Annotated in this window: 207 protein-coding genes, 1 other RNA gene, 2 pseudogenes and 2 riboswitches (1 of these 212 only partly in view); of the genes and pseudogenes, 97 read left to right on the top strand and 113 right to left on the bottom strand. The window is 65.2% G+C overall.

Features of this window, described 5'->3' with window-relative positions; genetic code table 11:
- Window positions 1-397, top strand: the 3' end of a protein-coding gene (locus H7F35_RS16700; RefSeq protein WP_187113921.1) for a LysR family transcriptional regulator. 515 nt of this gene lie to the left of the window's left edge; the window shows 397 of its 912 coding nt (coding positions 516-912); its start codon lies beyond the left edge, outside the window; it ends in the stop codon at window positions 395-397.
- Between the two features lie 15 nt (window positions 398-412).
- Here H7F35_RS16700 and H7F35_RS16695 read toward each other — a convergent pair whose 3' ends face one another.
- Complete coding sequence (locus H7F35_RS16695) at window positions 413-1,042, bottom strand: 2-hydroxychromene-2-carboxylate isomerase (protein WP_187113920.1); 630 nt, start codon at window positions 1,040-1,042, stop codon at window positions 413-415.
- A gap of 85 nt (window positions 1,043-1,127) precedes the next feature.
- On the opposite strand from H7F35_RS16695, the gene H7F35_RS16690 reads away from it, so the two are divergent.
- Window positions 1,128-2,309, top strand: coding sequence for an MFS transporter (locus tag H7F35_RS16690; RefSeq protein WP_187113919.1), 1,182 nt, complete (start codon window positions 1,128-1,130; stop codon window positions 2,307-2,309).
- Here the strand turns inward: H7F35_RS16690 and H7F35_RS16685 are convergent.
- The 6 genes from H7F35_RS16685 to H7F35_RS16660 all read right to left on the bottom strand — a co-directional run bounded on the left by H7F35_RS16685 (window position 2,296) and on the right by H7F35_RS16660 (window position 8,624).
- Window positions 2,296-3,048: an anti-sigma factor domain-containing protein gene (locus tag H7F35_RS16685; RefSeq protein ID WP_187113918.1), complete on the bottom strand. Its 753-nt coding sequence runs from the start codon at window positions 3,046-3,048 to the stop codon at window positions 2,296-2,298. The two genes, H7F35_RS16690 and H7F35_RS16685, sit on opposite strands and share 14 nt — an antisense overlap.
- On the bottom strand, window positions 3,045-3,617 hold the full coding sequence (locus H7F35_RS16680; RefSeq protein ID WP_187113917.1) for a sigma-70 family RNA polymerase sigma factor: 573 nt from the start codon (window positions 3,615-3,617) through the stop codon (window positions 3,045-3,047). Before H7F35_RS16680 ends, H7F35_RS16685 begins: the two co-directional genes overlap by 4 nt.
- 71 nt (window positions 3,618-3,688) lie before the next feature.
- On the bottom strand, window positions 3,689-4,261 hold the full coding sequence (locus tag H7F35_RS16675) for a DUF3455 domain-containing protein (protein WP_187113916.1): 573 nt from the start codon (window positions 4,259-4,261) through the stop codon (window positions 3,689-3,691).
- 205 nt (window positions 4,262-4,466) lie between these two features.
- Window positions 4,467-4,796 (bottom strand): hypothetical protein, encoded by a 330-nt coding sequence (locus tag H7F35_RS16670; protein ID WP_187113915.1) that lies wholly within the window; start codon window positions 4,794-4,796, stop codon window positions 4,467-4,469.
- Between the two features lie 155 nt (window positions 4,797-4,951).
- Window positions 4,952-8,275: a metallophosphoesterase family protein gene (locus H7F35_RS16665; protein ID WP_187113914.1), complete on the bottom strand. Its 3,324-nt coding sequence runs from the start codon at window positions 8,273-8,275 to the stop codon at window positions 4,952-4,954.
- Between the two features lie 94 nt (window positions 8,276-8,369).
- Window positions 8,370-8,624, bottom strand: a complete 255-nt coding sequence (locus H7F35_RS16660; protein ID WP_187113913.1) for a hypothetical protein — start codon at window positions 8,622-8,624, stop codon at window positions 8,370-8,372.
- A 14-nt stretch (window positions 8,625-8,638) separates the two neighbouring features.
- Here H7F35_RS16660 and H7F35_RS16655 point away from each other — a divergent pair, with 14 nt between their 5' ends.
- The 5 genes from H7F35_RS16655 to H7F35_RS16635 all read left to right on the top strand — a co-directional run bounded on the left by H7F35_RS16655 (window position 8,639) and on the right by H7F35_RS16635 (window position 12,926).
- Window positions 8,639-9,841, top strand: coding sequence for an MFS transporter (locus H7F35_RS16655; RefSeq protein WP_187113912.1), 1,203 nt, complete (start codon window positions 8,639-8,641; stop codon window positions 9,839-9,841).
- Between the two features lie 50 nt (window positions 9,842-9,891).
- Window positions 9,892-10,713: a 2,5-didehydrogluconate reductase DkgB gene (gene dkgB / locus H7F35_RS16650; RefSeq protein WP_187113911.1), complete on the top strand. Its 822-nt coding sequence runs from the start codon at window positions 9,892-9,894 to the stop codon at window positions 10,711-10,713.
- Window positions 10,714-10,728: 15 nt separating this feature from the next.
- On the top strand, window positions 10,729-11,064 hold the full coding sequence (locus tag H7F35_RS16645) for a MoaF-related domain-containing protein (protein WP_187113910.1): 336 nt from the start codon (window positions 10,729-10,731) through the stop codon (window positions 11,062-11,064).
- On the top strand, window positions 11,061-12,047 hold the full coding sequence (locus H7F35_RS16640) for a TIGR03571 family LLM class oxidoreductase (RefSeq protein ID WP_187113909.1): 987 nt from the start codon (window positions 11,061-11,063) through the stop codon (window positions 12,045-12,047). The genes H7F35_RS16645 and H7F35_RS16640 overlap by 4 nt, the downstream gene beginning before the upstream one ends.
- Before the next feature lie 96 nt (window positions 12,048-12,143).
- Entirely contained in the window at window positions 12,144-12,926 is a 783-nt protein-coding gene (locus H7F35_RS16635) for a hypothetical protein (RefSeq protein ID WP_187113908.1), read from the top strand.
- Here the strand turns inward: H7F35_RS16635 and H7F35_RS16630 are convergent.
- Together H7F35_RS16630 and H7F35_RS16625 are read right to left on the bottom strand one after the other, a co-directional pair.
- Window positions 12,914-13,267, bottom strand: a complete 354-nt coding sequence (locus tag H7F35_RS16630; RefSeq protein WP_187113907.1) for a hypothetical protein — start codon at window positions 13,265-13,267, stop codon at window positions 12,914-12,916. The genes H7F35_RS16635 and H7F35_RS16630 overlap by 13 nt on opposite strands.
- A gap of 28 nt (window positions 13,268-13,295) precedes the next feature.
- The gene (locus tag H7F35_RS16625) at window positions 13,296-14,528 is read right to left on the bottom strand and encodes a YbfB/YjiJ family MFS transporter (protein ID WP_187113906.1); all 1,233 of its coding nucleotides are present in this window, start codon (window positions 14,526-14,528) and stop codon (window positions 13,296-13,298) included.
- 100 nt (window positions 14,529-14,628) lie between these two features.
- Here H7F35_RS16625 and H7F35_RS16620 point away from each other — a divergent pair, with 100 nt between their 5' ends.
- From H7F35_RS16620 to H7F35_RS16605, 4 genes are all read left to right on the top strand, one after another.
- Window positions 14,629-15,606: a LysR family transcriptional regulator gene (locus tag H7F35_RS16620; RefSeq protein ID WP_187113905.1), complete on the top strand. Its 978-nt coding sequence runs from the start codon at window positions 14,629-14,631 to the stop codon at window positions 15,604-15,606.
- A gap of 125 nt (window positions 15,607-15,731) precedes the next feature.
- Window positions 15,732-16,481 carry an SDR family NAD(P)-dependent oxidoreductase gene (locus H7F35_RS16615; RefSeq protein WP_187113904.1) on the top strand — a complete coding sequence of 250 codons (750 nt, stop codon included), beginning with the start codon at window positions 15,732-15,734 and terminating at the stop codon, window positions 16,479-16,481.
- A gap of 24 nt (window positions 16,482-16,505) precedes the next feature.
- Window positions 16,506-16,724 carry a tautomerase family protein gene (locus tag H7F35_RS16610; RefSeq protein WP_187113903.1) on the top strand — a complete coding sequence of 73 codons (219 nt, stop codon included), beginning with the start codon at window positions 16,506-16,508 and terminating at the stop codon, window positions 16,722-16,724.
- A gap of 70 nt (window positions 16,725-16,794) precedes the next feature.
- Window positions 16,795-17,217, top strand: a complete 423-nt coding sequence (locus H7F35_RS16605; RefSeq protein WP_187113902.1) for a PaaI family thioesterase — start codon at window positions 16,795-16,797, stop codon at window positions 17,215-17,217.
- A gap of 40 nt (window positions 17,218-17,257) precedes the next feature.
- Here H7F35_RS16605 and H7F35_RS16600 read toward each other — a convergent pair whose 3' ends face one another.
- Together H7F35_RS16600 and H7F35_RS16595 are read right to left on the bottom strand one after the other, a co-directional pair.
- Window positions 17,258-18,190: a protein NO VEIN domain-containing protein gene (locus tag H7F35_RS16600; RefSeq protein WP_187113901.1), complete on the bottom strand. Its 933-nt coding sequence runs from the start codon at window positions 18,188-18,190 to the stop codon at window positions 17,258-17,260.
- Between the two features lie 104 nt (window positions 18,191-18,294).
- Window positions 18,295-18,552, bottom strand: a complete 258-nt coding sequence (locus H7F35_RS16595) for a hypothetical protein (RefSeq protein WP_187113900.1) — start codon at window positions 18,550-18,552, stop codon at window positions 18,295-18,297.
- Window positions 18,553-18,744: 192 nt separating this feature from the next.
- Between H7F35_RS16595 and H7F35_RS16590 the strand changes: the two genes are divergently transcribed.
- Window positions 18,745-20,112 (top strand): serine hydrolase domain-containing protein, encoded by a 1,368-nt coding sequence (locus H7F35_RS16590; protein ID WP_261803654.1) that lies wholly within the window; start codon window positions 18,745-18,747, stop codon window positions 20,110-20,112.
- Between the two features lie 5 nt (window positions 20,113-20,117).
- Here the strand turns inward: H7F35_RS16590 and H7F35_RS16585 are convergent, their stop codons facing one another.
- Genes H7F35_RS16585 through H7F35_RS16565 form a run of 5 tightly spaced genes read right to left on the bottom strand, consistent with a single transcriptional unit; the run spans window position 20,118 to window position 24,816 of the window.
- Window positions 20,118-20,612 carry a nucleoside deaminase gene (locus H7F35_RS16585; RefSeq protein ID WP_187113899.1) on the bottom strand — a complete coding sequence of 165 codons (495 nt, stop codon included), beginning with the start codon at window positions 20,610-20,612 and terminating at the stop codon, window positions 20,118-20,120.
- A 5-nt stretch (window positions 20,613-20,617) separates the two neighbouring features.
- Window positions 20,618-21,904, bottom strand: coding sequence for a cyanate transporter (locus H7F35_RS16580; RefSeq protein WP_187113898.1), 1,287 nt, complete (start codon window positions 21,902-21,904; stop codon window positions 20,618-20,620).
- Entirely contained in the window at window positions 21,901-23,103 is a 1,203-nt protein-coding gene (locus H7F35_RS16575; RefSeq protein ID WP_187113897.1) for an amidohydrolase family protein, read from the bottom strand. The genes H7F35_RS16580 and H7F35_RS16575 overlap by 4 nt, the downstream gene beginning before the upstream one ends.
- Before the next feature lie 28 nt (window positions 23,104-23,131).
- The gene (locus H7F35_RS16570) at window positions 23,132-24,607 is read right to left on the bottom strand and encodes a sodium:solute symporter (RefSeq protein ID WP_187113896.1); all 1,476 of its coding nucleotides are present in this window, start codon (window positions 24,605-24,607) and stop codon (window positions 23,132-23,134) included.
- Complete coding sequence (locus H7F35_RS16565) at window positions 24,604-24,816, bottom strand: DUF3311 domain-containing protein (RefSeq protein ID WP_187113895.1); 213 nt, start codon at window positions 24,814-24,816, stop codon at window positions 24,604-24,606. Before H7F35_RS16565 ends, H7F35_RS16570 begins: the two co-directional genes overlap by 4 nt.
- 167 nt (window positions 24,817-24,983) lie before the next feature.
- On the opposite strand from H7F35_RS16565, the gene H7F35_RS16560 reads away from it, so the two are divergent.
- The 4 genes from H7F35_RS16560 (at window position 24,984) to H7F35_RS16545 (ending at window position 29,054) form a co-directional block, all read left to right on the top strand.
- Window positions 24,984-25,766, top strand: coding sequence for a GntR family transcriptional regulator (locus H7F35_RS16560; protein ID WP_187113894.1), 783 nt, complete (start codon window positions 24,984-24,986; stop codon window positions 25,764-25,766).
- Between the two features lie 64 nt (window positions 25,767-25,830).
- Window positions 25,831-26,745, top strand: a complete 915-nt coding sequence (locus H7F35_RS16555; protein ID WP_187113893.1) for a DMT family transporter — start codon at window positions 25,831-25,833, stop codon at window positions 26,743-26,745.
- A gap of 127 nt (window positions 26,746-26,872) precedes the next feature.
- Window positions 26,873-28,306 carry a hypothetical protein gene (locus H7F35_RS16550; RefSeq protein WP_187113892.1) on the top strand — a complete coding sequence of 478 codons (1,434 nt, stop codon included), beginning with the start codon at window positions 26,873-26,875 and terminating at the stop codon, window positions 28,304-28,306.
- 76 nt (window positions 28,307-28,382) lie between these two features.
- On the top strand, window positions 28,383-29,054 hold the full coding sequence (locus H7F35_RS16545) for a hypothetical protein (protein ID WP_187113891.1): 672 nt from the start codon (window positions 28,383-28,385) through the stop codon (window positions 29,052-29,054).
- On the opposite strand, the gene H7F35_RS16540 is transcribed toward H7F35_RS16545, so the two are convergent.
- A complete protein-coding gene (locus H7F35_RS16540; RefSeq protein WP_187113890.1) occupies window positions 29,037-30,485 on the bottom strand; it encodes an MFS transporter in 1,449 nt (482 codons plus the stop codon). The two genes, H7F35_RS16545 and H7F35_RS16540, sit on opposite strands and share 18 nt — an antisense overlap.
- A 136-nt stretch (window positions 30,486-30,621) precedes the next feature.
- Here H7F35_RS16540 and H7F35_RS16535 point away from each other — a divergent pair, with 136 nt between their 5' ends.
- Complete coding sequence (locus tag H7F35_RS16535; protein ID WP_187113889.1) at window positions 30,622-31,452, top strand: TorF family putative porin; 831 nt, start codon at window positions 30,622-30,624, stop codon at window positions 31,450-31,452.
- Window positions 31,453-31,759: 307 nt separating this feature from the next.
- Here H7F35_RS16535 and H7F35_RS16530 read toward each other — a convergent pair whose 3' ends face one another.
- Window positions 31,760-32,761 (bottom strand): Bug family tripartite tricarboxylate transporter substrate binding protein, encoded by a 1,002-nt coding sequence (locus H7F35_RS16530; protein ID WP_187113888.1) that lies wholly within the window; start codon window positions 32,759-32,761, stop codon window positions 31,760-31,762.
- A gap of 119 nt (window positions 32,762-32,880) precedes the next feature.
- On the opposite strand from H7F35_RS16530, the gene H7F35_RS16525 reads away from it, so the two are divergent.
- From H7F35_RS16525 to H7F35_RS16505, 5 genes are all read left to right on the top strand, one after another.
- Complete coding sequence (locus H7F35_RS16525) at window positions 32,881-34,557, top strand: MBL fold metallo-hydrolase (protein WP_187113887.1); 1,677 nt, start codon at window positions 32,881-32,883, stop codon at window positions 34,555-34,557.
- Window positions 34,554-35,285, top strand: a complete 732-nt coding sequence (locus H7F35_RS16520; protein WP_187113886.1) for an RNA pseudouridine synthase — start codon at window positions 34,554-34,556, stop codon at window positions 35,283-35,285. Before H7F35_RS16525 ends, H7F35_RS16520 begins: the two co-directional genes overlap by 4 nt.
- Window positions 35,286-35,318: 33 nt before the next feature.
- The gene (locus H7F35_RS16515) at window positions 35,319-35,867 is read left to right on the top strand and encodes a hypothetical protein (protein WP_187113885.1); all 549 of its coding nucleotides are present in this window, start codon (window positions 35,319-35,321) and stop codon (window positions 35,865-35,867) included.
- A 230-nt stretch (window positions 35,868-36,097) separates the two neighbouring features.
- Window positions 36,098-37,174: a hypothetical protein gene (locus tag H7F35_RS16510; protein ID WP_187113884.1), complete on the top strand. Its 1,077-nt coding sequence runs from the start codon at window positions 36,098-36,100 to the stop codon at window positions 37,172-37,174.
- Entirely contained in the window at window positions 37,171-37,719 is a 549-nt protein-coding gene (locus H7F35_RS16505; protein WP_187113883.1) for a hypothetical protein, read from the top strand. Before H7F35_RS16510 ends, H7F35_RS16505 begins: the two co-directional genes overlap by 4 nt.
- 1 nt (window position 37,720) lies before the next feature.
- On the opposite strand, the gene H7F35_RS16500 is transcribed toward H7F35_RS16505, so the two are convergent.
- The 8 genes from H7F35_RS16500 to H7F35_RS16465 all read right to left on the bottom strand — a co-directional run bounded on the left by H7F35_RS16500 (window position 37,721) and on the right by H7F35_RS16465 (window position 45,466).
- Window positions 37,721-38,932 carry a multidrug effflux MFS transporter gene (locus H7F35_RS16500; protein WP_187113882.1) on the bottom strand — a complete coding sequence of 404 codons (1,212 nt, stop codon included), beginning with the start codon at window positions 38,930-38,932 and terminating at the stop codon, window positions 37,721-37,723.
- Window positions 38,929-40,413, bottom strand: coding sequence for an efflux transporter outer membrane subunit (locus H7F35_RS16495; RefSeq protein ID WP_187113881.1), 1,485 nt, complete (start codon window positions 40,411-40,413; stop codon window positions 38,929-38,931). The genes H7F35_RS16500 and H7F35_RS16495 overlap by 4 nt, the downstream gene beginning before the upstream one ends.
- The gene (locus H7F35_RS16490) at window positions 40,410-41,357 is read right to left on the bottom strand and encodes an efflux RND transporter periplasmic adaptor subunit (RefSeq protein WP_187113880.1); all 948 of its coding nucleotides are present in this window, start codon (window positions 41,355-41,357) and stop codon (window positions 40,410-40,412) included. The genes H7F35_RS16495 and H7F35_RS16490 overlap by 4 nt, the downstream gene beginning before the upstream one ends.
- Before the next feature lie 10 nt (window positions 41,358-41,367).
- Window positions 41,368-41,574, bottom strand: coding sequence for a DUF1656 domain-containing protein (locus H7F35_RS16485; protein ID WP_187113879.1), 207 nt, complete (start codon window positions 41,572-41,574; stop codon window positions 41,368-41,370).
- Window positions 41,571-43,691 (bottom strand): FUSC family protein, encoded by a 2,121-nt coding sequence (locus tag H7F35_RS16480; protein WP_187113878.1) that lies wholly within the window; start codon window positions 43,689-43,691, stop codon window positions 41,571-41,573. Before H7F35_RS16480 ends, H7F35_RS16485 begins: the two co-directional genes overlap by 4 nt.
- Window positions 43,692-44,186: a MarR family winged helix-turn-helix transcriptional regulator gene (locus tag H7F35_RS16475; RefSeq protein WP_261803653.1), complete on the bottom strand. Its 495-nt coding sequence runs from the start codon at window positions 44,184-44,186 to the stop codon at window positions 43,692-43,694.
- A gap of 115 nt (window positions 44,187-44,301) precedes the next feature.
- Window positions 44,302-44,630: RNase P RNA component class A (gene rnpB, locus H7F35_RS16470), an RNA gene on the bottom strand.
- A 38-nt stretch (window positions 44,631-44,668) separates the two neighbouring features.
- Complete coding sequence (locus H7F35_RS16465) at window positions 44,669-45,466, bottom strand: AraC family transcriptional regulator (RefSeq protein ID WP_187113877.1); 798 nt, start codon at window positions 45,464-45,466, stop codon at window positions 44,669-44,671.
- Between the two features lie 113 nt (window positions 45,467-45,579).
- Here H7F35_RS16465 and H7F35_RS16460 point away from each other — a divergent pair, with 113 nt between their 5' ends.
- Window positions 45,580-46,479: a DMT family transporter gene (locus H7F35_RS16460; RefSeq protein WP_187113876.1), complete on the top strand. Its 900-nt coding sequence runs from the start codon at window positions 45,580-45,582 to the stop codon at window positions 46,477-46,479.
- A 4-nt stretch (window positions 46,480-46,483) separates the two neighbouring features.
- Here the strand turns inward: H7F35_RS16460 and H7F35_RS16455 are convergent, their stop codons facing one another.
- Complete coding sequence (locus H7F35_RS16455) at window positions 46,484-47,521, bottom strand: molybdopterin-dependent oxidoreductase (protein WP_261803652.1); 1,038 nt, start codon at window positions 47,519-47,521, stop codon at window positions 46,484-46,486.
- Window positions 47,522-47,734: 213 nt separating this feature from the next.
- Here H7F35_RS16455 and msrB point away from each other — a divergent pair, with 213 nt between their 5' ends.
- The 7 genes from msrB (at window position 47,735) to H7F35_RS16420 (ending at window position 53,852) form a co-directional block, all read left to right on the top strand.
- Complete coding sequence (gene msrB / locus H7F35_RS16450) at window positions 47,735-48,247, top strand: peptide-methionine (R)-S-oxide reductase MsrB (protein ID WP_187113875.1); 513 nt, start codon at window positions 47,735-47,737, stop codon at window positions 48,245-48,247.
- 66 nt (window positions 48,248-48,313) lie between these two features.
- The gene (gene cysK, locus H7F35_RS16445) at window positions 48,314-49,234 is read left to right on the top strand and encodes a cysteine synthase A (RefSeq protein ID WP_187113874.1); all 921 of its coding nucleotides are present in this window, start codon (window positions 48,314-48,316) and stop codon (window positions 49,232-49,234) included.
- 84 nt (window positions 49,235-49,318) lie between these two features.
- Window positions 49,319-50,992, top strand: coding sequence for an NAD(P)/FAD-dependent oxidoreductase (locus tag H7F35_RS16440; RefSeq protein WP_187113873.1), 1,674 nt, complete (start codon window positions 49,319-49,321; stop codon window positions 50,990-50,992).
- Window positions 50,993-51,069: 77 nt separating this feature from the next.
- The gene (locus H7F35_RS16435) at window positions 51,070-51,567 is read left to right on the top strand and encodes a VUT family protein (RefSeq protein WP_261803689.1); all 498 of its coding nucleotides are present in this window, start codon (window positions 51,070-51,072) and stop codon (window positions 51,565-51,567) included.
- Entirely contained in the window at window positions 51,564-52,253 is a 690-nt protein-coding gene (locus H7F35_RS16430) for an FG-GAP repeat protein (RefSeq protein WP_187113871.1), read from the top strand. Before H7F35_RS16435 ends, H7F35_RS16430 begins: the two co-directional genes overlap by 4 nt.
- A gap of 25 nt (window positions 52,254-52,278) precedes the next feature.
- A complete protein-coding gene (locus tag H7F35_RS16425; RefSeq protein ID WP_187113870.1) occupies window positions 52,279-52,908 on the top strand; it encodes a flavin reductase family protein in 630 nt (209 codons plus the stop codon).
- A 53-nt stretch (window positions 52,909-52,961) separates the two neighbouring features.
- Entirely contained in the window at window positions 52,962-53,852 is an 891-nt protein-coding gene (locus H7F35_RS16420) for a ProQ/FINO family protein (protein ID WP_187113869.1), read from the top strand.
- A gap of 75 nt (window positions 53,853-53,927) precedes the next feature.
- Here the strand turns inward: H7F35_RS16420 and htpX are convergent, their stop codons facing one another.
- The 9 genes from htpX to H7F35_RS16375 all read right to left on the bottom strand — a co-directional run bounded on the left by htpX (window position 53,928) and on the right by H7F35_RS16375 (window position 63,479).
- Complete coding sequence (gene htpX / locus H7F35_RS16415; RefSeq protein WP_187113868.1) at window positions 53,928-54,803, bottom strand: protease HtpX; 876 nt, start codon at window positions 54,801-54,803, stop codon at window positions 53,928-53,930.
- Window positions 54,804-54,980: 177 nt separating this feature from the next.
- On the bottom strand, window positions 54,981-57,296 hold the full coding sequence (locus H7F35_RS16410; RefSeq protein ID WP_187113867.1) for an IgaA/UmoB family intracellular growth attenuator: 2,316 nt from the start codon (window positions 57,294-57,296) through the stop codon (window positions 54,981-54,983).
- Between the two features lie 362 nt (window positions 57,297-57,658).
- Complete coding sequence (locus H7F35_RS16405) at window positions 57,659-58,396, bottom strand: DUF3025 domain-containing protein (protein WP_187113866.1); 738 nt, start codon at window positions 58,394-58,396, stop codon at window positions 57,659-57,661.
- Entirely contained in the window at window positions 58,393-59,247 is an 855-nt protein-coding gene (locus tag H7F35_RS16400) for an NYN domain-containing protein (RefSeq protein WP_261803651.1), read from the bottom strand. The genes H7F35_RS16405 and H7F35_RS16400 overlap by 4 nt, the downstream gene beginning before the upstream one ends.
- A complete protein-coding gene (gene pyrC / locus H7F35_RS16395; protein WP_187113865.1) occupies window positions 59,244-60,275 on the bottom strand; it encodes a dihydroorotase in 1,032 nt (343 codons plus the stop codon). The genes H7F35_RS16400 and pyrC overlap by 4 nt, the downstream gene beginning before the upstream one ends.
- A complete protein-coding gene (locus H7F35_RS16390) occupies window positions 60,272-60,817 on the bottom strand; it encodes an RNA polymerase sigma factor (protein WP_187114301.1) in 546 nt (181 codons plus the stop codon). The genes pyrC and H7F35_RS16390 overlap by 4 nt, the downstream gene beginning before the upstream one ends.
- The gene (locus H7F35_RS16385; RefSeq protein ID WP_187113864.1) at window positions 60,818-61,027 is read right to left on the bottom strand and encodes a DUF2892 domain-containing protein; all 210 of its coding nucleotides are present in this window, start codon (window positions 61,025-61,027) and stop codon (window positions 60,818-60,820) included.
- A 98-nt stretch (window positions 61,028-61,125) separates the two neighbouring features.
- Window positions 61,126-61,854 carry a papain-like cysteine protease family protein gene (locus H7F35_RS16380; protein ID WP_187113863.1) on the bottom strand — a complete coding sequence of 243 codons (729 nt, stop codon included), beginning with the start codon at window positions 61,852-61,854 and terminating at the stop codon, window positions 61,126-61,128.
- Between the two features lie 116 nt (window positions 61,855-61,970).
- Entirely contained in the window at window positions 61,971-63,479 is a 1,509-nt protein-coding gene (locus H7F35_RS16375; protein ID WP_187113862.1) for an alginate export family protein, read from the bottom strand.
- 106 nt (window positions 63,480-63,585) lie between these two features.
- Between H7F35_RS16375 and H7F35_RS16370 the strand changes: the two genes are divergently transcribed.
- The 4 genes from H7F35_RS16370 (at window position 63,586) to H7F35_RS16355 (ending at window position 67,782) form a co-directional block, all read left to right on the top strand.
- Complete coding sequence (locus H7F35_RS16370) at window positions 63,586-63,978, top strand: Rieske (2Fe-2S) protein (RefSeq protein WP_261803650.1); 393 nt, start codon at window positions 63,586-63,588, stop codon at window positions 63,976-63,978.
- Window positions 63,979-64,004: 26 nt separating this feature from the next.
- A complete protein-coding gene (locus H7F35_RS16365; protein WP_261803649.1) occupies window positions 64,005-64,586 on the top strand; it encodes a YbhB/YbcL family Raf kinase inhibitor-like protein in 582 nt (193 codons plus the stop codon).
- Between the two features lie 107 nt (window positions 64,587-64,693).
- Window positions 64,694-66,181 carry a sensor domain-containing diguanylate cyclase gene (locus H7F35_RS16360; protein WP_187113861.1) on the top strand — a complete coding sequence of 496 codons (1,488 nt, stop codon included), beginning with the start codon at window positions 64,694-64,696 and terminating at the stop codon, window positions 66,179-66,181.
- A 248-nt stretch (window positions 66,182-66,429) separates the two neighbouring features.
- The gene (locus H7F35_RS16355; RefSeq protein ID WP_187113860.1) at window positions 66,430-67,782 is read left to right on the top strand and encodes a sialidase family protein; all 1,353 of its coding nucleotides are present in this window, start codon (window positions 66,430-66,432) and stop codon (window positions 67,780-67,782) included.
- Window positions 67,783-67,804: 22 nt separating this feature from the next.
- On the opposite strand, the gene H7F35_RS16350 is transcribed toward H7F35_RS16355, so the two are convergent.
- Window positions 67,805-68,698 (bottom strand): LysR family transcriptional regulator, encoded by an 894-nt coding sequence (locus H7F35_RS16350; RefSeq protein ID WP_187113859.1) that lies wholly within the window; start codon window positions 68,696-68,698, stop codon window positions 67,805-67,807.
- A gap of 159 nt (window positions 68,699-68,857) precedes the next feature.
- On the opposite strand from H7F35_RS16350, the gene H7F35_RS16345 reads away from it, so the two are divergent.
- The 20 genes from H7F35_RS16345 to H7F35_RS16250 all read left to right on the top strand — a co-directional run bounded on the left by H7F35_RS16345 (window position 68,858) and on the right by H7F35_RS16250 (window position 96,358).
- Window positions 68,858-70,993, top strand: coding sequence for a 3-hydroxyacyl-CoA dehydrogenase NAD-binding domain-containing protein (locus tag H7F35_RS16345; protein WP_187113858.1), 2,136 nt, complete (start codon window positions 68,858-68,860; stop codon window positions 70,991-70,993).
- A 43-nt stretch (window positions 70,994-71,036) separates the two neighbouring features.
- Entirely contained in the window at window positions 71,037-72,227 is a 1,191-nt protein-coding gene (locus H7F35_RS16340; RefSeq protein ID WP_187113857.1) for an acetyl-CoA C-acyltransferase, read from the top strand.
- Window positions 72,228-72,237: 10 nt separating this feature from the next.
- Window positions 72,238-73,446, top strand: a complete 1,209-nt coding sequence (locus H7F35_RS16335) for an acyl-CoA dehydrogenase family protein (protein WP_187113856.1) — start codon at window positions 72,238-72,240, stop codon at window positions 73,444-73,446.
- 11 nt (window positions 73,447-73,457) lie between these two features.
- Window positions 73,458-74,612, top strand: a complete 1,155-nt coding sequence (locus tag H7F35_RS16330) for an acyl-CoA dehydrogenase family protein (protein WP_187113855.1) — start codon at window positions 73,458-73,460, stop codon at window positions 74,610-74,612.
- On the top strand, window positions 74,609-75,424 hold the full coding sequence (locus tag H7F35_RS16325; RefSeq protein WP_187113854.1) for an oxepin-CoA hydrolase, alternative type: 816 nt from the start codon (window positions 74,609-74,611) through the stop codon (window positions 75,422-75,424). The genes H7F35_RS16330 and H7F35_RS16325 overlap by 4 nt, the downstream gene beginning before the upstream one ends.
- Before the next feature lie 73 nt (window positions 75,425-75,497).
- A complete protein-coding gene (locus tag H7F35_RS16320; RefSeq protein ID WP_187113853.1) occupies window positions 75,498-76,706 on the top strand; it encodes a CaiB/BaiF CoA transferase family protein in 1,209 nt (402 codons plus the stop codon).
- 53 nt (window positions 76,707-76,759) lie between these two features.
- Window positions 76,760-77,758 carry a Bug family tripartite tricarboxylate transporter substrate binding protein gene (locus H7F35_RS16315; RefSeq protein ID WP_187113852.1) on the top strand — a complete coding sequence of 333 codons (999 nt, stop codon included), beginning with the start codon at window positions 76,760-76,762 and terminating at the stop codon, window positions 77,756-77,758.
- A 129-nt stretch (window positions 77,759-77,887) separates the two neighbouring features.
- Window positions 77,888-79,756: an acyl-CoA synthetase gene (locus H7F35_RS16310; protein ID WP_410010792.1), complete on the top strand. Its 1,869-nt coding sequence runs from the start codon at window positions 77,888-77,890 to the stop codon at window positions 79,754-79,756.
- A 41-nt stretch (window positions 79,757-79,797) separates the two neighbouring features.
- The gene (locus tag H7F35_RS16305) at window positions 79,798-80,796 is read left to right on the top strand and encodes a Bug family tripartite tricarboxylate transporter substrate binding protein (RefSeq protein WP_187113850.1); all 999 of its coding nucleotides are present in this window, start codon (window positions 79,798-79,800) and stop codon (window positions 80,794-80,796) included.
- Window positions 80,797-80,835: 39 nt separating this feature from the next.
- Complete coding sequence (locus H7F35_RS16300; RefSeq protein ID WP_187113849.1) at window positions 80,836-81,585, top strand: electron transfer flavoprotein subunit beta/FixA family protein; 750 nt, start codon at window positions 80,836-80,838, stop codon at window positions 81,583-81,585.
- Window positions 81,586-81,599: 14 nt separating this feature from the next.
- Window positions 81,600-82,532 carry an electron transfer flavoprotein subunit alpha/FixB family protein gene (locus H7F35_RS16295; protein ID WP_187113848.1) on the top strand — a complete coding sequence of 311 codons (933 nt, stop codon included), beginning with the start codon at window positions 81,600-81,602 and terminating at the stop codon, window positions 82,530-82,532.
- A gap of 15 nt (window positions 82,533-82,547) precedes the next feature.
- Window positions 82,548-83,519, top strand: coding sequence for an NAD(P)H-dependent flavin oxidoreductase (locus H7F35_RS16290; protein ID WP_187113847.1), 972 nt, complete (start codon window positions 82,548-82,550; stop codon window positions 83,517-83,519).
- 1,086 nt (window positions 83,520-84,605) lie between these two features.
- The gene (locus H7F35_RS16285; protein ID WP_410010782.1) at window positions 84,606-87,680 is read left to right on the top strand and encodes a type I restriction endonuclease subunit R; all 3,075 of its coding nucleotides are present in this window, start codon (window positions 84,606-84,608) and stop codon (window positions 87,678-87,680) included.
- Window positions 87,670-88,917: a restriction endonuclease subunit S gene (locus H7F35_RS16280; protein WP_187113846.1), complete on the top strand. Its 1,248-nt coding sequence runs from the start codon at window positions 87,670-87,672 to the stop codon at window positions 88,915-88,917. The genes H7F35_RS16285 and H7F35_RS16280 overlap by 11 nt, the downstream gene beginning before the upstream one ends.
- Window positions 88,914-90,155 (top strand): anticodon nuclease, encoded by a 1,242-nt coding sequence (locus H7F35_RS16275; protein ID WP_187113845.1) that lies wholly within the window; start codon window positions 88,914-88,916, stop codon window positions 90,153-90,155. The genes H7F35_RS16280 and H7F35_RS16275 overlap by 4 nt, the downstream gene beginning before the upstream one ends.
- Window positions 90,152-91,153 carry a virulence RhuM family protein gene (locus H7F35_RS16270; RefSeq protein ID WP_187113844.1) on the top strand — a complete coding sequence of 334 codons (1,002 nt, stop codon included), beginning with the start codon at window positions 90,152-90,154 and terminating at the stop codon, window positions 91,151-91,153. Before H7F35_RS16275 ends, H7F35_RS16270 begins: the two co-directional genes overlap by 4 nt.
- Window positions 91,150-92,757, top strand: a complete 1,608-nt coding sequence (locus H7F35_RS16265) for a type I restriction-modification system subunit M (protein WP_187113843.1) — start codon at window positions 91,150-91,152, stop codon at window positions 92,755-92,757. The genes H7F35_RS16270 and H7F35_RS16265 overlap by 4 nt, the downstream gene beginning before the upstream one ends.
- A 286-nt stretch (window positions 92,758-93,043) precedes the next feature.
- Window positions 93,044-93,649: a TRAP transporter small permease gene (locus tag H7F35_RS16260; protein WP_187113842.1), complete on the top strand. Its 606-nt coding sequence runs from the start codon at window positions 93,044-93,046 to the stop codon at window positions 93,647-93,649.
- Window positions 93,646-94,944, top strand: a complete 1,299-nt coding sequence (locus tag H7F35_RS16255; RefSeq protein WP_187113841.1) for a TRAP transporter large permease — start codon at window positions 93,646-93,648, stop codon at window positions 94,942-94,944. Before H7F35_RS16260 ends, H7F35_RS16255 begins: the two co-directional genes overlap by 4 nt.
- Window positions 94,945-95,320: 376 nt before the next feature.
- A complete protein-coding gene (locus H7F35_RS16250; RefSeq protein ID WP_187113840.1) occupies window positions 95,321-96,358 on the top strand; it encodes a DctP family TRAP transporter solute-binding subunit in 1,038 nt (345 codons plus the stop codon).
- A 16-nt stretch (window positions 96,359-96,374) separates the two neighbouring features.
- On the opposite strand, the gene H7F35_RS16245 is transcribed toward H7F35_RS16250, so the two are convergent.
- On the bottom strand, window positions 96,375-97,340 hold the full coding sequence (locus tag H7F35_RS16245; RefSeq protein ID WP_187113839.1) for a GlxA family transcriptional regulator: 966 nt from the start codon (window positions 97,338-97,340) through the stop codon (window positions 96,375-96,377).
- A 90-nt stretch (window positions 97,341-97,430) separates the two neighbouring features.
- Here H7F35_RS16245 and H7F35_RS16240 point away from each other — a divergent pair, with 90 nt between their 5' ends.
- From H7F35_RS16240 to H7F35_RS16225, 4 genes are all read left to right on the top strand, one after another.
- Complete coding sequence (locus H7F35_RS16240; RefSeq protein ID WP_187113838.1) at window positions 97,431-97,892, top strand: tautomerase; 462 nt, start codon at window positions 97,431-97,433, stop codon at window positions 97,890-97,892.
- Window positions 97,889-98,707, top strand: coding sequence for a dienelactone hydrolase family protein (locus tag H7F35_RS16235; protein ID WP_187113837.1), 819 nt, complete (start codon window positions 97,889-97,891; stop codon window positions 98,705-98,707). Before H7F35_RS16240 ends, H7F35_RS16235 begins: the two co-directional genes overlap by 4 nt.
- 253 nt (window positions 98,708-98,960) lie before the next feature.
- On the top strand, window positions 98,961-99,995 hold the full coding sequence (locus tag H7F35_RS16230; protein ID WP_410010791.1) for a nucleoside hydrolase: 1,035 nt from the start codon (window positions 98,961-98,963) through the stop codon (window positions 99,993-99,995).
- A gap of 51 nt (window positions 99,996-100,046) precedes the next feature.
- On the top strand, window positions 100,047-100,385 hold the full coding sequence (locus H7F35_RS16225) for a hypothetical protein (protein WP_187113836.1): 339 nt from the start codon (window positions 100,047-100,049) through the stop codon (window positions 100,383-100,385).
- A gap of 72 nt (window positions 100,386-100,457) precedes the next feature.
- Here the strand turns inward: H7F35_RS16225 and H7F35_RS16220 are convergent, their stop codons facing one another.
- From H7F35_RS16220 to H7F35_RS16190, 7 genes are all read right to left on the bottom strand, one after another.
- On the bottom strand, window positions 100,458-100,838 hold the full coding sequence (locus tag H7F35_RS16220; RefSeq protein WP_187113835.1) for a hypothetical protein: 381 nt from the start codon (window positions 100,836-100,838) through the stop codon (window positions 100,458-100,460).
- Between the two features lie 326 nt (window positions 100,839-101,164).
- A complete protein-coding gene (locus H7F35_RS16215; RefSeq protein ID WP_187114296.1) occupies window positions 101,165-101,902 on the bottom strand; it encodes an amino acid ABC transporter ATP-binding protein in 738 nt (245 codons plus the stop codon).
- 39 nt (window positions 101,903-101,941) lie between these two features.
- Window positions 101,942-102,631: an amino acid ABC transporter permease gene (locus H7F35_RS16210; protein WP_187113834.1), complete on the bottom strand. Its 690-nt coding sequence runs from the start codon at window positions 102,629-102,631 to the stop codon at window positions 101,942-101,944.
- A 1-nt stretch (window position 102,632) separates the two neighbouring features.
- Window positions 102,633-103,364: an amino acid ABC transporter permease gene (locus H7F35_RS16205; protein ID WP_187113833.1), complete on the bottom strand. Its 732-nt coding sequence runs from the start codon at window positions 103,362-103,364 to the stop codon at window positions 102,633-102,635.
- A gap of 92 nt (window positions 103,365-103,456) precedes the next feature.
- Window positions 103,457-104,356, bottom strand: coding sequence for an amino acid ABC transporter substrate-binding protein (locus H7F35_RS16200; RefSeq protein ID WP_187113832.1), 900 nt, complete (start codon window positions 104,354-104,356; stop codon window positions 103,457-103,459).
- Between the two features lie 167 nt (window positions 104,357-104,523).
- Window positions 104,524-105,978 carry an aspartate ammonia-lyase gene (locus H7F35_RS16195; RefSeq protein ID WP_187113831.1) on the bottom strand — a complete coding sequence of 485 codons (1,455 nt, stop codon included), beginning with the start codon at window positions 105,976-105,978 and terminating at the stop codon, window positions 104,524-104,526.
- 189 nt (window positions 105,979-106,167) lie between these two features.
- Window positions 106,168-107,154: a LysR substrate-binding domain-containing protein gene (locus tag H7F35_RS16190; RefSeq protein WP_187113830.1), complete on the bottom strand. Its 987-nt coding sequence runs from the start codon at window positions 107,152-107,154 to the stop codon at window positions 106,168-106,170.
- A 61-nt stretch (window positions 107,155-107,215) separates the two neighbouring features.
- Between H7F35_RS16190 and H7F35_RS16185 the strand changes: the two genes are divergently transcribed.
- Window positions 107,216-108,658: an amidase gene (locus H7F35_RS16185; protein WP_187113829.1), complete on the top strand. Its 1,443-nt coding sequence runs from the start codon at window positions 107,216-107,218 to the stop codon at window positions 108,656-108,658.
- Between the two features lie 108 nt (window positions 108,659-108,766).
- Here H7F35_RS16185 and H7F35_RS16180 read toward each other — a convergent pair whose 3' ends face one another.
- Window positions 108,767-109,705 carry a 2-hydroxyacid dehydrogenase gene (locus H7F35_RS16180; protein WP_187113828.1) on the bottom strand — a complete coding sequence of 313 codons (939 nt, stop codon included), beginning with the start codon at window positions 109,703-109,705 and terminating at the stop codon, window positions 108,767-108,769.
- Window positions 109,706-109,748: 43 nt separating this feature from the next.
- Window positions 109,749-111,623, bottom strand: a complete 1,875-nt coding sequence (locus tag H7F35_RS16175) for an ABCB family ABC transporter ATP-binding protein/permease (RefSeq protein ID WP_187113827.1) — start codon at window positions 111,621-111,623, stop codon at window positions 109,749-109,751.
- Window positions 111,624-111,663: 40 nt separating this feature from the next.
- Here H7F35_RS16175 and H7F35_RS16170 point away from each other — a divergent pair, with 40 nt between their 5' ends.
- The gene (locus H7F35_RS16170; protein ID WP_007834091.1) at window positions 111,664-112,089 is read left to right on the top strand and encodes an acyl-CoA thioesterase; all 426 of its coding nucleotides are present in this window, start codon (window positions 111,664-111,666) and stop codon (window positions 112,087-112,089) included.
- Between the two features lie 28 nt (window positions 112,090-112,117).
- On the opposite strand, the gene H7F35_RS16165 is transcribed toward H7F35_RS16170, so the two are convergent.
- From H7F35_RS16165 to H7F35_RS16105, 13 genes are all read right to left on the bottom strand, one after another.
- Window positions 112,118-113,224, bottom strand: a complete 1,107-nt coding sequence (locus tag H7F35_RS16165) for an ABC transporter substrate-binding protein (protein WP_187114295.1) — start codon at window positions 113,222-113,224, stop codon at window positions 112,118-112,120.
- Window positions 113,225-113,410: 186 nt separating this feature from the next.
- Window positions 113,411-114,175 (bottom strand): enoyl-CoA hydratase, encoded by a 765-nt coding sequence (locus H7F35_RS16160; protein ID WP_187113826.1) that lies wholly within the window; start codon window positions 114,173-114,175, stop codon window positions 113,411-113,413.
- A gap of 35 nt (window positions 114,176-114,210) precedes the next feature.
- Window positions 114,211-114,807: a 2-hydroxychromene-2-carboxylate isomerase gene (locus H7F35_RS16155; protein WP_187113825.1), complete on the bottom strand. Its 597-nt coding sequence runs from the start codon at window positions 114,805-114,807 to the stop codon at window positions 114,211-114,213.
- Window positions 114,808-115,135: 328 nt separating this feature from the next.
- The gene (locus H7F35_RS16150; RefSeq protein WP_187114294.1) at window positions 115,136-115,882 is read right to left on the bottom strand and encodes an SDR family oxidoreductase; all 747 of its coding nucleotides are present in this window, start codon (window positions 115,880-115,882) and stop codon (window positions 115,136-115,138) included.
- Window positions 115,883-115,973: 91 nt separating this feature from the next.
- Window positions 115,974-116,810, bottom strand: a complete 837-nt coding sequence (locus H7F35_RS16145) for an acyl-CoA thioesterase (RefSeq protein ID WP_187113824.1) — start codon at window positions 116,808-116,810, stop codon at window positions 115,974-115,976.
- A gap of 32 nt (window positions 116,811-116,842) precedes the next feature.
- A complete protein-coding gene (locus H7F35_RS16140) occupies window positions 116,843-117,742 on the bottom strand; it encodes an alpha/beta fold hydrolase (protein WP_187113823.1) in 900 nt (299 codons plus the stop codon).
- 157 nt (window positions 117,743-117,899) lie between these two features.
- Window positions 117,900-119,096: an acetyl-CoA C-acyltransferase gene (locus tag H7F35_RS16135; RefSeq protein ID WP_187113822.1), complete on the bottom strand. Its 1,197-nt coding sequence runs from the start codon at window positions 119,094-119,096 to the stop codon at window positions 117,900-117,902.
- Window positions 119,093-119,542: an endonuclease domain-containing protein gene (locus tag H7F35_RS16130; protein ID WP_187113821.1), complete on the bottom strand. Its 450-nt coding sequence runs from the start codon at window positions 119,540-119,542 to the stop codon at window positions 119,093-119,095. The genes H7F35_RS16135 and H7F35_RS16130 overlap by 4 nt, the downstream gene beginning before the upstream one ends.
- A gap of 14 nt (window positions 119,543-119,556) precedes the next feature.
- The gene (locus H7F35_RS16125; RefSeq protein WP_187113820.1) at window positions 119,557-121,956 is read right to left on the bottom strand and encodes a 3-hydroxyacyl-CoA dehydrogenase/enoyl-CoA hydratase family protein; all 2,400 of its coding nucleotides are present in this window, start codon (window positions 121,954-121,956) and stop codon (window positions 119,557-119,559) included.
- 36 nt (window positions 121,957-121,992) lie between these two features.
- A complete protein-coding gene (locus H7F35_RS16120; protein ID WP_187113819.1) occupies window positions 121,993-122,439 on the bottom strand; it encodes a DUF2147 domain-containing protein in 447 nt (148 codons plus the stop codon).
- A 49-nt stretch (window positions 122,440-122,488) separates the two neighbouring features.
- Complete coding sequence (locus tag H7F35_RS16115; RefSeq protein ID WP_187113818.1) at window positions 122,489-124,285, bottom strand: acyl-CoA dehydrogenase C-terminal domain-containing protein; 1,797 nt, start codon at window positions 124,283-124,285, stop codon at window positions 122,489-122,491.
- Window positions 124,286-124,353: 68 nt separating this feature from the next.
- On the bottom strand, window positions 124,354-125,043 hold the full coding sequence (locus H7F35_RS16110) for a TetR/AcrR family transcriptional regulator (protein ID WP_187113817.1): 690 nt from the start codon (window positions 125,041-125,043) through the stop codon (window positions 124,354-124,356).
- Between the two features lie 174 nt (window positions 125,044-125,217).
- Window positions 125,218-125,976: an SDR family oxidoreductase gene (locus H7F35_RS16105; protein ID WP_187113816.1), complete on the bottom strand. Its 759-nt coding sequence runs from the start codon at window positions 125,974-125,976 to the stop codon at window positions 125,218-125,220.
- A 130-nt stretch (window positions 125,977-126,106) separates the two neighbouring features.
- Between H7F35_RS16105 and H7F35_RS16100 the strand changes: the two genes are divergently transcribed.
- The gene (locus tag H7F35_RS16100) at window positions 126,107-126,994 is read left to right on the top strand and encodes a LysR family transcriptional regulator (protein WP_187113815.1); all 888 of its coding nucleotides are present in this window, start codon (window positions 126,107-126,109) and stop codon (window positions 126,992-126,994) included.
- Window positions 126,995-127,008: 14 nt separating this feature from the next.
- Here H7F35_RS16100 and H7F35_RS16095 read toward each other — a convergent pair whose 3' ends face one another.
- The 5 genes from H7F35_RS16095 to H7F35_RS16075 all read right to left on the bottom strand — a co-directional run bounded on the left by H7F35_RS16095 (window position 127,009) and on the right by H7F35_RS16075 (window position 131,331).
- Window positions 127,009-127,845: a helix-turn-helix domain-containing protein gene (locus tag H7F35_RS16095; RefSeq protein WP_187113814.1), complete on the bottom strand. Its 837-nt coding sequence runs from the start codon at window positions 127,843-127,845 to the stop codon at window positions 127,009-127,011.
- Between the two features lie 45 nt (window positions 127,846-127,890).
- Window positions 127,891-128,880, bottom strand: coding sequence for a sialic acid TRAP transporter substrate-binding protein SiaP (locus H7F35_RS16090; RefSeq protein ID WP_187113813.1), 990 nt, complete (start codon window positions 128,878-128,880; stop codon window positions 127,891-127,893).
- A 90-nt stretch (window positions 128,881-128,970) separates the two neighbouring features.
- On the bottom strand, window positions 128,971-129,819 hold the full coding sequence (locus H7F35_RS16085; RefSeq protein WP_187113812.1) for a fumarylacetoacetate hydrolase family protein: 849 nt from the start codon (window positions 129,817-129,819) through the stop codon (window positions 128,971-128,973).
- 25 nt (window positions 129,820-129,844) lie between these two features.
- Window positions 129,845-130,600, bottom strand: coding sequence for an SDR family NAD(P)-dependent oxidoreductase (locus H7F35_RS16080; RefSeq protein ID WP_187113811.1), 756 nt, complete (start codon window positions 130,598-130,600; stop codon window positions 129,845-129,847).
- A complete protein-coding gene (locus H7F35_RS16075; RefSeq protein WP_187113810.1) occupies window positions 130,597-131,331 on the bottom strand; it encodes an SDR family oxidoreductase in 735 nt (244 codons plus the stop codon). The genes H7F35_RS16080 and H7F35_RS16075 overlap by 4 nt, the downstream gene beginning before the upstream one ends.
- Before the next feature lie 139 nt (window positions 131,332-131,470).
- Between H7F35_RS16075 and H7F35_RS16070 the strand changes: the two genes are divergently transcribed.
- Genes H7F35_RS16070 through H7F35_RS16055 form a run of 4 tightly spaced genes read left to right on the top strand, consistent with a single transcriptional unit; the run spans window position 131,471 to window position 135,790 of the window.
- Window positions 131,471-132,178 (top strand): FadR/GntR family transcriptional regulator, encoded by a 708-nt coding sequence (locus tag H7F35_RS16070; RefSeq protein ID WP_187113809.1) that lies wholly within the window; start codon window positions 131,471-131,473, stop codon window positions 132,176-132,178.
- Window positions 132,179-132,233: 55 nt separating this feature from the next.
- Window positions 132,234-133,772, top strand: coding sequence for a UxaA family hydrolase (locus H7F35_RS16065; RefSeq protein WP_187113808.1), 1,539 nt, complete (start codon window positions 132,234-132,236; stop codon window positions 133,770-133,772).
- Window positions 133,773-133,792: 20 nt separating this feature from the next.
- Window positions 133,793-134,725: an SMP-30/gluconolactonase/LRE family protein gene (locus tag H7F35_RS16060; RefSeq protein ID WP_187113807.1), complete on the top strand. Its 933-nt coding sequence runs from the start codon at window positions 133,793-133,795 to the stop codon at window positions 134,723-134,725.
- 3 nt (window positions 134,726-134,728) lie between these two features.
- Window positions 134,729-135,790, top strand: a complete 1,062-nt coding sequence (locus H7F35_RS16055; RefSeq protein WP_187113806.1) for a malate/lactate/ureidoglycolate dehydrogenase — start codon at window positions 134,729-134,731, stop codon at window positions 135,788-135,790.
- A gap of 351 nt (window positions 135,791-136,141) precedes the next feature.
- Here the strand turns inward: H7F35_RS16055 and H7F35_RS16050 are convergent, their stop codons facing one another.
- The 4 genes from H7F35_RS16050 to H7F35_RS16035 all read right to left on the bottom strand — a co-directional run bounded on the left by H7F35_RS16050 (window position 136,142) and on the right by H7F35_RS16035 (window position 140,519).
- A complete protein-coding gene (locus H7F35_RS16050) occupies window positions 136,142-137,665 on the bottom strand; it encodes a catalase (protein ID WP_187113805.1) in 1,524 nt (507 codons plus the stop codon).
- 96 nt (window positions 137,666-137,761) lie between these two features.
- A complete protein-coding gene (slmA, locus tag H7F35_RS16045; protein WP_187113804.1) occupies window positions 137,762-138,409 on the bottom strand; it encodes a nucleoid occlusion factor SlmA in 648 nt (215 codons plus the stop codon).
- A 65-nt stretch (window positions 138,410-138,474) separates the two neighbouring features.
- Window positions 138,475-139,368: an acetylglutamate kinase gene (argB, locus tag H7F35_RS16040; RefSeq protein ID WP_187113803.1), complete on the bottom strand. Its 894-nt coding sequence runs from the start codon at window positions 139,366-139,368 to the stop codon at window positions 138,475-138,477.
- Window positions 139,369-139,421: 53 nt separating this feature from the next.
- Window positions 139,422-140,519: an MraY family glycosyltransferase gene (locus H7F35_RS16035; RefSeq protein ID WP_187113802.1), complete on the bottom strand. Its 1,098-nt coding sequence runs from the start codon at window positions 140,517-140,519 to the stop codon at window positions 139,422-139,424.
- Between the two features lie 45 nt (window positions 140,520-140,564).
- Between H7F35_RS16035 and H7F35_RS16030 the strand changes: the two genes are divergently transcribed.
- Entirely contained in the window at window positions 140,565-141,311 is a 747-nt protein-coding gene (locus H7F35_RS16030) for a glycosyltransferase family 2 protein (protein WP_187113801.1), read from the top strand.
- Window positions 141,308-143,356, top strand: a complete 2,049-nt coding sequence (locus H7F35_RS16025) for an acyltransferase family protein (protein ID WP_187113800.1) — start codon at window positions 141,308-141,310, stop codon at window positions 143,354-143,356. Before H7F35_RS16030 ends, H7F35_RS16025 begins: the two co-directional genes overlap by 4 nt.
- On the opposite strand, the gene H7F35_RS16020 is transcribed toward H7F35_RS16025, so the two are convergent.
- Genes H7F35_RS16020 through H7F35_RS16005 form a run of 4 tightly spaced genes read right to left on the bottom strand, consistent with a single transcriptional unit; the run spans window position 143,353 to window position 149,289 of the window.
- Window positions 143,353-144,384 carry a glycosyltransferase family 2 protein gene (locus tag H7F35_RS16020; protein WP_261803646.1) on the bottom strand — a complete coding sequence of 344 codons (1,032 nt, stop codon included), beginning with the start codon at window positions 144,382-144,384 and terminating at the stop codon, window positions 143,353-143,355. The two genes, H7F35_RS16025 and H7F35_RS16020, sit on opposite strands and share 4 nt — an antisense overlap.
- 41 nt (window positions 144,385-144,425) lie before the next feature.
- Window positions 144,426-145,421 (bottom strand): glycosyltransferase family 2 protein, encoded by a 996-nt coding sequence (locus tag H7F35_RS16015; protein ID WP_187113798.1) that lies wholly within the window; start codon window positions 145,419-145,421, stop codon window positions 144,426-144,428.
- Window positions 145,418-147,334, bottom strand: coding sequence for a glycosyltransferase family 2 protein (locus H7F35_RS16010; protein WP_187113797.1), 1,917 nt, complete (start codon window positions 147,332-147,334; stop codon window positions 145,418-145,420). Before H7F35_RS16010 ends, H7F35_RS16015 begins: the two co-directional genes overlap by 4 nt.
- Window positions 147,331-149,289, bottom strand: a complete 1,959-nt coding sequence (locus H7F35_RS16005) for a glycosyltransferase family 2 protein (RefSeq protein ID WP_261803645.1) — start codon at window positions 149,287-149,289, stop codon at window positions 147,331-147,333. The genes H7F35_RS16010 and H7F35_RS16005 overlap by 4 nt, the downstream gene beginning before the upstream one ends.
- Window positions 149,290-149,452: 163 nt before the next feature.
- On the opposite strand from H7F35_RS16005, the gene H7F35_RS16000 reads away from it, so the two are divergent.
- The 3 genes from H7F35_RS16000 to H7F35_RS15990 are packed head-to-tail and all read left to right on the top strand — an operon-like array spanning window position 149,453 to window position 152,379.
- Complete coding sequence (locus H7F35_RS16000) at window positions 149,453-150,871, top strand: mannose-1-phosphate guanylyltransferase/mannose-6-phosphate isomerase (protein WP_187113795.1); 1,419 nt, start codon at window positions 149,453-149,455, stop codon at window positions 150,869-150,871.
- Window positions 150,868-151,671: an ABC transporter permease gene (locus H7F35_RS15995; protein WP_187113794.1), complete on the top strand. Its 804-nt coding sequence runs from the start codon at window positions 150,868-150,870 to the stop codon at window positions 151,669-151,671. The genes H7F35_RS16000 and H7F35_RS15995 overlap by 4 nt, the downstream gene beginning before the upstream one ends.
- 3 nt (window positions 151,672-151,674) lie before the next feature.
- The gene (locus H7F35_RS15990; RefSeq protein WP_187113793.1) at window positions 151,675-152,379 is read left to right on the top strand and encodes an ABC transporter ATP-binding protein; all 705 of its coding nucleotides are present in this window, start codon (window positions 151,675-151,677) and stop codon (window positions 152,377-152,379) included.
- On the opposite strand, the gene H7F35_RS15985 is transcribed toward H7F35_RS15990, so the two are convergent.
- From H7F35_RS15985 to H7F35_RS15930, 12 genes are all read right to left on the bottom strand, one after another.
- Window positions 152,380-156,381 (bottom strand): glycosyltransferase, encoded by a 4,002-nt coding sequence (locus H7F35_RS15985; protein WP_187113792.1) that lies wholly within the window; start codon window positions 156,379-156,381, stop codon window positions 152,380-152,382.
- A gap of 39 nt (window positions 156,382-156,420) precedes the next feature.
- Window positions 156,421-158,958 carry a glycosyltransferase gene (locus tag H7F35_RS15980; protein ID WP_187113791.1) on the bottom strand — a complete coding sequence of 846 codons (2,538 nt, stop codon included), beginning with the start codon at window positions 158,956-158,958 and terminating at the stop codon, window positions 156,421-156,423.
- A 76-nt stretch (window positions 158,959-159,034) separates the two neighbouring features.
- Complete coding sequence (gmd, locus tag H7F35_RS15975) at window positions 159,035-160,072, bottom strand: GDP-mannose 4,6-dehydratase (protein ID WP_187113790.1); 1,038 nt, start codon at window positions 160,070-160,072, stop codon at window positions 159,035-159,037.
- A gap of 140 nt (window positions 160,073-160,212) precedes the next feature.
- The gene (gene rffA, locus H7F35_RS15970; protein ID WP_187113789.1) at window positions 160,213-161,358 is read right to left on the bottom strand and encodes a dTDP-4-amino-4,6-dideoxygalactose transaminase; all 1,146 of its coding nucleotides are present in this window, start codon (window positions 161,356-161,358) and stop codon (window positions 160,213-160,215) included.
- A gap of 28 nt (window positions 161,359-161,386) precedes the next feature.
- Window positions 161,387-161,836, bottom strand: a complete 450-nt coding sequence (locus tag H7F35_RS15965) for a GtrA family protein (protein WP_187113788.1) — start codon at window positions 161,834-161,836, stop codon at window positions 161,387-161,389.
- Window positions 161,793-162,716 carry a hypothetical protein gene (locus H7F35_RS15960; protein ID WP_187113787.1) on the bottom strand — a complete coding sequence of 308 codons (924 nt, stop codon included), beginning with the start codon at window positions 162,714-162,716 and terminating at the stop codon, window positions 161,793-161,795. Before H7F35_RS15960 ends, H7F35_RS15965 begins: the two co-directional genes overlap by 44 nt.
- Window positions 162,713-163,384 (bottom strand): acetyltransferase, encoded by a 672-nt coding sequence (locus H7F35_RS15955; RefSeq protein ID WP_187113786.1) that lies wholly within the window; start codon window positions 163,382-163,384, stop codon window positions 162,713-162,715. The genes H7F35_RS15960 and H7F35_RS15955 overlap by 4 nt, the downstream gene beginning before the upstream one ends.
- Window positions 163,381-164,019, bottom strand: a complete 639-nt coding sequence (locus H7F35_RS15950; RefSeq protein ID WP_187113785.1) for a class I SAM-dependent methyltransferase — start codon at window positions 164,017-164,019, stop codon at window positions 163,381-163,383. Before H7F35_RS15950 ends, H7F35_RS15955 begins: the two co-directional genes overlap by 4 nt.
- Complete coding sequence (locus H7F35_RS15945) at window positions 164,016-164,807, bottom strand: class I SAM-dependent methyltransferase (RefSeq protein ID WP_187113784.1); 792 nt, start codon at window positions 164,805-164,807, stop codon at window positions 164,016-164,018. The genes H7F35_RS15950 and H7F35_RS15945 overlap by 4 nt, the downstream gene beginning before the upstream one ends.
- A gap of 28 nt (window positions 164,808-164,835) precedes the next feature.
- On the bottom strand, window positions 164,836-165,672 hold the full coding sequence (locus H7F35_RS15940) for a phytanoyl-CoA dioxygenase family protein (RefSeq protein WP_187113783.1): 837 nt from the start codon (window positions 165,670-165,672) through the stop codon (window positions 164,836-164,838).
- Window positions 165,669-166,613, bottom strand: coding sequence for a glycosyltransferase family 2 protein (locus H7F35_RS15935; RefSeq protein WP_187113782.1), 945 nt, complete (start codon window positions 166,611-166,613; stop codon window positions 165,669-165,671). The genes H7F35_RS15940 and H7F35_RS15935 overlap by 4 nt, the downstream gene beginning before the upstream one ends.
- Entirely contained in the window at window positions 166,610-167,305 is a 696-nt protein-coding gene (locus H7F35_RS15930) for a WbqC family protein (RefSeq protein WP_187113781.1), read from the bottom strand. The genes H7F35_RS15935 and H7F35_RS15930 overlap by 4 nt, the downstream gene beginning before the upstream one ends.
- Window positions 167,306-167,471: 166 nt before the next feature.
- Here H7F35_RS15930 and H7F35_RS15925 point away from each other — a divergent pair, with 166 nt between their 5' ends.
- The 4 genes from H7F35_RS15925 to H7F35_RS15910 all read left to right on the top strand — a co-directional run bounded on the left by H7F35_RS15925 (window position 167,472) and on the right by H7F35_RS15910 (window position 173,021).
- Window positions 167,472-169,391, top strand: coding sequence for a hypothetical protein (locus H7F35_RS15925; protein ID WP_187113780.1), 1,920 nt, complete (start codon window positions 167,472-167,474; stop codon window positions 169,389-169,391).
- A 63-nt stretch (window positions 169,392-169,454) separates the two neighbouring features.
- Complete coding sequence (locus tag H7F35_RS15920; RefSeq protein ID WP_222622028.1) at window positions 169,455-170,438, top strand: class I SAM-dependent methyltransferase; 984 nt, start codon at window positions 169,455-169,457, stop codon at window positions 170,436-170,438.
- Window positions 170,439-170,446: 8 nt separating this feature from the next.
- Window positions 170,447-171,865 carry an MBOAT family O-acyltransferase gene (locus tag H7F35_RS15915; RefSeq protein WP_187113779.1) on the top strand — a complete coding sequence of 473 codons (1,419 nt, stop codon included), beginning with the start codon at window positions 170,447-170,449 and terminating at the stop codon, window positions 171,863-171,865.
- 1 nt (window position 171,866) lies between these two features.
- The gene (locus tag H7F35_RS15910; RefSeq protein ID WP_187113778.1) at window positions 171,867-173,021 is read left to right on the top strand and encodes an alginate O-acetyltransferase AlgX-related protein; all 1,155 of its coding nucleotides are present in this window, start codon (window positions 171,867-171,869) and stop codon (window positions 173,019-173,021) included.
- On the opposite strand, the gene H7F35_RS15905 is transcribed toward H7F35_RS15910, so the two are convergent.
- The 16 genes from H7F35_RS15905 to rfbB form a co-directional block, all read right to left on the bottom strand.
- On the bottom strand, window positions 173,022-174,152 hold the full coding sequence (locus H7F35_RS15905; protein ID WP_187113777.1) for an acyltransferase family protein: 1,131 nt from the start codon (window positions 174,150-174,152) through the stop codon (window positions 173,022-173,024).
- Window positions 174,153-174,172: 20 nt separating this feature from the next.
- Window positions 174,173-175,330, bottom strand: coding sequence for a hypothetical protein (locus H7F35_RS15900; RefSeq protein ID WP_187113776.1), 1,158 nt, complete (start codon window positions 175,328-175,330; stop codon window positions 174,173-174,175).
- Between the two features lie 71 nt (window positions 175,331-175,401).
- The gene (locus tag H7F35_RS15895; protein WP_187113775.1) at window positions 175,402-176,190 is read right to left on the bottom strand and encodes a PIG-L deacetylase family protein; all 789 of its coding nucleotides are present in this window, start codon (window positions 176,188-176,190) and stop codon (window positions 175,402-175,404) included.
- 17 nt (window positions 176,191-176,207) lie between these two features.
- Window positions 176,208-177,554 carry an ANL family adenylate-forming protein gene (locus H7F35_RS15890; RefSeq protein ID WP_222622027.1) on the bottom strand — a complete coding sequence of 449 codons (1,347 nt, stop codon included), beginning with the start codon at window positions 177,552-177,554 and terminating at the stop codon, window positions 176,208-176,210.
- 10 nt (window positions 177,555-177,564) lie between these two features.
- Complete coding sequence (locus H7F35_RS15885) at window positions 177,565-178,587, bottom strand: 3-oxoacyl-ACP synthase III family protein (protein WP_187113774.1); 1,023 nt, start codon at window positions 178,585-178,587, stop codon at window positions 177,565-177,567.
- Complete coding sequence (locus H7F35_RS15880) at window positions 178,577-179,242, bottom strand: MBL fold metallo-hydrolase (RefSeq protein WP_187113773.1); 666 nt, start codon at window positions 179,240-179,242, stop codon at window positions 178,577-178,579. Before H7F35_RS15880 ends, H7F35_RS15885 begins: the two co-directional genes overlap by 11 nt.
- A complete protein-coding gene (locus H7F35_RS15875) occupies window positions 179,242-179,943 on the bottom strand; it encodes an SDR family NAD(P)-dependent oxidoreductase (RefSeq protein ID WP_261803688.1) in 702 nt (233 codons plus the stop codon). Before H7F35_RS15875 ends, H7F35_RS15880 begins: the two co-directional genes overlap by 1 nt.
- Window positions 179,944-179,945: 2 nt before the next feature.
- On the bottom strand, window positions 179,946-180,233 hold the full coding sequence (locus H7F35_RS15870) for a hypothetical protein (protein WP_187113771.1): 288 nt from the start codon (window positions 180,231-180,233) through the stop codon (window positions 179,946-179,948).
- Window positions 180,234-180,248: 15 nt separating this feature from the next.
- Entirely contained in the window at window positions 180,249-181,322 is a 1,074-nt protein-coding gene (locus H7F35_RS15865) for a hypothetical protein (RefSeq protein ID WP_187113770.1), read from the bottom strand.
- Between the two features lie 22 nt (window positions 181,323-181,344).
- Window positions 181,345-181,689 (bottom strand): hypothetical protein, encoded by a 345-nt coding sequence (locus H7F35_RS15860; RefSeq protein WP_187113769.1) that lies wholly within the window; start codon window positions 181,687-181,689, stop codon window positions 181,345-181,347.
- 59 nt (window positions 181,690-181,748) lie between these two features.
- Window positions 181,749-182,747 carry a glycosyltransferase gene (locus tag H7F35_RS15855; RefSeq protein ID WP_261803644.1) on the bottom strand — a complete coding sequence of 333 codons (999 nt, stop codon included), beginning with the start codon at window positions 182,745-182,747 and terminating at the stop codon, window positions 181,749-181,751.
- Complete coding sequence (locus tag H7F35_RS15850; RefSeq protein ID WP_187113768.1) at window positions 182,744-185,167, bottom strand: glycosyl transferase; 2,424 nt, start codon at window positions 185,165-185,167, stop codon at window positions 182,744-182,746. Before H7F35_RS15850 ends, H7F35_RS15855 begins: the two co-directional genes overlap by 4 nt.
- 160 nt (window positions 185,168-185,327) lie before the next feature.
- Complete coding sequence (gene rfbC / locus H7F35_RS15845) at window positions 185,328-185,876, bottom strand: dTDP-4-dehydrorhamnose 3,5-epimerase (protein ID WP_187113767.1); 549 nt, start codon at window positions 185,874-185,876, stop codon at window positions 185,328-185,330.
- Window positions 185,873-186,766 (bottom strand): glucose-1-phosphate thymidylyltransferase RfbA, encoded by an 894-nt coding sequence (rfbA, locus tag H7F35_RS15840; protein ID WP_187113766.1) that lies wholly within the window; start codon window positions 186,764-186,766, stop codon window positions 185,873-185,875. Before rfbA ends, rfbC begins: the two co-directional genes overlap by 4 nt.
- Window positions 186,767-186,787: 21 nt before the next feature.
- On the bottom strand, window positions 186,788-187,678 hold the full coding sequence (rfbD, locus tag H7F35_RS15835) for a dTDP-4-dehydrorhamnose reductase (protein ID WP_187113765.1): 891 nt from the start codon (window positions 187,676-187,678) through the stop codon (window positions 186,788-186,790).
- Window positions 187,675-188,745: a dTDP-glucose 4,6-dehydratase gene (rfbB, locus tag H7F35_RS15830; RefSeq protein WP_187113764.1), complete on the bottom strand. Its 1,071-nt coding sequence runs from the start codon at window positions 188,743-188,745 to the stop codon at window positions 187,675-187,677. The genes rfbD and rfbB overlap by 4 nt, the downstream gene beginning before the upstream one ends.
- A gap of 116 nt (window positions 188,746-188,861) precedes the next feature.
- Window positions 188,862-188,962, top strand: a riboswitch (glycine riboswitch).
- A 3-nt stretch (window positions 188,963-188,965) separates the two neighbouring features.
- Window positions 188,966-189,072, top strand: a riboswitch (glycine riboswitch).
- A 91-nt stretch (window positions 189,073-189,163) separates the two neighbouring features.
- Here rfbB and H7F35_RS15825 point away from each other — a divergent pair.
- Entirely contained in the window at window positions 189,164-190,465 is a 1,302-nt protein-coding gene (locus H7F35_RS15825; protein WP_187113763.1) for a D-amino acid dehydrogenase, read from the top strand.
- Between the two features lie 20 nt (window positions 190,466-190,485).
- Here H7F35_RS15825 and H7F35_RS15820 read toward each other — a convergent pair whose 3' ends face one another.
- From H7F35_RS15820 to H7F35_RS15810, 3 genes are all read right to left on the bottom strand, one after another.
- Window positions 190,486-191,766, bottom strand: a complete 1,281-nt coding sequence (locus tag H7F35_RS15820; protein WP_187113762.1) for an FIST C-terminal domain-containing protein — start codon at window positions 191,764-191,766, stop codon at window positions 190,486-190,488.
- A gap of 45 nt (window positions 191,767-191,811) precedes the next feature.
- A complete protein-coding gene (locus H7F35_RS15815; protein WP_187113761.1) occupies window positions 191,812-192,552 on the bottom strand; it encodes a PhaM family polyhydroxyalkanoate granule multifunctional regulatory protein in 741 nt (246 codons plus the stop codon).
- Between the two features lie 99 nt (window positions 192,553-192,651).
- Window positions 192,652-194,070 carry a PLP-dependent aminotransferase family protein gene (locus H7F35_RS15810; protein WP_187113760.1) on the bottom strand — a complete coding sequence of 473 codons (1,419 nt, stop codon included), beginning with the start codon at window positions 194,068-194,070 and terminating at the stop codon, window positions 192,652-192,654.
- Between the two features lie 110 nt (window positions 194,071-194,180).
- On the opposite strand from H7F35_RS15810, the gene H7F35_RS15805 reads away from it, so the two are divergent.
- The 11 genes from H7F35_RS15805 to H7F35_RS15755 all read left to right on the top strand — a co-directional run bounded on the left by H7F35_RS15805 (window position 194,181) and on the right by H7F35_RS15755 (window position 202,934).
- Window positions 194,181-194,780 carry a LysE family translocator gene (locus H7F35_RS15805; RefSeq protein WP_187113759.1) on the top strand — a complete coding sequence of 200 codons (600 nt, stop codon included), beginning with the start codon at window positions 194,181-194,183 and terminating at the stop codon, window positions 194,778-194,780.
- Window positions 194,777-195,745, top strand: a complete 969-nt coding sequence (locus tag H7F35_RS15800; RefSeq protein ID WP_187113758.1) for a DMT family transporter — start codon at window positions 194,777-194,779, stop codon at window positions 195,743-195,745. Before H7F35_RS15805 ends, H7F35_RS15800 begins: the two co-directional genes overlap by 4 nt.
- A complete protein-coding gene (locus H7F35_RS15795; RefSeq protein ID WP_187113757.1) occupies window positions 195,745-196,152 on the top strand; it encodes a VOC family protein in 408 nt (135 codons plus the stop codon). The genes H7F35_RS15800 and H7F35_RS15795 overlap by 1 nt, the downstream gene beginning before the upstream one ends.
- A gap of 68 nt (window positions 196,153-196,220) precedes the next feature.
- Window positions 196,221-197,423, top strand: coding sequence for a PLP-dependent aminotransferase family protein (locus H7F35_RS15790; protein WP_187113756.1), 1,203 nt, complete (start codon window positions 196,221-196,223; stop codon window positions 197,421-197,423).
- An 80-nt stretch (window positions 197,424-197,503) separates the two neighbouring features.
- Window positions 197,504-198,142, top strand: coding sequence for a LysE family translocator (locus tag H7F35_RS15785; RefSeq protein ID WP_187113755.1), 639 nt, complete (start codon window positions 197,504-197,506; stop codon window positions 198,140-198,142).
- 13 nt (window positions 198,143-198,155) lie between these two features.
- Window positions 198,156-198,989, top strand: coding sequence for a PhzF family phenazine biosynthesis protein (locus tag H7F35_RS15780; RefSeq protein WP_187113754.1), 834 nt, complete (start codon window positions 198,156-198,158; stop codon window positions 198,987-198,989).
- 40 nt (window positions 198,990-199,029) lie between these two features.
- Window positions 199,030-199,671, top strand: coding sequence for a glutathione S-transferase family protein (locus H7F35_RS15775; RefSeq protein ID WP_187113753.1), 642 nt, complete (start codon window positions 199,030-199,032; stop codon window positions 199,669-199,671).
- Window positions 199,672-199,676: 5 nt separating this feature from the next.
- Window positions 199,677-200,600: a PhzF family phenazine biosynthesis protein gene (locus H7F35_RS15770; protein WP_187113752.1), complete on the top strand. Its 924-nt coding sequence runs from the start codon at window positions 199,677-199,679 to the stop codon at window positions 200,598-200,600.
- Between the two features lie 13 nt (window positions 200,601-200,613).
- Entirely contained in the window at window positions 200,614-201,306 is a 693-nt protein-coding gene (locus H7F35_RS15765) for a VOC family protein (RefSeq protein ID WP_187113751.1), read from the top strand.
- 2 nt (window positions 201,307-201,308) lie between these two features.
- A complete protein-coding gene (locus H7F35_RS15760; protein ID WP_187113750.1) occupies window positions 201,309-201,941 on the top strand; it encodes a LysE family translocator in 633 nt (210 codons plus the stop codon).
- A gap of 21 nt (window positions 201,942-201,962) precedes the next feature.
- Window positions 201,963-202,934 carry a threonine dehydratase gene (locus H7F35_RS15755; RefSeq protein WP_187113749.1) on the top strand — a complete coding sequence of 324 codons (972 nt, stop codon included), beginning with the start codon at window positions 201,963-201,965 and terminating at the stop codon, window positions 202,932-202,934.
- 341 nt (window positions 202,935-203,275) lie between these two features.
- Here H7F35_RS15755 and H7F35_RS15750 read toward each other — a convergent pair whose 3' ends face one another.
- A complete protein-coding gene (locus H7F35_RS15750; RefSeq protein WP_187113748.1) occupies window positions 203,276-204,103 on the bottom strand; it encodes a creatininase family protein in 828 nt (275 codons plus the stop codon).
- Between the two features lie 380 nt (window positions 204,104-204,483).
- Between H7F35_RS15750 and pgaA the strand changes: the two genes are divergently transcribed.
- The 5 genes from pgaA (at window position 204,484) to H7F35_RS15725 (ending at window position 211,876) form a co-directional block, all read left to right on the top strand.
- Window positions 204,484-206,991 (top strand): poly-beta-1,6 N-acetyl-D-glucosamine export porin PgaA, encoded by a 2,508-nt coding sequence (gene pgaA / locus H7F35_RS15745; protein ID WP_187113747.1) that lies wholly within the window; start codon window positions 204,484-204,486, stop codon window positions 206,989-206,991.
- Window positions 206,991-209,114 carry a poly-beta-1,6-N-acetyl-D-glucosamine N-deacetylase PgaB gene (gene pgaB / locus H7F35_RS15740; protein ID WP_187113746.1) on the top strand — a complete coding sequence of 708 codons (2,124 nt, stop codon included), beginning with the start codon at window positions 206,991-206,993 and terminating at the stop codon, window positions 209,112-209,114. The genes pgaA and pgaB overlap by 1 nt, the downstream gene beginning before the upstream one ends.
- On the top strand, window positions 209,111-210,388 hold the full coding sequence (pgaC, locus tag H7F35_RS15735; protein ID WP_187113745.1) for a poly-beta-1,6-N-acetyl-D-glucosamine synthase: 1,278 nt from the start codon (window positions 209,111-209,113) through the stop codon (window positions 210,386-210,388). The genes pgaB and pgaC overlap by 4 nt, the downstream gene beginning before the upstream one ends.
- Window positions 210,378-210,959 (top strand): poly-beta-1,6-N-acetyl-D-glucosamine biosynthesis protein PgaD, encoded by a 582-nt coding sequence (pgaD, locus tag H7F35_RS15730; protein ID WP_187113744.1) that lies wholly within the window; start codon window positions 210,378-210,380, stop codon window positions 210,957-210,959. The genes pgaC and pgaD overlap by 11 nt, the downstream gene beginning before the upstream one ends.
- A gap of 119 nt (window positions 210,960-211,078) precedes the next feature.
- Complete coding sequence (locus H7F35_RS15725) at window positions 211,079-211,876, top strand: SDR family oxidoreductase (protein WP_187113743.1); 798 nt, start codon at window positions 211,079-211,081, stop codon at window positions 211,874-211,876.
- A 41-nt stretch (window positions 211,877-211,917) separates the two neighbouring features.
- On the opposite strand, the gene H7F35_RS15720 is transcribed toward H7F35_RS15725, so the two are convergent.
- A complete protein-coding gene (locus tag H7F35_RS15720; RefSeq protein ID WP_187113742.1) occupies window positions 211,918-214,008 on the bottom strand; it encodes a tetratricopeptide repeat protein in 2,091 nt (696 codons plus the stop codon).
- A gap of 119 nt (window positions 214,009-214,127) precedes the next feature.
- Between H7F35_RS15720 and H7F35_RS15715 the strand changes: the two are divergent.
- Window positions 214,128-214,271 (top strand): annotated as a pseudogene (locus H7F35_RS15715) (IS630 family transposase); the annotation flags it as partial.
- A 69-nt stretch (window positions 214,272-214,340) separates the two neighbouring features.
- Here H7F35_RS15715 and H7F35_RS15710 read toward each other — a convergent pair.
- Window positions 214,341-215,246, bottom strand: coding sequence for a LysR family transcriptional regulator (locus H7F35_RS15710; RefSeq protein WP_187113741.1), 906 nt, complete (start codon window positions 215,244-215,246; stop codon window positions 214,341-214,343).
- An 86-nt stretch (window positions 215,247-215,332) separates the two neighbouring features.
- Between H7F35_RS15710 and H7F35_RS15705 the strand changes: the two are divergent.
- Window positions 215,333-216,342: pseudogene (locus H7F35_RS15705) on the top strand (zinc-binding alcohol dehydrogenase family protein).
- A 1-nt stretch (window position 216,343) separates the two neighbouring features.
- Here H7F35_RS15705 and H7F35_RS15700 read toward each other — a convergent pair.
- Window positions 216,344-218,104: a chloride channel protein gene (locus tag H7F35_RS15700; RefSeq protein ID WP_187113740.1), complete on the bottom strand. Its 1,761-nt coding sequence runs from the start codon at window positions 218,102-218,104 to the stop codon at window positions 216,344-216,346.
- Complete coding sequence (locus tag H7F35_RS15695; protein ID WP_187113739.1) at window positions 218,101-218,523, bottom strand: MarR family winged helix-turn-helix transcriptional regulator; 423 nt, start codon at window positions 218,521-218,523, stop codon at window positions 218,101-218,103. The genes H7F35_RS15700 and H7F35_RS15695 overlap by 4 nt, the downstream gene beginning before the upstream one ends.
- Window positions 218,524-218,597: 74 nt before the next feature.
- Here H7F35_RS15695 and H7F35_RS15690 point away from each other — a divergent pair, with 74 nt between their 5' ends.
- Window positions 218,598-219,176: a GNAT family N-acetyltransferase gene (locus tag H7F35_RS15690; RefSeq protein ID WP_187113738.1), complete on the top strand. Its 579-nt coding sequence runs from the start codon at window positions 218,598-218,600 to the stop codon at window positions 219,174-219,176.
- Here H7F35_RS15690 and H7F35_RS15685 read toward each other — a convergent pair.
- From H7F35_RS15685 to H7F35_RS15675, 3 genes are all read right to left on the bottom strand, one after another.
- Entirely contained in the window at window positions 219,168-219,881 is a 714-nt protein-coding gene (locus tag H7F35_RS15685) for a sulfite exporter TauE/SafE family protein (RefSeq protein WP_187113737.1), read from the bottom strand. The two genes, H7F35_RS15690 and H7F35_RS15685, sit on opposite strands and share 9 nt — an antisense overlap.
- Complete coding sequence (locus H7F35_RS15680; protein ID WP_187113736.1) at window positions 219,878-221,305, bottom strand: amidohydrolase family protein; 1,428 nt, start codon at window positions 221,303-221,305, stop codon at window positions 219,878-219,880. The genes H7F35_RS15685 and H7F35_RS15680 overlap by 4 nt, the downstream gene beginning before the upstream one ends.
- Before the next feature lie 72 nt (window positions 221,306-221,377).
- The gene (locus H7F35_RS15675; RefSeq protein ID WP_187113735.1) at window positions 221,378-222,727 is read right to left on the bottom strand and encodes a uracil-xanthine permease family protein; all 1,350 of its coding nucleotides are present in this window, start codon (window positions 222,725-222,727) and stop codon (window positions 221,378-221,380) included.
- Window positions 222,728-222,874: 147 nt separating this feature from the next.
- Here H7F35_RS15675 and H7F35_RS15670 point away from each other — a divergent pair, with 147 nt between their 5' ends.
- Complete coding sequence (locus H7F35_RS15670; RefSeq protein ID WP_187113734.1) at window positions 222,875-223,915, top strand: LacI family DNA-binding transcriptional regulator; 1,041 nt, start codon at window positions 222,875-222,877, stop codon at window positions 223,913-223,915.
- Window positions 223,916-223,932: 17 nt separating this feature from the next.
- On the opposite strand, the gene H7F35_RS15665 is transcribed toward H7F35_RS15670, so the two are convergent.
- Window positions 223,933-225,321 (bottom strand): PQQ-dependent sugar dehydrogenase, encoded by a 1,389-nt coding sequence (locus H7F35_RS15665; RefSeq protein WP_187113733.1) that lies wholly within the window; start codon window positions 225,319-225,321, stop codon window positions 223,933-223,935.
- A 131-nt stretch (window positions 225,322-225,452) separates the two neighbouring features.
- On the opposite strand from H7F35_RS15665, the gene H7F35_RS15660 reads away from it, so the two are divergent.
- Together H7F35_RS15660 and H7F35_RS15655 are read left to right on the top strand one after the other, a co-directional pair.
- Entirely contained in the window at window positions 225,453-226,214 is a 762-nt protein-coding gene (locus H7F35_RS15660) for an alanyl-tRNA editing protein (RefSeq protein ID WP_187113732.1), read from the top strand.
- Between the two features lie 44 nt (window positions 226,215-226,258).
- Window positions 226,259-228,481, top strand: coding sequence for a protein-disulfide reductase DsbD family protein (locus tag H7F35_RS15655; RefSeq protein ID WP_187113731.1), 2,223 nt, complete (start codon window positions 226,259-226,261; stop codon window positions 228,479-228,481).
- Window positions 228,482-228,702: the final 221 nt, after the last annotated feature.

The raw sequence follows: 228,702 nt of genomic DNA, 5'->3' as shown, positions 1-228,702 counted from the left end.
CGTCGCGCCCACGCACCCGCTCACGCGCCTGGGCCGCCCGCTGCAGCGCGGCGACCTGCTGGAGTGCAACGCCATCGTGGTGGGCGACAGCGCACGCACGCTGTCGGACCGCACCGTCGGCCTGCTGGCAGGCCAGCCGCGCATCACCGTGCCGTCGATGCCCGCGAAGATCGCCTGCCAGGTGGCAGGCCTGGGCCACGGCTTCCTGCCGCGCGCATGCATCCTGAACGAACTGGCCCGAGGCACGCTGGTGGAACTGCCGACCGAGGAGCCGCGCCCGCCCGAGGCGTTCTGGCTGGCGTGGAAGACCGGCGCGCAGGGGCAGGCACTGCGCTGGTGGCGCGAGCGGATGAACCGCACGCTGGTGCCGGCGCTGCTGCCGCGCTCGGCCGGTTGACGGCAGGCGGGAGCGTCAGCCCGCCGCGCGCAGCTTGTCGAGTGCGCGGTCGAGAAAAGCCAACCGGTCCTGTCCCCAGAAACGCTCACCGTTCAAGATGAAGGTCGGCGCGCCGAACACGCCGGCTTCCACCGCTTCCGCGCTGTTGGCGCGATACACGGCCAGCGTCTCGGCGCCCTGCTCCAGCGCCTGCAGCGAAGCCCCGTCGTAGCCGTTTTCATCGGCGACCGCGATGCGCACCGCTGCCTGCGACGTGTCGCGCTCCTCGGCCCACAGCGCCCGCAGCAGCGCATGCGACAGAGGCTGCGCATCCAGCCCCTGCAGTTGCGCCGCAATCACCATCCAGCCCGGGTACTTGTTCCAGTTCGGATCGCTGGCCGCGCCCTTGGGGTAGTGCTCGGGCTCCAGGTTCATCGGCATGCCGAGGTAGTCGCTCCAGCGCGCCAGTTCCAGCGCGTGGTACGTGCGGCGCGGTTCGGGGCGGGTCTTCAGCGGAACGCCGCCGGTCTGCGGCACCACCGCCTGAAAGTCGTAAGGCTTGAGCGTGAGCCGCACATGGTGGCGGCGCACGATGTCCTGCAGTTGCGGGCCACCGAGGTAGGCCCAGGGGGAAGAGAGGCTGTAGTAGCAGTCGAGCGCGATCATGTTTCGATTATCTTCAGCGCATGCCTGTCGCCACTGCGCCGCTCACCCTTCTCCCCTCGGGGTTTGCGCGGGCGTTCGTAGGCCGATGAAGTTTCCGGCCTTTCTTTTCTCGCTGCTCGTCTCCAAGCTGGCCGACCAGATCCTGCTGTTCCTGGTGCCGCTCGTGGTGTTCCAGGTGACGCAAGACGTGGCTTGGTCGGGCTACGCCTTCGCGGCGGAAACCCTCCCGCGCTTTCTGTCGTTTCCCATCTGCGGCGCGCTGTGCGACCGGATCTCGCCGATCAAGCTGCTGCGCGGCAGCCAGATCTTTCGCGCGCTGGTCTGCGTGCTCGGCGTGCTGGGCAACGAGGCGCTGGGCGGCATCGGCTGGCTGGTGGGCCTGTCGGCGGTGTGCGGCGTGCTGACCACGCAGGGCGTGATGGCGCGCGAGGTGATGCTGCCGCAGATTGCCAACGGCCACGGCTTCGACAAGGTGCTGGCCTATGCGCAGACGGCCGAGCAGACCGGCATGGTGCTCGGCCCGCTCATTGCGGCGGCGCTCTTCGCGTTCTGGCCCTGGCAGGCGGTGGTGGGCGCGGCGGCCGCCCTCTTCCTGCTGGCCGATGTCGCCACCGCGTACTGGCGGCGCGGCAACCCGATGCAGTTGCACGAGCCGCAGGCGGCGACCGGCCACTTCCTGCAGCCGATCAAGACCGCGCTCGGCCATGTGCTGCACCTGCCCGGCCTGCTGCGGCTGACCGGGCTCACGGCCGGCGTGAACCTGATGCTCGGCACCACGCTCGCCTCTTCCGCCGCGATGGTCACCGGGCTGCACCATCGCTCGGCCACCTACTACGCGGGGCTGCAGACGCTGGGCGCGGTTGCCACCATCGTGATCTTGCTGAGCATCATCCGGGGATCGTTCGCGCTCAAGAAGATGGGGCTGATCGCCTATGTGCTGATCTTCGGCGGCGGCCTGCTCACCGCCATCAGCACCAGCCACTGGGGCTATGCGGCCGGCTTCCTGCTGGTGATCGGGTTCGACAAGATGTTCAGCATCTACATCCGCATCCACCGGCAGCGGATCATTCCGGCGCACGACTACGGCAAGACCACCGGCGTGATCGTGCTGCTGAACAACCTGACGCAGCCCCTGGCCGGCCTGCTGGTCGGCGCCTTCGCCGATGCGACGCAGACCCGCGTGGTGATCTTCGGGCTGTGCATGCTGGTGGGCGCCATCGGCATTGCCGCTGCCATCGCCAGCCGAAACGCCGCTACAGCACCTTGACCGCGCGGCCGATGTAGAGGATGGGCCCGGTCGGCCGGTCGATAGGCGAGCCGTTCTCGGGCTCCAGCGTCAGCTCGAACAACTGGTTGGGCTCCAGCGGTGGCAGCTTGTCGATGGGAATGCGCAGCGACTGCCCCTGCTTGACCAGCCCCAGCGACACCGGCCCGCGCCACTGGTCGGCCTTGGTCCAGAACTGCAGCGACTTCTGCGGCGGCACCACCATCGTGCCCAGCGGCACCAGGTTGAGCTGGCGCGCCGAGTTGGTCTGGATCACCCAGCCGGGCGCCTTGTCTTGCGGTGCGACCAGCACCACCATGTACTGCGTGACGGGCGGCGTTGCGTCGCGCGTGACGACCACGGCCAGCAGCAGCGCCGCCGTGGCGAAACCGCCCGCGGCCAGTCCGCGCCAGAGCTGCAGGTTGTTCCACCAGCCCGCGACGCCAGACGCCTGTGCCTTCTTCGCTTTCGCTTTCGACGATGCCTTGCCCAGCCCGTCCACGCTGCGCTCGATGCGCGACCAGAGCGATGGCGACGGATCGACCGGCGCCGCCAATGCGGTCAGCGGCAGCAGCCGCGCCTCCCAGGCCCGCACGGCTTCGCGCAGGGCCGGCTCGTTCGGCATGCGGGCTTCGACCGCCGCGCGCGCGCCGGCCGACAGCGTGCCCAGTACGTACTCGCCCGCCAGTGCGTCGATGTGGTTGTTGTCGATGTCTTCGTTGTTTTGTTCGGCGGTGCTCATGCCATGCACTCCCGCAGCGCGCGCATGCCGCGCTGGATCCAGGCTTTCACCGTGCCCAGCGGCGTCTTCAGCCGCTCGGCGATCTCGCCATGCGAACAGCCTTCGACATACGCATAGAGGATGCAATCGCGCCGCGCCGGCTCCAGCCCCGAAAGGCAGCCGTGCAGCCGGCCCAGGTCGGCGCGCAACTCGAACGGATCGCCAGCGGCGGCATACGCCGCAAGCGAGGCCTGGTCATCGACCGCTTCGGCCGCGTCTTCGTCCATGCTCACCTGCCGCGCGCCGCTGCGCACCATGTTCAGCGCCGCGTTGCGCACCACGCTGTAGACCCAGCCGCGGCCTTCGCCCAGCGCCGGATTGAAGCTCGCCGCGCGCTGCCAGATGCTGATGAAGGCATCGTGCAGCACGTCTTCGGCCTGCTGGCGCTGGCGCACGATGCGCAGCGCCACGCCCATCAGGTAGCGGCTTTCACGCTGGTAGAGCTGCTGCAACGCCAGACGGTCGCCACGGGCGCAAGCCATGAGGGCGGCGTCGTAGTCGAAGGCGTCGGGGGATGCAGCAGGCAACAAGGTCGGTGGCGGGTTGTGAGCGGCCCCGATGGTAGTGGCACCGGCGCGCCCGCCACGCATTCACCCCCGAGTCAGGAAGCCTTCCAGAAGATGTAGTCGGCCTGGTACTGCACGACCTGCTTCTGGCCCTTGGTGGCCGGCGTGCACGGCGAGGCAGCCGGTGCCACGCCGCCTTGCAGCGCCACGCGCTGGATATACGTGACGCCCGTCATCGCGCCGCTGCCCGTGGCCGGGTTGGCCTTGACGAGCTGGAACGGCAGGCTGGTTGAGCCCGAGGGCGCGACGGCCAGTTGCGTGGCGGTGAGCTTGGAGCCGTCGTTCGATTCCCACGTGGCCGGCGGGCCGTAGTACTTGCCGACCTGCTTGCCGCTGCGGTCCCACAGCTTGGCGTCGGGGCCGACGAACACCCACTCGGTCTGCCCGGCGGCATTGGCCTTGTCGCGGCATTCATAGGTGATGTCGCCCTTGCCCACGGTTTCCATCGCGACCTTGTGGCCGGCCGGCACCTGGATGGTGGGCGGCAGGCTGGACTGGTTGAAGGCGGGGGTCATCGACATCGATCCGCAGGCGGTGAGCATGGCGGCAGCGGCGCTGACAGCGCCGAGGACGGCGAGCGAACGGGGGAAGCGAGAGGTGGTGTGCATCGAAATACTCCTGGGTTGTAGAGGGACAGCAGCTCCTCGCTGCTGAAGGGTCTACACGGCAGGTCTGCGTTTGGATGCAGGGGTGCGAAAGAAATTTGCTGCCGCTGCTGCTGCGACGGGGTGGCGCTGTTGTTTGAAGCGGCCGGCGCTTGTTGTTCAGGGCGCGCTGTGGGTGTGCGGCCGGGTCAACCTCTGCGCTGAAAGATCACGCGGCCGAGGGCAGGCTGCCTTGCATCAGCGCCCGGCGCAGATCGCCAGCCGCTGCGTTGACGGCGTCGATGCGCGCCACGAGCGCTTCGTTGAGCAGGCGCAGCAAGGCGCTCAATTCGCTGCGGGTGGGGGTGAGCGCTTCGCTGTCGTTCAGGGCGCCGGGTTCGATGAGCTTTTCGAACGCGGTGTAGGCGCGTAGCACTTCGTTGAGGCTGTCGGCGTCGTCGCAGGTTTGGAGGGCGAGGTCGTCGAGGGTGGTAATTGAAGGCTCAAGGGAAACAGAAGGATCGTGAGATTGCACGCAGATGCGAGCGGATTCAGCCATTAGATGGTCTCCAAGTTTTGTCAAAGAGTTTCATCAGGCTTCCAAACCCGGCCGCATCTCCAGATACGACGACGCGAAGTATATAGGAGCAATATCAAAAGCAGGCGCACAGAGAAGGAGAAGACCCGCGCGCGACCAAATAAAATCCCTTGCCTTCAGTAAACCTCAATCTGGGGTTTGAATTTTTCCAATCGAATTAAAAAATAGTCCGATTCAGCATTTCGCTCTTGAGAGGCATGGTATTGATCCTTCGGGAAATACTCCAGAAGTGACTCAATATATGGCAACTCCTTTTGCTCGTGCCCATGGAGACGCCAAACGAACGAACTATGGCGAAACAATCGAAGCAAATTTGGCATGTCATTTTGGCCCAAAAAATGGTGCCATAAATTCTCATGGCAACTGGAAAAAAGACCACTAATCCTCTCTTGATAGAGGTAATGATATGACTCAATAAGGCCAGCAACCTCATCCGAACTAGGCTTTAATGAGTTGAGGCGCGTCACTTTACCAATTTCAACTGCGGCACGCGTTGCACCATAAGAATCGCCATTTCTTTTCGCACTCAGCGCTATGCCTCTCAAACTTTCCCTTTTCTCATTGGCATTGAGATTGCCATTCGCACTCAAGAACATCGCGATATTATTGGCGGCGGTAAATGCTTTTCTGCCGCGCGCTTTCTTTTCAATAGCCTTTAGCTTATTAAATCGCTCTGGATCTTCAGGACTTAACCGAAGAATTAGCGCTTGCGCCTCCATTGCCTGAAACGTAGCCTTCCCCAAAGATATTATTTTCTCCGCCAACTCCTTCGCCTGTCTCGCGTCGTTATGCTCCTCCGCAAGAGCCCAATTAATGAGAATTCGGCGTTTAGTTGTCTTATCAAAATCCTCTAAATTTAACGTGGCAAAAATATCAGTGGCACTACTCCGGTCATTGAGCATTCGCAATGACGCCGCGAGCTTGAAGCTAAACCAATTTCTATCCGCAGTATGAACTTCTGAATCAGCAGGTATTAGGCGCAAAAAATCCTGGCACGCAGTCACAGTGCTTCTGAAATTATTTCCCCGCTCCAAATCAACTATGAACAATCTCGCGAGTTGGACTATTTTTTTAAGCTTACTAGCGTCCCCCGGCTCAACTGCTTGCTGAAATAGCGCATTTATAATCGCATGTGGATTTCCCAATCCACCTCCTCCTAGCGCTGCCACGATATCTGTTGTTTTAATATTTTTCGGCTGCCCTTGAATCCAATCTTCTCCAAAATAAATTGACGCCGCTCGGCGATTGAGCTCGTATATCTCCGGAGCAAGAAGCGTCGAATAAATTTGCTCGCGAATTGCTTTTTTAACATGAAGCTTCGGGCTTTGAGGGCTACCAAGCAAACTGGTCTTCAAGGTCGGCACAACAGGCATTACTTCAATAAGTCCCCGATCAGCAAGGGTCGCCGCATGAGCAGGATGAAAAGGTTGTTGACTGTTGAATCGGCGAATGCGTGCAAGTGTTTCACCGTACGGCAAAACGGCAAGAGCTTTTAGCAAATTAAAAGATCGTTGAAGCAGCGGATCTTCCGACAAGTGCAGCTCATTAATGGCGGTCGAAAAAATAGCCACGGGCATCTCGCCATTTGCATCATTCTGCGGGCTATTGAGTCGCGCCTCTATAAGTTCTGCGAGCGATATATATTCAAGCTGCTTGAGTAAAGAGTCAATTTCAACAGGCATACCTTCAGTGAGGCGATAAATATCGCTTACCGCGGAGGTTGCCGAATACTTCGCACCACCGTTATCTGACTGTAAAACATAGGCCCGAACATCAGGCTCCTCCAACGGCGGCAACTCCACGACTGGAATATTTGAAGAGGTTGGCCGCTGACGTGAAATTAGAAGCACCAAGCTATTAGGACAATAATCTCTAAATGCTTCAATAATACTCTCCAATTCGACTTCATACGCAGAAGTCTCCGAATTAATCGAACGACTAACTGGCGCATCATCCAATAGGAGTAAAACCTTTTTCGGGCCAAACACTGATTTGGCAAATTCTTGAAAACTCCGTCCAGCTTCGAGTGAGAATTTTGAAAAAAACCCTTCTCGACCATCGTATTCTTGAAGACTAAATCGATACGTTAAAGGCAGCTCATCTGACAGGGCACTGAAAACGGACCATACGAACTCTTCTGTTCCCGAGTTCCAATCCGAAACTAGCCAAGCTTTTCGATCACCTTCCATTGCCCGCCGAAGCTGCTTTTGCTCGAGCCTTCTGACCCCTAGATGCTGCGGCGCTGGTTTTAATTGATGAGAAAAACTTTGAGTAGGACGCTTGGATACCTCACGTGCAGCCTCTTCGCTCGCTTCTCTAAATGCAATAACTTCTGCCGCAACAGTCAGATTATTTGGATTCTCTTTGTTGCTGCTTCTTTTAAGATTAACCGCAAAGAAATTCTCCTCTTCTAGATCAAAACGATCATCGGGTACAAAACGCCTAACTGCCGAATCTACAACTTTGTCGATTCGTGGCCAAAACTTGATGGTCGCCGAATTGGCAGTCGTTATTATTTTTGCGGCACAGTACCCATGAATACGGTCGAAGGTTGTTCCTTCGATTTTTCTCAACCCGAATAGAGAAGCCGCTTGCACGGTTTTCCTCTCCGCACTTCCGCCACTTCTGGCACCTCTTATCGCGGGATCGTGCATATGCCCATACAAATGAGCCGCAAATCTACCGGGAGGGTTAATCTCCGCTTGAAAATGCAAGCTTGCTTTATCGTGCAACCAATCTGATGGGTGATGTGTGACAAGAAAATTGACATCATTTTCTCTACACCATTCATCTGGATTCCAACCCGTCACACTCAGGAGCTGACGTGGGTCCAAATCCAAATGTTTATTTTTTTGGTCATCAAAGAAATGCAAAAATGAGGAATTTAAACCAACGAGTCCAAGTCTGAAATTTCCAGCGTGAACCACACTGGAGACGTCTCCGGGAATTTCTCCATCTGTTGTTTCACAAATTGGAATTTCGCTTTCGGCTAGCTCACGTCTAAATTCTTGATAATTAACAAACATTCCATCAACAAATTTTCGAAGTGGATTTTCTGCGTCAGCCCAAAACGCCTCTTTCACATCAGAGTTTGTCCACCACGATTTGACAGCAAGTGCATTGGCATCAAATTTTTGCGGTCTAGTTAAATCATGATTTCCGGGAACAATGAAAAGTTTTGGGTTACTTCCTAGATAATTAAACTCTTGCCAAAGTCGTTCCAAGATTTTTCGGAGAACCGCAAAATCCTCCTTGCTTCCGCTTTGCGTTAAGTCGCCAGAAAAAATTACAAGATCAATTCGGCCCACGCGAGGGTGGACTCGACGCAAGTCCTCGTAAAATCTGGTTTGCAAAGTAGGCCAAAGCCAATCTTGATTGGCTTGGCCGGCGTGCAAATCGCTCAAATGCAGCCACGAAATTTGATCAGCGCCTTCAGTCATCTTGCCTCGCTTAAATTAAATGCGTAAGTGATTTTGACAGCATGTTACAGCTGAGCAATGTCTTTTTGAACTTTCGATTGCAATGTCTTGATCATCAATCAGTTCTGGCGAGCGGCTCTTCTTCGGGCTTCGGGTGCGGTGCACGGTCACGCTTTTTCTCGACCAGGAATTGCTCCGTAGAAACAACGCCGTCATGGAGAACCCGACAGGTCAGTGTCGATTCTTCAAATTGACAGAGGTCTCGAACGAGGTGATTTTTCTGTTCATTTGTTGATTTTTCAGCAACTATCTTCTGCCATATCTCCCATTTATCCGCAAAGGTATCCGCAAGACACTCCTCTACATCCAAGAAGGAGTGCTCTCATGCCAATCGCCTTACTCGCGCTGACCCTCAGCGCCTTCGCCATCGGGACGACCGAGTTCGTCATCGTTGGCCTCATCCCCACGGTCGCTGCTGACCTCGCCATCAGCCTTCCCTCGGCCGGCCTGCTGGTCAGCCTCTACGCGCTGGGCGTCGCCATCGGCGCGCCGGTGCTCACCGCCCTCACGGGCAAGCTGCCGCGCAAGGCGCTGCTGCTCGGGCTGATGGCGCTGTTCACGCTCGGCAATCTGCTGGCGTGGAAGGCACCGAGCTATGAATCGCTGGTAGCGGCGCGCATCCTCACGGGCCTGGCGCACGGCGTGTTCTTCTCGATCGGCTCGACCATCGCCACGGGCCTCGTGCCGAAGGAAAAAGCCGCGAGTGCCATCGCGATCATGTTCACCGGGCTCACGGTGGCGCTGGTCACGGGTGTGCCGCTGGGCACGTTCATCGGGCAGCACTTCGGCTGGCGCGAGACTTTCCTGGCTGTGTCGGCGCTGGGCGTCGTCGCCTTCATCGGTAGCTGGATCTTTGTTCCCAACAACATCCGCCACACGCCGCCGGCCTCGCTCGCGCAGCAGGCCAAGGTGCTGGCCGAGCCGCGCCTGTTGCTGGTGTATGCCAAGACGGCGATTGGCTACGGCGGCTCGTTCATTCCGTTCACGTTTCTTGCGCCGATCCTGACGGACGTGTCGGGCTTCAGTGCCAGTTCGGTGGGCTGGGTGATGCTGGTGTACGGCGTGTCGGTGGCGGCGGGCAACATCTGGGGCGGCAAGCTGGCCGACCGCATGGGGCCGATTCCGGCGCTCAAGATCATCTTTGCGCTGCTGGCCGCTGTCTTGTTGATCTTCAACTTCGCGGCGCCGCACAAGTGGCTGGCACTGGTGGCGGTGCTGATGTGGGGCGCGGTGGCCTTCGGCAACGTGCCGGGCCTGCAGGTGTATGTGGTGAAGCAGGCCGAACGCTTCACGCCGCAGGCGGTGGACGTGGCCTCGGGCCTGAACATCGCGGCCTTCAACCTGGGCATTGCGCTCGCAGCCTGGGCCGGCGGCCTGATCGTGACGCACCTGGGCCTGATGCACACGCCCTGGATCGGCGCACTGGTGGTGCTGGTGTCGCTGGGCCTCACGCACTGGAGCGGCGTGCTGGACCGCCGGGCCGGCATTCCGGTTCGCGCTTCGGGGCCGGTGCCGGTCGGCCACTGAGCTGATTTCTTTTCTTTTTCTCTTCTTTTCAACGCACACAGGACAACACCATGACAACGAACAACATCAGCACCATTCCTGCCTTCGGCCTCGGCACCTTCCGCCTGAAGGGCCAGGTGGTGATCGACTCGGTGAAGAACGGCCTCGACGTGGGCTACCGCGTGATCGATACGGCGCAGATCTACGGCAACGAAGCCGAGGTGGGCCAGGCGATCGCCGAAAGCGGCGTGGCGCGCAAAGACCTGTTCATCACCACCAAGATCTGGACGGACAACTACGCCAAAGACAAGCTGGTGACTAGCCTGAAAGACAGCCTCGCCAAGCTGCGCACCGATCACGTCGACCTGACGCTGATCCACTGGCCTTCGCCCGGCAACGCCGTGCCTGTGGCCGAGTTCATGGGCGCGCTGGCCGAAGCCAAGGCGCAGGGGCTCACCAAGCAGATCGGCGTGTCGAACTTCAACATCGCGCTGATGAAGGAAGCGATTGCGGCCGTGGGCGCAGAGAACATCGCCACCAACCAGATCGAGCTGCACCCGTACCTGCAGAACCGCAAGGTGGCGGAGTTCGCAAAGAGCCAGGGCATCCACATCACCTCGTACATGACGCTGGCCTACGGCAAGGTGATTGCCGACCCGGTGATCGGGGCGATTGCCAAGGCGCACAACGCGACCACTGCGCAGGTCACGCTGGCCTGGGCGATGCAGTTGGGCTACGCGGTGATTCCGTCGTCCACCAAGCGCGCGAACCTCGAAGGCAACCTGAAGGCGCAGCAACTGAAGCTGACAGATGCAGAGATGGCGCAGATGGCGGCGCTCGACCGCAATGAGCGGCTTACCGACCCGGCCGGCCTGTCGCCGGCGTGGGACTGATCGATTGGCCACGCGATGAACGACGACAAGACACTGCCAGCGTTCGTCGGCCGCACTTACGAAGTGCGGTACGGCGAGACGATGACCGCGCCGAACATCTACGCGGCCGACGGCCAGACGATGCGCTATGAAGTCACGGCCGGCCCGTTCAAGGGCGCGACGGCCGAGGTGCGCTACCAGGCCGAGCAGATCGGCCCCGGGCTCTATGCGCTTTCGTGGCAGGAGGCCGACAAGGGCACGGTGGTGCACGTCGACGACTTCGCAGGCGGCCACTCGCGCTCTTACTACACGACGGCCGGGCATGACTTCGTGCGCATGGCGGGCACGCTGCGTGAGGTGACTGCGCCATGAGCCACGCCACTTCGCTTGAACGGCTCGTTGCCACCAACGGCAGCGGCCCGAGCATCGGGCTCGAACTACCGCTGGACAACGACTGGTCGCCTTCGGGCGACACCGCACGCCGCGCTGCGGGCCGGCCCTTCGGCGTGCCCGACATCGCGCAGCACGCCCGCCTCGCGAAGCTGGCCGACACGCTGGGCTTTCGTGCGCTGTGGGCGCGCGACGTACCGCTGTACGACCCGGCCTTCGGCGATGCCGCGCAAGTCTTCGAGGTGTTCAGCTACCTCGGCTATCTGGCGGGCGTGACCGAGCGCATATTGCTCGGCACCGCCGCCGTGGTGTTGCCGCTGCGCGAACCGGTGCTCACGCTGAAGTCGGCCGCCACGGTCGACCACCTGAGCAACGGCCGACTGATGCTGGGCGTGGCCAGCGGCGACCGGCCTGTGGAGTACCCGATCTTCGAGCGCGACTACGCCACGCGCGGCGAGCGCTTTCGCGAGCAGGTGGCGATGGTGCGCGACTGGGGTGCAGCGACGTTGCCTGAAGGCATCGAGCTGTTGCCGCGTCCGCAGAACCCTCTGCCCCTGCTGGTGGCCGGCCTCGCGCAGCAAACGCCCGACTGGATCGGCGCGCACATGGACGGTTGCCTCACCTACCCCGGCACGCCGGAAGACCATGCGCGGCGTTCGGCGCAATGGCGTGCGGTGGCTGGCGACGGCAAGCCTTACATGAGCTTCATTCACCTCGACCTGGCGGACGATGCGAATACGCCGCTGGAGCGCTATCGCTTCGGTGGCCGCATGGGGCGGCATGCGCTGGTGCGGGAACTGGCTGCGCTGCATGCATCCGGCGTGCAGCACGTGGGCCTGCATCTGCGGCGCAACCGGCGCCCGCTGGGCGAAACGATGGAAGAAATCGGGCAGTTCGTGCTGCCGGTGTTCCATGCGGACGCAGGCATTCGCCAGCCCGAAGAAGACGACGCCGTGCTGGCCTGAACGGAGTTGGCAGGGTTTTGCCCACAGCTTCGGGCGATCGGTTGCCGGGGGGGCGGTGTGCGACCATCACCGGCCACACCCCATGGGAACCACTCGATGGACATGAAGTTTTGCGGCAGCACCTCGAACGCGAATCCCTCCGGCGGGTTGTGCGATGAATACCGGTTGAGCGATGTCTCCAGCCTCGCCGATCTGGCTGCGGCGTATCGGCGCATTGCCGCAGACCATCCCGGCTTCAGGCCGCTCTTCTCGCTCGACGATTTCCCGCAGGCGCGTTACACCTCGGGCCACGCTCGCATGAGCCTGGATCTGGACAGCACCACGGGCTTCGACATCACGGGCTTGCCCGCGGAGTGCTTCAAAGACGGCGAATACCTGGGCTACCTGAGCACGAAGGCCGAGTTCGCGATCTGCCTGCACAACTTCAGAAAGCTGACGGCAACAGTCTCGTTCGACGATGCCTGCGCGCACGGGCTCACGCTGGACGATGAAGGGCTGCAGGAGTGGATCGGCTACCAGAACGATCCGGTGTCGCTGCTCGACCAACCCTTGTCGGCGCTGGTCGTGCCGGTCGAACACCCACATGAAGCGCTGGCCGCCTTTCCCAACGGCTACTTCAGTTGCGACCTGGGCCCGGCGCTGAACTTTGCGGTGGCGCGCCATCTGTCGAGCGCGCATGGCTATGAGCTGATGGGCGTGGGCGCGTCGTACCTGGGTTTTCTGCGTGCCACGCCGCCGGATGTGCAAACGGTCAACGCCGTTGCGGCGGACCTGTGCGCGCTCTACAACACGGACGACGAGAACCGGCAGGCACTTGCCGATGCCGTCACCCAGGCCATCTCTGGCCGAACGCATCTTTGGGTGCGTTACGTGGAGTGACTGTCAGCCGGCAGCAATCCGCCCTGCGCGTCCAGCGCATCGCATGCCGACTTCAGCGCGGCTGCGACCTCTTCCGGTGCCTCGCGCAACTCGGCAATGTCGCGCTCGCCCACGCAGTGGCCGTCGAGGCGCACGTAGATGCGTTTGAAATCGCCACCGAGCGCCTTCGCCACATCGCTCAGGCAGTCGGCGAGCGTGGCAAAGCCACGGTCCTGGTAAGAGCTGGGCGGTATCACGCCCTTCGAGCGTGGTGCACGAACGGAGTAAGCGAACGACACGCCTTCTTGCCGAAGCTCCACGACGGGCTGCAGGCGGCGTTGGGCTTCCCCTGTGCTTTTCATGGCCGCAGTTTAAATGCGGCCCTTCGAATCACCCAACGCGGCGGACCCCGCTGGCCACAAGGTCTGTGAGCAGCGCGAGCACGATGGCACCGCAGCCCAGGGCGAAGAGCAAGGCGTAGTTGCCGCCCGAATGCCCGAGCAGCCACGACATGCCGTAGGCCGCGCTGGCCTGCAACACGGCGAAGCCTGTGGTCGCGCGGCTCCAGGCAGCCTTCTGCAGCGACGGGTGATGCGCAAGCAGCTCCTGCACGCGACCCAACACGAGCGGCACGATGCCCGGCGTGAAGGCGCCGACCACCGCGCTGGACACGATGAGCCCGCCGTGCCCGATGAGGCCGGCAGCGGGTAACGCAAGTGCCACCGCCTGCACGGCAAAGGCGATGCGCAGCGCGGGGCCGAATCCGACGCGATCGGCCAGGTAGCCACTGAGCACCGGGCCGACGATGGCGCCCAGCCCGAACACCACCCAGTACTGCGCGCCCACCGCAAGGCCCTGCCCGAGCCCGCGCGCGACGAAGTCGACGAGAAAGATCATGTGCGGCACAAGGCCGGCTGCGTTCAGCGCGTACGACATGGTCAGCGCGCGCAGCGCGCCCTTGGCGACGGGTGGCCGCGCGGCAGTGGCATGCGCCGCGTGGACCGCATGCGCCGGCGCTGCGGCGGGCCAACCGTGCCACGCGACGACGGTGAGCAGCAACGCGAGCACGGCAAGCCCGATCCATGTCGCCGCGAGGCCCTGGCGCAGCAGCAAAGGCACGAGCGTGCCCGATGCCGCAATGCCAAGGCCGATGCCCGCGAAGATCATTCCGCTGGCAAGCCCGCGCTGCCGGGGCGGCATGTGCGCGAGCACGGTGGGCGCGGCCAGCACCATCAACGCACCGCCGGAAATGCCGGAGACGACGCGCCAGCCGAAGAACCATGCGAAGTCGATCGGCCATGCACAGGCGATCAGCGAAGCGGCCGTGGCCAGCATCATCGCGCGCAGCACGGCACGCGCCGGCCAGCGCGCCGACATCGGCCCGCCGAGCAGTGCGCCGATCAGATAACCCACGAGGTTGGCCGCGCCGAGGTAGGTGGCGGCGGAGGCGCTGAACCAGTGCGCGTCGATGATGGCCGGCAACAACGGCGTGTAGGCGAAGCGGGCCAGGCCAAGCCCGACGAGCGTGGCGCAGAAGCCCGCGAGGATGGCGCGCCAGGGCGGTGCGGCATGTGGGTGGGAAGCAGCCGCCCTGTCGGCGGCGATGCGTGGGGCGGCGGACATCACAGGTCTCCGGCGAATTGATGCTCCGATGCTATGGATTGCCGCCTTGCGAGTGAATCCCTATGCTTGGGCATTCAGTATTTCGGAACAAGGAAGAATCGTGGACCGCATCGACGCCATGAAGGTCTTCGTCGCAGCGCTGGACGAAGGCAGCCTTGCCGGCGCGGGCCGCAAGCTGGGCAAGTCGCCCGCCGCAGTGAGCCGCGCGATCGCGTTCCTCGAAACGCACGTGGGCACCGAGCTGCTGCACCGCACGACACGCTCCATTCGGCTGAGCGAAGCGGGCGAGCGTTATGCGGTCGCGTGCCGGCGCATCCTCACCGATCTTGAAGAAGCCGACATGGCCGCCGCAGGCGAACGCTCGGCACCGCGCGGGCGCCTGACGGTGACCGCGGCGGTCGCGGTCGGCGAGAGCCTGCTGCGGCCGATCCTCGATGAGTTCATGAACGCGCACCCGACGGTGTCGGTGCGCCTGCATTTGCTCGACCGGCCGGCCAACCTGATCGATGAAGGCATCGACGTGGCGCTGCGCATTGCCCACCTGGCCGATTCCACGCTGGTGGCGCTGCCGGTGGGCGAGGTGCGCCGCGTTCTCACCGCGTCGCCGCGTTATCTGGCGCGGCATCCGCGCATCGTGCAGCCGGCGGACATTGCGGAGCACCAGGTGGTGGCCATGACGCACTTCGGCATCGACTCGTGGAGCTTTCCGCAGCAGGCCGGCCCTGCCGGCTCGGCGATGCCGCGCACGGTGCAGTTTGCGCCGCGCTTCATCGTCAACAGCCTGCGCGCGGCGGTGGCGTCCGCAGTGGAAGGGCGCGGCGTGCTGCGCTCGTTCTCGTACCACGTGGCGGATGAAGTGGCCGACGGGCGGCTGCGCATCATCCTGGCCGGGGACGAAATCGCGCCGCTGCCGGTGCACCTGGTGTCGCCGCACGGGCGGCTGTCGGTGCCGAAGGTGCGGGCGTTCGTCGACTTCGCACTGCCGAGGTTGCGTGCGGGTTTTGCGCAGTGGTCCGAGGCCTGCGCGCCCAGGAACAAGCCCGCTTCCAAAGCGGCTGCCAAGCCCAGGCGCGACTGATTCGTTCGACTTGGGGAAGAGTGTTCGCCGAATCGCGGCTATTCACTCTTTGGACGAGCGAATCCAAACTTCCTTCCACGACGGCGCCGCATGTTGCGGCCCGCTGAACCGGAAGGAAATTGATCATGACTGTGCAGAACCCCATCGGCGGCAAGACCGCCATCGTCACCGGCGCCAGCAGCGGCATCGGTTTCGGCATTGCCCGCCGCTTGCTGGCCGAAGGCTGGAACGTGGTCGGCAATGCGCGCAACGATGCGCGCTTGCTCGAAGCCGCGCGCCAGCTCGGCGCCGGCGACCGCTTCAGCGGCGTGGCCGGCGACATTGCCGACCCGCGCACCGCGCAGGCGCTGGTCGATCACGCGGTGGCGCGCTTCGGCGCGGTCGATGCGCTGGTCAACAACGCGGGCGTGTTCCTTCCCAAGCCCTTCATCGACTTCACGCCCGAAGAAATCGAGGAGCAGATCGCGATCAACGTGAAGGGAACGGTCTTCGCGTCGCAAGCTGCGGCGCGGCAGATGATCGCGCGCCGCTCGGGCGCCATCGTGAACATCACGGCGTCGATCGCGCTGCAGCCGCGCAGCAATGTGCCGGCCTTCATGGCGGTGCTGCTCAAGGGCGGGCTCAACGCGGCCACGCGTGCGCTGGCGCTCGAACTGGCCCCGCACGGCGTGCGCGTGAACGCGGTGGCGCCCGGCATCATCGACAGCCCGATGCACCCGGTGGAGTCGCATGCGTTCCTGAAGACGCTGCAGCCCACCGGCCGCCTGGGCACGGTCGACGAGATTGCCGATGCGGTGCTCTACCTGGTGAACGCGGGCTTCACCAGCGGCGCGGTGCTGCCGGTGGACGGTGCCGCAGCTGCCGGGAACATCTGAGACCGAGACGCAAAGGAGACGACCATGCCTTACGTCAACGTACGCATCACACGCGACGGCGTCACGCGCGAGCAGAAGGCCACGGTGATCGCGGAGATCACCGACACGCTGCAGCGCGTGCTCGGGAAGAAGCCCGGACTCACGCACGTGGTGATCGACGAGATCAACACCGACGACTGGGGCGTCGGCGGCGAGACGACCACGGTGATTCGCGCACGCGACAACGCTGGCGGATCGCGCTGACGGAGTTGCCTGGGTGGTAGAACCCTGTTCGTCTTGAGCCTCGAACAGCAAACCATCCATGCACATGCCCATGAGCGACATCCACACACGAATCTCCGCCAGCTTCAACTCACAAGGACTGATGGCAACCCTGGGCGCCCGGCTGGTGCTGGTGGCCGATGGCGAGGTTCACATCGAACTGCCGTTCTCGGCTGGTCTTTCCCAGCAGAACGGGTATGTGCATGCGGGCGCCGTCACGAGCGTGGTCGACAGCGCTTGTGGCTATGCCGCGCTGACGAAAGCGCCGGCGGAATTCGATGTGGTCACGGCAGAGTTCAAGATCAACTTCATGCGGCCCGCCCTCGGCGAACGCTTCCTGGCCGTCGGGCGGGTGCAGAGCGCGGGCAAGCTGCTCGCGGTTTGCACGGGAGAAGTGCGGGCCTTTTCGGGGAGCGGGCCGGATCACAAGGTGGTCGCAATGATGCAGGCCACCATCGTGAATGTCAGGCGATGACCGGCCCTGTCAGCAGAACAGGGCCAGCCGCTGCCGCTCGTTACGCCTGCGGCTCGAAACCAGGCGCCTGGGGCATCTCGGAAGGCTTGTAGATCTTGTGCTGCGCCGTGGGGCCGACTGCGTCGGCAACCACCAGCAGGCGCCACAGCGGCTCGCGCACAGAGCACGCGCTTTGCTCGCTCGTGAGCTGAAAGCTGGGCGTGCCTGCGGAGGTGCCCTTCACCGCGATCTTCAGAAGGGTCGCGCCCTTCGCATTCGACACCTCGATGTCGTAGCCGATGTCCTGGCCGGTGACATCCTCGGCCTTGTAGCCGTAGCCCTTGAAGTGACGCAGCACGTAGTCCATGGCAGCGGCCTGGACCTGTTCTGGCGAAGACTGCACGGCGACCACGGGGGCTGCCGTTGCCGCCGCCTCTTCTTCCGGCTGCGCCACGCTGCCTCGCGCCTTGGCGGCCTGCACTTCGGCTTCATCGGGAACCCAGCCGCGCGGACCGCGAACCAGCACCGCGAGCTTCTGCTCGAGTTCCCAGGTGGCAACGTGCCATTCGGCGTCGTCGCGCACGCGCGTGGACACCTTGGCGCCCTTGTTGATCTCCAGCTCGGCAATGGCGACCCGGTTGGTCTGCAGAACCGTGCGGAAGCCCTGGCCTGCGTCGAAGGTGCGCTTGAGCAATGCAAGGCGGTCCTTGGCGCGCTGAGCCTGGTTGGGGGCACGTGTGCCACCGCCTGCCCGGTGCTGCGTGTCCAGCGATTCGAGGTAGAACCAGCGTCCGCCGGCACCGACGTTCACATGCTCGGCCCAGATGGTGGCGATGACGTTGTCGCCGGTGGCCAGCCATGCGTGGTCGAATGGCTTGTCGCGCGCGTCGAACACACCCATCTTGGCGACGATTTCGACTGGCGTGAGCCGTGGTCCTGACAGTCGCATCTCATCGATCACAGCGAGTACGTGGGGTTCGACTTCCTTGTCCATTCAGTGGGGTCTCTGGCGAGTGTTTTGGGGGGTGGAAGTATGCCGCATCGGCCCTTTGCAAGCTTCTGCAGGGGCAACCCGCCACCGGCCCCTCACAGGCCCGCTCAGCCCGCGTCCTTCAACGCCTGCTTGGCCTTGTTGGCCGAACTCTTCGCCCGGTTCTTGTGATAGCCCGACTTGACGTTGTTCACCGCCTTGCCGACGGGGCCGCTCTTCTTGGCCTTGCTGTCGGCTTGCTTCTCGTCGATCTTGTGCTGCACGGCGTCGGTCGCGTCGGATGCGGCCTTGCCCACCTGGGCACCGGCGGTGCCGGCTGCGAGCAGGGTGAACGAGGTGGCGAGTGCGATCAGGGCTTTGTTCATCGGGTGTTCCTCCAAGTATTTAAAGATCCGGACTGATGGTTGCATCGCTTGCGGCAGCGCCGTGTCAGCGGCCACCGCACGTGACTTGGAGACAAACCCGACAGATGCGATCATCCACGCCGGCCAGCCGGAGGAGATGAACGGGGGCATGCCCCACGGCTCGCGAACGTCAATACCAACAAGGAGATTCGCGTGGATCAAGGTGTTCTGAAGGCATTCGTACCCTCGCGCCCCGTGCGCATGGTTGTCTCTGTTCCCGTGCTTGCGGTCGCGTTGCTGCTCGCTGCTTGCGGCGGTGGTGGCGGAGGCGGTGGTGGAGGAGGCGGCGTGCTTCCTCCCGTCGTCGGCGCTGCGCCTCCCGCTGGCGGCGGAAGCGATGGCGGCACTGGCGGCACCGGCAATGCCAGTGGTTATCCGCACGCGTCGGAGCCGATCGGCACGGTTCGCCAGATCTATGACGGCGTCCTCACCCCGGACCTGGCCGTCAACACCTACCGCAACATCGACCGGCTGTTTCCGACACGCACCATCGAACCCGGCGGCACGCCGTATGCGCTGCCCGCGGCAGCCACGCAACTGACCCAGGCGAACTTCTCGGTGGGCAGCACGCGCTACGGCCTTGCCGATTTTCTTGCGGTCAATCGCGTGTCGGGCTTGCTGGTGCTGAAAGACGGCAAGGTCGCCAACGAAACCTATCAATACGGCAACACGCAGAAGACCCGCTGGATGTCGATGTCGGTGGCCAAGTCGATCACCTCGACCTTGATCGGCGCGGCCGTGCAAGACGGCTACATCGGCAGCATCAACGACCAGGTGATCAAGTACGTCCCTCGCCTGGCGGGCAGCGCCTACGACGGCGCGACGGTGCGCGACGTGATGATGATGGCCTCGGGCGTCAAATGGAACGAAACCTACACAGACCCCGCGTCCGACCGCCGCCAGTTGCTCGAAGCACAGATCAGCCAGAAGCCGGGCTCGGCCATGGACCTGATGAGCAAGCTGCCCCGCGCGGCGACGCCAGGCTCCGTGTACAACTACAGCACCGGTGAAACGCAGGTGGCCGGCGAGATCGTCTACAACGCGGTCAAGAAGCCGCTGGCACAGTACCTGTCCGAGAAGATCTGGTCGAAGCTCGGCATGGAAGCGCAGGCCAACTGGTGGCTGGACTCGCCCGACGGGGTCGAGATTGGCGGCAGCGGCATCAGCGCCACCCTGCGCGACTACGGGCGCTTCGGCATGTTCATCATGAACGACGGCGTGGCCGCCGGCCAACGGGTCTTGCCCGTGGGGTGGGTGGCTGAAGCGGGTTCACCCAAGGTGCTGAGCACCGGCAAGGCGAGCAGCTACGGTTACCTGTGGTGGATACCAACCAGCGGGCAGTCCGTTGCGGACGGTGCGTTCTATGCGGTCGGCATCATGGGCCAGCAGATCTACATCAACCGCAAGGAAAAGGTCGTGATCGTCGTCTGGGGCGCGCAGACGGACCCGACCGGCGCGGGCTCCCTGCCGGTGATCCCGTTCTTCGACGCGGTGGTGGGAGCGCTCAAGACTCCGACTTGAATGGCTCACGAAGCCCGGCGCGTCGCGGCCCAGTCCGAGAGAATCCGGACGGCTTCGCCGGCCAGCTTCTGTTCGGCGGGCAGCGCGCGTTTCTCCAGCGTCGCGCCCGCCTCCAGGCGCAATACCTCGACATCGATCGGGAGTCGCGCCGCCACCGAGAGGCCCGCGAAGGCCTCGCCCGATTGCGCAAGCGTCGCCGCGTAATACAGCTTGCCGATGCCCGCGATGTGCATGGCGGCCACACACATCGCGCAGGGTTCGCACGAGGTGTACAGCTCGCAGCCCGACAGGTCGACCGTGCCGAGCTTGCGGCAGGCATCGCGGATGGCTTCGACTTCGCCGTGCGAGGTCGGATCGTGGTGCGCCACCGAATGGTTGAAGCCCTCTCCGACGATCACGCCGTCCTTCACGACAACGGCGCCGAAGGGCTCGGTGCCGCGCGCCTGCAGCGCCTGGGCGGACAGCGCGAGCGCGCGCTGCATGAATTCCTGCTGGTACATGGGGATCAGACCTTTCTTGCGTTGTCGAGCACGGGGCGCACGGTTGCGACGGCGGTGCGTTTCGAATCGAACAGGCCGGCGGTGGCCGCTGCATAGCGGAGCGGATCGAAGCGCAGCATCAGCGGCAGCAGCACGACGACCACGGTAGCAAGGTAGGCCCACGCCATCGTGAAGCCACCGGTCTGCTCGCGCACCCAACCGGTGACGAAGGGCGCGAGCGCCGCGATCATGAAACCCACGCCCTGCATGAAGCCCGCCAGCGCACCGGCCTGCGCGGGGTCAGGCAGATGGTCGAGCGCCAGCACCATGCACAGCGCGAAGGCGCCGCCAAGGCCGAAGCCAAGCACGATCGCCACGCCGGCTGGGGGCACAGGCAGATCGAAGGTCAGCGCAGCGAAGCCCGCGAGCTGCGCGACCAGCGTGAGTGCGAGCCAGGGCCGCAGGTCGCGTCCACGGCTGCGCGCCAGCGCGGGCATGGCGAGCGCGGCGATGACCTGCGCCGCCGTCATCAACGCGAGCACCGAGCCGCCCTCTTGCGCGGTCCATCCCTGCTGGGCGTAGAAGTGCGGCAGCCATGCGACGAGGCTGGTGTAGCCGCCGTTGATGAGACCGAAGCACACGGCCAGCAGCCATGCGCGCGGACTGCGAAAGCAGCGCTGCCACGAGAGGTTCTGGCGCGGTGCAGGCGTTGCGGCTGTTGTCGCGCCCGGCACCGCGCGCCGCAGGCCGAGCCACGAGAGCAGCGCGACCGTTGCCAGCACGGCCCACATCGCCAGGCCCGCATGCCAATCGGCTTGTGCACCGCCCAGAACATGCGCGACCCACGGGCTGGCCATCGCACCCAAGCCGCCACCGCCCATGATCGCGGCCGAGTACAGCCCCGTCATCACGCCGATGCGTGCCGGGTACGCCTGCTTGACCACGCCCGGCATGAGCGCCTGCACCAGCCCGACGCCGGCGCCCGCGAGCGCGGCGCTCCACAACAAGGCTGCCGCGCCGCCCGCCACATAGCGGCTCGCGCAAGCAAGAGCGATGGCGCCCAGGCCGAGCGCGATGCCGCCGCGCGCACCGATGCGCTGCCCCACGGCCGAGCCGAACAAGGACATCGCGCCCATCGCGAACATCGGCAGCACGGTGAGCAGCGCCACCGCGTGAAAGCCGATGCCCGTCGCGAGCCGGATGGGTTCGAGCAAAGGGCTGCTCGACGTGAGAAAGGCGCGCAGGTTCAGCGCAACCAGCACGATCACGCAGGCGAAGGCCGCGCCGCCTTCGCGGCTGCGCGTTGCCGTCACAAGGCGGCCACGTCGGCCTGCAGCACGCCTCGGCGCGCCACGATGCGCCCACCTGCCACCACCAGTTGGCGCACGGGCCGCGAGACCACGGCCTGCGCAGGCGTCTGTGCATCGACCAGCACCAGGTCGGCACGGCAACCGGCTTCGAGCCCATAGGCCTCGAAGCCGCAGCCGCGCGCGCCGGCGTGCGTGACGGTGTCGAGCGCCACTTCGATCTCGTCGTCGCGGCGCAGGTTGTAGCGCATGCCGATCAGCATGGCGCGCTCCAGCATGTCGGGGTTGCCATACGGCGACCAGGTGTCGCGGATGCCGTCGTTGCCGCCAAGCACGGTCACGCCGGCCTGCCGGCAGGCCATGAGCGGCGGCACCGTGCGCGAGGGCGGCGCGCTGGTGATGAGCACCACGCCGAGCTTGGCCATGCGCGCGAGCAGCACCTCGCGCTCGCGCTCGCTCACATCGCCAAGGCAGAAGCCGTGGCTGATGGCCACCTGACCGTGCATGCCCAGTGCCTCGGTGCGCTGCAGGATCAGGTCGAGCGAGAACGCGCCCATGGCACCGGGCTCGTGCAGGTGAATGTCGACGGGGCAGCGGTGCTTGCCCGCAATGGCGAACAGCATGTCGAGCGATCGCACCGGGTCGCCGTCGATGGCGCAAGGGTCGAGTCCGCCCAGCACGTCGGCGCCCTGCGCCATGGCCCGGTCGAGCAGCTCGAAGGTGCCCGGCCGCGTCATCAAGCCCGACTGCGGGAACGCGACGATCTGGATCTGCTGCACGTCGCGCAGCGTTTCGCGCGTGCGCACGGTGCCTTCGAGGTGGCGCAGGCCGGCCTGCGTGTCGACATCGACGTGCGTGCGCAGCCGGGTGGTACCGAGCGCGAGAAAGGCCTTGGCCAGTACCAGCGATTGCGCGGCGGCGTCGTGCCCGCTCGTGTGGCGAAAGGCGCGCTCGTTCTCGATCTTGTCGATGAGGTTCACGCCGACTTCGTTGCGATACCAGTCCATGCCCCACATCGTCTTGTCGAGGTGGGTGTGGCCTTCGACCAGGCCGGGCAGCAGCAAGGCGCCGGCGCCGTCTTCCACGACGGCATCGGCAGGCGCGGACATCGCGGCGCCGATGGCGGCGATGCGCCCCTCCTGCACCAGCACATCGACCGGGGAAGCGCCCATGGGGCGCACGTTGTGAATCAGGAGCGAAGGCATCGGGAAATCCGTTCGTTGAAGTGGGGCATCAGGCGGGCTGCGCCGAGACGCCGCGCGGCACGATGCGCGGCGTGAACAGCGCCACGATCACGAACACCAGCGCATTGGTCGCCAGCGCCACGAGCCCGATGTTGAGCGACTTGAAGACCACCGGTGCGGCCGGGAACAGCGTGCCCAGGTTGGAACTGGTGGTCATCATGAAGGCCAGCACCGCGCCGCCCGCGAGGATGCCTGCGAAGGCCGAATGCTTGTTGCCGAAGGGCTTCTTCATGAGGCTGAACAGCAGCGAGGGCAGCAGTTGCGTGAGCAGGCTCGACGCGAAGATGGCCACCGACACGATGGTCGCACCGCCGCGCAGCACGAAATACACGGCCACCAGCGCAAACACCGGCAGCACACCGCGTGCCACGCGCGAGACCTGCTTGTCGGTGGCGTTGTGGGCAAAGCCTTCCTTGTAGACGTTCTTGCCGATCACCGTCGAAGCGGTCAGCAGGATCATCGAGCCCGGCACCAGCGCCGTGAGCACGCCCGTGCCGCCGATCACGCCGACGAACCACGGATCGAAGGTGTGCTTGACCAGTCCGAACAGCGCGAGGTCGACCTCCGCGCCCTTGAGGCCCGGCACCTGCAGGATGGCCGCAAAGCCGACCAGGAACAGGAAGGCGATGACCACCTGGTACAGCGGCATCAGGATGGTGTTGCGCCGCACCGCGCTGGCGCTCTTGGCCGCGTACACCGATGTCAGGTTGAACGGGTACAGGTAGTAGCCAAGGGCCGTGAGCAGGATGGTCGAGTTGTACCAGGTGAGGTTGAGCCCTTCCTTCGGAAACTCGAAGAAGGTGGGGTTGGCGGCGTGGATGGCCGAGAACATCGGCGTGACGCCGCCGTAGTAGTGCCACGGCAGGTAGATGCCCAGGAACACCGCGAGCACGAGGATCAGCACGTCTTTCACGATGGCGATGCTGGCCGAGCCGTGGATGCCCGAGAACAGGATGTACGACACCATGACGACGGTGCCGAGCCAGATGGCGATCTGCGGCGAGATGGAGCCGTACGAAGCCTCCGACACGATGATGCCGAGCCCGCGCAGCTGGATGGTGAGCAGCGCCACCATGCCCATGAGCGCGACGATGGACACCAGCACGCCGAGGGGGCGGCTGTTGTACTTGTGGGCGAAGAAGTCGGAGAACGACACCAGCTTGTGCGCGGTGGCGTAGCGCCAGATGGCCGGCAGCATCCAGAAGGCCATGAGGTAGGCCAGGCCACCGTAGGCCAGGATGTAGAAGGCCGGCGAGCCCTTGCTGTACGACCAGCCGCTCGCGCCCAAAAAGGTGAAGGTGGAGAACGACTCGCCCGCCATCAGCAGGAACACCATGATGGCGCCCAGCCCGCGCCCGCCGAGCGCCCATTGCTCCAGGCTCATGGTGCGTCCGCGACGCGCGAGCACCGCCAGGCCCAGCGCACCGACGACGAAGAGCGCGATCACGCCCAGTGCGGCGTTCATCGCGCGTCTCCGGTGGCGGCGGGGGCGTCGAGGTCGCCTTCGGCGCGATCGATGACCACCATGATCAGCGAGGTCAGCACCAGCCAGCTGACGTTCCACACCATCAGGAAGGGCATGCCGAACACGAAGGTGGGTGCCACGGCCGAGAGCCACCCGCCGCTGAAGAAAGCGGCGACCGGCAGCGCGGCCAGCCATTTGACGGATTTCATGGGGTGCCTCGATTCCTGCTTTGGTTGAGATTCATGTATTATTTTGGTCAACCATACATATTTATTTTGGTTAACCAAACGTGGCGAATGGTACGGAGCGAGAGGGATCGCGTCAATCCGGGGGATTTCCCGTACGCGACAGGCCACGGGCAATAATCCCCACGCCTATGCCTTCCACCGCACGCAAATCCCCAACCCCGACTGAAGCTCCGGTCCCACCGGAGGCCACCGACGCCGACGACGCGAACGTGGACGAACGCGTCTATGCCGCCGTGTCGAAAGCACTGCTGAGCGGCAAGCTGCGCCCCGGCAAGCCGCTGCGCGAACGCGCGCTGGCCGAAGCGCTGGGCTGCACGCGCGGCGCGGTGCGCAAGGTGCTGGCACGCCTGGGCTCGGAAAAGCGGCTGGTGCTGGAACACAACCGCGGCGCCTTCGTGCCCAACCCGTCCATCGACGACATGCGCGGCATCTACCGCGCGCGCCGCATCGTGGAGGCCGGGCTCATCACCACGTTGTTCGGCCAGCTCGCGCGCGACCAGGTGGCCGCGCTGCGCAAGCACGTGCAGGCCGAGCAGAAAGCCTTCAAGGAAGGCCGGCGCGAGGACGCGATCCGGCTGGCAGGCGACTTCCATCTGCTGCTGGCGCAAATGGCGGGCAGCGACGAACTGCTGTCGTACATCCAGCGGCTGATTTCCAACACCGAGTTGTACAAGGCGCTCTACGACTCGGCCGAGGCCGCGAGCTGCGCGCCGCGCGAGCATGAACAGATCATCGAGGCGCTGATGGGCAAGTCGCTCGATGCCGCGCTGGCAGTGGCGCTGGAACACCTCGACGAGCTGGAGCAGCGCGTGATCGCCGGTGCGGCGGCCGAGCAGGAAGTGGACCTGGCGAGCCTGCTGAACGGCGCCACCAACGACCTGCGTTCGCACAACCACTCGCACGGCCACTGACGGCATCCACGCTTCGCTGCAGGCCGAAGTGTCGGCCGCCCGGTCTCGCGATGATCGGCGCACCATGCACACACCCGCACTCGCCACGTCCGGCAAAGCCCCTCCCCGCGCCGCCTTTGAATGGGCCCTGCTCGCGGTGCTCGCCACCTGCTGGGGCGCTTCGTACACCTTCATCAAGATCGGCATCGCGACCATTCCACCGGTCACGCTGATCGCGGCGCGCACGCTGATTGCCGGGGCGCTGCTGCTCGCCGTGCTGCGCATGCGCGGCGTGAAGCTGCCGACCGAGCCCGCAATGTGGGGGCGCTTCATGCTGCAGGCCTGCCTCAACAGCGTGCTGCCGTTCACGCTCATCGCGTGGGCAGAGCGCAGCGTGGACGCGGGCCTGGCGACCATCCTCAATTCGACCTCGCCGATCTTCATCTTCCTGCTGGGCCTGGGCATGGGCGGCACGGAGAGGCCGACGCTGCGCCGGCTGTTCGGCGTGGGCGCGGGCCTGGCGGGCATCTGCCTGATCGTCGGCTTCGAGGCGCTGAATGGGCTGGGGCATTCGCTGCTGGCGCAACTCGGGCTGGTAGCGGCGGCTGTGTGCTACGGCTGCGCCGCGATGTTCGGGCGCGTGTTCAAGGGGCTGGACCCGATGGTGCCGGCCGCCGGCTCGTTGCTGAGCGGCGCGGCGATGCTGCTGCCCGCGAGCATCGCCATCGACCGGCCCTGGACGCTGTCGCCTTCGGCCGCATCGATGGGCGCGGTGCTGGCGCTCGCGGTGCTGTCGACCGCGCTCGCCTTCACCATCTACTTCCGGCTCATCAAGACACTGGGGCCGATGTCGACGTCCGCGCAGGCCTACTTGCGCGTGCCCATCGGCGTGATGATCGGCGTGGTGTTGCTGGGCGAGACGCTGGCGGCCACTGCATGGATCGGGTTGGCGTGCGTCATGGCCGGCGTGATCGCTATGACGATGCCGGCGCGCCGTTGATGCAGCCTCTCTAAAAATGCAACACCGTTGCATTTTTAGAGAGCTATCGGCATTCCCATATGGCACAGATGTTGCGCAAGCAGCTTGCACTCGTTGCACTTGTCCAACTATCAGGGAGTTCGCCTACATGGCTCATCAACACGAAGTCGATTCGGGGAAAACGCTTGCGCAAGGAACGCGGCGGCGTTCACTTTTGAGGGTCGGACTGGCCCTGCCACTCGGGTCTACTGCCTTTCTCGCGGCGTGCGGGGGCGGTGGTGGAGGCAATGGCGCGGGGCTTCCATTCGCTCCCGTGGCCGCTGTCCCGCCACCCGCACCGGAGGCCGCACTGGAAGCCGCACTGGAAGCCGCGCCGCCAGTGCCTGTCGAAGTGCCGGCGCCGCCCGTCGATGCGCCTGCGCCCAAGCCGGTGGAAAAGGCAGTGAAGAACGTGCGAGTTCTCAACCTGCAAACCCCGACGTACAGGCCGCCCTCCAACCAGCGGGCGGCGAACGAAGACATCAAGACATACACGCAGCGCGCCTTGCAGGAGAAGTTCACGTTGCTTCGCGATGCACTGACCGGGGGCCTCCCAAAGAAGAGCGGCGAATGCGATCTTTGCTACTTCGTGGTGCCAGAGTTTTTCTGGAATGTGAACTGGGACGCAGTGAAGGACGAAGCCGAGATCAAGGTCTTCTCGAACACCTGTGTCACCGAAGTGCAGAAGCATGTGCGCGCACTGATCGCGCTCTTTCCGCAGGAGCAGTACGGCAAGCTGGCGTTGCTGCCGGGAACGGCGCAAGTGCTGATGAAGCAGACTGACGGCACCACGCCGGCACCAGCCGGTACAGCCATTGCCGACAAAGACCTGCCGGGCTACGAGGCACTCAACTATGTGCTGGTGATCGACAACTTCAGCAAGCCCAATCCCGATGGAAGCCGGCCGATCGCGATGTGGCCCAAGCGCAATGTATCGGGGATCGACTTCGACACGTACAACAGAACCGCTGTCTACAAGAGCGGGCGCCCCTATTGGAAAGTCCGGCTGAGTTCTCCGAGGGTCTCGCCAGCTTTCAATATCCTCGTACAGCAGAAATCGACAACAGCCGCTGCGTACTACGCGGATGGGAAAGAGTTCAAGGGCTTCGACAACGACCCGCTCGGCGGCGTGCCGTTCGGCGTGGACGTGTGCCTGGACTATGCGTCCGCGTACACAGACAACGAGTACCTGCGGATGTCACAGATCGAAGACACCAACTACCTCATCGACTTCTTGATCGCGTGCGGGATGTCCGTTTCCCCCTCGCACAAATACCTTCCTTCGGTCCAGTACATCGTCAGGAACGACGGCATGGACCCTGGCTCTTGCGAGATCTACAAACTCGCCGCGCCGGAAACCGGCAAGCCTGACTTTACTGTCAGGCCCTTCAACGTGTTGATTCCTCAGACTGCGGTAGCCACCCTGAAGAACAACAGCATCCTGTTCGATTCGTACTTCGACATTCATCCGCTGTGGCAATACCCCGAAACGGACATTCCCGCCGAGACGTTGCCTTCCCCGTTCGCGCCTGCGCCCGTCTAGCGTCGGACAGCCCGGCCGTCGATCACGAGGCGCCTCAGCGGCGACAATCGGCGGCTCTTTCAAAACGAACGCACCGATGCCGCACGAACAGTACCTGCTCCTTTCCCTTGCGGACCATCCGTTGGCGCCATCGGAGTCGGCGCGGCACGGTGCTTCACAGGACCGCTATGTGCGCTGTCTCAATAGCGCGGGCCGATGGGCGGTGCATGGCACGGTGCAGTCGCCCCTTCTTGTGTGGCTTCCCGCGCAAGCAGATCAAGCGCGGGCCGCCGCCGAGCGGGCATCCAAGGCGCGTGGCCAACCGGTCGAGGTCGTGTCGCGAGCGGACTCCACCTGGGTCGAAGGGCAGCAGGTCCAGGTGTTCACCGACGCACTCGAACCCATGCTCCTCGGGCATGCGGCCCAGAGCGCAGCCAAGGCCCGTCGCTTGCGCACGGAAGCCGACAAGCTCGCGGCATTCTGTTTTGTCGTTCGCGCGGCTTCGACGGCCGCCGACCAGGAGACGTTTGCAGAAGTGAGCCGCGCGGCGTCGAAGGCGCTGCGTGCCAAGTTCGGCGGTGGCTCGATCACCTCGGCGTTTGCCTGGTTGGCAGGGCGCACCGGCCAAGAGGCGCTGGAAAGCGTGCTCGCCGGTGACGTGGAACTGACCGGACCGCTTTCGATCCAGCAGGTCGTCGAGGCCACGGAGCTGGCGCAACAGGCGGAACTGCTGCGAGAGAAGGCCGAAGGCTCAGGCACCCGTCGGTAAGGACGGCGGGCGCAGCAGCCGCCACGCCACGAGCAGGCCGACCGCTGCAAAGACAGCACTGGCGATGAACGACGCCTGATAGCCCCGATGAAGCGCCGGCACGGAGCCCCCCACCGCGAACGACACGGCCACGGTCGCCACCGCCGCAGCGCCGAACGCACCACCCAACTGGAACGCCGCGGTGTTGATGCCCGAGGCCAGCCCCGCCTCGCCCTTTCCCACGCCCGACAGCGCGGCAATCGAGCCCGCCACGGCGCATGCGCCGAGCCCCGCGCCGAAGATGAACAGGCCGAAGAAGATGTCGCCGAAGTAGGTGCCGTTCAACCGGATGCTGCTCAGCAGCAGGCTCGCCGCACCAAGCAGCAGCATCGCGGACATGGCCACGCGGCGAAAGCCCACCCGCGTGACGAAGCCCTGCCCGAAGGTCGAGCCGACCACCGCCATCACCGTGAGCACCGCCGTGCCCAGGCCGAACTGCAGCGCCGAATAGCCCAGCACCTTCTGCGCATAGAGCGAGACCGTCGTGCCCACGCCCCAGGCGGTCATGCCGAGCACGAGCATCAGCAGGTTGCCGCCGACCAGCGTGCGTGATCGGAAGATCGACAGCGGCACCAGCGGCGCGGCAGAGCGCGACTCGATCAGCACGAACAGCGCGAGCAACGCCACGGCGCCCACGAACGCCCCCAAGGTCTGGCCACTGAGCCAGCCGGCCGCCGGTGCTTCGACCAGCGCATACACCAGCAACATCAGGCCGGCCGTGATGGTGAACGCACCGGCCGGGTCGTAGCGGCGCGGATGGGTCCGTTCGTCGGCGCGGCTTTCGCGCAGCAGCATCGGGCACAGCACGATCACCGCGGCCGCCACCGGCGCGTTGATGTAGAAGATCCACGGCCAGCCGAGCAGGTCGGCCAGCGGCCCGCCGATCAGCAGCGCCGACGTGGCGCCCACGCCCCCCATGCCCGACCAGATGCCCAGCGCCTTGTTGCGCTCCGCGCCTTCGGTGAAGGTGGTCATGAGAATGGACAGCGCCGAAGGCGACATCACCGCCGCCGCCGCGCCCTGCAGCACGCGCGCCACGATCAGCACGCGTGGCGAGGTGGCAAGCCCGCAGCCGAGCGAGGCAATCAGGAACAGGCTGGTGCCGAGCATGAACATGCGCCGTCGCCCCAGCAGGTCGGCCATGCGGCCACCGAGCAGCAGCAGGCCGCCGAAGCTCAGCAGGTAGGCGCTCATGACCCACTGCGCGTGGCCCGGCGAGAAGCCCAGTGCCCGCTCGATGGAAGGCAGCGCCAGGATGACGATCTGCGAATCGAGGATCACCATGAAGTAGGCCGTGCACAGCACGGCCAGCGCTTTCCAGCGGCGCGGATCGGGCGCGCTCAGGGCTGCGGCTGGACGGGCGGCTTGGAGTGAGGCGATGGAGGTGTTCATGCCCAGTAGTCGAACGGCGCATGCCCGGATCGACAGCGCCGGTCAGAAATTTTGCGCCCGCGCCCCATTTTTTTACGCGGCTTTTAGACCCGCCCTTCTACGCTGCCGGCTCCTCTATTCGTTACCGTTTCTTTCAATGAAAAATCTTCTTCGCATCGCCCTGCCGGTGCTCGTTCTTCCCACCCTCGCCGCCCTGCCGATGCTCGCGAGCGCGCAGCTCACGGGCAACGTGGCGCTGACCACCGACTACAAGTTCCGCGGCCAGGACCAGGACATGCTGGGCAAGAACGACCTTGCCAAGACCAGGAGCCTCAAGCCCGCCATTCAGGGCGGCTTCGACTACGCCTTCGGCGAGAGCGGCTTCTACGTGGGCAACTGGAATTCGAGCGTCAATTGGCTCAAGGGCAACAGCATCGAGAGCGACATCTACGGCGGCTACAAATTCAAGGCCGGTCCCTTCGACATGGACGTGGGCGCGCTCACGTACCTGTATCCGGGCAATTCGTCGGGCAACACGACGGAGCTGTACGGCAGTGCGGGCTACACCGATGAGACGATCGGCTCGTTCACGCTGAAGTATTCGCACACGGTGTCGAAGGACTACTTCGGCTACGCGGGCAACAAGGCCGGCTCGGGTCTGAAGGGCACCAACACCGGCTACCTGAACCTGGCCTACAGCAAGGAGATTTTTCCGAAGGTCACGCTGAAGGCTGCAGTGGGCTACACGAACATGTCGAGCGACATCCGCCGCCTGGGCTACAAGAGCTATGTGGACTACAACGTTGGTGCTTCGTATGACTTCGGCAATGGCCTGTCGCTGGCCGGCTCGGTGCAGGGCGCCAACAAGCAGAGCTCTTATCTCTCGGTGAGCAACGCGGGCTACGACCTGGGCTTCGGTACTTTCGGCAAGCAGACTTATTCGCCGAACAAGGCGCGCTTCATTCTCACGCTTACGAAAACGCTGTAAGGCTTGTTGTCAGGGGCGTGGGGTGCGTAGTTTGGAGCGCTGCTGTTCAGGGCGACACTCCCGCCGACACGGTGCTCTTTTTCGCGAATGTCCCCCGCTTCGCTCCTCCTTTATTTAGCTAAAAAGAGCCCCGTATCGACGTGAGCGCTCAGAGCGGTCGTTGATCGCAGGATCAATAGCAGCGTGCCCCAGTGCGAATGACGCCAGGTGCTCCCCGCAGCGAAATAAAGGAGGAGCGAAGCGGGGGACATTCGCGGAGGGGAGCACCCGGTGTCATTCGCACCCGCCCTGAAAGAACAGCGGCGCATCAGTCGATGCTGATGTTCGCAGCCTTCACCACCTCGGCCCACTTCACGCGGTTCGCGTGCACGGTCTTCTTGAACTGCGCAGGCGACTCGATGCGCACGCTGTTGCCCTGGTTCTCGAAACGCTCGCGAATTTCGGGCTGTTCGAGCACCGCCTTCACAGCAGCATTGAGCTTGTCGACGATCTGCGGGTCGGTGCCCTTGGGCGCGAAGATGCCGAACCAGATCGAGCTGTCGAAACCCTTGGTGCCCGGCAAGCCGCTGGAGGCGATGGTGGGCACCTCCTTCACGGCCGGCACCGCCGTGGCCGTGGTCACGCCCAGCAGGCGCACCTTGCCCGCCTTGTAGTGCGGCAACACCGTTTGCACCTGGTTCATGATGCAGCAGGTCTCGCCACGAACCACCGAGGTGATGGCCTCCGGGCCGCCCTTGTACGGCACGTGGACCATGTCCAGCCCCAGTCGCGAATTGAACTCGGCAAAGGCCATGTGCGTGCCCGCGCCATTGCCCGTCGACGCATAGTTGTACTTGCCCGGATGGGCCTTGACCAGCTCCACGAACTCCTTCAAGGTCTTGACGTTGATCACGTCCGGATTGATGGTGAGCACGTTCGACACATCGAGCACCGGCGCCACAGGCACGAAGTCGGCCTCGACGTCGAAAGGCAGCTTCTTGTAGAGCGCGGCATTGCTGCCATGCGTGGCGGCCGTGCCAAAAGACAGCGTGTAGCCATCGGGCTTGGCGTGCGCCACGTACTCGCTGGCGATGTTGCCGGCGGCGCCCGACTTGTAGTCGATGATGACCGGCCGCCCCAACTGTTTGGACAGCGGTTCCTGGATGGTGCGGGCGACCACGTCGACCCCCGAACCGGCGGGAAAACCCATGATCAATGTGACGGGTTGTTGCGGCCACTCGGGCTGGGCAACGGCGAATGGCGATGCGGCGGCGAGCAACGCGGCGCCTGCCAGCAGCAATGCGCGGCGCGAGAAGGGAGAATGGGCCATGACTGTCTTTCTTCGAGGCAAACGATGCAGCCGCGCATTGTGGCGCGCGGCTCATGCCCGAATCCCTCTGAGCTTATGCCCGACACACGCGCATGGCCACCGCTCTCCATAATCACCCCATGGTCCGTTCCACCCAACAACTCCACCCCGCACGCGAGCCCGTACCCGTGCGCGCGGCAGCCACCGTGCTGCTGCTGCGCGACACCCCGGCCGGCCTCGAAGTGCTGATGACGCGCCGCTCGGCCACCGCCAGCTTCGCACCGGGGGCCTATGTGTTTCCCGGCGGCCACATCGACGAAGCGGACGAGGCCGCCAAGCGCATCGCCACGCGCCGCCCCACCCAGAGCCGCGTGCAGCGCACGCAAGCCATTGCCGCCATCCGCGAAGCCTTCGAAGAGCTTGGCATCCTGCTCGCGCACCACGCGGACGGCCGACCGGTGAGCGCCGACGACATCGCATCGATGGACCGCAATGACACCGCAGGCCCGGCCTTCGCCGACCAGTGCGCGGCACGCGGTCTGGTGCTCGACTCCGACAAGGTGTTCACCTTCGCGCACTGGATCACCGACCGCGACCTGCCCAAGCGCTTCGACGTGCCCTTCCTGGTCGCGCGCATGCCCGAAGGCCAGACGCCCTCGGCCGACGAAAGCGAGCAGTTCGAGCCCTGCTGGGTGCGCCCGGCCGATGCGCTCGCGCGCCACGACGCGGGCACCTTCTTCATGATTTTCCCGACCGTGCGCACACTGCAGCGCATGGCCGTCTACACCACGGTCGATTCGGTGCTTGCAGCCTGCGCACCCGGCGGTGCCGGCGAGGCGCCGCTGTGGACCAGTTGCCCGCGCGGCGGCCTGCTGAAAGGCCAGGACGTGCGCTACATGGAGCACGAGCAGCCCTTCGGCGAGCTGGCGCTGGTGTGCCCCAATGGCCAGATGCTGCATGCGCTCGACTGGCAGAGCGAGCAGCCCGTGCCGCTGCTGAAGAACGTGATGCGCCTGACCGCGCCCAACCCGAGCGCCATGACCGGCCCGGGCACCAACAGCTACATCGTGGGCGACGCGGCCACGGGTTACATCGTCATCGACCCGGGTCCGAACGACTTCGACCACATCGGCCGGCTGTGGCGCGCCACGCACGGCGACATTCGCATGATCGTCTGCACGCATTCGCATGCCGACCACTCGCCGGGTGCCGCGCCGTTGCAGGCGCTGTGCAAGGATGCCAAGCCACCGATCCTAGGGCTGTCGTCGGCGCCGACCGCGCGCTCGTCCGCACGCTTCACCGCCGAGCGCGAGCTGAAGGACGGCGAACGCCTCGTGCTGTCGGGCACCACCGCCGAAGGCGACACCGTCACGCACACCCTGCGCGTGATCCACACGCCCGGCCATGCGGCCAACCACCTGTGCCTGGTGCTGGAAGAAGACGGCCTGCTGTTCTCCGGCGACCACATCCTGAACGGCAGCACCACCGTGGTCGACCCACCGGACGGCGACATGAGCGCCTACCTGGGCTCGCTCGACACACTCGACGCAGCCTGCGAAGCGGGTGGCGTCGAATTCATCCTGCCTGCGCACGGCTATGTGATCGGCTTTGCCCGCACCGCCATCGCGATGCTGAAGGCACACCGCCTCAAGCGCGAAGCCAAGATCGCCGCCGCCATGCAGAAGCTGCCCCAAGGCACACCCGAAGAGTGGTTGCCACTCGCCTACGACGATGTGCCCGAGCGCATGTGGCCGGTGGCGGCCCGCTCGCTGGCTGCGCACGTGGCGCGCATCCGGCAACTGACTGCGCCCCAATGAACAACAGAAACAACACCAACAACTCTCCCGACGACGAGGGCATCCGCCTCGCCAAGCGCGTGGCCGCGATGGCCGGCGTGTCGCGGCGCGAAGCCGAACTGCTGATCGAGAACGGCGCCGTGCGCGTGGACGGCGTGCCCGCCACGCTGCCGCAATCGCGCGTGCAGCCGCACCAGAAAGTCGAGATCGAAGCCGGCGCCAAGCCCGAGCCGATCGTGCCCGTCACGCTGCTGCTGTACAAGCCGGCGGGCATGGCAACCGAAGTGGCGCACCGCCTGCTGGTGGCTGCGAACCACCATGAGCCCGAACGCGCGGGCCAGCGTTTTCTGCCGGTGCACGCCAAGGGGCAGCACTGCATGACGCCACTGGAAACCGGCGCGAGCGGACTGGTTGTCTACACACAGGAATTCCGCATCGAGCGCAAGCTGCAGGAAGACGCGGGCATCATCGAACACGAAGTGATGGTCGATGTGGCCGGCACCGTCAGCCCCGAGCTGTTGATGCGGCTGGAGCGTTCGCCCGCACGCGTGAGCATCGGTCGCCAAGCCGACGACCAGACCGGCCTGCGCTTTGCGCTCAAGGGCGCGCGGCCCGGGCAGATCGCCAACATCTGCGACAGCGTGGACCTGCGCATCCTCGCGATGCGGCGCATCCGCATCGGCCGCGTGCCGCTGGCGGGGTTGCAGCCGGGCCAGTGGCGGTACCTGGCACCGCACGAACGCTTCTGAAGAAAAAGACGCCGCCGACAGGGAGACTGAGCCATGAAGTTCGGACCACCGAGCGCCGCCCTTGCCTGCACCGTGCCTCTGGCACTGGTGGCGGGCTGCACCTACCTTTCGTCCGCGCCGCTACCACAGGCTGCGCCACCCGCAGCACCACCGGCGGTGGTCTCGAAGGACGGGCTCGCGCCCATCACCGACGCGCAGGTGGAGCGCATCCGCGAGGCCATCGGCGGCAAGGCGCCCAGCCCGGCCGTTGGCAAGGTGGTGCGCAGCGCCTCCCCGACCATCGAGTCCTTCGTGCGGGCCGAGGGTTGCATCACCGCGCGCAACGGTGCGGTGCTCAACCCGTTCGCATCGCCCGGCCGCCTGTTCGACGGCACAGGCTTCCAGGGCGCGCCGATGTCGGAGATGCAATACCACGACAAAACGGCCTGCGTGACCGTCAAGCGCATGCAGAACTGGCAGTTGGCTTCGCCCAAACTGCTGCGCTTCGAAGTGGTCTACGTGGGCGACGACGGCGAAGAACGCGCCATCAAGCGCCATGAGCTGATGCGCCAGCCCAAGGGCGGCTGGCTCTTCATGCGCTGACGCACTCCCCTCCTTCGCACACCGGCTTGAACAAACCCAAGGGACAGTGCCTTTCCGCACGGTCCAGGCGTCCGCGCGTACGGCCCCTGTTGCTCGCAAGGTAACAGCATGTACGATCCCTGCCGGCCGAAAGGTGGCAGACCTTGGCCAAGGCTTCATCGCCGCAGCCCCCTCAAACAGAAACAGGGAGGTGGCGATGCATTCGAATCACTTGTCCGAGGGAAAAACCCATGTTCGCCATTCGCAGCGCCGTCATTCCGGTGTTGGCATCGTTCGTCTTCGCCGGTTGCACGCACCTGCCAGCCACGCAGCCGGTCAAGCCGGAAGTCCTGAGCGCCCTCCAGCCCGTCGACGTGAAGGTCGGCATCCGGCAAGCCGAGCTGTATGCGGCTTTCGTCCCCTCGACTGCGGCTGCCACGGGTGCCGCGGCCTGCGGGGCTGTTCCCGGGCTGGGCATCCTGCTGGCCGCGGCCTGCGGCGGCGCGATGGGCGCAGTGGATGCGAGCGTGAACGCCACGCGGGCCAAGGCGGCCGAAGAGAGCGTTCGCCCGCTCAAGGACGAACTGGTCGACGTGAACTTCGACCAGCTGATGCACGAGTCGCTCACACAGTCACTGCAGTCCGTGCCCGGCATGCAGCTCGCGGGCATCGCCGTCACCAAGACCGTGACCACCGAAGCGTACGAAAAGACGTTCAAGGCCTCGACGTCGAACGCGGTGATGTTCATCAACCTCGACTACCACATGTCAGTCGACTTCTCCACGCTGGAAGTCTCCGCACGGGGCCTGATCTATCCACGCGGAACCACCGCACGCAAGGCGGCCAAGCTGCCGGCCGCGCTGCCGACGACACCGTCGGAGCCTGTGCTGGCGCTGCAGAACGCGACCTACCGCAGCAGCATCATCTACCGCGCGAAGCATCCGGCGTCGGGCGATGACGCGACGAAGAACATCGCGGCCTGGAAGGCCGACAACGCGCGCATGCTGAAGGCAGCGCTGCAGGACGGCATCGCGCAGTCGACCGCGCTGCTGGCCGCCGACCTGCAGAGCAAGCACCCCGTCTATGCAGCCACCACGGCCAAGGTCGACATCCCGGCCGGCCTGAAAGCCAACATGGTGTCGCAAGGCAACACCGGCAAGCTGCTTCGCTATCCGGACGGTTCGCTGCACTTCGACGCGGCGCTTGCCAACATCGCAGCCGCAGCACCGGTTGCGCCAGTCAGCCCCGCGGCGCCCCCCACGGCAGATGCCGCACCAGTCGCGGCTGCATCCGCCGTGCAGGCCGCCACGGACACGGCAGCGAAGTGACGCGCAAAGGCTGGCACCGCGCCGTCTGCTGCGCGCTGGCAGCGCCGCTGCTGCTCGTGGCGGGCTGCGCGTCGGACAAGGTGACGGGCCTGCAGCGCAGGGCGGCCATGGCCGCGCCACAGGGCCCCACGGCGTCGGTCTGCGCGTTCTCCCTGGGCGGCATCGACGACCAGCGCGACGCGCAGAGCCTGGGCCAGATGGGCCGCACACACATCGACGGCGCGGGTTTCGATGCGTGGTTCAGGAGCGGCATTGCATCGATGCCCGGCTACACGGGCGATGCCGGTGCGCCGGCGATCCGGGTCACGGTGCTGAAGGCCTATGTCCACGGCCTCGCCTCGCTGAAATCGGCCAATCTTGTCGTGCGCGTGCAGTTTCCACCGGACGTGCAGGGCGCGGGCGCGACAACGAAGACCTACCGTGGCTTCAACGACTCGATGAACTGGTCCACATCCGAGAGCGAGATCCAGGAAGCCTTCAACACGGCGCTGGACAGCCTCACGACACAGATCGGCGCGGACCTGAAGAAGCGCTGCAAGGGCTGACTCAGGCCGCGTGCGCGCGAGCCCTCTGGGTGCGCAGCGCCACGGCGAACGACAACTGCGCCACGATCCCCGCCCCCGCCAGCACGATGGCCGAGGCCAGCGCGGGGTTGCGGTGGCCCATGCCGGCGAGCGCGGTGCAGAGCGCGCCCACGGCCATCTGCGTGAAGCCGTAGAGGCCCGAGGCCGAGCCGATGACCTTCGGATTGACGCTGATCGCCTGCGTCAGCGCAGCCGGCGAGGCCATGCCCGCGCCGACGGTGAACAGGAACATGCTGGCAACGATCAGCGGCACCGAGAGATGGTCCGTCAGCGCCGCGCCGAGCAGCACGAAAGCCGCGGCCACGCTCAATGCGTTCGAGCGAACCATCAGCCGGTCGACCCGCACGCGCGAGATCAGGTGGCTCGTGAGAAAGCTGCCCAGCCACACGCCCGACACAAGAATGGCGAGGTAGATGCCGGCCTCGTGCGCGGGCCGGTGCAACTGGTCCACGAAGATGAAGGGCGCGGAGGCGATGAAGGCGTACATCGACGTGGTGGCGCAGCCGCCGCCTATCGAGAAACCGAGGAAGGCCGGCGAGGCCAGCAGCCCCTTGTAGTTGCGTGCCAGGGCCGAGGCACTGACGGCCGCGCCCGGCGTGCCGGTCTCCGGCAACAGCCGCCACGTGAAAAGAAAGCCGATCGCACCGAGCACGAACAGCGCATAGAAGATCGAACGCCACCCGAGTGCGGTGGCCAGTGCACCGCCAACCAGCGGCGCGATGCTCGGACCGACGGTCACCATCAGGTTCATCAGCGCGAGGCGCCGCGTGGCCTCTTGCGGTTCGGCCGTGTCACGCACGATGCTGCGGCCCAGCACGAGGCCGGCGCAGCCACCCATCGCCTGGAACAGCCGCGCCGCGATGAGCGCATGCACGTCCGGCGCGACAGCGGCGGCAAGCCCCGCGACGCAATACAGCCCCAGCCCGAACAGCAGCACGGGCCGCCGGCCGAAGCGGTCGGCCAGCGGTCCGTACACCAGTTGCCCCACCGCGAGGCCGAAGATGTACAGGCTCACCGTCATCTGCATGGCGCCCATGCCGGCGCCCAGATTCTTCGCGGCGATCGGCAGGGCCGGCACGAAGATGTGCATGGCCAGCGTGCCGCTGAAAGTGACCAGCGCGAGCAGCCACAGCGGCGCGTGCGGCCGGCGTGAAGGCGCAGCGGTCGCGCTCATTGCTTCGTGGTCGTCGATCCGGCGGCGTCCTGCGCGAGGTGGGCAGCGCCCTCTTCGGGCTCCCAGCCGCCGCCAAGCGCCATGAACAGCACGACCTGGTCGTCCGCCAGTTGCGCTTCGCTGGCCGCGAGAGCGGCGTCGCTGGCGGCCAGCGAGCGTTCGGCATCGAGCGTGTCGAGGTAGGCCGTGCGGCCGTTCCGGTAGAGCTGACGCGCCTGCGCGGCCACCTTGGCGCTTTCGTCGCGCGAGGCCTGCAGCGCGGCGCGGCGGTCGAGTTCGCGGGCGTAGGTGCCGAGCGCGGTTTCGGTTTCGCGCAACGCGGTCAGCACGGTGCCGTCGAACTTCGCGAGGGCAGCGCGCGTGCCGGCCTCGGCCTGCGCGATGTGCGACTGGACAACGCCGGTGTTCGGAATGGTCCAGGAGATCAGCGGGCCCAGGCTCCAGGCCAGGGTGTCCCCGCGGCCGAAGTCGTTGGCATGGCCGACGGAAGAGCCCGAGAGGCCCAGCGTCACCTTCGGATAGAGGTCGGCCGTGGCCACGCCGATGCGCGCGGTGGATGCGGCAAGGCTGCGCTCGGCCTGGCGGATGTCGGGACGGCGGCGCAGCAGCGCAGCGCCATCGCCTACCGGCAGCGTGCCGGCCACGCGCGGCGGCACGGTGCAGTCGGCCACCTCGCGCGGAAAGTCCTGTGGCAATGCACCGGTCAACGTGGCGAGACGGTAGAGCGCGCCCTGCCGCTGGGCCTGCAGCGGTAGCAACGCGGCGTTCAGTTGCTGCAGTTGCGCGCGCGCGCGGCCACCGTCGATGGCGCCGGCGCGGCCCGCGCGCTGCAGGCGGTCGGTGACGTTCACCGCGTCTTGTTGCAACGCCACGGACTTCTGCGCGATCTGCAGGCGCAGGCCTGTCGAACAGGCTTCGGCGTAGGCGCGCGCGGTACCCGCGGCCACGTTCACGCGCACGAGGTCGAGCGCGGCTTCGGCGGCCTCGGTGCTGGCAGCCGACGCCTCGATGGCACGGCGGATCTGGCCGAACAGGTCGACCTGGTAAGACAGCGAGCCCGCGACGCCGTAGTTGAAGGTGTTGGGCGGCTCGTAGCCCGGCTTGACCAGCGACAGGCCGGACACGTGGCCGAAGGACGGGCCGCCGTTCACGCCCAGCGTGGGGTACTTGGCACCGGCCACTTCGTCCTCGATGGCGCGTTCGCGTTCGAGGTTCGCGACGGCTTGCCGCAGGTCGGTGTTGTGTGCGAGGGCCTGCGTGACCAGCCGGTCGAGCAGCGGGTCGTGGTACAGGCGCCACCAGTGCGCGGGCAGCGGCGCGGCGTTCGCGGGCCCTTCGGCAAAAGGTCGTGCGGCGGCGCTCTGGCTGGCCAGCGCCTCGGGCGGCTGGCGATAGTCGGGGCCGACCGCCGCGCAGGCCGCGAGGCCGGCCGCAGCGGCCAGCGACGCGATTCGGAAAGCGAAGCGGGGCATGGCGTTCATCCCTTCTGCGGTTCGGCTGCCGGTGCGGGCGTGGGGGCCGACGCGCTGCGCGGTGCCTTGGTCTCCAGCACCTGCACGGTGACGGTCTGGCCGGCGACCAGCCGCGCGCCTTGCGGCAGCGGGTCGAGCTTGATGCGCACCGGAATGCGCTGCGCGAGCCGCACCCAGTTGAAGGTCGGGTTCACGCTGGGCAGCAGGTTGGCGCTGGTGGAACGGTCGCGGTCGGCAATGCCGGCGGCCACGCTGTCGACCGCGCCTTCGATGACCGGGCCGCCACCCATCGGTGTCACGCGCACGCGGTCGCCCAGGTGGATGCGCGGCAGCTTGGTTTCCTCGAAATAGCCTTCGACGTAGAACGACCTGGCATCGACCAGCGCGAGCACCGGATGCCCGGCGGCGGCATAGCTGCCTTGGCGCAGGTCGAGGTTGGTGACGAGGCCGTCGGCCGGCGCGCGCACCTGGGCGCGCTGCAGGTTGAGGCGGGCCGAATCGAGCGCCACCTCGGCCTGCGCGACGGCGGCCTGCATCTGCTCGACGCGCGAGCGGGTCTGTTCGCGCGACTCCTTCGAGATCAGGTCGTCAAGGCCGACGTTGCGCGCGTTCTCGCGCTGCACTTGCGCGCTCATGGCGCGCTGCGCGGAAAGCGCGGCCTGGGCCTGGCGCACGGCGAGGTCGTAGCGCGCGCGGTCGACCTCGAACAGCAGCGTGCCGGCTGCGACCGACTGGTTGTCCTGGATCGGCACGGCGGTGACGAGGCCCGAGACATCGGGCGCGATCTGGACCACGTTGGCGCGCACGCGACCGTCGCGCGTCCACGGCGCGAGTTCGTAGTGGTCCCAGAGCCTGAAGCCGGCCCAGACGGCCGCGGCCACCACGACCACGGTAAGAGCGACCCGCCCGATGCGCGGAGCCCAGGGGTTGTCGGTGGAAGGACTGGTCTTCATAGGAATCTCGTCATTGCAGGTAAGAGGTGACGCGGCTCAGCGCATAGAGCAGCAGCAGGTAGAGCGCCATGTCGAACAGCGCCGGATGCCACACCCAGCGGTAGACGCCGGTGGCCGCGAGCAGCCGGCGCACGCCCCACAGGACCAGCAGTGCGGCGAGGGCCAGCACCATGATCCAGGGCACATAGAGGCCGTAGAAACTGGCTTCGCCGATCATGCGGAAGCTCCTGGGTTGGGCGCGGCCAGCATGGGCGGCGCGTCGGGGAAAAGATTGCGGCGCAGGCCGACCAATGCGGTGACGGCTGCGCGCGATGGGGCGGTTGTCGATGCATCGCGTGTGGCGAGCACGGCACTGAGCGCCTCGTCGATCTGCGGCAGCAGGTCCGCCGGACGCGGGTTCATGCGGCCCTCGCCGCGCTGGCGGAAGAATCGCGAGATGCCGCCCAGCAACGCGGCCGACGTGGCCAGTGGCAACTGTCCGCGCACACGCTGCAGCACGGCAATGTCGGCACCCATGCGCAGGTCGCGCAGCGCATCGATGGCAACCACGCCTTCGACCGTGCCGCCCGCCTGCGCGATGCGCGGCGCGAGCAGGCCGATGCGGTCAAGCATGCGCACTGCGTAGGCATCGCTTTGCGCGTACTGCGGCTGCGACGACGCGGCCATTTCGCCCAGTTCGCGCCAGGTGGCGCGCTGGATGCGGCGCGCGCTCCAGTCGGCACCGACCGAACGCACCAGCCGCGTGACACGCGCCGCGACCAGCACGCCGACGATCTGGCCGATCATGCTGTTGAGGAAGCTCACGAGGTCGGAGCTGGCGGTGTCGTGCAGCGCGAGCGTGCCGGCCACGCCGAAGACCAGCGCCATCGCAGGCATGAAATGGGTCGGCCGCGCCAGGTAGACGCCGAGCAGCAGGAACAGCGGCGCGCAGATCACGACCAGCATGCCGAAGTCCTGCACCATGGGCATGAGCACCAGCACGTAGAGGGCGGAGAGCGGGATGGACCACAACGTCCATTTGAGGAAGCCGTGGATCGCCGGCACCGGGTCGTCCATGGTGGCGAAGAAACAGCAGAAGACGGCCGCCATCATGGTGGCGGCCGAGCCCATGGGCCAGCCGGTGAGGATCCAGAAGGCGCCGCACAGGCAGATGGCGATGACGGCCGCGAGCGCCGACAGCAGCGCCATGCCGTAGTCGCGGTGCAGCGTACGGTTACCGAGCGCGGCCGTGCGGCGCAGGGGTGCGGCGCCCTTGAGGCCTTCGTCGATGTCCAGCCGCAACTGGGCGCAGGCGGTCCAGCCGTCGACCAGTTCTTCGAGGCGGCCGGCGAGGCCGATGCGCAGGGCACGGCCCCAAGGTGTGGCCGCACTGCTGGAAGAAGGCGCGCTGCTCAGTGCGTTGATGGAGCGACGCAGGGCTTGCAGGCGTTCGGCGCGGGCCGGGTTGTCGCTCGAAGGCTCTGCTTCTTCGCGCAGCCATTGCGCGGCTTGGGCGAGCACCGCGGCCACATCGGGCGCGAGCGTGCCTTCGGCCTGTTCGAGCGCCTGCAGGCGGTCTTCGACGGCCGAGAGCGAGGGCGTGAGCGCGGCCACGCGGTCTTGCATCGCGCGGATCGCGCCGGCGGTCCAGCGCAGGTGCGTGGTGTCGAAGGGCACGTGGGTCGAGAGCAGCCGCAACTGCGTGATGTCACCGGCAAGGCGGCGGCGGTCGTCGTCCAGGCGCTTGGGGTCGGCGTCCTTGCCGCCGTTGCCGTGACTGGCAGGCTGGAGCAGGTCGCCGAGCCACTTGTGGGCATCCTTCAGCGTGCGGTCGAGCAGGCCCAGCACCGTCGGGGCGAGCCCCGCGGGCAGCACGAGGCTGTGAATCAGCGTGGCGCAGAAGATGCCCAGGCCGATTTCCTCGACACGCGCGACGGCGGTGTCGAACAGCACCAGCGGCGTCTGCACCGACGGAAAGCCGATCAGCGCAGCGGTGTAGCCCGCGAGCATGAAGATGTACGAGCGCGGCGTGCGGTCGAGCAGGGAGATGCTCAGGCACAGGCCGACCCAGAGCGCGAGCACCAGGGTCAGCAGTTCGGGCGCATTGGAAAGCGCGGGCACCAGCAGCACGGTCGCCGTGCTGCCGATCAGCGTGCCGATGAAGCGGTACACGGCCTTGGAGCGCACCGCGCCGGCCAGCGGATGGGCCACGACGTAGGTGGTCATCAACGCCCAGAACGGGCGCGGCAGGCCGGCGCGGCTGGCCAGATACATCGCCAGCATGGCGGCGGCGAAGCACTTGCCGGAAAAGAGAAGCTCCGCGCGGCTGAAGCGCGGCAGACGGAGCGCGGTCATTTACTTGCGCCCTTCCTGCGGGGCCGGGGCGCGGCCGAGCCGCTCGTCGAGCTTGGCGAAGACGCGCTGGCAGGCGGCGATGTCGTCATCGGACACGCCTTCGAACAGCGTGGCGCGCATCAGGCTCAGGGCCGCTTCGAGGGGCGCGCGGGCAGCCACGCCGGCCGGCGTGAGATACAGGGTCTTGGCGCGACGGTCAGCCGGGTCTTCGCGGCGCTCGACAAAACCGGCTTCCACCAACTGGTCGAGCGAACGCACCAGCGAAGGCCCTTCGATGCCCAGCGCCTCGGCCAGCACACCCTGGCGCACGCCGTCGTCCATGCGGCCGATCATCACGATCGGCCAGGCCAGGGTCTGCGACACACCGACGTGCGCCACCGCCTTGTCGGCGGCGGCGCGGTAACCGCGCTGCAGCGTCGACAGCGACATGCCGAACGCCATCAGCGCGGATTCGCGCTTTTCTGCCGCTGTCGCGGAGGGTGTCGTATCGGACATGGAACTTCCAATTAGTTAGCTTGCTATCTATTGTACGGGTAAACCCGATCAGACGTGCAAGCGCACCACGGCGCCATGCCGCGGGCGAACCCGTGGGAAATCAGGAAAAGGAAAAGTGTGAAGCCCGCCGATAAGCCGGATTCTGTGCACCGAAAGCCTCTTGCGAAACCTTCGGCGTGACCGCCATTACTCTGGGCCGTTTGTCGCCAAACGGCTCGATGCCACCTACCCGCCAGCTCAGCGGAACCACCTCAATACTGGCCTACTTGGTGTTGCTGCGCGCAGAGATTGCCCGTTTCACCCGAACTTAATCGGCTCGTCTCTGTTGCTCTGATCCTCACCTCACGGTGGAGAGTCGTTAACTCCTGCGCTGTCCTATGCAGTCCGGACGTTCCTCCAGTGCGCTCTTTCGAGACTTGCACCAGCGGCGGTCTGGCGGGCTTCACGGGGCGTGATTATCGCCTCACGGAGAAAGCACCCCTTCAGGCAATGCCGCAGAACTCGCGCCGGTACTGCTCGGGCGTGGTGCCGGCCTCGCGCTGGAACATCGCGATGAACGCTGAGGCGGTGCTGTAGCCCAAGTCGAACGCGATCTCCTGCACCGTGCGGCCGGCCTCCAGCGCATCGATGGCGCGCAGGAAGCGCAGCCGCTGGCGCCAGTCGCCGAAGGACATGCCCAGTTCGCGCTGGCATTGGCGCGCCAGCGTGCGCTCGGTCATGTGCACGCTGTCGGCCCATTCGGCCAGCGAGCGGTGGTCGCCGGGGTCGGCCTGCAGCGCCTCGAGCACGGTCACGAGCGCAGGCGCCGCGGCGGCCGGCAGGTAGCAGCGCTGCACCTGGGCCACCTCGAGCTGGTCGACCACCACGTGCGCCAGGCGCAGGTCGGCCGGGGTGGTGGGCACATGCACGTCGCGCGCCGCAAAGTCGGCCAGCACGCTCTTGATGATCGGGCTGATGCGCACGGTGCAGGGCTCGGCCGGCAACCGCTCGCACAGGTCGCGCGTGATGTAGATCGAGCGGTAGACGACCGCGTGCCGCAGCGTGCAGCTGTGCACCACCTTCGGCGGGATCCACACCGCGTACTGCGGCGGCGAGAGAAAGCGCAACCCCTCGGTCTCCATCTGCATCGTGCCGTGCGCGGCGTAGTTCAGGTGGCCCCAGGTGTGGCTGTGCGGCGCGGCCCGCACGTCGGCGCCGAACTCGTCGTAGCGGAAATAGAAAGGTCCGGCCATCCCCTCGACGTTCTGGATCCGGACAAAGCGCGGTGCAGGCGTGGCCATGCGGAACCTTGGTCGAAGAAGGTCCGGAATTCCGGACGATATGTCCTGATCGAGCTATATGCCTCAGGACGGACGCATCGATGATAGCCCTGCACTCTCAAGAAAGCTCCGTCATGTGGCCCTACGCCTTCCCCATCCTCGCCGTCGTGATCTGGTCGGGCAACACCGTCGTCAGCAAGATGGCGGCCGGCACCATCGCGCCGGCCGAGATCAGCTTCTACCGCTGGCTGCTGGCCGCCCTGCTCTTCACGCCGCTGGCGCTGCGCCCGGTGCTGCGCAACTGGACGGCGATCCGCCCGCAGATCGGCCGCATCGCGGTGCTCGGCCTGCTGGGCATGGTGGTCTACCAGAGCCTGGCCTACTACGCGGCCTACCTGACCACGGCCACGCACATGGGCATCATCGGCTCGCTCACGCCGATGATGGTGCTGGCGCTGTCGATCCTGCTGCTGGGCCAGCGGCTCACGGCCGGCGCGGTGGCGGGCTCGCTGGTGTCGATCGCGGGCGTGCTGGTGGTGGTGTCGTCGGGCGACCTCGGCACGCTGCTCAAGAGCGGCGCCAACATGGGCGACGGCCTGATGCTGCTGGCCATGCTGGCCTATGCCATCTACGTGATCCTGCTCAAGCGCTGGGGCATGAAGAACGTGCCGGCCCTGCAGTTGCTCTACCTGCAGATCGTGGTGGCCGTGGTGGCGTTGCTGCCGCTGTACCTGCTCACGCCGAAGATGGGCCTGTCGGCGGCCAACCTGCCGTTGATCGCCTTCGCCGGCCTGGGCGCCTCGATGCTCGCGCCACTGGTGTGGATGCACACGGTGGCGCACATCGGCCCGAGCCGCGCGAGCATGTTCTTCAACCTGATCCCGCTGTTCACCGCACTGATCGCGGCTTTCGTGATCGGTGAATCGCTCGCGGCGTACCACGCGGTCGGCGGTGTGCTGACGGTGGCCGGCGTGTTGCTGGCCGAACTGTGGAAGGCGCCGCTGCGAGGCGGCCGGGCGATGGCCGGGTCCTGATGCGCTACGGCGTACCCGCCACAAACACCTCGATGGCAATGAGGTTCGACACCGAACGGCTCTGCTTCACCTCGCCCGGCACCACGAGGCGCGCGAAGCCGGCGGTAGTCAGGTCCGTGCCATTCATCCGGTATGCGACCAGCGCGCCCTTGGCGCCGAAGTTCGGATCGACCTCGCCCAGCGACAGCGTGGCCCGGTAGCCGTCGCTGCCGGTTGCGACGGCGTACATGCCGAGCGTGACGTTCTTCGGCGTCGCGGGCAGGCCCGCCTTGTTCAGCAGCGTCCAGAGAGGGATGCCCGTGTAGGTGTTGCCGCCGATGGTCAGGTCGGACGTCGGCGTCAGGCTCTTGAGCGCATTCAGGTCGAAGCTCATCGGCGTGGCGACCTTGCCCGAGATGGCGAACGAGGTCGAAACGCCGCCGCCAATGCCGGCCGCCGTCGCCGGTGCCGCCACCACATCGAGCCGCGTCAGGTTCGACACATAGCGCCCGCCCTTCACGTCGCCCGGCGCCGTCACGCGGAATGGCCCATCGGTCGCACCCAGCGGCGCGGAGACGCCCGCCGTGGTCTCGGCGTAGGCGATCGCGCCCTGCTTGTTGCCGAAGTCAGGGTTCAGTTCGCCCAGCGCGAAGACCACCTTGTAGCCATCGGCGCCCGTCGCCAGCAGGTAGCGGCTCAGCGCGTCGTTCTTGCGTGTGCCGTCGACCTGGATGCCGGCATCGCTCAGCAGCGACCAGAGGCTGGTGCCGGTGTAGATGTGCGTCTGGGGGCCGCTGCCGCTGGAGAAGCTGACCGTCTGGGTGACGGCGGCGCGCGCCGCGAGATCTGCCTCGGTCAGGGCCGCCGGGAGGTCGATGGCGCCGCCCAACTGCAGGGCCGGCGCCGGTGGCGGGGGAGGCGGCGGTGGCGAAGGTGGTGGGGCCGAGGGCGACGGCGGCGGTGGAACGAGAGGGAAGAAAACACCGTCGCCATCCCCTCCTCCGCCACAACCCGCGAGCACGAGCGCAGCAACACCCGACACCCATCCTTTGGACCAACGCATATCTCAAGTCTCCGTCTTCGATGTGTTTTTTCCGACATAGCGAATGTCGTTCCGTCCGCTGTAACCCGGCACCTCGTTCGTCCGAACTAAGGGAGGCAACGTCGCCGTCGGCCCTTGAATGCCCTCTTGCAATCAACGGGCGAATGTACATCGTTGTATTCACATGAGCATATCGAAAGCGATATTCCGCCCAACCCCTGCCGGAGACCCGTCATGACACACAACACTGGACGCCGCCTTGCCATCGCGGCCGGAACCTCGACCCTGGGGCTGGCCATCGCCCACGCCTTCGGTTGGGGCGTGCGGCCGGCGCAAGCGGCGGAAACCGCGAAATTCGAGGTCGCGCACACCGAGGCGGAGTGGCGCAAGCTGCTCGACGCCAACCAGTTCGCGGTGCTGCGGCAGGAAGGCACCGAGCGGCCCTACACGAGCCCGCTCAACGACGAGCACCGTGCCGGCCGTTTCAGCTGTGCAGGTTGCGCGCTCGACCTGTTCTCATCCAAGACCAAGTTCGACAGCAAGACCGGCTGGCCCAGCTTCTGGCAGCCGCTGGACAACGCCGTGGGCGAGCACCAGGACACGACCTTCGGCATGACCCGCACCGAAGTGCACTGCCGCCGCTGCGGCGGCCACCTGGGCCATGTGTTCGACGACGGCCCCAAGCCCACCGGGCTGCGCTACTGCATGAACGGCGTGGCGATGAAGTTCTCGCCCGGGTCGGCATAAGGGTCGCGGGCAAGTCTCACAATGCGCGCTGTCCGTCCGACAAACGCATTGACCCAAGGAGACTCCATGAAGGCCCAGAACATCCTCCAGACCATCGGCAACACGCCGCACATCCGCATCAACCGCCTGTTCGGCAATGCGAAGCAGCAGGTCTGGATCAAGTCCGAGCGCGCCAACCCGGGCGGCTCGATCAAGGACCGCATCGCGCTGTCGATGGTGGAAGACGCCGAGAAGAGCGGCGCGCTCAAGCCCGGCGGCACCATCGTCGAGCCCACGTCGGGCAACACCGGCATCGGCCTGGCCATGGTGGCGGCCGTCAAGGGCTACAAACTGATCCTGGTGATGCCCGACAGCATGTCGATCGAGCGCCGCCGCCTGATGCTGGCCTACGGCGCCACCTTCGACCTGACACCGCGCGCCGGTGGCATGAAAGCTTCCATCGCCCGCGCCGAGGAAATCGTCGCCGGCACGCCCGGTGCGTGGATGCCGCAGCAGTTCAACAACCCGGCCAATATCGACGTGCACGTGCGCACCACGGCCGAGGAAATCGCGGCCGACTTCCCCGACGGCATCGACGTGCTGATCACCGGCGTGGGCACCGGTGGCCACATCACGGGCGTGGCGCGAGTGCTCAAGAAGAAGTGGCCGAAGCTGCAGGTCTTCGCGGTCGAGCCCGTCGCTTCGCCGGTGATCTCGGGCGGCGCGCCGGCACCGCACCCGATCCAGGGCATCGGCGCGGGCTTCATTCCGAAGAACCTGGACACCTCGCTGCTCGACGGCGTGCTGCAGGTCGACGCCGAACCGGCCCGCGAAATGGCCCGCCGCTGCGCGCGCGAGGAAGGCATGCTGGTCGGCATTTCGTCGGGCGCCACGCTCGCGGCCATCGCGCAGAAGCTGCCCTCGCTGGCACCCGACGCGGTGGTGCTGGGCTTCAACTACGACACCGGCGAGCGCTATCTGTCGGTCGAAGGCTTCCTTCCGGCCTGATTTCCGGCGACGCGCCAGCTATCTCTTTCATAGCGCCACGGCGCGTAAAATCCCCGGTCTGCTTGATAACCACAAGCCACCGACATGTTGCGAATCTCTGAACTCAAACTCCCCCTGGACCACGCCCCCGAGGCGCTGGCCGCACTGATCGCCAGGACGCTGGACGTCCCGCTCGACGCGATCGCCTCCCACACCGTCTTCAAGCGCAGCTTCGACGCGCGCAAGGTCGACCTGCTCACGGTCTACATCTGCGACGTGCAGTTGGCCGATGCCGCGCTCGAAGCCGCGCTGCTCGCCAAGCACGCCGGCCATCCGCACATCCAGCCCGCGCCGAACATGGTCTATGTGCCGCCGGCCAATGCAGCCGAAGGCACGGCGCGGCCGGTGGTGATCGGCTTCGGCCCCTGCGGCATCTTCGCGGCGCTGATGCTGGCGAAGATGGGGTTCAAACCCATCGTGCTCGAACGCGGCAAGACCGTGCGCCAGCGCACCCGCGACACCTGGGGCCTGTGGCGCAAGAGCGTGCTCAACCCCGAGTCGAACGTGCAGTTCGGCGAAGGCGGCGCCGGCACCTTCTCGGACGGCAAGCTCTACAGCCAGATCAAGGACCCGCGCTTCCTCGGCCGCAAGGTGATGGAAGAGTTCGTGAAGGCCGGCGCACCGCCTGAAATCCTGTACGTCGCGCATCCGCACATCGGCACCTTCAAGCTGGTGAAGGTGGTCGAGAACATCCGCGAGCAGATCGTGGCGCTCGGCGGCGAGATCCGTTTCGAGCAGCGCGTGACCGACGTGCACATCGAAGACGGCCCCACCGGCAAACACCTGCGTGGCCTCACGGTGCTCGACCAGACCACCGGCACCAGCAGCGATCTGCGCGCCGACCACGTCGTGATGGCGCTGGGCCACAGTTCGCGCGACACCTTCGAGATGCTGCATGCGCGCGGCGTGCACATCGAGGCCAAGCCCTTTTCCATCGGCTTTCGCGTGGAGCACCCGCAGGGCCTGATCGACCGCGCGCGCTGGGGCCGCCATGCGGGCCACCCGCTGCTGGGCGCGGCCGACTACAAGCTGGTGCACCACGCGAGCAACGGCCGCTCGGTCTACAGCTTTTGCATGTGCCCCGGCGGCACCGTGGTCGCAGCCACCAGCGAGCCGGGACGCGTGGTCACCAATGGCATGAGCCAGTATTCGCGCAACGAGCGCAACGCCAATGCGGGCATCGTGGTGGGCATCGACCCGAAGGACTTCCCAGGATGGGAATCCAATGCCACTGGCGACGCGCTCGCGGGCATCGCACTTCAGCGCCAGCTCGAATCCAACGCCTATGTGCTGGGCGGCAGCAACTACCACGCACCCGGCCAGCTCGTCGGCGACTTCATCGCCGGCAAGCCATCGACCGCCCTCGGCAGCGTGACGCCGTCGTACAAGCCCGGCGTGACGCCGACCGATCTGCACCAGGCCCTGCCCGCCTATGCCATCGAGGCCATGCGCGAGGCCTTCCCCGCCTTCGGCCGCAAGATCAAGGGCTTCGACCTGCACGACGCCGTGCTCACAGGCGTTGAAACGCGCACCTCGTCGCCCATCCGCATCACGCGCGGCGACGACTTCCAGAGCCTCAACGTGCGCGGCCTGTACCCCGCCGGCGAAGGCGCGAGCTACGCGGGCGGCATTCTCTCGGCCGGCGTCGACGGCATCAAGGTGGCCGAGGCCGTGGCGCATGGCGTGCTGGCCGAAGCTGAACAGGCACGCACCGCCTGAAGCAGACCATGACGACTTCTTCTGCACTGCATTTCGCGCGCCCCACCGCCGGCCAGCTCACCATTGCCACACTGGCAATGGCGGCCGTGGTGCTGGCGTCCAACATCCTCGTGCAGTTCGCCATCAACGACTGGCTGACCTGGGGCGCCTTCACCTACCCGGTGGCCTACCTCGTGAGCGACCTCGTCAACCGGCGCTTCGGTCCCGGCATGGCGCGGCGCGTCGCGTGGGTAGGCTTTGCGGTGGCCGTGGTGGTGTCGCTGCTGCTCGCACCGGCGCGCATCGCGGCTGCTTCCGGGCTGGCCTTCATCGCCTCGCAACTGCTCAACATCGGCGTGTTCGACCGCCTGCGCCGTGGCCTCTGGTGGCGTGCGCCGCTGGTCGCCACCGTGATCGCGGCCGTGCTCGACAGCATCGTGTTCTGGGGCATCGCCTTCGCGGGCACCGACGGCCCGTGGCTCACCTGGGCGCTGGGCGACCTCGGCGTGAAGCTCGGTGTCGGCGTGCTGATGCTGCTGCCGTTCCGCTTGCTGATCGGACGGCAAGCCACGCGCACCGCCGCCAACGCCGGATGAAGACGCGCCACGCGCTCCTGCTCGCGGCGCTGCTCGGCCCGGGCCTTGCCATGGCCGCCGAGTTCGTCATTCCGAAGCTGTCGCCGGCCTACGCCGCGCGCATCGTCGTCGCCCACTGCGACGACGGCCAGTGTTCGGGCCCGGCCACCATCGAGCTGATCGACGCGAAGACGCGGGCCACGGTCCAGCGCTTCCAGAGCGACGACATGAGCATCCTGCTGGACAAGAAAGGCCGCCCGGCCGTCAACGTCACGCAGCTCTACAGCGACCAGAGCGCGCTGATCGTCGACGACTTCAACTTCGACGGGCAGGACGACCTGGCGATCCGCAACGGCAACAACAGCAGCTACGGCGGCCCGTCGTACGACGTGTACGTCTACAACCGCACGCGCAAGGCCTTCGTGCCGAGCGCGGAGCTGACCGGGCTGGCCACGTCGACACTGGGCATGTTCCAGGTCGACCACCGACGCAAGCGCCTCGAAACCCTTGAGAAGTCCGGCTGCTGCTGGCACCTGACCACCCAGTACGCGGTGGTTCCCAAAGTCGGCCTGCAGAAGGTCTTCACCCGGGAAGAAGCGATGACGGCCGATGGCGAGCACATGGACGTCACCGAAGGCCGGCTCGTGAACGGCCGCTGGAAAACCAGCACCCGTCGCCATGCAGTGAAAGAGGACGACAAGCACTGACGCGAAGGCGCATGCTCACCACCCCATGTCCGACACCACCACCGACTTCCACTTCTACGAGCCCGCCAAGGGCCACGGCCTGCCGCATGACCCGTTCAATGCGATGGTCGGGCCGCGGCCGATCGGCTGGATCTCGTCGCAGGACGCGCACGGCGTGCTCAACCTGGCGCCCTACAGCTTTTTCAACGCCTTCAACTACACGCCGCCGATCGTCGGCTTCGCCAGCATCGGCGCGAAGGACAGCCTGCACAACATCCGCCAGACGCGGGAGTTCGGCTGGAACCTGGCCACGCGCCCGCTGGCCGAACAGATGAACCGGTCGTGCGCGGCCGTGCCGCCCGAGGTGAACGAGTTCGAGCTTGCGGGCCTCACGCCCGTGGCGTCGCAGCGCATCGCAGTCCCGCGCGTGGCCCAGAGCCCGGTGTCCTTCGAGTGCCGGCTGACACAGCTGCTGCAGCTCGAGGGCCTCGACGGCGCACCCGTGCAAACCTGGCTGATCCTCGGTGAAGTGGTGGGCGTGCACATCGCACGCCACCTGCTGAAAGACGGCATCTACGACACTGCCGCTGCGCAACCCATCCTGCGCGGCGGCGGCCCGGCCGACTACTTCGAGATCAGCCCCGACAATATGTTCAAGATGTTCCGCCCGCGCTGAGCGCCGGAACCCCTCCTTTTTTTGCTTGCCGCCAACCTGACACACTCCGATCGATGACCGATACCGCCACGCCCCAAGAAACCCAGGAAGTCCGCGAAGTCACGGAAGACACGGGCAGCACTGCACCGCAACAGCAAGAGCAGCAGCAGCAACAACAGCCGCGCGGCGGCAAGGGCCGCGCGCCGCGCAACGGCCAGCAACGCCAGCAGCAGAAGGCCAAGCAGCCGCAGGGACAACAGCAGCAACAACGCCCGTCGCGCAAGGTCCACCCTGCGCTCGAGAAGCTGTTCGCGCTGTACCCGAAGATGTTCGGCGCGCACTTCCTTCCGCTCAAGCTCGGTGTGTACCAGGACCTGCTGGCACAGCATCCCGACGACTTCAAGAAGGAAGACCTGAAGGTCGCGCTGGGCCTGCACGCCCGCTCCACCCGCTACCTCGAAGCAGTGGCCGCCGGCCATCAACGCCACGACCTGCAGGGCGTGCCGGTAGAGCCCGTGGCACCCGAGCATGTGCATCACGCCATCCTCGAAGTGTTCAAGCGCCGCCAGGCCCGCTCGAACGAAGACCTGCGCCCCCATGTGGTGACGCGCATCATCGCGGCCATCGAAGCCTCGGGCCTGGGCCGCGACGCCTATGCCGAACGCGTGCGCACGCAGGACGAAACCAACAACGCCCTGCTCGACGAAGCCGTGACCGAACTGGGCCGCCAGGTCGCCAAGCGCGAGGCGCTGTTCCGCGCCTTCACGGCCAGCGGGCGCAGCGAGGCCGAGTTCGCCGAGATGTACGGGATGGACCCGGAAGAAGTGGCGCACACGTTGGAACGCGTGCGACGCGATCAGGTGGCCGCCGATGCGGCGGCCACGGCTGTTGCTGCTGCAGCAGCGGTGGCAGCAACGGGCGCCAGCGAAGAAGCAGGCGCAAGCAGCGACGCGGCTGCGTCCTGACGGACACCGGGCGAATCGCCCACGAAAAAGCCGGCGCATGCGCCGGCTTTTTCATGTCCGCCAGAGCGGGATCGCTCAGCGTTGCGCGTTTTGCAGCGCCGCAATGCGCTCTTCGATCGGCGGGTGCGTGGCAAACAGCTTGCCGATGCTGCCCGTGATGCCCATGGCTTCAACGGCCTTGGGCAGTTGGCCGGCCGGCAGGCCGCCCAGGCGGGCGAGCGCGTTGATCATCGGCTGCTTCTGGCCCATCAGCGCGGCCGCACCGGCGTCGGCGCGGAACTCGCGGTGGCGCGAAAACCAGGCCACCACCATCGCCGCGGCAAAGCCCAGCACGATGTCGAGCACGATGGTGCTCACGTAGTAGCCGATGCCGGGGCCCGACGAACGGTCGTCGCCGCGGCGCAGGAAGCTGTCGACCGCATAGCCGATCACGCGCGAGAGGAACACGACGAAGGTGTTCATCACGCCCTGGATCAGCGTCATCGTGACCATGTCGCCGTTGGCGATGTGGGCCACCTCGTGGCCGATCACGGCTTCGACTTCCTCGCGCGTCATGCCTTGCAGCAGGCCGGTGGACACGGCCACCAGCGACGAGTTCTTGAACGCACCGGTGGCGAAGGCATTGGGCTCGCCCTCGAAGATCGCGACCTCGGGCATGCCGATGCCGGCCTTGTCGGCGAACTTGCGCACGGTGGCGACGATCCAGGCCTCGTCGGGCGACTGGGGGTTGTCGATCATGCGCAGGCCGGCCGTCCACTTGGCCATGGGCTTGCTGATGAGCAGCGAGATGAAGGCGCCGCCGAAGCCCATGATCAGCGCGAAGCCGAGCAGCGCCGACAGGTTGAGCCCGTTGCTCGTGAGGAAACGGTTGACGCCGAGCAGGCTCGCGACGATGCCGAGCACAGCAACGACCATCACGTTGGTCAGGACGAACAGAAGGATACGTTTCAAGTTGAATTCTCCGTGGGGAACACTGCAGCCCAGATGAGGGCCCGCGGGCCTACTTCAAGCGATGCACCGCCTGGAGGCCCTGTGTGTGTTGTTGTGCGTTCTGGGGCGCTACCGAATGGCGGCATCCGGTAGAGCCATGATAGGAGCAAAAGTTCTAGCGCCGCCGTATTCCCTGTTTCAGAACAGGCCTGTCACGCCCGGTGCGGGGCGGCTCTGGATGTCGGCCCGCAGCCGCGTGCCACGGCGCAGGCTCTGCGTCAGGCGCAGCACGAACAGCACGCCGTTCACCAGCAGCAGGCCCACCGCGAACAGCCACCACAGCGCATGCGCGCCGGCGGAGGCGGCCTGCGCCGGGTCGAGGCTGGGGTCGATGCGCAGGATGGGCGCACCCGCTTCGTCGGTGCCGCGTGCCGTGACAAGGCCCGCGAGCGCGAAGGGCTTCACGCCTTCGGGCGCGGCGTTGCGCTGCAGGCGGGCCCAGCGGCCGAGCAAGGAAGCGTCGCTGTCTTCATCGGCAATGGCAATGGCCGCGTCGGCATCGGAGGCTTCGGCGACCTCGGTGCTGTCACCGTCACCCGCTTTGCGCTGCACTGCGCCGATCGGTGCGGTGGACGCCAGCACCACGCCGCCCTTGGCCGGAACAATGGAAGGAATGGCAGCCTCGATCCGCGTCGCGACGAAGCTGTCGACCGCCTGGCGGGCGGCGCGCTGCATCGACCCGAGCTGGCTGCGCGACACCACGAGGTCGGCGTTTTCCTTGCCGGGCTGCGCGCTGGCGGCCAGCTCCTTCCAGTTGTGAATCGATGTGTCGGTGCCGTCCTTTTCCACGGTCGCTTCGGCTGCATTCACCACAGCGCGCTGCAGGGCGCCGCAATCGCCGGGCGCAAGGCCCTCGCCGTCCTTGCAGGCGGCTTCGATGAGGGCGACGGAGCGGTCGAAGTGGCGCACGATCATCGGCATGTTCTCGCGCGAGCGGTAGGCCGACAGCGGATCGGGCGCCTGCCCCATCTGCATGCGCAGCATCTCGATCAGGCTGGCGGCCATGCCGTTCTCCGACGCGCGGATGAAGTCGCGGCTGGCCAGCGCCTGGATGCTCTCGGGAATCTTCAGCTCGGGAACGGTGGGGGCGCTGCCGTTCCAGCGCACGGTCGTGCAATCGATCATGGGCAGCACGCGGTTGTCGTCGCCCTTGTGGCTCAGATCCATCTCGCAACGGCCTTCGCCCTTCACGCTCGCGTAGCTGGCCCACTTCGGCGGGTTGTCAGCCAGTTGCCGTGCGTCGGTGTACTCGGGGTTCTTGTCGTGCGAGAACCATTGCACAACCAGCGCCATCTCGCCGCGCAGATCGGGCGACGAGAGAGCCAGCGCGACCACGGCCAGCAGGCCGATCAACAGATGCAGCAGATGGCGCCCCCAGAACACGGGCTTGAAGCGCCGCCATTCGTCGGCCACCGACCACTTGTCGCCAAAGCTCACCGCGCTGTAGTCGCTGGTGCGCAGCTCGGCCTCGATCACCTCGCCGTACGGCATGTCCTTTGCGCTGCTCCAGGCCGAAGGCAGCACGAAGCTGAGCTTGTCGCCGATGAAGAGCCCCACCCGCTTGATCGACGCATTGCTGGCGTTGACCACCGCGATCTGGTTGAGCATGCCGCGCACGCGGTTGACCGGCTGCGGCTGGCGCACCGGCGCCATGTTCGATGGCTTACGCAGAAAGAGCCACGCCGCACAGAGGCCCGCGAGCAGCCCCGCGCCCAGCAGATAGACATGCACGCCACGGGTAGCGTCCCAGGTGGCGAGCCACAACAGGATGAAGGCGAGCAGCCAGACAAAGGCCGAAGTCCAGCCTTGGCCACGGCCCACCCGGCTCGCAACTTCATCCGGCGTTTCGGTACGCTGGCTGAGGATGTCGACCTCGCCGCGCTGGAAACGCGCGTTCGGGTCTGTCGCAACGGATGCGGCTTCCGAAGCCGCGACGGGCGCGATCGGGTCGAGGCCTTCGGTGGGCTCTTCGATGTTCGGCAGCGCGCCGATGTCGCCGCGCTTCCATTGCGTGTCTTGCGCCTGCTGGCGCTGCGCGCGCTGGCGGCCTTCGAGCAGGTCGAAGCTGTTCAGGCGAATCACCACTGCGCATTTCTTGCTGAGCACCACCAGCGCTTCGTTGTGCGACTCGATGTAGTCGATGGCGTCGTAGGGCAGCAGCACGTCGACGGCGCCAATGGTGTCGTGTTCGGTCGAGGAGCCCTGCGACTGCAGCCCATGGCGCACGAAGAAACCGGTGAGTTCACGCACGTCGTCATCGGCCGTGAGGCCCTGGCCGATCAGGAAGGGCTGGAGCGCGGACTTCTCTTCGTCGGTGATGCGACGCAGCACAGGTGCGGTATGGAAGTCCTTGAAGGCGCTGCGGTTGCCGGAGCGGCGTGCCGCATAGACGATGACGCTGTAGATCGCGTAGAGGATCAGCCCGACCTTGAGAACGATGATGACGGTGTCCATGTTGTTATTACATTTCCTCTGATGTGGATCTTTTTTTGAATCGCTGCATTGTGCTTGCGTGATTCGGGTGCCTTGCCGTTTGGGGCGCTGCTGCTGTTCAGGGCGACGCTCACGCCGACACGGTGCTCTTTTTCGCGAATGTCCCCCGCTTCGCTCCTCCTTTATTTCGCGAAAAAGAGCACCGTATCGACGCGAGCGTTGGGCAGAGCGGTGGTTGATCGGCGATGCACCAGCAGCGTGCCCCTGTGCGAATGACGCCAGGTGCTCCCCGCAGCGAAATAAAGGAGGAGCGAAGCGGGGGACATTCGCGGAGGGGAGCACCTGGTGTCATTCGCACTCGCCCTGAAGAACAGCAGCAAGAGCTAACGCGACAAGCCCCTGAAAACATACGGATCGGCATAGAAAGACGCCGAAGTATTTTCAGCGCACCACCCAGGCACGCCAAGCACCGGAAGAGGAACGAAAGGCTTCATCTCAAGCCGCTTGGCATCGAAATTTTGCACAAGCAATGCATCGTCGAACGCCATCGCCCCCGTGGCGTCGTGCGTCAACAGCACATGCGCGGTGATCGGTTTGCGCGGCGTCACGAGCTTTTCGAGCAACGCGTGGCCGAACAGCAGCAGCCGTGCTTCGGCCCACAGTTCGCGCTGAGTGACGAACAGCGTGTGCCAGTCGCGCTCAACCAGTGCACGCCACAACGCGGGCGGCGCATCGAGCACAGCACCGTTCTCGTCGAACAACGTGAGCGCATCGCGCAACGGCCCGCGCACCGCCGCGACACCCATGCGTGCAATCTCGGCGGCCTGCAGTTCGTTCAGGCGGCGCTTTGATTGTGGAAAGGCCAGCCAGACGAGTCCGTTGAAGAAGTCGTGCAGGTTGTCGCGCGTGGGCACCGAGCGGGTCTGGAAGATGTGCGCTTCATACGCTTGCCCCGCAGGCAGCGCGTCCTGGTGCACGAAGTCGGGCACCGGCGCGGGCTTGATGGCCTGCAGCGCGGCGGCCACCGATGTGTGTTGTGCAGCGGCCCGCGCCACCGCTTCGCCATGGGCGCGATAGGGCGCAAGCCAGGGCTGCGCCCAATCGACCGCCGGCAGGGTCAAGGCGCGAACGCCCCCGTCCAGCGGATGCGGTCGGGATGCTGCAGCACCACGAATTCCGCCGTGAGCTTGTCGAACAGCTTGAGCGAACTGCCGTGCTTGCCGAGCAGGCCGGCCGCGCGCAAGGCCTGCGCCACATCGTTGAGCGGCACGTCGTTGCCGCTGCGCAAGGCGGGAACCGCCTGCAGGATGAACTCGGCGGCTTCGGAGGTCTGGGGCTTTGGCGCTTGTTGCTGCTGCGCGGGCTTGGCGGCTTTTGCCGTCTTCCTGGCGGCGGTCTTGGTCGCGGCCTTCTTTGCCACAGGCGCAGGTGCTGCTCCAACTGGCGCGGACGCCGCGGCACTGCTCCTTGCGCGCGTGGTCTTCGCAGGCGCCGACTTGGCCGCCACCTTCTTCGCCGGGGCGGTGCGCGCTGCGGGCTTCACGCCGTGATGCGCCAGGTCCATGAACGCGTCGTAGACGCCGATGGTCTCTTCACCCGTCTTGCCCTGCTGGCCGATGCCGCAGACGCGGCAGCCCTTCTCGCGCAGCCGCACCACGAGCGGCGCGAAGTCGGAGTCGGAAGACACCAACACCACCACGTCAGGCCGCTCGGCGATCACGAGGTCGATGGCATCGACCGCGAGCGCGATGTCGGTGCTGTTCTTGCCGGCCGAGAGATTCACCATCGGCCGCACCGACAGCCGCTTGAACATCGCCTGCCGGTTGACCGCCATCTCGGCGTTGCAATACGCGCGGCGCACGTGGATGGCGCCGTAGTCCTCCATCGTGCGCTGCACGGCCTGCTCGATCACATCGGCCGAGACGTTGTCGGCATCGATCAGCAACATCACGCGCGGCGTCATCGGGGTCATGCGAGTTTCCAGTTCATGGTTTCGCCGCCGCGCAAGGGCTTGAGCGTGGCCTCGCCGTAGGGCACGGTCTCGGGCACGGTCCAGCTTTCGCGTTGGAGCGTGATGGTGTCGGTGTGGCGCGGCAGGTCGTAGAAGTCGGGGCCGTGGAAGCTGGCAAAGCCTTCGAGCTTGTCGAGCGCGTTCACGTTGTCGAAGGCTTCGGCATACAGCTCGATGGCGGTCAGCGCGGTGTAGCAGCCGGCGCAGCCGAGTGCGTGTTCCTTCAGGTGCGCCGGATGCGGCGCGCTGTCGGTGCCCAGGAAGAAGCGGTCGCTGCCGCTGGTGGCCGCCTCGACCAGCGCCACGCGGTGCGTTTCGCGCTTGAGCACCGGCAGGCAGTAGTAGTGCGGGCGAATGCCACCCGTGAAGATCGCGTTGCGGTTGTAGAGCAGATGGTGCGCGGTAATGGTGGCTGCCGTGAAGCGGCCGGCATCGCGCACGTAATGCGCGCCCTCTTTGGTGGTCAGGTGCTCGAACACCACCTTCAGCTCGGGGAAGTCGCGGCGCAGCGGAATCATCACGCGGTCGACGAACACGGCTTCGCGGTCGAACAGGTCGATGGCGGGGTCGGTCACCTCGCCGTGCACCAGCAGCAGCAGGCCGTGCTTTTGCATGGCTTCGAGCGTCTTGTAGGTGTGGCGGATGTCGGTCACGCCGGCATCGCTGTTGGTGGTGGCGCCGGCCGGGTAGAGCTTGAGCGCACGCACGCCGGCTTCGGCGGCCAGCGCGATCTCTTCGGGCGGCAGCTTGTCGGTCAGGTAGAGCGACATCACCGGCTCGAAGGCCACGCCTTCGGGCACGGCGGCGCGGATGCGGTCGCGATACGCCAGCGCCTGCGCGGCGGTGGTCACGGGGGGACGCAGGTTCGGCATGATCAGCGCGCGGCCGAACTGGCGCGCGCTGTGGGGCACGACGGCTTCGAGCGCGGCGCCATCGCGCACATGCAAATGCCAGTCGTCGGGGCGGGTGATCGTGAGGGTGTCTGTCATGGCGGGGCGATTGTCGCATCGCCCCCCAGCAGGTATTCGCGCACCAGCGTGCGTGCGCGGTGCAGCCGGCTCTTGATGGCGCCGCTCGGCTCGCCCAGGCGCTCGGCAATTTCGGCGATGGTGAGTTCCTCGAAATCGCGCAGCAGCACCACCTCCAGGTAGTGTGCGGGCAGCGACTCCAGCGCATGGGTCAGGTCCAGCCGCAATGCGTTGTCGGTGCGGCTGGCCAGTTGCCGCTCGGCCACGTCGTCGTCCAGCGGGTCGTGCTTGAACATCGCGCGCTGCAGCTTCAGGCATTCGCGCTTGATGACGGTGAACAGCCACGACGAAAAGGCCGCGGCCGCCTTCAGGCCGTGCACCTTGCGCATGATGATCATCAATGACTCCTGCACGGCGTCGTCGATGTCGCTGGCCTGGCAGTGCCTGTGGGCGTAGCGTCGCGCGTCGGCCTGGCACACCGCCAGCAGCCCTGCGATGGCCGCGGGATCGCCGGTCTGCGCGGCGTGGATCAGGTCGGTGCGGTCGATCCCGGCGGCCACGATTCAGCGCCCCTTGTCGAGCTCGCGCCCGACCATCGCGCACATCGGGCAGAAGCCGAACAGGCCCGTGACGGCCAGCATGGCGCCCGCAAGCCCGACACCGACCGCGAGGCCGGCCGTGCCCCAGTTCATGGCCGCGAAAACCAGGCCGACCAGGCCCATGACGATGCGCAGCACGCGCTCCCAGCCCGGGACATTCTTGACGTAGAACATGGCGATTCCTTCGATCCGTTGGTGTGCGAGGAAGACCCTCGGACACCAAGAGGCAGCGAACCCGCCGAACGGTTCGCGGGAATCGGTGAATTCTCTTTTTATTTCTGGAACACCCGGCAGGTGCGCAAGCTGGCGACCTGCAGCCACTTGCAGAGGTTGACCGAGCAGCGCGCGCCCTTGTTCGGCGGCCACGGATCGAGGATGCGCAGCGTGGTGCCGCGCCCGCTCGGGTCGTTGTCGCCGCGAATGCCTGCGATGACGACCATGTGGCCCGGCCGGCCGGCGCCGCCCGCATAGCCCTTGGCGCCCCAGAGCATGTCGAACATCAGCGGGCCGTTGTGCAGCGCGGCGCGCAGCGCTTTCAAGGACCAGGGCGCCGGAGGGCGCACCGCCAGGCCGTGCGCGGCCGCGAAACGCTGGCCGACTTTCATGCCCGCATCGTGCGTGTCGACGAAATCCTGCAGCCCGCCATCGGCCGCGACCAGCTCGGCTGGCGTGCGCGCCACCACCGCCTGCACGTTGGAGCGCGTCATCATCGCGACGCCGGCGGCCCAGCACAGCGCGGCGGCGGGCGGCGGGATCAGCGCGACCGGATGCAGGATCGGCGCATCGCCTTCGCCGTCGAACGCGACGTTCTGCGTGCAGGGGCCGGCCTCCCCGTCTTCCACCAGCCAGTGCGCGGCCTGAAGGCGCAGCACGGCCGCGCGGGTGCGCGGCCCGTAGTCGCCATCGGTGACGAGCCCGGGGCTGGGCAGCAGCTTGCGGTTCAGTGCCTCCTGCAACCGGCGGACATCGGCACCGCGCCAACCCTGTTTCAGCGTGATCATCGGCATGCTCCCTTTCGGCGCATGGAAGCGAAAGCTCCGGAATGCGAGCCGCTGAATTGTGAAAAGCAGGCGTTGCCGCGTCCATCCGCCGGATGGCGTAGCCGGGATGGGGGTGCTCAGTACACCAGCACCATGTTGGCGAACCACCCTGTCCACGTCGGCGCCTTGCGCCCGACCAGGCTGTCGATGCCCGCGCCCGGGAAGGACGCGCTGTAGCCCGCCGTGAGGTAGGTGTGGCGATTGATCGCCCGCGTGTACTTGAAGAACAGGTCGTTCGACAGATGCGCGTTGGTGACGCCCGAGATCACGGCCGGCGCGCCGGCCACCGAAACGACGCGCGTGGCCTGGCCGAACTGCAACGGGCTGCCCAGCCGGTTGGCACGCACGTGGGCCAGGTACACCGTGAGCACGTCCTGCTTCGAGAGCTGGAATTCGATGGCCGCCTGCAGTGCGTTGACGTTGGTGTTGATGAACACCATCGACGACTTGCTGCCGGTGGCCCAGTCGCCGGGGCTGCCTTCGTAGTACAGCGGATCGAAGCGCTCCTGGCGGCCGGTGGTGGGGTTGTCGCCCGAAAAGCTCTGGTAGCCCAGCGTGACCTTCGGCGTGCCGGGCAACGTGGGCATGCCGAAGCCGAATTCGACGCGGCCGCCCCAGGCCCGCATGGGATAGCGCGCGTTCCACTCGCGGGCCAGGTCCGCCCCCACCCAGGCTTGCGGCACCGTGCCTTCGAGCACCGGCATGCGCATGAAGCCGTACACGAAGCGCAGGCCGTTGCGGGCATCGGAAATGATCTCCGGCGGCCCGATGCCGCCGAGCGCGGCCTGCGGATAGGGGGCCGTGGAATGGGTCACGCCGCCGTAGGACAGACCGATCTGGCGGTCGGGCGCGGGGCGGTAGATCAACGCTGCGCCAGCCAGTTGCGTGTGCGAATTGCTGTCCGGGTTTTCGTTCGGGTCGAGGTAGAAGGCCTCGGCCTTCCACGGCCCCGAGGACAGGCGGGCGATGGCCGTGTTCTGAAAAGCCTTGCGCGGCCCCAGCTTCAGCGCGCCGCGCGAAAAGCCGTTCGATCCGCCGTTCGAGATGAGCATGCCGGTGCCCAGCGAATAGGTCTGCGGGCCCGCCGAGAGATCGAGCAGGGTGTCGCCGTCCCCGATGGGCAGCCGCACACCGATCACGCCCTCTTCAAGCGTCAGCCGACCGGTGTTGCCCGCATCGAAGGCGTCGCGCCGCGCCGTGCCCGAGCCCACGGCCGACAGGCGCGAATAGAACTGCTTGCCCCCGCCCCACGCGTAGGTCAGCGCAACCGAGGGCTTGACGTAGAACTCCCACCAGTGCCGGTCGTTGTTGAAACCCGCCTCCCGGGCGACCACGTCCGACAGGTTCCAGAACAGCCGGCGTTCGCCGGCGACCTGGCCGCCCAGTTCGATGGATGGCCGCACCTGCCAGCCGATCACAGGCGGATCGGTGCCTTCCACGCCCTGCGTCTCCAGCGCATCGGCCGCCTCGCAGGAAGCACACGCACCGAAGAGCGCTAGCCACGCGGCCTTGCGCCATCGGCAGCGCGGCTCGCTGTACCGCGAGATCCGCGAGATAACAGCCCCTCGACTCCAACGTGTCGTCATGGTGATGGCCTCTCCCTGATCCTGATGATTTCCGACCCAGTCTAGCGGCGCACTGTGGCGCCACCGCGTTGCGCAGTGCCTGTACCTTGGCTACGCTCTGCCCCTCATGACCGAATCCGCCGCCCTCGCCTCCCCATCCACAGACACGAACGCGGCGCAGCGCCAGATGATCTCCACCAGCCTTGCCGAAGGCGGCCTGGCCGCCCTGTTCAACGCGCCGGATGGCGCGCAGGCCTTCGCGGTGCGCTGGAACGGCGGCGTGTACGGCTACCTGAATCAGTGCCCGCACGCGGGCGGGCCGCTCGACTTCGAGGGCCAGGTCCTCGAAAGCTCGGGCCGCTTCCTGATGTGCGCGCGGCACGGCGCGATCTTCGAGCCCCACACGGGCAAATGCGTCGGCGGCCCTTGCCGCGGCGCGCGCCTGAGCCCGCTGGCCGTGCACGAAGCAGCCGATGGCAGCGTGTGGCTGGGCGATGCCGCCAGCCCGCGCCCCGAATGAAGACACCCCCCTCCAGGAGAAACACCATGCGCCGCTTTCGCCCCGGCACCCTCTCGATCGCCGCCCTCGCCTTCACCGGCCTGATGGCCGGCTGCACCGCCATGCAACCCGCCACCACAGGCGGCAAGGCCCCCACGGGCCTGAAGGTCACGTCCAGCGCCTTTGCCGATAACGGCGTCATTCCGGCCGACCATGGCGGCGTGGGCGACTGCGGCGGCAAGAACGTCTCGCTGCCGGTGGCCTGGAGCAACCTGCCGGCCAAGGCGAAGTCGGTGGCCGTGCTGCTGTCCGACCCCGATGGCGCGGCCGGCCTGGGCGTGTCGCACTGGGTGGCCTACAACATCGCGGCCGAGCGCGGCCAGCTCAAGGCAGGCGAAGCACAGCCCGGCGCCGACTTCACGATGGGCCCGAACGTCGCCGGCGCCACCGCGTACCGCGGCATGTGCCCGCCGGTGGGCGACCAGCCCCACCACTACACCCTGACGGTGGTCGCGTCCGACCTCGCGCCGGGCGCACTGCCGGCCGGCCTGTCGCGCGACGCGCTGCTGGCCGCGCTCAAGGGCCATGCGCTGGGCGGACAGAGCGTGGTGGGCCTTTACAGCCGCTGATACAGCGTTTCCGCGCGGCATCGTCATGCTCGCGGGTAATAATTAATACTTCAGTTTTCTGGCGTCCGTCCGCAGTGGCTGCCGCCGCTTTTCCGAAAGCTCCCTCGATGGTTCTGTCCGCCGCCGCGTCCGACGTTTCCCCGTCCACCGACCTTGACGCCATGTTCGACCTGGCGCCCGTCTCCCTCTGGCTGGAGGACTACAGCGAACTGCGGCGCATGCTCGACGGCTGGCGCGCGCAGGGCGTGACCGACCTGGTCGCCCACCTGTCCGAAGATCCGCAGCGCGTGCGCGACTGCATGGCACGGCTCAAGGTGCTGCGCGTGAACCAGCACACGCTGCGGCTCTTTGCCGCCGACAGCCAGGAAGCGCTGCTGGGCGCACTGGGCAGCGTGTTCCGCGACGACATGTCGGCCACCGTGGTCCACGAACTCGACCAGCTCTGGCGCGGCCAGCTCAGCTTCGAGAGCGAAACCGTCAACTACGCACTCGACGGGCGGCGGCTCAACGTGCGCGTGCGCGCCCGCGTGCTACCCGGCCACGAGGCCACCTGGGACCGCGTGCTGGTGTCGCTCGACGACGTCACCGAGCGCGTGGCCGCGCAGCGCCGGCGCGACGAGAGCGAGCAGTACGCACGCAGCCTGTTCGACCGCTCGCCCGTCTCGCTGTGGGTGGAGGACTTCAGCGCCGTGCGCGACCTGCTCGAAAGCATTCGCGCGCGCGGCATCACCGACTTCGCCACCTTCATCAAGGTGCACCCGGAGTTCGTCACCCGCTGCATGCAGGAGATTCGCGTCATCGATGTGAATCACGAAACGCTGCGCATGTTCGGCGCGCCCGACCTGACGACGCTTCTGGGCAGCATCTCGCGCATCTTCCGCGACGAGATGCGCGAATCGTTCGCCGAGCAGCTGCAGGACCTGTGGAACGGCAAGACCGTGCAGCACCGCGAGGTGCTCAACTATTCGCTGTCGGGCGAGGTCCTCAATATCCACATGCAGTTCGCGGTGCAAGAAGACAGGCAGGACACCTGGGATCTGGTGCTGGTGTCGCTGGTCGACATCACTGCGCGCAAGAAGGCCGAGGCGTACCTCGAATACCTGGGCAAGCACGACGTGCTCACGCAGTTGTGCAACCGCACCTACTACACCGAAGAGCTCAACCGGCTGTCGCGCAAGGGGCCTTGGCCGGTGTCGATCGTGGTGATCGACCTCAACGGACTGAAGCAGCTCAACGACCACGAAGGCCACGCCGCCGGCGATTCATTGCTGCGCCGCATGGGCGAGGTGCTCGGCAAGGCGGTCGACCCGCCGTCCTGGCCCGCGCGCATCGGCGGCGACGAGTTCGCGGTGCTGCTGCCCATGACCGACGAGCGCGGCGCCGAAGCCATGCGCGAGCGCATCCTGGCGCTGCTGGAGCTGAACAACCAGTTCCATGCGGGGCAGAGCGGCCATGCATTGAGCCTGGCCATCGGCCTGGCGACCTGCCACGCGGGCGAGCCGCTGGAGGCGGCGCTGCAGCGGGCCGATCGGGCGATGTATGTGGACAAGGCGAGCCACTACGAGACAACGGCTCAGGAGCGTCGGCTCGCATAGGCCGGCACCACGGAGGCGGTCCGCCAAGGGCTTCGGCCCTTGTCTTTCCCCCACCGGCTGGATAGGATTTCGCCGCTGTATCAACATGTAGCGCGGCCCTTGGCCGTCGATTTCATGCATCTGAGGGGATGCACGGAATCTGCTGTTTCCCGCACAACCACCAACGTGCGGGCATGTTTCTGCTGCACGGGAGGAGGTTGGTCAGTGGCCGGCTTCCGGAACTGATCCATCTTGCAAAGGTAGAAAAAATGAAGCGCTGTGTCGCCTCGTTGGGCGTGCTCGTTCTGTCCTCTTTGATCGCTTCGTGCGGTGGTGGTGGTGGCGGCGGAGGTGGCGGAGGTTTTCCGGGGCTGCTGCCCCCGACCGGCACCGCGCCGCCCGTCAATACCGCCGGTGCGTGGCTCACGTTCAACCCGTCGCCGGTCGAACTCACGCTGTTCCCCAACACGCCCCAGACTTTTTCCGTCACTGCGACGTCGACCAAGGTCATCTCGGTCCCTGTGAGCGTCGGCATCATCGACACCAAGGGCGTGATCACCACCAACGTCAAGATCACGAGCAGCGGCTTGCAATATGCCGCCACCCTGAACACCAATCCGTCGCTGGCCGCAGGCACCTACACCGGCAACTTCGAGGTGCGGGTCTGCTACGACACCAACCCGCTGACCTGCGCCCAGCCCGTCGAAGGCTCGCCGTGGCAGTTGCCCTACAAGATCACGGTGATCGACCCCGCCACGCTGCACTACTCGGCCTGGGAAGCGGCGCAGACGACACCGGGCTTCACGGACAACTTCGCGCTCAGCTATCGCGATGGCAAGCCCGTCGTGGTGTCGGCCAACTTCTATGACGGCAACATGGACACGTGGACCTCTGCCGATATCGGCAGCAGCTGGACCAAGGTGACGACAACGACTGCGCTGGCACCATCGACCAGGAGTTTCGCCCTGGCCAGCGATGACGTCGCGGTCTACCTCAGTGGCGGCCAGACCGTCGGCTTGTACGGGAAGCCCCTGGGCGACTACAAGAACCACGTCTGGAAGTTCGATGGCACCGACTGGCAGGCACGGGCAACGGCCGCCCAGTTCCCCGGCCGCGAAGCTCATGTGATGGCCAAGGTCGGCGCCACGCTGTACGTGGCGGGTGGACGCACCGCCGCCGGCGCCGTGCGCGACGTATGGAAGTCCACCGACGACGGCATCAATTGGGTGAAGGCAGCAGACGGCCTGCCCGCGGCCCTCGGCAACCCCACCTGCGCGCTGAGCTGGCAGGGCTCGCTGCTGCTGGTGGGCGACCAGGTGGCCACGTCTGCCGACGGCACCAACTGGACCCTGGCCAGCGGTTTCCCGGCGACCTTCCCCAAAGGCAGCACGCAGTGCGCGGTGCTCAACGGGCGGCTGTTCATCAGCCCGACCTCCGACGCCACCTTTGGCAAACCGAACCAGAACGCCGTGTCGACCACCGACCTGGCCAACTGGCAGCTCGAACGCCCGCGCTTCGGCAGCTCTGGCGATGCGCCGGGCATGGCGGCCATTCAGGGCCGTCTGCTCGTGACCACGGGCCAGGGCACCTCGCAGCGGACCACCTTCCGGACGGTGCCCTGACCGGCGGGCGGGTGGCAGGCGCTCAGTCGGGCGCCCGCACCCGCTCCAGAATGAAATCGATGAATGTCCGGATCGCCCGCGTGTGCTGGCGGTTCGGCATGTAGAGCATGAACATCTGCGTGCCGAAGATGGACAGGCGCCAGTCGTCGAGCGTGGTCACCACGTCGCCCTTGCGCACGTCTTCCTGCACCACGTAGTCGGGCACGAGGCCGATGCCCAGGCCGGCCAGGATGGCCTGGCGCAGGAACAAAAAGTTTTCCGAGATCAGCGTCGGCTCCAGGATCACCTCGCGCCGCGTCTCGCCCTGGTAGGCCGACACGCGCAGTTGCCGGCCGATGACGGCGGCCGTGACCACCGGCGCGCCCTGCAGTTCGTCGAGCTGCACGGGCAGCGGGTTCTTCTGCGCGTAGTCGGTTGAAGCGCACGCCACGTAGCGCACCGGCCCCAAGTCGCGCGCGACCAGGTTCTGCGGCGGCTCGGGCACCACGCGGATGGCGATGTCGACCTCGTCGCGCAACAGGTCTTCGATGCGGTTCTCGAACACCACGTCGAGCACGATGCCGGGGTACTGGCGCTTGAAGTCGATCAGCCAGTCGGCCATGACCAGTTGCCCGTAGCCGCTGGGCACGCTCAGGCGCACGCGGCCCTGCAGGCTCTGCCCCAGCGTGGTGACCGATTCGCGGGCAGCCAGCAGCTCGGTCTGGATGGCCACGCCGTGCTGGTACAGGCGCAGGCCGATTTCGGTGGGCTCGGCGCGCCGGGTGGTGCGCCGCACCAGTTGCGCGCCCACCGAGCGCTCGAGCTGGTTCAGGTGATAGCTGACGTTGGCGCGGCTCATCTTGAGCCGGCGAGCCGCCGCGCTCAGGTTGCCGGCGTCGAGGATTTCGACCAGCAGGGTCAGCGATTGCAGGTCCATGCGCCTGATTGTGTCAAAAATTCTTTGACAGTCTGTCAACCGCCTATGCAATTGTCAAAGCCGCGATGCGGGCCAAGAATGCTGGGTTCACCCCCAGAGCCTCGGGCCCCTCGCCTTGCATCCGCATCCGCAGGGCCCGCCAACGCAAGAGACAAGCACATGGCCACCACAACTCCCAGCCTTTCCACGTCTTCCGGTCCCGTCACCTTCGAGCGTCTTGGCGACGTGTTCGTGGTGACCATCGACAACCCGCCCGTCAACGCCCTGGGCGTGGATGTGCGTCGCGGCCTCGTGGCCGCCATCGAGGCGGCCGAGGCCGACAGCGGCGCCGCTGCGGTGCTGATCGTCGGCGCGGGCCGCAACTTCATCGCCGGCGCGGACATCCGCGAATTCGGCAAGACGCCGCAGCAGCCCTCGCTGCCCGAGGTGTGCCTGAAGATCGAGAACTGCGCCAAGCCGGTCGTCGCCGCGATCCACGGCGCCGCGCTCGGCGGCGGTCTCGAAGTGGCGCTGTCGGCGCACTACCGCCTGGCTGTGCCCTCCGCCAAGCTGGGCCTGCCCGAAGTGGCGCTCGGCCTGTTGCCCGGCTCGGGCGGCACGCAGCGCGCACCGCGCCTGATCGGCGTGAAGGCCGCACTCGACCTGATGCTCAGCGGTCGCCACGCGGGCGCCAAGGAAGCGCTGTCGCTCGGACTCATCGACCGGCTGGGCTCCGGTGCCGACGCGCTGGCCGAAGGCATCGCCTACGCACAGGAGCTGGCCGCCGCCAAGGCGCCGGTGCGCCGCACGCGCGAAGCCACCGCGCTGGCCGATGTCGAAGCCAGCCGTGCCGCTGTCGAAGCCGCGCGCGCCGACACCGCCAAGAAGAGCCGCGGCCTGTTCTCGCCGATGAAGATCATCGAAGCCGTCGAAGGCGCGCTCACGCTGCCCTTCGACGAAGGCATGGCGCTGGAGCGCAAGCTGTTCCTGCAGTGCATCGACAGCCCGCAGCGCGCCGGCCTGATCCACGCCTTCTTCGCCGAGCGCGAAGTGCTGAAGGCGCCCGAGACCCGCTCCGCCAGCCCGCGTCCGCTCGAAGCGGCCGGCATCGTCGGCGGCGGCACCATGGGCGCTGGCATCGCGGTGGCCATGCTCGATGCGGGCATGCCCGTGACCATGATCGAGCGCGACGACACCCAGCTCGCGCGCGGCCGCGCCAATGTGGAGAAGGTGTACGACGGCCTCATCAAGAAGGGCCGCATGACGCCCGAGGCCAAGGCCGCCGTCATGGCGCGCTTCTCGGGCTCCACCAGCTACGACGCGCTCGCGCAAGTCGACATCGTGGTCGAGGCCGTGTTCGAGGACATGGCCGTCAAGAAGGCCGTGTTCGCCGAACTCGACCGCGTGTGCAAGAAGGGCTCGGTGCTCGCCACCAACACCTCGTACCTGGACATCGACGAGATCGCGGCCAGCATCTCGCGTCCGCAGGACGTGGTGGGCCTGCACTTCTTCTCGCCGGCCAACATCATGAAGCTGCTCGAGATCGTGGTGCCCGCCAAGGTCAGCGCCGACGTGGTCGCCACCGGCTTCGAGCTGGCGAAGAAGCTCAAGAAGGTGCCCGTGCGCGCCGGCGTGTGCGACGGCTTCATCGGCAACCGCATCCTGGCCGTGTACCGCCAGGCCGCCGACCACATGATGGAAGACGGCGCCTCGCCCTACGACATCGACGCAGCCGTGCGCAACTTCGGCTACCCGATGGGTCCGTTCCAGGTGTCGGACCTGGCCGGTGGCGACATCGGCTGGGCCACGCGCAAGCGCAAGGCCGCCACGCGCGACCCGCAGGCCCGCTATGTGCAAGTGGCCGACCGCATCTGCGAGCGCGGCTGGTTCGGCCAGAAGACGCAGCGCGGCTACTACCTGTACCCCGAAGGCGCGCGCACCGGCGTGCCCGACCCCGAAGTGCTGGCGATCATCGACGCCGAGCGCGTGCGCGCCGGCATCACGCCGCGCAGCTTCACCGAAGAAGAAATCATGCGCCGCTACATGGCCGCGATGGTCAACGAAGGCGCCAACGTCGTGCTTCAGCGCATCGCGCTGCGCCCGCTCGACGTGGACGTGACCTTCCTCTACGGCTACGGCTTCCCGCGCCATCGCGGCGGCCCGATGAAGTACGCCGACACGGTGGGCCTGCCGAAGGTGCTGGCCGACATCCGCGAATTCGCCAAGCAAGACCCGATCTTCTGGAAGCCTTCGCCGCTGCTGGTCGAACTGGTCGAGCGCGGTGCCGATTTCGCCAGCCTCAATCAATCCGAGTAATTCATCCGAGTCCGTCCGGGCCCGTCCATCAAGGAGTCATCCCATGCGTGAAGCCGTCATCGTTTCCACCGCCCGCACCCCGCTCACCAAGGCGCACCGCGGCGAATTCAACATCACCTCCGGCGCCACGCTGGCCTCGTTCGCGGTGAAGGCCGCGGTCGAACGCTCGGGCCTCGATGCGGCACTGATCGAGGACGCGATCCTCGGCTGCGGCTACCCCGAAGGCACCACCGGCCGCAACATCGCGCGCCAGGCCATCATCCGTTCAGGCCTGCCGATCAGCATTGCCGGCACCACGGTGAACCGCTTCTGCGCCTCGGGCCTGCAGGCCATTGCCATGGCCGCCGGCCGCATCGTGGTGGACGGCGCGCCGGCCATGATCGCGGGCGGCGTCGAAAGCATCTCGCAGATCCGCGGCCGCAGCCCCGGTGACGGCGGCGACCTCAGCCTGGACCCGTGGATCCTCGCGCACAAGCCCGAGCTGTACATGGCGATGATCGACACGGCCGACGTCGTCGCCAAGCGCTACAACATCAGCCGCGAGGCACAGGACCGCTTCTCCGCCGAAAGCCAGCGCAAGACCGAAGAAGCGCAGATCGCCGGCCGCTACAAGGACGAGATCGTCGCCTGCACCACCACGATGGCCGTGACCGACAAGGAGACCAAGGAAGTCACCTACCGTGAAGTCACCGCCACGGAAGACAACTGCAACCGCCGCGGCACCACCTACGAGGCGCTTGCCAAGCTCAAGCCGGTGATGGGCGACGACAAGTTCGTCACCGCCGGCAACGCATCGCAACTGTCCGATGGCGCCTCGGCCTGCGTGCTGATGGAAGCCAAGGACGCAGAGCGCGCCAACATCAAGCCGCTGGGCGCCTTCCGTGGCCTCGCGCTGGCCGGTTGCGAGCCCGACGAAATGGGCATTGGCCCGGTCTTCGCGATTCCCAAGCTGCTCGCGCGCCACGGCCTGAAGGTTCAGGACATCGACCTGTGGGAACTCAACGAAGCCTTCGCCTCGCAGTCGATCTACTGCCAGGACAAGCTGGGCATTCCGTCCGAACGCCTGAACGTGAACGGCGGCGCCATCTCCATCGGCCACCCCTTCGGCATGACCGGCGCGCGCCTGACGGGCCACATGCTCATCGAAGGCAAGCGCCGTGGCGCGAAGTACGCCGTGGTCACGATGTGCATTGCCGGCGGCATGGGTGCCGCGGGCTTGTTCGAAATCTATTGAGGAGTCCGGCATGGACCTGAACTTCACCTCCGAAGAAGAAGCCTTCCGCGCCGAAGTGCGCGCCTTCCTCGCCGACAAGCTGCCCGCGCGCCTCTCGGCCAAGGTCAGCGGCGGCCAGATTCTCAGCAAGGCCGACATGCAGGAATGGCACGCCATCCTGAACGCGCGCGGCTGGCTGGCCAACCACTGGCCCGAGCAGTACGGCGGCCCGGGCTGGACGGCGGTGGAGAAGTTCATCTTCGAGCACGAATGCGCCCTCGCCTTCGCGCCGCGCATCGTGCCCTTCGGCGTGAACATGCTGGGGCCGGTGCTCATCAAGTACGGCAACGAAGCGCAAAAGCAGCGCTGGCTGCCGCGCATCCTCGATGGTGCCGACTGGTGGTGCCAGGGCTATTCGGAACCCGGCGCGGGCTCCGACCTTGCCGCAGTGAAGACCTCGGCCGTGCGCGGCATCGACGCGCAGGGCGACCACTACATCGTGAACGGCCAGAAGACCTGGACCACGCTGGGCCAGCACGCCAACATGATCTTCTGCCTGGTGCGCACCAACCGCGAGGCGAAGAAGCAGGAAGGCATCAGCTTCCTCTTGATCGACATGACCTCGCCCGGCGTGGAAGTGCGCCCGATCATCACGCTCGACGGCGAGCATGAAGTCAACGAAGTGTTCTTCTCCGACGTGCGCGTGCCGGCCGAGAACCTGGTCGGCGAAGAAAACAAGGGCTGGACCTGCGCCAAGTACCTGCTGACCTACGAACGCACCAACATCGCGGGCGTGGGCTTCTCGGTGGCCGCGCTCGAGCAGCTCAAGGGCATCGCAGCAAAGCAGACCAAGAACGGCAAGCCGCTCGCCGAAGACCCGTCGTTCGCCGCGCGCATGGCGCGTGTGGAGATCGACCTGGAGAACATGAAGACGACGAACCTGCGCGTGATCGCCGCAGTGGCCGGTGGCGGTGTGCCCGGCGCGGAAAGCTCGATGCTGAAGATTCGCGGCACAGAGATCCGCCAGGAGATTTCTTCGCTGGCCCGCCGCGCGATGGGCGTCTACGGCCGGCCCTTCGTGGCCGAAGCACTGCAGGACGGCTTCGAAGGCGAGACCTTCGGCCCGGCCTATGCAAAGGCAGCCGCCGCGCGCTACTTCAACAACCGCAAGCTGTCGATCTTCGGCGGCTCCAATGAAATCCAGAAGAACATCATCAGCAAGATGATCCTGGGCCTGTAAGGAGACATGCAATGAACTTCGCACACACCGAAGACCGGCGCATGCTCGCCGACAGCCTGAACCGCTTCATCGCCGAGCAGTACGCCTTCGATGCGCGCGACCGCATCGCGAAGTCGGCGCATGGTTTCAGCAAGGAAATATTCCAGCAGTTCGCCGAACTCGGCGTGATCGGCGCGCTGTTCAGCGAGGCCGATGGCGGCTTCGGCGGCGGCGGCTTCGACATCGCCGTGGTCTTCGAGGCACTGGGCCGTGGCCTCGTGGTCGAGCCGCTGCTGGGCGCCATGATGGTCGGCGAGGCGATCAGCGTTGCCGGCAATGCGGCGCAGAAGGAAAAGATCGGCGACATCATCAATGGCGTCACCGTCGCGGCCTTTGCGCACGATGAAGCCGACACGCACTACGAACGCACGCGCGTTTCGACGCGCGCCGAACGCACCGGCGATGGCTGGGTGCTGAAGGGCGCCAAGGCTGTCGTGCCGCAGGGCGAGCAGGCCGACCTGTTCCTCGTCTCGGCCCGCACCTCGGGCAACGTGGACGACGAAGCCGGCATCTCGCTGTTCCTCGTGCCTGCAAAGACGGCGGGCCTTTCGGTGCGCGGCTGCCCCGCCATCGACGGTGGCCGTGTCGCCGAACTCACGCTCGATGGCGTGAAGCTCGGTGCCGATGCATTGCTCGGTGTTGAAGGCCAAGGCCACGCCACGCTGGAACGCGCCATCGGCCGCGGCGTACTCGCCCTGTGCGCCGAAGCGCTGGGCGCGATGGAAGCCGCCAAGACCGCGACGCTGGACTACCTGCGCACGCGCAAGCAGTTCGGCATCCTGATCGGCAGCTTCCAGGCACTGCAGCACCGCATGGCCGACCTGCTGCTTGAAATCGAACAGGCCCGCTCGGCCGTCATCAATGCCGCAGCCGCCATCGACGGCACCGACCGCGTGGCGCGCGAGCGCGCGCTGTCGGCCGCCAAGTTCAGCATCGGCCGCATCGGCGCGCTGGTGGCGGAGGAAAGCATCCAGATGCACGGCGGCATCGGCATGACGTGGGAGCTGCCGCTGCCCCACTACGCCAAGCGCCTCATGATGATCGACCACCAGCTCGGCGACGAAGACCACCATCTGCAGCGCTACATCGCCTTGGGCAAAGAGTCTGGCAAGGAGCTTGCGGCATGAGCGACAACAAGACTGTGTTGATCTCGCAAGAAGGTGCCGTCCGCATCCTCACCAACAGCAACCCGGCCGCACGCAATGCGATCACGCCGACGCTGTACGCCGAGCTGTCGGCCGCCCTCACCGATGCCGCGAACGACCCCGAAGTCGGCGCCGTCGTCTTCACCGGCGCGGGCGATTTCTTCTGCTCCGGCGGCGACCTGAACCTGCTGGCCAAGCGCCGCGAGCTGCCCGCATCGGAGCGCCGCGAAAAGCTCGAAGGCCTGCACAACCTGATCCGCGCGATCCGCGATTGCGGCAAGCCGGTCATTGCGGCGGTCGAAGGCGGCGCTGCAGGCGCGGGCCTGTCGATGGCGCTGGCCTGCGACATGCTCGTGTCGGCACGCGATGCCTTCTACACGGTCGCCTACGTCAAGGTCGGCCTCACGCCGGACGGTGGCGCCACGGCCTTCCTGTCGGAGTTCGTCTCGCGCCAGGTGCTGACCGAGATGTGCCTGACCGGCGACCGCATGCCGGCCGAACGCCTGCACGCACTGGGCGCCATCAATCGCCTGACCGACAAGGGCGCGGCACTCGCCGAAGCCATCGCGCTCGCGACCAAGGTGGCGAACGGCCCGCAGCGTGCGAGCGCGCGCATCAAGACGCTGTGCCGACAGGCGCATCACGCATCGCTCGAAGAACAGCTCGACGCCGAAGCCGTGTTCATGGTCGAGTCACAGGCCGATGCCGAAGCGGCCGAAGGCATTGGCGCGTTCCTTGGCAAACGCAAGGCCGACTTCGTTGCGCTGCGCCACCAGAAGCAAGGCGCGTCCTGACACGCGCCGCGCTCGCCCCTTCAACCTCTTGCACCTGGGTGCGGAGGTTTTTCGTCTTTCTGGAGTTGCCGTCATGTCCTCACTGAATTCCTCGCTGCCGCTCGCCGGCGTGCGCGTCCTCGATCTGTCCCGCATCCTCGCGGGCCCCTGGTGCGGCATGGTGCTGGCCGACATGGGCGCCGAAGTGATCAAGGTGGAGCACCCGGGCCGCGGCGACGACACGCGCGACTGGGGCCTACGCGTCGGCAAGACCGAGACCGCCTACTTCAACAGCGTGAACCGCAACAAGCGCTCGGTCACGCTCGACCTGCAGACGCCTGAAGGCCAGCAGATCGCGCGCGACCTGGCCAAGCAATGCGACGTGGTGATCCAGAACTTCAAGTTCGGCGGCATCGACAAGCTGGGCCTGGGCTATGAGCAACTGAGCAAGGAACAGCCGGGCCTCATCTACTGCTCGATCTCGGGCTACGACCGCACCGGCCCCGAGGCCGCGCGGCCGGGTTATGACCTCGTGGTGCAGGGCGAGGCAGGCCTGATGGCGCTGAACGGCGAAGCCAACCAGCCGCCGCTGAAGTTCGGCGTGGCGGCCGTCGACCTGTTCACCGGCATGTACTCGGCACAGGCCATCCTGGCGGCGCTCTACCAGCGCGAGAAGACCGGCAAGGGCCGGCATGTGGAGATGGCGCTGTTCGACTGCGGCCTGATGATCACCGCCTACTACGGCCTCGAAGCGCTGCTGATGGGCGAAGACCCGCCGCGTTACGGCAACTCGCATCCGTCGATCGTGCCCTACGGCGTGTTCGATGCCGAAGACGGTCCGCTGGTCATCACCGTGGGCAACAACAGCCAGTTCGCGCGCTTTTGCACCGAGGTGATCGAGCGGCCTGACCTCGCGGCCGACGAGCGCTTCAAGACCAACATCCTGCGCTCGGCCAATCGCGCGGTGCTGCTGCCCGAGCTGCACGCCGAGCTGGCCAAGCGCAAGCGCGTCGACCTGCTCGCCAAGCTCACGGCATCAGGCATTCCGTGCGGCGAAGTGCTGGGCCTGCTCGAAGCGCTGCAATCGAAGCGCGCGACCGACGCCGGCCTCGTGACTACGCAGCCGCACCCGGTGGCCGGCACCGTCAACGTGCTGGCGCCTCCCTACCGTTTCGATGGCGAGCGCCTGCCCGTGCGCAGCGCGCCGCCCACCCTGGGCGAAGGCACGCACGACGTGCTGCAGTCCCTGCTCGGCCTGTCGGATGAAAAGCTGGCCGCGCTGAAAACAAGCGGCGTCGTCTGAAGAAGACGCCTTGCATTCCTGATCCCGTGAATCCCCCTGAATTGAAGAAGTCCATGGCCTCCCTCGCTTTCCGCTCCCTCCGCAATCCCGTTCGCCGCGCACTCCTCGCCCTGGCCCTGCCTCTCGTGGCCGGCGCTGCCTTCGCACAAGCCTGGCCCACCAAGCCGATCACGCTGATCGTGCCCTTCCCGCCCGGCGGCCCGACCGACGTGGCCTCGCGCATCGTGGCGCAGAAGATGTCGCTCGCGCTCAAGCAGAGCATCGTGATCGACAACCGCAGCGGCGCCTCGGGCACCGTGGGTGCCGCCACTGCCGCGCGCGCCGCGCCCGATGGCTACACCTTCGTGATGCTGGCCACGCCGACGCTGCTGGCCTCGCACCTGTATGGCCCGACCGGTTACGACATCTTCAAGAACTTCACGCCTGTGGGCTCGGTGTACGACCTGCCGATCGTGCTGGTGGTCAACCCCAAGTCGCTGCCCGACGTGAACGGCGTGCAGGACCTGATCGCCAAGGCCAAGGCCGAAGGCGGCAAGCTCAACTACACGACGGCCGGCGCCGGCAGCTTCGGCCACCTGACGACCGAACAGCTCAAGACCATCGGCAAGTTCGACATGCAGCACGTGCCCTACCGTGGCAGCGCACCGGCCGTGACCGACCTGATCGGCGGCCAGGTGCCTGCCATGTTCTCCGACCTCGTGGGCGTGCTGCCGCACATCAAGGCCGGCAAGCTGCGCGCCATTGCGGTGGGCTCGGGCCAGCGCGTGAGCCTGCTGCCCGACGTGAAGACGGTGGCCGAGCAAGGCTTCCCCGGCTTCGACGCCACCTCGTGGGGCGGCCTGCTGGCACCGGCCGGCACGCCGAAGGATGTGATCGACCGCATGAGCGCCGCGCTGAAGAACGCGCTGGCCGACAAGGAAGTGCAGGACAAGCTGCAGAGCGTGGGCTCCTTCGCGGCCTACCGTACGCCCGAGCAGACCGGCGTGCGCATGAAGCAGGACTTCGAGCGCTGGGGCAAGGTCATTCGCGACAACCACATCACGAACCAGTAAAACAACGGCGGCCGACAGGGCGACACCATCAAGGAGACAGACATGACAGACAACGAAAAGAACAACAACATCAAGACCCCGGTCGGCGCGCCGTTCCGCCCCGCGTTTCCCGTTCGCAGCCTCGCGGACATCCACAAGCTCGAAGAGACGCCTTTGGCGCAGGCGCTCACGGTGCGCAGCACCTACGAGATCTTTCGCAACGCCGGTGCGGCCTTCGGCAACAAGACCGCGCTGACCTTCCTGCGCACCGGCAACCCGGCGGACGAACCGATCCGCTGGTCGTACGCCGAGTTGCTCGCGCGCATCCACCAGACCGCCAACCTGCTGCACACGCTGGGCGTGGGTCCCGACGATGCGGTGGCCGTGCTGCTGCCGGGCTGCCTTGAATACCACCTCGCGCTCTGGGGCGGTGAAGCGGCCGGCATCGTGCAGCCGCTGAACCCGCTGCTGACCGACGAGAAGCTGGTGGCGCTGATGACCGCCGGCCGTGCCAAGGTGCTGATCGCCTATGGCTCGGACAGCGAATCGGGCATGTGGTCGAAGGCCATGCGCCTGCGCGGGCATGTGCCCACGCTCACCACCGTGCTGCGCGTGGCGCCGCATGACGAGGCAGCGGGCGCGGCAGGTGCGCTGCCCGAAGGCGTGGCCGAGTTCGACGTGCTGCGCGCGGCGCAACCGTCCGACCGTCTCGTGAGCGGCCGCGACATCGCACCCACCGACATCGCCGCCTACTTCCACACCGGTGGCACCACCGGTGCGCCCAAGCTCGCGCGCCACAGCCATGGCGCACAGGTGTTCACCGCCTGGGCCAGCGTGCAGGTCGCGGGCATGAACGAGAACGGCATCTCCATCAACGGCTATCCGCTGTTCCATGTGGCGGGCGTGCTGCCGGCCTCGCTGTCGTCGCTGTCGGCGGGCGTGGAAGTGATCATTCCCACGCCCTCGCTGCTGCGCAACAAGGAGGTGCTGGCCAACTACTGGAAGCTGGTGGCGAAGTACCGCCCGACCTCGCTGTCGGCCGTGCCCACCGTGCTGGCGGCGCTGGCGAACGTGCCACTGGACGGCGCGGACATTTCCTCCATCACCTACTGCCGCACCGGTGCCGCCGTGCTCGCCCCCGAACTGGCCGCGCGCTTCGAGCGCCTGTTCGGCCTGCACGTGCACGAAAGCCTGGGCATGACCGAGATGGCCGGCATCTCGACCATCACGCCACCGGGCGTGGACGGGCCTGCGGGCTGCGTGGGCTTTCGCCTCCCCTACATGCAGATGCGCGTGGTGGCGCTCGACGAGAACGGCAACGCGAGCGACCGCGAGATGCCGCAAGGCGAACAGGGCATGGTGCTCTTCAAGTCGCCGAACGTGTTCTCGGGTTTCGTGGACCCTGCAGACAACGCCAAGGCCTTCACGGCCGACGGCTGGCTCGCCACCGGCGACCTGGGCTGGATCGACAGCGAGCAGCGGCTCAACCTCACGGGTCGCTCGAAGGACCTGATCATCCGCAGCGGCCACAACATCGACCCCAAGACCATCGAGGACGCGCTGGGCGCGCACCCGGCCGTTCAGTTGTGCGCGGCAGTCGGCGCACCCGATGCCTATGCGGGCGAGCTGCCGGTGATCTTCGCGACGTTGGTGCCCGGTGCATCCGCCACCGAAGAAGAGCTGCTGGCCTTCACCGCCGGGCGCGTGGACGAAGCACCCGCGCGGCCCAAGTGGGTGTCGGTGATCGCGACCATGCCGATGACCAACGTCGGAAAGATCTACAAGCCCGAGCTGCGCGCCATGGCCGCGCGGCAGGTGGTGGCCGCGACGGTCGCCGAGGTGTGCGCGGCACTCGGCGTGGACGCCGCCGCAAGACCCGATGTGACGACCGAAGGCGAGAGCCTGGTGCGCGTGCGGATCGATGCGAAGGCCGCGGGCGCGCTGGCCGCGCCACTGCAGGAACGGCTGCAGAAGGCGCTGGAGCCGCTGCCCTTCAAGACGCGCATCGCGCTGCAGTGACCACAAGATTTTTTGAAACCGAGAGAAGACAGAGACAAGCCATGAATTTCCGCATCCCGAACCGCCGTGCCCTGCTGTGCGCCGCTGCTGCCGTCACCACGCTGTGCGCACTGCCTGCCGCGCAGGCTCAGAATACCTACCCGAACAAGCCGATCCGCATGGTCGTGCCCTTCGCGGCCGGCGGCGCCACCGACGTGCTCGCGCGCGTGATCGGCCAGAAGATGTCGGCCGGCCTGGGCCAGCCCATCATCATCGACAACAGGCCCGGCGCGGCCGGCATCATCGGCACCGACGCGGTCGCCAAGTCGGCACCCGACGGCTACACCATCGTGCTGGGCCTGAGCAATTCGCTGATGACCAACGAGTTCCTGTACGAGAAGCTGCCCTACGACACGCAGCGCGACCTCACGCTGGTCTACCAGATCGCGATGGCGCCGCTGGTGCTGGTGGTGCATCCGAGCGTGCCCGTGAAGACCGGCCCCGAGCTGCTGAAGTACGTCAGCGCCAACAAGGGCAAGCTGGCTTACGGCTCGTACGGCGTGGGCGCCTACCCGCACCTGGCCGGCGCGCACATGAGCCTCACGCAGCAGGCCGACATGAACCACGTGGCCTACAAGGGCGAGGCACCGATGCTGCAGGACCTGATCGGCGGCCAGATCCAGATGGCCTATGCCAGCGCACTGGTGGCCAAGCCGCACATCGACTCCGGAAAAATCCGCGCCATCGGCGTGAGCGGCGAGCGCCGCATGAGCACACTGCCTGATGTGCCCACGCTGGCCGAGCAAGGCCTGAAGGACGAGGCCTACCGCGTGACCGGCTGGCTCGCCATCGCGGTGCCCGCCAAGACGCCCAAGCCCATCGTGGACCGCATCGCGCAAGAGGTGCGCAAGGCCACGCAGCAGCCCGACGTGCGCGAGCGCGTGGCGGCCATGGGCTTCGAGATCAAGGACAGCTCGCCCGAACTCTTCGCCACCGCCTGGAAGGCCGAGCGCCCGGTGTGGGAGCGCCTGATCAAGCAGTCGGGCGCCCGGCTCGAATAAACCTCTTCTGCCTCATCTGATATTCGAAGGAACACAACCATGAAGATTCTTGTGCCTGTCAAACGGGTCGTCGATTACAACGTGAAGGTGCGCGTCAAGAGCGACGGCACCGGGGTGGACATTGCCAACGTCAAGATGAGCATGAACCCCTTCGACGAGATTGCCGTCGAAGAGGCGGTTCGCCTGAAAGAAAAGGGCATTGCGACCGAAGTGATCGTCGTGTCCTGCGGCGATGCCAAGTGCCAGGAAACCCTGCGCACGGCCATGGCCATCGGTGCCGATCGCGGCATCCTCGTTGAAACCACCGAAGAGCTGCAGCCGCTGGCTGTGGCCAAGCTGCTCAAGGCGCTGGTGGACAAGGAACAGCCCTCGCTCATCATCCTGGGCAAGCAAGCCATCGATGACGATGCCAATCAAACGGGCCAGATGCTGGCTGCGCTGGCCGACCTGCCGCAAGCCACCTTCGCCTCGAAGGTCGAAGTTGCTGGCGACAAGGCCACTGTGACGCGTGAAGTCGATGGCGGCCTGGAGACCATCTCCCTGAGCCTGCCAGCCGTCATCACGACCGACCTGCGCCTGAACGAGCCGCGCTACGTCACCTTGCCCAACATCATGAAGGCCAAGAAGAAGCAGCTCGACGTCTTCAAGCCCGAAGACCTGGGTGTGGACGTCAAGCCGCGCCTGAAGACCTTGAAGGTCAGCGAGCCGCCCAAGCGCGGGGCAGGCATCAAGGTGCCTGACGTTGCAACGCTGGTGGACAAGCTCAAGAACGAAGCCAAAGTGATCTGAGGAAGACAACGAACATGACCGCACTCGTCATTGCCGAACACGACCACGCCAGCATCAAGCCGGCCACCCTCAACACCGTGACCGCAGCGCTGGCTTGCGGTGGCGACGTCCACATCCTTGTGGCCGGTGCCAACGCCGCCGAAGCTGCCAAGGCCGCCGCCCAGATCGTGGGCGTCACCAAGGTCATCGCCGCCGACAGCCCGAGCCTCGCTGAAAACCTCGCCGAGAACGTCGCCGCTCAAGTGCTGGCCATCGCCGGCAACTACAGCCACATCCTGTTCCCCTCGACCGCCAACGGCAAGAACGTCGCCCCGCGCGTGGCGGCCAAGCTGGATGTGGCGCAGATCAGCGACATCACCAAGGTGGACAGCCCCGACACCTTCGAGCGTCCGATCTACGCAGGCAACGCGATTGCCACGATGCAGAGCAGCGATGCCACCAAGGTAATCACCGTTCGCACGACCGGCTTCGACGCCGCAGCAGCCACAGGCGGCAACGCCACCGTCGAAACGGCCGAAGGTGTGGCCGACAGCGGCAAGAGCAGCTTCGTGGGCCGTGAAGTCACCAAGAGCGAACGCCCCGAACTGACGGCGGCCAAGATCATCGTCTCGGGTGGCCGTGCCTTGGGCAGCGCCGAGAAGTTCACCGAAGTGATGGCCCCGCTGGCCGACAAGCTCAACGCCGGCTTAGGTGCCAGCCGCGCTGCAGTGGACGCAGGCTACGCCCCGAACGACTGGCAAGTGGGCCAGACGGGCAAGATCGTCGCGCCGCAGCTGTACATCGCAGCGGGCATCTCGGGTGCGATCCAGCATCTGGCCGGCATGAAGGACTCCAAGGTGATCGTGGCGATCAACAAGGACGAAGAAGCGCCGATCTTCTCGGTGGCCGACTATGGCCTCGTGGCCGACCTGTTCGTGGCTGTGCCCGAACTGGTGACCACGCTGTAAGAGGAGCCGGCACCGATGAAGACCCGCATCACCGAACTGCTCGGCATTCGCTACCCCATCATCCAGGGCGGCATGCAATGGGTGGGCCGCGCCGAGTTGGCGGCGGCCGTGTCGAACGCCGGCGGCCTGGGCATCGTGACCGCGCTCACGCAGCCCACGCCCGACGACCTGCGCAACGAGATCGCACGCACCCGCGCGCTCACCGACAAGCCTTTCGGCGTGAACCTCACGATCCTGCCGGCGGTGAAGCCGCCGCCGTATGCGGAGTACGTGCAGGCCATCATCGACAGCGGCATCAAGATCGTCGAGACCGCGGGCAACAGCCCGAAGGACTTCATCGAGGCGCTGAAGCGGCATGACGTGAAGATCGTCCACAAGTGCACCTCGGTGCGCCATGCGCTCTCGGCGGAACGCAATGGCGTCGATGCGGTGTCGGTCGACGGCTTCGAGTGCGCGGGCCATCCGGGCGAAGACGACGTGCCCGGCCTCGTGCTGCTGCCCATCGCGGCGCGCAAGCTGCGCATTCCGATCATCGCGTCGGGCGGCATCGCCGATGGGCGCGGCATGGCTGCGGCACTCGCGCTGGGCGCCGAGGGCATCAACATGGGCACGCGCTTTTGCGTGACGAAGGAAGCGCCGATCCACGACAACATCAAGCAGGCGCTGGTCGATGCGACCGAGCGCGACACCAAGCTGATGTTCCGCACCATGCGCAACACCGCGCGCGTGTTCCGCAACGCCATCTCTGAGGAAGTCGTCGCCACCGAGAACCGTCCCGGTGGCTGCGAGTTCGAGGAAGTGCGTCCGCTGGTCGCCGGTGCGCGCGGGCGCGCGGCGCTGGAGTCGGGCGAGGTGCAGAACGGCGTGGTCTCGGCCGGCCAGTGCATCGGCCTGATCGACGACATTCCGACCTGCGCGGAACTGCTCGAACGCATGGTCCGCGAGTGCCGCGAGCATCTGGACCGGGCGCGGTCCTGGATGGACTGAGTCCTTCTGCTCGCATCCGGGGGGCGATCACGCCGACGGGGTACGCGGCGAAGCGAATGTCCCCCGGCCCTCGGCATCCTCCTTTATTTCGCTGCGCAAGGCACCCCGCCAGCGTGATCGTTCAGAGCCGCTGCGGAAGCTGCATTTGTTGGCGGTTGCCAAGACTTCGTGCCGCATGAGCCGGCTACTTCGCCGGGTTCTTCTCTAGAGTGAATGCCCCTGTCACTCGACACCCCACCAAGGGGAGAAGAAAGCGCAACACACCCAACCGCCACCGAGATGTTTGAAGGCTGCTTGCCTCGCGGCAGGTCGTCGGTGCGAAAGCAGCGATGCAGATGCGAGGTATCAAAAGGCGACGGCCAGGGTGTTACTAGCACCCCAGCCGTCTAACCAAGTTCGTGCAATCACCTTGGAAGGAACGCACAAAAATGGCTACCAAGACTATAGCCCGGCCAACTACGCCGGTAGCGGCCGAAGACAACGCCCAAGACCCGGCGGATCTTCTCGAAAACACCCTCTCTCAACTCGAAGCTCTGCTGTGGGTCTGCCACGGGGAAGGCATCGACTGGTGCAGCGGGGATGGGCCTCGACGATTGGACAACTTGCTTTGGCTTGCGGCTGAGCTTGCTCGCAAGGCTGGAGAGCTGTTTCAAGCGAGTGAGAAGGCGCGGCGTGGAACGCCTGAGGCCGGCAGTTAGCAGTTGGTCTGCGGGCAGCGTGTTTCGCGGCCCGCCTAGGGATCAGGTCCTTTGGGGTGCAATGGCTGAAGTCTTCGTGATGGAGAACATTCGGTTCGGTTGAGGTTTGTGGGATGGGCCTCGGCGTCAGCTATGCACTCCACGCTGATCGTCTACGAACAATGCGAGCATCCGCTTTGCAGCGGAAGCGATCGAGGTGGCCAGCCGTCAAATTCAAGGTCTTAGCTGCATACCTGTCACTGCGACGCGTGGAAACTGGTCGTTCCACGGCGCCCGTGATGGGACTCCCATCAAGCTGTGAGCTGGCAATGATGTACCGCTACTCGCCGCAGCTCAATCGACCAGGAACTATCGGCCACAATAAGCGAACACCACCTTTAGCCGCGCGATGCCTTCACCCAAAACCACCTACGACATGCCGTCCGGCGCGACCCGTCTCGTCGTCAAGGAAGAGCACATCGAATACGGTTTCATCGGCAAGCTCCAGCAGCTCAAGTACGACTATCGCCCCGAAATCCGTGACCGTGCCGCGCTCGAGCGCAACTTCCGCGAGAAGTTCGAAGCGCTCAACCGCGTGCACCTGTCCGATGGCGAGTTCACCCGCCTGCTAGACGGCATCGTCACCCCCGATGTATTCACCGCAGCCCGCACCCTGCGCGAGCGCAACGCGTTTACGCGGGACGACGGAACTCCGCTGAACTACACCTTGGTCAACATCAAGGACTGGTGCAAGAACACCTTCGAGGTTGTTAGCCAGCTGCGCATCAACACCGACAACAGCCACCACCGTTACGACGTGTTGATCCTCATCAACGGCGTGCCGTGCGTGCAGATCGAACTGAAAACGCTGGGCATTACCCCCCGCCGCGCCATGGAGCAAGTCGTCGACTACAAGAACGACCCCGGCAACGGCTACAGCAAGACGCTGCTGTGCTTCTTGCAGATCTTCATCGTCAGCAACCGCACGAACACTTACTACTTCGCCAACAACAACGCGCGCCACTTCGCGTTCAACGCCGACGAGCGTTTCTTGCCGATCTACCAGTTTGCAGACGAGGCCAACAAGAAGATCACCCACTTGGACAGCTTTGCCGAGACCTTCCTCGTCAAATGCACGTTGGGCCAGACCATCAGCCGCTACATGGTGCTGGTGGCCAGCGAGCAGAAGCTGCTGATGATGCGGCCCTACCAAGTGTACGCGGTCAAGCACATCGTGGAATGCATCCACCAGAACAGCGGCAACGGCTACGTCTGGCATACCACCGGCAGCGGCAAGACGCTTACGTCTTTCAAGGCCTCCACGCTGCTCAAGGACAACCCCGATATCGAAAAGTGCCTCTTTGTCGTGGACCGCAAAGACCTGGACCGCCAAACCCGCGAGGAATTCAACCGCTTCCAGGAAGGCTGCGTAGAGGAGAACACCAACACCGCCGCGCTGGTGCGCCGCCTGCTGTCAGACGACTACGCCGACAAGGTCATCGTCACCACCATCCAGAAGCTGGGCCTGGCGCTGGATGAAACCAGCAAGCGCAACAAGCAGCAAAAGAAAGACGGCAAAGCCACCTACAAAGAGCAGTTGGCACCGCTGCGCGACAAGCGCATCGCGTTCATTTTTGACGAGTGCCACCGCTCTCAATTTGGCGCAAACCACGATGCCATCAAGGAGTTCTTCCCCAAGGCACAGCTGTTCGGCTTCACCGGCACGCCGATCTTTGCAAAGAACGCCACCGCCAAGCAGTTCGAGGGCGACGAGGGGCATTTCAGAACGACGGAAGACCTCTTCCAGCAGCAGCTTCACGCCTACACCATCACCCACGCCATCGAAGACGCGAACGTGCTGCGCTTCCATGTGGACTACTACAAGCCCGAGGGCAAGAACCCACCGAAACCCGGCGAGGCCCTGGCCAAGCGGGCGGTGATCGACGCCATCCTCGCCAAGCACGACACCGCCACCGCCACGCGCCGTTTCAACGCCGTTCTGGCCACCAACAGCATCAACGACGCCATCGAGTACTACGGCCTGTTCGACGAACTGCAAAAGGCCCGCCAGCAAGCCGACCCCGACTTCCAGCCGCTGAACATTGCCTGCGTGTTCTCGCCGCCGGCCGAAGGCAATGCCGATGTGAAGCAGATCCAGGAAGACCTGCCACAGGAAAAGGCAGACAACGAGGTCGAGCCCGACAAGAAGAAGGAAGCCCTCAAGTCCATCCTGACCGACTACAACCAGCGGTACGGCAGCAACCACAGCATCAGCGAGTTCGACCTGTACTACCAGGACGTGCAAAAGCGCATCAAAGACCATCAATGGCCCAATGCCGACTACCCAGCGGCCAAGAAGATCGACATCACCATCGTGGTGGACATGCTGCTCACCGGGTTTGACTCCAAGTACCTGAACACGCTGTACGTGGACAAGAACCTCAAGTACCACGGCTTGATCCAGGCGTTCTCACGCACGAACCGCGTGCTCAACGGCACCAAGCCCTACGGCAACATCCTCGACTTTCGCCAGCAGCAGGGCAATGTCGATGCAGCCATTGCCCTTTTTTCGGGTGAGCAGACGAGCGAGCAGGCCCGCGAAATCTGGCTGGTGGACAAGGCCCCCGTGGTCATTGAGAAGCTGGACGCAGCCGTGCAAAAGCTCACCGACTTCATGCAGTCCCAAGGGCTGGCGTGCGCACCGGAGTCGGTACCCCATCTCAAGGGTGATGACGCGCGCGCGGCCTTCATCCAGAACTTCAAGGACGTGCAGCGCCTGAAAACCCAGCTCGACCAGTACACCGACCTGACCGAAGACAACGCCACTGCGATCGAGCAGATATTGCCCGCGGAGAACCTGCAAGGCTTTCGCGGCGCATACCTGGAAACAGCCCAGCGCCTCAAGCAACAACAGGCCCTGCGGGACAAGGGCGGCGAAGCGAAAGACGGCGACTCTGCAGATGTGGACCAGCTCGACTTCGAGTTTGTGCTGTTCGCATCTGCTGTCATCGACTATGACTACATCATGGGCCTGATGGCTCGCTACTCCCAGCAGGGGTCAGGCGGCAAGCAGAAGATGAGCCGCGAAGAGCTCGTTGGCCTTATCCAGGCCGACGCCAAATTCATGAATGAGCGCGACGACATTGCCGCCTATATCAACACGCTGAAGGCGGGTGAAGGCCTGAGCGAAACCGCCATCCGCGAGGGGTATACCCGCTTCAAAAAAGTGAATGACAGCGCCGAACTGGCCGACATCGCTACCCGGCACCAGCTTGCGCCTGCTGCTGTTCAAGCATTTGTGGATGGCATCTTGCAGCGCATGATTTTTGATGGAGATGCCTTGAGTGACCTCATGACCCCTCTGGGCTTGGGCTGGAAGGCCCGCGCCCAATCCGAAATGGCGCTGATGAAGGAGCTGCTGCCGCTGTTACAGAAGCGCGCACAGGGGCGAGATATTTCGGGATTGAGTGCGTATGAGAGTTAAGGAAAAAGCGTCGCTCGTACCCAGACTGCGCTTCCCTGAATTTAGGAGTAAGCCGGGCTGGAAAGATCAATTTGGCGGCGACCTTTTTGACCAAATCAGCGATAAAAACCTCGAGCCCGGTCTTCCCGTATTGGCGGTGACTCAAGAACATGGCGCAATCCCGCGTCACATGATTGACTACCACGTCTCGGTGACTGAAAAGAGCATTGAATCCTACAAGGTCGTTCAAGTAGGTGACTTCGTCATTAGCCTCAGGTCGTTTCAAGGGGGTATTGAATACTCACAATTTCAGGGAATATGTAGTCCGGCCTACGTTGTCCTTCGGCGGCGAAGTGAAGGAAACGATGCTTATTTCAGGCACTACCTAAAGACTGACAGGTTCATTCAAATCCTAACGAGAAACCTTGAAGGCCTGCGTGATGGAAAGATGATCAGCTACAGGCAGTTTTCTGAACTTCGTCTGCCTGTTCCGACTGCAGCAGAGCAACAGAAGATCGCCGACTGCCTGAGTTCATTGGATGAACTGATCGCCGCACAGGTCCGCAAAGTGGACGTGCTCAAAACCCATAAAAAGGGACTGATGCAGCAGCTCCTCCCCCGCGAGGGCGAAACCCAACCGCGTCTGCGCTTTCCTGAGTTTCAGTACGCAGGGAGTTGGACGGAGAAGAATCTTGGGGCAATCTGCACTATCCAGCGCGGTAAGTTTTCACATCGACCCCGAAACGATCCACGGTTCTTCGGCGGCAAGTATCCATTCATCCAAACGGGCGATGTTGTCAAATCAAACGGTGGCGCAGTACGAGCAAGTCAGACGTTAAATGAGCAGGGGCTCAGTGTCAGTAAGCTTTTCAAACCACCAATTGTTCTAATTACCATTGCAGCAAATATTGGCGACACAGGCTTACTTGAGCACGAGGCGTGTTTCACGGACAGCGTGGCTGGACTGATTCCAAAGGATGGTGTCTTTGCAGAATTTTTAGAGCTAGCGGTCAGAGGCAAAAAGGAGTACCTGAAAAAAATTGCTCCTGCGGCAGCCCAAAAAAATATCAACAATGAAATATTGAGCGTATTACCCATATTGATGCCAGAGTTTAAAGAGCAAAAGCGAATCGCAGACTGCCTTACTTCTCTCGACAACCTCATCACTGTCGCCAGCCAAGAACTCGAAACCTTTAAGGCCCACAAGAAGGGTTTGATGCAACAGCTTTTCCCCTTCGCACAGGCCATTGAGGCATGAGCGAGAAGCCGAAAATTCATCGCTTCAACGACATGCGCAAGCTGGTTGCCCGGCTTCGCGATGACTTGAACGGTGGCAATCAAGACTTCGTGCTGCTCTATGCGTACAACGGCACTGGCAAGACCCGGCTTTCAATGGCGTTCAAGGATGCGGGCAAGAAGCAGATTTCGCGCCCCATGAATGTCAATGACCACGTGAACCAAGCGTTGACCATTACGGAGACGGTGAGCGATACGCTCTACTTCAACGCCTTCACCGAAGACCTGTTCTCCTGGGACAACGATCTGGAGAAGGACAGCGAGCGGCGTCTGCATATCAACACCCACTCGAAGTTCTTCAAGGGTTTGAAGGACTTGGCCTTGGACGAGCGTATCGGCTACTACCTTGGTCGCTATGCGGACTTTCTGTTCGACATTGACTACGACCAATGGACCGTCAGCTTCCGCAAGGGCGAGGACGCCCGCCACATCAAGATATCCCGCGGCGAAGAGAACATCTTCATCTGGTGCCTGTTCATGGCCATTTGCGAGCGGGTGATCGATGGGCTGGAAACGTACGCGTGGGTCAAGTACCTCTACATCGACGACCCCATCACGTCGCTGGACGACAACAACGCCATCGCAGTCGCCAGCGATCTGGCCAAGCTGCTGCGCAAGGCCAAAAGCAGAACCCGACCTGAAGCGGTGGTGGCCGACGGACCGGGCGAAGTGGACATGGCCCCGCGTATGGTTCCCGCGCCCATCAAGGCGGTGGTGTCATCCCACCACGCGCTGTTTTTCAATGTGGTGTGCAATGAATTGAAGAAAGATGCACACAAGAAGTACCTTCTGCAGCGCCCTGAGCGAGGCACCGCCTACACGTTGCGTGCAACGGATGACACACCGTTTTTTCACCATGTGTCGATGTTGGCGGAACTGCAAAAGGCGGCCCATGGTGGCACTCTGTACACCTACCATTTCAATATGCTGCGCAGTATTTTGGAGAAGACAGCCACCTTTTTTGGGCGCGACGATTTCTCGGCCTGCATTCACGGGCTGGATGATGCTGAGCTGTTTTCCCGCGCGCTCAACTTGCTGAGCCACGGCAAGTACGACATCTACCAGCCTTCGGTGATGGTGGACGACAACAAGAAGTTGTTTCGGCAGATTCTTGATGCGTTTTTGGGGCGATATGAGTTCGTGCTGCCTGAGGTCTTTGAGCCGCCCGCGAAGAGAAGAGCCGGAGCGCCTGCAGCATGAATGACTTGATTCTTTACACCACAGAGGACGGCAACAGCCAGATTCAGCTCCGTGCCGATCTGGGCACGGTATGGCTGGCCCAGCTTGAAATGGCGGAGCTGTTCCAGACCAGCAAGCAGAACATTGCCAAGCACCTCAAAGCCATCTTTGCAGAGCAGGAGTTGAGCCCAGATTCAGTTGTCAACCAACGGTTGACAACTGCCGCCGACGGCAAGAACTACCGCGTGGCGCACTACAACCTGGACGCCATTCTGGCCGTGGGCTATCGGGTGCGTTCGCCGCGCGGCGTGCAGTTCCGCCGCTGGGCGTCTACGGTGCTGAAGGAGTACCTGGTCAAAGGCTTCGTGATGGACGACGAGCGGCTGAAGAACCCGGATGGCCGCCCGGACTACTTCGACGAGATGCTGGCCCGCATACGGGACATCCGGGCTTCGGAAAAGCGCTTCTACCAAAAGGTGCGAGATCTGTTGGCGCTGGCCAGCGACTACGACAAGACGGACCAGGCGACGCAGAGTTTTTTTGCCGCGGTGCAAAACCTGTTGCTTTACGCCGTGACGCAAAAGACGGCCGCCGAACTCATCACAGCCCGGGCCAATCGCAATGATCCCAACTTTGGCCTGATGCATTGGAAGGGCGCCCAGGTGCGCAAGCAAGACATCCTGGTGGCCAAGAATTACCTGACCGAAGACGAGATCGACACTCTGAACCGGCTGGTGGTGATCTTCCTGGAAACAGCGGAGCTGCGCACCAAGAGCCGTCAAGAAATTCGCATGGCTTTCTGGAAGCAGAACGTGGATCAGATCATCAGCTCCAACGGCTTTCCTGTACTCACGCACACTGGCGCGGTGAGTCATGCGCAGATGGAATCCAAGACAAGTGCGCTCTACCTTGACTACGACCAGCGTCGCAAACAGCAAGACGCGCTGCATGCCGACCAGCAAGACGATGCGGACCTGAAGGCGTTGGAAAGCACCATCAAGCACCGCCCAAAAAAATGACTGAACAAAACCAAAAGCAACTGGGCAAGACCCTCTGGGCCATTGCCGACAAGCTCCGCGGTGCGATGGACGCGGATGATTTCCGCGACTACATGCTGTCGTTCCTGTTCCTGCGCTACCTGTCTGACAACTACGAGACCGCGGCGAAGAAAGAGCTGGGTGCAGACTACCCTGCACAGATCGACAGTTCTGTATCGACACCCTTGCAGCTTTGGTACGAGGGCAACCTGAACGATGTGCCAGAGTTTGAGAAACAGATGCGCCGCAAGGTGCACTATGTGATTGAGCCGCTGCACTTGTGGAGCAGCATTGCGCAGATGGCCCGCACGCAAGACGGCGAATTGCTGCGTACTTTGCAGCAGGGTTTCAGGTACATCGAAACCGAATCGTTCCAGAGCACCTTTGCTGGCCTGTTCTCCGAAATTGACTTGGGCTCGCCCAAGCTAGGCAAGACCTACGTCGAACGCAATGCCAAGCTCTGCAACATCATCCAGAAGATTGCCGAAGGGCTGGCAGAGTTTTCAACCAACGTGGATGCGCTGGGCGATGCCTACGAATACCTGATCGGCCAGTTCGCCGCCGGCTCCGGCAAGAAGGCGGGCGAGTTCTACACGCCACAGCAGATATCCGACATCCTCTCAACCATCGTCACGCTGGACAGCCAGGAACCCAAGACGGGCGTGAAGCAACGGCTGGAAAGCGTGATGGACTTTGCCTGTGGCTCAGGCTCGCTGCTGCTGAATGTGCGCAAGCGCATGGGCCCGCACGGCATCGGCAAGATCTACGGCCAGGAAAAGAACATCACCACCTACAACCTGGCGCGCATGAACATGCTGCTGCACGGGGTGAAGGACACCGAGTTCGAAATCTTCCATGGCGACACGCTGACCAACGACTGGGACATGCTGCGCGAGCTGAACCCGGCCAAGAAGCCGGCGTTCGACGCCATCGTGGCCAATCCCCCATTCAGCTACCGCTGGGAGCCTACCGATGCGCTTGCGGATGACGTGCGGTTCAAGAACCATGGGCTTGCCCCCAAGTCGGCGGCCGACTTCGCCTTTTTGCTGCACGGCTTTCATTTCTTGAAGGATGAAGGGGTGATGGCGATCATCCTGCCCCACGGTGTGCTGTTCCGTGGCGGCGCCGAAGAGCGCATCCGCACCAAGCTGCTGAAAGACGGCCACATCGACACCGTGATCGGCCTGCCGGCGAATCTGTTCTATTCCACCGGCATTCCGGTGTGCATCTTGGTGCTGAAGAAATGCAAGAAGCCGGACGATGTGCTATTCATCAATGCCGCCGAACACTTCGTCAAGGGCAAGCGCCAGAACCAGCTGACCGAAGCGCACATCGCCCAGATCATCGAGACGTACCAGTTCCGCAAGGAATCTCCTCGCTACGCGCGGCGGGTGGACATGGCGGAGATCGAGAAGAACGACTTCAACCTGAACATCTCGCGCTACATCAGCACGGCCGTTGGTGAGGCGGAGATCGATTTGGCAGCGACGCATGCTGAATTGGTCGAGATCGAGAAGGCCGTTGCAGCGGCCAAGCAAAAGCACAATGCCTTTTTGAAAGAACTGGGCTTGAGCCCGCTGCCTTGAATCGGGCAGTCAAGACGGTACGACATACCAAATTCGATATCTACGGCGACTGCATGCTGCCGTCGGCAATGCTGAGGTTGAGCGCCGATGAAGTCAGGTTTTGCTGGAAGCGCCCTGCGCACACGCCCTGAACACTGCTCTGCAGAACCCGACAGCTAAGGAAACCCCCGATACATGAGTGGTCATTGACCACCTAGCATCGACGGCTGTTTCCCTGTCGAGGTGTACGGATCGCATCCCGGCGTCCGCCCGGTGACATGGCGTTTGCCTCACTGACCTTCCCGCGATGACAACTCCACCCGAGTCCGGCCCCACGCTGGACGCCGCCAGCCCTCTTTCCCCCGACATCGAAGCCGCCGACGAACCCACCAAGGTTCCCCTTGCCATCGAGGACTGGCTCACCGTCCTCATCATGGGCGCGCTGGCGCTCATCACCTTCGCCAATGTGCTGGTGCGCTACTTCACCGACTCGTCCTTTGCCTGGACCGAAGAGTTCTCGGTGTTCCTCATGATCATGCTGGCGCTGGTGGCCGGCTCCGCGGCCGTGGCGCGCGACCGGCACATCCGCATCGAGTACTTCTCCGAAAGCGGCTCGATGGCGCGGCGCAAGCGGCTCGCGCAGTTCGGCGCGCTGATGATCGCGATCCTGTTCACGCTGATCGGCGCGCTCAGCATCCGCATGGTGTGGGACGACTACCGTTTTGAAGAAACCACGCCGGGCATCGGCCTGCCGGCCTGGTGGTACTCGATCTGGCTGCCGATCGTGTCGTTCGCCATCGCGCTGCGCGCGGTCGGCCTCATGATCCGCCGCGGCCGCAAGACGAACTACAAGTCCGACCCACCCGCCAGCAAGAAGACCAGCAACAGCAGCAGCAAGGGCGACGCCAAGTGATCGCCACGCTTCTCTTTGTCGCCTTCGTCGCGATGATGCTGGTGGGTGTACCCATCGGCGCCGCGCTGGGCCTGGCCGGCGCCGCTTGTATCGCACTGGCCAACGGCGACGCCCAATGGTTCGGTCTGCTGGCCGTACCGCAGAACTTCTATGCCGGCCTGGGCAAGTACCCGCTGCTGGCGATTCCGATGTTCGTGCTGGTCGGCTCGATCTTCGACCGCTCGGGCGTGGCGCTGCGCCTCGTGAACTTCGCCATTGCCATCGTCGGACGCGGGCCGGGCATGCTGCCGCTGGTGACGATCGCGGTGGCGATGTTCATGGGCGGCATCTCGGGCTCGGGCCCCGCAACGGCCGCTGCCGTGGGTGGAGTGATGATCGCGGCCATGGCACGCGCGGGCTACCCGAGCGCCTTCGCGGCCAGCGTGGTGGGCGCCGCAGCGGCCACCGACATCCTGATTCCGCCCTCGGTGGCCTTCATCGTCTATTCGGTGCTGGTGCCCAATGCCTCGGTGCCGGCGCTCTTTGCCGCCGGCATGATCCCCGGCATCCTGGCGGGCCTTGCGCTGATGGTCCCGGCCGTGTGGCTGGCGCGCAAGCACAAGATGGGCACGCTCGAAGCCGCGCTGCCGCGCCCGCCATTCTGGAAGAGCTTGCGCGATGCCATCTGGGGCCTGGCAGCGCCGGTGCTCATCCTGGGCGGCATGCGCCTGGGCTGGTTCACGCCGACCGAGGCGGCCGTGGTGGCGGTGTTCTACGGGCTGTTCGTGGGCATGGTGGTGCACCGCACGATCAAGGTCCGCGATCTGTTCGTGATTCTGCGCGAGTCGGGCGAGCTGTCGGCGGTGATCCTGGTGGTGGTGTCGCTGGCCGGCATCTTCGCGTACTCGCTGTCGACGCTGGGCGTGATCGATCCGGTGGCCCATGCCATCGTGAACTCGGGGCTGGGCGAATACGGCGTGTTGTCGTTGCTGATCCTGCTGCTGATCACGGTCGGCATGTTCCTGGATGGCGTGTCGATCTTCCTGATCTTCGTGCCGCTGTTGTGGCCGATCGTTCAGTACTACAAGTGGGACCCGGTGTGGTTCGGCGTGATCCTCACGCTCAAGGTGGCGCTGGGGCAGTTCACGCCGCCGCTCGCGGTGAACCTGATGGTGTCGTGCCGCATCGCCAAGGTGCGCATGGAAGAGACCGTGCGATGGGTGGGTTGGTTGCTGTTCGCGATGTTCCTGGTGATGGTGCTGGTCATCATCTTCCCCGAGCTTGCGTTGTGGTTGCCGCGCAAGCTCGGGTACTGATTCGAATGCGAGCCTGTGTTTTTGTTCGTCGCGTTGTGCGGGTTGGGGACGGCCGTTGTTCAGGGCGACACTCACGCCGACACGGTGCTCTTTTTCGCGAATGTCCCCCGCTTCGCTCCTCCTTTATTTCGCGAAAAAGAGCCCCGTATCGACGTGAGCGTTGGACAGAGCAGTTGTTGATCGCCGATCACCAGCAGCGTGTCCCTGTGCGAATGACGCCAGGTGCTCCCCGCAGCGAAATAAAGGAGGAGCGAAGCGGGGGACATTCGCGGAGGGGAGCACCTGGTGTCATTCGCACCCGCCCCGAACAAACAAACCCGTGTTCCCCGAAAAGTTTTCAGTGCCAGTTTGTGTTCCAAAAATAAGGAGACCTCTCATGAAATTCCGCCGTACCCTGCTCGGCCTTGCCATGGCCGCGACCGCCCTTGGCTTTGCCAGCACCGCCGCCGTTGCACAAGGCAACTACAAGCCCGAATACAAGATGTCCCTGGTACTCGGCCCGCCGACGCCATGGGGACAGGCCGGGAAGATCTGGGCCGACATGGTCAAGGAGCGCACCCAGGGCCGCATCAACATCAAGCTGTACCCGGGCGTGTCGCTGATCCAGGGCGACCAGACGCGCGAGTTCAGCGCACTGCGCCAGGGCGTGATCGACATGGCCGTGGGCTCGACCATCAACTGGTCGCCGCAGGTCAAGCAGCTCAACCTGTTCTCCATGCCCTTCCTGATGCCCGACTACGCGGCCATCGACGCGCTGACGCAGGGCAGCGTGGGCCAGGAGATCTTCAAGACCATCGACAAGGCCGGTGTCGTGCCGCTGGCCTGGGGCGAGAACGGTTTCCGCGAGATCACAAACTCCAAGCGGCCGATCAAGTCGCCCGAAGACCTGAAGGGCATGAAGATCCGCGTGGTCGGCTCGCCGCTGTTCGCCGACCTGTTCACCGCACTCGGCGCCAACCCCACGCAGATGAGCTGGGCCGACGCACAGCCCGCGCTTGCGAGCGGTGCGGTCGACGGGCAAGAGAACCCTCTGTTCCTGTTCACCGTGCTCAAGATGCAGAACGTGGGCCAGAAGTTCGTGACCACCTGGGGCTACGTGGCCGACCCGCTGGTGTTTGTGGTGAACAAGGAAATCTGGGCCTCGTGGACGCCGGCCGACCAGGCCATCGTGCGCCAGGCCGCCGTCGACGCCGGCAAGGAAGAAATCGCCATCGCGCGCAAGGGCCTGGTGGAAGCGAACAAGCCCGTGCTGAAGGACATCGCGGGCATGGGCGTGACGGTGACCAGCCTCACACCGACCGAGCGCGAAGCCTTCGTGAAGGCGACGCGGCCGGTGTACGACAAGTGGAAGTCCACGGTGGGCGTGGAGTTGGTGGCGAACGCCGAGAAGGCGATTGCGGCGCGCAAGAAGTAATCGGAAGAGGCGCGCTTCAGCAACGGTACCGGCTTGGGTTCGCGCCGGTCACCTTCTTCATCAGGCGCCGCAATGCCGTGGCATCCTGGTAGCCCACGGCACCGGCCACTTGCTCGACCGTCATGCGGCTGGTTTCTAGCAGAGCCCGCGCGCGGCGCAGCCTGACGCCCAGCACCAGCGCCTGTGTGCTCTTGCCGGTGGCCTTCTGGATGTGGCGCGACAGCGTTCGCTCGGACATGCAGAACTCGCGCGCCAGCGCGCTCACCGTCGGTGGTGCCGGCAATGCGGACTCGATGCGCGCGGCGACCTTGGCCACAAGGTCGTTGCCGCTGGCCATCGCCTCGGGGACGATGTACGGGGCCTGGGCCTGGCGTCCATCGATCAGCAGCATGCGCGACACCAGATCGGCCAGTGCATTGCCGAAGCGCTCGCGCAGCAGGTGCAGCATGAGGTCGGTCTGGGCAAACGCGGCACCGGCCGTGACCACAGGGCCGTCCGAGCACACCATGCGGTCTGCATCGACGGTGCAGCCCGGCGCCATTCTTTGAAGCAATGGCGCATGCCACCACGACGTGGTGGCACGGCGGCCTTCAAGCAGCCCCGCAGCGTGCAGAAAAAACACTGCCGAGCAGGAAGCGGCGACAGGCCCACCCATGCGCGCATGGCGTGCGAGGCTGGCAATTGCCTTTGCCGCATCGGCGTCTTCGAGCCGTTGCCGGACCTCCGTCGACGTGTTCAACCCCAGACCCGGCAACACCCACGTCGAACGATCATCCCTGGCCCTTGCTGGCAACTTGGCGGTGTCCACCGTCATGCCGCCCTGCAGCCGAATCGGGCCACCCTCGACCGAGCACAGGCGCCATCGCGGGGCAGCCACATCCACCCTGGCCGCCAGCACGCCCGCCGCGGCGAGGATGTCGAGCGTGACCGCCACGCTGCTGGCGTACGCGTCCTCCAAGACCAGGACTGTGAAATCATGCATGTCGGATAGCACCTTAAAACAGTCAAATCAGACACTGTCATTCTGACGATGGGATCGCTCCAATACAAGCTCCACATCACAGGTTCCGACATGCCAAACATCCTCGTCAAGATTCCCCAAGGTTCTTTCCCCAGCGACAGTCGTGCGACGCTGGTGCTGAAGATCAGGGAGGCCGCATCGGCGGCCGAGCAGATTCCGTCCGACCCGGCCAAGCAGTTCCTCTGCTGGGTGCTGATCGAGGAAATCAGCGCCGGCAATTGGACATGCGGCGGGGCCGACGTCACGGCGAAGTTCCTGCCTTGTGCGGCCACCGTGCAGTTGCCTGCCGGTGTGCTGGACGAGGCATCGCGCGCGCAGTTCGTCCAACTGATGCACGCGGCATTCAAGGCTTCGATGCCCGAGGGCGACAAGCGCCAACTGCTGAGTTCGGTCGTCCTGCACGACGTGCCCAATGGCACCTGGGGCGTGGGCGGCGCGCTGTGGAAGCTCCCCGATTTCGCCCGCGCCGCGGGCTACGCACACCTGCAGCATCTGGTGGAGGCCACCGCATGAATCGCGACGATCCGCTGGACGATTTCGAGCCCCGTTCGATCACGCTCGACAGCATCACCAAGGTGGTCCACGTGACGGGCACGGGGCCCGCAGTGATCGTGATGACCGAGATGCCGGGCATCAGCCCGCACGTCGCGCGCTTCAGCCGATGGGTGCGCGACGCGGGCTTCACGGTCTACATGCCGTCGCTGTTCGGCCGCGATGGTGCCGTGCCGGGTGTCGAGGAAGGCATCGCCACCTTCAAGCGCGCCTGCGTCAGTGCGGAGTTTCGTGCCTTTGCTTCCAACGAATCGAGCCCGGTGACGCAGTGGCTGCGTGCCCTCGCCCGGCTCGCGCACGAGGAATGCGGTGGCCCCGGCGTGGGCGCGATCGGCATGTGCTTCACCGGCAACTTCGCGCTGTCGATGATGCTGGAGCCTTCGATGTTGGCGCCGGTGGTGTGCCAACCTTCGCTGCCCATGGACAACCCGGCCGGCATGAACATGGCGCCCGAGGAACTGGCCGCCGTGCGGGAGCGCCTGGAGCGCGAAGACCTGACGGTGATGGCCTACCGCTTCGACGGCGACAGGCATTGCAGGGCCGAGCGTTTCGCCGCCTTTGCCGAAGCGCTGGGGCAGCGCTTCGTCGCGCGCGTGCTGCCCGACAGCGCGGCCAATCCACAGACACCGCCCTTCTTCGACAAGGTGGTCGCCAGCCCGCACAGCGTGGTGACGGCGCACCTGATCGACGAAGCGGGCCAGCCCACCGTGGCAGCGCGCGACGAGATCCTGTCGTTCTTCGCGCAGCGGCTCGGTGAGGGGCGCGCGCAACAGTGAGGCGTGCGTCACCGCTGCTCGCCTGCACACTTTTCACTCCGGGCGAATTCGCGCGCTAACCCCTTGGTTTGCACGTGTCGCACGCTTGCGCGCGATGGCCGAAAATGCAGCCGCGATCGCGCGTTGCGGCGCGCGATGCTCTGGCAGACTGACTTGCGGCGCACTCCCGCGCCTGCAAGGAATCGCTCCCATGCCCCTGAAATCCACCGCATCGGCCATCGCATCCACGACGGCACGCCGCCTGCTTTTTCTTCTGGCCCTTCCTGTTGTTCTTGGATTCGTCATCTTGACCCTCAGCCTCGCTGCCTCGAATGCCCATGCCGCCGATGCCACGCCCGGCAAGCCCACGGTGCACACGCTGATCATCGACACCGACCCCGGCGCCGACGACGTCATCGCGCTGCTGTTCGCCATGGCTTCGCCCGACGAGCTGAAGATCCAGGCGCTGACCACGGTGGCGGGCAACGTGCCGCTGGCCAAGACATCACGCAATGCACGGCTTGCACGCGAATGGGCGAAGCGGCCCGACATTCCGGTCTATGCCGGTGCGCCGCGCCCCCTGGTGCGCACGCCGATCTATGCGGCCGACATTCACGGCAGCGAAGGCATCACGGGCGTGAAGGTACACGAGCCGAGCCAGCCGCTGGCCGAAGGCAATGCCGTCGACTACCTGATCCGCACGCTGCGCGCGGCCCCCGACAAGAGCGTAACGCTCGCGATGCTCGGGCCCGAAACGAACCTCGCGCTGGCGCTGACACAGGCCCCCGACATCACACGCGGCCTGCGCGAGCTGGTGCTGATGGGCGGCGCACATTTCAACGGCGGCAACATCACGCCGACGGCCGAGTTCAACGTCTTCGCCGACCCGCATGCGGCCGAGATCGTGCTCAAGAGCGGTGTGCCGATCACCATGCTGCCGCTGGACGTCACGCACAAGGTGCTGACCAGCCCCGAGCGCATCGCCAGGCTGCGCGGCATCGGCAACCAGGCCGGCAAGACCGTCGCCGACATCCTCGATGCCTATGTGCAGCACGACATGAAGTACTACGGCCTGACCGGCGGCCCGGTGCATGACGCCACGGTGATCGGCTACCTGCTGCAGCCTTCGCTGTTCAAGGGCAGGCAGGTGAATGTGGAAGTCGACAGCCGCGAAGGCATCGGCTTCGGCCAGACGGCGGTCGACTGGTACGGCGGGCTGAAGAAGCCGGCCAACGTGAACTGGATTGCAGAAGGGGATGCGCAGGGCTTCTTCGATCTGCTGACGCAGAGGATTTCTCGGTTGCCCTGAGCCACGCCCCATCTGTGTTCTTTGATCGGGCAGAACAGCTAGCATCACACGATGCCCATCCCAGACTCGGCGAATCCATCTACCTCCTTCGACCGGATTTCAGCGGGCATGTTGATAAGCGGCCTTGTCCTGCAGCTCATCGCAAAGGCAGTCGAGCCAAGCCTCTGGTCGCAACTCCTCTACTCCGTCGCGCTGTTGTGCTGGTTCAGCCTGCCCTTGTGGTATCCCTATTCGGCAGTCAAAGCGGGAGTCATCGGCGCCGGGTACAGGGTTTTCAGGCAGCAGGAGCCTTTCAAGTTCTGGGCAGGACTCGCGACCTACGAGGTGCTCCTGCTTGTTCTGGGCAGCATCTTCGCACTGCCCGCATACGCCGGCTTCATGCGAGGCTAGAAGACTTCGACCGTCTATCGGAAATGCGTTGCCTCTTGTTCGGTACTGCAAGCCAAGTGCTTCACAGCCAGGTCATCTGCATGAGAACACGGCCGATGACTTTCCGCAGTAGCACCCTTCCATGTAGAGCGACAGGGTAATGGTGGCCGGTTGATCGAGCAGACCCTCGCGCCGAATCAATGCAACATACTGATCGATCGTGCCATTGATGGTTCTTCTGCTCATGTCGCACCGCGACTGAACGTTGAACATCTGAAATGCCCCGGTCGCCCATCCCAGGCAATACATCGACTGCAGCGCCGCCTTGCCGCCCTTCGAGTCATTTTTCTGCGACTCTTGATAGACCTTGCAGTCTTCGAACATGTCCTCGTTCGTGGGCCCGGTGTGGGCAATCGCCTGGTGTCCAACCAGTCCCAGCATCAGCACGGAAAACCAGGCTGCCAGCTTGTCCATCCTCTCTCCTTTGATTCCTGTGGACTTGCCCGCGCCCCAGGCAAGACCGACAACGCTCCGGTTCACTGGAGCGAATTTCTTCTGCGGCTGGAGTGTAGATTCAAATCCCGCCCAGGGAACCAAGGCCATCTCTGGATTGAACGCATTCCAAGCCTTGATCAACGCACTTGCGCGCACAGGTGCCTAAACACGATCCCGCTCAGCGCGGTGGGACTGCCCGCCCTCGCAGTTCGACAGGGCACTGCCCGCGGCAGGCCGCGAATGAAAAAAGCCACGCTGCGAAACAGCGTGGCTTTCTTTGACTTTCCCGTACGGCAGCGAATCGATCAATGCTGCAGGATCTTGTTCAGGAAATCCTTGGTACGCGGCTGACGGTTTTCAGGGTGGTTGAAGAACTCGTCCTTCGGGCAGTCTTCCAGGATCTTGCCGCCCACGTCGATGAAGATCACGCGGCTCGCCACCTTGCGGGCGAAAGCCATTTCGTGCGTGACCACCATCATGGTCATGCCTTCCTTGGCCAGGGCCACCATCACGTCGAGCACTTCGCCGACCATTTCGGGGTCGAGCGCCGAAGTGGGTTCGTCGAACAGCATCACGATCGGGTCCATCGACAGCGCACGGGCAATCGCCACGCGCTGCTGCTGACCGCCCGAGAGCTGGCCCGGGAACTTGTCCTTGTGCGCCATCAGGCCCACGCGGTCGAGCATCTTCAGGCCACGCACCTTGGCTTCGTCCGCGCTGCGGCCCAGCACCTTGATCTGCGCGATCGTGAGGTTCTCGGTCACCGACAGGTGGGGAAACAGCTCGAAGTGCTGGAACACCATGCCGACCTTGGAGCGCAGCTTGGGCAGGTTGGTCTTGGGGTCGTGCAGCGGGATTCCGTTGACAGTGATCTCGCCCTTCTGGAAGGGCTCGAGCGCGTTCACGGTCTTGATGAGGGTGGACTTGCCCGAGCCCGAAGGCCCGCACACCACCACCACGTCACCCTTGGAAATGTTCACCGAGCAGTCGTTGAGCACCTGTACCGGGCCATACCACTTGGAGACGTTCTTGATTTCAATCATTTTTTCGGACATTTCTTTCTCTCCGGTTCAGCCACTCAATCAGCGAATGATGGCGATCTTCTTGTGCAGGCGCTTGACCAGCCAAGAAAGGGCGTAGCACATGATGAAGTAAACGACGGCCGCGAGCAGGTAGGCCTCGATCGGACGGCCGAAGTTCTTGCCCGCCGTCTCGAAGCCCTTGAGCATGTCGTAGGCACCGATGGCGTAGACCAGCGACGTATCCTGGAACAGGATGATGGTCTGCGTGAGCAGCACCGGCAGCATGTTGCGAAAGGCCTGCGGCAGCACCACGAGGCGCATGTTCTGGCCGTAGGTCATGCCGACCGCCTGGCCGGCGTTGACCTGGCCGCGCGGGATCGACTGGATGCCCGCGCGCATGATCTCGCTGAAGTAGGCCGCCTCGAACGCGACGAAGGTGATCACGGCCGAGATTTCGGAGCGGTAGTTGGCGCCCCACGAACCGAACAGCGAGTAGAACGACGCCGGCACCAGCAGGAAGAACCACAGGATCACCATCACCAGCGGAATGCTGCGCATGCCGTTGACGTAGATGGCTGCGGGCGTGTCGAGCCACTTCTTGCCCGACAGCCGCATGAGCGCCAGGATGGTGCCGAAGATCACGCCGCCGATGGTGGCCACCACCGTCAGCATGATGCTGAAGTAGAAGCCCTTGACGACGAAGTTGCTGATGACGTCCCAGTTGTAGAACGACAGGTCGAGATTCATCATGTCAGTGGCCTCCGCCGCCGGCGCTGGCCGAGACGATGAAGCCCGGCACGCGGGTCTTCTTCTCGATGAATGCCATGAGCCGGTTGATGGCCAGGGCCGACACCACGTAGCACGCCGTCACCGCAAGGTAGACCTCGATGCCGCGCGAGGTTTCTTCCTGCGCCTGCATGGCGAACATGGTGAGTTCGGTGACCGACACGGCAAACGCGACGGACGAATTCTTGAAGATGTTCATCGTCTCGCTGGTGAGCGGCGGGATGATGATGCGATACGCCATCGGCAGGATCACGTAGCGGTAGTACTGCGTGGTGGTGAAGCCCACTGCCATGCCCGCATAGCGCTGGCCCTTGGGCAGCGCCTGGATGCCCGAGCGCACTTGCTCGGCGATACGCGCCGAGGTGAAGAAGCCCAGTGCCAGCACCACGAGGATGAAGCTGGGCACACCCTTCATGATGGGGATCATGGCCGGGATCACGTGATACCAGAGGAAGATCTGCACCAGCAGCGGGATGTTGCGGAACAGCTCGACCCACGCATTGCCCAGCCGCACCAGCCACGGGCTGTCGGGCAGCGTGCGGATGATGCCGACCAGCGAGCCCAGCACCAACGCGACGATCAACGCCAGCAGTGCCACGGACACCGTCCAGCCCCAGGCCGACAGCATCCATTGCAGGTAGGTCGGATAGTCCCCCCCGGGGTCTTGCAGGAAGACCTGCCAATCCCAGTTGCCCATTTTCTTACTCCTTCACCGTCTTCAAAAAACCAGTCCCTGAAAAGAAACGCCCACCGCGAAAGGTGGGCGTCATTCGCGCAGCGACGCGCCGCTTATTCCTTGGTGACGTAGTCTTCCGCAGGCTTGTCGTTCGGGTTGGCCCAGGCGTTCTTGGTGGCTTCGCCCAGCGGCAGGCCGATGATCACGTTGGCTGGCGGGATCGGCTTCATGAACCACTTGTCATAGAGCTTGTTCAGCTCGCCCGACTTGGCCTGTGCCTTGATGCTGTCGTCCACGACCTTCTTGAAGGCCGGGTCGTCCTTGCGGATCATGATGCCGATGGGTTCGACAGCCAGCACATCGTTCAGGATCTTGTAGTCCTTGGGTGCCTTCGACTTGGCGGCCAGGGCTGCCAGGATCGAGCCGTCCATCACGAAGGCGTCGGCACGGCCGGTCTCGACCAGCAGGAAGCTGTCGGAGTGGTCCTTGCCGTAGACCTCCTTGAAGGTCAGGTTCTCGGCGCGCTTTTGCTTGCGCACGGTCTGCAGCGGCGTGGTGCCGGTGGTGGTGGCGACCGTCTTGTCCTTCAGGTCGGCCAGCGAGTTGATGCCCGAGTTGGCCTTGACGAGGATCTTGGTTTCTTCGACGTAGGTGGTGTCGCCGAAGGCCACGTCCTTCTGACGGGTGGCGTTGTTGGTGGTCGAGCCGCACTCGATGTCCACGGTGCCGTTCTGCACGAGCGGAATGCGGTTCTGCGAGGTGACGGGCTGGAACTTGACTTCGAGCTTCTTGCCGGCGAGCTTCTCGATGTCCTTGATGATGTTGGCGCAGACGTCGTAGTGGAAACCGGTGTACTGGCCATTGCCCAGCGTGTACGACAGGCCCGAGGATTCGCGCACACCTTCGGTGATGACGCCGGAAGCCTTGATCTTGGCCAGCGTGTCATTGGCTTGCGCCATCGCGCCGCCGGCGGCCAGTGCCGCGATTGCCAATGCCAATACTTGTTTTTTCATACGGAAAACTCCTGAGGTGACTGAAACAGATACAACGAAATTCTAGACATTCACATTTTGCGTGATACCCGGACCAACCCGGTGCATCGCCGCACTCACTGCACCGACCGGGCGCATAGGGGCGCCAGCCTGGTGCGATCCTGCCTCCTGGCATTGTCCGACTTTCACTAAGCAGCCTTTGTGCCCGAAGGCTCCGCAGCCGGCGGAAGCGGTGCCGCCGTCAGGCGCACGGGCTGGGTCAGGTTCTCCGGCACGAGCAACGCTTCCATCTCGGCGCGAGTCATGATGCCCAGCGATTCGGCCACCAGGTCGATGGGGCCGCCGGTGGCCAGCGCGGTCTTGGCGATGAGCGCGGCCTTTTCGTAGCCGATCAGCGGGTTGAGCGCGGTAACCAGTGTGACCGACTCGCGCACCCGCTTGGCCAGGAATTCGCGGTTCGCCTCGATGCCGTCGATGCAGTTGATGCGCAGCGTGAGGCAGGCGTTGCCCAGGTGCTGGATGCTCTTGAACAGGCTCCAGCCCATGATCGGCTCGAAGGCGTTGAGCTGCAGTTGCCCGGCTTCCGAGGCCATCGTGACGGTGATGTCGTTGCCGATGACCTCGAAGGCCACCTGGTTCATGACTTCCGGGATCACCGGGTTGACCTTGCCCGGCATGATCGACGAGCCGGCCTGCCGCGCCGGCAGCCGGATCTCGCCGAAGCCGGCCTGCGGGCCGCTGGACAAAAGGCGCAGGTCGTTGCAGGTCTTGCTGAGCTTGGTCGCGACGCGCTTGAGCACGCCCGACAGTTGCACGAAGGCGCCGGTGTCCTGCGTGGCTTCGATCAGGTTGGCGGCCTGCTTGAGCGGCACGCCGGTCTGCTCGGCCAGGTACTGGCAGGCCAGGTTGGCATAGCCGAGCGGCGCGTTGATGCCGGTGCCGATGGCAGTGGCGCCGAGGTTGATTTCCTCGATCAGCGCGCGAGCCTCGCCAAGGCGGGCCTCGTCTTCCCCGATCATGATGGCGTAGGTCAGGAACTCCTGGCCCAGCGTCATGGGCACCGCGTCTTGCAGTTGCGTGCGGCCGATCTTGAGGACGTCCTTGAACTCCAGCGCCTTGGCCTCGAAGCTGCGGCGCAGCGCGGCCATGGCTTCGAGCAGCCGTCCGATGGCGAACCACAGCGCCAGCCGCACCGCCGTCGGATACACGTCGTTGGTGCTCTGCGAGGCGTTGACGTGGTCGTTGGGGTGCAGCACGTCGTAGCGCCCCTTCTCGTGGCCCAGCTTCTCCAGCGCGAGGTTGCAGATGACCTCGTTGGCGTTCATGTTGGTCGAGGTGCCGGCGCCGCCCTGGATCACGTCGACCACGAATTCACCGAGCAGCTTGCCGTCGATGAGGTCCTCGCAGGCCAGGATGATCGCGGCGGCGCGGTCGCGGTCGATGGCACCCAGGTCGGCATTGGCGCGGGTGGCCGCCTTCTTCACGTAGGCCAGCGCACGCACGAGGTCTGGCATGGCCGAGATGCGGGTGCCGGAGATCGCGAAGTTCTCGACGGCACGCGCCGTGTGCACGCCCCAGTAGGCGATGGCAGGTATCTGCTTTTCGCCGAGGAAGTCGTGTTCAGTCCTGAAATTGGAGCTCATACAGGTTCCTCGGCTTAAAAAAAAGCACGCGTGAGACGCGTGCCGGGTGGGGTGCTTGTGACAGCGGCAAAAAACTGCCGCGACTGTAGTGGCGCCGGGCTCATGGCGCCAATGCCGTTTGCGGGGAGGCTTATGCGCGGCATTTATAGATTGTGCGGTGCACAAATCCGTATCGATAGGTCGATCAGGTTAATGCGGCGGCTGCGTGCCGACAAGATACGACCACAACGCATCGGCCGTGCGCTTGGGCTGCAGGCTCTCGGAGACGGCGCTCTTGGCGGCGCGTCCGCTGCCGGTCTTCACCGGCGCCGGCGCGGTGGGCCGCTCGCGGTAGGCGCGAATCTCCATCGTGGCTTCAAGGCTGTCGATCTCGGGCGGCAGCGCGCTCACCAGCTTGCGCGCCTTGATCTCCTTGCGCACCGCGCTCTGCGGCAGGAAGGCGATGCCGTGGCCTTCGAGCGCCATCACCTTCAGGCCTTCGGCCATGTCGGTTTCATAGACGCGGTCGAGGTGGATGGCGGTGCCCGACTCTTTGAGCAACTGGTCGACCACGCGGCCGAGGTAGGCGCCGGGCGCATAGCCCAGGTAGGGCAGCGGCTGGCCGGGACGACCGGGCAGCCGGTAGCGCGGCGCGCCGTCGGCATCGGCCTTGACCCAGGGCGCCACGGTTTCCTCGCCGAGGCTGACCATCTCGTACTTGTTGGCATCGAGCTGCAGCGGCTGCGAGGGGTGGTGGTAGGCGATCAGCAGGTCGCAACTGCCTTCGACCAGCCGCAGCACCGCGTCGTGCACATTGAGCGCGATGAGCCGGCTCTTGATCGGCCCGAAGTGCTCGCGCAGGCTGGTCACCCACGAGGGGAAGAAGGTGAAGGCCAGCGTGTGTGGCACCGCGATCTCGATCACATCCTGCCCGGCGGCCGAGTGGCCGCGCAGCATGGCGCGGGTGCTCTGCAGCGACTGCAGCATCTCGATGGCCTGGCTGTAGAGCGTCTGGCCCGCGGGCGTGAGCCGCGTGGGGTAGGAACTGCGATCGACCAGATCGGTGCCGGCCCAGCCTTCGAGCGCCTGGATGCGGCGCGAGAACGCCGGCTGGGTCACATGCCTCAATTGCGCCGAGCGGCTGAAGCTGCGGGTTTCCGCCAAGCTGATGAAGTCTTCTAGCCACTTTGTTTCCATACGCGGCGATTATGCGAGCGCCGCGCCATACTGGGCGCCCCCTCCTTTTCCCGCACTTGCCATGCCATCAGCCGACTTGCTCGAACTCAGCGCCACCGAACTTTCGCGCCGCATCGCCGCGCGCGACGTGTCCTGCCTTGAAGTGATGCAGGCCTCGCTGGCCCGCATCGAGGCATTGAACCCACGCTTCAACGCCATCGTCTCCCTGCGCGAGCCGGCACAGTTGCTGGCCGAGGCCGGGGAGCGCGACGCCGAATTGGCGCGTGGCGAACGGCGCGGCTGGATGCACGGCTTTCCGCTGGCGGTGAAGGACCTGAGCCATGCCGCCGGCCTGCCGACCTCGATGGGCTCGCCCCTGTCGCCGCGCTCGCCGGCGCGCACCGACAGCCTGCACGTGGCGCGCATGCGTGCCGCCGGCGCCATCGTCATCGGCAAGACCAACACACCCGAATTCGGGCTCGGTTCGCACACCTACAACACCGTGTTCGGCACCACCCGCAACGCCTATGCGCCCGAGCGCAGCGCGGGCGGCAGCAGCGGCGGCGCGGCCGTCGCACTGGCCCTGGGCATGCTGCCGGTGGCCGACGGCAGCGACATGATGGGATCGCTGCGCAACCCCGCCGCCTTCAACAACGTGATCGGCATGCGGCCCTCGCGCGGGCGCGTGCCCGGCGACCCCGAGCAGGAACTGTTCTTCCAGCAGCTCGGCTGCGAAGGTCCTATGGCCCGCACGGTGGAAGACACGGCACGGCTGCTGGCGGTGCAGTCCGGCTTCGACGGCCGTGTGCCGCTGTCGTCGCCCCACGCCCTGCCCTCGCCCGATGCGCTGCAGCTCGACGGCGACGGCAAGGGCCTGCGCATCGGCTGGCTCGGCAGCATCTGGCCCGATCTGCCGCTCGCAACCGGCATCCGCGAACTCGGCGAGAAGGCGCTCGACACCTTCCGCACCATCGGCTGCGAGGTCGAGCCCTGCACGCTCGACGTGCCGCGCGAGCACAACTGGAGCGCCTGGCTGCGCTTGCGGCAACTGCTGGTGGGCGGCAAGCTCGGCGCCTACCTGAGCGATCCGAAGCTGTTCGCGCAGCTCAAGCCCGAGGCGCGTTGGGAGATCGAGCAAAGCCGGCATCTGGATGCGGCCTCGCTGTACCAGGCCTCGCTCTACCGCTCGAACGTGTACCGCGCGTTTCTCAAGCTGTTCGAGCGCTTCGACTTCGTGGTGGCGCCGACGGCGCAGGTGTTTCCGTTCGACGCGGAACTGCACTGGCCGGCGGAAGTGGCCGGCGTGCAGAGCGATACGTACCACCGGTGGATGGAGATCGTGACGCCGTTCACGCTGGCGGGCCTGCCAACGCTCAACGTGCGTGCCGGGTTCGGGGAGGGCGGCTTGCCGATGGGCATTCAGCTCGCCGGGCCGATCCATGCGGATCTCGATGTGCTGCGGCTGGGTCATGCGTATGACCGGGCATGCGGCTGGGCATCCCACCGTCCCCCGGTATTGGCTTGACTCCCTCCCCTTCCGGGGGAGGGCGGGGGTGGGGGCAAGCGGCGCATCCATCGAGCGCTCTGCCCGCCCCCATCCCGACCTTCCCCCAGAGGGGGAAGGAGCAAGACATCAGATCGGGGTGACGACGCCGCGCCCCGCGAAGTGCCTTTCGACATTCGCCAGGAAATGATCGACCGACCTCTGCGTCGCCTCGGGCGACCAGCCCGCCATGTGCGGGGTCAGCAGCACGTTGTCGAGCCCGACCAGCTGCTCGGGGCGCTTGGGCTCGCTCTCGTACACATCGAGGCCAGCGCCCGCGATGCGGTTCTCGCGCAGCGCCGCAGCCAGCGCCTCGGTGTCGACCACGCTGCCGCGTCCGATGCTGACCAGGTAGCCCTGCGGCCCCAGTGCATCGAGCACTTCGGCATTGACCAGATGACGCGTCGCTGGCCCGCCCGGCGCCGCGAGCACCAGGAAGTCGGCCCAGCCCGCCAGCGACTTCAGGTCATCGAAGTAACGGTGCGTCGCGCCTTCGCGCGGCTTGCGGTTGTGATAGCCAATCTCCATGTCGAACGCGGCGCCGCGCTTGGCGATCTTCTGGCCGATGGTGCCCAGCCCCAGGATGCCCAGCTTCTTGCCCGACACGTTGGCCGGTTGCGGAATGGCGTCGCGCCACACGCCTTCGCGGCACAGGCGATCGAGCTTGCGGAACTCGCGCACGATGCTGATGAGCAGCCCGAAGGCATGGTCGGCCACGCAGTCGTCGTTGGTGCCGGCGCCGTTGGCCGTGACGATGCCGCGCGCGCGCGTCACCTCGAGCGGCACGCCTTCGTAGCCCGCACCCAGGCAGCAGATCAGCTCCACCGCCGGCATGGCCGCGATTTCCTCGGGCTTGATGCCGATGACGCCGATGGTCAACACCGCGCGGAATTTCTTGCCGTGCTCGGCAACCGCGGCTGCGCGCTGGGCGGCGTCGAAGGCAAAGGTCGCGTCATAGACCTCGGCAATCTGGGCCTGGTGGGCTCTGGAGAGCCGGTTGAGCACCAGCAAGGGAATCTTGGTCGACACGTCTGAACTCCTGGATCGGTAAAAAAGAGAATGAATGATCGCGCTACATCAGCGGTGTCGCTTCGCTCTTCTGCAAAGCCCACATCTGCGCGTAGCGGCCTTGCTGCGCGAGCAGTTCGGCATGCGTGCCGCGCTCGACGATCACGCCCGACTCCAGCACCAGGATCTCGTGCGCATCGACCACCGTCGACAGGCGGTGCGCGATGACCAGCGTGGTCTTGTCCTGCGCGGCGCTCTTGAGTTCGGACTGGATCGCGCGTTCGTTGGCCGAGTCGAGCGCCGAGGTGGCCTCGTCGAAGATCACGATCGGCGGGTTCTTCAGCAGCGTGCGCGCGATGGCCACGCGCTGCTTCTCGCCGCCCGAGAGCTTCAGGCCGCGCTCGCCCACCGTCGTTTCGTAGCCCTTGGGCGTGGCCGAGATGAAGTCGTGGATGCGGGCGGCGCGTGCGGCGTCTTCCACCTCTTCGCGGCTCGCACCCGGGCGGCCGTAGGCGATGTTGTATTCGACCGTATCGTTGAACAGCACCGTGTCCTGCGGCACGATGCCGATGGCGCGGCGCACACTCGACTGCGTGACCTCGCGGATGTCTTCGCCGCCGATGGTGATACGGCCCTGCTGCACGTCATAGAAGCGGTACAGCAGCCGCGCCAACGTGGACTTGCCCGAGCCTGAAGGGCCGACCACGGCCACCGTCTTGCCGGCGGGAATCTCGAAGCTCACGTGCTTGAGGATGGGGCGCGCGGACTCGTAGGCAAAGCTGACGTCTTCGAAGCGGATGGTGGAGTTGACGCCGCCGCCGTCACCCCTGCCCTCTGCCGGAGGGAGAGGGAGCAAAGACAACGGCTGCGCATCCGGCGCATCGCGCACCTCGCGCTCCTTTTCCATCAGCACGAACATCTTGTCCAGGTCGGTCAGGCTCTGCTTGATCTCGCGATAGATCACGCCCAGGAAGTTCAGCGGAATGTAGAGCTGGATCATGAAGGCGTTGACCATCACCAGGTCGCCCAGCGTCATGCGCCCTTCGACCACGCCCGAGGTGGCGCGCCACAGCATCAGCACCAGGCTGATCGCAATCAGCAACTGCTGCCCCATGTTGAGCATGCTCAGCGTGCGCTGGCTCTTGATGGCGGCCTTGCGGTAGCGGTCGAGGCTGGCGTCGTAGCGCCTGGCCTCGAACTCCTCGTTGTTGAAGTACTTGACAGTTTCGTAGTTCAGCAGCGAATCGACCGCGCGGCTCTGCGCCATGGAGTCGAGTTCGTTCATGGTCTTGCGGAACTGCGTGCGCCACTCGGTCACCGTGACCGTGAAGGTGATGTACAGCACCAGCGCCGCGAGCGTGATCCAGACGAACAGCGAATCGAACTTCACGCCCAGGATGGTGAGCACCAGCACCAGCTCGATGATGGTCGGCACGATGCTGTAGAGCGACATCGAAATGAGCGAGTGCACGCCGCGCGTGCCGCGCTCGATGTCGCGCGTCATGCCGCCGGTCTGGCGCTCCAGGTGAAAGCGCAGGCTCAGCGCGTGCAGGTGGCCGAACACCTCCAGCGCAATCTGCCGCGCCGTGCCTTCGGTGGCTTTGGCGAAGATCAGCTCGCGCAGCTCGCCGAACATGGCGGTCGAAAAACGCAGCAGCCCATACGCCAGAAGGAGCCCGATCGGCACGATCAGCAACGCCTGCGCCATGTCGGGCTTGGGCGTCATCGTGTCGATGAGGTTTTTCAGCAGCACCGGCACGCCCACGTTGGCCACCTTGGCGCCCACCATGAACGTGAGCGCGGCAATCACCCGCCACTTGTACTGCCAGAGGTAGGGAAAGAGGCGGCGCAGCGTCGCCCAGTCGGAACGGTCGCTGGTCGCCGGCGGGTGGCCGGAGACGGTGTGGGAGGGGGGAAGGGCTTCGCCGCTGCGGCGCATGGAGGACAATCGTGGTTGTTGTTTGTTGCAGATTGTGCCCATGTCCGATACTTCCAGTGCTGCCGCGGCAGCGACCCTCAAGAGCCTGCCCACTGACATGGAGCTGGTGCTCAAGGTCATTCCGATGCCGGCTGACTGCAATGCCAACGGCGACATCTTCGGCGGCTGGGTCATGGCCCAGTGCGATCTGGCCGGCTCGGTGATCCCGGCGCGCTATGCCAAGGGCCGCCAGGCCACGGTGGCGGTGAACGAATTCATCTTCAAGCAGCCGGTGCGGCTGGGCGACATCCTCTCGTTCTATTCGAAGCTGGTGCGCATCGGGCGCACTTCGGTCACGGTCACGGTCGAGGTGTTTGCCGAGCGCTTTCGCGCGCAGGGCGAGTACATCAAGGTGACGCAGGCCACCTTCACCTATGTGGCCATCGACGACAACGGCCGCCCCCGGGTCATCGAACAGCAGCCCTGAGCCACGGAAAACGCGGCTGCGAGCTCGGTCAGACGCCCGGGTCGCGCACCCGCTCGAAGTGCTCGAACTCGCGGTTGATCCAGCGTCCCTCGTGACGCTCCACGCGGCGGATGTACACGGTCTGCACGATGTCGCGCGTGTGGGCGTCGATCTCGATCGGCCCGCGCGGGCTGTCGAGCTTCAGGCCCCGGAAGGCATCGACCAGCCGCTCCCCGCTCACACCGCCGCGCGCGGCGGGTGAACTCATCGCGGCGTCGATGGCCGCGAGCGCGTCGTGCGCCGCCACCGCGAAATAACCCGGCCGCAGATGGCTGCCGTACTCCGTCTCGAAGACGCCGGTGAAGCGGCGGTTGGCCGGTGACTCGTGCGCAAACGAATAGTGATGGCTGGTCACGAGGCCATCGGCCAGCTCGCCGATGCCCTGGAGGTAGTTGTCGTCGGTGGCATCGCCGGTCGCCAGCAGGCGGATGCCGGTATCGGCCATGCCGCGGTCGCGCCAGAACTTCAGGAAGCTCGCCGGCATCTGCCCCGAAGGCAGGAAGAAGAACACCGCCTGCGGCTTGAGTTCGCGCAGGCGCAGCATGTAGGCCGAATAGTCGAGCGTGGCCAGCGGCACCCGCAGCATCGCGCCAACCCGGCCGCCGCCCGCGGTGATGCCCGAGACGAAGGCGCTTTCGGCATCGACGCCCGAGGCGTAGTCGGCCACCACCGTGCACACGTCGCGCAGGCCCTGCTGCAGCGCCCAGCGCGCCAGCGGCAACGTGACCTGGGCGATGGTGAACGACGTGCGTACCGCGAAGGGACAGCGCGCCGTGATGCCCGAGGATGCCGCGTTCATCACCACGACCGGAATCTTCGCCTGCGTGGCGACGTTGCCGACGGCATAGGCGTTGGAGCTGAAGTCGAGCCCCGCCAGCAGGTCGACGCGCTCGCTTTCCACGAGGTCTTGCGCCTGGCGCCGCGCCTGCTCGGGCGCGCTGCCCGGCACGTCGCGCCGCAGCAGTTCGACTGGCCGGCCCGCAATGTGCTGGTTGTGCGCCGCGAGCCAGACAGCCATGCCGGCATCGAACTGGCGCCCACCACCCGCATAAGGGCCGGACCACGAACCGATGACGCCGATGCGCAAGGGCCGCACACGCGCCAGGGCCAGCGAAGGTGCGGCCAGCGTGCCTGCGAGCAAGCCCAAAGTACGCCTGCGGGTCGGCCTGAATGCTACTTTTTCAGTAGCATCATTCGCCCACTGGACGGGCGTTTCGGGCATATGGGTCTCTTCATCTTGCACGGCGGACAGTGTACGCGTGCAAGCCGGAAAGCCCGGTTGTCAGACCTTTGAAAAGTCCGGCTTGCGCTTCTCCATGAACGCGCCGAAAGCCTCGCGGGCCGCCGGTTCGCGCAGCATGCGGCCAAAGCTCGCGCCTTCTTCGTCCATGCGTTCGAGCACTGCGGGCATCTGCGCCTTCTTCAGCAGGCGCTTGGTTTCGATCAGCGCGGTCAGCGGCTTGGCAGCGAGCTTGCGGGCCTGCGTCTGGGCAATCGCGTTCGCCTCGGTCGGTGGCACCACGCGGTTGACCAGGCCCACCTCGAGCGCGGCCTCGGCCATGAAGGGCTCGCCCAGCAGCAGCGCTTCGGCGGCGCGGTGGTAGCCCAGCATCTGCGGCACCAGCAGGCTCGATGCCGCTTCGGGACACAGGCCCAGGTTCACGAAGGGCAGCGAGAAGGCCGCGTTGTCGCCCGCATAGACGAGGTCGCAGTGGAACAGCATCGTGGTGCCGATGCCCACGGCCGGGCCGCAGACGGCCGCGACGATCGGCTTCGGAAAGGTCGCGATGCCGCGCAGGAAGCGGAACACCGGCGACTCCTGGTTGGCGGGCGGCGCATTCAGGAAATCGCCGATGTCGTTGCCGGCGCTGAAGATCGTCGGGTCGCCCTGGATCAGCACGCAGCGCACAGCCGCGTCGCTCTCGGCCGTCGCCAGCGCGTCGGCCAGCTCGGCATACATGCTGCTGGTGATCGAGTTTTTCTTGTCCAGACGGTTGAAGGTCAGGGTCATCACACCGGCTTCGGTGTGGACGAGGATGTCGCTCATGGAAATGGTCCTTGGATAAAAACGGGTCGCCGATGTCAGGCGGCCACCAGTGCTTCACGCACGAAATCGAGCCGGTCCTGGCCCCAGAACATCTGGTTGCCGACGAACATGGTGGGAGCGCCGAACACGCCGCGTTCCACTGCCTCTTGCGTGACGGCCTTGAGGCGGTCTTTCACCTCCTGCGCGCCGGCCAGCGCGAGCAAGGCAGTGGCGTCGAAGCCCGCATTCTGAAGCACCGCGCCGACCGTTGCCGGGTCGTTGAGGTTCTTCGGCGCAACCCACATCGCGTGGTAGATCGCATCGACATACGCGCCGAAGCGCGCCGGCTCCTTCATCTGGATGCCGGTGGCACCGCGCATCAGCAGCAGCGTGTTGATGGGGAAGTGCGGGTTGTGTTCATAAGCCACGCCGTAACGCTTGGCAAAGCGCTGAAGGTCGGCCGTCATGTACGGGCCCTTGGGTTTGATCTCTGCGGGCGAATGGTTGCCGGTGGCCTGGAACACGCCGCCGAGCAGCATGGGCTTCCACACCAGCTCGGCGCCGGTGTCTGCGCACACGTGCGGCAGCTGCGTCGCGGCCAGGTAGGCGGCGGGGCTGCCGAAGTCGAAATAGAAGTCGACGGACTTTGTCATTGGTGTCTCCTTGGGTCTCTTCAGTTTGTGTTCGGGTCTGTACGTCCGGGATGCGGGTTCATTCGGGGCGAGTGCGAATGACACCAGGTGCTCCCCTCCGCGAATGTCCCCCGCTTCGCTCCTCCTTTATTTCGCTGCGGGGAGCACCCGGCGTCATTCGCATCTGGGCACGCTGCTATTGATCCTGCGATCAACAACTGCTCTGAGCGCTCACGCCGATACGGGGCTCTTTTTCGCGAAATAAAGGAGGAGCGAAGCGGGGGACATTCGCGAAAAAGAGCACCGTGTCGGCGTGAGCGACGCCCTGAACAGCACCGCCCTCGTCATCTCAGAATTTCTCGGACCACGGACGCAGATCAAGCTCATGCGTCCACGCATCACGCGGCTGCGAGTGAAGCATCCAGTAGGCATCGGCAATGTGCTCCGGGTTGAGGATGCCGTCGTCTTCCTTCAGCGCATAGCGCTCGGGGAAATTGCTGCGGATGAACTCGGTGTCGATGGCACCGTCGACGACAACGTGCGCCACGTGAATGCCCTGTGGCCCCAACTCACGCGCCATCGATTGAGCCAGCGCACGCAAGGCCATCTTCGCGCCGGAGAAAGCGCCAAAGTTGGCCGCTCCACGCAGCGAAGCCGTCGCCCCCGTGAAGATGATCGTGCCGCGATGCCCGCCCTTCGGCAGCTCACGCGACACCATCCGCTTGGCCACTTCACGTCCGTTGAGAAAGCCCGAGAAACAGGCCATCTCCCACACCTTGAAGTACTTGCGCGCGCTCTCGGTCAGGATGCTCTCCGGCACGTTCGCACCGATGTTGAACACCATCACCTCGATCGGGCCGATGGTCGATTCGATCTGCTCGATCAGCGCGACCACTTCCTCCTCCTTGCGCGCATCGCAGGCAAACGCATGGGCGCGCCCGCCATCCGCCTCGATCTGCGCAACCAGCGGCTGCAGCTTGTCCAGGCTGCGCCGCGTGACACAGGTGGCATAGCCCTCGCGGGCGAAGCGACGCGCAATGGCGCCGCCGGTGGCATCGCCCGCGCCGACGATGAGTGCGGTCTTGGTGAGCGCCATGGTCACGAGCGCCGCGCCGGGCCGCCCCAAGCAAGCGAGCGCCCCCTCGGGGGGCAGAGAGGACACGAAGTGCCGAACGTGGGGGTCATATTTATTCCTTGTAGTAGACGATCTGGTTCGACGTGGCGAGCAACACGCCCTTCTCGCTCCACAGATGCGCCGTCTGATCGAAGAAGCCGTTGAAGAACTGCTGCCCCACCGCACGGCCCAGTAAATAGCCTGTGCCGACCTCGGCCAGTTGCGCCGCATCGGCATGGAAATAAGTGGTGATCGACACCGTGCCCGCCGGCACGTGCTTGGCGCGGCGCAGCCAGATGCGCGGATAGAACATGTCGCTCATCGCGGCCAGCGAGGCAAAGTCGAGCGGGCGTTCTTGGGCGTCGCGCAGCCAGATGCGGGTTTCGCTGTGGTGCAGGCTGTCGTCCCACTTCGAGGGAATGCCACCGCTCGCCGGGCGCATCTCGTACTGGTTGATCCAGGCCACGCCGGAAGGGCCGATGCTCATGCGTTCGACCGTCTCGGGCCTCGGCACCTCGGGCATCGGCATGTCGCTCTGGCCCCAGGTGTCGCGGCGCGCGGCCGTCACCACGGTGGCGGTGGTCGTCATGTTCGGCGCGCCGCCAGCACCGGGCTGCGTGATCTGCACAGTCCAGTGTTGTGTCGAACGGTTGGTGCGCACCGCCGTGGCCTGCACGTCGAAAGCGCCGGCTTCGAGCGCGGCCGCGTAGTTGACGGTCAGCGCAATCGGCGTGCCGAGCAGGTCGGGATGCTGCAGCACCGATTGCAGCGCAGTCGCCGCGGTGGTGCCGCCGAAGGGTCCGACCATGTTCCAGTAGTCGGGGCTGGTCGTGCCTGTGAAGTGCCCCACGCGGATGTCGCTGTGGTGCAGTGCCAGGGCTTTGTCGAAGGGGTGGTGCGTCGTGCTCATGGTGATCGGCAGTGTGCCTCCGGTGGGCCGCGTCACGCAGTCGTGTGCGGGACGTTGGCGTGCTGCACCGCGGTAAGCGATGCAAGCCGGTGCAGCTTGTCGACCGTGCTCGGCCACAGGCTCTGGCTGAACTGTTCGCGGAAGAAACCGAAGTGGCCGATGCGCCGCGCCTGCACGTCGGCCGGCGCAATGCGCTCCACCGCGCTCGGTGCGCCTGCATAGAAGCTCACCAGGCTTTCGGTGCCGGCGAGCGTCATGAGTTCGTCGTCGGTCATCGACAGCGCGAGCACCGGGAAGCGCACGCGGCCGTAGCTCTGCAACGCCAGCGCGCCTTCGGCACCGACGCTGTAGCGCGGGTTCAGGCACCAGCGCCGCCATTGCAGGATCACGCCGCGCGGCAGGTCGCCGATCTTCTTCAGCTTGCGGCCCGGGAAGTAGCCCCAGAGCCTGGTTGCAAGCGGCACGACCACGAACCAGAAGTAAAGAATGCTGCGCTTGAGCTTCGGCGCGTTCTCGCGCCAGTAGCCGCTGCCGGCCGCGATGCTCACGAGGCCCGCGACCTGTTCGGGCCGCTGCAGGAAGCCCGGCAGTTGCGCACCGAGGCTGTGACCCAGCAGGTACAGCGGCTCATCGGGCAGCGCGGCCTTGGCGGTGTCGATCACCGCTTCATAGTCGCGCGCCCAGTCGAACAGGTCGGCCTCGAAGCCGCGCAACGGCGCATTGCCGCGCGAGTCGCCCGAGCCTCGGTAGTCGAAGGTCCAGACGCGCAGGCCCTGCTGTGCGAGCCATTGCGCGAAGGGTTCGTAGAACGACTGGCGCACGCCCATCGCGCCGCCGATGACGATGCTGGCGCGCGGTGCGCCGGCGGGCTCGTAGCGGCGCACCGCCAGTTGCTGTGCGCCACCGTCGACCGGGAGCTGTTGCGCTTGCATGGGTTTGCCTCTTTCTTCGTTGACCAACCACCGCCTCGCGGCGTAGCGAGCGGGATGAGATGCAAGGCGCGGGTGGCGGGAAACCGGAGCGACCTGAAGGGTCGTGAGGATTTCCCGACGGGCCCCGCAACGCCGCAGATCGCCCGCGCAGTAGCCGCTAGACGCGTTCAAAAATCCCGGCGGCGCCCTGCCCCATCCCCACGCACATCGTGACCATGCCGTACTTCAGGTTCTCGCGGCGCAGCGCATGCACCACGGTCGCCGCGCGGATCGCGCCGGTCGCGCCCAGCGGATGGCCCAGCGCGATCGCGCCGCCCATCGGATTGACCTTCGACGGATCGAGCCCCAGCGTGTTGATGACTGCCAGCGATTGCGCGGCGAAGGCTTCGTTCAGCTCGAACCAGTCGATGTCTTCGTGCTTCAGGCCCGCATAGCGCAGCGCGGCCGGAATCGCCTCGATCGGGCCGATGCCCATGATGTGCGGCGGCACGCCCTTGCTGGCAAAGCTCACGAAGCGCGCGAGCGGCGTCAGGCCGTATTGCTTGACTGCCTTCTCGCTCGCCAGGATCAGCGCGCCAGCGCCATCCGAGGTCTGCGAGCTGTTGCCGGCCGTGACGGTGCCGCGCGCGGCGAACACGGTGCGCAGCTTGGCCAGGCCTTCGAGGCTGGTGTCGGGGCGTGCGCCTTCGTCGAGGCTGACGGTGCGCGTCTTCGCGATCGACTCGCCGGTCTCCAGGTTCGGCGTGCGGTCGGTCACTTCGATGGGCGTGATCTCGTCGGCGAACTTGCCGGCCTTCTGCGCGGCCAATGCCTTCTGGTGCGAGGCGAGTGCGAATTCGTCCTGCGCCTGGCGACTCACCTTCCACTGCTGCGCGACCTTCTCGGCCGTGAGGCCCATGCCGTAGGCAATGCCCACGTCGCCTTCGCGCTCGAAGATCGAGGGCGACAGCGAGGGCGAGTTGCCCATCATCGGCACCATGCTCATGCTTTCGACACCGGCCGCGATCATCACGTCGGCCTCGCCGACGCGGATGCGGTCAGCGGCCATCTGCACGGCCGAGAGGCCCGAAGCGCAGAAGCGGTTGACGGTGATGCCGCCGATGCTGGTGGGCAGGCCGGCCAGCACCGCGCCGATGCGCGCGACGTTCAGGCCTTGTTGCGATTCGGGAATCGCGCAGCCGCAGATGATGTCTTCGATGGCCTTGGGGTCGAGGCCTGGAACCGCCGCGAGTGCTGCCTTCAGCGTGGTCGCGAGCAGGTCGTCGGGGCGGTAGTTGCGGAAGTAGCCGCGATGGGATTTGCCGATGGGGGTGCGGGTGGCGGAGACGATGTAGGCGTCTTGAATCTGTTTCATGGCTTTTCAGTCCTTGTATCTTGTCTTGCCCCCTCTCCCGCTTGCGGGAGAGGGTTGGGGTGAGGGTTGTCTTCCTGCAGTGCCTGCAGGATCCGCTCGCGTACGGCATCCGTCTGCGTCAGCACTTCGTTGTTCCAGAAACGGAGCACGCGATAGCCCTGGGCTTCGAGAAAACGGGTCCGGTTCCCGTCGTAGGGGGCCGCGTCCACATGCTGACCGCCGTCCAACTCGACGATCAACTTCGCTTCGAGGCACGCGAAGTCTGCGAAGTAAGGACCGATCGAACGCTGGCGACGGAACTTGTGATCGGCCATGCGGCGATCGCGCAGGTGATACCAGAGAAGAGCCTCAGCGTCGGTCGGGGTCGTGCGAAGGCTGCGTGCCCTCACCCTAGCCCTCTCCCGCAAGCGGGAGAGGGGACCGGCCGTGTCGAGGTCTTCGCTCATGGTCCTTGCGAGCGTCAGTTGCGAACTGGCTTGCCGGTGCTGAGCATTCCCATGATCCGCTCCTGCGTCTTCGGATGCACGATCAACGAGCAGAACGCCTTGCGTTCCAGCGTCATCAGGTATTCCTCGGTCACAAGCGAGCCCGCGTCAACATCGCCGCCGGTGACCACGTTCGCGATCAGGCTCGCGATGTGGAAGTCGTGCGCGCTGATGAAGCCGCCGTCGCGCATGTTCACGAGCTGACCCTTGATCGTCGCGGCGCCGCTGCGGCCGGCCACGCGGAAGGTGCGGCGCAGCGGTGCGCGGTAGCCGGTGTCAGCCATCGCCTTGGCCTGCTGCAGCGCCACGTACAGCAGTTCGTCCTTGTTCGGCACGATCACGTCGCTGTCGAGCAGGAAGCCCAGCTTTTTCGAGTCAAGCGCGCCGGTGCCGACCTTTGCCATCGCCGCTGAGGTGAAGCCTTCGGTCAGGAACGGCAGCAGGTCGGTGCCCGTCGAGGCCGATGCGTTCTCGGCCGCGCGACGTGCGATGTACGTCAGGCCGCCCGCGCCGGGGATCAGGCCCACGCCGACTTCGACCAGGCCGATGTAGCTTTCCATCGCCGCCACGCGCTTGGCCGAGTACACGGCCAGTTCGCAACCGCCGCCCAGTGCCAGGCCGCGCACGGCCGACACCACCGGCACGCTGGCGTAGCGGATCTTGAGCATCACGTTCTGCAGTTCTTCTTCAGCGCCTTCGACCGCGCCGATGCCCGCGACCACGAAGGCCGGCAGCATCGCCTGCAGGTCGGCGCCGACCGAGAACATCTCGTCGGGCGACCAGATCACCAGGCCCTTGTATTCGGCTTCCGCCAGATCGACCGCAGCACCCAGCGCTTCGGCCACATCGGGGCTGATGGCGTGTATCTTCGAGTGGATGCTCGCGATGAGCACTTCGCCGTCGAGCGTCCAGACGCGCACATCGCCTTCGTCGCTGATCGTGGTGCCGGCCTTGTTGGCATCGGCTGCATTTGCACCGAGCACGCTCTCGGGGAACAGTTGGCGGTCATGCACCGGCAGCCTACGCTGCGGCACGAACTTGTTCTGCGAAGCGCTCCAGGAGCCTTCTGGCGTGTGCACGCCACCAGCTTGCGCCACCGGTCCTTCAAACACCCACTTGGGCAGCGGCGCAGTGCTCAGCGCCTTGCCCGCATCGATGTCTTCCTGGATCCACTTGGCAACCTGTGCCCAGCCGGCTTCCTGCCACAGCTCGAACGGGCCCTGCTTCATGCCGAAGCCCCAGCGCATCGCAAAGTCGATGTCGCGTGCGCTCTCGGCGATCTCGGCCAGGTGCACGGCGGCGTAGTGGAAGCCGTCGCGCAGGATGGCCCAGAGGAACTGGCCTTGCGGCCCTTCGCTCTCGCGCAGCAGCTTCAGACGTTCGCCTGCGGGCTTCTTCAGCATGCGGCCGTACACCTCGTCGGCCTTGGCGCCGGCGGGCACGTACTCGCCGCTCTTCAGGTCGAAGCGCAGGATGTCGCGGCCGACCTTCTTGAAGAAACCGGCCTTGGTCTTCTGGCCCAGGTTGCCCAGCTCGAGCAGCTTCGCAAGCACCGGCGGCGTCGCGAAGTTGGCGTAGAACGGATCGGTCTCTGCGTTCAGGTTGTCCTGCAGCGTCTTCACGACATGGGCCATGGTGTCCAGGCCCACCACGTCGGCGGTGCGGAAAGTGCCCGAGCTGGCACGGCCCAGCTTCTTGCCCGTGAGGTCGTCCACCACGTCAGGCGTGAGACCGAACTTCTCGACTTCCTTCAGCGTGGCCAGCATGCCGGCGATGCCGACACGGTTGGCGATGAAGTTGGGCGTGTCGTGCGCGCGCACCACGCCCTTGCCGAGCGTGCTGGTGACAAAGGCTTCGAGGTCGTCGAGCACCTGGGGCTGCGTGGTGGGCGTGTTGATCAGCTCCACCAGGAACATGTAGCGCGGCGGGTTGAAGAAGTGAATGCCGCAAAAGCGCGGCTTCAGCGCTTCGGGCAACGCTTCGCTGAGCTTGGTGATCGACAGGCCCGAGGTGTTGGAGGCCAGGATCGAATGCTTGGCGACGTGCGGCGCGATCTTCTTGTACAGATCGAGCTTCCAGTCCATGCGCTCGGCAATGGCTTCGATGATGAGGTCGCACTCGCCGAGCTTGGCGAGGTCGTCCTCGTAGTTGGCCTGTTCGATCAGCACGGCATCGGCCACGTCGCCGAGCGGCGCGGGCTTGAGCTTCTTGAGGTTGTCGATGGCGCGCGTGACGATGCCGTTCTTCGGGCCTTCTTTTGCGGCCAGGTCGAACAGCACGACAGGCACGCGCACGTTGACGAGGTGGGCCGCAATCTGCGCGCCCATCACGCCGGCGCCGAGCACGGCGACCTTCTTCACTTGAAATCGGGACATGTTGCTTGGTATTTCTTGGATAGGTTGCGCGCAGGCTTACTGCACGCGGTTCCAGGTTTGGGTGCGCCAGAAGGGGCCCAGATAGCCGCGCACTTCGAGCTTCTTGCCGCCTTCGATGGGCGTGAAGCTCGCGCGGTATTCCTTGCCGTTCTCGGGGTCGAGGATCTTTCCGCCTTCCCAGACGTCCTTGCCCTCGGCCTTCTTGCCACCACGGATGATGTCCAGGCCCGTGATGAGCTTGTCCTTGCGGTCGTCGCTGCATTCCACGCAGACCGCATCGGGCTTGGTGTCCTTCTTCAACGACTTCTCGATGCGCCCGAGCAGCGCGCCGTTGGCCTCCCCGATGCGGATCTCGGCCTTGACTTCGCCGGTTTTGTCATCGACGTTGCGCCACAGCCCCACCGGGGTGCTCTGGGCCATGGCTGAAACGGCAACGACGGAGGTGGCGGCGAAAACGATGGCTGCAACGAAGGTGGCTTTCATGTTCGGCTCCGAAAGAAGGTGGAAAGAAGAAAGGACGTTGGCGACGGATTCAGGCCAGCGCTGCGTCGGTGTCCATCAACACCTTGCTGCCGTTGCGGGCCGTGCGCATCAGCGTCAGGGTCTCGGGGAACAGCTTGGCGAAGTAGAAGCGCGCGGTCTGCAGCTTGGCAACGTAGAACGGGTCTGTGTTGCCGGCTGCGATCTCGCGCAGCGCGACCTGGGCCATGCGTGCGAACAGGTAGCCGAACACGAAGTGGCCGGCCACGCGCAGGTAGTCCACCGCGGCGGCGCCGACTTCGTCGGGGTTCTGGAAGCCCTTGAAGCCGATCTCGGTGGTGAACTTGGTGAGCTGGTCGCCCAGCATCGCGATCGGGTTGATGAACTCGGCCATCTTCTCGTTCACGCCTTCTTCTTCCACCAGCTTGCCCACGAGCTTGCCGAACTTCTTGAGCGACGCGCCGTTGTTGCCCAGGATCTTGCGGCCCAGCAGGTCCAGCGACTGGATGGTGTTGGTGCCTTCATAGATCATGTTGATGCGGTTGTCGCGCACGAACTGCTCCATGCCCCATTCCTTGATGAAGCCATGGCCGCCAAAGACCTGCATGCAGGCGTTGGTGGCGATGTGGCCGTTGTCGGTGATGAAGGCCTTGACGATGGGCGTGAGCAGCGCGACCAGCTCGCCGCTGTCCTTGCGCACCTTCTCGTCAGGATGGTTGTGCTCCTTGTCGAGCAGCAGCGTGCAGAAAATTTGCAGCGCGCGGCCGCCTTCGGCGAAGGCCTTGGCGGTGAGCAGCATCTTGCGCACGTCGGGGTGCACGATGATGGGGTCGGCTTCCTTGTCCTTGGCCTTCACGCCCGAGAGCGAGCGCATCTGGAGGCGGTCCTTGGCATAGGCCAGTGCGTTCTGGTAGGCCACTTCGGTCAGGCCCAGCGACTGGTTGCCCACGCCCAGGCGCGCGGCGTTCATCATCACGAACATCGCGGCCAGGCCCTTGTTGGGCTCGCCCACCAGCGTGCCGGTGGCGCCTTCGATCACGATCTGCGCGGTGGCGTTGCCGTGGATGCCCATCTTGTGCTCCAGGCCGGCGCAGAAGATCGGGTTGCGGCCGCCGAGCGAGCCGTCGGCCTTCACATGGAACTTGGGCACCACGAATAGGCTGATGCCCTTGCTGCCCTTGGGCGCATCGGGCAGGCGGGCCAGCACCAGGTGAATGATGTTGTCCGTCATGTCGTGCTCGCCGGCCGAGATGAAGATCTTGCTGCCGGTGATGCGGTAGGTGCCGTCGGCCTGGGGTTCGGCCTTGGTGCGCAGCAGGCCCAGGTCGGTGCCGCAATGGGGTTCGGTCAGGCACATGGTGCCGGTCCATTCGCCGCTCGTGAGCTTGGGCAGGTAGGTCTTCTTCTGTTCTTCGGTGCCGTGAGCCTTGAGCGCTTCGTACGCGCCGTGCGAGAGGCCGGGGTACATGGTCCAGGCCTGGTTGGCGCTGTTGAGCATCTCGAACAGGCACTGGTTGACCACGAACGGCAGGCCCTGGCCGCCGAAGGCCGGGTCGCACGACAGCGCGGGCCAGCCGCCTTCGACGTACTTGGCGTAGGCGTCCTTGAAGCCCTTGGGCGTCTTGACTTCGTGCGTGGCCTTGTCGAGCGTGCAGCCTTCTTCGTCGCCGCTGATGTTCAGCGGAAAGGTCACTTCGGCGGCGAACTTGCCGGCCTCTTCGATCACCGCGTTGATGGTGTCGGCATCGGTCTCGGCATGGGCCGGCAGCGCCTTGAGTTCTTCGGTGACGTTGAGCACTTCGTGCAGCACGAACTGCATGTCGCGCACGGGTGGGTTGTAGGTAGGCATCCGGAACTCTCCTGGTCGAAGCTGGGTAAAAAGGAAAAGAGAAAACGAAAAGGGGGCGGCCCGCCCGCTCAGCGCACGGGCTTGAGGCGGCGGGCGGCGGGCGCTGCGGCGGCCTCGGCCTTCGGGGCGTTGGGCGTGGCACTGCGCGCGAGGATGTTGTCGAAGCCGATGTTGGCGCGGCCGATGGAGCCGGGCACCTGCAGGAAGCGCGCCTCGTAGTGCAGCGCGAGGATCAGGCCGTGGATCTCGAACGCGACCTGGCGTTCGTCGGCGTCGGCACGCAGATGGTCTTCGGTCTGCGACTGCACGATGGCGCGCAGCACGGCGGCCTGCCAGATGCTGACCGACTCGACCAGCGCGTCGCGCACGGGGCCCGGCCGGTCATCGAACTCGGAGGCACCGCTGATGTAGATGCAGCCCGAGTCGATTTCGGTCGAGGTGCGCTTCATCCAGTTGGCGAACATGGCGCGCAGTCGCGGCAGGCCGCGCGGCGCCTTGAGCGCGGGAAAGAACACCTCTTGCTCGAAACGTGCGTGATACTCGCGCACCACCGAAATCTGCAGTTCCTCGCGCGAACCGAAGTGGGCGAAGACGCCCGACTTGCTCATCTTGGTGATCTCGGCCACCGCGCCGATGGACAGGCCCTCGAGCCCGATCTGTGCGGCCAACGCCAGCGCGGCGTCGACGATCACGGCCTTGGTTTGCTGGCCCTTCTGGGCAGCCCGGACTGGCTTGGCGGGAACGGCTGTGGCAGACATCGTGGAATTTCCAGACAAAAACGAACGGTCGTTCTATTTTGCAGGGGCTTTGCACTTTTGGCTGCCAAAGACCTTCAGTTTATGAAGGTCAAATCGAAGCAAAAACGAAAGATGCGCCTCGCACGCGAAGTGCAGGCGCTCTTGCCTTCGGGCCGTCATCGGCCCGGACAAACGTCAGAACTCTTGCGACACCGGCCGCAGCACCACCTCGTTGATGTCCACGTTCGCCGGCTGCTCTACCGCGTAGACGATGGCGCGTGCCACCGAGTCGGCGGGGATCTGGTTGGCGTCGTAGAAGGCCTTCACGCCGGCTGCGCTCTCGGCGTCGCTGCTGCCGAACTTCAGTTCCGACTCGACCGCGCCGGGCGACACGATGGTCACGCGCACGCCGCTGTTGCCGACTTCCACGCGCAGCCCCTCGGAGATGGCGCGCACCGCATGCTTGGTCGCGCTGTAGACCGTGCCGATCGGCGTGAACACCTTCAGCCCGGCGATGGACGCCACGTTGACGATGTGCCCGCTGCCCTGCGCCTGCATGCGCGGCAGCACCGCGGCAATGCCGTAGAGCACGCCCTTGATGTTGACGTCGATGGTGCGGTCCCACTCGTCGACCTTGAGCTTGTCGATGGGCGACAGCGGCATCACGCCCGCGTTGTTGACCAGCACGTCGATGCGGCCGAAGGCTTCGACGGTGGCTGCGGCGAGCTTTTCGAGGTCGGCGCGCCTGGCCACGTCGGTGGCGACGGCGATGGCTTCGCCGCCGGCTTCGCGGATCTCGGCGACGACCTTGTCGAGCCGGTCGGTGCGGCGCGCTGCAAGCACCACCTTCGCACCGCGTGCGGCCAGGTGGCGTGCGGTCGATTCGCCGAGCCCGCTGCTCGCGCCGGTGACGATGGCGACCTTGCCCTTGATGTTGTCTTGAACGGATGTCATGGGAGATTCCTTTGGCGATGTGTTGAAGAAGTGCATGCAGTGTGGAAAATCAGCGTGTTCCCGTAAATGAAGCGATCGCGACTTCAGAATTCGCCATTGCGGAACACCCGCCCTCTTGAAAGCAGCCACCTTGTCCAACCGCCTCGAAGCCTTGCGCGTGTTCTGCACCGCCGCCGATGCCGCCAACTTCCGCGATGCGGCTGTCCGGCTGTCGGTATCACCCCAGGTCGTCACGCGCGCGGTGCGCGAGCTGGAAGAGGAGCTGGGCGAGCCGCTGTTTCACCGCAGCACGCGCGGCGTGCAGCTCACGGACTTCGGGCGGCAACTGGCAGAGCGTGCGCGGGTGGCGGTCGGTGGCGTCGACGACCTCTTTCACCGCATCGACCGGCGCGCCCTCTCGCAACATGCAGGCACGGTGCGGGTCACCGCCCCAGGCATCTTCGGTCGACGCTTCATCCCGCAGGCGCTGGCACCGATGCTGGCCACGCATCCCGGCCTCACGCTGGACTTGCGCGTGGCGGAAGAGCACACCGACGTGGTCGGCCAGCAGATCGACATCGGCGTGCGCGTCGGCCCGCTGCGCGATTCGCGCTTCGTCGCGCGGCCGGTGGGCAAGATGGCGCTGCACGTGGTGGGCGCACCGGAACTTATCGCGCGCACGGGCGTGCCGAAGAACCTCGAAGCGCTGGCGGCGATGCCGCTCACCTCGCTGATCAACCGCAAGTCGCGGCGGCCCTGGCCCTGGGGCTTCAGCAAATCGCGGCAGGTGCCGGTGCCCTCGCCCGCCTTCATCACGGACGACTACGACGCCGAGTGCGCCGCCGTGCTTGCGGGCCTGGCTTTCGGCCAGCTCATCGCGCCGCTGGTCGAGCCCTGGCTGCCATCGGGTGCGCTGGTGCCGGTGCTGGAAGCAGATGCGCCGGAGCCGTGGCCGATCTACGTCTATCGCGCACAGCGCGCACCGGTGCCGGCACGCGTGCGGCTGGTGTACGACGAACTGGTCCGCGTGCTGGGCTGAATGCCCGATTGCGGCTATTGCGGGCGCTGTGCCCGCTGCCACGCACCGGGCGTGAAGCCGAACTGGCGCGCGAAGATGCGCGTCATGTGGCTCTGGTCGGCAAAGCCGCTGTCGGTGGCGGCATGCGCAAGGCTGGTGCCCTGGCGGATCAGCTTGCGTGCGCGCTCGGCGCGCTGCAGCACGAGCCACGCATGGGGCGGCACGCCATAGGCTTTCTCGAAGCGGCGCAGCAGTTGGTATTTGCTCAGGCCGGTCATCGCCGCCATGTCGGCCAGCGTGGGTGGACTGAGCAAATCGTCGGCCAGCCGTTCGCGCACGCGTCGCACGTCGCCGGCTGCTTCGCTGCCGGGTGACGCGGTGGCGTGGCCATCGAGCAGCAGGCCGCAGACCTCGACCAACGACTCTTCGCAGGCCAGCGATTCCACGCTGTTCAGCACGGGTGCGGCGTGCCAGTCGTCAAGGCGGGTGAACAGGCGCCGCAGCGTGTCGCCGAGCCGCGCATCGCGGATCACGGGCCGGGTGAGTTCCACGTCGATGCCGTCGTCCGCATCACCCTTCATGCCGGCAATGACGCCCGGGTCCAGGTACACCATGCGCCAGCAGCGCGACGGGCCGCCCAGCGGCTGGCCGTCATGCACTTCGCCGGGGTTGGTCGTGATCAGGTCGCCGGCATAGGCGTCGACCTTGCCGCGGCCGCTGGCCGAGCGCTGGGCACCGTGCTCCAGCAGGCCCAGGCCGTAGGTCGCATGCCAGTGCCGGCCGTAGTGCAGGGCACTGTCGATCGACGTGCCATACACGCCGTCCCACGGGGAACCGAACACATGGCTGCGATGGGGCGAAGGGGCCTGCATGCGAGGGATGATCGCAGACAGGCGGGCCGCGGGTGTTTCAGGGCGTCAGTGCGCGCCGGCCTTCACGAGGTCGCGGATCTTCTCGTAGTCGCCGGGCCGCGCCTGCAGGTCGGCCGGCGACACCGCCTTCAGTGCCGCCTCGACGAAGGCCTGCCGGTCGGGGCGAATCACCTTGATGCCGGTCTCGCCGAGCTTGCCTTCGGCCACCAGCTCGCGCGCGATGATCTGCACGCTGGCCCACACGGCGTCCTTGCGGATGATGTCGTTCACGATGGTCCGGTCGCCCGCGCTCATGCGCTGCAAGGCGGCAGGCGAGATCACGATGCCGAGCATGTCGTACATGTGGCCGGTGAGCGTCACGCTCTTTTGCACCTCGTAGAACTTCTTGGCAAGGATCGTGGGCAACGGGTTCTCCTGCGCATCGATCTCGCCGCTCTTGAGCGCGTCGTACACCTTGGCGAACGGCATCGGCGTGGCGGTGGCGCCCATGCTCCTGGCAAAGAGCTTGTAGGTGGGCGCATCGGGCACGCGCAGCTTCAGGCCCTGCATGTCCTTCGGCGAGTTGATCGGTTTGTTCGAGGTGACATGGCGCGCACCGTAGTAGATGGCCGCCATCAGGTGGTTGCGGCTTTGCGCCTCATAGCCCTTGCGCAGCTCGTCGAACACCGGGCTGACGAGAAAGCGCCGCACGTGATCGGGGTCGGAGAACAGGAAGGGAAAGCCCACCACGCCCAGCGGCGCATAGTCGCGCGCCAGCACGTTGATGCCGATGTAGGCCATGTCGATCTCGCCCGCCGCCAGCTTCTTGCTGTAGTCGGCCTCGCCGCCGAGCGCGCTGGCCGGAAAGAGCTCGATCTCGACGCGGCCCGCGGTCGCCGTCTTGATCTTCTGCGCCATCGCCTGGGCCTGCGTGTGGAAAGGCTCGCTGGTCTCGTAGCCGTGCGCCCACTTGAGGACGACTGGCTGCTGCGCCTGCGCGGGCGCGCCCGCGATCAACCCGGCGCCCAGCAGGAGCGCCGCGAAAAAATTCTTCATTGATTTGTCCCCACCACTGTTATTCAAATTCTTCTGGAGGGTCGCGGCGCCCTTCATGCCGAAGGACGCCGCGCCATCATCGCGCGCCGTTCAGAGCTTGAACGGAACGACTTCCTGCCGCTGCTCGCCCAGGCCTTCGATGCCCAGCGTCATCACGTCGCCCTTTTTCAGGAACATCGGCGGCTTCATGCCCATGCCGACGCCGGGTGGCGTGCCGGTGGTGATCACGTCGCCGGGCATCAGCGTCATGAACTGGCTCACGTAGCTGACGATCTTGGCCACGCTGAAGATCATGGTCTTGGTGCTGCCGGTCTGCACGCGCTGGCCGTTCAGGTCGAGCCACATCGCGAGCTTCTGCGGGTTCTCGATCTCGTCGCGCGTCACCAGCCAGGGGCCGAGCGGGCCGAAGGTGTCGCAACCCTTGCCCTTGTCCCATGTGCCGCCGCGCTCGATCTGGTATTCGCGCTCGCTGATGTCGTTGATGGTGCAGTAGCCGGCCACGTAGTCGAGCGCGCTCTTTTGCGACACGTAGCGTGCGCGCGTGCCGATGACCACGCCGAGTTCGACTTCCCAGTCGGTCTTGACCGAACCCTTGGGCAGCATCACCGGATCGTTCGGACCCTGGATGCAGCTGTTGGCCTTGGTGAACACCACGGGCTCCTTGGGCACCGGCAGGCCGGACTCGGCCGCGTGGTCCGCGTAGTTCAGGCCGATGGCGATGAACTTGCCGACGTTGGCCACGGGGCTGCCCAAACGCGGCTTGCCCTTGACCAACGGCAGCTTGTCGATCTTCTGCTTGCGCAGCTTGGCAATGGCGGCATCGCCGAGCTGGTCGGGACCGATGTCCTTGACGATGGCGCTCAGGTCGCGCAGCTTGCCGTCGCTGTCGATGAGGCCGGGTTTTTCCTTGCCGGGGTTGCCATAGCGGACGAGTTTCATGCTTTCCTTTCAGTGCATTGATTGATCAGTACGTGGAGCGACCACCGGAAAGGTCGAAGACCGCGCCGGTGGAAAAAGAGCAGTCTTCGGTGCAGAGCCAGCCGACCATCGCGGCCACCTCTTCCACCGTGCCGAAGCGGCCCATCGGGATCTTCGAGAGCATGAAGGCGATGTGCTCGGGCGTCATCTGGTCGAAGATGGCCGTCTTCACCGCCGCGGGCGTCACGCAGTTCACGCGGATGCCGGTGTCGGCCAGTTCCTTGCCGAGCGACTTGGTCAGGCCGATGACGGCCGCCTTGCTGGCGCTGTAGGCGCTGGCGTTGGGGTTGCCGTCTTTCCCTGCGACAGAGGCGATGTTGACGATGCGGCCGTAGCCCCGGTCGCCCTGCTTGCGCATCTGCGCGACCACTTCGCGGCAGCACAGGAACACGCCGTTGATGTTGACGTCCATCACCTGGCGCCAGTCGTCCACCGGGTAGTCCCACAGCTTGGTGTTGGGCCCGGTGATGCCGGCGCTGTTGACCAGCGCATCGATGTGCGGCACCTGCGCCAGCGTGGCCGCCACGGCTTTTGCAACGGAAGGCTGCTGCGACACATCGACCTTCAGCGCAAAGGCCTTGTCGCCGAGCGATTGCGCCGCCTGATTGGCGGCGGCTTCGTCGCGGTCCCACAGCGTGACGCTGCCGCCCGAAGCCACCAGCCGCTGCGCGATGCCGAAGCCCAGGCCCGTGGCGCCGCCGGTGACGACCGCATGCCGGCCTGCGAAGTCGAGCTGGTTCATATGGTCAGGCCGCCATCGACGGTGAAGTACTGGCCGGTGGCGAAGATCGATTCGTCGCTGGCCAGGAACACCACGACCGGTGCGATCTCTTCGGCCTGCGCGAGCCGGCCCATCGGCTGGCGCGCGATGAAGGCCTTGCGGGCTTCTTCGGGGTCGGCGTTGGCGTTGATGCGGTCGCCCAGCGAAGGCGTGTCGACCGTGCCCGGGCACACCGCATTGCAGCGGATGCCCTTGGTCACGTAGTCGGCCGCCACGCTCTTGGTGAGCCCGAGCACCGCCGCCTTGGTGGTGCCGTAGACAAAGCGATTAGGCAGACCCTTCATGCTGGAGCACACGCTCGCCATGTTGATGATGCTGCCGCGCCCCGCCGCCAGCATGCCGGGCAGCACGGCCTGGATGGTCCACATCTGGGCGCGCACGTTGAGGCTGAAGGCGAACATCAGTTCGTCGTCGCTCGCCTGCTCGATGGTGCCGTTGTGCACCACGCCCGCGCAGTTGAAGAGCACGTCGAGCGTGGGCAGTTGCGCCGCCAGCGCGCCGATGGCCGCCTTGTCGAGCACATCGAGCTTCAGGGCCGTGACGTTGGCCACGCCGGCATAGCGTTCAAGCAGCGTCTCGTTGACGTCGGTGGCCCAGACGCGCGCGCCTTCGGCCGCGAGCGCCAGCACGCTGGCATGGCCGATGCCCTGGCCGGCGGCAGTGACCAGCGCGGTTTTTCCCTTCAGTCTCATCGTGTCTCCTGCATGCGAATGTGCCTTGGCGGCCGGCGAATTCGGGTTAGGCCCAATGGGTGGCGCGGACGGTGTATCGTATTCTGAATTGGCCTTACCACTTGTCCAATTCAGGACAACCCTTAACTCCTTCGACCTCGTGCCGCTCCAGACCGTAGAACCCCAGCGCCTTTATCGCCAGATTGCCGATCAGCTCCGGGGGCTGATCGGCAAGGGCGAGTTCGATGTCGGCGCGCGCATTCCCGCCGAGCGCGACCTCGCCAAACAGTTGGGCGTGAGCCGGCCGTCGGTGCGCGAGGCGCTGATCGCGCTGGAGGTGGAAGGCTGGGTCGAGATCCGCACCGGCTCGGGCGTGTATGTGCTCGATCGCTCGCACCGCACCAGTACGCCCGCGAGCGGCACCGAGTGGGGCCCGCTCGAAATCATCCGGGCGCGCCGCATGGTGGAAGGCGAGACCGCCGCCACGGCCGCCCAGCATGGCAAGCGCAAGGACGTGGACGCCATGCGCCGCGCGATCCAGATGATGCGCGAGCTGGCCGCGCGCAACGAGGTGCCGCACGAGGGCGACCGCGCCTTTCACCTGGCCATCGTCAACGCCTGCGGCAACGTGGTGCTGACCGAAACCGTGCAGGCCTTCTGGGAGTCGCGGCAGGGCCCGATCTTCGCCCGGATGATCGATTACTTCGAGACCATGGACTCGTGGCAGGCCGCCATCGGCGAGCACGAAGCCATCCTCGACGCCATCGCCGCGCGCGACGCTGCGGCGGCGCGCGAGGCCATGCACCAGCACATGGACAAGTTCCACCAGCGATTCAGCGCAAGCTGGCGCCGTGCCAAGGCCTCCTGAAAACACGCGCCATCCCGCAAGCAAACGCCAGCCATACAGCCAGCAGATTCCCACCATGACCCCCTACATCAGACTCCACCCCGCCGATGACGTCGTCATCGCGCGCGCCCAATTGCTCGGCGGCACCGCTGTCGAGAACGTGGCCGTGCGCGGCCTGATTCCTCCGGGCCACAAGATCGCGATGCGCGCCATCGCGCAAGGCGAGCCGGTGCGCCGCTACAACCAGATCATCGGTTTCGCGAGCAAGCCCATCGCCGCCGGCGAACACGTGCACACGCAGAACCTCGACATGGGCCCGGACAAGGGCGCCGTCACCAAAGGTTTTGAGCGCGACTACGCCTTCGGCGCCGACGTGAAGCCCGCCCCCGCGAAGCGCGAAGCCACCTTCATGGGCATCAAGCGCGCCGATGGCCGCGTGGCCACGCGCAACTACATCGGCGTGCTGACCAGCGTGAACTGCTCGGCCACGGCCGCGCGCGCCATTGCCGACCACTTCTCGCGCAAGACCAACCCGCAGGCGCTGGCGGCGTTTCCGAACGTCGATGGCGTGATCGCGCTCACGCACGGGACCGGCTGCGGCATGGACACGCAGGGCATGGGCATGCAGATCCTGGAGCGCACGCTCACGGGCTACGCCACGCACGCCAACTTCGCGGCCGTGCTGGTGGTGGGCCTGGGGTGCGAGGCCAACCAGATCAACGCCTGGCTCGCGACCGGCAACCTCGCGGAAGGAGAGAACTTCCGCGTGTTCAACATCCAGGACACGGGCGGTACGCGCAAGACGGTCGACAAGGGCGTGGCGCTCATCAACGAAATGCTGCCGCGCGCCAACGCGGTCCAGCGCGAGCCCTGCAGCGCGGCGCACATCACCATCGGGCTGCAATGCGGCGGCTCCGATGGCTACTCGGGCATCAGCGCCAACCCGGCGCTGGGCGCGGCGGTGGACCTGCTGGTGGCGCATGGCGGCACGGCCATCCTGAGCGAGACGCCCGAGGTGTACGGCGCCGAGCATCTGCTCACGCGTCGCGCGGTGAAGCGCGAGGTCGGCCAGAAGCTGGTGGACCGCATCAAATGGTGGGAGCACTACACCGCCATCAACGAAGGCGAGATGAACAACAACCCCTCGCCCGGCAACAAGGCAGGCGGGCTCACCACCATCCTCGAGAAGTCGCTGGGCGCGGTCGCCAAGGGCGGCACCAGCAATCTCGAAGCGGTGTACGAATACGCCGAGCCCGTCACCGCGCACGGCTTCGTCTACATGGACACGCCGGGCTACGACCCGGTGAGCGCCACGGGCCAGGTGGCCGGCGGCGCCAACCTCATCTGCTTTACCACCGGACGCGGCTCGGCCTACGGCTGCGCGCCCTCGCCCTCGCTCAAGCTCGCGACCAACTCGGCGCTGTGGCAGCGGCAGGAAGAAGACATGGACATCAACTGCGGCGAGATCGTCGACGGCACGGCCTCCATCCAGGAGATGGGCCAGCGCATCTTCGAGATGGTGCTTGCCACGGCGTCCGGCGCGCACTCGAAGAGCGAGCAGCACGGCTACGGACAGAACGAGTTCGTGCCGTGGCAGGTCGGCGCGGTGATGTGAACCCATCGACAAGGAACAGCATGACCACCCTCCCCTTCGGCTTTCTGGACGGCACCGGCTTCGAGCATCTGGACCCTCGCTTCAAGCCCTGCATTCCCGGCCCCGAGCGCGTGCAGCGGCTGTGGACCGGCGCGCGCTGGTGCGAGGGCCCGGCGTGGTTCGCAGCGCACCGCACGCTGGTGTGGTCGGACATTCCGAACAACCGCATGCTGCGCTACGACGAGGTGAGCGGCACGGTCGGCATCTTCCGTGAGCCGGCCAACAACACGAACGGCCACACGGTCGACCGCCAAGGCCGGCTCGTGAGCTGCGAGCACCTGACGCGCCGCGTGACGCGCACCGAGCACGATGGATCGATCACCGTGCTGGCCTCGCACTGGCAGGGCAAGCGCCTGAACTCGCCCAACGACGTGGTGGTGCATTCGGACGGCGGCGTGTGGTTCACCGACCCGAGCTACGGCATCCTGTCGGACTACGAAGGCCTGCGCGCCGACAGCGAGATCGGCGCCTGCCACGTCTTTCGCATTGACCCAGCGAGCGGCGAGGTCGCGCGCATGACCGACGACTTCGTCAAGCCCAACGGGCTGGCGTTCTCGCCCGACGAATCGCTGCTCTACATCGCCGACACGGGCGCGAGCCATGCGGCGGACGGGCCGCGGCACATCCGCCGCTTCAAGGTCGGCAACGATGGCCGCAGCCTCAGTGGCGGCGAGGTGTTCGCCGAATGCACGAACGGCCTGTTCGATGGCTTTCGCCTCGACACCGAGGGCCGCATCTGGACCAGCGCCGCCGACGGCGTGCACGCCTATCACCCCGACGGCACGCTGCTCGGCAAGATTCTGTTGCCCGAACGCGTGGCCAATGTCTGCTTCGGCGGGCCCAAGCGCAACCGGCTTTTCATCTGCGCGACGACGTCGCTGTATGCCATCACACTGAACGCAAAGGGAGTCTGATTCATGCCCCACACACTGCCGGCCGACGGCCTGCAAGCCACCGTCGCCCGCGTCCTCGAAGCCGCGGGCAGCCAGCCCGCCGAAGCACAGCAGGTGGCGGCCAACCTGGTGCTGGCCAACCTGAGCGGCCATGACTCGCACGGCGTGGGCATGCTGCCGCGCTATATCGATGCGGTGGCCGAGGGCGGGCTGAAGCCGAACACCGGCGTGCGGGTCAACCTCGACATCGGCACGATGATGGGCCTCGATGGCCAGCACGGCTACGGGCAGGTCGTCGGCGCGCAGGCGATGGAACTCGGGATCGCGCGGGCGAAGCAGCACGGCAGCTGCATCTTCACGCTCGCGAATGCGCACCACCTGGGACGCATCGGGCACTTCGCCGAAATGGCGACCGCGCAGGGACTGGTGTCGATGCACTTCGTCAACGTGCTGTCGCGGCCGGTGGTGGCGCCCTGGGGCGGTGGCGACGGGCGCTTCGGCACCAACCCCTGCTGCATCGGCATACCGCTGGCAGGCGCCGAGCCCTTCGTGCTCGACTACGCCACCAGCCGCGTGGCACAAGGCAAGATGCGCGTGGCCCACAACAAGGGCGAAAGCGTGCCCGATGGCTACCTGATCGACGCGCAAGGCGTACCCACCAACGACCCTGGTGTGGTCGTGGTGCCGCAGGGCAACGGCCTCTTCGGCGCGCTCATGACGTTCGGCGAGCACAAGGGATACGGCATGGCGGTGGTGTGCGAGCTGCTCGGCGGCGCACTCACCGGTGGCGGCACCTGGCACCGGCCGGCCGACACTTCGCGCACGATCCTCAACGGCATGCTGACGGTGCTGATCGATCCCGCACGACTGGGCACGCAATCCACCTTCGACAGCGAGGCGCATGCCTTCATCGACTGGCTGCGCCAGAGCCCCAAGGGACAGGGCTTCGACGAAGTGCAGATTGCCGGCGAGCCCGAGCGCAAGGCACGCGCCGCGCGTCAGCGTGACGGCATCTGGGTCGACGATGCGACGTGGGGGGAGATCGTCGCGGCTGGAGCCAAGGTGGGCGTGGCGGTCACTGGCTGATTTTTTCCCGTCGCGTTTTACGTTCTGAACGCTGCTGTTCAGGGCGTCGCTCACGCCGACACGGTGTTCTTTTTCGCGAATGTCCCCCGCTTCGCTCCTCCTTTATTTAGCTAAAAAGAGCCCCGTATCGACGTGAGCGCTCAGAGCACTGGTTGATCGGCGATACACCAACAGTGCGTCCATGTGCGAATGACGCCAGGTGCTCCCCGCAGCGAAATAAAGGAGGAGCGAAGCGGGGGACATTCGCGGAGGGGAGCACCTGGTGTCATTCGCACAAGCCCCGGACAAGAGCACAAAAAAAGCCGCTGGCCCACAAGGACCAGCGGCTTTCCCGGATCCGAAGAAAGCGAATCAGCTTTCGCTGCTCTTGTGAGCCGGCTTGCCGACCTGAACGCTCACGTCGTCACCCTTGATCTTGGCCTGCACGGCCTTGATGGCCTTGTCGAGCCGCGCGCCGTAGTCGGCATCGGCCTGGCGGAAATAACTCACCGAGCGGTCGATGATGTCCTGCCGCGTGACCGCACCGAGCCCACCCGCGATGCTTTGCACCAGGCGCTCTTTCGCGGCTTCGTCCATCAGGCGATACAGGTCGCCGGCCTGCACGAAGTCGGTGTCCTCGGGGTGCTTTTGCCATTGGTGGCTGCCAGTCCAGCCGTGGATTTCAAGCGGTGCGTACAACGGCTCGTTGGTCTGCTTGGGCGCATCGCTGAAGCTGTTGGGCTCGTAGTTCGGGCCGCGGCCGCCGTTGCTGTCGCCGCGCATGGCACCGTCTCGCCCGTAGTTCTGCGCGGTGGTGGCGTGCGGGCGGTTCACCGGCAGTTGCGTGTGGTTGATGCCCAGGCGGTAGCGCTGCGTGTCGCCATAGCTGAACAGGCGCCCCTGCAGCATCTTGTCGGGCGACGGGCCGATGCCGGGCACGAAGTTGGCCGGGTTGAACGCGGCCTGCTCGATCTCGGCGAAGTAGTTGTCGGGGTTGCGGTTGAGCGTGAGGATGCCGATGTCGGTCTTCGGATAGTCCTTGTGCGACCACACCTTCGTCAGGTCGAAGGGGTTGAAGCGGTAGGTCTGCGCGTCGGCCACCGGCATGACCTGCACCTGCACCTTCCACGACGGAAACTCACCGCGCTCGATGGAATGCAGCAGGTCCAGGTGATGGTGGTTCGGGTTCTCGCCGCCCACGCGTTGCGCTTCTTCAGCAACGAAGGTCTCGATGCCCTGGTTGGTCTTGAAGTGGTACTTGACCCAGAAGGCCTCGCCCTTGGCATTGACCCACTGGAAGGTGTGCGAGCCGAAGCCGTCCATGTGGCGGTAGCTCTTCGGAATGCCGCGGTCGCCGAACAGCCAGGTGAACTGGTGCGTGGCTTCGGGCGAGTGCGAGAAGAAGTCCCAGGCGTTGTTGGGCTCCTGCACGTGGCTGTAGGGGTCGCGCTTTTGCGAATGGATGAAATCGGGAAACTTCAGCGGGTCGCGGATGAAGAAGATCGGCGTGTTGTTGCCGACGAGGTCGTAGTTGCCGTCCTCGGTATAGAACTTGAGCGCGAAGCCGCGCGGGTCGCGCACGGTGTCGGCCGAGCCGAGTTCGAGCGCCACGGTCGAGAAACGGGCCAGCACTTCGGTCTTCTTGCCGACCTGGCCCAGGAACTTGGCCTTGGTCCATTTGGACACGTCCGCCGTGAGCTCGAAGGTGCCGAAGGCGCCCGAACCACGGGCGTGCACCACGCGTTCCGGGATGCGCTCGCGGTCGAAGCGCGCGAGTTTCTCGATGAGGTTGTGGTCCTGCATCAGCACGGGGCCGTTGACACCGGCAGTCTGCGACTGCTGGTTGTTTTCAACGGGCGCGCCGCTTTCGGTGGTGAGCTTGCGGGTATCGGTCATGGGCATTTCCTCGTGGGAGTTGTCGGTGCCCATGCATTCTGTCAATGAATGCAGCGTTGCTGCATCAGATTGACCTATCGCCCCGATAGGGGCGAATCAAACGATCAATGCGATCGTGGCGTCCAGATGCTCGGACGGCGCGCGGCGGAAACCCGAGCGCGCGAAGCGCTGGAGCTGCCCGACCACGAAGGCCGTGAGCGCCGCGGCACGCACCTGTGCATCGACGGATGGGGTGGCCGAGCCATCGGCAGCGGCGGCCCCGCGCAGCACCTGGCGCAGCGTGGATTCGATCTTGTCGAAGAACTGGTTCATGCGCTGCTGCAGACGTTCGTTTTCATACACGAGCGCATCGCCGACCATGACGCGCGTCATGCCCGGGTTGCGCTCGGCGAACTGGACCAGCAAAGTGAGGATCTTGGCCGCCTGCTGGGCGCCGGTGGCACCTTCGCGCTCGAGGATCTGGTTGACCAGTGTGAAGACGCTCTGCTCGATGAAATCGATCAGGCCCTCGAACATCTGGGCCTTGCTGGCGAAGTGGCGATAGAGCGCGGCCTCGCTCACCTCGAGCCGTGCGGCCAGGGCGGCGGTGGTGACCCGTTCGGCGCCGGGTTGCTCCAGCATGGCGGCCAGCGCCTGCAGGATCTGCACGCGCCGCTCGCCCGGCTTCGGACGCTTGCGCGTCGGAGTGCTGGGCGTTTCCGCCTGGGTGTCTACGCCGGGAGCCGCTGTCTCTTCGTTCTGCATGGGAGCGCGTGCAAAGATGTAATCAATTGATTCTCGCACAGCGCAGTAAGCACGCGCCTCGCGGCTCAGCGGGCGCGGATCATCGTGCCGTAAGCCTGGTCCGTCAGGATCTCGAGCAGCATCGCGTGCGGCACCCGGCCGTCGATGATGTGTACCGCGTTGACGCCGCTCTTGGCGGCATCGAGTGCGCCCTCGATCTTGGGCAGCATGCCGCCCGAGATCGTGCCGTCGGCGAACAGGTCGTCGATTTCGCGCGCGCTCAGGTTGGTGAGCAGGTTGCCGTTCTTGTCGAGCACGCCGGGCGTGTTGGTCAACAGCATGAGCTTCTCGGCCTTGAGCACGATGGCGAGCTTGCCCGCGACGACGTCGGCGTTGATGTTGTAGCTTTCGTTGTCCTCGCCGAAGCCGATCGGGCTGACCACGGGAATGAAAGCGTCGTCCTGCAGCGCTTTGACCACGCTGGGGTCGATGGAAACGATGTCGCCGACCTGGCCCACGTCGTGCTGCACGCTGGGGTCGTTGCGATCAGCCAGCTTGAGCTTTTGCGCGCGGATCAGGCCGCCGTCACGCCCTGTCAGGCCCACGGCCTTGCCGCCGGCCTGGTTGATCAGACCCACGATGTCCTGCTGCACCTCGCCGGCCAGCACCCATTCGACGACTTCCATGGTCTCGGCGTCGGTCACGCGCATGCCCTGGATGAAGCTGCCCTTCTTGCCGAGCTTGTTGAGCGCCGCCTCGATCTGCGGGCCGCCGCCGTGCACCACCACCGGGTTCATGCCGACCAGCTTGAGCAGCACCACGTCTTCGGCGAAGTCGGCCTGCAGGGCCGGGTCGGTCATGGCGTTGCCGCCGTACTTGATGACGATGGTCTTGCCGTGGAACTTGCGGATGTACGGCAGCGCCTGGGCCAGGATCTCGGCCTTGTCGCGCGGGGGAATGTTGAGGACGGGGTCGGTCATGGGCGGTCAGGCTCCAAAGCGGTGGACGATGGGAACGAACAACAGAAACTCTCTCAAGGTCGCAGCCAGCGCGGCACCTTGAAGCGGACGATCATGAGGTAGGCCCCCACATAGGTCGTGACGAACAGCAGGCAGAAGAACATCAGCACAAGGGTGTTGTTCCAGAACAGCACGGCCGGCACCACCGACAAGGCGGCAAACATCCAGAGATAGGGCGATGTGCGGTTGTTGCGGGCGAGCAGTTGGCGCGCCTCGTCGTCCGCGAAGGCCACGCGCACGATACGGCGAAAGATCAGTTGGTGGAAATGCAGCGCATCGGCCGTGCCGGGCGACTGGCCGCGCGCCAGCTTGCGGTAGATGGAGAACAGCGTCTCCCACACCGGATAGATCAGCAGCAGCATCGGGAACCACGGCGAGACCACGCGGTGCCGCTGCACCAGCGTCACGCAGGCCACGGCGATCACCATGCCCCAGACGTAGGCGCCGCCGTCGCCGGCAAAGATCTTGCCGCGCGGATAGTTCCAGACCAGAAAGCCGAAGGTGGCGCCCACCAGGCAGATCACCATGGCCGCCAGTTGCCGGTCGCCCACCTGCAGCGCCACGTGCGAGATGGCCAGGCAGACCAGCACGGCCACCGTGCCGGCAAGGCCGTTGTAGCCGTCGATGATGTTGAAGGCATGCGGCAGGCCACCGATGGCGAGCGCCGCGAACAGCACGGTGGCGTACGGCAGCAGGGTCAGCCAGCCGTCGACCGTCTCGAAGCCGGTGCGCGCAACGCCCAGCCCCAGCAGCCAGCACACCAGCAACGCCGAACCGATGGTCAGGCCGAGCCGGTAGCGCACCTTGACGCGCTGCGTCACGTCTTCAAGGATGCCGCCCAGCACCGCCGGCGCAATGCACAGCAAGGTGAGCATCGAGGTCTTGACCGGCCACGACACGTTGAACGGGTCGGTCCCCGTGATGCCGGCCGCCAGCCACGCTGCGCCCATGCCCAGCATGATGCCCGCACCGCCCAGGCGCGGCACATGGCCCTTGTGGAAGCGTTGGGGCATGTCAGCGCCATAGCGTCGCGCATGCCTGCGCGCGCGGCGCATGAACAGCTGAACCGCGAAGGCGGCGACGAAGAAACTGATGACGATCAGAGCAATCATGTATGGGGGTTCGGGAACCCTAGAATTCCCGAGCGAAATTAGACCATGCCCACGCCCCCCTCCCCCCGCCCCCTCATCACCATTTCAATCGTGAGCCACGGCCAGCTTGCTCTGGTGCAGCCACTGCTCGAGCAGTTGGACCGCCACAGCCATGCCGCGATCGCCAAAGTCGTGCTCACATTGAACATCCCCGAGCCCGATGTGCTCGCGGGCCGGACCTGGGGCTTCGAGGTCGAGCGGATCGCGAACGCGAGCCCCAAGGGCTTCGGCGCCAATCACAACCAGGCTTTCGAGCGCTGCGGCTCCCCGTGGTTCCTTGTGCTGAACCCGGACATCCGCTTCGACAGCGACGTGCTGTCGCCGCTGCTTGCCCAGGCCGCACCGGATGCAGGGCTGCTGACGCCACGCATCCTGGAGCCCGGCAAGAACGCGCCGGAGCCGCACCGGGCGCTGCTCACCCCTTTCGAGATCGTCGGCCGCAAGAAGCCCGGCTATGCGCAGCCCAAGGTGCCGGCGTGGATTCCGGGGTTGTTCATGCTGTTCCGCAGCGAGGCCTACCGCCAGATCGGCGGCTTCGACGAACGCTTCTTCATGTATGGGGAAGACTTCGACATCTGCGCCCGCACCCGGCTCGCGGGCTGGAAGCTGCAGGTGGGTGAAGACCTGGTCGCCCGGCATGATGCGCAGCGCGAGAGCCATCGCAGCAAGAAATATCTGTACTGGCATGTGACCAGCCTGCTGAAGGTGTGGCTGTCGGCATCGTTCTGGCGTTACTGGCTCCAACGACGATGACGACAACAACAACGAGCAGCCCGACGCTCCCGCAAGAGCCTGCCCACCTTCTCCACCCAAAATACCGCCCGGACATCGACGGCCTGCGCGCCGTGGCGGTGCTGTCGGTCCTCGGGTATCACGCATTCCCGGAATGGATGCCGGGCGGCTTCATCGGCGTCGACATCTTCTTCGTCATCTCGGGCTTTCTGATCACGACGATCATCCTGGGCAGCTTCGAAGGCGAGGGCTTCAGCTACCGCGAGTTCTACGCCCGGCGCGTGAAACGGATCTTTCCGGCGCTGGCGTTGGTGCTGCTGGCGAGCTTCGCCTTCGGCTGGTATACCCTGCTGCCGCACGAATGGGAGCAGCTCGGCAAGCACGTGGCGGCGGGCGCGGGATTTGTCTCGAACTTCGCATTCTGGAGCGAGGCCGGCTACTTTGACAACGCGGCCGAGACCAAGCCGCTGCTGCACCTGTGGTCGCTGGCGATCGAGGAGCAGTTCTACATCTTCTGGCCGCTGCTGCTGGGCCTGGCCTGGAAGCGCAAATGGCGCGTGCTCGCTGTGCTGGGCGCGGTGGCGGCGGCGGCGTTCCTGGTCAACGTCACGACCATCCACGCCCACCGCACGGCCGCGTTCTATTCACCGCTGTCGCGCTTCTGGGAGCTGATGATCGGCGGCATGCTCGCGTACATGCGACTGCACCGGCCGCCGCCGATACCCGACTGGCGCCGACATGCACAGTCGGTCGCGGGGCTGACGCTGATCGTGCTGGGCCTGTGCCTCATCCGCGGCGGCAAGGCTTTTCCGGGGTGGTGGGCGCTCCTGCCGACGCTGGGAGCCTTCTTCTGCATTGCGGCGGGTCCGACCGGTGTACTGAACCGCACCGTGCTCGCCTCCCGGCCGATGGTGTGGGTCGGCCTGATCAGCTATCCGCTGTACCTCTGGCACTGGCCCCTGCTGGCCTACGCCCGCATCCTGGCAGGGCAAGCGCCTTCCGAGGGCATTCGCCTGCTGGCACTGCTCGCGTCCTTTCTGCTCGCGTGGCTGACCTACCGCTTCGTGGAGCGCCGCACGCGCCGAAGCGAGAACCCGGCGGTGACATCGGCGCTCGTGGCAGTGATGGTCGGCTTCGTGCTGCTCGGCCTGCTCGCGGCCAGCCGGTACTACGTGGGCCGGCACAGCGACCCCTACTTCAACAAGATCACCGCGGCATCGAGAGATTGGAGCTACCCCGACGGCCTGAACCCGGTCGAGGTCGGCGGCGAGGGGCTGTTCCAGATCGGACACGGCCAGCGCAGGGTGCTGCTTTTCGGCGACAGCCATATCGAGCAATACGGTCCGCGTGCCGTGGAACTGGCCAAGCTCGCACCCGACACACTCGACGCGCTGTCCTTCGCAACCTGGGGTGGCTGCCCGCCGATTCCCAACGTGTATGACGAGAAGCCCAACCTCTGTGCCGAACGCCGCGAAGGCGCCATGCGGATCGCCGTCAGCGACAAGGTCGATGCCGTGGTCTTCGGTGCCTGCTGGAACTGCTACTTTGCCCACCCCCCGAAATCCGACCCTGACGATGGCGTGGAGGACAGCTACTACTACTTCGACGGAAAGACCAAGTACCCCCTGAAAGATGGCGTGGGCGTGGAACTGTCGCTGCGCATGCTCGAGGTCGTGATGGCGAACCTTGCCAAGCACAAGCAGGTCTACCTGGTGCTGGACAACCCGATCGGCAACGACTTCGGCCCCGAGAAGCTGGTCAAGGGCGGGCGTCTTGGCGACATGAGCGTGGGGCGCATGTCGCCCACGGCCCCCTGGCCACCCGAGCAGAAGGCGCTGCACGAGCGAATGCGCCAGATCGCGATTCGGGCCGGCGCCACCGTCATTGATCCGATCCCTACGCTGTGCAAGAAAGACCAGTGCACCCGCGCGGATGCCGACGGAACCCCGATCTACAAGGACGCGGGCCACCTGCGTTCGGAATACGTCCGCAAGCTCGCCACCTTCATGGATCCGGCGCTGACAAGGGCCCAGCGGCAGCAGCCGCCCCCGCAGCCCTCGCGTTAGCCGAGCAGGCGCCGCAGCGAACGCACGCCGGGCAGGCGCGTGAGGGCGCCTATGGCGCGGATCACTGCCGGCGGGCTGTGTTCGACCATGAAGATGGTGGCGCGCAGCTCCAGCTTCTTGCGCCCCCCCACGGCGGGGTTCGCATACACGATGGCCGCGTACTCGGCGAGCACCGCACTCATCTCGACCCGGTTCGGGTCTTCGGCCTTCACAGCCTCGATCACGTGGTCCATGAAGTAGCGGCCGAAGCGCGGCATGAGGTAGTCGCGCAGGAAGTAGCGGTTGCGCCTGGGCTCGTCCGGGAACATGCCGACCAGCTTCTTGAAGTACTTGAAGCGGCTGCGGATCATGCGCATGTCGAACGAGGTGCTGCCCGTGTGGATGCACCAGACCGTCACCACCTTGTCGATGAAGTGGTTCGTGTAGCCCTTGCGGAAGATGCGCAGGAACAGGTCGTCGTCCTCGAAGCCCATGAACTGGGTGTCGAAGCCGCCGATGGCGTCGAAAGCCTTGCGGCTCACCAGCGCGGCCGAGGGCAGCACGAAGATGTCGTTGCGCAGCATCTCGAAGATGCTCGTCTTGGGATGGTGCGTGGTGTGGTCCTTCACCATCGCAGCGCGGATGATGTTGCCTTCACCGTCGGCCTCGGCCAGGTCCGCGTAGATGAAGCCGATGCGCGGCTCGTCGGCCGGGATGCCCTTGACCAGGATCTCGATGTGGTTCGACAGGTAGAAGTCGTCCTGGTCGAGGAAGCTGATGTACTCGGCAGTCGACGCCGCCACCCCCGCGTTGCGCGCCGAGCCCTGCCCACCGTTTTCCTTGTCGATGATGCGGAACGGAAAGCGCTGCGCCAGCGCGTCGAGCGCGGCGCGCTCTTCGGGCCGTGAGCCATCGTTCACCACGATCACTTCGCTGGCCGGCATCGACTGCTCGAACACGCTGCGCACCGATCGCTCGATGAAGTGCGCGCCGTTGTAGAACGGAATCACGACGACGACAGTGGGCGCCTGGGGGGTGGAGGTCTGCAAAGTGTCACTCACGGTCGGTTGTGGCGCTGCGGAATCGGCGCTCATACGGATTCAAAGAGGTCGCGCACGACGCCGCGCACGCCGCGGCCGAACTTGTCGTAGCGGCCGGTCATGGCTTCGCGGAAAACCGGCACGCAGCGCGCGATGCGCGACGCAGGCAGGCGCGCGCGGAAATTTTGGTGCTCGAGCTTGCCGCGCACTTTCTCGACCGTGGCGGGGGCCACGGCGCCGCCCAGTCTTTCGAGCTGGGCGAGTAGCAGCTCGGCTTTATAGGCGCGCTCGGCATGCGTGGTGCCGCGCGAAGCCAGCGCCTTGCGCACCTTGCCCATGAAGCTGTCGCGGCGTGCGCCGATCTGGTTGGATTCGTGCTGGCGGTAGTCGATGAGTGAATCTTCGACGGTGTCGACGCTTCCCACAGCCGAAGCGATGATCGCGAGCCACTCGTCATGCACCCACTCGACCGGGAACGGCAACGCGGATTCAAGCAGCGTGCGGCGGAACACGGCGGTCGCACCGGTCACGACGTTGCGGCGCAGCAGCACGTCGAAGGCCTGCCCGCCGTGCATGCGCTGGAGTTCGTGCGGCGTGACTTCGATTGCATGGAACAGCGTGCCGCCGAGCGACTCGCCCTGCGCGTCGACCAGCCGCGCGTCGGAGTGCAGCAGCAGCAGGTCGGGGCGGCGGTCGAACTCGGCCACCAGTCGTTCGAGACGGTCGGGATACCAGGTGTCGTCCTGGTCGGACAGCGCGATCAGCGTGCCCGTGCAGGCGCGCACGGCCTGCTCGAAATTCTTGACCACGCGCAGCGCCACCGGGTTGGCCAGCACGCACAGTTCGATGGAAAGGCCCGGCCTTTCGCGCAGGCATTCATCGAGCGCCGCACGTGCCACTGCCAGCGTGTCGTCGCGCGAAGCATCGTCGGACAGCACGATCTCCATCGGCGGGCGCGTCTGCAGGCAGATGCTGCGGACCTGCTCGCGCAAGAAGCGCGCGCCGTTGTAGGTGCACAGGGCGACTGAAACGGTGGTGTCGCTCATGCGGATGTGGCGGCCGATTGCGACTTCGCCGCACGCGGCGGCCAAGCGTAGCTGAAGTCCTCGATCTCGAGGCTCAGGTTGGGGTTGTAGGCCGGGTCGTTGAACAGCAGGTCGCCCCAGCGGTTCTTCATGTAGCGCTCTTCGCCCAGGAAGCGTTCGATCTGCGCTTCGGACAGGTCCGACGGCCGTGTGGCGGATTCGTGGTGGAACAGCTCGGCATACGGTGTCCAGACATTGCGGTAGCCGGCTTCGCGCAGGCGCAGGCAGAAGTCGACGTCGTTGTAGGCCACCTTGAGGTGCTGGGCGTCGAGGCCACCCACCTCTTCGTAGAGCGCGCGGCGCACCACGAGGCAGGCCGCGGTGACCACGGAAAAAGTCTGCAGCAACGCAGCGCGGCCGAAGTACCCCGCGTCGCCTTCCGCCAGCCGGCGGTGCGCGTGGTCGGCCACGCCGCCACGGTAGCCCAGCACCACGCCAGCGTGCTGCAGCGTTTTCTCGGGATACCAGAGGCGCGCACCGACCGCCCCCACGCCGGGCTGCAAGGCGATGCTGACCATTTCGCCGAGCCAGTCGGGCGAGATCACCTCGATGTCGTTGTTGATGAGGCCGAAGATCTCGCCCCTGGCGATGGCCGCGGCACCGTTGTTGAGCGCCGAGTAGTTGAACGGGCTGTCGTCGCGCAGCACCCGCACACCAGATCGTGCAGCGATTTCCTCGAAATACCGCAACGCCTCGGGATCGTCGGAGCCGTTGTCCACGAGGATGATCTCGTAGCGGGGATAGAGCGTCTTCTCGAGGATGCTCTCGATGCACTGGCGCACCAGTTTCAGGCCGTTGCGCGTGGGGATGAAGAGCGAGACCAGCGGCAGCTCCGCTGGCAAGTCGTAGCGCACGCGAAAACCATGCGACTCGCGCTGGGCCGTGGCCGCGATGCCCGTGCGCGCCAGATGCGCCTGCAGCGCGCGCTCGCCGCCTTCGGGGACGTACTCGGCGGGGTCCATCGCATGGACGTGGTCGGGCGATGCCACATGCCGGTGGTACAGCACCTTGGGGATGTGGACGATGCGCTCGGACGACAGATGCTCGGCGCAGCGCAAGGCGAGGTCGTAGGAAGCCGCTTCACCGAAACCGGGATCGAAGCCACCGAGTTCGCTCGCAAGGCTTGCGGAAAAGAACGCGAGCCTCGATACGTAGTCCTGCGACCTCAAGAGGTCGACGTTCCAGTCGGGCTTGAAGTAAGGCGCCGAGCGCTGGCCGTCGTCGGCAATACGGTCTTCGTCGGTGTAGATCAGCGCCGCCTGCGGATTGCCCACTGCCGCATCGGCGACGCGCCACAAGGTATCGGGGGCGAGCGCATCGCGCGCATCGCAACAAGCCAGCCAGTCGGCGACAAGGGCCATCGGCGGTTGCACCAACAGCTCGATGCGGGCGTCGACGCTTGCCTGGCTCTCCAGCCATTCCCGGGTCTGCGCCGATAGCGCCGCGTGAACGACCAAAGACAAATGCCAGTGCGGATAGACCTGTGCACGCACGGAGGCCACAGCGCGCTCCAGCGCCTGGTGCGACGAGTCCGCCACCGCCATCACCAACGCAAAGATGGGCGTACCCGGCCATTGTTCGGCCTGCGCCTTGAGCTCCTGGCGTGCCTCCGATGTCAGCGGCGATTCGTAGCGCTTGAGCCATTCGCGGTACTGAAAGCGGTCAGCACGCGAGGCATCCGCCATCAATGGCGGACCGTCACCACGCAGCAGCACGCGCACCGAGCGCGCAACGCCGCGCACACCCGATTGCCGAAAGATCTGCAGGGCTCGGCGAGCCGCGCCGCCGAGGCCGCCGCCTTTGTAGAGAGCGTTGGGAATGAAGGCCAGCGCCCGCCAGAGACGGTTGCGCTGAGGTGGGGTGGAGGCGTTCATACTCGCACTCCGGTTGCGGCGCTATCGCCCGACACATGCCGTGGCGGCCATGCGAGGCGGAAGTCCTCGGTGTCGAGGTCCAAGTTGGAGTTGTAGGCGGGGTCGTTGCCAAGCAGGCCTGCCCAGCGGGTCGTCATGTAGCCCTCTTCTCGCGCGGCGCGCTCCCGCTGTGCGGGATCGAGGTCGCGGGGGCGCGTGGCCGACTCGTGGTGGTAGAGCTCGGCATAGGGGGTCCAGACATTGCGGTAGCCGGCTTCGCGCAGCCGCAGACAGAAATCGACGTCGTTGTACGAAATCTTGAGGTTATCGGCATCGAGGCCACCAACCTCCTCATAGAGAGACTTGCGCACCACGAGACAGGCGGCAGTCACCGCGCTGAAGGTTTGCGTGAGCTGCGCGCGGTTGAAGTAGCCACCATCGGCGCGTGCGAGATGCTTGTGGGCGTGGCCCGCAATGCCGCCGATGCCCAGCAGCACGCCCGCATGCTGGACCGTGTCGTCCGGGTACAGGAGCTTCGCTCCGACCGCGCCGACACCCGGCTGAAGGGCGATAGCCACCATCTCCTCGAGCCAGTCGCCGGTGATGACTTCGATGTCGTTGTTTATCAGCGCGACGATCTCGCCGGTGGCCTGCGCAACTGCGGTGTTGTTGAGCGCCGCGTAGTTGAATTCGCCGTCGTCACGGATCACCCTGAAGCCTTGCAGGCCGCGCAGTTCGTCGAAATAGCGCAGGGCCTCCGGATCGGTGGAGCCGTTGTCGACCAGCAGGATCTCGTAGTCGGGATAGGTCGAGAGGGAGACGATGCTTTCGATGCACTGCCGCACGAGACCGATTGCGTCGCGCGTCGGAATGACCAAAGACACCCGGGGCCAATCCGTGGGTGCGGACAGGCGTGTGCGATAGCCGTAGGGTGTGCTCTCGCTGCGGGCCGCGACGCCGGTGCGTTCGAAGTGCTCGTTCAGCGCCTGCTCGCCGGCGATCTCGGCATAGGGCTTGGCGCCGGCTGACTGCGCCGTGCTTTCGGCATGGGCGCGCCAGTGGTAAAGGACGTGCGGGATGTGCCGTATCTGCTGTGGCGCGACACGCTCGATGCAGCGCAGGGCGAGGTCGTAGTCCTGCGCACCCTCGAAGCCCTTGCGAAAGCCGCCGACCTCGAGCACCAGCGAGCGCTGATAGGCGCCGAGGTGCGAATACATGTTCTGGGAGAGGAACAGGTCGAGGTTCCAGTCGGGCTTGAAGTAGGGGTTGTAGCGACGGCCGGTGGCGTCGATCTTGTCCTCGTCCGAATAGATCATCCGGGCGTCGGCATGCGTACGCAGTTCATGCGCGACGCGAAGCAGTGCGCCAGGCGCCAGGAGGTCGTCGTGGTCCATCAGGGCGACCCACTCGCCGCTGGCGAGCGCGAGCGCGCTGTTGGATGCCTCGGAAATGTGGCCGTTGACCGGCCGGCGAACCCAGCGTATGCGGGCGTCCTCGCGCGCGCAGACCTCGAGGATCTCGGCCACCTGGGGATCGGTGGATGCATCGTCCGCGATGCAGAGTTCCCAGTGGGCATAGGTCTGCGCCCGCACCGAGGCGATGGCCTCGCGCAGCCAGGCAGCGCGCGGGTTGTAGGTGGGCATGAGAACCGAGATCAGGGGCGGTGCGCTCCAGCGCGAGGCCTCGTCGGCCAGGGCGCGCAGAGCACCCTCTTCCCGCGCTGCGGACTGCGCGATCCATTCGGTGTAGTTGCCACCCGCAATGCCAGCGGCGGCAGGCTGCGCGCCGCGCAACCGCTGCACGGCCCGGCTGGCCCAGCGCACGGGGGCCGTCAGGCGCCAGCTGGTCGAACGCTCCATGGCCTGCACCTGATGCTCCAGGGCGCGCACGCGCGCCTGCAGCTGCGCCTTGGTCAGTTCGGCGGGGCGTGAGGAGGGCCTTCTCCCTTGTTGTGCGGCAGGCAGCGTGGGCCTCATAAAATAAGGTCGATCATCCCGAAAACTCGCGGTGAGGCCATGGCCCTGCGATGGAAAGGCCGTTGCGCGCAATGCGCGGTGCGTTGTACGACGAACGCTTGGTCACGGCTTGGCCCAAGAGGGGCCGGTAAAATTATCGCTCCATAAAGACAGGGTATAAAAAATGCGGGTGCTTTCAGTGGTGCTCTCGGGAGGCTCCGGTTCCAGACTCTGGCCTTCTTCCCGGCAAGCCTTTCCCAAGCCGTTCATGAAGCTGGGAGGCTCGACCCTTCTGCAGCAAGCGATTGAGCGCGGACAGGCATGCGGTACCGGCGACCTGATGGTCGTCACCAACAAGGACCACCTGTTTCTCACCAAGGACGTGCTCCGGCAGATGTCCGATCCGCCCGAAACCACGCTGCTGCTCGAGCCCAAGGGACGCAACACCGGCCCGGCGATCGCCCTGGCTGCGCTGCAGTGCATCAAGCAATTCAGCGGCGATACGGTGATGCTCGTGCTGTCCGCCGACCACCTGGTGCCGGACGTCGAAGCATTCGTTGCAAGCGCGAGCCAGGCGTTCCGGCTTGCAATCCAGGGCGCACTGGTGGTGTTCGGCATCAGCCCGACCAGTCCCGACACGGGGTTCGGCTACATCGAGGTCGACCATGTTTCGAGAGAGAGCCAGCCGGTCAGGCGCTTCGTCGAGAAGCCCGATCTCCAAACTGCGCAGGAATACCTCGCGACCGGGCGCTACTACTGGAACAGCGGCATGTTCTGCTTCACGGCGGACGCCATCGTGGCTGCGTTTGAAAGACACGCACCGGAGCTGCTGGCGGCCGCCCGGCGTGCGCTCGAATCCTCACGCACCGCTGGCGAGACGGTCCAGTTCGACCTGCACACCTTCGGCCTCCAGCCAGACATCAGCATCGACTACGCGGTGATGGAGCCTGCCGACAATGTGCACGTGGTGCCCGCCAAGTTCGGCTGGAGCGACGTGGGTTCCTGGCCTGCCCTGGCCAAGGCGCTCATCCCCGATGCAAGCGGCAATACGATGCCCTCCAACGTCGTTGCCATCGACACCACTGGCACGCACGTACAGGTCGACAGCCACTCCCCCAAGGTCGTCGCTACGCTGGGCGTGCACGATCTGATCATCGTCGACACGCCTGATGCACTCCTGGTTGCGCATAAAAGCAGCGCCCAGCAGGTCAAAAATGTCGTCGACACGCTGAAAGCGCGCCAGCACGAAACGGTCCAATCGCCTGCAGTAGTCAACCGCCCATGGGGGACTTACGCAGCGCTGAAGGAAGAAGAAGGCTACAAGGTGAAGCGCATCACGGTCATGCCGGGCGAATCACTCTCGTTGCAATATCACTATCACCGCGCGGAGCACTGGGTTGTCGTCCAGGGGCGAGGCATCGTCCAGATCGGCGAAACCGAGCACGAGACCCTGCCCGGCCAGTACCGCTACATCCCATTGAAAGAGAAACACCGCTTGACCAACATCGGCGACGAAGAACTGGTGCTCATCGAAGTCCAGTGTGGCAGTTACCTGGGTGAGGACGACATCGTCCGCCTGGCAGACACTTATGGACGGGTATGAGTCAAGTTCAATCCAATCTGCATCGAAGCGCCCTGTCTGACTGGTGGGAAGGCACGCGCCGCACGGACATCTGGTGGACGCTGGCATGGTTCGACATCGTTCTGCGCTATCGGCGCTCGATGCTCGGACCCGTGTGGCTCACCCTGAGCATGGGCGTCATGATCGCCGGCATGGGCCCGCTGTACAGCTCGCTGTTCGGCAGCGAGCTTTCCAGGTTCTTTCCCCACCTTGCGCTCGGGATCATCTTCTGGGGCTTTTTCTCCAGCGTGGTGACGGATGCCTGCAATGCCTTTGTCGGCTCATCCAACTACCTGAAGCAGGGCTATTTCCCGATCAGTCTTTTTGTCTGGCGAAGCCTTGCACGGAACCTGATCCAGTTCGCTCATCAGATCGTGTTGTATATCCCCGTGGCAATCTGGGCAGGTATATCGCTCTCCTGGTCGGTGCTGCTGATACTGCCGGCCTTTGCCATTCTGATCATCAATGCCCACGCTCTCGGCCTGTTGCTGGGCCTGATTTGCACACGCTATCGCGACGTCACCCAGATCGTGACCAGCGTGATGCAGATGCTGATGTTCCTGACACCCGTGTTCTGGCTGCCCGAGAATCTGCCGGGGCGTGCCAAGTACGTTCTCTGGAACCCCTTCGCACAAATGCTCGACCTGTTGCGGACCCCCCTGATGGGCGGCACCGCGCATATCCACAGCTGGCTGGGTATCCTGGTATGGACGGTCCTGTGCCTTGCGGCAGCGATCCTGCTGTTCTCCAAGTACCGTCGCCGCGTTGTCTACTGGCTCTGATCCATGGCATTCATTTCACTTAAAAACGTCTCGGTCAACTTCCCGATCTATGGCGCCGGGGCAGCGTCGCTCAAGAAGACACTTGCAGCCTCCGTCACCGGTGGCCGCTTCGGCAAGGAAACCGGGGTCACCGTGGTGCAAGCACTCAGCGGCATCAACCTCGAACTCAAGAGCGGAGATCGGCTGGGCCTCGTGGGTCACAACGGCGCGGGCAAATCGACGCTGCTGCGCACGCTGGCAGGCGTCTACGAGCCCTCCGCGGGAGAGTTCACCCGGCAGGGTTCGGTCGCGAGCCTGATCGATCCTTCGCTCGGCATCGAGATGGATGCAACCGGCGTCGAGAACATCATGCTGCGCGGGCTCGTGATGGGCATGAGCAAGAAAGACATTGACCGGCTTACGCCCGAGATCTGCGAATTCAGCGGCTTGGGCGAGTACGTCAACATGCCGGTCCGCACCTACTCCACCGGCATGATGATGCGGCTGGCGTTCGCCATCTCGACCAGCGTCGAGGCCGACATCCTGCTCATGGACGAATGGCTTTCGGTGGGCGACGCGGAGTTCACCGAAAAGGCCGAGAAGCGCATGCGGGACGTGGTGTCCAAGTCCGGCATCCTGGTGCTGGCATCGCACTCGCCGGAGCTGATTGCCAAGGAATGCAACCGGGTGATCCACCTCGAACACGGGCGGATCGTCGAGGTTTCCTGATCAGATCAGCGCGCGATCCGCACCGGATCGCAGCGCCCGGATTTCCGCCAGCCGGGCCGCGACCCTCCCCCCGGCAACGTCCAGGGACATGTTCGCGTCCGCGCTGGCCTTGGCCCTGGCTCCCAGATCGCGAGCCCACGCCTGATTCTCGAAAACTCGCCGCATGAGTTCTGCCGCGTGCGCTTCCGAAGGCTCTGCCCATTCCAGGTGAGCGTCATAGGGCGGAATGGCCCTGCCGAGTTTCACGAGCTTGTAGTCGACGGGCAGGCTGTTGCTCTCGTCCATGAAGTCGATGTTGCCCGAGAAGTTGGTCGCGATGACCGGCTTGCCCATCAGCATCGCCTCAGCCATCGTCAGGCCCAGTCCTTCGCTGCGATGCAGCGACACATAGGCATCGCAGGCATCCATCAACGAAAGCACATCCTCGGGGCTGTAGACCTCGTTGATGACCGTGATGTTGGCCGCCGTTGCCGCCGCCAGCAGTTCCTGGAACTGCACCGGATGGCGATCGCCGAAAGATGTCTTGAGCACCAGGTGCACTGACAGATCGGTGCCGAATGCCTGGGTAAAGGCGCGGATCAGCCCGATCGGATTCTTCCTCTCCATGACGCTCATCATGTGGAAGGTGAAAAGGAAGGTGTAAGGCGCCTCCTTGAGGCCGAAATACGCGCGCGGACGCTGCTCATAGGGACCGAGCTTCACGCCAGGGAACAGGGTGCGCACCGGCACCTTCAGACGATTGCGCAAGCCGCGCGCCACGAATTCCGTGGCAGCCCAGACTTCGTCGATGCTTTCGGCATGCTCCACCCATGCATCGGGAATGGAGTCGAATTCCCAGTACCAATAGGCAATGCGATACGTGCGCGGTAAACGCTCGTACAAATCGCTGCGGGCAAACGCCTGGTCGAAAAACGGCTCTGGCTGCACGTGGATGAGGGTAGTCTCGAAATCTTCGAAGCCCCTGAAATTCACATGCGTCGGATCGTCCTTGCGGTCGGTCCGCAGGTCGCGCAGGGAGGTGCGCACGCCAACACGCTCCAGGCCTTCGATCAACGCTTCGACGGACACACGAAGGCCCGAGGGATACGAGAAATGCCCGATGACATTCACACCTTGCGCGGCCACTTCGGCGGCGACCTGCGCGACATCCAGCGAGGCACACCACTGCGCCACCTCTGGCGGCTGCGCCGCGTCGGGTGTTGCAAGCCACTCGATCAGTGCCTGCGCGTGCGATGCGTCGTCGAGGGCCTGGGGGTGCCGCAAGCGCCAGTGCGCACGGGCCAGGTAGGCCATGCGGATCTGGCGTGCAGGCTCGATATCGACGGGCCAGCCCGACGGATCGACCCAAGCATCCGTCACGCGGTAGAACGCGCTGAACCACGCCGCGAAAGCCCTTCGGCCGAAGACTGTCAGGCCGTCGGGGTACAGCTCTTGCCAGGCTGGCGTGAATGCATACGCAAGCACCAGTTCGCGCGCAGGTTGCTCCGACGCTTCCCAGAACAGCCACCAGACTTCCTCGAGCCTCAACCCGGCCTCACGCCGCCCGTGCCGCATGAACCAGTGAAACAGCTCGAACTGGCCCATGGGCAACAGCCCCTGGGGCAACGTGCTCCTGATGTCGCCGTGGAACAGGAATGCCTGGCGTGCACGCGCGCCCAGATCCATCGACAGGCTGTCAACAACAATGGCCCTCGCCGACTCGGACAAGCCAAGCGTCGCGCCGCCCTCCTGTGCGATCCAGCGGCCGAACTCGCCGCCGGAACCCGCCGACAGCGCAGCCGGAAAACGCCGCGCGATATCAGGCCGGGTCCGCAAGAGATCGAGGCACCAGCGCGCCGCAGACCATTGGTCGCAGATGCGGTACGCCGCCTGAGGCATCCACACCACGTCTTCTCTTGGAAGGCCTGCGGCCTCGAGGCACGTGCGGTCGATGAAAAGATCCAGGGCCGAAGCCGGCAGGATGAGAGACCCGAGAGCCCGCGTGTCCGCCATCAGGCTCTCGCGAACGGTCGACGCAGCCGCGTCACGGAGCGCGGGGATCGGAAGCCTCGCATCCAACTCGGGATGCAGGTAGGGATCTTCGTCGATGCCCAACAGGCGCACATCGTCCGCGAAGCGCTCCAGGTCAGGCGTGGGATTCACCGTGCCGCGCGTTGCGCCTTCATGGTGCAACAGATGCGCATAGGGCGTGTAGGCAATGCGATAGCCGGCGCGCCAGATGTGCATGCACAGCGCCACGTCGCTAACGGCCACCAGATAGGACTCGTCGAATCCGCCGACCAGATCGAAGACGCTGCGGCGAACCATCTGGCACGCGCCCATGATGGCGAGCCAGTTGCGCGGATGCTCGGCCGAACCGAAGACACCCCACGAGTGATCTTCCGCGGCCCGGTACATGAGTCCGCACAGATTGATCCCGATCCCGACGCCTCCGTGCTGCAGTTGCCCGTTGGGATAGAGCAGCTTCGTGCCGACGACGCCGACGCCCGGGCGCAACGCAAATCGCACCAATTCCTGCAGCCAGTCGCGGGACACCGCCTCGATGTCGTTGTTCAGGAACAGCAACAACTCGCCGTGTGCGAAGGACGCACCGTGATTGCATGCGGCCGAATAGTTGAATTTCTTGCTGAAATGGACGACTGAAATCTCGGGGTGCTGCTTGAGTTCGTCGTAGTACGCCCAGGTCTGCGATTCGATGGAGCCGGTATCCACAAGGATGATTTCCTTGCGGTCGTAGTCCGTGCCGGCAAGAAGTCCGTCGATACACACACGAAGCAGTTCGACCTTGTCCTTGGTCGGGATGACGATCGAAACCAGTGGCGCAGTGACAAGCGGCCATGTCGCGCGCTGGGTCCCATCGGGCTGAGTTTCAACGACCGCATCGATGCCCGAGCGTGCCCAGTGTCGACGCAAGGCGTCACGGTGCGAAGCCGCTGTCGGCGTATCGGGCGCGGCCCGCTCGCATCGCCCGCCCTCCGCGCGATGGCAGAGCACTTTCGGAATGCGCGTGATAACGCCAGCATGATCGCTCGCTCGCAGGTTGAGGTCCCATTCAACCCCATCCCCTGCGGCACCATCGATACCTCCGACGCTGGCGACCATCTCCCGTCGCAGCATCGTCAAACGTCCAAAATAATTGAACGCGTAAAGCAGATCCGGCGACCAGCTTGGCTTGAAATAGGGGTTCTGACGGAAGCCCTGCGCCGACAGCTCGTCTTCATCTCCGTAGAGTATGTCGCTGTGCCCTGCCCGGCCCAAGGCATGGGCAACTTCGTTCAATGCCCCTGCGGCGAGCACGTCGCCTGCATCGAGTATGGCGATGAACTCCCCGATCGCCTGCAATGCACAGGCAGCCAAACCGCGTGCGCGTGAGCCGTCTTCGACCACGACACGCACGATGCGCGAGTCCTTGGCCAAAGTTTCGAGCGCGGCAATGATTGAAGAAGCTGCGTCGGCTTGAACCGCGACCAGGACTTGCCACCGCTTGCTCGTCTGCGAGCAAAGCGATCCGATGGTGCGCAACAACGCATCCGGCTCCGTGCCTGCCACCACGAGAAAAGATACGCGCAGACCGCTGCTCGAATCGTCGATCGGAGGCGAGCGGCGCTCGGCAGTGGAAATCCAGGTGCCGTAGGCATCGGTGGGATCGGTAGACCCGCCCAGCGACACCTCGACAGGCCGCCTTACGCGGAGCACGCGAAGCCGCTCCGGCATGCGCCATGGCGTGAGGGCCCACCAGGCCGCTTTGGCGACACGCCGCAAGTTCGCGCGAACTGGCGCGGACACGGATGTCGACATCTTCCTGAGAGGCGCAGTCACCCTCCACGAGATGGAGTCGCGCATGGCGCGCTGCTGGTTCAGCGCCGCTTCGGCACGCTGGTTGGCCTCCTCGAGCAATGCCTCGAAAACGGATGCACTCCCCATTTCAGAACTTCCCGTCCTGTTGGAGTCCGCTTCACCTGCGGACGCTTGCCGATCCTCTTTGGATCTGTTCTTGTTCATTTGACTCACACCGCAGGTCAGAAAAAAACCAAGGCACCTTCAGGTGGTCTTCACCGGCTCAAACTCGCCGTTCTGCGCCATGATTTTCTCGAGTGAGCGTCGGCACTCCAGCTCCTGGCGGGCGGACCAGGTCTGATCAGCCACGGCCAGTGCATGCAGGCAGATTTTCGATGTCGCAACGCGCGAGTAATTGTCTTCGACGTACTTCAATCCCGCCTCGCGCATACGGTCCCACGACGCTTCATCACCGTAGAGGCGCAACACCTCGGCGGCAAACTGCGCCGGGTCGTCCGTGATCGACAGATGGCCGTCGCCGACGGCGGCGATGCCTTCGGCGGCGATGTGCGTTGCCACGCTTGGAACGCCATGCGCAAGCGCCGTCACCAGCTTGCCCTTGATGCCCGCGCCGTAGCGCAACGGTGCAACGAAAACACGCGATTTCACGAAGTAAGGCGCGAGCTCTTCGACAAAGCCCGTGACCACCACGCGATCAGAAGCCATCGCCAACACTTCGGGCGGCGGCTTGTTTCCGACGATGAGAAGCTTTGCCTCGGGCGGCAGGCCTTGCTGCAACGCCGGCCAGATCGACTTCATGAAAAACAGGATGGAGTCGACGTTAGGAACGTGCGGGAAATTGCCCAGGAACATGATGTCCGAGCGAGCCGAGAACCCGGGCGTATCTCGGTACACCTCGGAGATCCAGGGCAGCACGACCAGATTGTTGAGCGGCGCCGGCAAAGACTTCTGGATCACGTCCTCTTCAACCTGCGTATGGATGAACGAGGCGTCCGCCTGCGCGAACATCTCGAGCTCTCTCTTCTTCGTGACCTTGGCGGCGAAGAGCGCGTGGGGCGTGTTGGCTGTTTCAGCCGCGCGCGTCTCCCGCAGGAAGTGCAGGTCGACATTGGCAAAGAGCAGGCGTGTCGCCGGCGCCTTCTTACGCAAGTCCTGGTAGACCACATCCGCAACGTTGTAGCGATACAGCAATGCGTAGTCGAAGGAATTGTCGAGCGCGAGCAGGTCCGCCACATCGCCCGCGAACGGCTGGTAGTAACAGCAAACGCCACGACGCTGCAGGGCGCTCGTGTATTTCTTCCACCAGTGCGGCGAATGCAGCGGCAGGAAGCTCTCGGCAAACCCCGACTCGCGGTACGCACTCATGACTTCGTTCGTCACGATGGAGCCGGAGTCCTGATCAGGCGTTGGAGTCAGGGCGTCAATGACCAGAATGCTGCGCTTGACTCGCCAGCTGGCAGCGCGCATCGAGCTCGTGCCCGGCTGCGGATGCTCCTTCAGTTCGGCACTGAAGCGCTTGGCGAACTTCTGGAGATTCGTCACCTGGTAGGCCTTGATGCCCTTCGAGGTGTCGCGGCCGTGCGTGATGCCTTCGTAATGGACGGCACGCGACGTCGGCACGAACCACACCTCGTAACCCGCGCGACGCAGCCGGAATGCAAGGTCCGCGTCTTCGCAGTAAGCCGGCTTGTATTCGGGGTCGAAGCCGCCCAGCTCATTCCAGACGGTTTTGCGAAGCGCAATGGAAGCGCCGGAAATGAAGTCGGCCTGGCGAGCAAAGCAGTATTGCGGCCGGTTCGGGTCTTCATTGCGCCCGTAGTTGTGGGCGGACCCATCGCGCCAGAAAATGCCTCCCGCCTCCTGAAGCGTTCCGTCGGCGTTGAAGAGCTTGGAGCCCACCATGCCCGCCTTGGGAAACAGCTCGAAGGCCTCGACGAGTTCGTCGAGCCAACCGTCCACGACGCGCGTGTCGCTGTTCAGCAGGATGACGATCTCGCCCTTTGCCATCTGCACCGCGGAGTTGCAGCATTCAAGGAAGCCACCATTTTCTGCGCGACGTTCGTAGCGGATCCAGGGGATCGCTTTCAATACGTCCGTGCGCGCAGCGGCCGGCGACGCGTCGTCGGCAATCATCACTTCAACCGAATATCTGGAGCGAAGCCTCGCAAGCGAGTCGAGACAATTCAGCACGAAGTGCGTTTGCCCGTACACCGGAATGATGATCGAAACCTTGGGAGACGTTGCATCAACGGAGAGCAGGGGCGTGCGCGCTGCCATTGCCTTTGCAGCATCGGCAACCGTGCTGCCGGCCTCCCGCTGCTCAAAATCAAAGCCTGTGCCCGCGAAATACGCTTGGCCGGCCAGCAGTTCGTACTGAACCACGTCGTCGGGCAAAGGATAAGGGCGATCAACGTCCGTCCATGGGCTGTCGGTCCGCACGTTCCGCGGAAGGACACGACGTTCGGCACTGCCGCACCGCACCCAATGAACTAAAGGGTTGAGCTTGGCCGCTCGCACATCGGCGTTCTCGCCGAGGTATGCGCGCATTGAGAAATTGGGGGACGGCTCCAGGCCATTCTTCCAACCCTGGACGAGATAGTGCTTGAGCAGATCCCCACCGGCAGCAGCCGTCGCAGGGTACTCCTTGCGATAGAAATCCGCATCGAACAGACCGCCCTCTTTGATCGCCCGGACATCCGCCGCAGTGTGACCGGGGCTCACGCCCAAAATGTGCAGCGCTTTTCTGGAAAGCCGAGCAGCTTGCTTGAGTTCGTTGATCAAATCTTCTCCACTTTGGGCGTCTTGGTGCGCCTATTCCATCTTGCAAAAACTCGGTGAGGGCACGATCAGGGTGCCGTCAGAAAGAATAGCCCTGCTTGTTGCGACGGAGGTCTGCCTCGACCATCATCGCGCACAGTTCCTCGAGCGTGGTTTTGGGCTCCCAGCCGAGCTTCTGCTTGGCGCGCGTCGGATCGCCGATCAGCAGGTCGACTTCCGCAGGCCGATAGAACTTGGGGTTTACGCGCACCAGCGTCTTGCCGGTGGCGATATCGATGCCAACTTCGCTGTGCTCTTCGCCCTCGAAGCGCAGCTCGTAACCCGCGGCCTTGAACGCCATGTCGACGAAGCGGCGCACCGTCTCGGTACGGTTCGTGGCAAGAATGAAGGTGTCGGCCTCATCGGCCTGCAGCATGCGCCACATGCCTTCGACATATTCCTGAGCGAAGCCCCAGTCGCGCTTGGCGCCAAGGTTGCCAAGCTCCAGCACATCGAGCTTGCCGAGCTTGATCTTGGCCACTGCGTCGGTGATCTTGCGCGTCACGAACTCGCGTCCACGCAGCGGGCTTTCGTGGTTAAACAGGATGCCGCTGGCACCGAAGATGTCGTAGCTCTCACGGTAGTTGATCGTCATCCAGTGCGCGAACAGCTTGGCAACGCCATAGGGACTGCGCGGATAGAACGGCGTGTCCTCGACCTGCGGGATCGCTTGCACTTTGCCGAACATTTCAGAAGTCGACGCTTGGTAGAAACGGATACCCCGGTCGGTCAGACGAATGGCTTCCAACAGATGAAGCGCGCCCATGCCCGTGATTTGTGCCGTGGCGTCGGGCTGGTTGAAGCTCACACCGACAAAGCTCTGGGCAGCGAGGTTGTAGACCTCGTGCGGCTTGGCGTCCTTGATGAGGGTGAGCGAACTGCCGAGGTCGGTGAGATCGTGCTCAACCAACTTCAGATCAGGGTGATCCTGGATCCCCAACTCTTCCATCCGCCAGAAGTTGACCGAACTGGTGCGACGGAACGTGCCATGCACGACATAGCCCTTGCTCAACAGGAGTTGGGCCAGGTAGGCGCCATCCTGACCAGTGATGCCGGTGACGACTGCGATTTTCTTCATGGGTAGTTGGAAATTTCTCTATATGGAAAACGTGTCGCGTAATTGTGCCGCAATGATTCAACCGACTTTTTGTGGCAGGCGCCTAAAAATTCCGCAATGGCGTTTCCACAACAGTTTCCCAAAACGCCCAACGGTCAGGGTTACTTCAGCATGGCTTCCAGCACTGCAACCACTCTGTCCTGCTGCTGCTCGGTCAACCCCACCCACAATGGGAGGCGAACCAGCCGCTCCGACTGCGAATCGGTAACGCCCAGCGTGTCGCCGCCATGGGTCCGTCCGTATCGCCGGCCGGCAGGCGACGAATGCAGCGGCACATAGTGGAACACCGAATTGATGCCTTCTTTCCTGAAGTCGTCAAGAAGTCGCTGCCGGTCGAAACCGTCTGCAAGCAGGACGTAATACATGTGTCCGTTGTGGACGCAATGCTCGGGAACGATCGGCCGGCGCAACACGCCCCGGCGCTCCAGTGGCTCGAGCGTCGTGTTGTAGCGGTCCCATGCCGCGAGACGCGCCTGCGTGACGCGGTCGGCTTCTTCGAACTGGGCCCACAGGAACGCGGCGATCAGTTCGCCCGGCAGGAACGACGAACCCACCTCCTGCCACGTGTACTTGTCGACCTCGCCGCGGAAGAAACGGCTGCGATCGGTGCCCTTTTCGCGGATGACTTCGGCTCGCAGCGCCGCCCCCGGGTCATTCACGAGCAACGCGCCGCCCTCGCCCGAAATCACGTTCTTGGTCTCGTGGAAGCTGTAGGCTCCAAAGTGCCCGATGGAGCCCAGCGCGCGGCCTTTATAGGTCGACATCACCCCCTGGGCCGCGTCTTCGACGACCTTGAGGTCGTGCCGTGCGGCGATGGCCATGATTTCATCCATTTCGCACGCAACGCCAGCGTAGTGCACCGGCGCAATCGCCTTCGTGCGCGGCGTGATGGCCGACTCGATGAGCCTTTCGTCGAGGTTCAGCGTGTCCTCGCGGATGTCGACGAACACCGGCACCCCGCCGCGCAGCACGAATGCATTGGCCGTCGACACGAAGGTGTAGGACGGCATGATGATCTCGTCACCAGGTTTGATGTCCAACAACAACGCGCCCATCTCCAGCGCGGCGGTGCATGAATGCGTGAGCAGCGCCTTCGAGCAGCCGGTACGCTCCTCGAGCCAGGCATGGCAACGCTTGGTGAATGGGCCGTCTCCCGCAAGGCGGCCATTGAAGTGGGCCTCCGCGATGTAGAAGAGTTCCTTGCCGGTCATGTGCGGCCAGTTGAAGGGGATGCGTTGGTCGTTCATACGGTCGATTTCCTTGCTGCCCCGCGCGTCATTCGCGCTCCGGGTTCTTGAAAACAAAAAACTTGAATGCGAGGAACAGGTAGCCGGCGACGATCAGGATCGCCGCTCCCTGAACCCATTGATGCGGATAGCCCAGCTTGCCGACAAAGACCAGAAGCAGCGACAGATTCAGGCAGTAGCCCACCGCATGCGCAAGCACATAGCGCATGCCGCTCGCCAGAACACCGCCCTGGTGCGCAAACGTCAGGCGCTTGTTGCCCCAGAACCCCAGGATCGCGCCGATCACATAGAAGAAGCTCATGGTGGCCGCTGGCGGCGCCCCCAGATGCGTCACAAGCAAATAGACAAGGAAGCCCGCAATGTTGGTGGCCAACCCCAGCAAGCCGTAGCGCAACAACTGCCCCGCCGATGTTCGGATCGCGGCCCATCGAAATTCATTCACGGCCTGCAACCGCAAGACCGAAGCCGCTGCGGCCATATCCATTGCCGTTGTAGAGCATGTAGCGCAGGCCGTCATGCTCGAACACGAAGGGATATTCGATCATTTCGGAATCCCAGCCCTCGCTCGAAACGTCAATGCCCGTGTCCGCAAGCCGAAGCTCCCAGTTGCCGCCCGTCGGGCAGAAGGCATACCCGATGCGATACGTCTGGCCGACCTTGCCGCGATAAGAGAACCACATGTGGAGCCCTTGCGCATCCCGGACCACGGTCGGCCTCGAATAGGCTTGCGCCACGCCGATCTCGAAAGGCACCGCCAGCCCATCCTTTTCCCAGCGCTCGCCATCGGCGGAACTGGCATGTTGAATGACGTGAAGCATCTCGCCATTGCCTGCGTCCCAGTTCAGGGTGGAGCCATACCACATGTCGAAACGCGCATCCTGGCCAGTTCGCATCACCCACGGGTAGGAGAGGCTCAGCGGATCGGTCGCGTCGGACGCGAGCAAAGGCGCCGCATCGACCATCGTCAAACCGAAGTCTTCGCCGACCTGCAACCGCCCGATATCGCCGCGCCAATGAGCGTCCGGCGGGTTTTGCCAACCCATGAAAAGCATGTGCTTACGGCCAGCGGTGTCGTAGCAGTTGCCAACGCTGACACCGTCCGCATAGAAACTTCCCGCCGGCCCATGTTCGAAAACCGGTTCCGCGTGCTCTTTCACCACCCGGCGCTGGACGATGTCGACATCCACCGCGCCCACCGAGGAACGCTGGAGCGCATCGCGTCCGCTGAAATAGACACGGTAGACATCTCCCTTCATGTGCACCGGCAGCGGATTGGCTGCGTGCGACAGGAGCTTGGGGTGGCGCCGATCGCCGGACGGGCAGTAGAGCAGGCCGAGCTTTTGCCAGTGATGCGTCATATACCCCGCAGCCTCGTGCTAGGCACCTTCGAGCGCTCGGTCGCCGCGCCGATGTACACGCCCTCCGACTCCGCGTCGGCCAGCAGCAGCGCGCCAGCGCCGATCACGCAGCGCGCACCGACCTTGACGTGATCGCGCAGCGTCGCATTCACGCCGATGAAGCACTGCTCAGCGATCTCGACGCCGCCCGATACCACCACATGAGAAGCGATGAAACAGTGATCGCCGATCACCGAGTGGTGGCCGATGTGATTGCCGCTCCACAGGGTCACGTTGTTGCCTATCGTGACAAAGGGCTGGATCGTGTTGTCCTCGAAGATGAAGCAGTTCTCGCCGATGCGCCCCTGATTGAGCACGGTCGCACGGGAACTGACAAAGCTCGCGAGCAAATACCCCAGCGCCTTGACGCCGAGGTACTTTTCCTTTCGCACCGCGTTGAGCTTCGAGTAGCTGAGCGCCACGAACACCTCGACATCGCCCGGCGAATGACGAGCGGCCAGTTCTTCGAACGGCACCACCGGAAGACCGCAGAACTCGGGGCCGGGCACGAAGGCCGCGTCGACGGTGAAAGCCACAACCTCGTACCCGGAGTCCGAGCTGAAGTAATAGTGCGCGAGCTGCCCGATATCGCCGCAACCGAAGATGACGAGCTTCTTCGTTTTTTTCATGGTGTCTTCCGCACGATCATCGTGAATTCATACAAGCCGTAGTCGTGCATCAATGCGACGTTGCGCGAGTACCGGCGCTTGCACAGATCGAACAATGCAAGCGGGTCTGCGTAGTAGAGATCGAGGCGCATCCTGTCCTTGTCCGAATAGGAAGTCAGGCAGTTGAATGCGAAGCCCTTGGCGCTCGCTCGATCCAGCGTATCGAGCATCGCTTCCGCATAAGCCTGCCACTCGGCATCGGACCGGCCCATTCGCACGTTGAAAATGCCGCTGGCCACGCTGTAGTCGGCCACCCGGTCGGCTTCGCTTGCAACGACAAAGCGCGCGTTCAGCTTGCCTTGGTGACGCTGCTCGGCCGCACGCACCATGGCTTCGGACACATCGATACCTGTGTACTCGAACGCCTTGTACCGGGGCACCAGAAAGTCGCACAGGGCACCATATCCGCAGCCCAGATCATTGAGAGAAAACGGACCATCTGCGGCGATGACTTTGCACAGTTGCTCGAAGCGAAGCACCTGGCCTTCTTCACCGTTCCAGTCGACGCCACGCGGGCTCTCACCGTGCTCGGCCAGCTTGCCGGTGTAGTAGTCGGCAACTTCGGAGAGCAGCGCTTGGCGGGAGTCGGACGTCATTTGTCTTGCGCCCGTGTTGCAGGGCTGGCTTCGAAATAAAGCACCAGCGCGCGCTCGGAGCGGGCGAAGAGCTTTTGGATGAGAAAGGCCGGGAACATGGTGACGGGATTCAGCACCACACCGAGCAAGGAAGGAAAGTGCGTCTTGAACGCGACCTGTCGGCGACCCGACGCCTTGGTGCGATCGACCAGCGAAAGATTCAGCTTGGCGCGCTCCGCCCTGTTGACCAGGTAATTGGAAACAGGCAACAGGAAATTGGATATCGGGAAGGTGAGGCCCGCGACATGCTTGAGTTTCCAGCCACTCTCGGAAACCAGTTCCTTGATGGCCGTGCGGGTGTAGCGCCGGCAATGTCCTGCAATGTCATCCTCGATGCCCCAGTGCGCTGGCGATCCCGGCACGATGCCAATCATTGCGCCCTGCGGCTGGAGCACCTGCAGAGCCTTGTGCATGAACGCATGCTGCCCCTGATCGTCCATGTGTTCCATCACCATGCATGAAATGACGAGGTCGGCCTTTCCAACCTGGTCTGCCGGGGCCTGCAGGAAGTCATGGTTGACGGGCATGAAACGCCCGCCTGATATCTCCGAAGAAAAGCGTTGCTTCAGGCTGTCGATCGTGCGGCTTTCGAGGTCGTACGACGAACCCGTCCATCCATGATCGAGCAACAGGCGCGTGATCTCGCCGCTGCCAGGGCCGATCTCGATGAATCGACCTGCCTGAACACTGCGCAAGCGCTCTTTCAGATACATCAGCTGCAAAAGTGTTCCGGGAGGCAAGACGGCCATTTTTATGGTCCTCCGACGAGAAGATAGGTCATGATTTTTTTGACTCGCGGCTGGAGAGATAAGCCCCCACCGAGGCGGGCTCCACGTCGCCGAACCCGAGAATGTCCCGTGCCTCGGCAGACAGGTTCGCTCCATCGATGTTCGACGGGAGATTGATCTGCTGCTTGAAATACGGAATGTTGAAGACGTGATTCACAGCCCGGCGTGCAACATTCGTCTTGTTGAAGCCACCCGCGTGAAACATCATGCAGTCGAGCAGGATGAACGAGCCCGCCTTGGCCTCGATCTGCGTGGCATTGCGCTCCACATGGGAGCGAGAAGGAAAGGGCTCGGCCTTGTGCGACGCGGGAAGCACGAATGTGGCGCCGTTGTCGAAGGTGAAGTCGTCGACACAGAAGAGCGCATTGATCGCCAATGGCCTCGACGAAACGAAGTGCTGATAAGGCAAGTCGCGGTGCCATGCGCTCTGGTTGTAGCCCTCCTGCGGAGGGTTCACGATACCGTTCTGCTGGTTGAGGATGAACTTTCCCTGTATCAACTGCTTCAACACCGCCATGAGATTCGGGTTGAGCGCGAGTGCGAGAAAGGTCTCCTTTCCCGCGGGCTGGGTCAGCACCGACCGGACGGTGTAGAACTCGTCCAGGCTTCGCAGCCGAGCCTCTCCGTGCGTTTCGATGTACGTCTTGCGCGCACTCTCGAAAGCATCGGAAATACCCCGAAGCTCTGCCGGCGCATAGCCGGCATCGAGCAGCGCATACCCGAGGTGGCGAACCTGCTCGGCCGCCTGGTCCGCAGGGGAGCCTTCCGGTGTGCGGTCCAACAGCCCGTAAGAAGCAGATGGGACGAAACGATCGACATTGCTCATATCTGCTTGCCTGCCCTGTCGGGATGAGCGAAGACCTGCCGCACGATGGTGTAGGGCCGGCGCTTCACCTCGGAGAATATTTTCGCGATGTAGATGCCCTGGACCCCAAGGAAGAAAACGATGAGGCCCGAAAACAGCCAGATCGACGCAACGATCGAGGTGTAGCCGCTGGGCGGCGCCGCACCCAAGAGATAGCGCAGCGACAGATAGACGATGTAGAGCAGCGCCGAAGCCGAAATCAGCAGCCCCGAATAGAACGTGAAAACCAGCGGCAGGCTGCTGAACGAGGTGATCGCGTTCACGAGGTGGCTGAACTTGCGCGACAGCGAGTAAGTTGTCGGGCTGGTCGCGTGCTTGCGAACGACCTGCTGCGATTGCCGGAAGCCGGTGATCACCCACAGGCCGCCGATGTTCAGCTCGCGCTCTTCGTGCATCAGCAGTCCGTCGACATAACGGCGCGTCATCAACCGCGCCGTGACGATGTTGCTCGGCTGCACGATGCCGGTCAGCGTGCGGAAAAGCTTGTAGAACAGCGTGCCGGTCATCTGCTCAACGAATCCACCGCGGCGCTCGGCCTGCACGCCATAGACCACGTCGGACGCGTCGGCCTCCATCTGGGCCGCGAACGAGGTCAGCCATTCCGGCTCTTCCTCGAGGTCGCTGTCGATCAGGAACACGCGCTCGCCGCGCGCCGCGGACAGGCCGGTCATCATGGCCTTGTGGTGTCCGAAGTTGCGCGACAGGTCGACCACCACCACGTGGCTGTCTCTCTGCGTGAGTTGCACCGCGACATCGAGGCTGTTGTCCGGCGAACCGTCGTTCACGAGCACGATCTCGTAATCATCGCCGGCGAGTTGCCGCGCGGCGGCTCCCGCGCGGCGGCAGAACTCGTCGATGTAGGCCGCGGATTGGTACAGGGTTGCAACGATCGAGAGCTTCATATGCCGGCATGCCTCATGAAGCGACCCGCATCCTTGCCGCAGTTGAACAGCAGATCAAGCATGGTCACGCCGTGCGCGAACTCGCCCCACAGCTGGGGGTACTCGGGATAGCCGGCGTAGTCGAACCAGGTGAGCTGGATGCCGCTGCGCTCGAAGACGCTTTCGTCCACGTAGTCGCGGGCGGACGGGCCCGACACGTACTCGGTGCCGCCCGCCTGCGCGCACAGGTCGGCCAGGCGTTCGGTCTTGCCTTCGACCAGCGTGTAGTCGCGCGAATCGCTGATGACCGTGTCGATCCTCAGATAGGTGCAGACCGCTTCGATGAACCGGCGATTGAGCTCGGACAGGTGGGTGTACGAAGCGGCCAGATAGAGAGGCTCGAGCCAGGCGGCGATCTCAACGAAGTGTGGTGCGCGCGCGTAGTTTTGCGCGAGCGCCTTCCAGTGCGCGGCGGCCCAGTCGCTGCCGTCGATCTCAGTGTCCCTGATCTTCTGGTCGTACTTGCCCTTGACGCGCACCGGCACCGTGAGCCACTGCACGCCCTGCGGCGTCTTGATCTGGTTGCGGTTGCGCCAGTCGCGGCGTGTGTACTGCATGTCGTCGTACAGGATGAACTCATCGACTGAGCCGATCAGGTCGAAGTAGCCTTTCCACGGGATGTAGTTCGACTGCAGGATCGCTACTTTTTTCAATGCTCCGGCCCTTCTGCGTTGTTGCCTTAATACAGGGCCGTACGTCGGAAGATCAGCCCCGAAGTTCCCCGAGGGATTATCGGACACAATTTGGAGACAAATTAAACCTCGGGAGGCGCTTGGCCTCCACGCGGTTCCACGACCCAGCCAGCCGCCACAGATGCACGTGTCCATTCCTTCCGCCAAAGCCCGGCTGCTTCCGATCGTCGCTATCTCCGTCCTGACAGCGCTCGCCCTTTTTCTCTGGGAAGGCGCCAAGGGACTGAACCTGTGGGACGAAGGCTTCTTCTGGTACGGCGTGCAGCGCGTCATGCACGGCGAGGTCCCGCTGCGCGACTTCCAGGCCTATGACCCGTTCCGCTACTACTGGTCCGCCGCGCTGATGGGACTCTGGGGCAGCGACACGGGCATGCTCGGGTTGCGCGCCTCAGGCGCCGTGCTGCAGGTGGCGGGGCTCTTCTGCGGCCTGCTGGTCATTGCCCGAGGTGCCCGGCCGGACCGAAATCGCCTGTATCTCGCCACCGCATCCATCGCTCTGGCCGTCTGGATGATTCCGCACTTCAAGATGGCGGACATGTGTGCATCGATCCTGCTGATCGGCGCACTGACGATGCTGATCGAGGCCCCCACCGCACGTCGCTACGTTCTGGCAGGCGTGTGCGTGGGCTTTTCGGCCTTCATGGGCCGCAACCACGGCATGTACGGATTGGCCGCGGCGGGCGCCGCCATCCTCTGGCTGAATCTCCACCGCACGCAGGGCCCCGCGTTCGTGCGCGCAGCGCTGCTGTTCGCGGCCGGCGTCGCGCTCGGGTTTTTGCCCGTTGTCGCGATGCTGCTGCTGATTCCCGGGTTCGCATCGGCATACTGGGAGGGCATTCGCTTCCTGTTCGAAATCAAGGCGACGAACATCGGCCTGCCCGTGCCCTGGCCCTGGCGCGCCGACTTTTCAGGACCGGTGGCGGCCATCGTGCGCGACGTGATGCTCGGCGTGTTCTTCCTCGCGACGCTCGTGTTCGGCATCGTTGCGCTGATCTGGGTGGTCCGGAACCGCTGGCAACGCAAGCCGGTGGTGCCTGCGTTCGCCGCATCCGCGTTCCTTGCACTGCCCTATGCGCACTACGCCTTCTCGCGCGCAGACTTCTATCACCTGGCTTTCGGGATTTTCCCGCTGCTTGTCGGCTGCTTCGCGCTCGCGCTTGCACAGCCGGGCGCAAGAACCCGCTGGGGGGTCGCGGGCGCGCTGCTCGCGGCCAGTGTCTTGACGATGTACGGCTATCACGCAGGTTGGCAATGCCGCTCGAGCGAGCGCTGCGTGGACGTCGAGGTGTCAGCCAGCCGCATGCGCGTGGACCCGGCCACCGCCAAGGAAGTGGACGTCCTCCGCCGGATTGCCAAACAGTACGCGGCCGGGGGACGAAACTTCGTCGCTGCGCCGCTATGGCCCGGGGCCTACGCGCTGCTGGACCAGAAGTCGCCGGTGTGGGAGATCTATGCGCTGTTCCCCCGCCCCGCCGCGTTCGAGGAGGTGGAAATCGCGCGAATCAAGGCCGCCGACCCGGGCTTCGCGCTGATCTACGACCTGGCACTCGATGGCGACGAACAGTCGCGCTTCAAGAACTCGCATCCGCTGACGTACCGGTACTTTGTCGACAACTTCCAGCACGTGCCCAATCCGCTGAAGCCCGAGCTCGAGCTCTTCGTTGCCAAGGGCAACCCGGGGCTCGCCAGCAAGCCCGAATTTCTGCAGAAGAGTGCCGAGGAGCTCGCCAAGCTCGCCGCCGGTGCCGCAAGGATGCGCATCCTTAATTGGGGACCGCGCTCAGCATCCGCCGGCACGGTGCCGAATGCACAGCCGGACGGCAGCGCCGGCATCTGGGTGCAGGTTGCCGACGCGGACGACATCGGTGACGTCCGGATGACGCTGGACGGCAAACCCGCGTCATCGACCGGGGTCTCCCCGACCGCCATCACCGCGGCCTTTGCACCGGCGCTTTTCAGCGCTGAAGGCGACCATGAAATCGCCATCGAGCAGCTTTTCACAGGCACCGTGATCAAGGTCGGCAGCTTCTCGGTGACGCCGAAATAGCGCTTGCCGGGCCTACTGCACAATCGAGCCCGCTTTTTCCAGCCACACAACAGCCAGAAACCCATGATCCTCGACGCCGTCCAGCCCAACCTGGCCATGTTCATCCGCCCGCTTCGCCTGGTCTCCAGCGGCTGGACTGGGCATGTGCCCTTCGGCGCATGGCTCACCGCCGTGCAGCAGCCTCGCATCTTGGTCGAGCTGGGCTCGCACTTCGGCATGTCGTACGCGGCCTTCTGCCAGACTGTCCAGAACGAGGGCCTCAACACCAAGTGCTATGCGGTCGACACCTGGCAAGGCGACGAGCACGCAGGCTTCTATGGCGACAGCGTCTACAACGACCTGACTGCGTTCAACGACAAGCATTTCGCGGGCTTTTCGCGCCTCATGCGCATGACCTTCGACGAGGCCACGACCTACTTCGAGGACGGCTCGGTCGACCTGCTGCACATCGACGGGCTCCACACCTACGAGGCCGTGAAGCATGACTTCGAGAGCTGGCTGCCCAAGCTGTCGGACCGCGCCATCGTGCTGTTCCACGACACCAATGTACGCGAGCGCGACTTCGGCGTCTGGCAATACTGGGCCGAGGTCACGAAGAAATATCCCGGCTTCGAGTTCGATCACTCGGCAGGCCTGGGCGTGCTGGCCGTCGGTCCCAACCAGCCGGCGGAAGTGCGCAAGCTCCTTGACCTGCCCAAGGACCAGCCCGGCGCCAAGGCGGTGAAGGAGGTCTTCTCCAGCCTGGGAGAGTCCGTGCTGCGCCGCTGGGAACTCGAAAGCACGCGCCTGGAACTGGCTTCCAAGGCGTCGGACGTCGAGCGTGTGCTCGCCCAGTTGGCCAACGTCGACAAGGAGCTGAGCACCCTGCAGAAGGACCACCGTCACGCGGCCAGCGTGCTTTCAGAGCGCGACGTGCTGTTGAAGGAAAACCAACAGCGGGTCGCAGCGTTGGCCCAGGTCGAAGAGGCCCATCGCCAGATGACCGATTCGCTGTCCTGGCGCATCACCAAGCCGCTGCGCGCCGCGCGTCGCATGTTCAAGGGCTAGAACGCAAAGTGACTTTCAGTTCGCCCGGCTTCCTGTTCGGCTTCATGCCGATCGTGTTCCTGCTGTATTTCGCTCTCCCCGCACGCTCGCGCAACGCGTTCCTGATGCTGGCGAGCTTTGCGTTCTATTTCGTGGACGCAGGGCTGGTGTCGGTGGTTCTGCTGGGGTCGGTGGTCGTCAACGCGCTCATCGGCAACGCGCTTTACCGCATGCCTGCCGACGGCCGTGCCCGCGCCTTGCTGGCGGTCGGCGTGGTCGCCAACCTGGTGCCGCTGATCTACTACAAGTACTGGAACTTCATGCAGCGCGCAGCGCTGGACGCGGCCGCCGCGCTCCAGATGCCCGCGTCATGGTCGCTCAGCGACATCGTGCTGCCTGCGGGCATTTCGTTCTTCACGTTCCAGGGCATCTCGTACATCGTCGACATCTACCGGCGCGACGCGCCGCCGGCGCCCACGCTGGTCGACTTCGGCATGTACCACACGCTGTTCCCCCAGCTCATCGCCGGGCCGATCGTGCGCTACAGCGAGCTGGTGAGCCGCATCCAGCACCGCCCCGTTTGCCTGGAAGACGTGCATGCCGGGCTGCTGCGCTTCTGCCTCGGCCTGGCCAAGAAGATCGTCATTGCGGACAACGTGGGCGTAGTCGCCGACCGCATGTTCGGGCTGCCGGCCGACCAGCTCGGCACCGCCGCCGCCTGGATCGGCATCCTGGCGTACACGCTGCAGATCCTGTTCGACTTCTCGGGCTACTCCGACATGGCGATCGGCATGGGCCGGATGCTGGGGTTCAAGTTTCCGGAAAACTTCAACCAGCCCTATCGGTCGCACAGCATCACCGAGTTCTGGCGGCGCTGGCACATGACGCTGTCGCGCTGGTTCCGCGACTACCTGTACATCCCGCTGGGCGGCAACCGCGCGGGGCCGGTGCGCACGTACCTCAACCTGCTCATCGTGTTCGTACTGTGCGGCCTGTGGCACGGAGCGGCCTACACCTTCTTGCTGTGGGGGCTGTTCCACGGCGTGCTGCTTGTCATCGAGCGGCTGGCGCTGAACCGGTTCGGCTGGACGCCGCGCGGCTTCAGCGGCTGGCTGACCACGCTGCTGCTGGTGATGGTCGGCTGGGTGCTGTTCAGGGCGCCGTCGGCCGGCGTTGCTGGGCACTACCTGATGGCCATGGCCGGCGTGACGACAGGCGAGACGCCCGCGGCCGCATGGTCTGTGCTGACATCCGACAAGCTGCTCTTTCTGGTGATCGGTAGCGTGGCGGTGCTGGTGCCCGAAAACTGGCGGCTCACCGCCTGGCAACGCGCAGGCGACTCGATTGCCGCGCCGGTCCTCTCGCTGGGCGCTCTCGTCCTCTTCGCCTACTCGGCCATGCTGATCGCAGCCAACGGATTCAATCCGTTCATCTATTTCCGCTTCTGAGATGCGCTCTACTGCCACCCGCCGGATCTTCATCGCGGCCTTCCTGATCCTCACGCTGCTGCCGGGTTTGCAGATGGCGACGAGGCTCGTGCCAGAGCTCGAAATCGACGAGCAGCGGACGCTTGCTGCGCCGCCGAGCATGGCGCACCCGGATCGCTACCTGCAGCAGACCAACAGCTGGTTTTCGGACCACTTCGGGTTTCGGGCGCTGCTGATCCGGCTCAAGGCCACGATCGACTACCGTCTGTTCCGCGTGTCCGACAAGGTTCACGTGGGCCGCGACGGCTACCTGTTCTACCGCAGCACGCTGGACGTCGAAAAGCCGATTGTCGACACCTACCTCCAGGCCCACGAGGCCACAGTGGTCGAGGGCGTACGGCGCTATGCCGAAGCCTTGCAGCAAAAGGGCATCGGCATGGTGATGGTCGTCAATCTGCTGGGTGACCGATTCTTGCCCGACAAGCTGCCTACCTCGGTCGCCGAGCGGCCGCCGCTGCGACGCATCGACAGCCTGCTCGACAAGTTGAAACAGGTGCCCAACGTGACGTTCATCGACAGCACGGCCATCCTGCAAGAGACGGAGCGCTCTCGTCCGATCTTCCATCGCACCGATTTTCACTGGAACGACCCTGCGGCCTACCCGGTGGCCAAGAGCGTTGTCGATGCAATGAGCCGGGCCGAAGGACTTCCGGGTAGCACGTGGACGCATCCACTGCTCTACGAAACGCATTCGTACAGCGGCGGCATCGCCCGATTCATGCCGTTGCTGCGCTCCCCATCGGAGAAATCCATCTTCGTGACGCCTACATGGCAGTGGCCAAGTGGCTTCGCCAGCGTGTCAGGGCCATCGCCGTACACGGATGTCAGCCATGTCGCACCAGGCACCCAAGGCTTGCTACACCCGGTTCTGTTTGTCGGCGATAGCTTCATGGACGCGTGGATGCGCAACGGTATGGCGGCATATTTCGAGTCCTCTTACCGCCTGCGCTGGGGTGAAGGCTTGCGCTTGTCGGCGATCACTGCAGCAATACCTCCGGATGCTCGGTGGGTCGCGGTGCAGTTCATCGAAGTGCAGCAGGCTGCATTACATGCTTTTGCTGACGAGGCAGATGTGGCACGCTCCATCAAGCTGCTGCAAGCACGTACCGCATGGTAATCAAGGCTTTTCCGGCAACAAGACACTTGCGCGCTCCTTGCGAGCCATCAAAAAATCCCTGAGCCCCTTCGCGGCGCGAATGCCCCATTGATCGATGGGCGTCAGCACTGTTGCGCAGGCGATGCAGACCGCGGCAATTGAGAGATTCAGCCAGAGTTTTTCCAGATCGGTCGGCTGGTCGATCCATTGGTACGCGCGGTTGCCATAGGCGAGCAACAACGGCCCGTGTATGAGGTAGAGGGGGAACGAGATCCGACCCAGATAGCGACTCACGGAGCCAGAAAGCATCCTGGCCAGGGTTGTGTTGAAGATGCACGGAATGATCAGAAGCGTTGCGACCGTCAGACAGGCGCCGAACGGATCGTTTCCGGCCCGGGGCAGGAGACTGGCGCCATAGATCCCTGGCACCAGGAGCAGCAACGAGGCCTTGGACCACAGGCTCGCGCTGCGTGACCGAAATTTCGACACATGAATCTCGGCAAGCACAAGGCCAAAAACAAATGCCGTGTAGATGGGATGAATGAAGTACGCCACGATGGCCAGTGCGGCATAGATGAACATGCGCCGCTCGAGCCGACCTGCGACATAGAGCGCGCCGAGAACAAGACACGATCCCCAGAGTTCGAAGCACATGGTCCACAGCGGCCCAATCAACGCCTTGCTGAAGCTGTAATCAAAAAACGTATCGAACAAGGAGGATCTGATGACATCCCAAAGCGACGGCGCGACAGGCAGGAAGCTTTGAAAGTTGGGAAGGCGCTGCTCAGCCGGGAGAACAAGGCCTGTGACGAAAAAAAGATACAGGATGAAAGTCGCACACAGAACAGGAATTGCCAGCCGCACATAGCGGCCGAGAGCAATTTTCGTCAGCGACTGCCGATCGCGTCGGCGGCAGAATTCGATGGAAATCGACAGGCCCGACACCAGAAAAAATATCCAGACGGCCAGCACCCCATTAAAGAAAAACAATTTCCGAAGCGCGATGGTCACATCCGCATTGATTGGAAATGCATCCACAAATACATGATAGATCAGGACGATCAAGGCACCCCAACCGCGAAGGCCGTCGAGAAACAGAAGCCGCTCTGCTGCCAACGGCGAATTGGCAGAAAAATTCTCTTGTGCACCCATGCCAAATCTGTTACTGATGTTCACCAGTAGGTCCCAACGAGCATGAAATAAGGCGTCGCGAACCAGATTGCGCCAAAAATTACGTGCAATCCAAAAGCACACCAAGCGGGCAATGCCTTCCTCCATTCAATTGCGCCAAGAGAAATAGCGCTCTCTATGTACAGGACAAAAGTAACAACTTGAGCCGTCCAAGCAAAATTCCCATGCATTAACCTAGGGCCGGTTTCAACGATGCAAAACCCGACAAACATTCCGACGCCATAAAGAAACCAAGCAAATGCAAGTTTTTTCGTGAATCCGCCGGCCCTATACAAAACCCAGCTGGCGATGACGGGAAAAAAAATCGATGCAGGAAATTTCAGCAACACATCCTTGGCGCCCCCAAATACCTCGAATGGGGAAAATCCGATGCCTGCGCCAGAAGCCGAAAAATTCATTCGATATTGGAAGACAAGCACGATCAATGCTGGCAGGACGAAGAGCGCAAGATTGCGCGCAACTTCCCTCCAAGAGGATCGCGTCGCTCGAGCAATTTCAACAGCGAATGCGCACGGTAGGAAAACTATCAGAAAAGACGGCTTGGCCAGTGCAGACAGCACGATGGCCAAAGGCAAAACTACCAGCAATGCGGCGCTTTTTCTTTCGTCAAAAGAAAGCGCAAAGTATGCATACACAATGACAACAGAAAATATTTTGCAAAGTGTTTGAGTTGGATTGTGATACACGACAGGAGACACATAGCCATAATAAAAATTATGCACGAATGCTGTCTGCAAAAAAATATGCGACGCCACAAGGACGGATGCGGATACCGCAAATACGCCAGCAAGCTTCGCTTGCGGCGCGACGCGACGAAGTCGCTTTGCAATAATCACTGCCATACCACCATAGCACAGCGCCATGATTAAAATTGTGGCGGCCTCATATCCGATGCCCGTCGCACCATTGACTCCAATAAGCAAAATCTGCAGCAGGAAATGAGGCGACGAAATATCCGAAAAGTGGCAGATCGTTTTCGCGTACTCGATATGAAGCGCAATGTCTCCCGCCTGATATGCATACGGGATAAATGCCAATGCAAACGTCAAAGAGACTAAAATTGCAAAAATCACAAAGGCAGCACTCTCTTGGAATTTTTTTGTCCAAAAAAATGACGTCCCGGCAACTGCTTGCTCCATCGCACCCTATCCTATTTTTTCAACTGCCCGGCTACAACCGAAGCCGCTCTGCGTTTTAACTGGCGGCAGGACTAAATTGCAGCCGACAGCAAGGAGGAACTGCGCACAAAAGCACCGACCCGGGCACTGAGTTCCGCCCAAGTCGTGAACTGACGCCGCTCATAGTAAAGCGCCCCCTCATGCGGCCTCGAAGCCAGCCGCTCGGGAGCCACCGGCTGCATCGCATCCCGCCCGCCGAACACATAGTGCAGCAGCACGAACGGAAACAGGCCGATCCAGGTCTTGCGCTGCGTCGGGTAGCTGAGGCAGTGGCGCATGAACGCGATGCGGTGTCCCCACGGAACCGCGACGGGCTCCACCGGTCCGTTCATGGGTAGCGGCTGCATGACGTTGAACAGCTGCCCGGGGCGCTTGTAGCCGTTGTACAGCGGCGATTGCCTTGCCAGGTGCAGCAGCCCCGCCTGCAGCGCGACGGTGACGCCCACGGCATGCAATGAATCGTGGTCGGGATGGCCGCCCTCCCAGGCTGGCAGGTACAGCCCGCGCAGCGACGACGGGCAGGCGCTGATCCAGCCGCGCAACCAGGCCGCGGCATCGTCGAGGCGGTGCATCAACGCGCCGTCGTCGATCTGCAGCTGCTGCCCCGCGAAGATCACGTCGTCCGCTCCCACGCCCAGCTTTTCCAGCACGGCGAGCGACTCGCGATTGCGCGCCTCGGGGGACGCACCGCCCACGGTGCCCGTGGTCATGAACGCGCAAACCACCCGCGCGCCGGCGGCCCGTTCATCGAGGATCTTCTGGAATACACCGAACTCGTCGTCCTGATGCGCAAAGAGAAAAAGTGCGGTGCCTGCGGTCATGCCACGACGGTTCGCGTTCAAGACTTGGCGCGTACGCGCTTGAGCCGGTGCGACTGGGCGATTTCGGTCACGAACTTGATCTTGGCGGGAATCATGAACGGCTGCAGCCGCTCCTTGCTCAGCTTGCGGATGCCGCTGCGCGCCGCCGCCTCGTCGAAGCCCTCGCGCAGGATGACCTGCGCGCAGACGATCTTGCCCAGCAGCGGGTTGGGCTCGCCGTACACCACGGCATCGGCCACTTCGGGGCAATCGAGCAGCACGGCCTCGACTTCGGCCGGGTACACCTTCTGGCCGCCGACATTGATGATGTCGGACTGCCGCCCCAGCACGCGGATCCATTCGCCGTCGGTTTCGACCAGGTCGCCCGTCATGAGGAAGCCGTCTTCCGTGAACGGGCTCGGCGCATTGATGTAGCCCAGCATGGCCGAATCGGCACGGATCTGCAGCATGCCGTCGACCACGCGCACGTTGTAGCCTTCGCCGCCGAGCTTGACCCACAACGAATCAGGAGAGCGCGACTTGGCGCGCAGCACGCCCAGTTCGATCATTCCGTAGGTCTGGCGCAGCTCGATGCCGGGGAACACCTTGCGCAGGTTCCTCAGCGTCGTCTCGGGCATCGGTTCAGCGCCGTAGGTGATGAGCTTCAGCGACGTGAGGTCGTGCCCCAGGTAGGCCTTGCTGATCAGCAGCATGCTCAGGAAACTCGGCGTCGCCGGCAACAGTTCGATGCGGTGGGCAGCTACAAGGGCACACACCTGTTCCGGAGAGCGGCCGGCCGGCACGACGATAAGGCACAGGTTCGACAGACAGTGAAGCAGCGTATTAAGGCCACCCCAGTGATCGAACAGCAGGAAGTTGAGTGTGATCATCGCGGGGCGAACCGCATGGAACTTCTCCATCAGCTTGGAGAAATCGTGCACCACCGCCTTCGGCTTGCCCGACGAACCGGAGGTGAAAAGCACCAAGCCGGGCGCGGCGCGCTCAATGACGATCTTGTAGAGATCGGGCAACGGCCGCGAAACGAGCTTCTCGAAGCTGGCTTCAGCCGTCGACACGTCGATCAGCCATTCGGGCGCCACGTCGTCGATTGAACCGCCAAGACTGTCATAGGCCTCGGGGGTCAACGGAATGATGATGCAGCAGCGCTCGATGAGTGCGAGCAGCATGCTCACAGCCAGCGCCGAATAGTCGCCGCGCAGAATCACCGGCATGCCGGGCTGCACGCCTGCGGCCTCAAGCGCCTTTTGTTGCTGTGCGATGGCGAAGGACAGTTCTCCGTAGTTGACGGAGGTGCCGCGGAAGACGACCGCAGGGGCTTCAGGCTTCGACGCGAATCTGTCGAGAAGGAATTGGATCTGGCTCACTGTCAGGCCTTCAAACTTTGATGAGAACGGTGGCCCAGGACAAGCCCACACCGAAGCCGCATAGAACAATGGTCTGGCCTTCGGTTACCACACCTTTGTCGATGAGCTTGGCCAGCACCACGGGAATGGAAGCGGAAACGAGATTTCCGGTGTCTTCCATATCGAAGATCATCTTCTGCTCGGGTATCTGCAGTGCGCGCGAGATACCGTCAAGCGCCAGGCGACTGGCCTGGTGAAAAACGAACAACGACACGTCGGACACGGCGAGTTCGTGCTTGTCGAGCATTTCACGCACGGCCGTCGGCACGGCGTTGTTGAAGAAGCTCAACAGGCCGATACCGTCCATGCGGATGTGGTCGTCGCTGTAGATGCGGCCGCTGCGGTCGGGTTCGACGGATGTGCTGCCGACGGCCGATGCATGGCGGGCACCACCGTTCTTCACGATGAACCGCTCGGCGTTCTTTCCAGACGTGCCGAAGCTCGCATCGACTACCCGCAACCTTGGCTGCTGAGCGGAAACAACCGTCGCCGCAGCCCCATCTCCAAACAATGGCCGGATCGACCGGTCCAGCGGATGCACGAGGCGCGAATAGGTATCTGCGGTCACGACCAGCACGCGACGCGCAGTGCCGCTCATCACGAGGCTGCGCGCAATGCCCAGCCCGTAGACAAAACCCGAGCAGGCATGCGTGATGTCGAATGCCATGACCGAAGGCAGCATGCCAAGCCTGCCATGCAGCAGTACCGAATTCGGCGGCAACACATGGTCGGGCGTCTGCGTGCAGAAGACCAGGGCGTCAATGTCTTCCGCGGTGATCTGCAGACGCTGGAGAACATCGGCCGTCGCTTGAATCGCGAGGTCGAGCGCAGTTTCTCCTTCGGCCGCAATCGGCCTTGAGGAAACACCGGTTCTCTCGACGGTTTTGGACATGTCCCAGTGCGGGTTCTCGGCCTGCAGTTGAGCATTGGTGACAGTGAGGGCGCCGAGGCTGTAGCCGATACCCTCGATGCCGGCGACGGTGTTATTTGTCATCGAATTTGCTCCAGAACTCGCCAAGTGTGAAAGGCTTGCCATGGCCCGGATGCACGAGATAACCGGCATCGAGTTGGCGCAGGCTTTCCAGCGTTTGCGCGAGTTTCTTCTTGTCGCCTCCGGGCAGATCAGTTCTGCCGGGGCCTCCTGGCAACAGCGTGTCGCCGCTGAACAGGTTGTTGTCGATGATCAGGCAGGTGCTTCCGGGCGTGTGGCCCGGCGTGCCGACGACACGCACGACGAAACCATCGAGCAGCAATTCATCGCCATTCAGATCGGCAAGATTGCGGTCGAACTCCGGCACCTTGATGCTGGTCTTGCTCTCGAACAGGATCTTGTAGATGTTCGCCTGCTTCATCAGCTTGGCGTCATCGCCGTGCAAATAGAACGGAATGCCGAATTTTTCCTGCAGTGCGGCCACCGCACCGATATGGTCGTAGTGGGCATGCGTATTGACGATGGCCACCGGTGCCAGGCCCAGCTCTTCAATGAGCGCCATGAGACCTTCGGCGTCGCTGCCTGGATCGATGATGAGCGCCTTTCGATCTGTATTGCCGACCACGTAGCAGTTCTGCCGCCACTTCCCGTTGGTAAAGGTCGAGACGTTCCTGGTGCGAGTGATGCTGTTGCTGCTGTGGCTTGTGCTGGCGGTCATCAGAGCCCCCCGAAATAGATGGTCTGGCACGTCATATTTCGCGCCAAAGGGGAAGCAAAGAAATTCACCGCATGCAGGATCTCGTCCACCTCGAGGACCTTCGGTTTCAGCATGTTCGACTGCTTGGCGGACACCGCCTTCTCGCCAAGTGCCTCGAGCATGCCGGAGTTGTTCACGAGCGACAGACCCAGCGTGTTGATCGTGATGTCGGCGTTGCCGCATTCCCTGGCCAGCACATTCGAGAAGGCCTCGACCCCTGCCTTGCTGGCGTTGTAGAGGGAGCTGCCGGCACTGCCCAACGGGATGTTGATGGATGAGAAGTTCACGATGCGACCGTACTTTTGACGCTGCATCAGTTTGAGCGCTTCCCGGGACACAAAAAAGGTCCCGAGCAGGTTCGTGCGGATGATGTCTTCGGCATTGGCGGCCCGCGTCAGGATGCCAAGGCTGGCCTGCGAAACACCCGCGTTGTTGATCAGCAGCGTCAACGGCATCTTGAGTGCTGCGATTTCCTTGAACATCGAAACGACGCTCGACTCGTCACCGATGTCGACAATGAAGTGCGTGTAATTCGGATGCTCGAGATCGGAGGCTTGCCGCGAGCAGCCTGACACGATCACACCGGCTGCGAGGAGCCGCTCGACCAAGCCACGGCCCAGTCCTCTGCTGGCGCCCGTGATCAGAATGCGGCCTTCCTGCATGCTCAAGCCAGCAGATGGGTCACGTGCTGCAGCAGCGTGCCGACAGTCGCGAACGGGCTTTGCTCGGTCTCGAAGGCAGTGTCGTCCACCACCGTGATGGCCTTGCCCGTCTTCTCTTCAATCAACCGCTCCACGGCGAGCAGCAAGCGCACGAGCGCGAGCGAGTCGACGTTGCTGCCTTCGCTCAGCAGTGCGGTGTTGGGTTCGTTCGCGATCTGTGCGTCGGCATCCTGGTCCGCGTTCACTTCGAGGATCGCCTCGTCGACGATCTGTTTTGCCAAGTCACTCATGATCTTCCTTCCAGTTTAAAAATAGTCCAGGTCTGCCAGCGAAAAGAACAGATCCGGGCGCCCCATCGCGCCGCGCTTGCCCTCGGCGGCATGAACGAATATCGGTGTTGGATGGGGCAGATGGCGGTCGGGGATGGCGATGAACGGAAAACCGCTCATCCACTTCAAGGCCGGATTCTGGATGTTCGCAATGGTGAACACCGCATCGCAACCGGCATCGGCCGCCACACGTGCCGCCATCAGCTTCAGATGCGCCGATTCTCCGCCCGACAGAGGCCGCGACAACACCGAGTCCATGATGACCATGATTTTCAGTCCGGCCAATTCAACCTGCTTGAACGCCAGATAGCCGAGACACTCTTGCTTCTTCCAGAGCCACTTCACGTCCCCGCGGAACAAGGTGCCTTTTGAAAACCGCCATTCGACGAATGAATCGTCGCGCTCAAGGTGCGGACCCGCATAGTCCCGGAAGCGTCGAAATATTTCGGTCCTTGCGGTCGCTTGCGGTACCGGCCCGAATGCCAGTCGCGTGCCCCACGCACAAACGCCCGACACCGCGCGAATCAGCAGCCGCCAAGGTGACGCCAGGAAATTACCGAACGAGACGAATGCACGGTTCGAGACAAAACGCCCGATCGCACCGGCAACGCCAATCGGCAGGCCAGCAGCTTGCAAGGAAAACGCCACCGGAAACTTGAACAGTTTGCGATAGAAGATGTCGCTGACCTCGTTCGAGGTATGAAACACCACGTCAATGCCTTCAGGCGCACGCACTGCGCGAGTCATCGAGATCATGGTGGCTGCATTTCGCTCTTCGGGCTTCACCACGAGGTCGGTCACAGTGGCTCCGGCACAAGAATCGGTGACACCCAGCGACACGCGTCGCGGCTGCAAAAACGAACGCCCCACCAATTCACCTTGCACGTTCCGGGCGCTGATGCTCGTGGAGACGCCAGTCGGATTGCCCAGGTGCTTCCAGCGAAAGTGCTCGCGATCGGTGACTTCGGGGGTCGAGTACACCGCCGCCCCGACGGCGATCTGCTCGTCGAGTCCGTCTTCGTTCAATGCCTCCAGGCAAATCTTGTTCATAGGGAATTGCGGCGTTTCGCGCTCAGACCTTCTTGCCGATCGAAAGAACAACAAGACCAGCAACGACGAGCGCCAAGCCAAGCCAATAGCTACCGCTGGGCATGTTACGTTGAATGACCGCCTGGAAAATTGCAGTGAAGAAAATAGCCGTCGACGAAATTGGATAAGCGTATTTCACATCGAACCGTGACAGGATATAAACCCAGAATATCATTGCAAATCCATAAATGAATATCCCGAGCCACAGCCACTTGCTCGTGAGCAGTCCATTGATCGACAGCCCTCCAAGGGCAAACACCTCTTTCGATGCTTGAGACAGCACCAACTGGCCCGCTCCCATGATCATTGCAAATAGCAATGTCAGCATGACATTAATCATTTGACCGCTTCGTTCGTTGCTTGAGTAAATAGAGGTCGGCGAATCGATCACAAGGTTCGCCGGGAAATTTTCTTGTGCAGAGGCGTGCGCGGAACAGCAGCGATGTCTTGCCCAAAAAATGAAAGGATCAATTGAATTCCCATAAGAATGGGAAGCGCCGCAAGCATCACAGTACCTGAAGATGTTTCAACGCCAGCGCGCATGGAATTGATCCAATGATAAATTCCAAAGGTTCCCCCTCCAAAAAAAAGAAGGAGCCCAACCGGCAACTCCAGCGAACCCAGCGACATGTCGCGCAGATAGTAATTGTAGCCAATTCGCTTCATGAAATTTCTGGCGTGCTTGAAAAGAAATTCAGTCACGATCTTCGATATTTTCAAATTACTGACCTCATCGCCGTATTGAGCCTCCATCGGCACATCCATGACCACCGCGCGCAAGGTGTTGAGCCGAAAAAGCACATCGGTTTCGAAGAAATAACGGCGGCTCAGCTTTTCCATGGGCAGGTGTTCCGCCACGCGTGCATGAATAGCCGTGTAGCCATTCGTCGGATCGAACAAATCCCAATAGCCTGACGAGAGTTTCGTCATCAGCGACAAAACCGCATTACCGATCAGGCGAACCTTGGGCATGGCGCGGACCTTTTCCAGGTCAAAAAAGCGGTTACCTTTGGTGTAGTCAGCCTCACCCGAGAGAATGGGGTCCACGAAATTGGGAATGAGCGCCGGATCCATCTGGCCGTCGCCGTCAATCTTCACGATGATCTGGGCCCCGTCCTTGATGGCAGCTCGGTAGCCGGTCATCACCGCACCGCCAACGCCCTGATTGACCTCGTGGAAAACGATGGTGATCCGAGGATCGGTGCAATTCGCCTTCACGAAATTGCCTGACTGATCGGGGCAGGCATCGTCCACCACATAGATTTTCCATACGTACGACGGGATCGAAGCAATCAGCGGCGCAATGTGCCGCGTCACCTTGTAGGACGGGATCACGACCGCGATCCGGGCGCTCGACATCTGCGTTTCGTAGCTATTGGAGGTCATTGTTTGAAAGATACTTCACTGAAGGTGACGGGGATAGCTGTCTGGCCCGATGCGTAGACGACGGCGGTAGCTGCCTTTCGGGGAGCCCTGATTTCCATGGAATGGGCCGTTGTCTCGGCGGTGCATTCAAAGACTTGAATGTTCGTTGCGATGAATCTGCCCTTGGCATCCATCCAGTTCACCTGCAGGCGCCCCTGGGTCGGTTGCGTGTCGCAAACGCTCTTCACGCTGTTCTTGTACAGCCGTCCGGCGACAACGGAGACCTGTTGCGTCGCAACGGCCGTCACGTTGACCGAGATGCGGCCCGCTCTCCTGTCCGGCATGTCGGGAGACAGATGCCAGCCATCGTTGGCGGCGAACTCAGGGTTGCGCAGCAACTCTTGCGCGAACCGATATTGATCCTTGACACGCCGCACGGCAATCGGGACGAACGCAGCCACAGGCTCGCTCGCATCCTCAACCAGCTTTCTTTGCTCGGGCGTGCCCCAGCCGCTGTCCAGAATGAGGTAGTCTCCGCCCGCACGCACCAGCGCCTTTCCCATGGCACCGGTCGAATCAGCACTACTCACGGCCTGCTCGAAATCCAAGTTATACCAACTAGGGTACAGGGCATCGGCATGAAGGCCGGCACCCAGCGGCGAGGAAAACACTGCGACAGGCGCGTCGTCAAGATTGAGCTTGTTCACCACATCGACCGCGCTGCGGATGGGCAGCCGCTCGCGCAGGAACGCCTCTCTGCCGGTCGAACTGAGCAACGGCTTCGCGACGATGTCACCGTAGTGGGTCGCTGATTTCAGGAAAACAAGGTTCAGCAGAATTACGACCGAGGCGGCGATCCAGAGCGCCCTCTTGCCCATCGGCGTGGCGTTTTCCTGCTGCGAAAACGCGACGGCGATCAAGGCAGCCATCAACACGAAGGCCGGAAAAATGTAGCGAAGGTAGGCGATGGACTGGAACGTCACCACCGCGGACATGGCGCCTACAAAGAGAATTGCCAGCGCACGCTGCTTTCCCTTGCGGGCCACCAGCACGACTGCGGGGAGCAAAAGCAGCAGCCACTGGAAGCCGCTCGCGCCAGGCCAACTTTCCAGGAAGGTTTCCGTATGAAAGGTCGCCTGGTAGAGCGTGTCCCACTTGAACCCCTTGGTCCAGCGCGAGTCCTGGAAGTTGGCGAGAGGCCAGAGCTTTGAACGGAAGATTTCGTTGAAATAAGGGAAGAGCGGATTCTTGGTGAGCACCCACGCAGTAAGGTATGGAATGCAGCCCACCAGCGCAAAAAACCCCAGAGCACGCGCGAAGCGCCCCGCCGAAGCCTTTGTGGCCCACACGCGGAAGCGCACCAGGAACACGATGAAGAGCCCGGGCAGGATCGCCAGCGTGATTGCCTTCGCAGCCAGCGCGCCGCCGAGCAGGATCGCGGCCGAGCGAATGTCGACGGGACGTTGGTCGTCTCGCTGCAGCGCCCTGAAAAGCGACAGCGAGCCTGCGACCGCGAAGGCGGCCCAGACGGATTCGATGTACAGGCTGCTGCTTTCGAGCAGCGTCAGCGGCGTGGTGAGCAGCAGCAGCGCGCCCCACTTCGCGCCGATTCGGCTGCCACCGGCCCACAGCACGAGTTCGCGCACGAGACAGCAGGTCGCCAGGACAAAACCGACATTGACAAGACGCGCCCCCTCCTCGCCCGCCAACATGTACCCAAGGGAGAACAGCCAATCGCCCATCATCGGCATCACTGCCCATGCGTACAGACTGACGTCGAAGCCCCAGGCGTGGCGCGCCGCCAGGTGCGCGGGAATGAACAGATGCGACGCGAGGGCATCGTGACCAGTTTCCGGCATCAACCCCACGACGAAGTGAAGCAGAGCCACCCCGACGATCAGCAGGTCCAGCCAGGACGTCGACTTGCTGCGGGCGAAGGCCTTCATCGACAGCAACGTCACACGAACCTGCCGCCAGCCAAAGATAACGGGCAATGCCAGGGCCACGGCATACACGCCGGGATAGTTAATCGGCCGGTGCGCGGCCAAGCCGATCAGGGCTCCATAGATGACCGCCCCCACCAACACCGCGATCAGGGGCGAAGGGTTGTCGTTGCGTTTGCTCCACATCGTCAGGACCGTCGAGCCCACGACATGGCTTGCGAGCGCAATCCATATCACGACGAGCAAGGCACCCGCCGTGCCCGTGATCAATGCGATGGCGGCCGCCGCGATCCCGCCAGCCGCAATGCGATGGATGCCGAGCCAGCGCGAACAAATCTCGACGAAGAACATGCCGCCCGCCAACACCACGGCGTAGGGCTGCAGCGCATCCCATCGGAGAGCCGCGATCGAATGCCAGCTCAGTTGCTGCAAACCCGTCACCGTTGCCACAGCGCCTACGAGGAGCAGGGCAAGAACAGTGGTCCATCTGAATGTCATTGGCAGCGCTTAGAAAAATACGAGAAGGCGCGTCGTTCACTTTCGCCTTCATCAGGAACCTGCTCGTTGCGTGTGAGCTGCAGCTTGCAACCACATTTGGCGAGGGAAATTGCGGGAGAATGCGCCCGAAAAGCGCCGAGGCGCCGCGCCGCGCGCAGCGTCATTCAAATACTTCAGCGTCGGCCAGCCGCTTGCCGGACTGATCCTTGGCAGACAGCACGAAATCTGTTTTGAGATCGGGCCAGACAATGGCGATCTCCGGGTCATCCCAGGCAATGCAACGCTCGTTGGCCGGCGAGTAATAGTCTGTCGTCTTGTACAGAAAATCAGCGGTGTCGCTCAGCACGAGAAAACCGTGTGCGAAGCCCTTGGGCACCCAGAACTGCTTGTGGTTTTCTTCGCTCAGTTCCTGTGACACCCATTGCCCGAAGGTTGGCGACTTGCGCCGAATGTCCACAACCACATCGAGCACCGCGCCACGCACCACACGCACCAGCTTCCCCTGCGGCTGCTGAATCTGATAATGCAGCCCCCGCAAAACCCCCTTCACAGAGCGCGAATGGTTGTCCTGGACAAATTCGACATGCTTGCCGACGGCGTCGTCGAAAGCCTTCTGGTTGAAGCTCTCGAAGAAGAAGCCGCGTGCGTCGCCGAACACCTTAGGTTCGATCACCAGCACGTCAGGAATAGCGGTGGGCGTTACCTTCATGACCGCACCTTGTCGTTCAGCAGGTGCTTGAGGTATTTGCCGTAACCGCTCTTTTCGAGAGGGGCTGCGAGCGCCTCGAGCTGCTCAGTGGTGATGAAGCCATTGCGCCACGAAATTTCTTCGGGACATGCAATCTTGAGCCCCTGCCGATGTTCCAACGTGGCAATGAACTGCCCCGCCTCGAGCAGGCTGTCGTGCGTGCCGGTGTCGAGCCACGCATAGCCGCGCTGCATGATCTGCACGTTCAGTTGATCGCGATCAAGGTACTCCTGGTTGACCGCCGTGATCTCCAGCTCGCCGCGCGCACTGGGCTTCACAGCCTTGGCGATGTCGACCACCTGGTTGTCGTAGAAGTACAGCCCCGTCACCGCATAGCTGCTCTTGGGCTTCAGCGGTTTTTCTTCGATGCTGCTGGCCTTGCCCTTGGCATCGAACGCGACCACGCCATAGCGCTCCGGGTCCTGCACGTGATAGGCGAACACGGTTGCCCCCGACGTCTTTGCATCCGCATCGGCGAGCAGATGAACGAAATCATGACCGTAGAAAATGTTGTCGCCCAGCACCAGTGCGCTAGGCGAATTGCCCACGAACTTGTCGCCGATGATGAACGCTTGCGCCAGCCCGTCCGGACTCGGCTGCACCGCGTACTGCAGGTTGATGCCCCACTGGCTTCCGTCCCCCAGCAACTGCTGAAACCGCGGCGTGTCCTGCGGCGTGCTGATGATCAGAATGTCGCGCATGCCGCCCAGCATCAACGTACTGAGCGGGTAGTAGATCATCGGCTTGTCGTACACCGGCAGCAGCTGCTTGCTGAGCGCCAATGTCGCGGGGTGCAGGCGAGTGCCCGAGCCACCGGCCAGGATGATGCCTTTGCGTTGAGTTGTGGTCATGCGTTTCTTCTCGTGTGAATCTCAGAGCGTCTCGCGCAGCATGCGCGCAACGCCTTCCTGCCAAGGCGGCAGGCGCAGCCCGAAGGTGGTCTGCAGCTTGGTGGTGTCGAGGCGCGAGTTGTGCGGCCGCGTAGCGGGCGTCGGAAACGCGCTGGTGGGTACGGCTTCGACGGCCTGCGGCCCGGCCTTGAGTTCGACACCGGCCTGCTGCGCCATCTCAAGCACGAATCTCGCATAGCCGTACCACGATGTCTCGCCACCCGCGATCGCGTGATAGAGGCCTGCCTTGGCCGGGTCCTGCAGCGTGGAGCGAATGGCGTGCGCCGTCACGTCGGCCAGCAGCTCTGCCCCGGTGGGCGCGCCGAACTGGTCGTCGATGACGGTCAACCGGTCACGTTCCTTGGCGAGCCGCAGCATGGTCTTGGCAAAGTTGCCGCCGCGCGCGGCGTAAACCCAACTGGTGCGAAAGATCAGATGCCTGGCGCAGTGCGCAGCCACCAATTGCTCGCCTTCGAGCTTGGTCTGTCCATACACGCTGAGCGGACCGGTCGCATCGTCTTCCTTCCAGGGCTTGCTGCCGCTGCCATCGAAAACGTAGTCGGTGGAGTAGTGAACCATCAGCGCACCGATCTGCTGTGCGGCCTCGGCCACCACGCCCGGTGACGTGGCATTCAGCTTGCGCGCAAAGTCGGGCTCGCTCTCGGCCTTGTCGACAGCGGTATGCGCTGCTGCATTGACGACCACGTCAGGACGCACCTTGAGCACCGTCTCGGCCAGTTGCTCGGGACAGCTGAAGTCGGCATTGAAATCTGTGCTGTCGAAATCAAGCGCGACCAATTCACCCAATGGCGCCAGGCTGCGCTGCAGCTCCCAACCGACCTGCCCACCCTTGCCCAGCAACAACAACTTCATGCAGCAGCCTTCGCGTCGTATTGCTTCTCCACCCATTCACGGTACGCGCCGCTTTGCACATTGCGCACCCATTCGCCGTTCGCGAGATACCACTCGACGGTCTTGCGAATGCCGGTGTCGAAGGTGTCTGCGGGCTTCCAGCCGAGTTCGCGCTCGATCTTGCGCGCATCGATGGCGTAGCGGCGGTCGTGCCCCGGGCGGTCGGTGACGTAGGTGATCTGCTCCTTGTACGGCTTGCCATCCGCCTTGGGGCGCAGTTCGTCGAGCAGCGCACACACGGTATTGACGATCTCGATGTTCGGCTTCTCGTTCCAGCCGCCGACGTTGTAGGTTTCACCCAGCTTGCCAGCTTCGAGCACCCGACGGATGGCGCTGCAGTGATCCTTCACGTAGAGCCAGTCGCGCACCTGCATGCCGTCGCCGTACACGGGCAGCGGCTTGCCGGCCAGCGCGTTGACGATCATCAGCGGGATCAGCTTCTCGGGAAAGTGGAACGGCCCGTAGTTGTTCGAGCAGTTGGTGGTCAGCACCGGCAGGCCGTAGGTGTGGTGCCAGGCGCGCACGAGGTGGTCGCTGGCGGCCTTGCTGGCCGAGTACGGGCTGTTGGGCTCGTACTTGTGTTCCTCGGTGAAGGCCGGGTCGGTCTTGGAGAGCGAGCCGTAGACCTCGTCGGTGGAGACGTGCAGGAAGCGGAAGGCCGCCTTCTGGTCGGCCGGCAGCGCACTCCAGAAACCGCGCACGGATTCGAGCAGGCGGAAGGTGCCCAGCACGTTGGTCTGGACGAAGTCTTCCGGGCCGTGGATCGAGCGGTCGACGTGCGATTCGGCGGCGAAATTCACCACGGCGCGCGGCTTGTGCTCGGCCAGCAGGCGGTCGAGCAGCGCGCTGTCGCCGATGTCGCCCTGCGCGAAGATGTGATTCGGGTTGCCCTTGAGCGACGCGAGCGTTTCCAGATTGCCCGCGTAGGTCAGTTTGTCGAGGTTCACGACCGGCTCGTCGCTGTTCGCGATCCAGTCGAGTACGAAATTGGCGCCGATGAAGCCAGCGCCGCCGGTAACCAGGATCATGGGGTCCCCTGTTGTTGTGAAACGATTTGCCCTTCGACAAACCAACAGGCGATTATCCCATCGGCCAGAGGGGCCCAAGCCGCAGGTTTGGCGCTGGCGCAAGCCCCGCCTACAATCGCCCCACTGCAGGAGAGCGGGCCACCCCGGTGGCCCTACCGAAGGCGCAAACTCCCATAAACGCTCAGGTCGGTCCGAACAAGGGATCTGTACTGCACCAACTGAAATGCCGTCTGGAGAGCCACCACGCCACGTGGTGCACCGAAGGAGCAAACCCGCTGCGGGTGCAGCAGGGTGAATCTCTCAGGTACCGAGGACAGGGGGAGCGGCAACTTGGACGGCGGTCGTCCGGTTGCTTGCTATTGATTAAATAGCACACCACGCCCGCCATTCAAGCGCTACAACCTCAAAGGTACTTGAAATGCGCGTGATCGTTCTTGGCGCCGGCCTGCTCGGCGTGACTTCGGCTTACTACCTCCAGCAACTCGGCCACGAAGTGACCGTCATCGACCGGCAGGCCACGCCCGCCGCCGAAACCAGCTTCGCCAACGGCGGGCAGATCTCGGTCAGCCATGCCGAACCCTGGGCCAACCCGAGTGCCCCGCTCAAGGTGCTGCAATGGCTGGGCAAGGAAGACGCCCCGCTGCTGTTTCGCATCCGCGCCGACATGCGCCAGTGGCTCTGGGGCCTGCAGTTCCTGCGCGAATGCACGCCAGCGCGCACCCGGCACAACATCGAGCAGATCGTCCGTCTGGGCACCTACAGCCGCGACACGTTGCAGCAGTTACGCCACGACACCGGCCTGAACTACGACCAGCGCACCCAGGGCATCCTGCATTTCTATACGACGCAGAAGGAATTCGACGGCGCCCTCAAGCCCGCCGAGCAGATGCGCGCCCTGGGCTGCGAGCGCCTCGTGATCTCCGCCGACGAAGCCGTGAAGCTCGAGCCCGCCCTCGCCCACATCCGCCCGCAACTGGCAGGCGCCACCTACACGGCCGAGGACGAATCGGGCGATGCCAACCGCTTCGCGCGCGAACTCGTGGGCCTGGCCGCTGCGGCCGGCGTCAAGTTCCTGATGAGCCACACGGTGACCGCCCTGCGTGAAGCCGGCGGCAGCATCGACCACGTCGAAGCCACCGACGCCGAAGGCCGTTTCCAGCGCATCCGCGGCGACGCCTTCGTGCTCGCGATGGGTTCGCTGAGTCCCCTGTATGCCGCGCCTCTCGGCATCCGCCTGCCGATCTACCCGGCCAAGGGCTACTCGGTGACGCTGCCGGTGAAGGATGCCTCGAAGGCCCACCAGGTCTCGCTGACAGATGACGAATTCAAGCTCGTGTTCTCGCGCTACACCTCCGAATCGGGCGACCGCCTGCGCATCGCCGGCACGGCCGAACTCAACGGCTACGACCGCGACCTGAACCGCGTGCGCTGCGAAGCCATCGTGCGGCGCGTCGAAGAGCTCTTCCCCGGCGCCGGCGACACCACGCAGGCGCAGTTCTGGACCGGCCTGCGCCCCGCCACACCGAGCAACGTGCCGCTGATCGGCAAGACCAAGCTGCCGAACCTGTACCTGAACACCGGCCACGGCACGCTCGGCTGGACGCATGCCTGCGGCTCGGGCAAGTCGATCGCGCGGATCGTGAGCGGGCTCGCGCCGGAAGTCGATTTCGCGTTCACGGGCATGCCGGCGCCCGCGCCGCGCGCACTGCAGCCAGCCTGAGCGCGTCGTTCTTCGCTCGCTCAGTCGTTGCTGGTGAACACCGTCAGCACGCCCGTGTACCCATACAGATGGTGCCGGGCGATCTCGCCTGCAGCGAAGAAGCCGACCAACGGCACGTCGCCCAGCGCGTGGCGCACGATCTGCAGTTCGGCACCCGGCGCGCCGAAATGCGGGCCGCCGCGCCCGGAGCAGCTCACGTACACCGCCCCCGCAATGCGCCGCGCCGGATGCGGTGCGGCCTCCGCCTCGCCCGCCGCGACGGCGCGTGCGGTGGCCAGCGTCTGCTCTTCCGGTTCCAGCTCCTCGCGGATTTCCGCGCAGATGCGCATCAGGTCGGCGCGCGCGGCCTGCGCATTGCGGCGGCAGAAGGTCAGGCGCATACCCGCTTCGGCGTTGTCGGCAATCGCGATGCCGCGCCGCGTCGGGTCAAGGCCGATGATGTGGCGCACCAGCACGTCGGCGCCCAGGTCGCCCGTACGGCGGATGCCGTCGCTGCCCGCGTCGGCCAGGCCGACCAGCGTGCTGCGCACCGCGTCGATGGCTTCCTGTGGACGGTCGAGTGACACCTGCAGATCGGCCAGCAGCACGTCGAGCGCAGGCTCGCCATCGAGCTTGAGCAGCAGGTTGCCGTCGGCCTCGGTGATCTCGCGCTCGCGCACGGCGCCTGAGCGCAGCGGCTGGCAGCCCTGCGTGACGCGCGACACCAGCCGCACGTCCTCGCCGAACACCACGCCCGAGAGGCCGCCCGAAAAAACACCACCCGCCGCGCCATGGCCGCGGATATTGCCGTTGCCGCCGACCGCGAACTGCAGCGCGCTGCCTCGGCCCGACGAGAGTCCGCCGAACAGGTAGCCGGTGTCGGTGCGGCCCGCCATCTCGGCGATCAGTTCCGACAGGTCAGGCGTGGCCGGGTCGGCATGCACGAGCGCGGTGTGCGCCTCGAAGCCGCTCATTTCTGAGTTGCCCAGCGGCGCCACGCCCGAGAACACGCGGTACTGGTCGCTCGGCAAGGCGCAGAGCATCAGGCTCATGCCGGGCTCGTCGAAGTACTCGGCGTTGTTGGCCGACACGCCGATGCCGACCGTGCCCGACCAGTCGGTCACTTCGGGCAGCTCGGCGCTCAGGTGGTCGAGGATTTCCTGCGCCTCGCTCGCATAGTGGTCGGTGATGTAGAGCAGCCCGAGCGTCGGCGAGGACGCGTAGTCAGGCAATGCCATCTGTGCGCGCAACTGGGCCAGCACAAGGCCGGCCGCCATGCGCCATTGCGGATGGGTGGCATGACCAGAGGGAAACAACTTCATGATGCGTGCCGACCCGTTCTCTTCAAAAAAAGTATGTGTATGACGTCAGCGCCGGCTGGCGGTTCGCTTGCGCGCGGCGGTCGACGTCTTTTTTTTGGCGGCGGGTGCCGCCGTCTTCTTCGCGGCAGCGGCAGGCTTGCGGGCGGCCGCTGCCGGCTTGCCCATCACCTTGCCGACCACATCGGCCAGCGGCTGGGCCATGGCTGGCACCTTGAGCTGGGCCGCATCTTGCAGCGCCGAGCTGGCGATCTGCTGGAACTGTTCGGTGAGCGAGCCCCACCACTGCATCGGATCGACCACGCCATCGGCGGCGGCGCCAGCCTTGGCCGAGGCCGGCTTGCTGCGCGGCTTCTTCGGCGACGGTGCTTCTTCAGGCTCGGCGTCGTCCTCGACTTCGGCCGGTTCAGGCTCAGGTGTTGCCGCAGCAGCCGCAGGTGCCGGCGCCATTGCAGCCGCCTGCTTGGTGAACGCGCTGGCGATGTCTTCCATCCGCACGTTCATGCCGCGCAGCGTCGACAGCGTCATCTTCTGCACTTCGAGCGCCTGGATCGTGGCCTTGAGCGCATGGCCGTTCTGTTCGAGCCAGTACTGGACGGTCTTGAGTTCCTGGATGCGCTTGTCGACCTCTTCCACGCTCAGCGTGGGCGCAACCCAGCTCGCGAGGCTTGGAATCCCGGGCACCGCGCCGGCGCCGGCACCCGCAGCGGCGCCCCCGGCGAGGTTCTTCAAGAAGTCGAATCCGGGGACGAATTGACTGAAGGCAAAGGGTGGGCTGGCGTTGCTCATGCAGGAGGTCTCCGGGTGGGTTTTCTTGTGTTGCCAGCTTACTCCAAGCCTTCGGCCTTTGGCCCGGCCTGAAATGGGCCTTTACCCGCCCGCTACCCCTCAAAGCTCGCTGCGGACCTTGCTGAAAACTTTCCAGAAAGTGGCGTCCTGCGATGTCGCGAAGTTGATCCGCATCATGGTGCTGGGCGGGCGCCGCGCATGGAACAGCGAGCCCGGCGCCAGCAGGTAGCCCTCGTCGAGCATGCGCTGAGTCATCGCGTCCGTATCGACACCCGTATCGACCCAGCCGAACAGCCCGGCCGGCTCCGACGCGAAGGTGCAGCCGTGCGACATCGCCAGCTTCACCGTGCGCGCCCGCGCGCCGTCGAGTCGGATGCGCACCCGCTCCGAATGCCTGCGCAATTGCCCCTGGTCGATGCACCACGACAGCGCCCGCTCGAACAGCGTGGGCGAGGTCAGCGTGGCCAGCAGCTTGGTTTCCAGCATCCGCTCCTTCAGCGCGGGCGGCGCCGCCAGAAAACCGATCCGCCAGTTGGGCGCCAGGATCTTCGCAAAGCCGCTGACGTAGATGGTGCGCTGCAGCCCGTCGAGCGCGCTCAGCCGCGTGGCGTGCTCGGGCGCGAGGTGGCTGTAGGTGTCGTCCTCGACGATGTGAAAGTCGTATTCGTTGGCCAGCTTCAGCACGCGGTGCGCGCTGCCCGGCGTCAGGCTGTAGCCGGTCGGGTTGTGCAGCACGCTCACGCTCACGAACAGCTTGGGGCTGTGCAGCTTGCAGTACTGCGCCATCACCTCCAGGTCGGGCCCGTCGGCGCGGCGCGGCACCGGCAGGATGCGCATGCCCAGCGCTTCGAGCCGCGCAAATTCGAGCGCCCAGCCCGGCTCCTCGACCATCACCGGATCGCCGGCCCGCAGCAGCGTGCGGCTCACGACGTCCAGCGCATGCGTGGCGCCGATGGTGGTGATGATCTGGTCGGGCGAGGCCGGCACGTTGATGCCCACCAGCTTCTGCGACAGGCTGCGGCGCAGGCCCATGTCGCCGGCCGGTTCGCCGTACTGCAGCGACAGCTCCTGCAGCGCGGCTGTACTGGTCATGCGCCGCACGGCCGTGGGCATGAAGGTCGACGTCATCCAGTCCGGCGGAAACAGGCCCATGCCCGGCTGCGGCTTGTCGCTCGGTCGGTGGAACATGCTGCGGATCAGCGAGCTTGCGTCGGCCGGCACGCGCGAGGCCATCATCGGCTTGGCCAGGGGCGCGGCATTCGCCGGCGCGCGCTGGTCCTGGACGGGGGCCGAGTCCCGCACATAGAAGCCGCGCTGCCGGCGGGCCTCGACCAGCCCCTGCGCCAGCAACTGGTCATAGGCCGCGACCACGGTGTACGGGCTCACGCCCTGCTGCCGCGCGCATTCGCGCACCGACGGCAGGCGGGCGCCGGGCGGCAGCAGGCGGGTGCGGATGCGCTCGGCCAGCCGGTCGGCCAACTGCCCCGTGAGCGACTGTGTGGAGGTGCGTGTCAGCATGCTGTCGGGTGAGAAAAGTCGCTGTGCCGAAAGAATGACCAATACAGAGACCTTGATTGTTTGATCATCTGTATCGGAACTGTAATGGTCTCAAGTTTAGAGTGTGTGTCATGAACTGGCAAGAATTCACCGCGCTGCTGGTGCTGGCCACGGCGATGAGTTTTTCGCCCGGTCCCAACACCACGCTCTCCACCGCCCTCGCGGCCAACGGCGGCCTGCCGCGCGCGATGCGCTTCGTGGTCGCGGTGCCCGTCGGCTGGACGCTGCTGCTGGTGTTGTGCGCCGCCGGACTCGGCGCGCTGGTGGTGGCGGTGCCGCCGCTGCGCCTGGCCATCAAGGCCCTGGGCATCGGCTACCTGCTGTGGCTGGCCTACAAGCTCAGCGGCAGCGCCACGCTGGGCCGCGCCGACGGCGCCAACCTCAGTGTCGGCTTCGGCCAGGGCGTGATGCTGCAGTTCGTCAACATCAAGGCTTGGCTGCTCGCGCTCACGCTGGTGGCCGGCTGGATCGCGGGGCAGCCCGATGCGCTGGGCCGCTTTGCCATCGTGGCGCCGGTGATGCTGTTCTATGCCTTCGTCAGCAACTTCACCTATGCGCTGGTCGGCGCGCTGTTGCGCGAATGGCTGGCCAAGGGCACGCGGCTGCTGTGGTTCAACCGCGCAATGGCCGCCGTGCTGGTGCTCACGGCCTGGTGGATGCTGGGCGTATGAGCAACAAACTCAACATCAAGGACGAAACGCTGGGCATGTGGCTCGGGGTGATCGGCGTCGCGCTGTTCGCCATCACGCTGCCGATGACGCGGCTGGCCACCGGCACGCAGGCCGCGCCGCAGTTGTCGCCATGGTTCGTCACGCTGGGGCGCGCGGCGCTGGCGGGCGTGCTGTCGGCCATCTTCCTGCTGGTCACGCGCTCGCCGCGGCCGGCCTCGCACCAATGGAAGCCGCTGGGCATGGCAGTGCTGGGCAATGTGGTCGGCTATCCGCTGCTGCTGGGCTACGCGCTGCGCGTGGTCACGGCCAGCCATGCGGCGGTGGTGACGGCGCTGCTGCCGCTGGTCACGGCTGCTGTCGCGGCCTGGGTGCTGCACCAGCGCGCACGGCTGGGCTTCTGGCTCTGCGCCATTGCGGGCAGCCTGCTGGTCGTGGTGTTCTCGGTGCTGCGTGCGAGCCAGAGCGGGCACGGTTTCGGCTTCGAGTGGGCCGACCTGCTGCTGGTCGGCGCGGTGGTCGCCGCGTCCGTCGGCTACATCTACGGCGCGCAGGTCACGCCGTCGCTGGGCGCCGAACGCGTGATCTGCTGGGTCTGCGTGATGGCGCTGCCCGTCACGCTGCCGGCCACGCTGGCGATGTGGCCGCAACAGCCGATCGCCCCCTCGGCCTGGGTCGGCTTCGTCTACGTCGGCATGTTCTCGATGTGGATCGGCTTCTTCGCCTGGTATCGCGGACTGGCGCTCGGCGGCGCGCTGCGCGTAAGCCAGACGCAACTGCTGCAACCTTTTCTCTCGATCCTCGCGTCGATCCCGCTGCTGGGCGAACCGCTCGACGTGGTCACGCTGGGCTTTGCCATCGCCGTGGTGGGCACGGTGCTCATCGGCAAGAAGCTGTCGCAGCCGCAGGCCGTGCCTGCATCGGCCGCCGCGCCGCGTGCCGGTGTTGTCGGGCAAGGGAGAAGCTGATGTTCAGCCACATCACCGTCGGCTGCACCGACCTTGCCCGCGCCGCCGCCTTCTACGACGCGCTGCTCACCCCGCTCGGCCTGAAGCGCCGCGCCGTCACGCCCGACGGCGGCTCCGAGGCCGCCTGCTGGGTCATGCCGGAGCAGACGCTGCCGCGCTTTTATGTGTACATCCCGCTGGACGGCGAACCCGCCAGCGTCGGCAACGGCAGCATGGTCGCGTTCGGCGCGCCGGCGCCGCATGCCGTTGACGCCGCCCACGAGGCGGCCCTGCGCCACGGCGGACGCGACGAAGGCGCACCCGGCCCACGCCCACGCTACGGCCAGGGCTATTACGGCGCCTACCTGCGCGACCCGGACGGCAACAAAATCCATGTTGTGTACCGTGGCGACCTCCGGCCAGACTGACTGAAACTATCCGGTTTGCCCCGATCCGAATTCCTGTATCTCACCTCATCGCCTGAAAGAAGAAAACCATGAACTGGAAACTCGCCGCTCGCGCCGCCAAGATGAATCCCTCGGTGCTGCGTGAAATCCTCAAGGTCACCGAGCGCCCCGGCATCATCAGCCTGGCCGGCGGCCTGCCCTCGCCCAAGACCTTCCCGATCCAGGCCTTCGCCGATGCCTGCGCCGAAGTGCTGCACAACGACGGCCAGGCCGCCCTGCAATACGCCGCCAGCGAAGGCTATGCGCCGCTGCGCCAGGCCGTGGCCGACATGCTGCCGTGGGACGTCGACGCCTCGCAGGTGCTGATCACCACCGGTTCGCAGCAAGGCCTCGACCTCGTGGCCAAGGTGCTGATCGATCCGGGCAGCAAGGTGCTGGTCGAAACGCCCACCTACCTGGGCGCGCTGCAGGCCTTCGGCCCGATGGAGCCGAACCCCGTGGGCGTGGCGAGCGACGACGAAGGCGTGATCGTCGAAGACCTCGTGGCCAAGGCCAAGGACGCGCGCTTCGTCTACCTGCTGCCCAACTTCCAGAACCCCACCGGCCGCACCATGACCGAGGAGCGCCGCGCCGCCGTGTCGGCCGCCGCCGCAGCAGCCAACCTGCCGATCGTCGAAGACAACCCTTATGGTGAACTCTGGTTCGACGAAGCCCCGCCGCTGCCGCTGACCGCGCGCAACCCCGAAGGCTGCATCTACCTCGGTTCGTTCTCGAAGGTGCTGGCCCCCGGCCTGCGCCTGGGCTTCCTGGTGGCGCCGAAGGCCATCTACCCCAAGCTGCTGCAAGCCAAGCAGGCCGTCGACCTGCACACGCCGATCTTCACGCAGCGCATGGTGTCGGCCGTGATGAAGGACAACTTCCTCGACCGCCACGTGCCCACCATCCGCGCGCTCTACAAGCGCCAGCGCGACGCGATGATCGCCGCGCTCAAGCGCGAGATGGCCGGCCTGGACGTGAAGTTCAACGCACCCAAGGGCGGCATGTTCCTGTGGGCACGCCTGCCCGAGGGCATCGACACCGTGACGCTGCTGCCCAAGGCCGTCGAGCGCAACGTGGCCTTCGTGCCCGGCGCGCCGTTCTACGCCGGCCAGGGCGATCCGCGCACGCTGCGCCTGTCCTTCGTGACGGCCAGCGTCGAAGAGATCGACGTGGCCATCGCCGCGCTGGCGCTGACGCTGCGCGAAGAACTCGCGCTGCTGGGCGGCAAGCAACTCGCAACCGCGCAGACCTGAGCACCACCGGCAACCTCCAACCACTGCAGCAACCGGCCGCTCCGGCCGGGGCGGCTTAACGACAGACCAGGACCTCTTTCATGATCGGACTCGCAACCCTGTCGCTTTTCCTGCTCGCGGTGCTGGCGCTGTTTCTCTCGCCCGGCCCGAACATGGCCTTCGTGATGTCGCATGGCGTGGCCCACGGCCCGCGCGGCGGCTTCGCGGCGGCCATCGGCATCACGGCCGCCGACCTGGTGCACACGCTGTTCGCCGCCACGGGCGTGACCGCGCTGATCGCCGCATGGCCGCCCTCGTTCGACCTGCTGCGCTATGCGGGTGCGCTGTACCTGGTCTGGCTCGCGGTGCAGGCGCTGCGAAGCGGCAACGCGCTTCGCGTGGGCGCGCAGGCACAGTCCGCCGGCTTCGGCCGCATCGTGCGCATGGCATTGCTGAACAACCTCGTCAATCCGAAGGCGCTGCTGTTCTTCATGGTCTTCCTGCCGCAGTTCGTCGATCCGTCGCGCGGCAGCGTGCCGCTGCAACTGGTGCAGCTTGGCGTGGTGCTGTCGATGGCCGCGTTGGCGTTCAACACGCTGCTCGGTGCCTGCAGCGGCCAGGTCGGCCGCTGGCTGGAACGCCGTCCGGGTGCCGCGAAGCTCCAGAGCCGCCTGCTCGCGGTCGTGATGCTGGGGCTGGCCGTGCGCCTGCTGTTCCTCGACCGACCCACGCCCCGCTGAAGGCGAACACCCCATGAACGTTCTGAAGATCGCAGCCTTCTCGGATGGAGAGACGGGCGGCAACCCCGCCGGCGTCGTCATTGGCGATGCACTGCCGCCCTTGGCACAGATGCAAGGCATCGCGGCAGAGGTCGGCTTCTCGGAAACCGCATTCGCCGCCCGCACCGACAACGGCTGGCGCGTGCGCTACTTCTCGCCGCAATCCGAAGTGCCGTTCTGCGGCCACGCGACCATCGCCCTCGGTGCCGCGCTCGCGCTGCAGCACGGCGACGGCGTGTTCGCGCTGACGCTCAACCATGCGCAGATCACGGTCGAAGGCCGGCGCGATGGCAACGTGATCGCGGCCGCGCTGCAGTCGCCACCCACGCGCAGCGCGGCGGCATCGCCCGATTTCGTGTCGGCCGCGCTGGCCCTGTTCGGCCTGGCGCCTGAAGAACTCGATGCGCGCGTGCCGCCGGCCATCGTGCACGCGGGCGCGGACCATCTGCTGCTGGCACTGAAGCGCCGCGCCACGCTGTCCGCCATGCACTACGAGCTGGAAGCAGGCCGTGCATTGATGAACAGCGCGGGTCTTGCGACCATCGTGCTGGTCTACGCAGAAAGCGCGCAGCGCTTCCATACGCGCAACCCCTTCGCTTCCGGCGGCGTCTACGAAGACCCCGCCACCGGCGCCGCGACAGCCGCGCTCGCCGGCTACCTGCGCGACATCGACTGGCCCCACGGCGGCGCCATCGACGTGGTACAGGGCGAAGACATGGGCATGCTGTCGCGCCTGCATGCCGACGTTCCCCCCACGCCGGGCAGCTCGATCCGCGTGTCCAGCACGGCGCGCGTCATGGTGGCCTGAGCCTCATCGAACCAGAACAAAGAAAGAAAGAACCTCATCCATGCTCAACATCTGGGGCCGCATCAGCTCGATCAACGTCCGCAAGGTGGTGTGGTGCGCGCAGGAACTCGGACTCGATTTCCAGCGCACCGAGGCCGGTGGCAATTTCGGCGTGGTGCAAACGCCTGAATACCTGGCGCTCAACCCGAACGCGATGGTGCCCACCATCGACGACGGCGAAGGCGCCGAGCGCGTGACGCTCTGGGAATCGAACGTGATCGTGCGCTACCTCTGCGCCCGGCACTCGCACGGCGAGTTCTATCCGGCCGAGCTGCCCGCGCGCTTCGACGCCGAGCGCTGGATGGACTGGCAGCAGACCACGCTGAACCGCGCCAGCCGCGATGCCTTCGTGCAATGGGTGCGCACGCCGCCGTCGGAGCGCCAAGGCGCGCTCATCGACGCCTCGGTGCGTGCCAGCGAAGCGCTGTTCGCGATGCTCGATGCCCACCTCGCGAAGCGGCCCTACATGGCCGGCGAGCGCTTCACCATGGCCGACATTCCCATCGGCTGCGAAGCGCACCGCTGGTTCGGCCTGCCGGCCGCCGAATACCACCGCCCGAGCTGGCCGAACGTCGAGCGCTGGTACGCCGATTTGCTTTCCCGTCCGGGCGCGCGTGGCGTGCTCGACCTTTCCCTTGAATGAACCCGATGAAATCCCGCCCCTTCCAGCAAGTCGACGTCTTCACCGCCACGGCCTACCGAGGCAACCCGCTCGCCGTGGTTGTCGACGGCACCGACCTTGACGACGCCGCGATGCAGCGCTTTGCGCAGTGGACCAACCTGTCCGAAACCACCTTCCTGCTGCCGCCCACCGCGCCGACCGCCGACTACCGCGTGCGCATCTTCACGCCCGGTGGCGAGCTGCCCTTTGCCGGCCATCCGACCATCGGCAGTTGCCATGCGTGGCTGCGCGCCGGCGGCAAGTCCAAGGCGGCGGGCCTCGTGGTGCAGGAATGCGGCGCGGGCCTCGTGCCGCTGCGGCGCGAAGGCGAGCGGCTGGCCTTTGCCGCGCCGCCGCTCAAGCGCAGCGCACCGAGCCCCGCGCTGCTGGCCAAGGTGGCCGGCGCGCTGGGCCTGAAGGCGCAGCAGATCATCGCGGCGCAGGTGCTCGACAACGGGCCGGTCTGGTTCGGCCTGCTGGTCGATGACGCCGACGTGGTGCTGCAACTGCAACCTGACCACCGCATGCTCAGGGAACTGGGCGTGAAGGCCGGCGTGGCCGGCGTGCCCGCGGCGCTCGACACCTCGCCGCTGATCGGCCGCTCGAACCGCGAGGCGCGCGCCTTCGGCAATCGCCGTGCCGCCGAGTACAGCGATGGCGCGAAGATCGACCTCGAAGTGCGCGCCTTCGCCGAGCCGATCGGCGTGCAGGAAGACCCGGTCACCGGCAGCCTCAACGCCAGCCTGGCCGAATGGCTGATTGCCGACGGCCACATGCCCGAGCGCTACCTGGCCGCGCAAGGCCAGTGCCTGGGCCGCGCCGGACGCGTGTACATCGAGCGCGACGCCGAAGGAAAGATCTGGGTCGGCGGCGACGCCGTGACCTGCATCGACGGCACCGTCACGCTGTAGTCCGCACCCCGCCATGCACGCCCGACTCGACCACCTCGTGATCGCCGCCGCCTCGCTCGCCGAGGGCGTGGCGTGGTGCGAGGCCACGCTTGGCGTCACGCCCGGGCCGGGCGGTGCGCATCCGCTGATGGGCACGCACAACCGGCTGCTGAATGTCGCGAGCGACGCCTTTCCGGCCGCCTACCTGGAGATCATCGCGATCGAGCCCGGCAAGCGGCCCTCGCGCGCGGGCACGCACCGCTGGTTCGATCTCGATGACGGCGCACTGCAGGCCGGGCTCGCGCAGCACGGCCCGCGCCTGATTCACTTCGTGGCGCGCGTGCCCGATGCGCATGCCGCGCTGCACGCGCTCGCGCACGACGAGCACGCGCACATCGACCGCGGCCAGTTGCTCGAAGCCTCGCGCGACACGCCGGCCGGCCGGCTCGAATGGCAGATCGCGGTGCGCGACGACGGCCAGCGGCTTTTCTACGGCGCACTGCCCACGCTGATCCAGTGGGGCCCGGTGCATCCGACCGATGCCATGCCGGCATCAGGCCTCTCGATGCGCGCGCTGCGTGCCACGCATCCGCGCGCGGCCGATCTCTCGGCGGCGCTGGCGACCATCGGCATGGCCGACATGGCTGTCGATGCCGGCCCACCCAACCTCGTGGCCGTGCTCGACACGCCGCGCGGCCCCGTCACACTCGAATCCCAAGGACTCTGACCATGTTGAGCCTCATAGAAATCGCCTGGTTCGCCCTCGCCTCGCTGCTGCTGGCGCTCACGCCGGGCCCGAACATGATCTATTGCGTCTCGCGCACGCTCATCCAGGGCCGCCGCGCGGGCTTGATCTCGCTGGGCGGCGTGCTGATGGCCTTCCTTGTGCACCTGCTCGCGGCGGCGCTCGGCCTCACCGCGCTGCTGCTGGCGGTGCCGATCGCATTCGACGCGATCCGCCTCGCCGGCGCGGCCTACCTGCTGTGGCTCGCATGGCAGGCGGTCAAGCCCGGCGGCAATGCCCCCTTCGAGGCCCGCGTGCTGCCGGCCGACCCACCGGCCAAGCTGTTCCGCATGGGCTTTCTCACGAACCTGCTGAACCCGAAGGTGGCGATGTTCTACCTGTCCTTCTTTCCTCAGTTCATTCACCCCGAGCGCGGCTCGGTGCTGCTGCAGAGCATGCAACTGGGCATCGCGCAGATGACCACCAGCGCGGTGGTCAACACCGTGATGATCGTCGGCGCCGCGAGCATCACCGCCGTGCTGTCGCAAAGCGCCGGCTGGTTGCGTGCCCAGCGCTACGTGATGGGCAGCGTGCTGGCCGCATTGGCCGTGCGCGTGGCACTGACCGAACGCAAGTAATTCCCCGCAAGAAGGACACCCGTGAGATTCACCCATGAAGAGATCGAAGCCGCGCAGCGCACAGTGCATGCGGCCATGCCACCCACGCCGCAGTACGCATGGCCGCTGCTGGCACAGCGCCTGGGCGCCAAGGTCTGGGCCAAGCACGAGAACCACACGCCGGCCGGTGCCTTCAAGATCCGCGGTGGCCTGACCTACTTCGAGACCCTGGCGCGCGAGCAGCCCGAGGTGCACCACGTGATCAGCGCCACGCGCGGCAACCACGGCCAGTCGGTCGGCTTCGCGGCACGCCGCCACGGGCTGGCCGCCACCATCGTGGTGCCGCACGGCAACTCGCTCGAAAAGAACGCTGCGATGCGCGCGCTGGACGTCACGCTGGTCGAGCATGGAGAAGACTTCCAGGCGGCGCTCGAACATGCGGCCGTGTTGGCCGAGCGCGACGCGTTGCACCGCGTGCCTTCGTTCCACCGCGAGCTGGTACGGGGCGTGTCGACCGCGTATGTGGAGTTCTTCAACGCACTGAAAGAGGCGCCGCCCGACGTGCTCTTCGTGCCCATCGGCCTGGGCTCCGGATTTGCCGGCGCGGCCGTCGCGCGCACGCACTGCGGCGTGAAGACCAAGCTCATCGGTGTGGTGTCCGCACACGCCACGGCGTACCGCGACTCCTTCCGTGCGCGCAAGCCTGTCGAATCGCCGGTGACGACGCGGCTGGCCGACGGCATGGCCTGCCGCACGCCGGTGCCCGAATCGGTCGAGATGATCCTGCGTGAAGCGGACGACGTGATCACCGTCACCGACGACGAGATCGCGGAAGCCATGCGCATCCTTTTCAGCGACACGCACAACGTGGCCGAGGGTGCGGGCGCCGCGGCCCTTGCAGCGGCGCTTCAGCAGCAGGAGCGCTGGCGCGGCAAGACGGTGGGCATCAGCGTGAGTGGCGGCAATGTCGATTCGGACATGTTCGCTGGGGTGCTGGGGCGCTCGGGTTCCTGAGGCCGTCTCGGGTTTTGTTGTTGACGACCGGGGGCTTCTGTCCGGGGCGAGTGCGAATGACACCGGGAGCTCCCCTCCGCGAATGTCCCCCGCTTCGCTCCTCCTTTATTTCGCTGCGGGGAGCACCCGGTGTCATTCGCACATGGACACGCTGCTGGTGATCCTGCGATCAACAACCGCTCTGTCCAACGCTCACGCCGATACGGTGTTCTTTTTAGCTAAATAAAGGAGGAGCGAAGCGGGGGACATTCGCGAAAAAGAGCACCGTGTCGGCGTGGGCGACGCCCTGAACAGCAGCGCCCAAATCGCGCCCCGCGAAGAACAAAAGCCGAAATGTCACCCTACGGCAGCGGCTCCGTATTGGCCGTACTCAAAGGCAAACGCGAAACTTCAGCCAGCAGCAACGCCAACTGCTGCGCGGCCGCATCGATCACCGCCTGGCCGCTCGCTGCAGTTGCCGCAGCCGCGTTGCCGGCTGCGCCGTGCGCGTTGTAGTCCTCCATCGCCCAGCCGAGCTTGGCGCTCTTGCCGTTGCCGAGGATCGCGTAGTCGGCCGCGCGCTGCTCTGACGTCGAACGGAAATCCTGCGCCTCGCCCATGCGCACGAGCTGCGGCGTGAGCGCCAGCATCATCGACGTCTCGATCTCGCCCGCATGCACGCCGAAGCGGTGTTCCTGCGCACTGAACTGCGCGCCCGCATCGCCCAGCGGCAGGTTGAACCAGCTCACGCTGTAGACGATGAGCCCGTGCGCCGCGCGCAGCTCGCGCGCCACGATGTCCATCGCGCCCACGTGGCCGCCGTGCGCATTGAACAGCACCAGCTTCTTCACGCCCGCACGCGCCACGCCGGCGCCAATTTCATTCCACATGCGGATCAGCGTCTCGGCCGACAGCGTGAGCGTGCCCGCGAAGCGCGCGTGCTCGGGGCTCAGGCCGATCTGCTGGGTCGGAAGAAACAGCACCGGCAACGCGGCCGGCAACAGCGGCAGCGACGCGGCCACGATGCCGTCTGCCAGCACCGTGTCCACGCCCAGCGGCAGGTGCGGGCCGTGCTGCTCGGTCGCGCCCAGCGGCAGCACCGCGACGGTGGCCGCCGCATCGAGCGCGGCGAAATCGCGCGTGGTGAGCTGGGACCAGAAGCGGGGCAAAGGGGCTGCAGAGGCGTTCATCGCTTGGATCTTAGGCCGGACACCTATCCGCATCACGGGGCCTTGTCCGACATGGCTGGTTGATTGCGGCGGAAATATAGCCAACCTGTTCACACTTATAACGATTTCCTGGCACTTTAGTTTGCGTTTGTTAACTATCGTCAATAAAGTCGTTGTAAGAGTCATCTTTCAGAACCACCCGATCTGATCTTTTCGGATGGGTGGTTCGGCTTCCAGCGCGGCTGCTTGCTGCATGGAAGGCGTCAGTCAAAGGGAGCAGAGTGTTCATCCAGAAAATAGCTGGAGGCACGGTCACGGCTGGGCGCAAATCGGCGCTCGCCCGTTCGTTGTCTCAACACCTCGCATCGGCAGCGCGGGGATTTCCATCGATTGTTTGTGTTTTGGCCTTCGGCGCGTCCACGGCGCTGGCCCAGTCACCTGTCACGAACCCACCCGCCGCCGATCGCGGCACGGTGGCCTACGGCTCGCAAGAACACGACGCGCTGATCCTCGCGCGCCGTGCCGGACGCATCACGCCGACCCAGGCGTTGCAACAACTGAAGGAATGGCTCGCGGCGCCGCTGGCCGACAAGGAACGGCAACGCGTGGCGTCCGACGCCATCGCCATCGCAGCCGGTGACGGCCAGTTCGCGGAGGCCGTGGCCCTGGGCCGTCAACTGTCGCCGGCGAAGCTGAGCGACTACGCGTTGGGCCCGCTCGCGCTGGCCGCGCGGCGCACGCAAGACACCGCGCTGCAGGGCGACACCATCGCCATCTGGCGCGCACGGCAACCGGCGGCGCGCGAGCCCCGCATTCACGAAGCCTTCTGGCGGCTCGACACCAGCGACGTCGCGGGCGCGAAGGCGATCTGCGACGCGCTCTCGCGAGAGCCCGCCAAACAGATCGAAGACCGCGTGGCGCTGCTTGAACTGCGCGCAGCCGTGGCCCGCGCCGAAGGCAAGCCGCTGCAGGCGCTGGCCGCCTACACCGAGGCCGGCGCGCTGCGCCCCGAGCGTCGCGACCTGCGCCGCGAAACCGACTTCCTGCTCGCCGACAACGGCGCGGCATCGACCGCCTTCGACGACGCCGATGCGGCCGAGCGCGCGAACCCCGGCAGCTTCTCGGCGCTGGCCCTGTCCACGCTGCAGCAGAAGGCGCTGGCGCAACGGCTGCACTGGGCCATCGAGGAACGCGACCAGCGCCTGGGCCCGGCCCGCGTGGTCGCGCTCGACCGCGTGCTGGCAGACCAGGACATCGCACTCACCCGGCTCGACGCCGCCGCGCTGCAAGCCGACCCCACCGACACCGACGCATGGCGCGCCCTGCGCGTGCGCCTGCAGTCCGACCGCCTGCTCGCGCTGGTCGAACGCGGCCGCCCCGCCGATGCCATCGCGCTGTACGGCACGCTGCGCGCCGCCGGCGCCGATCTGCCGTTCTACGGCCTCGGCGCCGCAGCCCGCGCGCTCGCGCAGGAACGCCGCTCGGTCGAGGCCGCGCCGCTCTATGAAGCAGCCGTCGCCAAGGGCGGTGCCGACTTGCCGATGCCCGACGACATTTATTTCGGCCTGGTCTACGCCTACCAGGACACCGGCCGCTTCGAGGACGCCGAAGCGCTGCTCAAGCGGCTCGAAGACGGCACGCCCGCCCTGCTGCGCCTCACGCCCGAAGCCGGCCGCCCCAACGGCCAGTACACCGACGTGAGCGGCATGCGCGGGCTGATGCAGCTCTACACCGACCGGCCGGCGCTCGCGCAGCAACGCTTTGCCACGCTGACGCAGGAAGCACCGCTCAACGCCGGCTACGCCTACGGCGCGGGCCTCACCGAGCGGCTGCGCGAACATCCCGAGGCCGCGCTCGCACGCTTCGAGGCGCAGGCCGCCGACCAGCCCTACGACACCAGCGCGCGCGTCGGCCATGTCGAAGCCCTGCTCGACGCAGGCTGGTACGGCAACGCCCGCCAGCGCGCCGAAGCGCTGGTGGCCGACGTGCCCGACACCGCCGAGGTGCGCGACATGGAACGCAAGCGGCGCGCCATCACCGGCCCGCGGCTCGACGTGGACGCCGAAGCCTCCAACGGCGGCGCGGCCATCGCCAGCCGCGAATGGCGCATCGACAGCCGGCTCAGCTCGGGCCTCATCAACGACGAATGGCGCGTGTTCTACGACCAGACGCTGGGCCGGGGCAACACCGACATCGGCAACGCCAACTGGGCACGCGGCGGCATCGGCCTCAACTGGCAACGCGGCCCCTGGCTGGCCGAAGGCGCGCTGCAGCACGGCAACACCGGCCCCTACCGCAACAGCGTGGCCGGGCGGCTGGACTACCGCGTCAGCGATGCATGGCGCCTGTCCGCCACCTACGACGGCGATAGCAAGGAGCTGCCGTGGAAGGCGCGCGTGGCCGGCATCGGCGCGCGCGAAACCGGCGCCAGCGTGGGCTACGTGGTGAACGAATCGCGCCGCTTCGACCTGCAATGGCAGCGCCTGGACTTCAGCGACGGCAACGTGCGCGACGGCCTGGGCCTCGGCTGGCGCGAGCGCTGGATCAGCACGCCGCGCTTTCAGCTCGAAACGCGGCTGGAGGCCGACACCGGCCGTGGCCGTGCGCTGGACACGCCTTACTTCAACCCGTCGCGCGATGGCAGCGTGCAGCTCACCGCGCGTGCGCAATGGCTCAACTGGAAAAGCGACGACCGCCAGTTCTTCCAGGCCGTCGAACTCGGCGGCGGCAGCTACCACCAGGCCGGCTTCGGCAGCGGCCCGATGTGGACCCTGCGCTACGAACACCGCTGGAACCTCGGCCCGAAGCTCACGCTGCGCTACGGCCTGAGCATTTCCAGCCATCCCTACGACGGCGTGCGCGAACGACAGCGCGGCGTTTTCCTGAACCTCTCGATGCCCCTGCCGTGATGCCGACGAAGAACCCCCTCACCTTCCTGCGCGTGGCCATGCTGTGGCTGCTGCTGGCGCTCGCCCTCGGCGCCCTGCCCCGGCTCGCCCTGGCCCAACCGCTGCCGCCGGCCGACCCCGACGACGGTGTGAGCTTTCGCGTGCTCTCCTTCCACGACGTGCGCACCGGCGTGCGTGCGAGCTTCGAGAACTCGCCCGACGAAACCGCCATCGACGACCTCTCGCTCGCCGAGGTGTTCGCCTGGCTGCAGTACAGCGGCTACCACCCGGTGAGCCTGCAGCAGATCGTGGACGCGCGCGCCGGCGGCAAGCCGCTGCCTGCCCGGCCGGTGCTGCTGACCTTCGACGACGGCTACCGCAGCGCCTACACCAAGGTGTTTCCGCTGCTCAAGCGCTACAACTACCCGGCGCTGTTCGCGCTGGTGACGAGCTGGCTCGACGTGCCCGAAGGCCAGATGGTGCATTGGGGCGACAAGCCTGCGCCGCGCGAGAACTTCCTGCTCTGGCGCGAGGCCGCCGAGATGGCGCGCTCGGGCCTGGTCGAACTCGCGAGCCACAGCGACGCCATGCACACCGGCATCCAGGCCAACCCGCAAGGCAACATGCTGCCGGCCGCGGCCACGCACCGCTATGACCCGAAGACCGGCCGCTACGAAGACGACGCGGCCTACTTGCAGCGCGTCGAGACCGATCTGCGCCGCAGCCGCGAGATCATCGAGGCGCGCACCGGCGCCAAGGTGCGCGCGACCGTCTGGCCCTACGGCGCCTACAACGCGATGGCGCTGAAGGCATCGGAACGAGCGGGCATGCCGATCACCTTCACGCTGGACGACGGACCGAACACGCCGGCCGTGCCGCTCACGCGCATCCGCCGCGCACTCGCGGCCTACGACAACACCGCGCCCGAATACGCCCAGTTGCTGCGCAGCCCGGTGGGCGGCGAAGTGCGGCCGGTCAACCGCGTGATGCACGTCGACCTGGACTATGTGTACGACCCCGACCCGGCCCAGCAGGAGCGCAACCTCTCGGCGCTGATCGACCGCGTGGCCGCCGTGCGCCCGCGCTCGGTGTTCCTGCAGGCCTATGCCGACCCCGACGGCGACGGCGTGGCCGACGCGCTGTACTTTCCCAACCGCCACCTGCCGATGCGCGCCGACCTGTTCAGCCGCGCGGCCTGGCAACTGCGCAGCCGCACCGGCGTGAAGGTCTACGCCTGGATGCCGGTGACGGCCTTCCGCCTGCCGGCATCGAACCCGCTGGCCACGCACACGGTGATGACGCAGGGCGGCAAGATGCCGGCCGACCGCTACCACCGGCTCACGCCCTTCGACCCGGCAGTGCGCACGCTGGTCGGCGACATCTACGAAGACCTGGGCCGCCAGGCCTTCTTCGAGGGCCTGCTGTTCCACGACGACGCAATGCTGTCCGACGACGAAGACGCCAGCCCCGCCGCGCTCGCCACCTACGCGAAGTGGGGCCTGCCGCCCGACGTGGCCGCGATTCGCGCCGACCGGGCGTTGATGGCGCGCTGGACCACCGCCAAGACCCGCTACCTGATCGAGTTCACACAGGAGCTGATGGCGCGCGTGGGCGTGTGGCGGCCCAACCTGGAGACCGCGCGCAATCTCTATGCGCGGCCGGTGCTCGAACCCGAGGCCGAGCAGTGGTTCGCGCAGAACTACGAGGCATCGCTCGCGGCCTACGACTACGTGGGCCTGATGGCCATGCCGCGCATGGAAGGCGAAGCCCGAAGTGCGGTCGCGAGCGACGCCTGGCTCACGCGCCTGGCGCGCCGCGCCGCCGACACGCCGCGCGGACTGGACGGCACCGTGTTCGAGCTGCAGGCACGCGACTGGCGCACCGGCAAGCCCGTGCCCGACGAAGAACTGACGCGCCAGTGGACGCTGCTGCAGCGCGCCGGCGTGCGGCACCTGGGCTACTACCCCGACGACTTCCTGAACAACCAGCCATCGCTGGACGTGGTGCGTCGCGCGATCTCGGTCCGCACGCTGCTGCCGCGCGCGTTGCGTTCGTCCACTGCTCCCGCTGCGGAGACGCCGCCGCAAACGGCACCTGCAACAGCCGCACCCGCGCAGCCGGCGCAAGGAGAACGGTCGCCATGACCACCAGCCACTTCCTCGCGCAGACCCTGCCCTCGCTGCTGTTCGGCTTCGTCTTCTACTACCCCTTCTTCATGGCCTGGGTGTGGATGGCCGGCGGCCTCTCGCACGCCATGGTGTTCGAGCGCAAGCGCGACACCGACGTCGATCCGCTCGACCTGCTGCCATCCCGCCCGCTGGTCACCGTGGTGGTGCCGTGCTTCAACGAAGTGCCGCACCTGCGCGAAGTGATCGAGCAATTGATGCGCACGCGCTACCCCAACTACGAAGTGATTGCCGTGAACGACGGCAGCACCGACGGCACCGGCGAGCTGCTGGACGAGATGACGAAGGAATACAGCCGCCTGCGCGTGATCCACAACGCCAGCAACCAGGGCAAGGCGGTTGGCCTGAACACCGCCTGCCAATTGGCGCGCGGCGAATACATCCTGGGCATCGACGGCGACGCGCTGGTGGACGCCGACGCCATCGCCTGGATGCTGCAGCCGATGCTGGCTTCGGAGCGCATCGGTGCGGTCACCGGCAACCCGCGCATCCGCACCCGCACCACGTTGCTGGGGCGCATGCAGGTGGGCGAGTTCTCTTCGATCATCGGCCTCATCAAGCGCTCGCAGCAACTGGTGGGCACGCTGTTCACGGTGTCGGGCGTGCTGGCGATGTTCCGCCGCCGCGCCGTGATCGAAGTGGGCTTCTGGAGCCCCGACGTGCTCACCGAAGACATCGACATGAGCTGGAAGCTGCAGCTCTCGGGCTGGCAGCTTCGCTTCGAGCCGCGTGCGCTGTGCTGGATTCTGATGCCCGAGACCTTGCGCGGTCTTTGGAAGCAGCGCCTGCGCTGGGCCGTCGGCGGCATCCAGACCATGCTGCGCTACACGCCGCGCATCCTGCGACCGGGCAACTGGCGCATGTGGCTCATCTACGCCGAGTACATGACCAGCGTGGTGTGGGCCTATGCCATGGCGCTGGTGTTGCTCGTGAGCCTGGCGCGCCCCTTCCTGCCGACCGACTCGCTCTGGCACTCGGCGCTGCTGCCGCACTGGCAGGGCACGCTGCTGGCCATGACCTGCATCCTGCAGATGCTGCTGAGCCTGTGGATCGATCGCCGCTACGACCGCGACCTGATGCGCTATTTCGCCGGAACGATCTGGTACCCGATCGCCTTCTGGACCATCACGATGGCGACCACCGTCATCGCCCTTCCCAAAGCCCTGATACGCCGACGCGGCAAACGCGCGGTGTGGACGAGCCCCGACCGAGGAGTTTCCGATGCCCCATGAGTCCCACGCTCATTCCCAGCCGCCCGAGACGCACGCCGACATGAGCCCGCCCACGCGGCGCCGCTCCTGGGGCCAGCCCGCGGGGGAAGAACCGATCATCGACGCCGCGCGCATCTCGCTGCGCGCCTTCGGCAACGGCCGCTCGCCGCAGCGCACGCTGGCCATGTACCTGTGGCTGCGCGTGCTGCGCCCGGCGGTCACCATCGCCATCTGGTTCTGCGCCATCTGGTATGCATGGCCCTATGTGCTGGGCGCGCGCTCGCAACCCGAAGTGCTGCACCTGCTGGGCCTGTACGCGGTGGTGATCGGCGTGATCCTGGTGTCGATGCTGGTGATGGCGCCGTGGCGCCGCCGCCAGCAGAAGCGCGAGGCGCCGCCGGACCAGGAGCAGTCGTCGCTGTTCGCGCTGGCGTCCTACATCGAGGTGCCGCCGGCACGCCTGTCAGCCTGGCAGCGCACGCGGCAACTGCTGGTGCACCACGACCACGACGGCCAGTTGCGGGACGCGACCGACACCACGCCCGGCGCGCTGGAGCCCGAACCCCTGCGGCGCGCGGCGGCGCGGCGCTGACACGGCGCTACGGCCCGTTCCGGTCCTTGAAAGAAAGCGCGGCGCCCGGCCGCGTGCGTGCAGGGGTTTCACGGCGGTGATTCAATCGCCGGCACACCCCATCCACCAAGGACGCTTTCATGGACCTCCAGCTTCAGGACCAGCACGTACTCATCACCGGCGGCAGCAAGGGCATCGGCCTGGCCTGCGCGCTGGGCTTCCTGCGCGAAGGCGCGCGCGTGAGCCTCGTGTCGCGCGACCTGCAGAACCTGCAGCAGGGCCTGCGAACGCTGGTCGAGGCCTTCGCACAGGCCGAGGGCCGCGTGTCGCTGCACGCGGCCGACCTGAAGGACCCGGCCAGCGCGGTGGCCGCGCTCGATGCGGCCGAGAAGGCCTTCGGTGCGGTCGACGTGCTCGTCAACTCGGCCGGCGCCGCGCGCCGCACTCCGCCCGACGACCTGACGCCCGCCGCCTGGCACGACGCGATGGACGCCAAGTACTTCACCTACATCCACATGATCGACCCGGTGGTCAAGCGCATGGGCCAACGCGGGCGCGGCGCCATCGTCAACGTGATCGGCCAGGGCGGCAAGGTCGCGAGCCCGGTCCACATGGCCGGCGGCGCGGCCAATGCGGCGCTGATGCTGGTGAGCGCCGGCATGGCCGCGGCCTATGCGGCCAAGGGCGTGCGCGTGAACGCGGTGAACCCCGGCCTCACGCTGACCGCGCGGCTGCAGGAAGGCATGAAGGCCGATGCGAAGCTGCAGGGCATCGGCACCGACGAGGCACTGGAACGCGCCACCGCGCGCCTGCCGCTGGGCCGCATCGCGACGCCGGAAGAAGTCGCCAACACGGTGCTGTTTCTGGCGTCGGCGAAGGCCAGCTATGTGACGGGTGCCATCGTGGCGATGGATGGTGCGGTCACGCCGATGATTTGACCCTTTGAGAAGCGAGCAAAGTCGATGCAAGGGCCGCACAACTAGACGCGAACATGGATGTGGTCTGGACGCATGCCGTTCGTGTGCCGTGCCCACGCGGCCTCGTACGCCGCTTCCATGCACCTGGCGGATCGGCTCGTATCGAACAACGGTGCGTGAGCCTTGCCGCGAGCCAGTCGCTCGCGGAACTGGATCAAGCGTTCTGGAGATTCGGCAAGTGTCACGGCGGCCGACTCGTAGGCCGGCACGCTGTCGACGACGAGCTCGGACAGGTCCGACGTCCGCAGCAGGCTCGAGGCCACCCGCGATGCGAAGGTGTCGCCTCGACATGTCAGCACCGGCAGACCTGCCCACAGGGCGTCGCTGCATGTCGTGTGGGCGTTGTAGTGAAAGGTGTCCAGGAAAAGATCCGCGCACGCGTGCCGCGCCAGATGCTGGGGCAAGGGCAGCCGCTTGGCCCACACGAGTCGGTCCGGCGATATGCCACGGCGCGCGGCTTCCGAGCGAAGCGCGGCGGACGACCCCTCGCTTCCTTCCAAAAGCCAGAGAACACTGCGCGGCGTCTTCGCGAGGATCCGCATCCAGACATCGAAGAGGTCTGGTGTGATCTTGAAGATGCTGTTGAAGTTGGCGAACACGATCCCGTCTTCCGGCAAGCCCATTGCTGCGCGATCGGGCACGAGCGCCGCGATCTGCTTCTTGTCGTCGTTGGGCTGGTAGGACCCCGGAATCAGGATGACCTTTTCCGCATAGTGCCGATAGTCGTCTGGACCGATCAGATGGGAGTCGGCCACGATGTAGTCCATGTAGTCGCACCCCATCGTTCCCGGATACCCTAGGTAGTTGACCTGGATGGGGGCCGCACGACAGGCAAAGATGTTGGTTCTTGCCCCTTCGTTGAAGCCGTTGAGGTCAACCGCAATGTCGAGCTCGAGGTTTCGAGCCATCTCGGCAATGCCGGAGTCGCTTTCATGCTCGACGTTGACGAAATGATCGAAGGCCTTCACGACGCGTTGCGTCACCGCATCCGCAGCGGTCGGCCCGATCGAAAACCCGAACCACTCGAAGCGCTCGCGATCATGGTGCTCAAGCATTCCGACAGTCAGTTGCGCGGTGGCGTGGTCGTAGAAGTCAGGCGAAAAATAGCCGATGCGCAGCTTCGCTCTGGCAGTTCGGCGCGGTTGAACTGCAAGGCTACGCGGCGGGTAGTGATCGCGCGCGTAGGTCCGGGCACAGGCGAGTTGCGTGGCCGCGCTGGCAGGCGTTGCCAGGAGTGTGTATGGTGGGGCCGCTTTCTCGCCCGCATCGGCACGAGCGACGGTGTCGGAAACAAGCATGTTCCAACCGCTCCAGCGGCATGCGTGCATGTTCTCAAGGAGGCGGTAGCCTCGGGCATAGTCTTGCGAAGGGGCGAGGCGCGACAACTGCACGAGACTTGCCGCTGCTTCATCTTCCCGCTTCAGCGCCTCCAGGCATCTTGCGCGGTCTGCCCATGTCGTCGCGTTCTCGGGGTCCAGCGCCAGGGCTCGGTCGAGGTTCTCCAGAGCCTCTTGCGCACGACCCAACTCGAGAAGCACCGAGGCTCGGCCGGACAAGGCGCGCGAAAACCCGGGATTGAGCGCAAGCGCCGAGTCGTAGCGAACGAGGGCTTCGTCAAAGGCATGCAACTCGCGCAGGCAGGAGGCCAGGTTGTAGTGCAGTTCGTACGAATCAGGCTTTTTGCGCTCCGCCCTTGAAAAAAATTCGATCGCGCGCCGATGGTCCCCGAGGGAACTGTGGGCAACGCCAAGCTCGTGCAGGCCTTCGAAGTACTCGCCCGCCTGCTGCACCGAACGCTGAATCGAACTGATGGCAGCCCGGGCTCTACCGCGCTGCAACTGCACTTTCCCCAAATAGAAAAGTGCCTCCGCCGAGCACTGCGGAAGTCGAGACGCCGCGAGCAGATGCGCCTCGCACTCGTCCAGCCGTCCGTCGTTCCCGCATACATAGCCGAGCAACTCGTGGACTCGCGAATTCTTTCCGTCAACAAGCGCCAACTGGCCCAGGATCAGCTCCGCCTGACGATGTTGCCCGGCTCGAAAATATTGTTCGGCCAGTACCAATTGCTGGCGAGTGGATAGCGGCAATGTCATATGCGAGTGTTTGAAAGTACTGAACGCTATCAAGGCCAACTGAATGCCCGATATTGGCCCAGGCCACGTGAAAACCCTTTACCGATCTCGGCGCCGAGCAAAATACTCCCCCACTTCGAGCCGGAGAGACGAGCATCTCCAAGAGCAGCGCGCATCGCTACCTCAAGATATCCATCGACGCATTCTTCATCAAGAATCCGCGTGATGCGGTCGGGTTGTACCTGAATCCACCAGACAATGCGCTGGTGCTGTGCGCGGATGAGCACCATGACACGACGAAGCTGTTCGCGACCTTCACATCGACTTTTCTCGCGTATCGGCGGGACGGCACGCTAGGCAGCCGCCAGCGCCTCGAACTTCAACGCAAGAAAATCGACGAAGGCCCGCACGCGCGCCGGCACGAAACGGCCACTCGGCAGCAGCGCATGCAGCGGGTAGGGCTCGGTGTCCCACTCGGGCAGCAGCCGCACCAACCGGCCCTCGCGGATGTCGTCGCGCACGTCGAGCGCCGATTTCAGCGAGATGCCGTGGCCCGCCACGGTCCACTCGCGCGCGAGCGAGGCGTCGTCCACGCTGCGGTTGCCGTTCACGCGCACTTCCGTCCACTGGCCGTTCTGCGCGAAGCGCCAGACGCGGTGGCGACGGCCGGAGCGGTTGAAGGTCAGGCAGTTGTGGTGCACCAGGTCTTGCGGTGTCTTCGGTACGGCATGGCGGCGCAGGTAGTCGGGCGAGGCGGTCAACACGGGGCTGGTCGTGGCCAGGGGCCGTGCCACCAGCCGCGAATCGGCCAGTGCGCCGTAGCGCAGCGCCACGTCGACCTCGTCGCGCATCACGTCGAGCGGTCGGTCGCCCACCGACAGCGAGAGCTGCACGCCGGTGTGCAGCGCGAGGAATTCGTCGAACCACGGCAGCAGCGTGCTGCGCGTGAGGTCCGAAGGCGAGGCCACGCGCAGCGTGCCGACCAACTCGCCCCGGTCGGCCGTGACCAGCGATTCGCCCTCGTCCAGCAGCTCGAAGGCGCGCACCGCGTAGTCGAGCAGCGTCTGGCCCTGCGGCGTGAGGCGCATGGCGCGCGTGGAGCGCTCGAACAGGCGGGCACCGATCTGCGCCTCCAGCCGCTTGAGCGTGGCGCTGGCGGCCGCCGGCGTGATGCCCAGCGCATGGGCCGCGGCCGTGAGCGTGCCGCCGCGCGCCGTTTGCACCAGCACCCGCAAGTCCGAGATGTTTTCAATTTTCATTTGAAAGTGTTGCTGGTTTCATGGGGCTTATCAAACCAGCCTTGCGATCCTACAGTTCAGGCATCGTTCCAGAAAGGTCCATTGCCATGAAAGCCATCGGCTACTACCAGCCCCTTCCCATCGACAACGCCGAATCGCTGCAGGACATCGAGCTGCCCGCCCCCGTGCCCGGTGCGCGCGACCTGCTGGTGCGCGTGAAGGCGGTGTCCGTCAACCCGGTCGACACCAAGATCCGCAAGAACGCCGCCCCCGAAGCCGGCCAAGCCAAGGTGCTGGGCTGGGACGCCGTCGGCACGGTCGAGGCCATTGGCAGCGGCGTGCAGAACTTCAAGGTGGGCGACCGCGTGTATTACGCCGGCTCGATCACTCGCCCCGGTGCCAACTCGGAACTGCACGCGGTCGATGAACGCATCGCAGCCATCGCGCCCAAGAGCCTCGACGACGCGCAAGCCGCCGCGTTGCCCCTGACCACCATCACCGCCTACGAACTGCTGTTCGACCGCCTGCAGGTGCCAAGGGCGGCGGCGAAGGCCAGACCCTGCTGATCACCGGTGGTGCGGGCGGCGTGGGCTCCATCCTGATCCAGCTCGCGCGCCAGCTCACGAAGTTGCGCGTGATCGCCACCGCCTCGCGCGCCGAAACGCGTGCGTGGTGCCTGGCGCTCGGTGCCCACGCGGTGATCGATCACTCGAAGCCGCTCGCGGCCGAACTCAAGGCGGCCGGCATCGGCGAAGTCGACATGGTCGCCAGCCTCACGCAGACCGAGCAGCACTACGCGCAGATCATCGAAAGCCTCAAGCCCCAAGGGCAGCTCGCAGTGATCGACGACATGAAGGTGTTCGACGCGATGCCGCTGAAGACCAAGTGCATTTCGCTGCATTGGGAAATGATGTTCGCGCGCTCGCGCTTCGAAACGCCGGACATCGCCGAGCAGGGCGCGTTGCTGGCCGAGGTGGCTGCGCTGGTCGATGCGGGGCGCATCCGCACGACAGCGAATGCGAGCTTCGGCACCATCAATGCGGCGAACCTGAAAAAGGCGCATGCGCTCATCGAGAGCGGCAAGGCGCAGGGCAAGGTGGTTCTGGCCGGGTTCTGAACTACATGGACTGCCACGGCAGTCCGCGCATGCGCTCGCGCTTTTCCTCTTCGTCGAAATGCGCGAGCGAAGGCTTGATGAGGTCGCTGCGCGCCACGACGCCGACCAGCGCGAGCGACTGCGCATCCTTCACCACGGGCAGCCGTTCGAGCCGATGACGCGCGAGGCGGCTCGCCACCGCACGGCAGTTCTCGCCCGGCAGCGCGTAGTACAGCGGCGCGTCGGCGCACGCGTCGCCGACCGTGGCAAGCGGGTCGTGGGTGCCATGCGCGGCCAGCATCGCGCGGTCGGCCACGCCGATCACCGCGCCATTGCGCAGCACCGGAAACGCGCGGTGCGCCTGCCCTTCACCGAAGTACTCGAACAGCGCCTGCGTCACCGACAGCGCCGCGTCGATGCTGCGCACCTCGCGCGTCATCACCTCTTCGACCGAATGCCGCTCCAGCGGATCGATGCCGTACTCGCGGTAGATGTGATAGCCGCGGCGCGCGATCTTCTCGGTGAGGATCGAGCGGCGCATGGTCAGCACCGTGAAGCCGTAGGCCACGGCCGAGGTGGTCAGCAGCGGCAGCAGCGCATTGCTGTCGTGCGTGAGGCCGAAGGCGAAGATGGTGGCGGTGAGCGGCGCGCGCATCACGCCGCCGAGCGTGGCCGCCATGCAGACCAATGGCCACAGCATCGGGTCGTTGCCGGGCAGCACATGCGACAGCACCGCACCGAGGCCTGCACCCATCATCAGCAGCGGCGCAAGCACGCCGCCCGAGGTGCCCGAGCCCAGCGAGATGACCCAGATGACGGCCTTCACCGCCAGCAATGCGGCCACCACGCCGAGCGCGAGGTGGTTGTGCAGCAGGTCACCGATGACGTCATAGCCCACGCCCAGCGCGCGCGGCTGGAAGTACCCGCCGATGCCGACCGCCAGGCCGCCGATGGCGGGCCACCACATCCAGTGCACCGGCAGTTTGCCGAACCAGTCCTCGACCTTGTAGAGCGAGAGCGACAACGAAGCCGACAGCGCACCGCAGAGCACGCCGGCCACCACGCACGACAGCATGGCCAGCGGGCCGGGCACGGCCGTCTGCAGCGGAAACAGCGGGCCCGCGTCCATCAGCAACGGCCGCGTGAAGCCCGCCACCGCGCAGGCCACGGCCACCGGCAGCAGGCTGCGCGGACGCAGCTCGAACAGCAGCAGCTCGACGGCCAGCAATACGGCCGCCACCGGCGTGCCGAACACCGCCGTCATGCCGGCCGTGGCGCCGGCCACCAGCAGCGCCTTGCGCTCGGCCGCAGTGAGGTGGAAGTGCTGCGCGATCAGCGAGCCGATGGCGCCGCCGGTCATGATGATCGGCCCCTCTGCGCCGAACGGCCCACCGCTGCCGATGACGATGCCCGAGGACAGCGGCTTGAGCAGCGCGACCTTCAGCGACATCTTGCTTTTGCCGAACAGGATGGCCTCGATGGCTTCGGGGATGCCGTGGCCGCGGATCTTGTCGGAGCCGTAGCGTGCCACCACACCGACGATGAGCCCGCCGACCACCGGCACCGCGATGACCCAGAGCCCCAGCGTGTTCGTGGCCGGCGAATGCTCGGCCAGCGAGAAGGTCTGGAAGAAGAACAGGTTGGTGAAGAAGCGGATCAGGTCGAGGAGCACGCGCGCGGCCACGGTGCTGATGGCGCCGATGACGGCGGCCATGACGGTGATGCGCATGAGGCGCGTGTTGAGCGCGAAGTCGCCGCGCGGCGGATGGGAGGCTGGGGTCATGGCTGTTCGGGAAGATCAATCTGCGGCACGTCGAACACACCCTTGAGCGAGCGCAGTTCGGCGCGGTGAAGTTCGGCCAGCCGCAGCAGCAGCTTTTCGCCCTTGGCCAGCAGGTGCACCTCGACCTGCCTGCGGTCGGTTTCGCTGGACCGGCGCTGCACGAGTTCGAGCGCCTCGCAGCGGGTGACGAGCGCGACCACGCCGTGCGGCTGCAGTTGCAGGCGTTCGGCAATCTCGCCCACCGAAGCCCACTCGCGCCCGGGCACGCCCTTGATGTGCAGCAACACCAGGTACTGCTGCGGCGTGAGGCCCTCGCCCTGCGCGGCGCGCTCGGAGAAGCGCTCGAAACGGCGCATCTGGTAGCGGAACTGGGACAGTGCCTCGAAGTCTTTCTTGGCGAGCTTGCGTGATGAGGCCATGGTTGGGGGTGCAGTCGGAACGGCCGCGAATATATCACGTCATGACATATATTTGCTGCGACACAATCGATGGCATGAAGACAGAACTCATTGAATTCGACACCCCGCGCCTTCGGCTGCGCCAATGGCGCGAGAGCGATCTCGCGCCATTCGCCGCGATGGCCGCCGACCCGCAGGTCATGGAATTTCTCCTGCCTTTGCCGACGCGCGCCGACAGCGACGCGGCGGTCGAACGTGCCAGGGGCCTCATCGCCAGCAACGGCTGGGGCTTCTGGGCCGTCGAGCACAAGGCGTCGGGCGAATTCATCGGCTTCACGGGACTGAACGCGCCACTGGCCACGCTGCCGTTCTCGCCTTGCGTGGAGATCGGCTGGCGCTTCGCACGGCACGCGTGGGGCCAGGGCTTCGCGACCGAAGCCGCACGCGGTGCGTTGCAGGTCGGCTTCGACCGGCTCGGGCTGGAAGAGATCGTGGCCTTCACCGCCGTCGGCAACCTGCGTTCGGCCGCAGTGATGGAACGCATCGGCATGCACGAAGACGTGGCCGGCGCCTTCGACCATCCACTGGTGCCCGAGGGGCACGCGCTGAAGCGCCACCGGCTCTACCGCATCAGCCGCGCGGCATGGCTGGCCTCGCGCAACGCCTCAGAATGAATGCAGCAGCAGCGCCGCGCCCGACACGATCGCAAAGACCTGCACGAAGATGCGCAACACGCGGCCGTTGATGCGCTGATGCACCACGCGGCTGAGCACCGCGCCCACGACCAGCGCGGGCAACAACTGGGCCGCTGCATGAAGTTGTGAGCCGTCGATGCGGCCGGTCACCATCAGCGTGACCAGCGACACCAGTTCGCCGACCAGAAAGCACAGCGCAATGGTCGAACGCATGGTGGGCGCCGGCTGGTGTTGGTAGACCAACGCCAGCGGCGGCCCGCCGATGCCGGTCGCAGTTTCGGTGATGCCGGTGACGAGCCCCGCCGCCACGAAGGCGCTGCGGCCCGGCGAGAAGGCCGGCATCATCAAGGTGACCAGCGCCGCCGCGATGGTCGATGCACCGACGAACAGCGACAGGTGGCTCGCGCTCAGCGCCGCCAGCACCCAGAGGCCGCCGACGGTGCCGAGCATGCGCCCGCCGGTGATCCAGCTCGCGCCGACACGGTCGATGGCGCCGCGCTCGCGCCACATCACATAGAAGTTCAGCGGCAGCATCAGCACCAGCACGCACACGGGCAGCAGGTCGGGGCGCACGATGCCGATCACCGGCGCGGCGATCAACGCGAAGCCGACACCGGTCGCGCCCTGCACGAAGGCGGCGATCAGCACGGCGATGGAAACGAGAAAGAGGTGCTGCGTACTCACTGCGGATTCCGTGTGCTGGTGGCGGACGCCACGGTCAGGCGGCGATGTTCGGCCGCCGTGGGGTGCAGGCGCACGATGGGCGCGCGGTCCATCGCCGCATGGGCGACACGCGCCAGTTGGTGTTGCAGCGCGCGCGCGTCCCAGTCGGGCGGCCAGCCTTCCCACAGGCGCAGGCGGCCGGCGACGAACACGGCGGTGATCTGGTCGCGATTTCCCAGGCGCACGAGGTCCCATGTGAGATCGACGGAAGTGCACATCTCCGGCGTGTCGACATCGACGATGAGGAAGTCGGCCGCCTTGCCCACGGCGATCTCGCCAATCAGGTGGTCCAGGCCGATGGCGCGCGCGCCATCGTGCGTTGCGTGGTCGAACCAGGTCCAGCCACCGCCGCTCGACGCGTCGCCAATTGCCAGGCCAAAGGCCAGCTTCTGCGCAGCCTCAGCGGCGTCCATCAGGCGGAAGGCGTCGCTGCGCGTGGCGTCGGTGCCCAGCCCGAAGCGGATGCCCATCGCGGCCATCAGGTTCGCGGGTGCCACGGCGTTGCCCTTCCACTGGCTGGCGACGGGGTTGTAGCTCACGGCGGTGTCGGTGTCGCGCAGCAGCACGAGTTCGGACGGCGTGACCAGCGTGCCGTGCGCGATCAACACCTGCGGGCCAAGCGCGCCCAGTTGCGCCAGCAGTTCGAGCGGCCGCTTGCCGCGCTGCACCACCGAACGTTCGACCGACGCAAGGTGTTCGTTGACGTGCGTCTGGAAGATGGTGCGCGCCTCGGCACACAAGGCCGACACGGCGGCCAGCATCTCGTCGGAAGCCGCTTCGGGCACCGAGATGGCGAGCGAGGGGTGCACCAGCTCCGCATCCGACCACTGCTGCAGGAAGCGTGCGGCGTGTGCCTGGATGGCTTGCCGGTCGGCGGCGGTGCTGTCGTTGCCGCCGTCGTTGCAGATCAGTCCCAGCACGCAGCGCAGCCCGGCCTCCTGCACGGCAGCCGCAACGGCGCCGATGTCGCCCGGCGCGCGCGTGCCCGCGTCGCACACGGTGGTGAAACCGCCGCGCAGCGATTCGAGCGCCGCCAGCTTGGAAGCCATGTAGACGAACTCGTCGTCCAGGCTCGACTCGAGCGGCACCCACACGCGACGGAAGATTTCGGAAGGCTCGCCATAGGCCAGCGACTTGCCGAAGGACTGCGTGAGATGGTGATGCGCATCGATCATTCCCGGCATCAGCAGCTTGCCGGGCAGATGCAGCGGCGTGAGGTGCGTGTGACGGGCGATGAGCGTGTCGGCGGGGCCGACATCGCGGAACCGGCCGCCCGCCATCAGCACGGCATGGCCGGTCGCAGGGCCGTCGCGCAGCATCAGGTGTTCGGGAACGAGCAGCAGCTCGTCGGCCGCGAAGAGCGCGGCATCAAGGTCAGAAGACATGGTGAAAAAAAGAAAGGACAGGAAAGGAAAGAAGAAGCGATGCGCGCGCGGCATACCGCGCGAAGCGGCGCCCTATTGCGAGGCCGGCGCTGCCACGGCGCTTTCGGCGCCTTCCGAGCTTTCGGCAGAGACGCGGTTGAACACCATGTTGAGCACCACTGCCGTGAGCGAGCCCATGGCCAGGCCATTGCCCAGTACCAGCTGCAGCGTGTCCGGAAACCGGCTGTAGAGGCCCGGCACGACGATGGGCAACAGGCCCATGGTCAGCGCGCCGGCCAGCACGAACATGTTGCCGCGCTCGTGCAGGTCGACCTTGCGCAGCATGTCGATGCCCATCGTGCCGATGATCGCGAACACCACCATCGCGGTGCCGCCCACCACGGCGGAGGGAATGGCGCTGGCCAGCCGGCCCAGCGGCGCCGACAGCGCGATGAGGATCAGGATCACGCCGGCCGTCGCGGTGACGTAGCGCGAGCGCACGTTGGTGGCGCGCACGATGCCGATGTTCTCGCCGCTGGTGATGATCATCGACGTGCCGAACAGGCCGCCCGCCAGCGACATCAGCGCGTCGCCGCGAATGGTGCGCGGCACCACGTCGCGCGCATCGATCTTGCGGCCCACCACTTCGGCCACCGCCACGGTCTGGCCCGTGGCCTCGACCATCGAGATGACGCTGAAGATCAGCAGCGGCACGGCCGCCACCAGGTCGAAGCGCGGCATGCCGAAGGGCAGCAGCGTCGGTGCGCTCCACAGAGGCCCGGCCGCGACGGCACTGAAATCCATCAGCCCGCAGACGGCCGCCAGCACCGTGCCGGCCAGCAGCCCCAGCAGCACCGCAAGCTGCCCGAGCGTGCCCTTGAACACGCGCGCGAACAGCACGGTGAAGCCGATGGTCGCGAGCGCCAGGCCGATGTTCACCGGGTCGGCGAAGGTGGCCGTGCCGGCCTTGCCCGCGATGATGCCGCCGTACACCTTCACGAGGTTGATGGACACCAGCAGCAGCAAGGTGCCGATGACGATCTTCGGAAAGTAGCGCAGGCAGCGCGCGAACACCGGCAGCACCAGGAAATAGAACAGCGCCGTGAGGATCACCGCGCCCGAGGCGGTCTGCAGGTCGCGCTGCTGGGCGATGGTCACGAACATCACGATGGGCGCGCCGCCCGGCACCATCACGAAAGGCAGGCGCGCACCGAACTTCCATGGCCCGAACGACTGCAGCAGCGTGCCCACGCCGCACAGCAGAAAGGTGGCGCTGATCAGGTTGACCGTGAGCGCGGCCGGCAGGCCCAGCGCCTTGGCCACCAGGAACACGGACGTGATGGGCACAGCCGCCATCACCAGCACATGCTGCAGACCGAACAGGAGCAGTTGCGAAACAGGCAGCACTGCATCGACGGCGGGGGCGTCGCTGGCACGGGACATGATCGAATCCTTTGATCGGGCTTGCTCCCAAATCGATTTGGGAGCACTGGCAAAAAAAGCCGCCGAAGCGGGTGGGGTACATTCCGTGGCAGCGAGCCCCAAAACGATTTGGGAATTGAATCACCGCTTTTTGAAAAGGTCAACGGGATGAGCACCAATCCATCGCCGCGGGCAAACATCAAGGACGTGGCACGCGAAGCGGGCGTGTCGCCGACCACCGTCTCGCATGCGCTCAACGCCCGGGGCCAGGTCGATGCGGAAACCCGTGCGCGCGTCGAGAGGGCGGCGCTGAAGCTGGGCTACCGGCCCAATCGCAATGCGCAAAGGCTGCGCACTGGCGAGGCCCACATGATCGTGCTGCTGTCGTCGATGCCGTTCGCTGTGGCGGGCGGCCCGTCGAGGCTCGGCTTCCTGATGGAGGTGGCGGCGGTCGCTGCCGCGGAGGCGCTCGACCGCCGCCTGGCGCTGGTGCTGGCACCGCCCATGGAAACCGGGCGGGTGCCGATGGAGCTGCTGGACGTCGATGGCGCGCTGGTCATCGAGCCTTCGGCGGGCGACCCGAACATGGCGTACCTGCTGCGGCGCGGCCTGCCGGTGGTGGCCATCGGCAAGCCGGCCGAAGAAGCCGCGGACGGGGCGGCGTTGCCGCCGTATGTCGACATTCATTCGGGGCAGACAACGCGCCTGCTGCTCGAGCACCTGCATGCGCAGGGCGCACGCAAGGTCGCGATGATCCTCGGCTCGGCCCAGCGCAACTCCTATGTGGAAGGCCGGGCGGCGTACCTGGCGTTCGCCGCCGGGCGCGGGCAGGCGCCGCTGCTGTCGCTGGTCGACGAGGTGGAGGGCGAGAACGGCGGCCGCAAGGCTGCGCTCGCGCTGCTGGCCGAGCACCCCGACATCGATGCCTTCTGTGTGCCGGTGGACGCCTTCGCCACGGGTACGGTGGCAGCCATCCTTGAATCGGGCCGGCGCATTCCGGACGACGTGATGGTCGCCACGCGCTACGACGGCGTGCGCGCCCGCACCTGCGTGCCGCCGCTCACGGCCGTGGACCTGCACCTGGACGAGATCGCGCAGCAAGCCATTGCGCTGCTGTTCGACCACCTGCGCGGCGACACCAGCCGGCGCCAGGTCGACGGGCCGGTGGCACAGCTCGTGCCGCGCCTGTCGACGGCGCGCCGGGGCTGACCGCCGGCGCGGCTCACTCAGTTGGGCTTGGTGCGCGACACGCGCCACACGACATTGCCCACGTCGTCCGCCACCAGCAGCGCGCCGCTCTTGTCGAGCGCCACGCCCACCGGCCGGCCCTGGGCCTTTTCGTCGGCGGTCAAAAAGCCGGTGAGCACATCGACCGGCGGCCCGCTGGGCTTGCCGCCGATGAAGGGCACGAACACCACCTTGTAGCCCGACTTGGGTTTGCGGTTCCACGAGCCGTGCTCGCCGATGAAGACGCCGCTCGCAAACTGCTCGGGCATGCCGCGTGCGTGCGAGAAGGTCATGCCCAGCGGTGCGACGTGCGCGCCCAGCGCGTAGTCGGGCGCGATGGCCTTGGCCGCCATGTCGGGGTTTTGCGGCGTGACGCGGGCATCGACGATGCCGCCGTAGTAGCTCCAGGGCCAACCGTAGAAGGCGCCGTCTTTCACCGACGTGAGGTAGTCGGGCACGAGGTCGCTGCCGATCTCGTCGCGCTCGTTCACCACGGTCCACAGCGCGTTCGTGTCCGGGTCCCAGCCCATGCCGTTGGGGTTGCGCAGGCCGCTCGCGAACAGGCGCTTCTGCCCGGTCTTGGTGTCGACTTCCCAGATGGCGGCGCGGCCCTCTTCGGCCGCGAAGCCGTTCTCGCCGATGTTGCTGTTGGAGCCGACCGTCACATAGAGCTTGCTGCCATCGGCATTCGCGATGACGTTCTTGGTCCAGTGGTGGTTGATGCCGGCGGGCAACTGTGTCACCACCGTGGGCGTGGCGGTGATGGAAGTCTGGCCCTCGGTGTAGGGCACCTTCACCAGCGCATCGGCGTTGGCGATGAAGAGTTCGTTGCCCACCAGCACCATGCCGTAGGGCGACATCAGGTGGGACATGAACACCTCTTGCACCTCGGCCACGCCGTCGCCGTTGGCATCGCGCAGCAGGGTGATGCGGTTGGCGCTGGGCACGCCGGCACCGGCGCGCCCCATGACCTTGCCCATGACCCAGTTGCGCACCTTGGCGATGAGGCCGTTGCCGCCGTCGCTGCTGCCTTCGGGCTCGGGCGGCTTGTTGCTCTCGGCCACCAGCACGTCGCCGTTGGGCAGGGTGTAGACCCAGCGCGGGTGGTCCAGGCCACGCGCCAGGGCGGTCACGCGCAGGCCGTCGGCGGGGGTGGGCGTGGCGGTGTCGGTCCAGCCGATGGCGGGTGCCACGTTGACGGTGGGAATCAGGGTCTTGTTGGGCTCGGCCAGTTGCGGGCGCGGGCCGGTCGTGACCTCGGGCGAGAGCTTGGCGGCCTCGCCGCAGCCGGCCACAAGCAGCGCGGTGGCGACAGCCGTGAGGGCCAGGGCGGGCATCCGCCATGCGGAATCGGCCCGGCGGGTGGGTGCTTGCTGTGGTGCTTTCATGCGAAATCCTTGCGCGGCCTGGCGCCGCATACCGGCCGGATCATCCACAACCGGCGCGCCCGGGGTTGTCGGTCGTGGGCGCTTTCCGGCGTGGGCGCACCTTGTTCGCGCATCGCCGCTACCATCGCCGGATGACCGACGACCTGTTCCGCGCCGACGCTTATCTGCGCACCTGTGAAGCCCGAATCCTGCGCATCGACGACACCGGCATCGTGCTGGACCGCACCGTGTTCTATCCCCTGGGCGGCGGCCAGGCTGGAGACGCCGGCGTGCTGGTGCTGGCCGATGGCCGCGAACTCGCGATTGCCGACACCCGCAAGGCCAAGAACGAAGAAGGCCAGCCGACCAACGAATTCGTCCACGTGCCGGCCCCCGAGCAGGCCGAACTGCTCGCCGCGCTGAAGCCCGGCGACACCGTCACCGCCCGCCTCGACTGGGAGCGCCGCCACCGGCTGATGCGTTTTCACACCGCCTCCCATCTGCTGTGCCACCTCGTGCCGGTGCCGGTGAACGGTTGCTCGATCACACCCGACTACGCGCGCATCGACTTCCACATGACCGATCCGCTCGACAAGGAAGCGCTCACGGCCGGCCTCGCGCGGCTGGTTGAAGCGGCCCATCCGCTGGTCGTGGGCGCCATCACCGACGAAGAACTCGACGCCAACCCGGCACTGGTCAAGAGCATGAGCGTGCAGCCGCCGCGCGGCTCGGGCACGGTGCGCACCATCCGCATCGGCGGTGGCGATGACGGCGCGCAGATCGACTTCCAGCCCTGCGGCGGCACGCATGTTGCGAACACATCCGAAATCGGGGCGGTGATCGTGACCAAGATCGAGAAGAAAAGCGCCAACAGCCGGCGCGTGGTGCTGGGCTGGGCGCCCACGGCGGCCTGAGAACAGCCGGAACTTCGCCCCCACTGAATGCTCCGACTGACGGCATGATCTTTTCGCGCATCCAATTCGCTACGCTTCTGATAGCAACCACCGCAGCCTGCATGCCGGCTGCGGCCCAACTGACGCCCAAGGCGGGCGCGGTGGTCACCACCCCCCATGTGCGCGCCGAACTGATCGCACACGCGCCCGATGGCGTAACGCCCGGCGCACCGGTCTGGGTGGGCCTGCAGATCGTCCACAAGCCCGAGTGGCACACCTATTGGAAGAACGCCGGCGATTCGGGCCTGCCCACCGAAATGACCTGGACGCTGCCGGCCGGCGTCTCGACCGGCGAGATCGCCTGGCCCGTGCCCGAGAAGATCCCGGTCGGCAACCTCGCCAACTACGGCTACGAAAACACCGTGCTGCTGCCGGTGCCGCTGGAGGTGTCGACGCTCTACAAGCCGCCCGTGGCGCTCGCCGGCGGCACGCCGTCGATGGACATCCAGCTCAAGGCGTCCTGGCTGGTGTGCCGCAAGGAATGCATTCCCGAAGAGGGCGAGTTCACGCTGTCCCTGCCGCTGCAGGGCTCGACCGCGCTGCACAAGGCCGATTTCGACACGGCGCAGGCCGCCCAGCCGCAGCCGCTGGCGAAACCGGGCGCCATCGAGGTCAATGGCAACAACCTGCAAGTGCGGCTCGAAGGCCTCCCCGCCGCCGCGCAGGGCAAGACGCTGGCCTTCTTCCCCGAGACCCCCGAGGTGATCCGCACCGCCGCCGTCTCCGGCAAGGACTGGACCCAATCCTGGCAAGGCGGCACCTGGACCGCAACGCTGCCGCTGGCCGACCAGCGCAGCGCCAGCCCCACGGTGATGCCGGTGGTGGTGGCGCTGGCCGAAGCCGACCGGCAGGCCGGCCAGCCGGTCGCATGGCGCGCCGAAGCGCCTGTCACGGGCAACTGGCCCGCCGCGCCGCAGCGCGCCGAGGTGTCGCCCGCGCTGCAGGCGGCGCTCACCGCCAATGCGGCGAAGGCAACGGGCGCGGCAGCACCGTCCGCTGACCTGAACGCCCCGTCCTCGACCACTTTCATCATGGCCCTCTTGGGCGCCCTGCTCGGCGGCCTGCTGCTGAACCTGATGCCCTGCGTGTTCCCGATCCTCGCGATCAAGGTGCTGGGCTTCGCGCGGCAGGCGGGCAACGCCAGCGCGCACCGCAAGGCCGGGCTGGCCTACACGGGCGGCGTGATGCTGTCCTTCCTCGCGCTGGGCGGCGCCATGCTCGCGCTGCGCGCGGCCGGTGCCGGGCTCGGCTGGGGTTTCCAGTTGCAGTCGCCGGGCGTGGTGGCCGCGCTGGCCGCGCTGTTCACGCTGATCGGCCTGAACCTCGTGGGCGTGTTCGAGTTCGGCCGCGCCGCGCCGTCGTCGGTCTGCAGCGCGCAGGCCAAGCACCCGCTGGCCAACGACTTCCTCTCCGGCGTACTCGCCGTGGTGATCGCCTCGCCGTGCACCGCGCCTTTCATGGGCGCGTCGCTGGGCTTCGCGATCAGCCTGCCCGCTGGCCAGGCCCTGCTGTTGTTCGCGGCACTCGGCTTCGGGCTGGCGCTGCCTTATCTGGTGGCCAGCTTCGTGCCCGTCATCGCGCGCCTGCTGCCCAAGCCGGGGCCGTGGATGAACACGCTGCGCCGCCTGCTGGCCTTCCCGATGTTCGCCACCGTGGCCTGGCTGGTCTGGGTGCTGGGCCAGCAAAGCGGCATCGACGGCGCCGGCACGCTGCTGGCGCTGCTGGTGTGCATGGCCGCGATCGTCTGGGCGCTCACGCTGCGCGGCCGCACGCGGGTCGTGATCGCGACCGTGCTGATCGCCTTCACCGCCTTGCTGACCGGCGCCATCGGCCGCAATGTGTTGCAGGTCGTGGAGCCCGCCAAGCTGGCATCCGCGGGTGCCGGCACGCAGCGCTGGCAGCCCTGGTCGGCCGAGCGCGTGGCCGAGTTGTCGGGCGCCGGCCAGCCGGTGTTCATCGACTTCACCGCCGCCTGGTGCGTGACCTGCCAATACAACAAGAAGAGCACGCTGTCCGATGCCGAAGTGCTGGCCGACTTCGACGCCAAGAAGGTCGCCATGTTGCGTGCCGACTGGACGCGGCGCGACCCCGCCATCACGGCAGCGCTGACGGCTCTGGGCCGCAGCGGTGTGCCTGTGTACGTGCTGCAGGCGCCGGGCAAGGCGCCGGTCGTGCTGACCGAGATTCTGGGCAAGGACGAGGTTCGGGCCGCGCTGGCGAGACTCTGACTTCGCGGCAGGAGAACTTGGATGAAACCTTGTTTTTCTGTTTGTCGCGTTGTGTTTGGTTTGAGGCGCTGCTGCTGTTCAGGGCGACGCTCCCGCCGACACGGTGCTCTTTTTCGCGAATGTCCCCCGCTTCGCTCCTCCTTTATTTAGCGAAAAAGAGCCCCGTATCGACGTGAGCGTTGGACAGAGCGGTCGTTGATCGCAGGATCAATAGCAGCGTG

It is taken from the genome of Variovorax sp. PAMC26660 (genome assembly GCF_014302995.1).
GTDB lineage: Bacteria > Pseudomonadota > Gammaproteobacteria > Burkholderiales > Burkholderiaceae_C > Variovorax.
The sequence above is the reverse complement of the archived record's forward strand: the minus strand, read 5'-3'. Positions and strand labels throughout refer to the sequence as shown.

Coding starts and splice junctions, on each gene's coding strand:
- H7F35_RS16695 (WP_187113920.1), bottom strand. CDS start 1,042: ATGATCGCGCTCGACTGCTACTACAGCCTCTCTTCCCCCTGGGCCTAC.
- H7F35_RS16690 (WP_187113919.1), top strand. CDS start 1,128: ATGAAGTTTCCGGCCTTTCTTTTCTCGCTGCTCGTCTCCAAGCTGGCC.
- H7F35_RS16685 (WP_187113918.1), bottom strand. CDS start 3,048: ATGAGCACCGCCGAACAAAACAACGAAGACATCGACAACAACCACATC.
- H7F35_RS16675 (WP_187113916.1), bottom strand. CDS start 4,261: ATGCACACCACCTCTCGCTTCCCCCGTTCGCTCGCCGTCCTCGGCGCT.
- H7F35_RS16670 (WP_187113915.1), bottom strand. CDS start 4,796: ATGGCTGAATCCGCTCGCATCTGCGTGCAATCTCACGATCCTTCTGTT.
- H7F35_RS16665 (WP_187113914.1), bottom strand. CDS start 8,275: ATGACTGAAGGCGCTGATCAAATTTCGTGGCTGCATTTGAGCGATTTG.
- H7F35_RS16655 (WP_187113912.1), top strand. CDS start 8,639: ATGCCAATCGCCTTACTCGCGCTGACCCTCAGCGCCTTCGCCATCGGG.
- dkgB (WP_187113911.1), top strand. CDS start 9,892: ATGACAACGAACAACATCAGCACCATTCCTGCCTTCGGCCTCGGCACC.
- H7F35_RS16645 (WP_187113910.1), top strand. CDS start 10,729: ATGAACGACGACAAGACACTGCCAGCGTTCGTCGGCCGCACTTACGAA.
- H7F35_RS16640 (WP_187113909.1), top strand. CDS start 11,061: ATGAGCCACGCCACTTCGCTTGAACGGCTCGTTGCCACCAACGGCAGC.
- H7F35_RS16635 (WP_187113908.1), top strand. CDS start 12,144: ATGGACATGAAGTTTTGCGGCAGCACCTCGAACGCGAATCCCTCCGGC.
- H7F35_RS16630 (WP_187113907.1), bottom strand. CDS start 13,267: ATGAAAAGCACAGGGGAAGCCCAACGCCGCCTGCAGCCCGTCGTGGAG.
- H7F35_RS16625 (WP_187113906.1), bottom strand. CDS start 14,528: ATGTCCGCCGCCCCACGCATCGCCGCCGACAGGGCGGCTGCTTCCCAC.
- H7F35_RS16615 (WP_187113904.1), top strand. CDS start 15,732: ATGACTGTGCAGAACCCCATCGGCGGCAAGACCGCCATCGTCACCGGC.
- H7F35_RS16610 (WP_187113903.1), top strand. CDS start 16,506: ATGCCTTACGTCAACGTACGCATCACACGCGACGGCGTCACGCGCGAG.
- H7F35_RS16605 (WP_187113902.1), top strand. CDS start 16,795: ATGAGCGACATCCACACACGAATCTCCGCCAGCTTCAACTCACAAGGA.
- H7F35_RS16600 (WP_187113901.1), bottom strand. CDS start 18,190: ATGGACAAGGAAGTCGAACCCCACGTACTCGCTGTGATCGATGAGATG.
- H7F35_RS16595 (WP_187113900.1), bottom strand. CDS start 18,552: ATGAACAAAGCCCTGATCGCACTCGCCACCTCGTTCACCCTGCTCGCA.
- H7F35_RS16585 (WP_187113899.1), bottom strand. CDS start 20,612: ATGTACCAGCAGGAATTCATGCAGCGCGCGCTCGCGCTGTCCGCCCAG.
- H7F35_RS16575 (WP_187113897.1), bottom strand. CDS start 23,103: ATGCCTTCGCTCCTGATTCACAACGTGCGCCCCATGGGCGCTTCCCCG.
- H7F35_RS16570 (WP_187113896.1), bottom strand. CDS start 24,607: ATGAACGCCGCACTGGGCGTGATCGCGCTCTTCGTCGTCGGTGCGCTG.
- H7F35_RS16565 (WP_187113895.1), bottom strand. CDS start 24,816: ATGAAATCCGTCAAATGGCTGGCCGCGCTGCCGGTCGCCGCTTTCTTC.
- H7F35_RS16560 (WP_187113894.1), top strand. CDS start 24,984: ATGCCTTCCACCGCACGCAAATCCCCAACCCCGACTGAAGCTCCGGTC.
- H7F35_RS16555 (WP_187113893.1), top strand. CDS start 25,831: ATGCACACACCCGCACTCGCCACGTCCGGCAAAGCCCCTCCCCGCGCC.
- H7F35_RS16550 (WP_187113892.1), top strand. CDS start 26,873: ATGGCTCATCAACACGAAGTCGATTCGGGGAAAACGCTTGCGCAAGGA.
- H7F35_RS16545 (WP_187113891.1), top strand. CDS start 28,383: ATGCCGCACGAACAGTACCTGCTCCTTTCCCTTGCGGACCATCCGTTG.
- H7F35_RS16540 (WP_187113890.1), bottom strand. CDS start 30,485: ATGAACACCTCCATCGCCTCACTCCAAGCCGCCCGTCCAGCCGCAGCC.
- H7F35_RS16535 (WP_187113889.1), top strand. CDS start 30,622: ATGAAAAATCTTCTTCGCATCGCCCTGCCGGTGCTCGTTCTTCCCACC.
- H7F35_RS16530 (WP_187113888.1), bottom strand. CDS start 32,761: ATGGCCCATTCTCCCTTCTCGCGCCGCGCATTGCTGCTGGCAGGCGCC.
- H7F35_RS16525 (WP_187113887.1), top strand. CDS start 32,881: ATGGTCCGTTCCACCCAACAACTCCACCCCGCACGCGAGCCCGTACCC.
- H7F35_RS16520 (WP_187113886.1), top strand. CDS start 34,554: ATGAACAACAGAAACAACACCAACAACTCTCCCGACGACGAGGGCATC.
- H7F35_RS16515 (WP_187113885.1), top strand. CDS start 35,319: ATGAAGTTCGGACCACCGAGCGCCGCCCTTGCCTGCACCGTGCCTCTG.
- H7F35_RS16510 (WP_187113884.1), top strand. CDS start 36,098: ATGTTCGCCATTCGCAGCGCCGTCATTCCGGTGTTGGCATCGTTCGTC.
- H7F35_RS16500 (WP_187113882.1), bottom strand. CDS start 38,932: ATGAGCGCGACCGCTGCGCCTTCACGCCGGCCGCACGCGCCGCTGTGG.
- H7F35_RS16495 (WP_187113881.1), bottom strand. CDS start 40,413: ATGAACGCCATGCCCCGCTTCGCTTTCCGAATCGCGTCGCTGGCCGCT.
- H7F35_RS16490 (WP_187113880.1), bottom strand. CDS start 41,357: ATGAAGACCAGTCCTTCCACCGACAACCCCTGGGCTCCGCGCATCGGG.
- H7F35_RS16485 (WP_187113879.1), bottom strand. CDS start 41,574: ATGATCGGCGAAGCCAGTTTCTACGGCCTCTATGTGCCCTGGATCATG.
- H7F35_RS16480 (WP_187113878.1), bottom strand. CDS start 43,691: ATGACCGCGCTCCGTCTGCCGCGCTTCAGCCGCGCGGAGCTTCTCTTT.
- H7F35_RS16475 (WP_261803653.1), bottom strand. CDS start 44,186: ATGTCCGATACGACACCCTCCGCGACAGCGGCAGAAAAGCGCGAATCC.
- H7F35_RS16465 (WP_187113877.1), bottom strand. CDS start 45,466: ATGGCCACGCCTGCACCGCGCTTTGTCCGGATCCAGAACGTCGAGGGG.
- H7F35_RS16460 (WP_187113876.1), top strand. CDS start 45,580: ATGTGGCCCTACGCCTTCCCCATCCTCGCCGTCGTGATCTGGTCGGGC.
- H7F35_RS16455 (WP_261803652.1), bottom strand. CDS start 47,521: ATGCGTTGGTCCAAAGGATGGGTGTCGGGTGTTGCTGCGCTCGTGCTC.
- msrB (WP_187113875.1), top strand. CDS start 47,735: ATGACACACAACACTGGACGCCGCCTTGCCATCGCGGCCGGAACCTCG.
- cysK (WP_187113874.1), top strand. CDS start 48,314: ATGAAGGCCCAGAACATCCTCCAGACCATCGGCAACACGCCGCACATC.
- H7F35_RS16440 (WP_187113873.1), top strand. CDS start 49,319: ATGTTGCGAATCTCTGAACTCAAACTCCCCCTGGACCACGCCCCCGAG.
- H7F35_RS16435 (WP_261803689.1), top strand. CDS start 51,070: ATGGCGGCCGTGGTGCTGGCGTCCAACATCCTCGTGCAGTTCGCCATC.
- H7F35_RS16430 (WP_187113871.1), top strand. CDS start 51,564: ATGAAGACGCGCCACGCGCTCCTGCTCGCGGCGCTGCTCGGCCCGGGC.
- H7F35_RS16425 (WP_187113870.1), top strand. CDS start 52,279: ATGTCCGACACCACCACCGACTTCCACTTCTACGAGCCCGCCAAGGGC.
- H7F35_RS16420 (WP_187113869.1), top strand. CDS start 52,962: ATGACCGATACCGCCACGCCCCAAGAAACCCAGGAAGTCCGCGAAGTC.
- H7F35_RS16410 (WP_187113867.1), bottom strand. CDS start 57,296: ATGGACACCGTCATCATCGTTCTCAAGGTCGGGCTGATCCTCTACGCG.
- H7F35_RS16400 (WP_261803651.1), bottom strand. CDS start 59,247: ATGACCCCGATGACGCCGCGCGTGATGTTGCTGATCGATGCCGACAAC.
- pyrC (WP_187113865.1), bottom strand. CDS start 60,275: ATGACAGACACCCTCACGATCACCCGCCCCGACGACTGGCATTTGCAT.
- H7F35_RS16385 (WP_187113864.1), bottom strand. CDS start 61,027: ATGTTCTACGTCAAGAATGTCCCGGGCTGGGAGCGCGTGCTGCGCATC.
- H7F35_RS16380 (WP_187113863.1), bottom strand. CDS start 61,854: ATGATCACGCTGAAACAGGGTTGGCGCGGTGCCGATGTCCGCCGGTTG.
- H7F35_RS16375 (WP_187113862.1), bottom strand. CDS start 63,479: ATGACGACACGTTGGAGTCGAGGGGCTGTTATCTCGCGGATCTCGCGG.
- H7F35_RS16370 (WP_261803650.1), top strand. CDS start 63,586: ATGACCGAATCCGCCGCCCTCGCCTCCCCATCCACAGACACGAACGCG.
- H7F35_RS16365 (WP_261803649.1), top strand. CDS start 64,005: ATGCGCCGCTTTCGCCCCGGCACCCTCTCGATCGCCGCCCTCGCCTTC.
- H7F35_RS16360 (WP_187113861.1), top strand. CDS start 64,694: ATGGTTCTGTCCGCCGCCGCGTCCGACGTTTCCCCGTCCACCGACCTT.
- H7F35_RS16355 (WP_187113860.1), top strand. CDS start 66,430: ATGAAGCGCTGTGTCGCCTCGTTGGGCGTGCTCGTTCTGTCCTCTTTG.
- H7F35_RS16350 (WP_187113859.1), bottom strand. CDS start 68,698: ATGGACCTGCAATCGCTGACCCTGCTGGTCGAAATCCTCGACGCCGGC.
- H7F35_RS16345 (WP_187113858.1), top strand. CDS start 68,858: ATGGCCACCACAACTCCCAGCCTTTCCACGTCTTCCGGTCCCGTCACC.
- H7F35_RS16340 (WP_187113857.1), top strand. CDS start 71,037: ATGCGTGAAGCCGTCATCGTTTCCACCGCCCGCACCCCGCTCACCAAG.
- H7F35_RS16335 (WP_187113856.1), top strand. CDS start 72,238: ATGGACCTGAACTTCACCTCCGAAGAAGAAGCCTTCCGCGCCGAAGTG.
- H7F35_RS16330 (WP_187113855.1), top strand. CDS start 73,458: ATGAACTTCGCACACACCGAAGACCGGCGCATGCTCGCCGACAGCCTG.
- H7F35_RS16325 (WP_187113854.1), top strand. CDS start 74,609: ATGAGCGACAACAAGACTGTGTTGATCTCGCAAGAAGGTGCCGTCCGC.
- H7F35_RS16320 (WP_187113853.1), top strand. CDS start 75,498: ATGTCCTCACTGAATTCCTCGCTGCCGCTCGCCGGCGTGCGCGTCCTC.
- H7F35_RS16315 (WP_187113852.1), top strand. CDS start 76,760: ATGGCCTCCCTCGCTTTCCGCTCCCTCCGCAATCCCGTTCGCCGCGCA.
- H7F35_RS16305 (WP_187113850.1), top strand. CDS start 79,798: ATGAATTTCCGCATCCCGAACCGCCGTGCCCTGCTGTGCGCCGCTGCT.
- H7F35_RS16300 (WP_187113849.1), top strand. CDS start 80,836: ATGAAGATTCTTGTGCCTGTCAAACGGGTCGTCGATTACAACGTGAAG.
- H7F35_RS16295 (WP_187113848.1), top strand. CDS start 81,600: ATGACCGCACTCGTCATTGCCGAACACGACCACGCCAGCATCAAGCCG.
- H7F35_RS16290 (WP_187113847.1), top strand. CDS start 82,548: ATGAAGACCCGCATCACCGAACTGCTCGGCATTCGCTACCCCATCATC.
- H7F35_RS16285 (WP_410010782.1), top strand. CDS start 84,606: ATGCCTTCACCCAAAACCACCTACGACATGCCGTCCGGCGCGACCCGT.
- H7F35_RS16280 (WP_187113846.1), top strand. CDS start 87,670: ATGAGAGTTAAGGAAAAAGCGTCGCTCGTACCCAGACTGCGCTTCCCT.
- H7F35_RS16275 (WP_187113845.1), top strand. CDS start 88,914: ATGAGCGAGAAGCCGAAAATTCATCGCTTCAACGACATGCGCAAGCTG.
- H7F35_RS16270 (WP_187113844.1), top strand. CDS start 90,152: ATGAATGACTTGATTCTTTACACCACAGAGGACGGCAACAGCCAGATT.
- H7F35_RS16265 (WP_187113843.1), top strand. CDS start 91,150: ATGACTGAACAAAACCAAAAGCAACTGGGCAAGACCCTCTGGGCCATT.
- H7F35_RS16260 (WP_187113842.1), top strand. CDS start 93,044: ATGACAACTCCACCCGAGTCCGGCCCCACGCTGGACGCCGCCAGCCCT.
- H7F35_RS16250 (WP_187113840.1), top strand. CDS start 95,321: ATGAAATTCCGCCGTACCCTGCTCGGCCTTGCCATGGCCGCGACCGCC.
- H7F35_RS16245 (WP_187113839.1), bottom strand. CDS start 97,340: ATGCATGATTTCACAGTCCTGGTCTTGGAGGACGCGTACGCCAGCAGC.
- H7F35_RS16240 (WP_187113838.1), top strand. CDS start 97,431: ATGCCAAACATCCTCGTCAAGATTCCCCAAGGTTCTTTCCCCAGCGAC.
- H7F35_RS16235 (WP_187113837.1), top strand. CDS start 97,889: ATGAATCGCGACGATCCGCTGGACGATTTCGAGCCCCGTTCGATCACG.
- H7F35_RS16225 (WP_187113836.1), top strand. CDS start 100,047: ATGCCCATCCCAGACTCGGCGAATCCATCTACCTCCTTCGACCGGATT.
- H7F35_RS16220 (WP_187113835.1), bottom strand. CDS start 100,838: ATGGACAAGCTGGCAGCCTGGTTTTCCGTGCTGATGCTGGGACTGGTT.
- H7F35_RS16215 (WP_187114296.1), bottom strand. CDS start 101,902: ATGATTGAAATCAAGAACGTCTCCAAGTGGTATGGCCCGGTACAGGTG.
- H7F35_RS16210 (WP_187113834.1), bottom strand. CDS start 102,631: ATGATGAATCTCGACCTGTCGTTCTACAACTGGGACGTCATCAGCAAC.
- H7F35_RS16205 (WP_187113833.1), bottom strand. CDS start 103,364: ATGGGCAACTGGGATTGGCAGGTCTTCCTGCAAGACCCCGGGGGGGAC.
- H7F35_RS16200 (WP_187113832.1), bottom strand. CDS start 104,356: ATGAAAAAACAAGTATTGGCATTGGCAATCGCGGCACTGGCCGCCGGC.
- H7F35_RS16195 (WP_187113831.1), bottom strand. CDS start 105,978: ATGAGCTCCAATTTCAGGACTGAACACGACTTCCTCGGCGAAAAGCAG.
- H7F35_RS16190 (WP_187113830.1), bottom strand. CDS start 107,154: ATGGAAACAAAGTGGCTAGAAGACTTCATCAGCTTGGCGGAAACCCGC.
- H7F35_RS16185 (WP_187113829.1), top strand. CDS start 107,216: ATGCCATCAGCCGACTTGCTCGAACTCAGCGCCACCGAACTTTCGCGC.
- H7F35_RS16175 (WP_187113827.1), bottom strand. CDS start 111,623: ATGCGCCGCAGCGGCGAAGCCCTTCCCCCCTCCCACACCGTCTCCGGC.
- H7F35_RS16170 (WP_007834091.1), top strand. CDS start 111,664: ATGTCCGATACTTCCAGTGCTGCCGCGGCAGCGACCCTCAAGAGCCTG.
- H7F35_RS16160 (WP_187113826.1), bottom strand. CDS start 114,175: ATGAGCGACATCCTCGTCCACACCGAAGCCGGTGTGATGACCCTGACC.
- H7F35_RS16155 (WP_187113825.1), bottom strand. CDS start 114,807: ATGACAAAGTCCGTCGACTTCTATTTCGACTTCGGCAGCCCCGCCGCC.
- H7F35_RS16150 (WP_187114294.1), bottom strand. CDS start 115,882: ATGGCGCTCACCAAGACCGCACTCATCGTCGGCGCGGGCGATGCCACC.
- H7F35_RS16145 (WP_187113824.1), bottom strand. CDS start 116,810: ATGAGCACGACGCACCACCCCTTCGACAAAGCCCTGGCACTGCACCAC.
- H7F35_RS16140 (WP_187113823.1), bottom strand. CDS start 117,742: ATGCAAGCGCAACAGCTCCCGGTCGACGGTGGCGCACAGCAACTGGCG.
- H7F35_RS16135 (WP_187113822.1), bottom strand. CDS start 119,096: ATGAAACAGATTCAAGACGCCTACATCGTCTCCGCCACCCGCACCCCC.
- H7F35_RS16130 (WP_187113821.1), bottom strand. CDS start 119,542: ATGAGCGAAGACCTCGACACGGCCGGTCCCCTCTCCCGCTTGCGGGAG.
- H7F35_RS16125 (WP_187113820.1), bottom strand. CDS start 121,956: ATGTCCCGATTTCAAGTGAAGAAGGTCGCCGTGCTCGGCGCCGGCGTG.
- H7F35_RS16120 (WP_187113819.1), bottom strand. CDS start 122,439: ATGAAAGCCACCTTCGTTGCAGCCATCGTTTTCGCCGCCACCTCCGTC.
- H7F35_RS16115 (WP_187113818.1), bottom strand. CDS start 124,285: ATGCCTACCTACAACCCACCCGTGCGCGACATGCAGTTCGTGCTGCAC.
- H7F35_RS16110 (WP_187113817.1), bottom strand. CDS start 125,043: ATGTCTGCCACAGCCGTTCCCGCCAAGCCAGTCCGGGCTGCCCAGAAG.
- H7F35_RS16105 (WP_187113816.1), bottom strand. CDS start 125,976: ATGACATCCGTTCAAGACAACATCAAGGGCAAGGTCGCCATCGTCACC.
- H7F35_RS16095 (WP_187113814.1), bottom strand. CDS start 127,845: ATGCAGGCCCCTTCGCCCCATCGCAGCCATGTGTTCGGTTCCCCGTGG.
- H7F35_RS16090 (WP_187113813.1), bottom strand. CDS start 128,880: ATGAAGAATTTTTTCGCGGCGCTCCTGCTGGGCGCCGGGTTGATCGCG.
- H7F35_RS16085 (WP_187113812.1), bottom strand. CDS start 129,819: ATGAAACTCGTCCGCTATGGCAACCCCGGCAAGGAAAAACCCGGCCTC.
- H7F35_RS16080 (WP_187113811.1), bottom strand. CDS start 130,600: ATGAACCAGCTCGACTTCGCAGGCCGGCATGCGGTCGTCACCGGCGGC.
- H7F35_RS16075 (WP_187113810.1), bottom strand. CDS start 131,331: ATGAGACTGAAGGGAAAAACCGCGCTGGTCACTGCCGCCGGCCAGGGC.
- H7F35_RS16065 (WP_187113808.1), top strand. CDS start 132,234: ATGACCCCCTACATCAGACTCCACCCCGCCGATGACGTCGTCATCGCG.
- H7F35_RS16060 (WP_187113807.1), top strand. CDS start 133,793: ATGACCACCCTCCCCTTCGGCTTTCTGGACGGCACCGGCTTCGAGCAT.
- H7F35_RS16055 (WP_187113806.1), top strand. CDS start 134,729: ATGCCCCACACACTGCCGGCCGACGGCCTGCAAGCCACCGTCGCCCGC.
- H7F35_RS16050 (WP_187113805.1), bottom strand. CDS start 137,665: ATGACCGATACCCGCAAGCTCACCACCGAAAGCGGCGCGCCCGTTGAA.
- slmA (WP_187113804.1), bottom strand. CDS start 138,409: ATGCAGAACGAAGAGACAGCGGCTCCCGGCGTAGACACCCAGGCGGAA.
- argB (WP_187113803.1), bottom strand. CDS start 139,368: ATGACCGACCCCGTCCTCAACATTCCCCCGCGCGACAAGGCCGAGATC.
- H7F35_RS16035 (WP_187113802.1), bottom strand. CDS start 140,519: ATGATTGCTCTGATCGTCATCAGTTTCTTCGTCGCCGCCTTCGCGGTT.
- H7F35_RS16030 (WP_187113801.1), top strand. CDS start 140,565: ATGCCCACGCCCCCCTCCCCCCGCCCCCTCATCACCATTTCAATCGTG.
- H7F35_RS16025 (WP_187113800.1), top strand. CDS start 141,308: ATGACGACAACAACAACGAGCAGCCCGACGCTCCCGCAAGAGCCTGCC.
- H7F35_RS16015 (WP_187113798.1), bottom strand. CDS start 145,421: ATGAGCGACACCACCGTTTCAGTCGCCCTGTGCACCTACAACGGCGCG.
- H7F35_RS16010 (WP_187113797.1), bottom strand. CDS start 147,334: ATGAACGCCTCCACCCCACCTCAGCGCAACCGTCTCTGGCGGGCGCTG.
- H7F35_RS16005 (WP_261803645.1), bottom strand. CDS start 149,289: ATGAGGCCCACGCTGCCTGCCGCACAACAAGGGAGAAGGCCCTCCTCA.
- H7F35_RS16000 (WP_187113795.1), top strand. CDS start 149,453: ATGCGGGTGCTTTCAGTGGTGCTCTCGGGAGGCTCCGGTTCCAGACTC.
- H7F35_RS15995 (WP_187113794.1), top strand. CDS start 150,868: ATGAGTCAAGTTCAATCCAATCTGCATCGAAGCGCCCTGTCTGACTGG.
- H7F35_RS15990 (WP_187113793.1), top strand. CDS start 151,675: ATGGCATTCATTTCACTTAAAAACGTCTCGGTCAACTTCCCGATCTAT.
- H7F35_RS15985 (WP_187113792.1), bottom strand. CDS start 156,381: ATGAACAAGAACAGATCCAAAGAGGATCGGCAAGCGTCCGCAGGTGAA.
- gmd (WP_187113790.1), bottom strand. CDS start 160,072: ATGAAGAAAATCGCAGTCGTCACCGGCATCACTGGTCAGGATGGCGCC.
- rffA (WP_187113789.1), bottom strand. CDS start 161,358: ATGAACGACCAACGCATCCCCTTCAACTGGCCGCACATGACCGGCAAG.
- H7F35_RS15965 (WP_187113788.1), bottom strand. CDS start 161,836: ATGGCCGCAGCGGCTTCGGTCTTGCGGTTGCAGGCCGTGAATGAATTT.
- H7F35_RS15960 (WP_187113787.1), bottom strand. CDS start 162,716: ATGACGCATCACTGGCAAAAGCTCGGCCTGCTCTACTGCCCGTCCGGC.
- H7F35_RS15955 (WP_187113786.1), bottom strand. CDS start 163,384: ATGAAAAAAACGAAGAAGCTCGTCATCTTCGGTTGCGGCGATATCGGG.
- H7F35_RS15950 (WP_187113785.1), bottom strand. CDS start 164,019: ATGACGTCCGACTCCCGCCAAGCGCTGCTCTCCGAAGTTGCCGACTAC.
- H7F35_RS15945 (WP_187113784.1), bottom strand. CDS start 164,807: ATGGCCGTCTTGCCTCCCGGAACACTTTTGCAGCTGATGTATCTGAAA.
- H7F35_RS15940 (WP_187113783.1), bottom strand. CDS start 165,672: ATGAGCAATGTCGATCGTTTCGTCCCATCTGCTTCTTACGGGCTGTTG.
- H7F35_RS15935 (WP_187113782.1), bottom strand. CDS start 166,613: ATGAAGCTCTCGATCGTTGCAACCCTGTACCAATCCGCGGCCTACATC.
- H7F35_RS15920 (WP_222622028.1), top strand. CDS start 169,455: ATGATCCTCGACGCCGTCCAGCCCAACCTGGCCATGTTCATCCGCCCG.
- H7F35_RS15910 (WP_187113778.1), top strand. CDS start 171,867: ATGCGCTCTACTGCCACCCGCCGGATCTTCATCGCGGCCTTCCTGATC.
- H7F35_RS15905 (WP_187113777.1), bottom strand. CDS start 174,152: ATGGGTGCACAAGAGAATTTTTCTGCCAATTCGCCGTTGGCAGCAGAG.
- H7F35_RS15900 (WP_187113776.1), bottom strand. CDS start 175,330: ATGGAGCAAGCAGTTGCCGGGACGTCATTTTTTTGGACAAAAAAATTC.
- H7F35_RS15895 (WP_187113775.1), bottom strand. CDS start 176,190: ATGACCGCAGGCACCGCACTTTTTCTCTTTGCGCATCAGGACGACGAG.
- H7F35_RS15885 (WP_187113774.1), bottom strand. CDS start 178,587: ATGACAAATAACACCGTCGCCGGCATCGAGGGTATCGGCTACAGCCTC.
- H7F35_RS15880 (WP_187113773.1), bottom strand. CDS start 179,242: ATGACCGCCAGCACAAGCCACAGCAGCAACAGCATCACTCGCACCAGG.
- H7F35_RS15875 (WP_261803688.1), bottom strand. CDS start 179,943: ATGCAGGAAGGCCGCATTCTGATCACGGGCGCCAGCAGAGGACTGGGC.
- H7F35_RS15870 (WP_187113771.1), bottom strand. CDS start 180,233: ATGAGTGACTTGGCAAAACAGATCGTCGACGAGGCGATCCTCGAAGTG.
- H7F35_RS15865 (WP_187113770.1), bottom strand. CDS start 181,322: ATGAACAAGATTTGCCTGGAGGCATTGAACGAAGACGGACTCGACGAG.
- H7F35_RS15860 (WP_187113769.1), bottom strand. CDS start 181,689: ATGCTGACATTGCTATTTGCAATGATCATGGGAGCGGGCCAGTTGGTG.
- H7F35_RS15855 (WP_261803644.1), bottom strand. CDS start 182,747: ATGACCTCCAATAGCTACGAAACGCAGATGTCGAGCGCCCGGATCGCG.
- H7F35_RS15850 (WP_187113768.1), bottom strand. CDS start 185,167: ATGACATTCAGATGGACCACTGTTCTTGCCCTGCTCCTCGTAGGCGCT.
- rfbC (WP_187113767.1), bottom strand. CDS start 185,876: ATGAAGGTAACGCCCACCGCTATTCCTGACGTGCTGGTGATCGAACCT.
- rfbA (WP_187113766.1), bottom strand. CDS start 186,766: ATGACCACAACTCAACGCAAAGGCATCATCCTGGCCGGTGGCTCGGGC.
- rfbD (WP_187113765.1), bottom strand. CDS start 187,678: ATGAAGTTGTTGTTGCTGGGCAAGGGTGGGCAGGTCGGTTGGGAGCTG.
- rfbB (WP_187113764.1), bottom strand. CDS start 188,745: ATGATCCTGGTTACCGGCGGCGCTGGCTTCATCGGCGCCAATTTCGTA.
- H7F35_RS15825 (WP_187113763.1), top strand. CDS start 189,164: ATGCGCGTGATCGTTCTTGGCGCCGGCCTGCTCGGCGTGACTTCGGCT.
- H7F35_RS15820 (WP_187113762.1), bottom strand. CDS start 191,766: ATGAAGTTGTTTCCCTCTGGTCATGCCACCCATCCGCAATGGCGCATG.
- H7F35_RS15815 (WP_187113761.1), bottom strand. CDS start 192,552: ATGAGCAACGCCAGCCCACCCTTTGCCTTCAGTCAATTCGTCCCCGGA.
- H7F35_RS15810 (WP_187113760.1), bottom strand. CDS start 194,070: ATGCTGACACGCACCTCCACACAGTCGCTCACGGGGCAGTTGGCCGAC.
- H7F35_RS15805 (WP_187113759.1), top strand. CDS start 194,181: ATGAACTGGCAAGAATTCACCGCGCTGCTGGTGCTGGCCACGGCGATG.
- H7F35_RS15800 (WP_187113758.1), top strand. CDS start 194,777: ATGAGCAACAAACTCAACATCAAGGACGAAACGCTGGGCATGTGGCTC.
- H7F35_RS15795 (WP_187113757.1), top strand. CDS start 195,745: ATGTTCAGCCACATCACCGTCGGCTGCACCGACCTTGCCCGCGCCGCC.
- H7F35_RS15790 (WP_187113756.1), top strand. CDS start 196,221: ATGAACTGGAAACTCGCCGCTCGCGCCGCCAAGATGAATCCCTCGGTG.
- H7F35_RS15785 (WP_187113755.1), top strand. CDS start 197,504: ATGATCGGACTCGCAACCCTGTCGCTTTTCCTGCTCGCGGTGCTGGCG.
- H7F35_RS15780 (WP_187113754.1), top strand. CDS start 198,156: ATGAACGTTCTGAAGATCGCAGCCTTCTCGGATGGAGAGACGGGCGGC.
- H7F35_RS15775 (WP_187113753.1), top strand. CDS start 199,030: ATGCTCAACATCTGGGGCCGCATCAGCTCGATCAACGTCCGCAAGGTG.
- H7F35_RS15770 (WP_187113752.1), top strand. CDS start 199,677: ATGAAATCCCGCCCCTTCCAGCAAGTCGACGTCTTCACCGCCACGGCC.
- H7F35_RS15765 (WP_187113751.1), top strand. CDS start 200,614: ATGCACGCCCGACTCGACCACCTCGTGATCGCCGCCGCCTCGCTCGCC.
- H7F35_RS15760 (WP_187113750.1), top strand. CDS start 201,309: ATGTTGAGCCTCATAGAAATCGCCTGGTTCGCCCTCGCCTCGCTGCTG.
- H7F35_RS15750 (WP_187113748.1), bottom strand. CDS start 204,103: ATGAACGCCTCTGCAGCCCCTTTGCCCCGCTTCTGGTCCCAGCTCACC.
- pgaB (WP_187113746.1), top strand. CDS start 206,991: ATGCCGACGAAGAACCCCCTCACCTTCCTGCGCGTGGCCATGCTGTGG.
- pgaC (WP_187113745.1), top strand. CDS start 209,111: ATGACCACCAGCCACTTCCTCGCGCAGACCCTGCCCTCGCTGCTGTTC.
- pgaD (WP_187113744.1), top strand. CDS start 210,378: ATGCCCCATGAGTCCCACGCTCATTCCCAGCCGCCCGAGACGCACGCC.
- H7F35_RS15725 (WP_187113743.1), top strand. CDS start 211,079: ATGGACCTCCAGCTTCAGGACCAGCACGTACTCATCACCGGCGGCAGC.
- H7F35_RS15720 (WP_187113742.1), bottom strand. CDS start 214,008: ATGACATTGCCGCTATCCACTCGCCAGCAATTGGTACTGGCCGAACAA.
- H7F35_RS15710 (WP_187113741.1), bottom strand. CDS start 215,246: ATGAAAATTGAAAACATCTCGGACTTGCGGGTGCTGGTGCAAACGGCG.
- H7F35_RS15700 (WP_187113740.1), bottom strand. CDS start 218,104: ATGACCCCAGCCTCCCATCCGCCGCGCGGCGACTTCGCGCTCAACACG.
- H7F35_RS15695 (WP_187113739.1), bottom strand. CDS start 218,523: ATGGCCTCATCACGCAAGCTCGCCAAGAAAGACTTCGAGGCACTGTCC.
- H7F35_RS15690 (WP_187113738.1), top strand. CDS start 218,598: ATGAAGACAGAACTCATTGAATTCGACACCCCGCGCCTTCGGCTGCGC.
- H7F35_RS15680 (WP_187113736.1), bottom strand. CDS start 221,305: ATGTCTTCTGACCTTGATGCCGCGCTCTTCGCGGCCGACGAGCTGCTG.
- H7F35_RS15675 (WP_187113735.1), bottom strand. CDS start 222,727: ATGTCCCGTGCCAGCGACGCCCCCGCCGTCGATGCAGTGCTGCCTGTT.
- H7F35_RS15670 (WP_187113734.1), top strand. CDS start 222,875: ATGAGCACCAATCCATCGCCGCGGGCAAACATCAAGGACGTGGCACGC.
- H7F35_RS15665 (WP_187113733.1), bottom strand. CDS start 225,321: ATGAAAGCACCACAGCAAGCACCCACCCGCCGGGCCGATTCCGCATGG.
- H7F35_RS15660 (WP_187113732.1), top strand. CDS start 225,453: ATGACCGACGACCTGTTCCGCGCCGACGCTTATCTGCGCACCTGTGAA.
- H7F35_RS15655 (WP_187113731.1), top strand. CDS start 226,259: ATGATCTTTTCGCGCATCCAATTCGCTACGCTTCTGATAGCAACCACC.